General features: G+C 59.8%; 185 protein-coding genes, 5 tRNA genes, 3 rRNA genes, 2 pseudogenes and 1 CRISPR repeat array (2 of these 196 cut by a window edge). Of the genes and pseudogenes, 100 read left to right on the top strand and 95 right to left on the bottom strand.

The features are described from left to right. The 3 genes from OHL13_RS18050 to dnaK all read right to left on the bottom strand — a co-directional run. On the bottom strand, positions 1-813 hold the 5' portion of the coding sequence (locus tag OHL13_RS18050; protein WP_263411510.1) for a DUF3800 domain-containing protein. 39 nt of this gene lie to the left of the window's left edge; 813 of the gene's 852 nt are visible here — the first part of the coding sequence; its start codon is at positions 811-813; its stop codon lies off the left edge, out of view. Positions 814-817: 4 nt separating this feature from the next. Beyond that, positions 818-988 (bottom strand): hypothetical protein, encoded by a 171-nt coding sequence (locus OHL13_RS18045; protein WP_263411509.1) that lies wholly within the window; start codon positions 986-988, stop codon positions 818-820. Between the two features lie 139 nt (positions 989-1,127). Further along, the gene (gene dnaK / locus OHL13_RS18040; protein WP_263411508.1) at positions 1,128-3,041 is read right to left on the bottom strand and encodes a molecular chaperone DnaK; all 1,914 of its coding nucleotides are present in this window, start codon (positions 3,039-3,041) and stop codon (positions 1,128-1,130) included. A gap of 398 nt (positions 3,042-3,439) precedes the next feature. On the opposite strand from dnaK, the gene OHL13_RS18035 reads away from it, so the two are divergent. Next, positions 3,440-4,570 (top strand): acyltransferase family protein, encoded by a 1,131-nt coding sequence (locus OHL13_RS18035; RefSeq protein ID WP_263411507.1) that lies wholly within the window; start codon positions 3,440-3,442, stop codon positions 4,568-4,570. 22 nt (positions 4,571-4,592) lie between these two features. Here the strand turns inward: OHL13_RS18035 and OHL13_RS18030 are convergent, their stop codons facing one another. From OHL13_RS18030 to OHL13_RS17990, 9 genes are all read right to left on the bottom strand, one after another. Further along, a complete protein-coding gene (locus tag OHL13_RS18030) occupies positions 4,593-5,471 on the bottom strand; it encodes a transglutaminase-like domain-containing protein (RefSeq protein WP_263411506.1) in 879 nt (292 codons plus the stop codon). Between the two features lie 85 nt (positions 5,472-5,556). Beyond that, the gene (locus OHL13_RS18025) at positions 5,557-6,309 is read right to left on the bottom strand and encodes a molybdopterin-dependent oxidoreductase (protein WP_263411505.1); all 753 of its coding nucleotides are present in this window, start codon (positions 6,307-6,309) and stop codon (positions 5,557-5,559) included. Further along, positions 6,306-6,998 (bottom strand): cytochrome b/b6 domain-containing protein, encoded by a 693-nt coding sequence (locus OHL13_RS18020; protein ID WP_263411504.1) that lies wholly within the window; start codon positions 6,996-6,998, stop codon positions 6,306-6,308. Before OHL13_RS18020 ends, OHL13_RS18025 begins: the two co-directional genes overlap by 4 nt. Before the next feature lie 40 nt (positions 6,999-7,038). Further along, entirely contained in the window at positions 7,039-8,850 is a 1,812-nt protein-coding gene (locus OHL13_RS18015) for a glycoside hydrolase family 127 protein (RefSeq protein ID WP_263411503.1), read from the bottom strand. A gap of 8 nt (positions 8,851-8,858) precedes the next feature. After that, complete coding sequence (locus OHL13_RS18010; protein WP_263411502.1) at positions 8,859-9,935, bottom strand: glycoside hydrolase family 88/105 protein; 1,077 nt, start codon at positions 9,933-9,935, stop codon at positions 8,859-8,861. A gap of 67 nt (positions 9,936-10,002) precedes the next feature. Beyond that, positions 10,003-11,208 carry an MFS transporter gene (locus OHL13_RS18005; protein ID WP_263411501.1) on the bottom strand — a complete coding sequence of 402 codons (1,206 nt, stop codon included), beginning with the start codon at positions 11,206-11,208 and terminating at the stop codon, positions 10,003-10,005. A 200-nt stretch (positions 11,209-11,408) separates the two neighbouring features. Then, positions 11,409-12,605, bottom strand: a complete 1,197-nt coding sequence (metK, locus tag OHL13_RS18000) for a methionine adenosyltransferase (protein ID WP_263411500.1) — start codon at positions 12,603-12,605, stop codon at positions 11,409-11,411. Positions 12,606-12,795: 190 nt separating this feature from the next. Beyond that, positions 12,796-16,191, bottom strand: a complete 3,396-nt coding sequence (locus OHL13_RS17995) for a TonB-dependent receptor (protein ID WP_263411499.1) — start codon at positions 16,189-16,191, stop codon at positions 12,796-12,798. Positions 16,192-16,394: 203 nt separating this feature from the next. Next, the gene (locus OHL13_RS17990; protein ID WP_263411498.1) at positions 16,395-16,805 is read right to left on the bottom strand and encodes a helix-turn-helix domain-containing protein; all 411 of its coding nucleotides are present in this window, start codon (positions 16,803-16,805) and stop codon (positions 16,395-16,397) included. A 110-nt stretch (positions 16,806-16,915) separates the two neighbouring features. On the opposite strand from OHL13_RS17990, the gene OHL13_RS17985 reads away from it, so the two are divergent. The 4 genes from OHL13_RS17985 to OHL13_RS17970 are packed head-to-tail and all read left to right on the top strand — an operon-like array spanning position 16,916 to position 22,382. Next, on the top strand, positions 16,916-18,409 hold the full coding sequence (locus OHL13_RS17985) for a hypothetical protein (protein WP_263411497.1): 1,494 nt from the start codon (positions 16,916-16,918) through the stop codon (positions 18,407-18,409). A gap of 21 nt (positions 18,410-18,430) precedes the next feature. Further along, complete coding sequence (locus tag OHL13_RS17980; RefSeq protein ID WP_263411496.1) at positions 18,431-19,528, top strand: ABC transporter permease; 1,098 nt, start codon at positions 18,431-18,433, stop codon at positions 19,526-19,528. Then, a complete protein-coding gene (locus tag OHL13_RS17975) occupies positions 19,529-20,803 on the top strand; it encodes a hypothetical protein (protein WP_263411495.1) in 1,275 nt (424 codons plus the stop codon). Positions 20,804-20,813: 10 nt separating this feature from the next. After that, the gene (locus tag OHL13_RS17970) at positions 20,814-22,382 is read left to right on the top strand and encodes an ArnT family glycosyltransferase (RefSeq protein WP_263411494.1); all 1,569 of its coding nucleotides are present in this window, start codon (positions 20,814-20,816) and stop codon (positions 22,380-22,382) included. Here the strand turns inward: OHL13_RS17970 and OHL13_RS17965 are convergent, their stop codons facing one another. The 3 genes from OHL13_RS17965 to OHL13_RS17955 form a co-directional block, all read right to left on the bottom strand. Beyond that, complete coding sequence (locus OHL13_RS17965; protein WP_263411493.1) at positions 22,383-22,730, bottom strand: MmcQ/YjbR family DNA-binding protein; 348 nt, start codon at positions 22,728-22,730, stop codon at positions 22,383-22,385. Position 22,731: 1 nt separating this feature from the next. Beyond that, complete coding sequence (locus OHL13_RS17960; protein ID WP_263411492.1) at positions 22,732-24,318, bottom strand: DHA2 family efflux MFS transporter permease subunit; 1,587 nt, start codon at positions 24,316-24,318, stop codon at positions 22,732-22,734. Between the two features lie 64 nt (positions 24,319-24,382). Beyond that, positions 24,383-25,894, bottom strand: a complete 1,512-nt coding sequence (locus OHL13_RS17955) for a GH39 family glycosyl hydrolase (RefSeq protein ID WP_263411491.1) — start codon at positions 25,892-25,894, stop codon at positions 24,383-24,385. A gap of 90 nt (positions 25,895-25,984) precedes the next feature. Here OHL13_RS17955 and ada point away from each other — a divergent pair, with 90 nt between their 5' ends. Then, on the top strand, positions 25,985-27,043 hold the full coding sequence (gene ada, locus OHL13_RS17950) for a bifunctional DNA-binding transcriptional regulator/O6-methylguanine-DNA methyltransferase Ada (RefSeq protein WP_263411490.1): 1,059 nt from the start codon (positions 25,985-25,987) through the stop codon (positions 27,041-27,043). Between the two features lie 59 nt (positions 27,044-27,102). Here ada and OHL13_RS17945 read toward each other — a convergent pair whose 3' ends face one another. The 4 genes from OHL13_RS17945 to OHL13_RS17930 all read right to left on the bottom strand — a co-directional run bounded on the left by OHL13_RS17945 (position 27,103) and on the right by OHL13_RS17930 (position 35,144). Then, a complete protein-coding gene (locus tag OHL13_RS17945) occupies positions 27,103-27,588 on the bottom strand; it encodes a Rid family hydrolase (RefSeq protein WP_263411489.1) in 486 nt (161 codons plus the stop codon). Between the two features lie 69 nt (positions 27,589-27,657). Next, positions 27,658-29,253 (bottom strand): flavin monoamine oxidase family protein, encoded by a 1,596-nt coding sequence (locus OHL13_RS17940; RefSeq protein ID WP_263411488.1) that lies wholly within the window; start codon positions 29,251-29,253, stop codon positions 27,658-27,660. A gap of 232 nt (positions 29,254-29,485) precedes the next feature. Then, a complete protein-coding gene (locus tag OHL13_RS17935) occupies positions 29,486-30,391 on the bottom strand; it encodes an Fpg/Nei family DNA glycosylase (RefSeq protein ID WP_263411487.1) in 906 nt (301 codons plus the stop codon). 19 nt (positions 30,392-30,410) lie between these two features. Then, entirely contained in the window at positions 30,411-35,144 is a 4,734-nt protein-coding gene (locus OHL13_RS17930; protein WP_263411486.1) for an Lhr family helicase, read from the bottom strand. A 100-nt stretch (positions 35,145-35,244) separates the two neighbouring features. Between OHL13_RS17930 and cdd the strand changes: the two genes are divergently transcribed. The 3 genes from cdd (at position 35,245) to OHL13_RS17915 (ending at position 38,774) form a co-directional block, all read left to right on the top strand. Next, positions 35,245-35,685, top strand: coding sequence for a cytidine deaminase (gene cdd, locus OHL13_RS17925; RefSeq protein WP_263411485.1), 441 nt, complete (start codon positions 35,245-35,247; stop codon positions 35,683-35,685). Positions 35,686-35,737: 52 nt separating this feature from the next. Then, positions 35,738-37,081 (top strand): thymidine phosphorylase, encoded by a 1,344-nt coding sequence (locus OHL13_RS17920; RefSeq protein ID WP_263411484.1) that lies wholly within the window; start codon positions 35,738-35,740, stop codon positions 37,079-37,081. A gap of 448 nt (positions 37,082-37,529) precedes the next feature. Next, on the top strand, positions 37,530-38,774 hold the full coding sequence (locus OHL13_RS17915; protein WP_263411483.1) for a NupC/NupG family nucleoside CNT transporter: 1,245 nt from the start codon (positions 37,530-37,532) through the stop codon (positions 38,772-38,774). A gap of 14 nt (positions 38,775-38,788) precedes the next feature. Here OHL13_RS17915 and OHL13_RS17910 read toward each other — a convergent pair whose 3' ends face one another. From OHL13_RS17910 to OHL13_RS17885, 6 genes are all read right to left on the bottom strand, one after another. Continuing rightward, a complete protein-coding gene (locus OHL13_RS17910) occupies positions 38,789-40,087 on the bottom strand; it encodes a glycerate kinase type-2 family protein (protein ID WP_263411482.1) in 1,299 nt (432 codons plus the stop codon). 32 nt (positions 40,088-40,119) lie between these two features. Next, entirely contained in the window at positions 40,120-41,118 is a 999-nt protein-coding gene (locus OHL13_RS17905; RefSeq protein ID WP_263411481.1) for an LLM class flavin-dependent oxidoreductase, read from the bottom strand. A 48-nt stretch (positions 41,119-41,166) separates the two neighbouring features. Beyond that, positions 41,167-42,411, bottom strand: a complete 1,245-nt coding sequence (locus OHL13_RS17900; RefSeq protein WP_263411480.1) for a spinster family MFS transporter — start codon at positions 42,409-42,411, stop codon at positions 41,167-41,169. 68 nt (positions 42,412-42,479) lie between these two features. Further along, a complete protein-coding gene (gene queF / locus OHL13_RS17895) occupies positions 42,480-42,884 on the bottom strand; it encodes a preQ(1) synthase (RefSeq protein ID WP_263411479.1) in 405 nt (134 codons plus the stop codon). Between the two features lie 127 nt (positions 42,885-43,011). Next, complete coding sequence (locus OHL13_RS17890; RefSeq protein WP_263411478.1) at positions 43,012-43,308, bottom strand: ArsR/SmtB family transcription factor; 297 nt, start codon at positions 43,306-43,308, stop codon at positions 43,012-43,014. Positions 43,309-43,379: 71 nt separating this feature from the next. Then, a complete protein-coding gene (locus OHL13_RS17885; RefSeq protein ID WP_263411477.1) occupies positions 43,380-44,582 on the bottom strand; it encodes a M48 family metallopeptidase in 1,203 nt (400 codons plus the stop codon). 164 nt (positions 44,583-44,746) lie between these two features. Between OHL13_RS17885 and OHL13_RS17880 the strand changes: the two genes are divergently transcribed. After that, the gene (locus OHL13_RS17880) at positions 44,747-45,331 is read left to right on the top strand and encodes a porin family protein (RefSeq protein ID WP_263411476.1); all 585 of its coding nucleotides are present in this window, start codon (positions 44,747-44,749) and stop codon (positions 45,329-45,331) included. An 81-nt stretch (positions 45,332-45,412) separates the two neighbouring features. Here the strand turns inward: OHL13_RS17880 and OHL13_RS17875 are convergent, their stop codons facing one another. Further along, positions 45,413-46,753: an inositol-3-phosphate synthase gene (locus OHL13_RS17875; RefSeq protein ID WP_263411475.1), complete on the bottom strand. Its 1,341-nt coding sequence runs from the start codon at positions 46,751-46,753 to the stop codon at positions 45,413-45,415. A 106-nt stretch (positions 46,754-46,859) separates the two neighbouring features. On the opposite strand from OHL13_RS17875, the gene OHL13_RS17870 reads away from it, so the two are divergent. Beyond that, positions 46,860-47,771: an ROK family protein gene (locus tag OHL13_RS17870; protein WP_263411474.1), complete on the top strand. Its 912-nt coding sequence runs from the start codon at positions 46,860-46,862 to the stop codon at positions 47,769-47,771. 108 nt (positions 47,772-47,879) lie between these two features. Here the strand turns inward: OHL13_RS17870 and OHL13_RS17865 are convergent, their stop codons facing one another. The 3 genes from OHL13_RS17865 to OHL13_RS17855 form a co-directional block, all read right to left on the bottom strand. Continuing rightward, a complete protein-coding gene (locus tag OHL13_RS17865) occupies positions 47,880-48,521 on the bottom strand; it encodes a DedA family protein (protein ID WP_263411473.1) in 642 nt (213 codons plus the stop codon). An 80-nt stretch (positions 48,522-48,601) separates the two neighbouring features. Then, a complete protein-coding gene (locus tag OHL13_RS17860) occupies positions 48,602-49,315 on the bottom strand; it encodes a hypothetical protein (RefSeq protein ID WP_263411472.1) in 714 nt (237 codons plus the stop codon). Positions 49,316-49,322: 7 nt separating this feature from the next. Continuing rightward, positions 49,323-50,900 carry an FAD-dependent thymidylate synthase gene (locus OHL13_RS17855; RefSeq protein WP_263411471.1) on the bottom strand — a complete coding sequence of 526 codons (1,578 nt, stop codon included), beginning with the start codon at positions 50,898-50,900 and terminating at the stop codon, positions 49,323-49,325. Between the two features lie 59 nt (positions 50,901-50,959). On the opposite strand from OHL13_RS17855, the gene fabG reads away from it, so the two are divergent. Then, positions 50,960-51,706 (top strand): 3-oxoacyl-ACP reductase FabG, encoded by a 747-nt coding sequence (gene fabG / locus OHL13_RS17850; protein WP_263411470.1) that lies wholly within the window; start codon positions 50,960-50,962, stop codon positions 51,704-51,706. 27 nt (positions 51,707-51,733) lie between these two features. On the opposite strand, the gene OHL13_RS17845 is transcribed toward fabG, so the two are convergent. The 3 genes from OHL13_RS17845 to OHL13_RS17835 are packed head-to-tail and all read right to left on the bottom strand — an operon-like array spanning position 51,734 to position 53,162. Continuing rightward, positions 51,734-51,880: a hypothetical protein gene (locus OHL13_RS17845; RefSeq protein WP_263411469.1), complete on the bottom strand. Its 147-nt coding sequence runs from the start codon at positions 51,878-51,880 to the stop codon at positions 51,734-51,736. 45 nt (positions 51,881-51,925) lie between these two features. Then, entirely contained in the window at positions 51,926-52,063 is a 138-nt protein-coding gene (locus OHL13_RS17840; RefSeq protein ID WP_263411468.1) for a hypothetical protein, read from the bottom strand. A gap of 13 nt (positions 52,064-52,076) precedes the next feature. Further along, positions 52,077-53,162 carry a Gfo/Idh/MocA family protein gene (locus tag OHL13_RS17835; protein ID WP_263411467.1) on the bottom strand — a complete coding sequence of 362 codons (1,086 nt, stop codon included), beginning with the start codon at positions 53,160-53,162 and terminating at the stop codon, positions 52,077-52,079. A 314-nt stretch (positions 53,163-53,476) separates the two neighbouring features. Here OHL13_RS17835 and OHL13_RS17830 point away from each other — a divergent pair, with 314 nt between their 5' ends. Then, on the top strand, positions 53,477-54,133 hold the full coding sequence (locus OHL13_RS17830) for a peroxiredoxin (protein WP_263411466.1): 657 nt from the start codon (positions 53,477-53,479) through the stop codon (positions 54,131-54,133). Positions 54,134-54,206: 73 nt separating this feature from the next. Beyond that, a tRNA-Cys gene (locus OHL13_RS17825) sits at positions 54,207-54,282 on the top strand. Positions 54,283-54,603: 321 nt separating this feature from the next. Here the strand turns inward: OHL13_RS17825 and OHL13_RS17820 are convergent. The 3 genes from OHL13_RS17820 to OHL13_RS17810 all read right to left on the bottom strand — a co-directional run bounded on the left by OHL13_RS17820 (position 54,604) and on the right by OHL13_RS17810 (position 57,627). Beyond that, a complete protein-coding gene (locus tag OHL13_RS17820) occupies positions 54,604-55,080 on the bottom strand; it encodes a protein-disulfide reductase DsbD N-terminal domain-containing protein (protein ID WP_263411465.1) in 477 nt (158 codons plus the stop codon). 74 nt (positions 55,081-55,154) lie between these two features. Then, positions 55,155-56,372, bottom strand: coding sequence for a thioredoxin family protein (locus OHL13_RS17815; RefSeq protein WP_263411464.1), 1,218 nt, complete (start codon positions 56,370-56,372; stop codon positions 55,155-55,157). A gap of 61 nt (positions 56,373-56,433) precedes the next feature. After that, positions 56,434-57,627, bottom strand: coding sequence for a redoxin domain-containing protein (locus tag OHL13_RS17810; RefSeq protein WP_263411463.1), 1,194 nt, complete (start codon positions 57,625-57,627; stop codon positions 56,434-56,436). Positions 57,628-58,263: 636 nt separating this feature from the next. Between OHL13_RS17810 and argG the strand changes: the two genes are divergently transcribed. Further along, positions 58,264-59,604, top strand: coding sequence for an argininosuccinate synthase (gene argG / locus OHL13_RS17805; RefSeq protein WP_263411462.1), 1,341 nt, complete (start codon positions 58,264-58,266; stop codon positions 59,602-59,604). A 349-nt stretch (positions 59,605-59,953) separates the two neighbouring features. Here argG and OHL13_RS18745 read toward each other — a convergent pair. The 5 genes and pseudogenes from OHL13_RS18745 to OHL13_RS17780 all read right to left on the bottom strand — a co-directional run. Then, positions 59,954-60,112, bottom strand: a pseudogene (locus OHL13_RS18745) (DUF6908 domain-containing protein); the annotation flags it as partial. Positions 60,113-60,197: 85 nt separating this feature from the next. Then, complete coding sequence (locus tag OHL13_RS17795) at positions 60,198-61,397, bottom strand: SGNH/GDSL hydrolase family protein (protein WP_263411461.1); 1,200 nt, start codon at positions 61,395-61,397, stop codon at positions 60,198-60,200. Positions 61,398-61,489: 92 nt separating this feature from the next. Continuing rightward, complete coding sequence (locus OHL13_RS17790) at positions 61,490-62,596, bottom strand: glycoside hydrolase family 88/105 protein (RefSeq protein ID WP_263411460.1); 1,107 nt, start codon at positions 62,594-62,596, stop codon at positions 61,490-61,492. A gap of 16 nt (positions 62,597-62,612) precedes the next feature. Beyond that, positions 62,613-63,788, bottom strand: a complete 1,176-nt coding sequence (locus tag OHL13_RS17785; RefSeq protein ID WP_263411459.1) for a TolB-like translocation protein — start codon at positions 63,786-63,788, stop codon at positions 62,613-62,615. Between the two features lie 23 nt (positions 63,789-63,811). After that, positions 63,812-67,042, bottom strand: a complete 3,231-nt coding sequence (locus OHL13_RS17780; RefSeq protein ID WP_263411458.1) for a carboxypeptidase regulatory-like domain-containing protein — start codon at positions 67,040-67,042, stop codon at positions 63,812-63,814. A 536-nt stretch (positions 67,043-67,578) separates the two neighbouring features. On the opposite strand from OHL13_RS17780, the gene OHL13_RS17775 reads away from it, so the two are divergent. The 3 genes from OHL13_RS17775 to OHL13_RS17765 all read left to right on the top strand — a co-directional run bounded on the left by OHL13_RS17775 (position 67,579) and on the right by OHL13_RS17765 (position 72,263). Then, the gene (locus OHL13_RS17775; RefSeq protein ID WP_263411457.1) at positions 67,579-68,826 is read left to right on the top strand and encodes a hypothetical protein; all 1,248 of its coding nucleotides are present in this window, start codon (positions 67,579-67,581) and stop codon (positions 68,824-68,826) included. Positions 68,827-68,909: 83 nt separating this feature from the next. Beyond that, entirely contained in the window at positions 68,910-70,538 is a 1,629-nt protein-coding gene (locus OHL13_RS17770) for a rhamnogalacturonidase (RefSeq protein WP_263411456.1), read from the top strand. Between the two features lie 18 nt (positions 70,539-70,556). Beyond that, positions 70,557-72,263 carry an amylo-alpha-1,6-glucosidase gene (locus OHL13_RS17765; RefSeq protein WP_263411455.1) on the top strand — a complete coding sequence of 569 codons (1,707 nt, stop codon included), beginning with the start codon at positions 70,557-70,559 and terminating at the stop codon, positions 72,261-72,263. Here the strand turns inward: OHL13_RS17765 and OHL13_RS17760 are convergent. The 6 genes from OHL13_RS17760 to OHL13_RS17735 all read right to left on the bottom strand — a co-directional run bounded on the left by OHL13_RS17760 (position 72,249) and on the right by OHL13_RS17735 (position 78,123). After that, the gene (locus tag OHL13_RS17760) at positions 72,249-72,356 is read right to left on the bottom strand and encodes a hypothetical protein (protein ID WP_263411454.1); all 108 of its coding nucleotides are present in this window, start codon (positions 72,354-72,356) and stop codon (positions 72,249-72,251) included. The genes OHL13_RS17765 and OHL13_RS17760 overlap by 15 nt on opposite strands. Beyond that, positions 72,353-73,015, bottom strand: coding sequence for an aldo-keto reductase family protein (locus OHL13_RS17755; RefSeq protein WP_263411453.1), 663 nt, complete (start codon positions 73,013-73,015; stop codon positions 72,353-72,355). Before OHL13_RS17755 ends, OHL13_RS17760 begins: the two co-directional genes overlap by 4 nt. A 321-nt stretch (positions 73,016-73,336) precedes the next feature. Continuing rightward, on the bottom strand, positions 73,337-75,157 hold the full coding sequence (locus tag OHL13_RS17750) for an FUSC family protein (protein WP_263411452.1): 1,821 nt from the start codon (positions 75,155-75,157) through the stop codon (positions 73,337-73,339). A gap of 4 nt (positions 75,158-75,161) precedes the next feature. Continuing rightward, positions 75,162-76,358 (bottom strand): efflux RND transporter periplasmic adaptor subunit, encoded by a 1,197-nt coding sequence (locus OHL13_RS17745; protein ID WP_263411451.1) that lies wholly within the window; start codon positions 76,356-76,358, stop codon positions 75,162-75,164. A gap of 20 nt (positions 76,359-76,378) precedes the next feature. Beyond that, positions 76,379-76,642 (bottom strand): YtcA family lipoprotein, encoded by a 264-nt coding sequence (locus OHL13_RS17740; RefSeq protein WP_263411450.1) that lies wholly within the window; start codon positions 76,640-76,642, stop codon positions 76,379-76,381. Next, positions 76,639-78,123, bottom strand: a complete 1,485-nt coding sequence (locus OHL13_RS17735) for a TolC family protein (protein WP_263411449.1) — start codon at positions 78,121-78,123, stop codon at positions 76,639-76,641. Before OHL13_RS17735 ends, OHL13_RS17740 begins: the two co-directional genes overlap by 4 nt. A 46-nt stretch (positions 78,124-78,169) precedes the next feature. On the opposite strand from OHL13_RS17735, the gene OHL13_RS17730 reads away from it, so the two are divergent. After that, the gene (locus OHL13_RS17730; protein WP_263411448.1) at positions 78,170-78,769 is read left to right on the top strand and encodes a TetR/AcrR family transcriptional regulator; all 600 of its coding nucleotides are present in this window, start codon (positions 78,170-78,172) and stop codon (positions 78,767-78,769) included. 67 nt (positions 78,770-78,836) lie between these two features. On the opposite strand, the gene adhP is transcribed toward OHL13_RS17730, so the two are convergent. From adhP to exaC, 3 genes are read right to left on the bottom strand one after another with little or no spacing between them, the layout of a single operon-like run. After that, positions 78,837-79,871: an alcohol dehydrogenase AdhP gene (adhP, locus tag OHL13_RS17725; protein ID WP_263411447.1), complete on the bottom strand. Its 1,035-nt coding sequence runs from the start codon at positions 79,869-79,871 to the stop codon at positions 78,837-78,839. Positions 79,872-79,891: 20 nt separating this feature from the next. Next, positions 79,892-80,269 (bottom strand): DUF779 domain-containing protein, encoded by a 378-nt coding sequence (locus OHL13_RS17720; RefSeq protein ID WP_263411446.1) that lies wholly within the window; start codon positions 80,267-80,269, stop codon positions 79,892-79,894. Next, positions 80,270-81,805: an acetaldehyde dehydrogenase ExaC gene (exaC, locus tag OHL13_RS17715; RefSeq protein WP_317889940.1), complete on the bottom strand. Its 1,536-nt coding sequence runs from the start codon at positions 81,803-81,805 to the stop codon at positions 80,270-80,272. 207 nt (positions 81,806-82,012) lie between these two features. Between exaC and OHL13_RS17710 the strand changes: the two genes are divergently transcribed. From OHL13_RS17710 to OHL13_RS17680, 7 genes are all read left to right on the top strand, one after another. Next, positions 82,013-83,035 (top strand): sigma-54-dependent Fis family transcriptional regulator, encoded by a 1,023-nt coding sequence (locus OHL13_RS17710; RefSeq protein ID WP_263411445.1) that lies wholly within the window; start codon positions 82,013-82,015, stop codon positions 83,033-83,035. Positions 83,036-83,247: 212 nt separating this feature from the next. Next, positions 83,248-86,250 carry a formate dehydrogenase subunit alpha gene (gene fdhF, locus OHL13_RS17705; RefSeq protein ID WP_263411444.1) on the top strand — a complete coding sequence of 1,001 codons (3,003 nt, stop codon included), beginning with the start codon at positions 83,248-83,250 and terminating at the stop codon, positions 86,248-86,250. Then, a complete protein-coding gene (locus OHL13_RS17700) occupies positions 86,250-86,705 on the top strand; it encodes a hypothetical protein (RefSeq protein ID WP_263411443.1) in 456 nt (151 codons plus the stop codon). The genes fdhF and OHL13_RS17700 overlap by 1 nt, the downstream gene beginning before the upstream one ends. Before the next feature lie 18 nt (positions 86,706-86,723). Then, positions 86,724-87,623 carry a formate dehydrogenase accessory sulfurtransferase FdhD gene (fdhD, locus tag OHL13_RS17695; RefSeq protein WP_263411442.1) on the top strand — a complete coding sequence of 300 codons (900 nt, stop codon included), beginning with the start codon at positions 86,724-86,726 and terminating at the stop codon, positions 87,621-87,623. Continuing rightward, entirely contained in the window at positions 87,620-88,000 is a 381-nt protein-coding gene (locus OHL13_RS17690; protein ID WP_263411441.1) for a DUF7009 family protein, read from the top strand. The genes fdhD and OHL13_RS17690 overlap by 4 nt, the downstream gene beginning before the upstream one ends. A gap of 69 nt (positions 88,001-88,069) precedes the next feature. Then, positions 88,070-89,383 carry a cytochrome ubiquinol oxidase subunit I gene (locus OHL13_RS17685; protein ID WP_263411440.1) on the top strand — a complete coding sequence of 438 codons (1,314 nt, stop codon included), beginning with the start codon at positions 88,070-88,072 and terminating at the stop codon, positions 89,381-89,383. Further along, positions 89,373-90,407 carry a cytochrome d ubiquinol oxidase subunit II gene (locus tag OHL13_RS17680; RefSeq protein ID WP_263411439.1) on the top strand — a complete coding sequence of 345 codons (1,035 nt, stop codon included), beginning with the start codon at positions 89,373-89,375 and terminating at the stop codon, positions 90,405-90,407. Before OHL13_RS17685 ends, OHL13_RS17680 begins: the two co-directional genes overlap by 11 nt. Before the next feature lie 44 nt (positions 90,408-90,451). Here the strand turns inward: OHL13_RS17680 and OHL13_RS17675 are convergent, their stop codons facing one another. The 4 genes from OHL13_RS17675 to OHL13_RS17660 form a co-directional block, all read right to left on the bottom strand. Next, the gene (locus OHL13_RS17675) at positions 90,452-91,135 is read right to left on the bottom strand and encodes a YoaK family protein (RefSeq protein WP_263411438.1); all 684 of its coding nucleotides are present in this window, start codon (positions 91,133-91,135) and stop codon (positions 90,452-90,454) included. 218 nt (positions 91,136-91,353) lie between these two features. Continuing rightward, positions 91,354-93,294, bottom strand: a complete 1,941-nt coding sequence (locus tag OHL13_RS17670; protein ID WP_263411437.1) for a TolC family protein — start codon at positions 93,292-93,294, stop codon at positions 91,354-91,356. A gap of 50 nt (positions 93,295-93,344) precedes the next feature. Then, a complete protein-coding gene (locus OHL13_RS17665) occupies positions 93,345-94,634 on the bottom strand; it encodes an efflux RND transporter periplasmic adaptor subunit (RefSeq protein WP_263411436.1) in 1,290 nt (429 codons plus the stop codon). A 38-nt stretch (positions 94,635-94,672) separates the two neighbouring features. After that, on the bottom strand, positions 94,673-97,975 hold the full coding sequence (locus OHL13_RS17660; RefSeq protein WP_317889939.1) for an efflux RND transporter permease subunit: 3,303 nt from the start codon (positions 97,973-97,975) through the stop codon (positions 94,673-94,675). A 354-nt stretch (positions 97,976-98,329) separates the two neighbouring features. Here OHL13_RS17660 and OHL13_RS17655 point away from each other — a divergent pair, with 354 nt between their 5' ends. Together OHL13_RS17655 and OHL13_RS17650 are read left to right on the top strand one after the other, a co-directional pair. Further along, positions 98,330-98,845, top strand: a complete 516-nt coding sequence (locus tag OHL13_RS17655; RefSeq protein ID WP_263411435.1) for a Dps family protein — start codon at positions 98,330-98,332, stop codon at positions 98,843-98,845. A 115-nt stretch (positions 98,846-98,960) separates the two neighbouring features. Continuing rightward, on the top strand, positions 98,961-100,439 hold the full coding sequence (locus tag OHL13_RS17650) for a multicopper oxidase family protein (protein WP_263411434.1): 1,479 nt from the start codon (positions 98,961-98,963) through the stop codon (positions 100,437-100,439). Between the two features lie 101 nt (positions 100,440-100,540). On the opposite strand, the gene OHL13_RS17645 is transcribed toward OHL13_RS17650, so the two are convergent. The 3 genes from OHL13_RS17645 to OHL13_RS17635 form a co-directional block, all read right to left on the bottom strand. After that, a complete protein-coding gene (locus OHL13_RS17645) occupies positions 100,541-101,137 on the bottom strand; it encodes an RNA polymerase sigma factor (RefSeq protein WP_263411433.1) in 597 nt (198 codons plus the stop codon). Positions 101,138-101,250: 113 nt separating this feature from the next. After that, complete coding sequence (locus OHL13_RS17640; RefSeq protein WP_263411432.1) at positions 101,251-101,544, bottom strand: hypothetical protein; 294 nt, start codon at positions 101,542-101,544, stop codon at positions 101,251-101,253. A 136-nt stretch (positions 101,545-101,680) separates the two neighbouring features. Next, complete coding sequence (locus tag OHL13_RS17635) at positions 101,681-101,824, bottom strand: hypothetical protein (RefSeq protein ID WP_263411431.1); 144 nt, start codon at positions 101,822-101,824, stop codon at positions 101,681-101,683. Positions 101,825-101,949: 125 nt separating this feature from the next. On the opposite strand from OHL13_RS17635, the gene OHL13_RS17630 reads away from it, so the two are divergent. The 3 genes from OHL13_RS17630 to OHL13_RS17620 all read left to right on the top strand — a co-directional run bounded on the left by OHL13_RS17630 (position 101,950) and on the right by OHL13_RS17620 (position 104,407). Continuing rightward, entirely contained in the window at positions 101,950-102,372 is a 423-nt protein-coding gene (locus OHL13_RS17630; RefSeq protein ID WP_263411430.1) for a hypothetical protein, read from the top strand. A gap of 48 nt (positions 102,373-102,420) precedes the next feature. Further along, on the top strand, positions 102,421-102,963 hold the full coding sequence (locus OHL13_RS17625) for a DUF4136 domain-containing protein (RefSeq protein ID WP_263411429.1): 543 nt from the start codon (positions 102,421-102,423) through the stop codon (positions 102,961-102,963). A gap of 70 nt (positions 102,964-103,033) precedes the next feature. Beyond that, the gene (locus OHL13_RS17620; RefSeq protein ID WP_263411428.1) at positions 103,034-104,407 is read left to right on the top strand and encodes a PP2C family protein-serine/threonine phosphatase; all 1,374 of its coding nucleotides are present in this window, start codon (positions 103,034-103,036) and stop codon (positions 104,405-104,407) included. Between the two features lie 351 nt (positions 104,408-104,758). Here OHL13_RS17620 and OHL13_RS17615 read toward each other — a convergent pair whose 3' ends face one another. Continuing rightward, on the bottom strand, positions 104,759-106,024 hold the full coding sequence (locus OHL13_RS17615; RefSeq protein WP_263411427.1) for a cupin domain-containing protein: 1,266 nt from the start codon (positions 106,022-106,024) through the stop codon (positions 104,759-104,761). 274 nt (positions 106,025-106,298) lie between these two features. Between OHL13_RS17615 and OHL13_RS17610 the strand changes: the two genes are divergently transcribed. Further along, positions 106,299-106,658: a hypothetical protein gene (locus OHL13_RS17610; protein WP_263411426.1), complete on the top strand. Its 360-nt coding sequence runs from the start codon at positions 106,299-106,301 to the stop codon at positions 106,656-106,658. A gap of 70 nt (positions 106,659-106,728) precedes the next feature. On the opposite strand, the gene OHL13_RS17605 is transcribed toward OHL13_RS17610, so the two are convergent. The 3 genes from OHL13_RS17605 to OHL13_RS17595 form a co-directional block, all read right to left on the bottom strand. Continuing rightward, positions 106,729-107,736 carry a sigma-54 interaction domain-containing protein gene (locus tag OHL13_RS17605; protein WP_263411425.1) on the bottom strand — a complete coding sequence of 336 codons (1,008 nt, stop codon included), beginning with the start codon at positions 107,734-107,736 and terminating at the stop codon, positions 106,729-106,731. A gap of 133 nt (positions 107,737-107,869) precedes the next feature. Beyond that, positions 107,870-109,315: an alginate export family protein gene (locus OHL13_RS17600; protein ID WP_263411424.1), complete on the bottom strand. Its 1,446-nt coding sequence runs from the start codon at positions 109,313-109,315 to the stop codon at positions 107,870-107,872. Between the two features lie 111 nt (positions 109,316-109,426). After that, positions 109,427-110,551 (bottom strand): FAD binding domain-containing protein, encoded by a 1,125-nt coding sequence (locus OHL13_RS17595; protein WP_263411423.1) that lies wholly within the window; start codon positions 110,549-110,551, stop codon positions 109,427-109,429. 290 nt (positions 110,552-110,841) lie between these two features. Between OHL13_RS17595 and OHL13_RS17590 the strand changes: the two genes are divergently transcribed. Beyond that, on the top strand, positions 110,842-111,480 hold the full coding sequence (locus OHL13_RS17590) for a response regulator (RefSeq protein ID WP_263411422.1): 639 nt from the start codon (positions 110,842-110,844) through the stop codon (positions 111,478-111,480). A gap of 7 nt (positions 111,481-111,487) precedes the next feature. Here the strand turns inward: OHL13_RS17590 and OHL13_RS17585 are convergent, their stop codons facing one another. Continuing rightward, positions 111,488-113,167: an FAD-dependent oxidoreductase gene (locus OHL13_RS17585; protein ID WP_263411421.1), complete on the bottom strand. Its 1,680-nt coding sequence runs from the start codon at positions 113,165-113,167 to the stop codon at positions 111,488-111,490. A 245-nt stretch (positions 113,168-113,412) separates the two neighbouring features. Here OHL13_RS17585 and OHL13_RS17580 point away from each other — a divergent pair, with 245 nt between their 5' ends. After that, complete coding sequence (locus OHL13_RS17580) at positions 113,413-114,234, top strand: alpha/beta fold hydrolase (RefSeq protein WP_263411420.1); 822 nt, start codon at positions 113,413-113,415, stop codon at positions 114,232-114,234. A 143-nt stretch (positions 114,235-114,377) separates the two neighbouring features. Continuing rightward, positions 114,378-115,532 (top strand): NADH:flavin oxidoreductase/NADH oxidase, encoded by a 1,155-nt coding sequence (locus tag OHL13_RS17575; protein WP_263411419.1) that lies wholly within the window; start codon positions 114,378-114,380, stop codon positions 115,530-115,532. A 60-nt stretch (positions 115,533-115,592) separates the two neighbouring features. Here OHL13_RS17575 and OHL13_RS17570 read toward each other — a convergent pair whose 3' ends face one another. Then, positions 115,593-115,748: a hypothetical protein gene (locus OHL13_RS17570; RefSeq protein ID WP_263411418.1), complete on the bottom strand. Its 156-nt coding sequence runs from the start codon at positions 115,746-115,748 to the stop codon at positions 115,593-115,595. A gap of 158 nt (positions 115,749-115,906) precedes the next feature. On the opposite strand from OHL13_RS17570, the gene OHL13_RS17565 reads away from it, so the two are divergent. The 8 genes from OHL13_RS17565 (at position 115,907) to OHL13_RS17530 (ending at position 127,315) form a co-directional block, all read left to right on the top strand. After that, on the top strand, positions 115,907-119,134 hold the full coding sequence (locus OHL13_RS17565) for a sensor histidine kinase (protein WP_263411417.1): 3,228 nt from the start codon (positions 115,907-115,909) through the stop codon (positions 119,132-119,134). A 299-nt stretch (positions 119,135-119,433) separates the two neighbouring features. Beyond that, positions 119,434-122,460, top strand: a complete 3,027-nt coding sequence (locus tag OHL13_RS17560; protein ID WP_263411416.1) for a sensor histidine kinase — start codon at positions 119,434-119,436, stop codon at positions 122,458-122,460. 288 nt (positions 122,461-122,748) lie between these two features. Beyond that, positions 122,749-123,381 carry a response regulator gene (locus OHL13_RS17555; RefSeq protein ID WP_263411415.1) on the top strand — a complete coding sequence of 211 codons (633 nt, stop codon included), beginning with the start codon at positions 122,749-122,751 and terminating at the stop codon, positions 123,379-123,381. Between the two features lie 51 nt (positions 123,382-123,432). Then, complete coding sequence (locus OHL13_RS17550; RefSeq protein ID WP_263411414.1) at positions 123,433-123,822, top strand: VOC family protein; 390 nt, start codon at positions 123,433-123,435, stop codon at positions 123,820-123,822. Positions 123,823-124,124: 302 nt separating this feature from the next. Continuing rightward, complete coding sequence (locus tag OHL13_RS17545; protein WP_263411413.1) at positions 124,125-124,619, top strand: MarR family winged helix-turn-helix transcriptional regulator; 495 nt, start codon at positions 124,125-124,127, stop codon at positions 124,617-124,619. 73 nt (positions 124,620-124,692) lie between these two features. Continuing rightward, the gene (locus OHL13_RS17540) at positions 124,693-125,655 is read left to right on the top strand and encodes a ring-cleaving dioxygenase (RefSeq protein WP_263411412.1); all 963 of its coding nucleotides are present in this window, start codon (positions 124,693-124,695) and stop codon (positions 125,653-125,655) included. Next, positions 125,652-126,299, top strand: a complete 648-nt coding sequence (locus tag OHL13_RS17535; protein WP_263411411.1) for an alpha/beta hydrolase — start codon at positions 125,652-125,654, stop codon at positions 126,297-126,299. The genes OHL13_RS17540 and OHL13_RS17535 overlap by 4 nt, the downstream gene beginning before the upstream one ends. Positions 126,300-126,352: 53 nt before the next feature. Then, the gene (locus OHL13_RS17530) at positions 126,353-127,315 is read left to right on the top strand and encodes a quinone oxidoreductase family protein (RefSeq protein ID WP_263411410.1); all 963 of its coding nucleotides are present in this window, start codon (positions 126,353-126,355) and stop codon (positions 127,313-127,315) included. Positions 127,316-127,385: 70 nt separating this feature from the next. Here the strand turns inward: OHL13_RS17530 and OHL13_RS17525 are convergent, their stop codons facing one another. Further along, positions 127,386-130,787, bottom strand: a complete 3,402-nt coding sequence (locus OHL13_RS17525; RefSeq protein ID WP_263411686.1) for a carboxypeptidase-like regulatory domain-containing protein — start codon at positions 130,785-130,787, stop codon at positions 127,386-127,388. A gap of 769 nt (positions 130,788-131,556) precedes the next feature. Beyond that, positions 131,557-132,483 (bottom strand): type I phosphomannose isomerase catalytic subunit, encoded by a 927-nt coding sequence (locus OHL13_RS17520; protein WP_263411409.1) that lies wholly within the window; start codon positions 132,481-132,483, stop codon positions 131,557-131,559. Between the two features lie 174 nt (positions 132,484-132,657). On the opposite strand from OHL13_RS17520, the gene OHL13_RS17515 reads away from it, so the two are divergent. Then, entirely contained in the window at positions 132,658-133,740 is a 1,083-nt protein-coding gene (locus OHL13_RS17515) for an SGNH/GDSL hydrolase family protein (RefSeq protein WP_263411408.1), read from the top strand. Here the strand turns inward: OHL13_RS17515 and OHL13_RS17510 are convergent. From OHL13_RS17510 to ndk, 3 genes are all read right to left on the bottom strand, one after another. After that, on the bottom strand, positions 133,726-134,373 hold the full coding sequence (locus OHL13_RS17510) for a TetR/AcrR family transcriptional regulator (protein ID WP_263411407.1): 648 nt from the start codon (positions 134,371-134,373) through the stop codon (positions 133,726-133,728). The two genes, OHL13_RS17515 and OHL13_RS17510, sit on opposite strands and share 15 nt — an antisense overlap. Before the next feature lie 162 nt (positions 134,374-134,535). After that, positions 134,536-135,582 (bottom strand): hypothetical protein, encoded by a 1,047-nt coding sequence (locus tag OHL13_RS17505; protein WP_263411406.1) that lies wholly within the window; start codon positions 135,580-135,582, stop codon positions 134,536-134,538. 158 nt (positions 135,583-135,740) lie between these two features. Beyond that, positions 135,741-136,157 carry a nucleoside-diphosphate kinase gene (gene ndk / locus OHL13_RS17500; protein ID WP_263411405.1) on the bottom strand — a complete coding sequence of 139 codons (417 nt, stop codon included), beginning with the start codon at positions 136,155-136,157 and terminating at the stop codon, positions 135,741-135,743. Between the two features lie 120 nt (positions 136,158-136,277). On the opposite strand from ndk, the gene OHL13_RS17495 reads away from it, so the two are divergent. The 8 genes from OHL13_RS17495 (at position 136,278) to cas2 (ending at position 144,353) form a co-directional block, all read left to right on the top strand. Beyond that, positions 136,278-136,433 carry a hypothetical protein gene (locus OHL13_RS17495; protein ID WP_263411404.1) on the top strand — a complete coding sequence of 52 codons (156 nt, stop codon included), beginning with the start codon at positions 136,278-136,280 and terminating at the stop codon, positions 136,431-136,433. A gap of 135 nt (positions 136,434-136,568) precedes the next feature. Beyond that, on the top strand, positions 136,569-138,809 hold the full coding sequence (locus OHL13_RS17490) for a CRISPR-associated endonuclease Cas3'' (RefSeq protein WP_263411403.1): 2,241 nt from the start codon (positions 136,569-136,571) through the stop codon (positions 138,807-138,809). 88 nt (positions 138,810-138,897) lie between these two features. Further along, positions 138,898-139,590: a type I-C CRISPR-associated protein Cas5c gene (cas5c, locus tag OHL13_RS17485; protein ID WP_263411402.1), complete on the top strand. Its 693-nt coding sequence runs from the start codon at positions 138,898-138,900 to the stop codon at positions 139,588-139,590. Continuing rightward, a complete protein-coding gene (gene cas8c / locus OHL13_RS17480; protein ID WP_263411401.1) occupies positions 139,587-141,401 on the top strand; it encodes a type I-C CRISPR-associated protein Cas8c/Csd1 in 1,815 nt (604 codons plus the stop codon). The genes cas5c and cas8c overlap by 4 nt, the downstream gene beginning before the upstream one ends. Next, positions 141,398-142,375: a type I-C CRISPR-associated protein Cas7/Csd2 gene (gene cas7c, locus OHL13_RS17475; protein ID WP_263411400.1), complete on the top strand. Its 978-nt coding sequence runs from the start codon at positions 141,398-141,400 to the stop codon at positions 142,373-142,375. Before cas8c ends, cas7c begins: the two co-directional genes overlap by 4 nt. A 7-nt stretch (positions 142,376-142,382) precedes the next feature. Then, positions 142,383-143,018 (top strand): CRISPR-associated protein Cas4, encoded by a 636-nt coding sequence (gene cas4 / locus OHL13_RS17470; protein WP_263411399.1) that lies wholly within the window; start codon positions 142,383-142,385, stop codon positions 143,016-143,018. 6 nt (positions 143,019-143,024) lie between these two features. Continuing rightward, positions 143,025-144,056 carry a type I-C CRISPR-associated endonuclease Cas1c gene (cas1c, locus tag OHL13_RS17465; RefSeq protein WP_263411398.1) on the top strand — a complete coding sequence of 344 codons (1,032 nt, stop codon included), beginning with the start codon at positions 143,025-143,027 and terminating at the stop codon, positions 144,054-144,056. 6 nt (positions 144,057-144,062) lie between these two features. Further along, a complete protein-coding gene (cas2, locus tag OHL13_RS17460) occupies positions 144,063-144,353 on the top strand; it encodes a CRISPR-associated endonuclease Cas2 (protein ID WP_263411397.1) in 291 nt (96 codons plus the stop codon). Between the two features lie 214 nt (positions 144,354-144,567). Next, positions 144,568-146,696: direct repeats of the CRISPR family, unit length 33 nt; unit sequence ATCGCGGCCCACACGGGCCGCGTGGATTGAAAC. Positions 146,697-147,055: 359 nt separating this feature from the next. Here cas2 and OHL13_RS17455 read toward each other — a convergent pair. Further along, positions 147,056-147,613: a hypothetical protein gene (locus OHL13_RS17455; RefSeq protein ID WP_263411396.1), complete on the bottom strand. Its 558-nt coding sequence runs from the start codon at positions 147,611-147,613 to the stop codon at positions 147,056-147,058. 314 nt (positions 147,614-147,927) lie between these two features. Here OHL13_RS17455 and OHL13_RS17450 point away from each other — a divergent pair, with 314 nt between their 5' ends. Next, positions 147,928-148,557 (top strand): carbonic anhydrase, encoded by a 630-nt coding sequence (locus OHL13_RS17450; protein WP_263411395.1) that lies wholly within the window; start codon positions 147,928-147,930, stop codon positions 148,555-148,557. Further along, positions 148,554-149,468 carry a bestrophin family protein gene (locus OHL13_RS17445; RefSeq protein ID WP_263411394.1) on the top strand — a complete coding sequence of 305 codons (915 nt, stop codon included), beginning with the start codon at positions 148,554-148,556 and terminating at the stop codon, positions 149,466-149,468. Before OHL13_RS17450 ends, OHL13_RS17445 begins: the two co-directional genes overlap by 4 nt. A 167-nt stretch (positions 149,469-149,635) precedes the next feature. On the opposite strand, the gene OHL13_RS17440 is transcribed toward OHL13_RS17445, so the two are convergent. Next, positions 149,636-150,355 carry an ABC transporter ATP-binding protein gene (locus tag OHL13_RS17440; protein ID WP_263411393.1) on the bottom strand — a complete coding sequence of 240 codons (720 nt, stop codon included), beginning with the start codon at positions 150,353-150,355 and terminating at the stop codon, positions 149,636-149,638. A gap of 33 nt (positions 150,356-150,388) precedes the next feature. After that, positions 150,389-150,751, bottom strand: a complete 363-nt coding sequence (locus OHL13_RS17435) for a hypothetical protein (protein WP_263411392.1) — start codon at positions 150,749-150,751, stop codon at positions 150,389-150,391. Positions 150,752-150,849: 98 nt separating this feature from the next. On the opposite strand from OHL13_RS17435, the gene acpS reads away from it, so the two are divergent. The 5 genes from acpS (at position 150,850) to OHL13_RS17410 (ending at position 157,484) form a co-directional block, all read left to right on the top strand. Then, positions 150,850-151,257, top strand: coding sequence for a holo-ACP synthase (gene acpS / locus OHL13_RS17430; RefSeq protein WP_317889938.1), 408 nt, complete (start codon positions 150,850-150,852; stop codon positions 151,255-151,257). A 119-nt stretch (positions 151,258-151,376) separates the two neighbouring features. After that, positions 151,377-152,462, top strand: a complete 1,086-nt coding sequence (locus OHL13_RS17425; protein WP_263411391.1) for an MlaD family protein — start codon at positions 151,377-151,379, stop codon at positions 152,460-152,462. Positions 152,463-152,684: 222 nt separating this feature from the next. Next, entirely contained in the window at positions 152,685-154,730 is a 2,046-nt protein-coding gene (locus tag OHL13_RS17420) for a M13 family metallopeptidase (RefSeq protein ID WP_263411390.1), read from the top strand. A gap of 184 nt (positions 154,731-154,914) precedes the next feature. Then, on the top strand, positions 154,915-156,174 hold the full coding sequence (locus OHL13_RS17415; RefSeq protein ID WP_263411389.1) for a lactonase family protein: 1,260 nt from the start codon (positions 154,915-154,917) through the stop codon (positions 156,172-156,174). Positions 156,175-156,263: 89 nt separating this feature from the next. Further along, the gene (locus OHL13_RS17410) at positions 156,264-157,484 is read left to right on the top strand and encodes a lactonase family protein (protein WP_263411388.1); all 1,221 of its coding nucleotides are present in this window, start codon (positions 156,264-156,266) and stop codon (positions 157,482-157,484) included. A 256-nt stretch (positions 157,485-157,740) separates the two neighbouring features. Here the strand turns inward: OHL13_RS17410 and OHL13_RS17405 are convergent, their stop codons facing one another. The 11 genes from OHL13_RS17405 to OHL13_RS17355 all read right to left on the bottom strand — a co-directional run bounded on the left by OHL13_RS17405 (position 157,741) and on the right by OHL13_RS17355 (position 169,786). Continuing rightward, a complete protein-coding gene (locus OHL13_RS17405) occupies positions 157,741-158,886 on the bottom strand; it encodes an acyltransferase family protein (protein ID WP_263411387.1) in 1,146 nt (381 codons plus the stop codon). Between the two features lie 19 nt (positions 158,887-158,905). Beyond that, positions 158,906-159,289 (bottom strand): hypothetical protein, encoded by a 384-nt coding sequence (locus OHL13_RS17400; protein ID WP_263411386.1) that lies wholly within the window; start codon positions 159,287-159,289, stop codon positions 158,906-158,908. A gap of 4 nt (positions 159,290-159,293) precedes the next feature. Further along, positions 159,294-159,998, bottom strand: a complete 705-nt coding sequence (gene pyrH / locus OHL13_RS17395; protein ID WP_263411385.1) for a UMP kinase — start codon at positions 159,996-159,998, stop codon at positions 159,294-159,296. A gap of 325 nt (positions 159,999-160,323) precedes the next feature. Then, the gene (locus tag OHL13_RS17390; protein ID WP_263411384.1) at positions 160,324-161,322 is read right to left on the bottom strand and encodes an NAD-dependent epimerase/dehydratase family protein; all 999 of its coding nucleotides are present in this window, start codon (positions 161,320-161,322) and stop codon (positions 160,324-160,326) included. Between the two features lie 423 nt (positions 161,323-161,745). Further along, positions 161,746-161,862, bottom strand: a 5S ribosomal RNA gene (gene rrf, locus OHL13_RS17385). Between the two features lie 173 nt (positions 161,863-162,035). After that, a 23S ribosomal RNA gene (locus OHL13_RS17380) occupies positions 162,036-164,972 on the bottom strand. Positions 164,973-165,400: 428 nt separating this feature from the next. After that, positions 165,401-165,476: transfer RNA gene (locus OHL13_RS17375), tRNA-Ala, on the bottom strand. Between the two features lie 45 nt (positions 165,477-165,521). Then, positions 165,522-165,598, bottom strand: a tRNA-Ile gene (locus tag OHL13_RS17370). Positions 165,599-165,841: 243 nt separating this feature from the next. Next, positions 165,842-167,343: ribosomal RNA gene (locus OHL13_RS17365) — 16S ribosomal RNA — on the bottom strand. Together the 16S, 23S and 5S rRNA genes with 2 tRNA genes alongside form the textbook arrangement of a ribosomal RNA operon. Positions 167,344-167,952: 609 nt before the next feature. Then, positions 167,953-168,120: a hypothetical protein gene (locus OHL13_RS17360; protein ID WP_263411383.1), complete on the bottom strand. Its 168-nt coding sequence runs from the start codon at positions 168,118-168,120 to the stop codon at positions 167,953-167,955. 760 nt (positions 168,121-168,880) lie between these two features. Beyond that, the gene (locus OHL13_RS17355; protein WP_263411382.1) at positions 168,881-169,786 is read right to left on the bottom strand and encodes a M48 family metalloprotease; all 906 of its coding nucleotides are present in this window, start codon (positions 169,784-169,786) and stop codon (positions 168,881-168,883) included. A 144-nt stretch (positions 169,787-169,930) separates the two neighbouring features. Between OHL13_RS17355 and OHL13_RS17350 the strand changes: the two genes are divergently transcribed. Next, positions 169,931-170,866, top strand: a complete 936-nt coding sequence (locus OHL13_RS17350; protein ID WP_263411684.1) for a branched-chain amino acid transaminase — start codon at positions 169,931-169,933, stop codon at positions 170,864-170,866. Between the two features lie 296 nt (positions 170,867-171,162). On the opposite strand, the gene OHL13_RS17345 is transcribed toward OHL13_RS17350, so the two are convergent. Next, positions 171,163-172,050 carry a hypothetical protein gene (locus tag OHL13_RS17345; protein WP_263411381.1) on the bottom strand — a complete coding sequence of 296 codons (888 nt, stop codon included), beginning with the start codon at positions 172,048-172,050 and terminating at the stop codon, positions 171,163-171,165. Between the two features lie 434 nt (positions 172,051-172,484). Here OHL13_RS17345 and OHL13_RS17340 point away from each other — a divergent pair, with 434 nt between their 5' ends. From OHL13_RS17340 to ligD, 4 genes are all read left to right on the top strand, one after another. Further along, complete coding sequence (locus OHL13_RS17340) at positions 172,485-173,666, top strand: Gfo/Idh/MocA family protein (RefSeq protein WP_263411380.1); 1,182 nt, start codon at positions 172,485-172,487, stop codon at positions 173,664-173,666. Between the two features lie 278 nt (positions 173,667-173,944). Beyond that, the gene (gene ku / locus OHL13_RS17335; protein ID WP_263411379.1) at positions 173,945-174,880 is read left to right on the top strand and encodes a non-homologous end joining protein Ku; all 936 of its coding nucleotides are present in this window, start codon (positions 173,945-173,947) and stop codon (positions 174,878-174,880) included. 208 nt (positions 174,881-175,088) lie between these two features. Further along, positions 175,089-175,463 (top strand): hypothetical protein, encoded by a 375-nt coding sequence (locus tag OHL13_RS17330; RefSeq protein ID WP_263411378.1) that lies wholly within the window; start codon positions 175,089-175,091, stop codon positions 175,461-175,463. 143 nt (positions 175,464-175,606) lie between these two features. Next, positions 175,607-178,381 carry a DNA ligase D gene (ligD, locus tag OHL13_RS17325; protein WP_263411377.1) on the top strand — a complete coding sequence of 925 codons (2,775 nt, stop codon included), beginning with the start codon at positions 175,607-175,609 and terminating at the stop codon, positions 178,379-178,381. 140 nt (positions 178,382-178,521) lie between these two features. On the opposite strand, the gene OHL13_RS17320 is transcribed toward ligD, so the two are convergent. Together OHL13_RS17320 and OHL13_RS17315 are read right to left on the bottom strand one after the other, a co-directional pair. Then, positions 178,522-179,574, bottom strand: a complete 1,053-nt coding sequence (locus tag OHL13_RS17320) for an aldose epimerase family protein (protein WP_263411376.1) — start codon at positions 179,572-179,574, stop codon at positions 178,522-178,524. A 157-nt stretch (positions 179,575-179,731) separates the two neighbouring features. Next, entirely contained in the window at positions 179,732-181,015 is a 1,284-nt protein-coding gene (locus OHL13_RS17315) for an aminotransferase class V-fold PLP-dependent enzyme (protein WP_263411375.1), read from the bottom strand. Between the two features lie 150 nt (positions 181,016-181,165). Between OHL13_RS17315 and OHL13_RS17310 the strand changes: the two genes are divergently transcribed. The 15 genes and pseudogenes from OHL13_RS17310 to OHL13_RS17240 all read left to right on the top strand — a co-directional run bounded on the left by OHL13_RS17310 (position 181,166) and on the right by OHL13_RS17240 (position 196,808). Further along, positions 181,166-182,470 carry an MFS transporter gene (locus OHL13_RS17310; protein WP_263411374.1) on the top strand — a complete coding sequence of 435 codons (1,305 nt, stop codon included), beginning with the start codon at positions 181,166-181,168 and terminating at the stop codon, positions 182,468-182,470. 325 nt (positions 182,471-182,795) lie between these two features. Further along, complete coding sequence (locus tag OHL13_RS17305) at positions 182,796-183,572, top strand: FadR/GntR family transcriptional regulator (RefSeq protein WP_263411373.1); 777 nt, start codon at positions 182,796-182,798, stop codon at positions 183,570-183,572. 36 nt (positions 183,573-183,608) lie between these two features. Further along, on the top strand, positions 183,609-185,453 hold the full coding sequence (locus OHL13_RS17300) for a PAS domain-containing sensor histidine kinase (RefSeq protein ID WP_263411372.1): 1,845 nt from the start codon (positions 183,609-183,611) through the stop codon (positions 185,451-185,453). A gap of 311 nt (positions 185,454-185,764) precedes the next feature. Next, a complete protein-coding gene (locus tag OHL13_RS17295) occupies positions 185,765-186,505 on the top strand; it encodes a TIGR03435 family protein (protein WP_263411371.1) in 741 nt (246 codons plus the stop codon). Positions 186,506-186,732: 227 nt separating this feature from the next. Further along, positions 186,733-188,946, top strand: a complete 2,214-nt coding sequence (gene metG, locus OHL13_RS17290; protein WP_263411370.1) for a methionine--tRNA ligase subunit beta — start codon at positions 186,733-186,735, stop codon at positions 188,944-188,946. Then, positions 188,946-189,773 (top strand): TatD family hydrolase, encoded by an 828-nt coding sequence (locus tag OHL13_RS17285; protein WP_263411369.1) that lies wholly within the window; start codon positions 188,946-188,948, stop codon positions 189,771-189,773. The genes metG and OHL13_RS17285 overlap by 1 nt, the downstream gene beginning before the upstream one ends. Positions 189,774-189,788: 15 nt before the next feature. After that, entirely contained in the window at positions 189,789-190,289 is a 501-nt protein-coding gene (locus tag OHL13_RS17280) for a YajQ family cyclic di-GMP-binding protein (protein ID WP_263411368.1), read from the top strand. Positions 190,290-190,297: 8 nt separating this feature from the next. Next, complete coding sequence (locus OHL13_RS17275; protein WP_263411367.1) at positions 190,298-191,521, top strand: acyltransferase family protein; 1,224 nt, start codon at positions 190,298-190,300, stop codon at positions 191,519-191,521. Between the two features lie 78 nt (positions 191,522-191,599). Beyond that, complete coding sequence (locus tag OHL13_RS17270) at positions 191,600-192,589, top strand: polyprenyl synthetase family protein (RefSeq protein WP_263411366.1); 990 nt, start codon at positions 191,600-191,602, stop codon at positions 192,587-192,589. Positions 192,590-192,992: 403 nt separating this feature from the next. Next, positions 192,993-193,676, top strand: a complete 684-nt coding sequence (locus OHL13_RS17265; RefSeq protein ID WP_263411365.1) for a ComF family protein — start codon at positions 192,993-192,995, stop codon at positions 193,674-193,676. Between the two features lie 28 nt (positions 193,677-193,704). Next, positions 193,705-194,208 (top strand): annotated as a pseudogene (locus tag OHL13_RS17260) (HNH endonuclease); the annotation flags it as partial. A gap of 163 nt (positions 194,209-194,371) precedes the next feature. After that, a tRNA-His gene (locus OHL13_RS17255) sits at positions 194,372-194,447 on the top strand. Positions 194,448-194,471: 24 nt separating this feature from the next. After that, positions 194,472-195,218, top strand: coding sequence for a DUF72 domain-containing protein (locus tag OHL13_RS17250; protein WP_263411364.1), 747 nt, complete (start codon positions 194,472-194,474; stop codon positions 195,216-195,218). Further along, complete coding sequence (locus OHL13_RS17245) at positions 195,215-196,231, top strand: YheT family hydrolase (protein WP_263411363.1); 1,017 nt, start codon at positions 195,215-195,217, stop codon at positions 196,229-196,231. The genes OHL13_RS17250 and OHL13_RS17245 overlap by 4 nt, the downstream gene beginning before the upstream one ends. Next, positions 196,221-196,808, top strand: coding sequence for a hypothetical protein (locus OHL13_RS17240; protein ID WP_263411362.1), 588 nt, complete (start codon positions 196,221-196,223; stop codon positions 196,806-196,808). Before OHL13_RS17245 ends, OHL13_RS17240 begins: the two co-directional genes overlap by 11 nt. Positions 196,809-196,819: 11 nt before the next feature. On the opposite strand, the gene OHL13_RS17235 is transcribed toward OHL13_RS17240, so the two are convergent. Next, positions 196,820-197,791 (bottom strand): hypothetical protein, encoded by a 972-nt coding sequence (locus OHL13_RS17235; RefSeq protein ID WP_263411361.1) that lies wholly within the window; start codon positions 197,789-197,791, stop codon positions 196,820-196,822. 153 nt (positions 197,792-197,944) lie between these two features. On the opposite strand from OHL13_RS17235, the gene OHL13_RS17230 reads away from it, so the two are divergent. After that, entirely contained in the window at positions 197,945-198,826 is an 882-nt protein-coding gene (locus tag OHL13_RS17230; protein ID WP_263411360.1) for a TIM barrel protein, read from the top strand. 42 nt (positions 198,827-198,868) lie between these two features. Here OHL13_RS17230 and OHL13_RS17225 read toward each other — a convergent pair whose 3' ends face one another. Continuing rightward, positions 198,869-199,339: a hypothetical protein gene (locus OHL13_RS17225; RefSeq protein WP_263411359.1), complete on the bottom strand. Its 471-nt coding sequence runs from the start codon at positions 199,337-199,339 to the stop codon at positions 198,869-198,871. A 92-nt stretch (positions 199,340-199,431) separates the two neighbouring features. On the opposite strand from OHL13_RS17225, the gene OHL13_RS17220 reads away from it, so the two are divergent. Further along, positions 199,432-199,508: transfer RNA gene (locus OHL13_RS17220), tRNA-Arg, on the top strand. Between the two features lie 76 nt (positions 199,509-199,584). Here OHL13_RS17220 and OHL13_RS17215 read toward each other — a convergent pair. Then, a complete protein-coding gene (locus tag OHL13_RS17215; protein ID WP_263411358.1) occupies positions 199,585-200,922 on the bottom strand; it encodes a TolC family protein in 1,338 nt (445 codons plus the stop codon). A 184-nt stretch (positions 200,923-201,106) separates the two neighbouring features. Here OHL13_RS17215 and OHL13_RS17210 point away from each other — a divergent pair, with 184 nt between their 5' ends. Further along, positions 201,107-201,379, top strand: a complete 273-nt coding sequence (locus OHL13_RS17210; protein WP_263411357.1) for a ubiquitin carboxyl-terminal hydrolase 14 — start codon at positions 201,107-201,109, stop codon at positions 201,377-201,379. A 188-nt stretch (positions 201,380-201,567) separates the two neighbouring features. On the opposite strand, the gene OHL13_RS17205 is transcribed toward OHL13_RS17210, so the two are convergent. Both OHL13_RS17205 and bshC read right to left on the bottom strand, forming a co-directional pair. Next, positions 201,568-201,882 (bottom strand): hypothetical protein, encoded by a 315-nt coding sequence (locus tag OHL13_RS17205; RefSeq protein WP_263411356.1) that lies wholly within the window; start codon positions 201,880-201,882, stop codon positions 201,568-201,570. Between the two features lie 97 nt (positions 201,883-201,979). After that, a complete protein-coding gene (bshC, locus tag OHL13_RS17200; RefSeq protein ID WP_263411355.1) occupies positions 201,980-203,578 on the bottom strand; it encodes a bacillithiol biosynthesis cysteine-adding enzyme BshC in 1,599 nt (532 codons plus the stop codon). A gap of 186 nt (positions 203,579-203,764) precedes the next feature. Between bshC and OHL13_RS17195 the strand changes: the two genes are divergently transcribed. The 4 genes from OHL13_RS17195 to OHL13_RS17180 all read left to right on the top strand — a co-directional run bounded on the left by OHL13_RS17195 (position 203,765) and on the right by OHL13_RS17180 (position 207,178). Further along, the gene (locus tag OHL13_RS17195) at positions 203,765-204,391 is read left to right on the top strand and encodes an NUDIX hydrolase (protein ID WP_263411354.1); all 627 of its coding nucleotides are present in this window, start codon (positions 203,765-203,767) and stop codon (positions 204,389-204,391) included. Between the two features lie 149 nt (positions 204,392-204,540). Continuing rightward, positions 204,541-204,759 carry a cold shock domain-containing protein gene (locus tag OHL13_RS17190; protein WP_263411353.1) on the top strand — a complete coding sequence of 73 codons (219 nt, stop codon included), beginning with the start codon at positions 204,541-204,543 and terminating at the stop codon, positions 204,757-204,759. An 86-nt stretch (positions 204,760-204,845) separates the two neighbouring features. Next, positions 204,846-206,588, top strand: a complete 1,743-nt coding sequence (gene polX, locus OHL13_RS17185; protein ID WP_263411352.1) for a DNA polymerase/3'-5' exonuclease PolX — start codon at positions 204,846-204,848, stop codon at positions 206,586-206,588. 17 nt (positions 206,589-206,605) lie between these two features. Beyond that, a complete protein-coding gene (locus OHL13_RS17180; protein WP_263411351.1) occupies positions 206,606-207,178 on the top strand; it encodes a hypothetical protein in 573 nt (190 codons plus the stop codon). Positions 207,179-207,268: 90 nt separating this feature from the next. On the opposite strand, the gene OHL13_RS17175 is transcribed toward OHL13_RS17180, so the two are convergent. Further along, positions 207,269-208,066 carry a hypothetical protein gene (locus tag OHL13_RS17175; protein WP_263411350.1) on the bottom strand — a complete coding sequence of 266 codons (798 nt, stop codon included), beginning with the start codon at positions 208,064-208,066 and terminating at the stop codon, positions 207,269-207,271. Positions 208,067-208,142: 76 nt separating this feature from the next. Between OHL13_RS17175 and OHL13_RS17170 the strand changes: the two genes are divergently transcribed. From OHL13_RS17170 to OHL13_RS17160, 3 genes are all read left to right on the top strand, one after another. Continuing rightward, positions 208,143-209,156, top strand: coding sequence for an NAD(P)/FAD-dependent oxidoreductase (locus OHL13_RS17170; protein WP_263411349.1), 1,014 nt, complete (start codon positions 208,143-208,145; stop codon positions 209,154-209,156). 93 nt (positions 209,157-209,249) lie between these two features. Further along, positions 209,250-210,395 (top strand): citrate synthase, encoded by a 1,146-nt coding sequence (locus OHL13_RS17165; RefSeq protein WP_263411348.1) that lies wholly within the window; start codon positions 209,250-209,252, stop codon positions 210,393-210,395. A 74-nt stretch (positions 210,396-210,469) separates the two neighbouring features. Beyond that, positions 210,470-211,495: a hypothetical protein gene (locus OHL13_RS17160; protein WP_263411347.1), complete on the top strand. Its 1,026-nt coding sequence runs from the start codon at positions 210,470-210,472 to the stop codon at positions 211,493-211,495. A 153-nt stretch (positions 211,496-211,648) separates the two neighbouring features. Here the strand turns inward: OHL13_RS17160 and OHL13_RS17155 are convergent, their stop codons facing one another. After that, positions 211,649-212,254 (bottom strand): DinB family protein, encoded by a 606-nt coding sequence (locus tag OHL13_RS17155; protein WP_263411346.1) that lies wholly within the window; start codon positions 212,252-212,254, stop codon positions 211,649-211,651. Between the two features lie 82 nt (positions 212,255-212,336). On the opposite strand from OHL13_RS17155, the gene OHL13_RS17150 reads away from it, so the two are divergent. Together OHL13_RS17150 and mnmA are read left to right on the top strand one after the other, a co-directional pair. Continuing rightward, positions 212,337-213,524, top strand: a complete 1,188-nt coding sequence (locus tag OHL13_RS17150; protein WP_263411345.1) for a cysteine desulfurase family protein — start codon at positions 212,337-212,339, stop codon at positions 213,522-213,524. Positions 213,525-213,627: 103 nt separating this feature from the next. Beyond that, positions 213,628-214,752, top strand: coding sequence for a tRNA 2-thiouridine(34) synthase MnmA (mnmA, locus tag OHL13_RS17145; protein WP_263411344.1), 1,125 nt, complete (start codon positions 213,628-213,630; stop codon positions 214,750-214,752). 169 nt (positions 214,753-214,921) lie between these two features. Here the strand turns inward: mnmA and OHL13_RS17140 are convergent, their stop codons facing one another. Further along, positions 214,922-215,485, bottom strand: a complete 564-nt coding sequence (locus tag OHL13_RS17140; RefSeq protein WP_263411343.1) for a hypothetical protein — start codon at positions 215,483-215,485, stop codon at positions 214,922-214,924. A 78-nt stretch (positions 215,486-215,563) separates the two neighbouring features. Next, a complete protein-coding gene (locus OHL13_RS17135) occupies positions 215,564-215,932 on the bottom strand; it encodes a YtxH domain-containing protein (protein ID WP_263411342.1) in 369 nt (122 codons plus the stop codon). Between the two features lie 300 nt (positions 215,933-216,232). Here OHL13_RS17135 and OHL13_RS17130 point away from each other — a divergent pair, with 300 nt between their 5' ends. The 7 genes from OHL13_RS17130 to OHL13_RS17100 all read left to right on the top strand — a co-directional run bounded on the left by OHL13_RS17130 (position 216,233) and on the right by OHL13_RS17100 (position 224,374). After that, positions 216,233-217,303 (top strand): BON domain-containing protein, encoded by a 1,071-nt coding sequence (locus OHL13_RS17130; protein WP_263411341.1) that lies wholly within the window; start codon positions 216,233-216,235, stop codon positions 217,301-217,303. 319 nt (positions 217,304-217,622) lie between these two features. Then, entirely contained in the window at positions 217,623-219,317 is a 1,695-nt protein-coding gene (locus OHL13_RS17125; protein ID WP_263411340.1) for a glycoside hydrolase family 57 protein, read from the top strand. A 119-nt stretch (positions 219,318-219,436) separates the two neighbouring features. After that, a complete protein-coding gene (locus OHL13_RS17120) occupies positions 219,437-220,237 on the top strand; it encodes a hypothetical protein (RefSeq protein WP_263411339.1) in 801 nt (266 codons plus the stop codon). Then, positions 220,234-220,881, top strand: a complete 648-nt coding sequence (locus OHL13_RS17115; RefSeq protein ID WP_263411338.1) for a class I SAM-dependent methyltransferase — start codon at positions 220,234-220,236, stop codon at positions 220,879-220,881. The genes OHL13_RS17120 and OHL13_RS17115 overlap by 4 nt, the downstream gene beginning before the upstream one ends. A 10-nt stretch (positions 220,882-220,891) precedes the next feature. Then, complete coding sequence (locus tag OHL13_RS17110) at positions 220,892-222,859, top strand: M1 family metallopeptidase (RefSeq protein ID WP_263411337.1); 1,968 nt, start codon at positions 220,892-220,894, stop codon at positions 222,857-222,859. Positions 222,860-222,861: 2 nt separating this feature from the next. Continuing rightward, positions 222,862-223,809, top strand: a complete 948-nt coding sequence (locus tag OHL13_RS17105) for a hypothetical protein (RefSeq protein ID WP_263411336.1) — start codon at positions 222,862-222,864, stop codon at positions 223,807-223,809. A 37-nt stretch (positions 223,810-223,846) separates the two neighbouring features. Then, positions 223,847-224,374: a SixA phosphatase family protein gene (locus tag OHL13_RS17100; RefSeq protein WP_263411682.1), complete on the top strand. Its 528-nt coding sequence runs from the start codon at positions 223,847-223,849 to the stop codon at positions 224,372-224,374. Here the strand turns inward: OHL13_RS17100 and ppx are convergent. Continuing rightward, the gene (gene ppx / locus OHL13_RS17095) at positions 224,326-225,867 is read right to left on the bottom strand and encodes an exopolyphosphatase (protein ID WP_263411335.1); all 1,542 of its coding nucleotides are present in this window, start codon (positions 225,865-225,867) and stop codon (positions 224,326-224,328) included. The genes OHL13_RS17100 and ppx overlap by 49 nt on opposite strands. Before the next feature lie 117 nt (positions 225,868-225,984). On the opposite strand from ppx, the gene OHL13_RS17090 reads away from it, so the two are divergent. Together OHL13_RS17090 and OHL13_RS17085 are read left to right on the top strand one after the other, a co-directional pair. Further along, positions 225,985-227,823: an ArnT family glycosyltransferase gene (locus OHL13_RS17090; RefSeq protein ID WP_263411334.1), complete on the top strand. Its 1,839-nt coding sequence runs from the start codon at positions 225,985-225,987 to the stop codon at positions 227,821-227,823. 39 nt (positions 227,824-227,862) lie between these two features. Continuing rightward, a complete protein-coding gene (locus OHL13_RS17085; protein WP_263411333.1) occupies positions 227,863-229,710 on the top strand; it encodes an ArnT family glycosyltransferase in 1,848 nt (615 codons plus the stop codon). 16 nt (positions 229,711-229,726) lie between these two features. Here the strand turns inward: OHL13_RS17085 and OHL13_RS17080 are convergent, their stop codons facing one another. Beyond that, on the bottom strand, positions 229,727-230,686 hold the 3' portion of the coding sequence (locus tag OHL13_RS17080) for an L-lactate permease (RefSeq protein ID WP_263411332.1). The gene runs 666 nt beyond the window's last position; the window shows 960 of its 1,626 coding nt (coding positions 667-1,626); its start codon lies off the right edge, out of view — the gene reads right to left on this strand; it ends in the stop codon at positions 229,727-229,729.

Genomic DNA, 230,686 nt, shown 5'->3' with positions numbered 1-230,686 from the left:
CGTAGTGCCTTTTGGAGTTGGCTTGATACGGCGATCCTCTTCAATGGCCACAGAGGGATTTGCATCAGCGAGTTCTTTCAATTGTTCGCGAGTCTGATATTTGCTACTTAATAGTCCTTTGTTCTGCACAAAAAAATTGAAAGTTTCAACAGGAAACGGCTCCATCTCTGCGCGTTCAAACCTTGCTTTGTCTCTTTTGAACACAGTCCATGCCCATAGATCTGCGGCCTGTAACGGCAAATCTACTTTCTTGTCACGAAAAGAGTGACACTGTGGCGTGATTCCATATTTTTCAAGAGAACCGCCTGCTTTTGTAGCTCCGTCGAATACCCCTTCGATCTCTTTACGGGTTTGTCCCTGCAGATTGTCGAATATGTACTGAATGGGCTCACTCACCTTATTGGCCATTCTCCATTTCTCAACAAAACCAATCATCGACCTGACTGCGTATGTATAGGGGCCGCCGCATTTCTCATAGAATTCGGGCTTAAAAAGTTCTTCGTAGTCAGGTTTTGGAACGGACATACTAAATCCGTGAATTACGGATTCAAGAACGATCTGGCGAAGCCGTCTCACCGTCGCAAATTTCTTATTGTCTGTCCATACAGATTTATCGGCAAACTCAGAACGACGATTGTTTGCCATCATCTCTGTCGTATGAAGAACATTAAAGCCATATTCATTGCGAGCCTTATGCCATTCACGAATGAATCGTTTCCACTTCAACTCTGGTGCAACCCACCCGGCTACAACGACCACAGGACTGCTATCGTGTGTACCGCTATCGTCGAAGTAGCCAATTAGATTTGACATTATCTTAGTTCCAGACATGCTCCAACGGCATCGGCTCAATCCTGAAGATGACGTCCGGGGCGACGTTCGTCAGCTTGCGTGCAAACTCACGCGCCTGGTCTTCCGTCTCGAACATGTTCCGTTCCTGCACCTTCCCTCCCACAAACTGCTCGCACTTCCAGATCATCGTATTCATGGCCCGTCTCTCCTTCCACCTTTTCTGCTTAAACCCTGTCCAGCATCAATCGTTGTTCCAATAACCCACCAGATACAGAGCGGGCGCTCCTAACATCCGTCAAGAGCGCCCGAGCTTTTACTGCTATCCAACCAGCTACTTACTTCTGATCGACATCCACATACTCGGCGTCGATCACGCCCTCGTCCTTCTTCGGCTCTTCGGTCGTTCCAGCAGCGGCAGCAGCGCCGTCTGTCGGAGCAGCCGTCGAGTTCGCCTTGTAGACCGCCTCAGCCAGCTTGTGGCTTGCCGCCGTCAGCTTGTCGTTGGCAGCCTTCAGCTCGTCGGTCGACGGTGTTCCGCCCAGCGTGGTCTTGGCTTCGGCAAGCGCCGACTCAACGTCGGTCTTGTCCGCGGCCTGGACCTTGTCGCCGCTCTCCTTCAACATCTTCTCGATGTTGTAGACCAGCGAGTCCAGCTGGTTGCGCGCTTCGATCTCATCCCGCTTCGCCTTGTCGTCCGCGGCATTCGCCTCGGCTTCCTTGGCCATGCGCTCCACCTCGTCCTTGCTCAGGCCCGACGAGCTGGTGATGGTGATCTTCGCGTCCTTGCCGGTGGCGTTGTCCTTTGCTGTTACGTTCAGGATGCCGTTGGCGTCGATGTCGAAGGTGACCTCGATCTGCGGCACGCCGCGCGGAGCCGGCATGATGCCGCCCAGCTTGAACTTGCCCAGCGTGCGGTTCTGGCTTGCCAGAGGACGCTCGCCCTGCGTGATGTGAACCTCAACCTCGGTCTGATTGTCAGCCGCCGTCGAGAAGGTCTCGCTCTTCTTCGTCGGGATGGTGGTGTTACGCGGGATCATCGGCGTTGCCACCGAGCCCTGCGTCTCAATCGCCAGCGTCAGCGGAGTGACGTCCAGCAGCAGAAGGTCCTTCACGTCGCCGGTCAGAACACCACCCTGGATCGCCGCGCCGATGGCGACGACTTCATCCGGGTTCACGCCCTTGTGCGGCTCCTTGCCGAACAGTTCCTTCACCAGCTGCTGCATGCGCGGCATACGGGTCTGTCCACCAACCAGTACCACCTCGTCGATCTTGCTGGCATCCACGCCGGCATCGGCCATGGCCTGCTTACAGGGGCCAAGCGAACGCTGCAGCAGATCCTCCACCAGCGACTCGAACTTGGCGCGGGTCAGCTTCTTCACCAGGTGCTTCGGCCCGGTCGCATCCGCCGTGATGAACGGCAGGTTGATCTCCGTCTCCATGGTCGTGGAGAGTTCGATCTTCGCCTTCTCAGCCGCATCCTTCAGGCGCTGCAGGGCCATCTCGTTGCCCTTGGCTCCCAGGTCCATGCCTTCGTCGGCCTTGAACTCGGCGATGAGCCAGTCAACAATCTTCTGGTCCAGGTTGTCGCCGCCCAGGTGGGTATCGCCGTTGGTCGACTTCACCTCGATGACGCCTTCGCCGACTTCGAGGATCGAGATATCGAACGTACCGCCGCCAAAGTCATACACGGCGATGGTCTCGTCCTTCTTCTTGTCCAGGCCGTAGGCCAGCGCAGCCGCAGTCGGCTCGTTGACGATACGCTTCACATCCAGACCGGCGATCTTGCCGGCATCCTTGGTCGCCTGGCGCTGCGCGTCGTTGAAGTACGCCGGAACCGTAATGACGGCCTCGGTGACCGACTGGCCCAGGTAGTCCTCGGCAGCCTTCTTCAGCTTCTGCAGGATCATCGCGCTCACTTCCGGCGCGGTGTACTCCTTGCCCTGTGCCTCCACAACGACGTTGTCGCCCTTGGAAACCACCTTGTAGGGCACCATCTTCTGCTCTTCCGAAATCTCATTCGGACGGCGGCCCATGAAGCGCTTGATGGAGTAGATCGTGTTCGTCGGGTTGGTGATCGCCTGACGCTTCGCCACGGTTCCCACCAGGCGCTCGCCCGTCTTGGTAAACGCGACAATCGACGGCGTCGTGCGGCCGCCCTCCTCGTTTGCAATCACCTTCGGCTCGCCGCCTTCCATCACGGCCACGCACGAATTGGTGGTTCCGAGGTCAATTCCAATAATTTTGCCCATAAACCCTGCTCCTAAACCCTTGAAATACGTCCCGAAGGACGTCAAACCCATCCCTCGACAGTCTCCATTCTCAATGTTGAGTGAGTTACTGTCAACTAATCTGATGCAGTAATCTTCGCCAAGGTTTCACCTTTTACGCCCTCGCCAGCGGCCCACCTTCTTCTGTCACCCGCCAGACATCCCCAGCAGGACCGGCAAAGAGAGTAAAGGGTTCGGGGTACAATCAACCCAGGCAACAGGCGACAAGCCTGCGTATTAAACCAGTCATTCCCTGTTTTCCCCGAAGATAGTTTTCCGGCTACGCTGCTTCACCTGGACCATGTTCACCGTCCGGAGAGTCACCGTCTATCCGGACCGATAGAACGAGCTGACCTTCATTTCCGAGGAAACGAGCGCACATGCAACTGCGTCGCATCACTACGGGTAGCAACTGGCTCCCCGAACTGGATGGTCTACGTTTCGTTGCCATCGCCATTGTTCTGTTGACCCACGTTTTTGGCCACATGTGGGCCCATGGTTTCCAAGACAAGAAGTACCTGCCTCTGTTTGGGGCCATGTCGAACAATGACCTCGCAGTCCCCCTGTTCTTCGTCATCAGCGGGTTCATCCTGGCCAGGCCGTTTGTGCGCGCTTACCAGCAGGGCGGCAAGCCGGTAAAGCTGGGCGCCTACTACATGCGCCGCGTCACCCGCCTGGAACCGCCCTACATCCTCTCCCTGCTGCTCTACCTGCTGGCCCTCATCATTCAGCACAAGCGCGATATGCACCTCACGTATCTTTCGCTGCTGACCAGCGTCTTCTACGTGCACAACTTCTTTTCCTTCCTGCCGGCGATCAACCTGGTGACCTGGAGCCTTGAGGTCGAGATCCAGTTTTATATCGTCGCTCCGCTGCTCTGGCAGCTCTTCCGCATTCAGAACCGCGTGACCCGCCGCGGCGTCATCGTTGCCCTTATTGCGTTCCTGTCTCTGCTGCCAACCGAAGGTGCCGATCACGTGGGCTTCTTCCTCGGCCGGTCCATCAGCTTCTTTGTGATCGGAGGCCTGCTGGCTGATCTGCACATCGACCAGCGGCCGAAGATGTCCAGCCACTGGTGGGACCCCGTCTGCCTGGTTCTTCTGCCCACGTTCCTTCTGTGGAACTCGACGGGCTTTGCAAGCCACACCGTCTATTACAAGCCGATGCAGTGCCTGACCCTGTTTTGCGGCTTCTCGATCTCCATGTTCTCTCCCACCATGCGCCGCCTGCTGGCTGTTCGCTGGATCGCAATCCTGGGAGGCATGTGCTACAGCCTCTACCTGATGCACATGATGGTGCTGAGCTTCGTCTTCCCCGTGGTGGCGCGCCTGCTCAAGTTCCAGTCACTCTATGCCAACTATCTGCTCTGCCTGGCCATCATGCTGCCGGCCATCGTGCTGGTCGCCGGCACCTACTACGTCCTGATAGAGAGACCCTGCATGGATCCGGAGTGGCCACGCAAGCTCATGGCTCGGTTCCGCAAAACGGAACAATCCGTCTCCACGGTTTAGTTCTGCAGGGAAGCCAGGGGGCCTAAGCGGCCACAGGTGCTGCCGGATGTCCCACGGGCAGCACCTGGTTTCCTTCCGCATCCGTCTCATTTGACTCCACATAGAAGTGGGTCAGATTCGACACGCCGAAGGTGGTCGTCAACGCCACATCGGTCGCGTCACGCCCTACTGACATCAGTACACGGCCAACGCGAGGCTCCGCGTGGCGCGCATCCATCGTCCACCAGCGGCCATCCAGAAAAACCTCGTACCAGGCGGAGAAATCGCCGGCGCCGGAGTAAGGCCACGCGATATCGCCCAGGTAGCCGGAGACGTAACGCGCCGGAATATTCATCGCCCGCGACAGCGTAATAGCCAGGTGCTGAAAGTCGCGGCACACGCCCACCCGCTCGGTCAGCACGTCCATCGCCGTCTTTGTCGGCCGGGCCGTCGCATAATCAAATCGCACATGGCTGTGTACCCAGTCGCGGATGGCCACTGCCAGAGCCCATCCCTTGGGGACGTGGGCAAACAGATCGCCTGCCAAACCGCACAGCCGGTCCACCTCGCAGTAACGGCTGGCCAGCAGAAACTGCAGAACCTCGGATGGCAGCTCCATCACCTCATACTGCCGCGCATCGGTATTGATGGGGTCAGGATGGCCATCCATCTCCACCGTGTTCCGCCCGCTAAGCCGCACAGCGCCTGCCGGCAGATTGATGCGCGTGCACCGGTTCCCAAAGCTGTCAATGTACTTCTGCGTGACGATATTCGAGGTGCTGCCGCTATCAATATGCTCGACCACAAGATGCGAAACCTCCCGTGCCAGCGGATCGACCGAGGGATGCAAATCCAGGAGAGCCACCATCGTTGTGGGCACAGGAATCTGGAACTGGATATCGAATTCAGAGCGAATCAGCATAGGGTTGCACCAGGAATATTGCGAGAAATTCAGATTTGCTTCCTTCTGTCTGATGCCAACCACACCCGCCAGGCTGTCCGTACGGCTAAATGCCCGCGTACCAGGCATATCCACCCTCCGGCGAAGCAGACCCCAGCCCCTTGCCAATCTTCTTCAGGGAATCCGTAGCGGTGATGTGCGTCAGGAACTTCACGCTCTTGTAGCCCAGCTGCCGCGGAACCCGCAGACGCAGCGGACCACCGAACCCCACCGGCAGATCACCGCCGTTCATGGCATAGGTCAGCAGCGTCTGCGAATGCAGGGCGTCCGCCATATCCACCGAGTCCCACCAGTCCGTATCCATGGACCGGTAGACCACAAACCGAGCCTGCGGCAGAACTCCGGCCGCTTTCAGCACCTCGTGCAGCGGCGTGCCAATCCACTCGGCAATGTAGCTCCAGCCCTCTTCACAGGCCACCTCTGTGATCTGGCTGCGCATGGGCAGCGTCTTCAGATCAGCCAGTGAGAGCGAGATGGGATGCGCCACCATGCCATCCACCGTCAGCTTCCAGTCTGTAAAGCCCGCCGCCATGTGCGCTTTGAAATCGTCTTTGAAAGGCGCAACCTCGTTGGCAAACGGCGTCTTCGAGATCATGCTGCGCGGAAACTCCCGCGCCAGCGAGTGCCGCGTCAGCAACCGTTGCGAAGCATAGTTCAGCGTCTCGCCCGGGCCATACAACCCGCCGCTGTCCGGAGGCACAAGACCGTACCTGCGCGCCAGCCGGTCAGCCACGGCAACACCCGCAATGCCGGCCACTCCGGCAGCTCCCATCGTCATCATCTTCCTGCGAGAGATCATGCCGCCTCCTCTTCGCCCAGCGTCATGCCACGCATCTTCCTGCGAAAGCCGGCATGCACCACCATGGCCACGTGCACCAGGACAAACAGCAGCAGCGCCGCAGAGAGAAAAAAGTGCAGCGTCCGCGCCGACTGCCTGCCACCCAGCAACTCCACCGACCACGGCAGCGCCGACGTAAACCCGGGCGACATGGCCAGGCCCGTCCAGACGATCAACGGGAAGACCACGAAAACTACGCTGAAGTATGCCCAGCGCTGCACCGCGTTATAGCGCGATCTGTCCGGCTTTTCCCCGCGAAGATATCCCGCAAGCACCTGGCGTATCTCACTCCACCGTAACGCAGGCAGCAGGTCGCGCCTTACATGTCCGCTGCCCAGGCTGAACAGCACATAAACCATGCCCGCAAGCACCAGCATCCACGCCGACTGGAAATGCAACGCACGGCTCCACCCGTTCTGATCCGGCAGAACACCATAGCCCGTCGGCACTGTTCCACGCGACGAAGCCACATGCAGCGAAAAAAGCGGCTGCATGTTCACATTGCCCGTCTCTCCCCAGTAAAACCGCGGATGCGAAAGCACAATCTCGACACCGGTAAGCAGCAGCGCACAGAAGGCAACAAAGATCAGCCAATGCGTGATGCGAACCACCACCGAATGGCGCTGCGTGCTGGAACTGGCTGGAGACACGCCAGAAGCGTAGCACGCCGCTCCCGGCTGCCGTGGAAATTTATACCTGCTGATACAGCCGGTACCGCTCCGTCGTAATCGCGTCGAAAGGCCGCATCTCCACCTCTCCCGTCGCCGTGGCCACCTTCCAGCTTTTCGCATTCTGCGGCGTTGCTTTCAGCAGGTTCTCCGCTGTGATGGCCGCATCGCCCGGCTGAATCGCAAACAGCACCCGCGGACCCACCCGCAGCGCAATCAGGCTCGGGTGCTCCGGCAGCGGTTCCAGTGCAAGCGGCAAAGCAAACGACAGCTCCACACGGTCCTTGTCGCGCCATTCCCTCTGCACCCGCGCCCAGGTACCGGCCTGCAGCGCCACGCCAGCATCCCGGCCATTCACCAGCAGGCGGTTCGCTCCGGTCGCCCATGCAGGAATCCGCAATGACAGCGCAAAGCGTTGCGGTGTACTCAGCTTCATGTGCAGCGCAATCTCTCCATCATTCGGATACTGCGTCTGCTGTTCCATCTCCACCTTTGCGCTTCCCTGCCTCCACGTAAGCCGCGACGGCACATACAGGTTCACGTACACACCCGCCGCATCGCGCAAGTACGAACTGATGCCATAGTCCGCCGTCAGTTGCGGAAAGGTGCCGGAGCAGCACGGCCACTTCAACCCGTAATCCACCTTCACCGCGTCGCGCGAGTAGTCCGCGTAATAGAAGCTGGTGCCGTCCGGCTTCAGCAGACGCGCTCCCAGGATCGTGTTGTAGAGCACACGCTCCATGCTGTCGCCATACGCAGGATCGCCGGTCACCGCCAGCAGATAGCGCGTAATCTTGAAGTGCCCATACGCTCCGCACGGCGTTTCAAAGCTGCTGTGGTTCTTCTCCAGCGACTTCGCCAGCCCATCCGATCCCGGCTTCTGGAAGGTCTCTCCTGGCCCCCATCCACCCGTGGCAAAGCTCTGCTGTTGCACATAGCGGAAGCCGTTTTTCGCCGCGCGCAGATGCTTCTCTGAACCATCCGTCAGGTATGCCTGCACCGCCGACGACAGCGCATTCACATGGCTGTACGCATGCTCACCCGGCAACACATTCTGGTCCGCGGCAAGAGGGTTGAAGTAGGTATCATCCTGCAGGAAGCGCTGCGCCAGCGCGCGATACTTCGCTCCAGCACCGCGCTTGTAGGCCAGATAGAAGTTCTCCGGCAGCGTATAGCTTTCATCCCAGTTGAAAGACTCATTCGGATGCGGACCGCGTTGCGCCATCTCCTTGCGGCTCAGCGCCTTCTCCGGAAGCGCCGGCAGCGCTGCGTTCAACGTCTTCTCAAGCGCCGGAAGAGCCGTCCTGCAGCCTGCGAATTCATGCGCGTCCACCAGCCCGCACATCGCCTTCTCAAAGGTGTACGCCGGCAGGTTATAGTCCTTATAGAAGTTCGGTGAAATGGCGATAGCGAACCCGTTCACCAGCCGGTCCACCTTGGCCTTGGTCGCCAAATCGCCGGTCTGCGCATAGGCTCGCGCCAGCCCCGAAAGATACTGCCCGAAGCTGTGCCCCGGCACAAAGCCAGCGTTGTTCTTCGGCGGATCGTAGTCGGCAAACGAGTACCACCCGCCCATTGGCTCTCCCGGAGCAGGCAGCCCGGCCTTCTGCCGGTACGGCTGGAGCAGGCTGTCCTCTGACAGGTTCAGAAAGAGCCGATGGTTGTGCTCAAACTGATCGTTCAAAGGCCCCGGCAGCAAACGTACGGCACCATACGAGAACCCTTGCAGCTTCGCCGTGCCCGTCTGCGATGCCGCAGACGCCAGCAAACGCGCAGAGGGCTGCGATGCCATCGCAGCCCCCGTCAGTCCCTTCAGAAAGCTCCGTCGCTTCATTTCGCTCCCTACCGCAGCAATGCGTTGGTGCACCAGATGGCCGCTTCCTGTCCGTGGAAGTCGCCCGTACGACGGCGGCGAGCGTAGTAGTACGCAAGATCGTTCTTCTTGCCCGTACCCTCGCAAACCTGCGTGATGTCGCTGTTCTGGTCAATGTACCCGGCCACGGCGATCCAGCCCTTACGCGCCGCCGGACCATACTCCGCCTCGGGCAGCCAGCCGTTCTTCACCCCGGTGATGAAGGCGTAGGTAAACATCGCCGACGACGAACTCTCCGGCCACGCATCGTCCTTGTCAATCAACTGGCGCCACATGCCGTCCTTGCCCTGGTACTTCAGCAGCCCGGCCATCATCAGCTTGTAGCCCTTCACAATGCGCGGGCGGTCCGGGTGATTGGCAGGCAGATCCACCAACAGCTCCGCCATGCCGACGGCCATCCAGCCGTCACCGCGGCCCCAGAAGTACGGCACGTCCGGCGCGTGGAAAAAGAGACCGTTCGGTTTTTGCAGCTTGTCCAGGTAGCTCACCATCTCCTTCGCCGTGCGATCCAGGTACTTCTTGTCTCCGCTGGCGCGATACTCCTCAAGCTGCAGGATGGTCAGCATGTACATGTCGTCGATCCAGTAGCGCGTCTCGGCCGACAGACCATCCGGCTGAGGATTCTCCCACTGGCGGTCGGCCCAGCTCTTGCCATAGCTGGCATACTTCTCATCCTTGGTCAGGATGCCGATCTCAATCGGCACAATGCCGAAGATGGAGTCGTCCACATGCCGCCGCTGCGGAATGCGCGACTCCTCCGTGCCGCCGGGCATCAACGGCTCAAATTTCTTGATCAGCTTGTCCCGCAGGTCGGTGTCACTGGTCAGCTTGGAGAACTCCAGGGCACCGTACCAGGCGCCAACCTCCGAGTAGTGAATCGTCGCCGTGTACTGGTGCGGACTGACAACAAAATGGTCCGCAAGTTTCTTGCCCACCACCTTCGGGTCCGTGTTCTCGGGCCAGTCCTTGAAGTACTTGTCGCCGGGCTTTTGGGCCAGTGCAGCCGAAGCAAGAAGAGGGAGGACAACCAGTGCGCGCAGCTTCATAGACAAAACAATCTCCGGTTTGAAATCGAGAGGATTGTAGACGACCGCAGCCACTTATAGAAACGTTTTATCCCGCGTGCGGACGCTGCAGCATCTTGCGGTCATACCGGTAAAACGCTCCATACAGGATGGTTCCGAAGACCAGCATCAGCAAGGTATCCGTCAGCAGCAGACCTGGCACGCCAAAGCCCGCATAGCCACGGCCATCCAGCCAGGTGACATAGCTGGTGGGCAGGTTGGCCGCGCTGAACAGCAGCGACATCTGCGTCGCCGCCAGCGGATTCTCACTCCCGGTGAGCTGGAAGACAATGGCCGTCAGCGCCGTAAAGTTGATGCCCTGGCAGAAGTTGTACAGCAGCACCAGAGCCGCATAGCTGGCCCCGGAACGCGGGCAGAACAGCGCGATACCCGTCGCAATCGACGTCGCCGAACCGGCGCAGATGTACACCGTCATACGCGAGTAGCGATCGGCCAGCGGTCCGCCGGCAAGGCAGCCCAGCGAGCAGGCAATAGCCACACCAGCTCCGCATACCGTCGTCACCCAGTTGGTGGAAGCATGAAAGTCCGCACCCAGCCCGGAGAAAACATTGTTCAGCGCAAACGCTCCGGCGGGCAGCAGAAAGGTGATCAGCCCCATCAGCACATCGCGCTTCCGCAGAATCAGGCCAAGCTCATGAAACAGCGTGCCGAAGACCACCGCCGTTCTTCGCGCCACGCTCACCGGCTTTGGCAGCAGCGAGAAAAGCGCCAGGGACGGCACAAGGAAACACAGCATGACCAGCACCGCCGCCTTGCCCGCGGCCACATGCTGCACAATCACGATGGCCGTCACGCCAAACAGCGCCGCTCCCCCCAGATTGGCGATCTGGTACCAGGCGCCCATGTGGCCACGCTCCTCGTCACTTACCATCTCCGCCAGCCAGCCGCCGGCCGCAGCCTGGAACAGGTTGGTGGCAAGGCATCCCAGCGTGAGGTCGGCGGTAAACAGCAGCAGATGCCCGGTCAGCAAAACACTGGACCCGATGCACAACGCCATCGCGGCAAGCCACACCCACACCCACGTCCGCCGCGAAAACGCCACATCCACAACCGGAGCGGCTACAAACCCCCAGAAGCTGGGCGAAAACGCAATCGCAGAGATGGTGGCAATGCGCGCCACCGACACCCCCTGCGTGCTGAGCAGCAGCGGCATGGCGGTGTTAATAAACCCGTAGAAGAAGCCCAGCGGCAGGTTGGCAAACCCCGTCACCCAGACTGGAAGCCGTCGTGGCATGGATGAGATTGACTATAGCTGAGCCATCAATCCGTATACACAACCTACCGGAGCGCAGCGAAGGAAATCTGCTGTTCAAACCAGGAAGCAGATCCCTGCGGAATGACAAGGCAAGAAAAGGAACAGCAAGAACGGCAAATGCAAAAGCCCCGGCTCAAAGGCCGGGGCTTTTACTCACAACTCAGAACACACCACGCAAACTACTTGGCGGCGACCAGTTCCTTCTCGACAGCGGCCTTCAGGCTGGCAGCCTTGTCCGTCTTCTCCCATGTGAACGCGTCACCCGAGCGGCCAAAGTGGCCGTAGGCAGCGGTCTGCTTGAAGATCGGACGGCGAAGCTGCAGGGTCTCGATGATGCCCTTCGGCGTCAGCGAGAAGTTCGCGCGGACAGCCTCAGTGATCTTCGTCGAGGAGACCTTGCCCGTACCGAAGGTGTCCACTAGAACCGAAACCGGCTCGGCAACGCCGATGGCGTAGGCCAGCTGAACCTCGGCGCGGTCGGCCAGGCCGGCGGCGACGATATTCTTGGCAATGTAGCGGGCCATGTACGCAGCCGAACGGTCTACCTTGGTCGAGTCCTTACCGGAGAACGCGCCGCCGCCGTGACGGCCCATGCCGCCGTAGGTGTCGACGATGATCTTGCGGCCGGTCAGACCGGAGTCGCCCATCGGGCCGCCGATAACGAAGCGGCCGGTCGGGTTGATGTGGTACTTGGTGTCGGCATCCAGCAGCTCAGCAGGAATCACAGCCTGGATCACGTTCTTCAGGATGTCGGCGTGCAGCTGCTCGTTGGTCAGCGTGCTGTTCGCATCGCGGTCCTTGAACTCGGCATGCTGGGTCGAGATGACGATAGCGTCCACACGTACCGGCTTGTGGTTCTCGTCATACTCCACGGTCACCTGGCTCTTGCCGTCGGGACGCAGGTAGCCCATCAGGCCAGACTTGCGAACCTCAGTCAGCTTGGCGGCCAGCTTGTGCGCCAGTGCGATCGGCGTCGGCATCAGCTCGGGGGTCTCGTTGGTGGCATAGCCGAACATCATGCCCTGGTCACCGGCTCCGCCGGTATCCACACCCTGGGCAATGTCAGGCGACTGCGAGTTGATCGTCGAGATCACAGCGCAGGTGTTCGAGTCGAAGCCCTTCAGCGCGTCATCGTAGCCAATCTCCTTGACCGTGTTGCGGACAATGCTCTGGAAGTCGACATACGCCTTCGTGGTGATTTCGCCAGCCACCACGACCAGGCCGGTGCAGGTCAGCGTTTCACAGGCGACGCGGCTCGTCGGGTCCTGCGCCAGGCAGGCATCCAGAATGGCATCCGATACCTGATCGGCAATCTTGTCAGGGTGTCCTTCGGTTACGGACTCACTGGTAAACAGAAAACGGTCGCGTGTCGCCAAAACTACTTCCTCCAATGTCGCATTGCAACTTGTGTTGATCCACCCTTGATTTTACGCGCTTCGCCCCATTTCCGGGCAGATTTGCAGCGAGCGGGGCGTATCCGCGCCCGAATGGAGCTATTTTCGCCCAAAAGAAAGCGGCAGCCGCCGAAGCGACCGCCGCCGAAGTCTCCCCAGGGAGGGAAAGGGGCTAGAAGCTGACCTTCGCGCCAAGCTGGATGATGCGCTTGTCACGGAAGCCGGTGACCTGTCCGTAAGTGGTAGCCGTGGAGATGTTCGTGCCCACCGTGTCCCAGTTGGTGTGGTTGAACACGTTGATGAACTCACCACGAAGCTGCAGCGAGACACCTTCCACAATGCGGACATTGCGGAACAGGCCCGGGTCCACACGCCACCAGCCAGGTCCGTTGATGACCGCGCGGCGGGAATTACCCGCACGATAGACACCCGTCGGAACGGTGGCAAAGGCAGCGGTATTGAACCACTTCAGGTAGGAGCCAACACCAGCTCCGCTGTTCGGGTCACCCACGCGGTCCGGACGCCCACCCGCGGCTGACGAGCCCAGGAAGCCGATGCCGCCAGGATCCAGCGACGAGGTCGACGGGGTAAGCGGCAGGCCGCTCTGGAAGTAGCCGGCGGTCGACAGCTCCCATCCACCCAGCAGGCGGTGGGTAAAGCCCTGCTGATCGGCGAACGGCAGGTGGTAGACGAAGTTGAAGTTGAAGATGTGGGTACGGTCTGCGGCAGCGCGGCCATACTCGGCGGCCAGGTCGTAGTTATTCTGCGGTGCACCAGTGCGGTCGGCATTTGCATTCGTCAGCGCACGCGACCAGGTGTAGTTGGCGCTGAACAGCGAACCGTTCTTCCAGTTCTTCTGTCCGGCAATCTGCAGGCCGTTGTAGTTAGCCATGAAGATGGGCGCAACCGTATTGATGGCGTTGTAACCCTGATACGGACGGATGCGGTTCAGGCGCGGCGTGTTGGTCGTCGTCACCACGTTGCCCGGAATCACTCCGGCGGCAACAAACGCACCGGGCTGCAGGTTGTTGATGTCGATCAGGCCGATCAGATGACGCGACACATTGCCAACGTAGCCAATGTCCAGCATCACGCCGCCGTAGGTCATTGCCTGCACACCCAGCGAGTACTGCTGCGTGTACGGGGTCTTGAAGTTCGGCGAGGTGGCACGAACGACAAACGGGCTGAAGCTGGCCGCTGCCGCGTTGCAGGTGCCCGGAGTATCCAGGCAGGTGTTCGGAATCGACGGAGAGTTGACGTAGGGGTTGTTCTGGAAGATGTTCTGCTCGTAGATACCGAACAGCGCCGAATCATACGCGATGCCGTAGCCACCACGCAGGGCCACCTTGCCATTGCCCAGTACGTCATAGGCAAAACCGAGGCGCGGAGCAAAGTTCAGATCGGCCGTCCGGCCAACCTTCTTGCCATAGGGCGAGGTGCTGCCGTTGATGCTCATGCCGTTCAGACGGTCATAGGCGGGATTGGCCGTAACGCCGGTGCAGGGAGCGCCCGTGGTGCAGATCAGGCCGTTGGTGTCGATGGTCGGAGCCTTCCCGGCAACATACAGCGTCGGGTCAAAGGTCGTCAGCATGTTCTTGGCGTCCGTCGGCTGGTTGAAGCGCGAGTAGCGCATGCCGGCATTCAGCGTCAAGCGAGGCGTCACCTTCCAGTCATCCTGGAAGTAGATCTCGTACTGCGACGTGCGGATGTCCGGCGTCAGGTCCAGCGAGGCCTGCGAGTAGGTGGTTACCCAGCCCGTCAGGAAGTTCGCAAAGGCCTGCACATAATTCGGGGTCGCTGCCGCGGGAGTGCCCGCAACGCCGCCACCGGCATTAGTGAAGGAGAACGTACCCGCGTTGTTGCCTGCGTTGTTCTCCGTCTTCTGGTACTTGTTCCAGGTAAAGCCGGCCTTCAGCGTGTGGTTGCCCACCGTCTTCACCACGTTGGCAAAGATGTTGTGGTTGCGGTTGTAGTTGCGGTACGGACCGTAGCTGGTCAGGTTGCCGTTCGTCACACCGGTCGAGGTGTAGCTGATGGTCGGGACGCGGGCCAGGCTGGAGGTGAACGGAAGCACCGGGTTGATGTCAGGCGAATTGGCCTTCGCCATCAGGCCGGTCGGATCGCTGGTGATTGCGCCATACGAGAAGGCATAGCCGCCATCGATCAGCAGCGTTGGCGTCACGGTGTACGTAACGTGGCCCAGCCAGTTCTGGCCAGGAGCATTGGTCTTGGTGTTGTTCACGCCCGGCAGACCCGAACCACTGAACAGACCGCCCGGCTCCTCGGTCGGAATAATGTCGTTGATGACGCGGAAGGTCGCCGTCAGCTTCTGGCCGAACTGGTGGTCCAAGCGGCCAATCTGCTGGTTCTGGTTGTATGCGCTCTGTTGCGTGGTGATGAAGTTGCGCGACGTGGCCGACAGAGGCACCTTCGAATAGATATCGCGAATATAGGCCGCGGCTGTCGGGCTGATGTTGGTCACCTGGTTGGAATAGGTGGTGCAGTTGCCGGAGGCATCGCGGCCAACGCAGACCTGGAAAGCTCCAAAGTTACCGGAAAGCTCCGAGGACAGCGGCAGACCCACGTGACGGATCTGCGCCTGCGTGATCACGCGGCGGACTTCCTGCGAGTAGAAGAAGAAGGTGTGGTCCTTCCAGACCGGTCCGCCAATAGTTCCGCCAAAGTCGTTGTAACGCAGCTTGGCTCGGGGAGCCATGGGAACGGCCTGCTTGCCCAGCACTGTGTTCGCATTGAAGATGTCGTTGCGGACAAATTCGTACAGGCTGCCATGGAACTTATTGGAGCCGGACTTGGTGATGACATTGATCTGTCCGCTGGCGCTGCGGCCATACTCGGCCGAGTAGTTGCCGCGCAGGGTACGGAACTCCGCAATGGCGTCGACCGAAGGATAAGTCAGCACATTCAGGTTCGATCCGCGATCGACGTTGTCGGCGCCGTCCACCGTCCAGTTGTTGCCGCTGGTACGCGCTCCGTTGACCGAGAAGCTGACCAGGTTATTGCCCCCAACCGGGTTGGTGTTGCCCACGTACAGCTGGTCGCCGCCGGTGTAGGAGACACCAGGCTGCAGGGCCACAAGCTGCTCGTAATTGCGGGTCGCCGTCACCAGCTCCTTGATCTGGGTTTCGCTGATCAGGCCCGCCTGGGTCGCGTTCTCAAAGTTAAGCTGCAGCGCACTGGCATTGACCGTAATGGTCGAGCTCTCGGCGCCGGGCTTCAACTCGCGATTGACCGTCAGGGTGTCATTGGCATGCAGAACAATGCCCTGCACCTCTTCGGTGGAGAAGCTGGAAGCCTTGATGGTGACGGTATAGGTTCCGACCGGGAGAGCCGAGGCAGAGTAGTATCCGCCGCCGGAGGTCGTCAGGGTGCGCAACTCCTGGTTGCGCTCTGTCAGGACGATGCTGACCGTCGCGCCCTTAACGGCCGCTCCGGAGCTGTCAGTGACCGTACCGCTGATGCTGCCCGTCACGGACTGTGCCGGCAGGGGCGCACCCGTTAGCAGCAATACTGCCGCAACGGTACATAGAAAATTCAGAATCCTCTTCATAGGGACTGCCTCCAAGAAAGACGGAACCAAAAACAGGCCGCCAAAAAACATACGTTCGGGAAAAGGGAGCTAACGCGCCATCTGGGGATTTCCTGGCTGCGCCGCTATAGATATGACTTCTATTGCAAGCAGTTGAATATGCAGCAAAAGGATTGTCAATGAAGATTTTGTACGAGTTACGCCCAAACGATCATTTTTAGTGATCAAAGGCGGCGACTTAGCAGAAACCAGGCGACCCCTGCCAGGGCAAGGAACACCACGGCCATCACCAGTACACCAGCCCACCGCAGACGCACGGCCGGATCGGCTGCCTGGTCTGTTTTGGCCATGTTTTCGGTAAAGGCAATCCAGTCGGCATCATCATGCTTCAGAGCGCCGCTACGGCGGTAGCACTCCATGAAGCGGTCGTGCCATTCCTGCTCATCCAGGCCGACCACGCGGGCATAGCTGCGCACCATGCCACGGTTAAAGACGCCTCCCGGCAGGTCTTTAAAGCGTTCTTCTTCCAGCGATTCCAGGTGACGGACGGCGATCTTCGTCCTGTCCGAGATCATTTCCAGTGAGATACCGCGCTCCGTGCGTGCCCGCCGCAGATCCTCTCCGAACCCTGCCATGGATCCGTTCACCATGGTCTCCCTATCGCGATTTTGTTTCCTTGAGCATAGTGACAGATTTCAATGCCGTCAAAGACGGAGGCACCCTTATCGACTAGACTGATGGCAGCGTGCGCATACCCTTTCCAACAAAGATTCCGCTGTGGGGCGTCATTCTTTTCGCGATCCTGCTGTGCCTGTTCGAAGCACTGCAGGGTACATCGACCTTCTTCGTCGGTGGCGTCTTCGTTTATATCCTGGTGTCCGCCATGGCCTTCAATGCCGCGGGCGGCCTCAGCAGGCCCAGCGGCGGATATATCTTTTTCCAGGTTGTGCTCACGACCCTGCTCGCCCTGGTTATGAAAGCCGTCCTTTGGGAAGCCGCGGACAACACGCTGCTCGTCCCCGAAGTCACGATCATGGCGAATGTGGCCCTGAGCCTGTGCATGCTGGCTGCCGCCTATATTAAGCGCCCGATCATTAAGAAGAAAGCCGTTCTGGATGGTCTGCTGACACCTGCCAGTACGCGGCAGGCGACACTGGGTTGCATCGCGGTGGCTATCGCCATTGACACGATGGTCGAACTCTATGGAGCGGACAACGGTTCAACGGTCGCCTTCCTGCGGCGCCTGAACTTCTTTATCCCCCTGGCCATTCTGATTGGCACCTACGACACCATCATGCGTTCCGGAAAACGCAGAAGCACCAATCTGATCGTGATCTTTGCCGGAGTCTATTTCTTCATCACCGGCGGTCTTCTGCAGTATTCCAAGGAACCGATGTTCGCCGGCATCATCGCGTGGCTGATCGTCGTCGCAGCGACCGGTTTCAATCTATCCTTCCGCCAGATCGCGATCCTGCTCTCGATTTTTGCCGGCCTGTGGTACTTCCTTGTTCCGTACGCGCAGGTTGGGCGCCTTGACCGCGCTACGCCCGGCAACCCCATTACAAAATCGATCAATAACCTCTCCAGAGTTGACGAATTCCGCGACGAACTGGCCATCCAGGCGGAAGATACTGCGAAAGGCGGCTACGCACCCCACCTTTTCACCCATTCCGTGGGCTTTCTGGAGCGGCTGGAGATGCTGGCCTGGGATGACGCTCTGATTGCGAGCGCCGTCAACGGATCGACGATCGGTTACCTTCCGCTGATCACCTACTTCTACAACATCGTTCCGCACTTCCTGTGGCCCGATAAGCCAACGCCCTTCTGGGGAAATGTGTACGCCCATAGAATTGGCGTTCTGGCTGAGGATGACACCACCACCGGCGTATCCTTCTCCCCGGTTTCAGAGGCGTTCCTGCTGGATGGATGGCGGAGCATGTTCATGGTGATTCCGTTCATCTACATCGTCTTTTTTATCGTGGTCGACTCCGTCGGTGGCGATGTCCGCTACAACCCGTGGGGGCTGTTTTTCCTTCTCGCGTCAGCTCACAACGCAAACGAAGGCTACCTGGGAACACCCTTCCTGCTGGCCACCTTCATGGCTCCCGTTCTGATCCTGCTGGCCTACTTCACCGTGTATGTACTGCCGCTTATCGGCTCTCTCCTGCTGCCGCGGACCCGTTCCACCCTGCTGCAGGGCAGGCCTGATCCCCAGTTCGTCCGGCAACCACAGGCATGAAAACGGTAAACTGTAGACAGCATGAATAAGCTGGTTATCGGGAACCTGGTCCACCGTCCGCTTCGTTCGCTCATCAGCGTCTTCGCTGTGGCGATTGAGGTCATCATGATTTTGTCCATTGCAGCCATCATGTTCGGCATGCTGAACGGGCAAAAGGTCAGGACCAGCGGCATTGGCGCCGACATGATCACCCACCCCGGCGCGGCCAGCAACCTGATTGGTGTCAGCGGCGCGGCCGCCTCCATCAAGGTGGCCGACGTGCTGAAGACGCTGCCCCATGTCACCGTTGCGGCGCCCATCAATATTAAGCTCTCCTCCGGCGCGACGCTGGAGAACATCTACGGCATCGACTTCAAGAGCTACGACGCGCTGCGCCCCTTCACCTTCGTCTCCGGTGGCCCCTTCCAGGGCGCCGATGACGCCATCATCGACGACTTCGAGGCCGCAAAGGGCAAGAAGGTGGGCGATTCCATCGAGATTCTGAGCCACAAGTTCCGTATCTCTGGCGTGGTGGAGCACGGCAAGGGCGGCCGCAAGTTCATCCCGATTGACACCATGGGCCAGTTGATCGGCACCGAGGGCAAGGCCAGCGGCTTCTATCTGAAGCTCGATGACCCGAAGAACTCCGATGTCGTCAAGGCGGAGATTCATGCGACACCGGGGATGGAGCAGTATGACGTCCAGACCATGGATGAGCTGCTCTCCAGTCTCGCTCCGGATAAGCTCCCCCTGTTCAATGTCGGCCTCAGAACGGTCATCGGAATCGCTATCATCATCGGCTTCCTGGTGATCTTCCAATCCATGTACACCGCCGTTATGGAGCGCACACGGGAGATCGGCATCCTGAAGTCGCTTGGCGCCTCCAAGGCAGCCATCGTCGGCGTTGTTATCCGCGAAAGCGGACTGCTCGCAATCTGCGGCACGGCACTCGGCATTGCTGCGACCTTCGGCATACGGGCCGCACTCCATGCAAAGTTCCCCACCATGGACTTTGAGCTGACAGGCCGCTGGATCAGCATTGCAACCATCCTGTCCCTGGCAGGAGCATTCTTCGGAGCTCTCTACCCGGCATTGAAGGCAGCCTCCAAAGATCCCATCGAAGCTCTCGCTTACGAATAAATGGACGACCACACCGGTATGACGACAAACGCGCGTTCCCGTGCGCCGCTTTCCATTGCCTATCTGGTCTTTGTTGCGCTGCTCGTCTCCTTTTTTGCGGGATATCTCCTGCACGAAGGCGCTGCCTCCGCGGCGCATGGCGACCTGACGGTCTTTCATATCCCGGCCTTCAAGACCATTGAAAGCAAGCCACTGGCGCAGGCGCTGCAGAGCTATTCCTCTGCCACAACTCCGCTGTTTCACCTGCTGTCTGTCTACGGGCCTTTTCGCTATGACCAGCCATCGTATGGCGTGGCAAGCACCCTTCTGTGCGTTGCCGCGGTCGGCGTCTTTGCGCTTCTGCTGGCGAAGCGGTTCGGCTTCCAGCCGGAGCATCGCCCTGCCATCCTGCTGTTCGCCGCGGTCCTTCTGGTATCGCCGTACTACCGTACGCAGGCATTCTGGCCATCGACAGACAACATGGCGACAGCCCTCACCCTGCTGACGCTGCTGTCGCTCGCCTGGATGGAGAGCGATACAAAACATCCGCTGCTCTGCTTTCTGGGAGCGGCTTTGGCCAGTGCCCTCACCTTCTACACGCGGCAGAATTTTCTCTGGCTGATTGCCTATGTTGCCCTGGTACTGCTTCTTCGTGGCACCATCCATCGTGCATGGGTCCTGATCTTCGTCCCCCTCATGATTCCCGCCGTGGCGTTGTTCCGGCTGTGGCATGGGCTTACGCCCCCGCGTTTTCAGCAGCACCATGAAGGGCTGGCGCTGGAAGGCGTCGCCTTTATCTTCTTTTCCATTCTTTTTGCCGCGATTCCTTTCCTTGCCGCCCAGCCGCATGCGGTCTCCGCGTACTTCCGCTCCCGCGGATCCTGGGTCCCTGACCTCTCGTTTGGCCTGCTGTTTCTGCTTCTCAAGCTGCTGACCACACCTTCGCCCTTCTATACCGGAGGCGAACTCATTGTCAGCGGCATCATCATCAAGATGCTCGACTTTACGGGGAAGGCGGAGCCGTTCCTGTACAGCCTGCTGGTCATCGCCGGAGCCGCTGTCGCATCGCACCTCTTCCGGCAGGTCAACTGGCAGTCGCGCGCTCTGATGGTGCTGCTCATTGGCTCAGCCATCATGATCCGCGTCAGCTTCCAGCGGTATTACGATCCACTACTGCTGATTGTCTTCCTGGGCGCCTTTGACCGCGCTTACCTCCGCCGCCATTTCACGACGCGAGCCGCTGCGTATACGCTGATCCTTGAAACAGGAATGTGGATTGCCAAGGCAATCCACTAAAATCGCACTCGTGAACGGAAATTATCGTGGAGTTCGATGGGCGATCCTGGCGCTGGCAGCGGTCTTCTTCGCCCTGCACGCCGTCCACCTGAACGCGGACTTCCCCAACCATTCCCCGTGGATGGACTGGGCGAAGTACACCGATGAAGGCTGGTATGGCGACGCAGCCATCCGCTATTTTCTGCGGGGCAACTGGTATGTCTCCGGAGACTTCAACCCGGCCGTGGCCCTGCCTGTCTGGCCCCTTCTGGAAGCAGGCGTCTTCTCCATCTTTGGCGTCAGCCTGGGCACCGCTCGCGGACTCGCCGTAGGCGTCTTCGGCGCCATCCTGATCGTGACCTACCTGCTGCTGCGCCGTATGCGCCAGGGATCGCTGGTTCCGGCCATCGCCGTTCTGCTGCTCGCGGTCAGCCCGTTCATCTATGCCTTCAGCCGGCTGGCGATCCTGGAGCCCCTGCTGATTCTGCTGACGTTGCTCGGCCTTTATGCCGGATCGTTCCTTTCCCCCCAGGCGAAAGGACTCCCCCGCTGGCTGCCCACCATCACACTCGGCATCATCATGCCGCTGATGGTGCTCACCAAGACCACGGCCGTCTTCCTCCTGCCGGCTATCTTCTGGATGATTTTTGCCCAATCCGGCTACCGCTGGCGCTCCGCGCTGCGCTTTGCCCTTCCGGCCGGAGCCATCTCCGCAACCCTCTGGGCAAGCTACTTCCTCATCTTTGTCCGGCCCCACTACCTGGCCGACTACCGCTACCTGTTCAGTGCCAACCAGTACACCAGCTTCCAGAAAGAACCCCTCTGGAAGGTCATCGCCAATACCTTCCGCGATGGCATGTGGATGGGGCGCATCTCCTACCTTCTGGTTGCCGTCGCCATCGCCGCCGTCGTACTGACCCATCGCAAGGCATGGCGAAACCCGCTCTATATCTCGCTGCTGCTGTGGGTCGCCGGATACTTCTTCTTCCTGGCGTACCACAACAACCTGCAGCCACGGTATTACCTGGTGGTTGCGGTTCCGCTCACTATTCTTCTGGCCATCTCGCTGACGCTGCTTTCAGAGGACCGTGCCTGGGTGCGCGGCGCCGCGGCAGCAGCCCTGGCCGTCGTAACCATCCGTGCCGGCATGGAGACGCTGCACTACGTCCGTACGCCGGAGTACACCTACCTGAACGCCGCCAAGCGTATCCGGTCGACGATTGACGCCGATCCGCGTGGCAACCACCTGGTACTCTCCATCTCCGGCTCCAACCTCGCCCTGATGACCGGCCTTCCGGCCATCTGCGACGACTTCGGCACCATGGACCTGGACAAGCGCGTAGCCGCCTACAAACCGGGGTGGTTCATTGCCTGGAATATCGTCGAAGACGACAAGATGGACGCCCTCGCGCCGCTCTATAAGCTGACCCGCGTGGCCGAATACCCCGCTCTCGACGACCCGGAGCGCAACCTTCTGATCGTCTACCGGCTTGACCCGAAAGACGAGCCAAAACCGGTGAAGAAGCCACGCAAACAACCGCAGTTCATGGCCACCTCTCTCTCAGACGGCAAAGCCAAGGTCTCGCTGGACGACGAGTAGCTAGCGCTTCTTTCCCGTCTTGCTGTTCTTCTCCACACGCAGACGGTGTGCCGTTTTCAACGCCCCGCGAAGCTGGTCTTCGGTTGCAGCCGACAGCACGATGTGCGTCGCTCCGTTGCGCCCCCATCCGCCCGCGACCGGCAGAAAAATCTCCGGCAGCTCTTCCACCAGCGGCTGCTGCGTCTCCGGGGTAAGCATCAGGTTGCCGTAGCCTTTGGCCTCATGCGCCAGCGTTGCGAAGATGCGGCCACCCACGCGGAAGTCCGCTGCCCCCATGTGGGAGCTTTCCTCCACACCAGGCAGTGCGATCGCGATTCTGCGAAAGTCCGCCGGAGTCATGGCCAACATTCTAGTGCGCTCCGGCCGGCGGCCCCTTGCCCTTTACCTTTTGGAAGAACCAGACGATCACCACGCACACGATGCAGAGCAGCGACAACAGCCGGAAGACATCCACAAACGACCAGTACATTGCCTGTCGTATGAGCTGTTGATAGAGCTGCACATTCGCTCCCGCAGGCGCATTCGCCGGGCCAAGGAAGGAGTGCGTCAGGGCCTCGCGTGTTGCCTGTACGGCCTGCTGGAACTCCGCCCCGGTAATGGGGACAAAGTTGATGATCTCGTTCTGATGCAGCGCGGCGCGGCGCACCAGCAGCGTCTGCGCAATTGAAATCCCAATCGAGCCGCCGACGTTGCGCATCAGGTTGAACAGCCCCGACGCATTGCCGATCTGGTCATTGCGCAGCGTTCCATAGGCCATGGTGCTGATGGGCACAAAGACAAACGCCAGAGCGATGCCTGTGATGACGATGGGCCAGAACAGCGTCGTCGGAGAAACATCCAGCGTGATGTTGCCGAAGTAGAGCGTCGTCAGGCCGAATACCAGGAAGCCGAGCGTGAGCAGGATGCGGTTGTCGATCTTCGAGGAGATACGGCCGATGACAAATGACCCCAGGATGGCTCCCAGGCCGCGCGGAGCCACAACAAGCCCGGCCGTAAATGCCGTGTAGCCAAGCAGCTCCTGGTAGAAGAGCGGCAGCACCGTTACGGTGGAATAGATCGCCATGCCGAAAAGCAGGATCAGCACACTGCCCACGGCGAAGTTCCGGTTCCTGAGAATCTGCAGGTCCACCAGCGAATCCTTTGACCGCCACGAGTGAACGAGAAACCACGCCAGCGCCGTCACCAGGAACAGCGTTGCCCAGCGCAGCCAGATAGCTCCAAACCAGTCATCCTCCTGTCCCTTGTCCAGGATCACCTGCAGGCAGCCGGTCCATACCACCAGCGTGCCGAAGCCGATCCTGTCAAAGCGCGGCACACGCGCCTTCGCAATGTACGGCGGATCGTTCACAAACCGGCCGATCATGAACAGTGCCAGCAGGCCCACCGGAATGTTGATGTAAAAGGCGTAGCGCCAGGAATAGGTATCCGTCAGCCAGCCGCCCAGCGTTGGCCCGATAACCGGGGCCACCACCACGCCCAGCGCGAAAACCGCCATGGCCGCGCCGCGCTTTGCGGGCGGAAAGCTCTCCAGCAGAATGGCCTGCGACAGCGGCTGCAGTGCGCCACCGCCCGCACCCTGGACGACGCGAGCCAGCAGCATCAGCGGCAGTGTCGGGGCGGCTCCGCAGAAGAAACTGGCAATGGTGAAGATGCCCACGCAGCTCATCAGAAAGCGCTTGCGGCCGAAGCGCAGGCTGCACCAGTTCGACGCCGGCAGAACGATGGCGTTCGACACCAGGTAGCTGGTCAGCACCCATGTGGCCTCGTCGTTCGAGGCCGACAGCGAGCCGGCGATATACGGCAGCGCCACCGCCGCAATCGAGGTGTCCAGCACCTCCATGAAGGTGGCCAGCATGACCGACGCAGCAATCAGCCACGGGTTCACACCCTTGGTCACAGCACCAGATTGGTCTACCGTCGCTGCGGCAGTCGCCATGCTTCCTCTTCGATCAGGGGTAAGGTTCAGGACGAATCCTGAGGCTCTGCCAGCTTAGACCCGTTTACCGCGAAGCAGGATGCTTCTCTGCCGCAATCTTCACCAACAGCAACGCATTTGGCGCAAGCTGCAGATGGACGACGCCCTGGGTGAGCTTCGTGCGCTCCGGCTCACCCAACGCCGTTTTGCGGTTCAGCTCCCCTGCCTGCGCTGGCGTGGGACTTACCGGGCTGCCCATGGCCTTGTAAAAAGGACCCACGTTGCCGTGTGCCTCATCCACGCGCTGCACCGTGACCTCGGCGTTTGCGGGAACGCCTTCCACCTGCAGCGTCACAGCGCGGCTCACCGGCTTCGCCTCGGGATCGACCAGGTTCCACACCACAATCGCCAGGCTACCGTCCGCCAGCCTGGTAACGATGGCGTGCTTCGAACTGTTCGAGATTCTCTGCTCGCCCAACTGGTGCAACAGGGCGAAGTCATAAAACGCAGGCTTGTTGATGCCGCCCATGGCCCGGATACCGAACTGCGTAAACGGAGCCCGCGCCGGGCCACCCTCTTCGAAGACCTCGGAGAAGGTCCAGAAGGAAAGATAGTCCACCTTGCCATCGGCCTCGCGAATGGTATTCGCCAGTGCAGGACCGACATACGGCGTCTCCCGCGCATCGCGGGCAGGATAGACATTCCACTCCGTCCACAGGAGCGGCAGGTGAGGTGCTGCCGAAGCATCAATCTCGCGCCGCACCTTCGCAATCGCCGCGGCCACACGGTCCTCCGGTGCAATCACCTCGTCCGTTCCCAGCAACCGCTTCACCGGCTCGTCCGCATATCCATGGGTGGAAACAAAATCCACCGGCACCTTGTTCTGTGCGCAGAAGGCCAGGAACTCCGGCACCCACGCAGCCGCCGCGGTGGCCGGACCGCCCACGCGCAGACGCGGGCTCGCCGCCTTCAGCGACCGCGCCGTGTTGGCATACAGGTCAAAGTAGGTTTCGTCACGCGGAACGCCTCCCCAGAAGTCGATGTTCGGCTCGTTCCACACCTCGAAGTACCACTGCGCTACCTCTTCCGTTCCGTAACGCTGCACCAGGTGCCTCGCCAGCGCCGAGATCAGGTCGTTCCACCGCTTCATATCCTTGGGCGGCGAGACATTCTGCTTGTACCAGAACGGATGCAGTGCATCCGGATTGAAGGCGAGCTTCTTCGGCATGAAGCTCAGCTCCACCACCGGCTTGACGCCCTGCGCCAGAAGGCCGTCGTAGATCTGGTCAATGTAGTTGAAGTTGTAGACCGGGTTGCCGTGCTCATCCTCGTTGTAGACACCCAGCTCGTCATGCAGAATGGCGTGGAAGCGCAGGTACTGCACACCTGTAACCGCATGCACCGCAGCCAGGTCGTCACGATAACTTTGCCGCAACGCCAGCACCGCCCGGCCGGAGCCGAACATCTGCTCCCAGAAGTGGGGAAAAGGCTTCGCCTCCGCGTGTGCGTCCACACGCACCACCTCATCCTGCTGCGCCACGGCGGAGGAGACCATGGCACAGCCCAGCAGCAATCCGAGTACAAATCGACGGCTCATACTCCGGACTTAGATGCCAAACTTTGACGGCAAGAAACGGGGTGTGGCCACCTGCCGCTCCGTTGCACGATACTGCCTATGAACCTTGCCATGGCATTCCGCCCCTCCATCCCGGCCGCCGTACCCGACACCCGCTGGCAGCAGGTGCTGGACCGTGACCCCGCCGCGCCATTTTTCTACAGCGTCAAGTCCACCGGCATCTTTTGCCGCCCCTCATGCCCCAGCCGCCGCCCCTCGCGCGCGCAGGTCGACTTCTTTGCCACGCCAGCCGAAGCCATCGCAGCCGGATTCCGCGCCTGCAAACGCTGCAGGCCAGACGAGCCACTGCTCGACCGCTTTCTCACCCCAGTAACCCGCGCCGCCGAATACCTGACCGCGCACAGCGGACAGACCGTCACCCTGGACCACCTGGCTCGTCTGACCGGCACCAGCACCTTTGCCCTGCAGAAGAACTTCAAGCGCATCCTCGGCGTCACGCCGAAGGAGTTCGCCGCCGCCCGCAAGCTGGATCGCCTGCGCTCGCAGCTGCCGAAGAACCGCGTGACCGACGCCATCTACGAGGCCGGATTCTCCTCCCCCAGCCGCATGTATGAGGCCGCCAGCGCTCTTGGTATGACGCCCGGCGAGGCGCGCCGCGGAGCCGAAGGACTCGCCATCCGCTTCACCACCAGCGAGTGCTCCCTGGGCCTCGTGCTTGTCGCAGCGACACACAAAGGCATCTGCTCTATCGCCTTTGGCGACTCCTTGTACCAGGTGGAGACTGATCTGCGCTCCCGCTTCCCGCACGCCGCGATTGAGTCCGCCGAAGACGACCCGCTGCTGACCCAGGGCGTCCGTTTCGTGCTGGCGCAGTTGCGATCGGCTCCGCATGAGCTGGACCTGCCGCTGGACCTGCGAGCCACCGTCTTCCAGCAGCGCGTCTGGAAGGCCCTGCGCGAGATTCCTCGTGGCGAAACCCGCAGCTATGCCGAGGTGGCCGAGTCTCTGGGCCAGCCCACCGCCACCCGCGCCGTGGCCCGTGCCTGCGCCACGAACCCCGTGGCGCTCGCCGTCCCCTGCCATCGCGTCGTGGGCAGCAACGGCAAGCTCACTGGCTATCGCTGGGGTGTCGACCGCAAGAAACGCCTCCTGGAGATCGAAGGCCTCTAATTTCCCCTCAGACAGCAAAAGGCCGGCTTACGCCGGCCTTTTCCGTTTCTGGGCAGAGCTTACTTCTTGCTCTTCACAGCAATCACTTCGATCTCAAGCAGAGCACCGGGAGCCACCAGGGCAGCTACCTGCACAGCCGAGCGGGCCGGCTTGTTCGGCTGATCCTTGGTGCCGAAGTACTTGGAGAACTCGCCATTCATTTCCGCGAACTCCAGCTTGCCGGTCTTCGGGTTGGCAGCCAGGAAGACGGTCGCCTTCACCACGTCACCCGTGGTCAGGCCCTGGGCCTTCAGAAGGCCGTCGATCTTGGCCAGGACGCTGGCGGCCTGGGTCTTCATGTCGCCGTAGTCAGCCGGGGTGCCCTTGGCCGGGTCGGCCGGGGTTACGGGCGAAGGCAACTGGCCGGAGAGGTACAGCGTGTCGCCGGCCCAGACGCCGGTGGCGATAAAGCCCTTGTCGTCCTGGATGTGCTTCACAGGGGTCTGCGCATGAGTGGCGGTTGCGGCAGCGGCGGTCAGGGCGAGAGCGAGGAACATCTTCTTCATGGAAATCTCCTGATACATCAGTACCAAAATACAAGGGCGAGCCGTGAAGGCCCGCCCCCTGTGTTTCGTTTAGGCAGTAACCGTGCTGGAGAGCTTGCCGCCGAGGCGGGCAGACTTCACATGGTCGCTGATCATCTGGATGGCGCGGCGTCCGCTGGCTGCGGCGCCTTCCTGCCAGCCCACCACGTGCGAGGTGTGGTCACCGGCAAAGTAGATTGCGCCGTCGTTCTGCGTAATGGTGGCGTAGTCGGCCTTGGTGATGGCGCCGATCCACGAACCCTCATTCCACTTCACATGCTTCCAGCCGTTGAAAACCGGCTTGGAGACCAGCTTGCCGCCGCCGGGGTGCATCTTCTCAATCGACAGGCGCGAGGACTCGAACTTCTCCTGCAGGCTCAGCTTGTTGAAGCCGTCGATCGTCTCGTCCTGGTAGCCGGCGCAGATCATGGCCGGGCCTTCGCTGAACATGCCGTTCGACGGATACCAGATCGGCTGCGGTCCCTTGGCCAGGAAGCTCAGGCCGCCGTAGATGTTGTAGTCCTTCTCCCAGAAGCGGGTCGTTGCTTCCCACGGCACCTTGTACGAACCGCGGTAGGAGTCGGCGCCACGGGCGACCGCGGCCTTTACCGCGGGCGACAGGTCAGCTTTGATCTTGTTCAGGATCGTCAGAGGCATGGCGCAGACGCAATAGTCTGCCTCAATGGTGTGCTTGACGCCTGCCGTCTCATAAGCAACCTTCACACCCTTCTCGGTCTTCAGGATCTCCGAGACAGGCGAGTTGTACTTGACGATCAGCGGTCCGAGCGACTTGGCCAGGGCATTGGAGATCTGCTGCATGCCGTTGACCGGCTGGAACATCGTTGCCTGCCAGTCCCATGCCTCTTCGTACAGCTCGGCGTTCCAGAAGTTGCCGTCCAGAAGGTCGTGCATCGTAATCGGCTGACGGTTGATGATCATGTCCTGCGGGCCGGCGCCAGGATACTGCGTGATGTCAGCACGGTCAGAACCGGTGTACTTGTTCTTGCCGTCCAGCGGTCCCCACAGGTGCATGATGTCGGCCAGGCGCTCGCGATCCTGCTTGGTCAGCTCAGAGTCCAGGGCGCCGCCGTTCAGGGCCTTGGTCAGCAGCTCGGCCACTTCGCCGCGGGTGTCGTTGATGACCTTGCGCTGCGTGTAGGGCTTGCCGCCGTTCACCTTGTCATTCTGCAGCAGGGTAGAGCGGGAGGTGTTGACGCAAACCTCCATGGGAACCTTCAGCTCACGAACGTAGCTCAGGATGGTGCCATGTACCGACGGAATACGGGCGGGACCCATGTTCCAGTACAGGCCAGGCGACCAGGTCACATTCTGCTTGGTGCCGTCCACGAATTCGATCACATCCCCGCCACGGGCCGAGTAAGCACGGCCACCGGCGCGGCCACGGGCTTCCAGAACGGTGACCTTGTATCCAAGCTTGCGGGCCTCATACGCGGTAACCAGACCGGCCACACCGCCACCCAGAACGACAATGCTGACGCCCTTGCCGGCTCCGGAGGTAGCCTTGACCGCCTCTGCCTCAACTTCTTTCATCGGCATCAGGCCGAGAGCTTGCATGGTGACAACTGCAGCACTGAAACCGCCAGCCTGCCCTACGCGCGTAAGGAAATCGCGCCGTGTGATACCCATGGGATTAGACACTCCTTTAGTTGCGACGACCTTGGAGATAGAGAACAGCATCCACGTGAATGGACGAATCCCCCACGCGGAAACCAAAGACTGTAGCCCGAATGTCCTAATCGTATCGCAGAGCAGAGGCAAGATGAATGATTGAATAATTGAATAGTTGAATGAAAACGAAGAAGGGTTGAATGAGCGACCGAAGAATGCCTGAATCCCGCTGAATCGCTCAGTTTGCCCCTTAACAACTGGTCCGGCGCGAGAGCTTCTTCACCGCCCAGCCCTCCGGTTCCACCTCGCTTCCCTTCCAGGGCTGGCAGTTCGGGCACCAATATGTGGAGCGTGCCTGCACACCCTGCTTGCGGCTCAGAATGGTTGTTCCGCAGCGGCGGCAGGCCTCTCCCGCCCTGCCGTAGACCCACAGACGCTCCTCCTGGTCGGCGCGGTGCGTGGTGCGGCGGCTGCCGGTGTAGGTTACGATTCCGTCGCCGGAGCCATCCCGCACGTTGGTCTGCATGTAGCGCTGGGCATGGTCGGCAAGGGCAAGCATCTCCCCTTCGGTCAGCGTGTCCATGCGGCGGAAGGGATGGACACCCGCAGTGAAGCAGACCTCGGACTTGTAGACATTCCCCAGCCCCGCCATCACCCGCTGGTTCAGCAGAACAACGGCGACCTCGTCTTCCGGGTGGGAAACAGCGCGTTCGGCAAGACGTTGCTGCCCGGTCTGCGGTGTAAAGGATGAGTCAAGGAGATCGGGGCCAAGTTGCGGAATCGCACTGTGCCGCGCCAGCGAGCGGGCGGTATGGAACTCCGCTACCGGAACGTTGAACGCGACAGCCTCAAAGCCATCCACACCAATCACCACGCGCATCGCCTTGCGCGGAAGCCACCACTTCTCTCCGGTGCGATAGATATGCCAGGAGCCGGACATCATCATGTGCGTAACAAGAATCAGGTCACCGGAGAGGTACATCAACAACCACTTGCCACGCGATTCCACCTTTTCGACCATGCGGCCGGTGATTGGCGTGTCGTCCTGCACACGCTGCAGCGGAGCAAGTGCGGTCTCAAAGCGTATGACCGCCTTCCCGGTGAGGGCTTTTGCAAGAGCGCGGGCTGAGCGGAAGATTGTGTCGCCTTCAGGCATTGTCTGGTTGGATGGTTGGCTAGGTGGATGGTTGGCTGATTGCCCGCTGCACTTGCGAAAGCTGCCTCCGCAGATTGAACCCCATCGGCGCAGCTACAAACCCCGCTTCCAGCAATACCTTCGCCATTACGCTTTCCGCAACAGGAACACCGTTGACCATAGCGATCAACATCCCGGCACGCGAGCGGTTCTCGTCGCCCTCTTCCCTGCGGCCCACGACCTCCGCAAAGAACTGCGCGATTTGTTGCGCGGTCTGCGAGCGGGCCGGTTCTTCTTCCGGCAAAAAGACCTGGATGCTCGGGTTGCCGCGGCGCAGGTACGCGGCCAGCGAGCCATCGCACAGCACCACACGCGCGCCGACGGAGCGTGTCAGCGTACTCGACGCATCGGGCGCGGCGGGCCAGCGCAGCAGTGTGCCATAAGGATTCGCCGGGTCGGTCGCCGCTAGAAGCAGCATCTCCGGCTCGTCGTGCTGCACCTTGTTGCGCAGCGTCCGCAGCAGGTCCAGCGCGGCGGGCAAAGCGAACTGCACAGCGCCGAGATCGGCCGCAAAGTAGCCGCGGCGAATCTTGCCAGACTCCTCCATCGCCTTCAGCACGTCATACACCGCACTGAAGCCACCGGGCAGGTTCTCCGCGTGGGCCGTCTCGCGGAAGACGATGCCGTAGCGCGCCAGCAACTGCTGCGCGATGGCGTGGCTCCACGATGTCGCGCGCGCCGCCTGGTCCGCAAAGGCAATCGCATTCAACGCCCACCGGCCCTGACCTGTCGGCGGAGTCGTCCTTCGCGATCGGAAGCCGGCCTGCTGGTTATGCACCCGTCGCGCAGGCTGACGCGTGGTCGTGGGTCTCTCGATATACGCCCGCAAGGCATGCAGCGAATCGTTGGTCACCAGCCCCTTCCAGACGAGCGACCACAGCGCCTCCAGCAGATCACCGGGATATCCGCCTCCCGTGCCTTCGAGCAGTTGCGCAAAGAAGGTCGCGCCACGCTGTTGCAGGAGGTCGACGACAAGCTTCTCCTTCTCCGTCAGCTCCGGCAGCGGACGCGGCATCCACAGCAGCGGCAGCTTGTCCGAAAGGAAAAGTCCGAGGCGGCCATCGCGCTCGCCCAGCGGCTCCAGACCGGTCCAGATGACCTCGCCTGCGGCGATGAGCGTATCCAGGTCGGCGGGCTTGTAGGTGCCGATGCGCGCGGGAAGGATCTCGCTCTCAAGCAGCGATGCAGGGACCGGCGCGCCCTGCAGGTTTTCCACGGCGTCCAGCACGGCATCCAGCCCGCGCCTCGGTGTAACCACTCCCTGCCACTGCGTGAAGAACCGTGCGAGCGTACGTTGCTCCACCGGCTCCACCTCGCGGCGCAGCTTCGCCAGCGATTTGCGACGGATGGTGCGCAGCACCTCCACATCGCACCACTCGCGGTGCGATCCCTCCGGACGGAAGCCGCCTTCGACCACGCGGCCCGCCTGCACCAGCCGCTGCAATGTCGCTTCCACCAGCGGCTCCGGCAAGGCAAAACGCTTTGCGGCTTCGGGCGTAGTGAACGGCCCATGCGTGCGCGCGTAGCGGCGGACAAGGTCCAGCAAGGCATCCTGCGTCTTCTCAAGAAACGCCGACGGCAACCCCGGCGGCAGTGGAATACCAAGAGCATCGCGATAGCGTCCGGCATCCTCCACCGCAATCAAACGCTTGTCGCCTTCAAGGCCGATCTCCAGCACGCGACGCGACTTCTTCAAACGGTCCACGGCAAGCGCCACCTCGGGCGAGACAACCCGTTCCAGCAACTCCGCCGGACGAAGATCGCCCAGGCGCAACAGAAGATCGTGCACTCCATCGGCATTGCGCGCGCGGTAGCCTTCGGCACGAAGCTGCAACTGATCTTCTGTTTCAGAGATAGCCGCCGCATCCAGAAGCTCCCTCAGGTCGGCATCGCCCATCAGCTCGCGAAGCTGGTCCTGGTCAATGCTCAGCGCCTGCGCGCGTCGCTCGGCCAGAGGAGCGTCCCCGTCGTAGATATAGTTGGCCACGTAGCTGAACAACAGCGCCGAGGCAAAGGGCGAAGGAGTGCGCGAGTCCACAGTATGCACGCGTAGATCGCGACGGCTGACCAGCGTAAGAATCTCGCGCAGCGCAGGCAGGTCAAAGACATCGCGCAGGCACTCGCGATAGGCCTCCAGCAGCATAGGGAACTCGCTGTAACGCGACGCCACGGCCAGCAGGTCATACGCGCGCTTTCTCTGCTGCCACAGCGGAGCACGGCCATCGGCGCGCCGTCGCGGCAACAACAAGGCACGGGCCGCTGCTTCACGAAACTTTGCCGCGAACAACGCAGTCGAGCCAAGCTGCCGCATCACCAGATCGACCGCCTCCTGCGGCTCCGGCAGAAGCTGTTCAATGGCAGGCGGCTCGTCCGTCTCCGGAAAACGCAGGACGAAGCCGTCCTCGCTCCACATGGTCTCCACATCTGGCCCGCCTGCGGCCTTGATCTTCGCCGTCGCCGCCATGGCCCACGGAGCGTGAATGCGCGAACCAAAGGGCGTGAGCACACAGACTCGCCAGTCGCCCAGTTCATCGCGGACACGTTCGATCACCACGTTGCGGTCATCCGGAACAACGCGCGTGGCTATCTCCTGGTCAGCCAGGTAGCGCAGCACATTCTCCGCTGCCATGGGGTCCAGATCATGCTCCCGCGTAAGCCGGTTGATGGCCACCTGCCGTGGCGTATCGCGCAGTTCGCGGATCAGCTGACCGATGCGCCGGCCAAACTCCAGCGGCCGGCCGGCCTGGTCGCCGTGCCAGAAAGGCATCTTGCCTGGCTCGCCCGGTGCCGGTGAGACAAGCACGCGGTCATGCGTGATCTCATCGATGCGCCAGGTGGAAGCGCCCAGCACAAAGGTGTCGCCGGTTCGCGACTCAAAGACCATCTCCTCATCCAGTTCGCCCACGCGGATCGGCTTGGCGCGTTCGCCCGAGAGGAAGACACCATATAGACCACGATCAGGAATCGTCCCCGCATTCAGAATGGCAATGCGCTTCACGCCTTCGCGCGGTGTAAGCCAGTTGGTGGTACGGTCCCATGTCAGGCGCGGGCGTAGCTCGGCGAACTCATCCGAGGGATAGCGCCCGCTGAGCATATCCAGCACGCCATCAAAGCTGGCTCGCGAGAGCGAAGCAAAGTTCGCACACCCGCGAATCAGCGCATACAGCGCGTCATAGTGAATTGCTGGCGGGTCCTTCTGTTCCCTGTTCCCTGCTCCCGATTCCCTCTCCCTTGGCGGCTGCGCAACGATGGCGACGATCTGCTGCGCCAGCACGTCCAGGGGATTGCGCAGAAAGCGCGTCGACTCCACATGGCCCTCGTGCATGGCACGCGTCACAGCAGCACACGCGACAAGATCAGCACGATACTTCGGAAAGATCACACCCTTCGACGGAGCTCCCACCGTGTGCCCGGCGCGGCCAATGCGTTGCAGCCCGCTGGCCACCGAGGGAGGAGCTTCAATCTGGATCACCAGATCGACCGCGCCCATATCGATGCCAAGCTCCAGCGAAGACGTTGCAACCAGCGCCTTCAGCTTGCCCGCCTTCAACATCTCTTCAATCTCGCTGCGCTGCGAAGCCGCAAGGCTTCCATGGTGCGCGCGTGCAACGGATTCACCCGCAAGCTCGTTGATGGCGCCTGCGAGCCGCTCCGCAATGCGGCGCGCATTTACAAACAGAATCGTCGACTCATGCTGACGGATGATCTCCAGCAGGCGCGGATGAATCGACTGCCAGATGCTCGTCCGCTTCGGCCCCTGCGATGCCGGACCACTGGGCAGATCGTCGATCTCTCCCAACCGGGCCATATCCTCAACCGGCACTTCCACGCGAAGCTCCAGCCGCTTGCGCGCCCCCGCGTTGACGATAGTGACGGGACGGAAGGCGTTGGCTGGTTGGCTGGATGGCTGGTTGTCTAGTTCGCCATCGAATTCGTCGTTGTCATCCTGAGGCGCAGCCGAAGGACCTGCTTTTCCCACTCGCAACTCAGAACTCCCACCTCGCAACGGCTCCTCGGTCCCGCCCAGGAACCGCGCCACCTCTTCCAACGGGCGTTGCGTTGCACTCAGGCCGATGCGCTGCAACCTGCGTCCACATAAAGCCTCCAGCCGCTCCAATGATAGCGCCATGTGCGCCCCGCGCTTGGTGGGCACCAGCGCGTGAATCTCATCGATGATGACCGTCTCCACCGAACGCAGGGCCTCGCCGGCCTCGCTCGTCAGCAGCAGGTACAACGACTCCGGCGTTGTGATCAGGATGTCGCCGGGATGGCGGCGAAAGCGGGCGCGTTGTTGCTGCGGGGTGTCACCCGTGCGGACGCTGATCACGGGCTCGTAGAAGTCCACGCCCATCTGCCGCGCCTGGTTGGCGATGCCGGCGAGCGGAGAATTCAAATTGCGCTCCACGTCCACGGCCAGCGCCTTGAGCGGAGAAAGGTACAGCACCTTCACACCGGTTCCCTGCTCTGCCGGCGGCGTGCGCAGCATCAGCCTGTCCAGGCACCACAGAAAGGCGGTCAACGTTTTGCCAGTGCCGGTGGGTGCAAGAATCAGTGTCGACTCACCACGTGCAATGGATGGCCAGCCCTCCACCTGCGGTGGCGTAGGACCGTCGAACACAGCGCGGAACCATGCCGCCGTGACCGGATGAAACAGATACAGCACATCGTCTTTTCCAGGTGCGTTGCCGGAGGCAGATTTCTTCGAGCGGGCCATGCGTTGTCTCTATTAGATGCCGTCTGAGAAGGAATGACGAGCCCGTCTTCCCGGGGCCCAACAAATGCCACTCACGGCTTTGATATGATCGTGTTCCATTATGTCGACGCCTGCCAAACCGCACGCCTCCGGCCTGAGCCACGAACTGATTGAGCAGTTGCACACGCTTGCCGGACGCGTCGCTCTCAACTCCTACTCGCCCTACTCTAAGTTCCGCGTGGGTGCGGCAGTGCTGCTGACCGATGGCTCTATCCATGTTGGCTGCAATGTGGAGAACGCCTCCTATCGCCTGACTTGCTGCGCCGAACAGTCGGCCATCTCCGCCGCCGTCTCGCACAAGGGGCCGGAGATCAAGATTCGCGCCGTCTCCGTCACCAACCTGAACGGTGCCGCCAGCATGCCCTGCGGCGCCTGCCGGCAGACTCTGCTGGAGTTTGGCGACACCGAGACATGGATCTTCTTCCCCGGCCTGGATGGCGTCGCGGCCTCCGCTCCGTTATCTGCGCTGATTCCCTTCGGCTTCAAACTCGCCCACGACTAACCGCGTGGGAGCGGGTATGCTGTCGTGATGCAAGCGAAGGACCTGAGTTTTCATGGCTGATCACCTCCATCCCATCGACATCATCATCGCCAAGCGCGATGGCAAGGAACTAAGCGGCGAGCAGATTGAAGGCTTCATCGCCGATGTGGTCGCAGGCAACGTGACCGACGCCCGCTTGGCCGCGTTCCTGATGGCCGTCTTCCAGCGCGGCCTTACCAGCACGGAGCTGGCGTACCTCACCTCCGCCATGCGCTTCTCGGGCGAAGTCTTCGACGCCGCGCTGGCTCCCGGCGCGGTCAACGTCGACAAGCACTCCACTGGCGGCATCGGCGACAAGACATCGCTTCTGCTGGCTCCCATGGCTGCGGCTGCAGGGCTGAACGTCCCTATGATCTCCGGCCGCGCCCTGGGCCACTCCGGCGGGACCCTCGATAAGCTGGAAACCATTCCCGGCTACAACACGCAGCTTTCCATGCTGCAGTTTGCAGAGGTCATCCGCAAGGCTGGATGCAGCATGATCGGTCAGACCGAGCGCCTGGTGCCCGCCGACCGCATCCTCTACGCCATGCGCGACCACACCGGCACGGTCGAGTCGCCCAACCTGATCTGCGCCTCCATCATGAGCAAGAAACTCGCCGCCGGCCTGAATGCGCTGGTGCTGGACGTCAAGACCGGTTCGGGCGCCTTCATGAAGACCGAGCAGGCATCCGAGCATCTGGCGCGGCTGATGGTCTCAACAGGAGAACTTGCCGGAACCCGCACCGCCGCTCTCATCACCACCGTCGACCAGCCGCTGGGCCGGTTCAGCGGTAACTGGGTGGAGGTGTGGGAGTGCGTCGACATCATGAAGGGCATCCGCCATCCGTTCAGCGCGGACCTGATCGAGCTGACCATCGCCCTTGCGGCACAGATGATCCTCCTCGGAGGCAAAGCTGCCACATTGGCCGAGGCCGAGACCATTGCCCATGAAGTCCTCAACAACGGCAAGGCTTACGAGCACTGGCTGAAGATGGTGGAAGCTCACGGAGGCGATGTCCGCGTCTTCGACGATCCCGCCGCTTTTCACAAACCCGCCGTCACACGTACGCTGACGGCAAAACGCAGCGGCTATCTCTCCAGCATGGATTGCACGCAGGTTGGCTGGGCCATCCAGCGCCTTGGCGCAGGCCGCGAGAAGCCCGGTGACCCTGTCAGCGCCCATGCCGGACTGACCATGCACGCCAGGCTGGGCGACTATTTGGAAGAAGGCGCTCCGCTGGTGACCATCTTTGCCGAAAGTACAGCCAAGGCCGACGAACCGGCCCGGATGCTGCTTGCGACCATGGAGATCGGCGATACCAAGCCGCATGTTCGCCCGCTGGTCCTGAAGCACATCACCGCCGCCGACGTTGCCTAGTAATGCAATAGACCTCCGTTGCCACACTCCCAGCCACTCCATCTTCGAAGGGACGAACCCGGTTTTTACAGGAAAACCGGGTTACCTCTTTGCAGGAAGTAACGGGGACTCCGCACATCGCGGTTTGCTACACTTCAGCCAAGATTCCAAAAAACTAAATTGAGCAATACCCCCGCTGCTCCGTGATGGAAGGTTTCATGGGTAGTATCTGGCGTTATTTTTCCCAGTTGTTCTGTAAGCGTTGTGTTGTGTGTGGCAAAGCTATCCCCGCAAAAGGTTCCAGCTTTGCTCCCAGTTGTTCGGAAGAGTGTGACATGGAAGCTGCCAAACACCAGAGTTCTGGTTTTTGAGCACAATCCAGCGCAGGCCGATAGGCGGATTACCGCTTTCCCTATCCCCCTGTACGCAGTACACTCCCGACATCACCTTACGTTTGGAGAGCCACTACTTGGGCAGATTTACTGGACTTCTCGGACTGATCGTCCTTCTCGCTGTTGCCTATGCTCTCTCCACCAATCGCAAGGCGATTCGCTGGCGTACGGTTGGCTGGGGCCTCGGCCTGCAACTGCTGTTCGCCTTCCTGGTCATCAAGTGGACCGTAGGGCAGCAGATTCTGGCGACCACCTCCGGCTTCATCACCAGCTTCCTTGGCCACGCGGCCGATGGCTCGTCGATGGTCTTCGGTGCCCTGGGCGATCCCAAGAGCCCGCTCAACATCTTCGCCTTCGCAGTGCTGCCCACCATCATCTTCGTCTCGGCGTTCTTCGCCGTGCTCTACCACCTGGGCATCATGCAGTGGGTCATCAAGGGCATGGCCTGGCTGATGCAGCGTTCGATGGGCACCAGCGGCGCGGAGAGCATGAACGTCGCCGCCAGCATCTTCATGGGCCAGACCGAGGCCCCTCTGACCATCCGCCCGTTTTTGAACGGGGCCACGCAGTCGGAGCTGATGACCATCATGACCTCCGGCATGGCGCACGTCTCCGGCGGCATCATGGCGGCGTATATCTCCTTCGGCATTCACGCACAGGACCTGCTCTCTGCCGTCATCATGACCGCACCAGGCACCATCCTTCTGAGCAAGATGCTGGTCCCGGAGACCGAGATCCCGGCCACCGCCGGCAAGGTGGTGATGCCCGAAACCGAGCCCGGACAAGAGAAGGAAAACCTGATCGGCGCCATCGCACGCGGCACCATCGATGGCGGCCAACTGGCCTTCAACGTGGCCATCATGCTCATCAGCTTTCTGGCGCTGGTCGGGCTATTCAATGCCATCATGCTCGGCATCTCCAACTTTGCCTGGGCACATGGAAACATTCCCTTCCCGCATTCGCTGAATGCGGTGCTGGGCGTCGTCGGAGCCCCGGTGGCCTGGCTCATCGGCATTCCCTTGCATGAGGCCCGCATCGTCGGCGACCTGCTGGGAACCCGCGCTATCCTGAACGAATTCATCGCCTATAAGAACCTTGGAACGCTCTCCGCGGCGCACGGCATCAGCACACGGTCGCTCTCCATTGCCACCTTCGCTCTGTGCGGTTTTGCCAACGTCGGCTCCATCGGCATGCAGATCGGCGGCATCGGCGCTCTGGTTCCCGGCCGCCGCAATGACCTGGCCCGCCTCGGCCTGCGCGCCATGCTGGCCGGAACCATGGCCAACCTGATCTCGGCCGCGATCGTATCCATGCTGATCTGACCTCTGGCCGGGGCTTAGTCCTCGGCCAGAAACACTCGCAGATCCCGCAGATTGTTCCCCGTCGGTCCGGTCGTGATCGCATCCCCCAGCTCTGCAAAAACCTTCCCCGAATCAAACTGCTCCATCGCGGCAGCCGGACGATCTGCGCGGCTCCAGCTTTCCGTGTCCACCACGGCACCGGCGGCGGGGCTATTTCCGTCAACCCCGTCACTGCCTGCACTCAGAACAGCCGTGTTCTGCATCCCGGCAATCAGATGTGCGGCATACAGCGCGAAGTGCTGGTTGCGGCCGCCAACGCCGGCATCCCCCGTGACAGGAACAGAGACCTCTCCTGCCGAAATCAGGGCGACCCGCTTTCCTGGCTGGCGAATGCGGGCCAGGCGGTAGAGCAGGTACATCGCCGCCTTGTCATAGCGCCACTCATCGCAGCTGTTGTCGATCACCGTCTCAAAACCAAGCTCTCGGGCAGCGGCGGCAGCCTCTTCGCAAAGCGTCGCGGAGGAGAGCACCTCCATCGCCACGGCACGCGCAAAAGCGGGATCACCCGGCTTCGGCGTCTCCGGCAACTCCTCGCTTTCGAGCAGCCTCACGATACCCGCAGGCAGAGCGTTTCTCACCTTCGCCAGCAGCACACGGCATTCCGCAATCGTGCTCGCATCCGGCAGCGTGGGGCCGGAGGCAATCACATCCTGCCTGCCCTCGGGCACATCGCTGACCAGCAGCGTCACCTGCGTCGCAGCCTGCGACGCAGCTACGGCCAGCCGTCCGCCCTTCACCGCGGAGACATGCTTGCGCAGCGCGTTCATCTCGCCGATGTTCCATCCGGAGTGCACCAACGCACGGTGGAAGGCCACCATCTCGTCCGTCGAAATCTCAGGCATCAGCGGCTGCTCCAGCATGGCAGAGGCTCCGCCGCTGACCAGCCACAGCACCAGCGTGTGGCTGTCCGCACTCCGCGCCAGTTCCAGCGCGCGCTGCCCGGCGCAAAACGAGGTCTCATCCGGCAACGGATGCGATCCACGCAGGAACTCCAGCTCGGGCGGAGTGTCTGTCGCCTGCGGAGCGACCACAAGTCCATGGAGAGGCAGTTGTCCGCCCAGGGTCCTGACCGCGTGCAGGGCCATCGGCACTGCCGCCTTGCCCACAGCGACGACTACCGCGCGACGATAGGCCACCAGGGGAAAGCGATGCTCGCCTGCATGCAACACACCGTCCCTGCACTGCAACTGCCGCGCCAGGTGCTTTTCAAGAGAAACGCCGTTGAGGGTCCGCGCGAAGATCTCGCGCGCCTGCTGCTTGAGGGTCGCTGTCATGCTCCCCTCCACGATACCCTGTCGAACTCAGGCTATGCTGTCACCGGTTTCACAGCCTCGGCCAACAGTTCGTAGCTGCGCACGCGGTCGGTGAAGCTGTAGGTGTCGGTCACGGCGATGATCTCTTTCGCGCCCGTCTCCTTCGCCAACTTCTCAATGCCTGCACGGACCGTCTCCGGGCTGCCGACGATGGCCGCCCCTAGCTTGCTCATCACGGCCTCCCGTTCGTAGTCGGCCCACAGACCGTCCATCGAATCCACCGGCGGCAGCAGTTCCACCGGCTGGTTGCGGATCAGCCGCAGAAACCGCTGCAGCGGCGTGGTGAACAGCCTCTGCGCCTCGGCATCCGTCTGGGCGGCAATGACCTGGACACCTACCATCATGTACGGCTCGCGCAGCACGCCGGGGCGGAAGTTCTCGTGATACAGCTTTGCCGCGGTGTACAGGTACTCCGGGGCAAAGTGCGCGGCAAAGGCATACGGCAGACCCAGCATCGCGGCAAGCTGCGCTCCAAAGGCCGAAGAGCCAAGCATCAGGATGGGAAGACGGCTGCCCTCCCCCGGAAAGGCATGAACCACCTGTCCCGGCTTCGGATCGCCAAGGTAGGTGCGCAACTCTTCCAGCAGAGCTGGAAAATCGTCACCCGTCTGGTGGTTGTCACGGCGCAGGGCGCGCATCGTGTGGAAGTCGCCGCCCGGCGCACGGCCCAGCCCAAGATCAATGCGTCCGGGATAAATCGCGTCCAGCGTACCGAACTGCTCGGCAATCACCAGGGGCGCATGATTGGGCAGCATGATACCCGCCGAACCCACGCGGATGGACTTTGTCGCGCCTGCAATGTGGCCGATCAGCACCGGTGTAGCCGAGCTGGCAATACCGGCGATGGAATGATGCTCGGCCAGCAGAAAGCGATGGTAGCCAAGCTGCTCGGCATGTTGCGCCAGCGTAACGGCGCGGGCAATGCCCTCCGAAGCTGCTTCTCCGGGCTTAAGGCCCACCAGGTCCAGAACGCTGAGGCGAAGGTCGCTCATAGCTGATTGGATGACGGCACAACAACAAACGCTTCGAGCAGAATCGAATTATGCGGCAGCCTCTACCGGCTTCTGCCCGGAAGACGAGGCATACCGGGCGCCCATGTAAAAGATTCCCGCTCCCAGCAGATAGGTGATCAGCGTCGCGGCCAGTCCGATGCGCAGGTTGGAGCGGTCGCTGATGCCACCGATGATGGCGGGCGAGAAGGTATCGCCCAGCAGGTGGATGACCAGCAACTGCCCCGCCATCGCCATCGCACGCAGTGTGGCCGGAACCGAGTTCAGCGTGGCCGCATTCACCGGCCCCGTTCCCAGGAAGTGAAAGAAGATGGCCACCGAAAGCGCGGGCAGCGTTATGCTTCTGGGGCCGAAGAAGCTGGCCAGCGCCACCGGAACCGTAAGCAGCGAACCCAGGGCCGGAACATAGTACAGCGCCTTCGATGTGCGGCGAAGCCAACGCTCGGCGAAGATGCCGCCCACAACGGTGCCGCCCAACCCTGCCACAACAATGATGGGGCCCATCACGCCCGCCGCCTGCGCCTCGTCATAGCCATTCATGCGCTGCAGAAAGCTGGGCATCCAGACGGAGATGCCTCCGATGGAAAACGTCACCGCCGCATACCCGAGAATGGCGCACAGATAGGCCGGGTTCCGCAGCAGCGAACCGACGCCAGCGCTCGGCTTCGTTCCCGTGACTTCTTCGCGCATACGCTCCGGCTCCCGCAGAAAGAACAGGATCAGGATGCCGATAATGGCTCCCGGAATCGCGGAAATAACAAACGCCGTGCGCCATCCATGCGAGTGGCCAATCAGGCCCCCGGTCAGGTACCCAATCGCCGATCCGACCGGCAGAGCGATGTTGAAGATGGTCATCACGCGGTTGCGCTTATCGCTTGCGTAGAAGTCCGCCAGAAGGGCCGGCGCAAAGATGCCAAAACTCGCCTCACCAATGCCCAGCATGGCATGGCGGAAATTAAGAGAGCCGAACGAAGTAACGTGGGCTGTAAAGAAATTACACGCCGCAATCAGTAACGCGCAGACAACGATCAGGTGCTTGCGCGGGAAGCGATCGCCCAGCCATCCAGTAACAGGAGAGATGGCGATATAGGCCACCATAAACCACATGGTCAGCGAGCCGATCTGCGCGTCAGAGAGCAGGAACTCGTGCTTCACCTGCTCTTGCACAGCGGGCAGAATGTAGCGGTCAATGTAGTTGACGAAGTTCAGCGCGGTGAGCAGAACGAGAGCCGTGGTGGCTCCGGCGATCTTCTTCGTTTGCGTTGTCATCGCCATAACGATACCAGCCCAAAGCAAAAGGCCTCGCAATGCGAGGCCTTCACCCTCCAACTAGCCAATCAGGTTTACTTCTTCGGCCGCGGCCAGCGGGCCGTCACAATCGTGCTGATGCCGCCGCGCGGACGGAAGTCGCCCACCACCTCGGCCCACACCGGATCGGTCGCCTTCACCACGTCTTCCAGCACCTGGTTGCAGATGTTCTCCTGGAAGATGCCAAGGTTGCGGTAGGTGAACAGGTATTCCTTCAGGCTCTTCAGCTCCAGGCACTTCTTCTTCGGCATGTAGCGGATCTTCAGTACACCGAAGTCCGGCAGGCCGGTCTTCGGGCATACCGACGTGAACTCGGGGTCGTCGATCAGGATCTCGTACGCCGGAAACTGGTTGGCCCAGGTCTCAATCGCCGGGAACTTGGTGTCGAGCCCGGCCGCTGCGTGCTCGTCCGTGTAGCGCGGTTGCTGCTTCTTTGCCATGGCTTTATTTTAGTGAAAAGCAGATTCTTCCGCTTCCCTGCGAAATAACAAAGCCAGAAGGGGAGGCGTCTGCGGACACATTTATGCTTTTCCCGTCTCTCATCCCGCAGGGATCTGCTTTTCGCTTCTAAATCTCAGCCAGCTTCGATAAATAGGCTTGCAGGACACTACGCTGCAGGGCGTAGAAGGCAAACTTGCCCTCCCGGTGCGACTCGATAAGTCCTGACGTTTCAAGCTCTTTCAGGTGGTGGGAAAGCGTCGCGGCAGAGATATCCAGCGCCTCATGCAGCGCCGCGCAGGGGTGTACCGGGGCAGTACAGGCGCCGATGCGGCGCAGAATCTCCACGCGGCGAGGCTCCGCCAGCGCCTTGGCGATGCGCTCAAACTGCCGTTCGCCGAGTTCGACTTTGCCGTTAGCCGTCATACCGCTGAAGACTCTCCCCTATACATGAGAGTCATTCAGCGGCATCCCGGATTCAAGTGGCTGGTTACGGGCTACTCGCGGCGGCCAAGGGTCGGGCGGTCGTCGTCGGACGATTTGCCGTTGCCATTCGGATCGTTATTACCGCCGGCGGTACGGCGCAGGGTAGGCTTGTTGCCGTCCTTGGGATCGTTGAGCTTGCGCTTGTTCTCAAGCCGCGCCAGGCGGGCCTTCACCTCGTCGAACTCTGAGGTGGTGACCACGTAATCCGGCCGCGCCGGCATGATGGTCGCAATCTCTTCTTCGCTGCGTTCGATGCGATCCGGCGTCTGCGGATGCGAGCTGAACGCCTTCGAGATCATGCCCGGCTTGTGCTTCTGCAACGCGTCAATCTTTTCAAAGAACTGGATAAACGCCTGCGGATCGTAGCCGGACTTGTACATGTACTGCAGCCCCAGCCAGTCGGCCTGCGCCTCAAAATTACGCGAGAACTGCAGGAAGGTCAGCGGCAGAGCCAACTGGCTGGCCTGGTAGATGCCGTATCCGGTCCACGTGCCGGAGGTGAAGATGATCAGCGGCACCTGGCCGATCTGCATGTAGTTCATGCGCGTCATCTCGCGGGCGGCATGGTGCGCGGCTACGTGCGCAATCTCGTGCGACATCACGCCGGCCAGCTCCGCTTCTTCGTCGCAGGCCAGGATCAGGCCGCTGTTCACATAGAAAAAGCCGCCCGGCAGCGCCATGGCGTTCACCTCGTCGGTATCCAGCACCTTGATGGTGAAGGGCACCTTCGAGTCGGAGTTCTTCACAATGTTCTGGCCGATGCGGTTGATGTACTCATTGATCACCGGGTCAGTCACCAGCTTGGCGCTGCGCTCAATCTCCATGGCGTAGCCCTTACCGTTACGGATCTCCCAGTCGGTGGAGTACCAGTTGCCCATGCCGCGGCCGCCGATATCGCGCGTCCCGGCGGAGTCCACATCGTCCTCGCTGCCCTTCTTGATGTTCTTGTTCAGGTTCTCGCCGGGCTGCGGAATGGAGTCGGCCTTCTTGGCCACCTCATCCCGGGCCTTCTGCTTTTCCTCTTCCGTCGGCGGAGTCGGAACATCGGGCACCGGAGACCCGGTAGGGGACTTCGTCGTGGTCTTGCTCTTGTCCTTGTCGCTGGTTTGAGTCTTGTCGTCGCTTTGGCCCGTCTGGGACTGCGCGTAGACCACCCCGGGGACGGCCAGGCCGGCCATTGCAAGCGTGAGTATGGCTGTCTGCAACCGACGCATCGCGGCACCTCATCTGCCAGGGGCGCACCCCTGCACCTTCTTAGACGTAGTATGCGCCATTCAGGTAACAGGCGGCGAGTGGAGCGGGCCTCTTTCCAATCCGATAAAAATCCATGACCTGTTTGCAACCGCCCAGCGTCAGAATGCGGCATCGTATTAACAGCATGAAGTTTTGGTCGAAGTTCCTGTTTGTTCTGTGCTTTGCGGCAACCGCCGGAAAGCTGTTAGCCCAGTCTGTTTACACGGCGGAGACGCGCGCCCGCCTCTACGCCTTCGGCATGGCATCCTACGTGCGGCCTGATTATGGAGACTCCCTGAAGAACGCCGGCGGCACCGTCGGCGCTGACCTGAACCTGCACCGGCTGACCCAACGGCTGGAGCCTGGAATGGAAGTGCGTGTTCTGGGCTCCGGAGGACGGCTCACACGGCAGTACAACTACGCCGCCGGTCCTCGCCTGCAATACAACTGGAACAAGATCCAGCCCTATGCCGAATTCCTGGTTGGCTACGGCCGCATCACCTTTGAGCGCCCGTTGCTGACGCCGCAGGGCTTCTACGTGGGCGACAACGCCCTGACCCTGAATGCAGGCGGAGGCATCGACTACGAACTCAATCCGCACTGGGCCGTCCGTGGAGACTTCCTGCAGCAGCGCTGGAGCATCTCGCGCGCCGGCGACCTGAAGCCCTGGGCCATCAGTGCCGGTGTCCGCTACCGCTTCCTGTTCAAATCAGCGGCCTATGCCAACTAATCTTCTATCAGCATGACAAGAAAACCTCCCTTCCGGGAGGCTTTCTTACTTACTCAACATTTTCCTGACTCAGTAATTCAACTAATCCCCGTAGTAATCCAAACCCAGGTGAGTGATCAGGTCCTCGCCCATGATATGGCGCAGAGTATTCTTCAGCTTCATGGACTGGATAAACAGGTCGTGCTCGGGATACAGGCCCTCAGGAGTCGTCGGAGCCTTGAAGTAAAAGCTCAGCCATTCCTGAAGGCCCAGCTTCTTCAGCGCCGGTGTGCGATTGGCAAGATCCATGAAGAGCACCAGGTCCAGCGCCAGCGGAGCGGCAAGGATGGAGTCGCGGCACAGGAAGTCCACCTTTACCTGCATCGGATATCCCAGCCATCCAAAGATGTCGATGTTATCCCAGCCTTCCTTGTTATCTCCGCGCGGCGGGTAATAATTGATGCGGACCTTGTGATAGATGTCCTTGTACAGATCGGGATAGAGATCCGGCTGCAGAATGTAATCCAGCACGCCGAGCTTGGTCTCTTCCTTGGTCTTGAAGTTATCCGGATCATCCAGCACTTCGCCATCCCGGTTGCCCAGGATATTCGTCGAGTACCAGCCTGACAGTCCCAGCATGCGCGTCTTGAACGCCGGCGCAAGCACGGTCTTCATGAAGGTCTGGCCGGTCTTGAAGTCCTTGCCCGCCGTTGGTACGCCGAGCTGGCGTGACAGGTCCTGCAGCGCGGGAATATCGACCGTCAGGTTCGGCGCGCCATTGATGAACGGAACGCCTTCCTTCAGGCAGGCCCATGCGTAAATCATCGACGGTGCGATATCCGGATCGTCGTTGACCAGGCCCTTCTCAAACTTTTCGAGCGTCGAGTGAACTTCCTTCGGCTCAAGGAAGATCTCGGTCGATCCGCACCAGATCATCACCTGGCGATCAGTCTTGCTCTTGAACTCCGCGATGTCGTTGCGGATCTGGTTGGCCAGATCGCACTTGCTGCGGCCAGTCTTCACCTTCTTGCCATCCAGGCGCTTGACGTAGTGCTTGTCAAAGACCGCGGGCATAGGCTCAATGCTTTCCAGGAAGGGCTTGATCTGGTCCAGTTGATCGCGGTCCAGAACCTGTGCCGTCTTTGCGGCGTCATACAGATTGCCGCCGAAGATGTCCCAGCCGGTGAAGACCAGGTCATCCAGCCCGGCGAGTGGAACAAAGTCCTTAATGAGAGGAGAATGGTTCTCAGTGCGCTTTCCCAGACGGATCGTCCCCATCTCGGCCAACGACCCGACGGGTTTTGCAAACCCTTTACGAACGGCTTCAACACCTGCGATGAGCGTGGTCGCTACCGCGCCCATTCCTGGAATCATGACGCCAAGTTTCCCCTTGGCCGGCTGAATCTGTGCAGCAGCTTCGTTCGCTGCATTGGGAGTCGACATACCTGGTAGAACCTTCCTGTGAGTTACTTTCCGTTCTCGTCCAACGGAAGCTCAAGTATCTCACCAAAATCAACGAATTTCGGTAAGGACCACTTATTCAGAGCACATGCAGAACGCGCGAATTGGCATAGATTTAGGCGGAACGAAGATAGAAGCTCTTGTATTAGATGAGCACGGAGAAGAACGTAACCGGTTACGTATTTCTACTCCGCGAGAGTACACCGCAACCGTGGAAGCTATCCGTGACTTAGTCCTCGGCTTAGAGTCCCAGATGGGTATTTCCGCCACGGTCGGCGTCGGCATGCCCGGCACCATCGTCCGGAGGACAGGACTGGTCAAGAACGCCAACTCTACCTGGCTGATCGGCAAGCCGTTTGAGCAGGACCTGAGCACCGCTCTGAAGCGCGAGGTCCGCTGCGCCAACGACGCCAACTGCCTTGCCGTCTCCGAGGCGACCGATGGCGCAGGCGCCGGATTCGCCACCGTCTTTGCCGTCATCATCGGCACCGGCTGCGGCGGCGGAATCGCCCTGAACGGCCGCGTGCATGAAGGCCGCAATGGCATCGCCGGCGAGTGGGGGCATAACGGCCTGCCCTGGCCCTCGCTCGACGAGGTGCCCGGGCCGCCCTGCTACTGTGGCAAGTCCGGATGCATGGAGACCTGGGTCTCCGGCACCGGCTTGGGCAACGATTTCACCCGCGTTACCGGTGTCGCAAAAACCGGTGCCGAGGTAGGCCAGATGGCGGAGGCTAACGACCCTGATGCGCTGGCTGCTTTTTCTCGTTTGGAGGACCGTCTGGCCCGGGGTTTAAGCAACGTTATCCACACCCTGGACCCCGATGTGATCGTCCTGGGAGGCGGCCTCTCCAAGGCAAAACGCCTCTACCAGAACCTTCCCGGCTTAATCACGAAGTACGGCTTCGGCGGCGATGTCGAAACCCCGGTCATCCAGGCAAAGCACGGCGACTCCTCCGGAGTGCGCGGCGCAGCCTGGCTATGGCCCTTGAAAAACAGGTAATCGTTCTCAGTTGCCCGTTGTCAGCAAAAATGAAGCGGTGGTGAGGGAAACACTTCCCCTCACCACCGCTCTACTCACAACGCGCAACTCTTCACTCACAACTCGCCGTCAGGCGCTGGCTTCGTTCCGCGCATTCTTCAGATGCGACCAGACGAACCACACAATGCCCACCACCAGCAGCAGAATGATCGCGGCATCGGCCTTGTGCAGCACCTTCTTAAGCGTGGAGTTGGGGTCGTTCCAGCTCTCACCCGCCTTCATGCCCACCCATGCCAGAGCGAAGCACCAGGGCCAAGAACCGATAAAGGTGTAGAGATGGAAGCGAAGCTGCGGCATCTTCGCAATGCCCGCGGGCAGCGCGATAAAGGTGCGCACCACCGGCAGCAGACGGCCAATCAGCACCGTAATGTCGCCGTACTTGGCAAAGTAGTGCTCCACGCGGTCCAGGTCGTGCTTGCTCATCAGCACGTAGCGGCCAAAACGCTCCACCAGCGGACGTCCGCCGTAGGCGCCAATCCAGTACGCCACCACCGAGCCAAGGTTGCAGCCAATCGCACCCGCCGTCGCGGCCCAGAAAAGGCTCATCTTGCCCTGATAGACCACATAGCCCGCAAACGGCATGATGATCTCGCTCGGCAGCGGAATACACGCCGATTCAATGCCCATGAGCAATGCAATGCCGGGATAATGCAGCGCGGCAATCAGGCCGGTAATGTACGGCAGAAGGAAATTGATAATTTTTTCGGTCATTTGACTTGGGGATTGCCCAATCAGTATACCGACCGAACCTTACGGAGCCATGAAGAGGATGATCGTGATGGTTTCCCCTTTTAGTGCTCCACATCTCCTTCATCGAACGGAGACTCGCCCACCGGAACATACCGCAGGCCGTCAAAGCGATACCGCACCGTCTCCGCCGGAACCAACTTCTTGTGCTCGTAATCCGGCCGCGTGCCCGAAGCCACCACCGTCAGGTCCGCCAGCCCCATCGTCGCCTGTTTCTCAATCCGAAGCTCGCGCGTGTACTTCCAGCACCACTCCGTCAGGAACTCTGCCTTGGGGTTGCACGCAACCACGCGCTGTCCGAAGTCGATCCACAACAACGGACCGATCTTCTCGTCTGTTACGCGAAATAACGCGCCCGCCAACTCTTCGATCCCCTGATGCGTGTCCGACTTGCGAAGCAGCAACGCTTCTTCCCCACCCAAGTCCAGCAGATCGACATCCTTATCCGCTTTGCCGAACGCCCCAAATCGCGTCACCTGCGGGTCCTTCAGCTCCAGCACGCCCTTCCGGTACACGGCAATCCCAATCTCCGGAGCACAGGCATGGCACCCCAGAAATCCCCCGTCTGTGGCCATATTGGTTCCAGCCATCACTACAAACACGCGCCCAGACTTCGCCGAGGTCTTCACCGCCAACAACTCAGACTGCCACTTTGCATCGCCACCATACAGATCAGCCTTTGCGCGTGACTCCCAGTTCTGGGCGTAGCTCTGCCCCACAAGCAGGAGTAGGCAAACCAGCCAGCGCAGTCTCTTCAAAACACCCCTACCTCTTCAGCAGATCAATCGGCTCATCAATCGGAGCTACACGGAAATACCCCGCCAGCGACGGATGCCGCTTCGCTACCGCCTGGTACATCTCCCACGCAACTCTCCTGTACGAGAAGTGCCCTGCCACGCCCGACCGCAGCTCGCTGATGTACAGCGCCTCGGCAAAGTCCATCTTGAACAGCGAACGGACGCGCGTACCCAGCGGCAGCAGGTACTGCGCGCTTTGCTCCGCCTCCGGCAGTCCACTGGCCTTCAGTGCGCGATACGCGGCAAACCCGGCATCCATCGCTGCCTTGTATTCCGCCTCCAGGCCGGCATCGGCGAGCGTTGGCTGCCCAGGGCACTCTGGAACGTCATACCCATGCACATCTGTAAACGCCTGAATCAACTGGATGCACTTGCGGTGGCGGTGCATGTCGCGGAAGCCGCCGATGTCCATCAAAATGTCGAAGCCAAAGCCGTGGCCGGAGGAGAAGCTGCGCACCAGCTCGTCATGACGTCCGCGGTGCTTCGCTCCCAGGGCGACGATGGCGTCGCGCTCCGCTACCGGCAGACCGCTGACGGTCTCACGAAGCTGGCGGTAGCTGTAGTGGCAGTGCGGATAGAGCAGCGAGGTCGCCAGCTCCACCTCCAGCCCTTGGGCGTCGTCCACCAGGTCAACCACCGGGGCCGGCTCAATCGCCTTCCCCTTCATCAACTCCACGGTGGCGGCCTGCAGCTCCTTTTTCGTTGCAGCTTCATAGGCTGACGGCTGGGTGTACTTCACCAGCGTGGGAGAAACACGGACCTCGCGCCCCAGAAGGGCCGTCGCCCGGTCGCCGCAAAGCCCGTCCACGGAGCCAATCTCCTGGCACAGAACACGCGCTTCGTCGGCATACAGGTTCCACGCCGGACCGCTGGCGGCCGCGCGCAGCTTTTCTCCCAGGTCGCGGATCTCGGCAAACTCCGATCCCAGCAGGCGGGCAATCTGCCCTTCCAGCGTGCGGGCGTTCACAATCTGGCCCAGAGAGGTATTCGTCGCCAGTGGCAGCAGGTAGCGGGCGACGTCAAAGGCGCGGGCCTTCAGCGTGCGCACATACGCCTCGTCCTTCATCTCCGTCGGCTGCGGAATCGCGCCCTTCAGCGCCTCCAGCATCTCTTTTCCGATGCGGTCATAGGCGATAAACAGCTTTTCCGCCGCCTCGGTGTACTCCGCGGTCTTTTCGCCCAGCGCAGGCGTGTACCAGCCGCTCTTTTTGAAGTCCTGGTAGCGTGTGGAGCGCTCCTGGCCGTCCCAGCGCTGCTCATCCACCAGCGCAATCGCTGCCAGCAGGCTCAGCCGCTCAATGGCGAAGGCGACATGCGCCAGGTCAGCGATGGAGCGGTGACCATAGGCAAAGTAAAAAGTGTTCAGGAACTGCTCGGCCCGCTGCGAGCTGATCTCCTGAAGCGACTCCTTCATGGAGAGCGACGAGCGCGAATACTTGGCCATGGCATAGGCCAGGACCTCGGGGTCAGCCCCATGGATGGCGTAAACCTCGGTCGTGTTGGTGTTGTCTGGATAGGCGGCGCGGCTCTCGGGTGTATCGCTCATGCCCAACCAGCATATCGCCCCGACCGCTATACTTTTCCTCTGGAGCTACCAAAACAAAGATGCCGACACTTCAAGGCCGTATCGCACTCGTCACCGGAGCATCGCAGGGTATTGGACGCGCCTGCGCCATGGAACTTGCCCGTCTTGGAGCCACCGTCGCCCTGGCAGCGCGGTCGGTCGACAAGCTGGAAGCCGTCGCGGCTGAGATTCGCGCCGCCGGTGGCACAGCCGAACCCTTCGCCCTGGACATCTCCTCGGAGGAGTCTATTAAGGCTGCCGCCAGGGAAGTTGTCGCAAAATTCGGCAAGGTGGAAATTCTGGTCAACAACGCCGGCATCACCAAGGACGGTCTCGTCCTGCGCATGAAGCGCGAGGACTGGGACTCCGTCCTGAACACCAACCTGACCGGCAGCTTTCTGTTGACGCAGGCACTGATCCAGCCCATGATGAAGAACCGCTGGGGCCGCGTCATCAACATCACCTCGGTGGTGGGCGAAACCGGGCAGGCTGGCCAGGCGAACTACGCCGCCTCCAAGGCTGGCATGATCGGCCTGACCAAGTCGCTGGCACGCGAGTTTGCCAGCCGCGGCATCACGGTCAATGCCGTCGCTCCGGGCTTTATCGAAACCGCCATGACCCACGTGCTGACCGACGAGCAGAAGGCCTCCTTCAGCACGCAGATCCCGCTGGGCCGCGCCGGTTCCGACCTGGACATTGCCCACGCCGTTACATTTCTTGCCAGTAAAGAGGCCGGCTACATTACCGGCCACACGCTGGATGTGAACGGCGGCATGTACATGGGCTAAGCGCCCAGTCCAGGCTTTTTCAGCGCATCACGTGGCCATGCCATCGCCATCGGGACACAGTGCGCCACCAGCACCGTGATCGCGCACATTATTGACATGGCGGCTGAGCTGCAGCTGGATGTGATTGCCAAAGGCATTGAAACCGGGATTCAAACCGCCTACCTGCGCGAGCACCACCTTCGCTACGGACAGGGATGGCGCCGCGCTGCCCGGACTTCACTAGCTGCCGCCGCGCTCATAGTCGCCTTCCGGGCCGTCATACTCCCGGTCATAATCACGCTCGTGGCCGCCGCGCTTGCTCTTCTCCCACTCGCGCCGAGCTTCTTCTTCGGCTCGCTCTTCCCGCCCGTCTGCCATACTCTGCTCCTGCCTACAGTTTAATGCCAGCAGCTTCGTAGATTTTTTCGACGTACGTCAGGTCGCGCAGGCCCTCTTCGCCAGGAGTCTTCGGCTCGCGGTTGTTGAGCACACACTCCGCAAAGTGGTCCGCCTCGCGTTCAAACTGTTTCGGGTCTTTCTCGGAGTTCACCTCGTCCCAGCGCACTCCGCCCTTGCCGCGGCCTTTCATCGTGGTTCCGTCATAGCCAAAGGTCGGCCCCATCTCGATCATTCCGTTGACGCCATGAACCCGCATGAAGCCTTCCATCTGTGCGCCATAGCTGGAGGCGCAACTGGCCACGACCCCACTGGGAAACTTCATCGTCCACTCAATCGACTCTTCCATCTCCGCAAAGCGCGGGTCGTCCTTGTGGACCGTGCCGGCGTAGGCTTTGAACTCAACCGGCTCTTCCCCGGTGAACAGCCGCGCCGCCTGCAGCGAGTAGATGCCGACATCAAAGACGCTGCCCCCGCCCGCCAGTGCTTTCTTCGTGCGCCACACACCCGGCTGAATATTGAAGCCGAACTGGCTTTCAAAGGCCCCCACCGTACCAATCTGTCCGGTCTTTACAAGATCGATACACTTCAGCGTAAGCGGCTCGTACTGCATGCGGTAGGCGATCATCAGCTTCACATTCGCCGCCTTGCAGGCATCAATCATCTGCCTGCACTCGGCAGAGCTGACCGCCATGGGCTTCTCACAAAACACATGCTTGCCTGCCTTGGCCGCGCGTATGGTGTACTCCGCATGCATCGAGTTGGGCAGAGCGACATACACAGCCTGCACGGCCTTGTTATCGCGAATGCGATCGAACTCCTCGTAGCTGTAAATCGATTCCTTCGGAACGCCGTACTCCGCGGCAATGCGCTCGGCCTTATCGCGGTGGCCGCTGACCAGGGCGGTGATCCTGCAGTGCTGTGATTGCCTGGCGCCTCGCATGAAGTGATCTGCGATCACTCCCAGCCCGATCACGGCAAATCCCACCCTCTGCTCCGCCTGTGCAAACGCTCCCGGAACAGCCATCGCCGCCGTCCCCATCGCTCCCAGCTTGGTAAATTCACGCCGTGTCCACGTCATCTCATCGACCTCCGAAGTTTCGCGTTCGCGCCATTGGATGCTTCCGGCACGCGAGAATTCTGCCACAACCCATGGTTTGACAGCCTGCTGGGTCAGCGGCTAGGCTTTTTATCAAGCTGATGACGACCCATTCCGCCAATCTCCGCATGTGCTGCCGCTGCTGTTGCTGTGGCCCCGTGCGGGTGTGTGGATGAGCGAATCGAGCTGACAAGTTTCGACAAACGCCTCTGAAACCCACCCCAAGCCGACTGGCCGGGTGGGTTTTCACTTTCCGCCGCCCAAAGTACGAACTTCAAGGAAGGAAACAAAAGCTGATGTCACTCCGGATCAATGACACCGCACCGGACTTCACCGCGGAAACCACGCAGGGCCCCATCCACTTTCACCAGTGGATTGGCGATCACTACGCCGTCATCTTCTCGCACCCCAAGGACTTTACCCCGGTTTGCACCACGGAGCTGGGCGAGGTGGGCAAGCTGGAGAACCAGTTCGCCGCCCGCGGCGTCAAGGTCATCGGCCTGAGCATTGATCCCGCAGACAGCCACAGCAAGTGGGCACAGGACATCAAGGATGTCACCGGCGCCGATGTGAACTTTCCCATCATTGCCGATACCGACCTGAAGGTGGCCAAGCTGTACAACATGCTGCCCGCCGAGGCCGGCGACAGCTGCGAAGGCCGTACCCCGGCCGACAACGCCACCGTCCGCGTCGTCTACGTCATTGGACCGGACAAGAAGATCAAGCTGCAGCTTGCCTACCCCATGACCACGGGGCGCAACTTTGATGAGATTCTGCGCGTTCTGGACTCCATCCAGCTAACCGCCAGGCACCGTGTGGCTACCCCGGCCAACTGGAAACCCGGCCAGGATGTCATCATCACCGGCGCTGTTTCGAACGAAGAAGCCGACAAGATCTTCCCGGGCTACAAGACCGTGAAGCCCTACCTGCGCACGACCGCGCAGCCGAAGTAACGCAGTTTCGTTGTAATCTGTTTGAAACACCCTCCGCCAGGCTCTTCACCGTGGCGTGGCGGAGGACAAATGGGCACCGGTGGCGAAGTGGCTAACGCGCTGGTCTGCAAAACCAGTATTCACGGGTTCAAATCCCGTCCGGTGCTCCAATAAAACAAACGAGTTCCCCCCGCCCTCGCAGGAGGGCTTTTTCATGCATGTGGGACTTTTTCCGCGCAAGAAAAAGGGCGGCCCGGTAGGCCGCCTCAGTATGGTGAGGATTCCTGAAGCCGTCGCGGTCCATAGTTCCGATTGGCGATTAGAAGATTGGTCTTGAAACGCAGAGCGCGGCTCGCGTGCGCGATGAGTGATTCGCGAAAAACGAGACTGTGATCGGCGCCATGGGAAAGACACATGGAGTGAGCAATGAAAGCGCCGCCATTCCGAGCGACAGCCGGAAGGAGTGAAAAAGAGATTCAGTGGGCATGTGACTATTTATCTTTTGGTGTGGCGCTCAGGTGCGCGGTATATGGGGGCAGGCACAAGCGGTCGCTGCAGGCCTGGAAACGAACATCAATCGGAAGAGTTGCTGGAGGAGCAGCAGAAATTCCCTCCAGAGCAACATTAAGATTAATCGTCTTGAGGTAATAGACCGTCTCCATCTTGAAGCTGGTGTCGTAATGCTTCGTCACCCCGGCGTCCGCTACTGGAGCCTTCAAGACGAATGCGCTTCCACTGGGAACTGATATCTTCAGTGGGTTGGGACCTCCTGTTCCCTGGGAAAGCGCATAGACATGCCACCCATCGGCAACCGTTGCAGACAGAGCTACATTTGTTGAAGTCTTCGTGCTCTTCGTTATCGTTGCCGTCCATTTCACAATGTCGGTCGGACGCTGTGCGTGCAGGGCGATGCCGATACCAGGAAATAGCGCGAGCAGGACTGCGAGTTCACTCATTTTGAATTTCATAGATGCCTCCTCGATCTGTTTGCTGAACGGAGCGGAGCTTTCCGTATCGTTGGGGTCCGCTCCGCTCACCAACGCTATCTCCATTTGAGTTGCGACCAGTACTTTGCCTGACCCGGAAAAGCTCTGTTGTCAGGAAACGTATTGAGCACGGCGTGACGAATGTCCTGGATGTTTACCGGTCCCTTGCGGCTGTAGACAATCTTCCCGCCCGGCGCAATCACCACCGTGAACTCTTCTTTTGGTGAAATGGCAGCGTCAAACGTGCTCCCAAGCCCCTTGAGATCGGCACCCGCAATCTGAAGGTTGGTGTTGTACGCGTGCTGAGACTTGAGAATTTCAAGCACCTTCGCCTCGCTCGCAGCTCCATCTGTATTCACATTGATGTACTGATAGGGGCGGTTGGCATACCAGAACCAGGTGGTAACCAGGTCTTTGCTGCTTTCCTGAACGTTCTTCTGCGATGTGCTCCAGAAGTGCACGACCGCGACCTTGTTCCCTGCGTTTTCCTTGACTGCTTTCAGATCGTCCACCGATGCCTTCGTCAGGGTGACTGGTTCAGACTCGATCTTTGCCCACTCCTTCTGCACGTCCTGCGACTTTTCGATCCACTTCGTCGAGCAGCCAAAGGCCGGGCGATTGGCCACGGCAACTTCTTGCCCGGCCAGGAGAGCTTCAATCGCGTCATGTGCATCATGCACCTTGACCAGGGCCTCGTTCTGGTTGTCATCAATGCGGCCCTGATACTGCAGCTTCCGCTCGCCGTCAAAGATGAAGACGTGAGGCGTTGCAATAGCGCCATATTTCTGCGTGAGAGCCTGCGTTTCACCGTCATAGAGGTAAGGCCACTCGATATGTCGATTCGCAACTCGAATCTTCATGTCTCCCGGAGCATCTGTCAGGTCGGTATAGTTCAACTCATTCAGGCGAACAGCGGCCGGGTTATTGGGGTTGATAGCAACGAAGTCGATCCCTTTCGGGTGATACTCGTCGTAGAGCGCACGCATTCTTTCTTCGTAGTTTTGTGAAACCGGGCAGTGGACCGATTCAAAGAAGACAACAAGAAGCTTGCCTTTGCTGAATTCAGCAAGTGTGTGGTCCTTACCATCGGTTCCTTTCAACTTGAAGTCTGGTGCGGATGTCCCGATCTTCATGACGGGGTGGTCAGACGTAGGGACAGGTACAAGCCTTGCCTGATAATCAGCCCCTGTTCTAGGCGGTGTCTGCTGTTGTGCGATAAGCAGTCCAGCCAGACTCATAACGGTTGCGGCGGCCATACGGGACATCGGATGCATAGGTTTTCTCCTCAGGAAACGGTGTTGAAGCGATCTGAAATCCAGGGTTCTGGTAACTCGATCAACGAGTCGCCCAATACTGTTGAGAACCGATATGGTCCTTGTCGTCCGGAAGGTTCGCGAGAATGCCGCGGCGAATCTCCAAAAGGTCGATCTCTCCCTTCTGATCGAGTAGCAGTTCACCCTTCGGCCCGAGCAGCACTGTGATTGGAACGGCGGAACCTACATTCGGATCAAACGCCTCCTGCATGGCGTACACGTCATCGGAGCCATACAGAAGATTGCGTGTTGTCGCATGCATCTTCTTGAGAAAATCAAGCACCTCTGGCCGTTCTTCAGGGGTATTCGACGATACGGTCACAAGCTCGAATGGTCTTCCACGGTACATCCGGTTGGTGGCCATCAGATCGGGAAATTCGGCGACGCATGGCCCGCACCAGGTCGCATAGAAGTTCACCATCAGGAGCTTTCCATTGGGGTTCTTCCGCAGTTGCGAGAGAGCATCCGTGCTTGCGAGAGAGACCTCAATCGGCCCAGGATCTTGCTCCGCGGCGATCGCCTTGTCGCTTCCTAGACGCAGGTCGCATCCCTTCGCTTCAGTCGTAGCAACAGGGACAGGTCTTCCTGCAAGGATTGCATCCACCGCCTCCGCTGCATCCCGTTTGGACGCGGGTCTACCGGCAACACCGTCGTCGATCCTGCCCTGGTATTGCAGCTTTCGCTGCCCGTCGAAGATGTATACCGAGGGGGCCACCTTCGCGCCGAATGCCTTCGCGGTAGCTCCCGTATCCCCATCGTAGAGATAGGGGAATTTGAACTTCCGGAACGTCGCACGTTCCTTCATATCGTCCAGACTCTCGCCAACATCTGACCACGCCAGCTCCTCCTCGCGGAAGGCTTTCGGATTACTGGACTGGATCGCAAGAACACTTACGTCTTTACCGGAATAGTCCTGGACAAGCTGATTGAGGCGCGACTCGTTGAGCTGCGACTCGGTGCAGTGATTGGAAAGGAAAGCAACTACGAGTACTGGGCTGGTTTTCCAATCGGAGGAGATATGTATCTTCCCGTCAGTCCCCTTTAGCTGAAAGACAGGCATTGTCCCATTGATTGGCAGCGGAGACGCACTCACCTGCGCCTGCATCGGAAGCTGTGCAGCCGTCGTGAGCCCGAGCAGAACGAGCCCCAGCCGGCAAGCTGGAACAGCAGGAATGCGTTGGAGGAGGGGAACAGATTTATTGAACGGCATCAGCATGACCTAACCTTCCGAAGAGCGATCTTCGGGAAACGCCATGACAGGCGGCCCGAAAACCCAGTCATAGTCCAGCATTGGACGGACGGCTGTGAAGCACGATGCGGAGCCGTGCAGGTGCTGTAACTCTTTGGCTTGCTCCAAACAGCCCGCAAACGCTTAAACTTGCGACCTAACAAGAACACAAAACAGCAGCCTGGAACCAGTCGAAATGCTCAGACAGCGCATTTTTCGAACAGAGCATCCCCAGGAAACAACCCATGTCATCGCCCAGGCCATTTGAAGCAGCAGCCGCTTCGTCCTGTAACTGATTGATTCATAGAGAGGATGCGTGCACTGTGCATGCACGGTCCCGCAATGGACTTGTTATCGATAAGCCGCTTCTTCTATGAACTGAGGGCCGTTGAAGGCAACGACAATCCGACGGTGAATTTGGGAAAAGATGCGAAAACCAGCAGGCAAGGTGCTTACCGCCAAGGAGCGGAATGAAGATACCGGCCGCCATGAGCAACAGCCGCCCCCGCGCAGGACTCGCCCGAAACAGGTTTTACGGCTGTTTCTGGCATGTCGAATGCAACCACGTAAAATACAGAGGAATCATCCAGCGCGCTGTTTTCCGCTGAGACACGAAGGATTGCTATGTCCGTTATTCTGGAAACCCTGCCCACCGGCCAGAAGGTGGGAATCGCCTTTTCTGGCGGCCTCGACACGTCGGCCGCACTGCACTGGATGAAGCAGAAGGGTGCCCTTCCCTACGCCTACACCGCCAATCTTGGCCAGCCCGACGAGGCCGACTACGACGAAATCCCGCGCAAGGCGCTGGAGTACGGCGCCGAAAAGGCCCGCCTGATCGACTGCCGCGCCCAGTTGGTCCGCGAAGGCATTGCCGCCCTGCAGGCCGGCGCCTTCCACATCACCACCGCCGGACAGACCTACTTCAACACCACGCCCATCGGCCGTGCCGTCACCGGCACCATGCTGGTTACGGCCATGAAGGAAGACGACGTCAATATCTGGGGCGACGGATCGACCTACAAGGGCAACGACATTGAGCGCTTCTACCGCTACGGCCTGCTGGTCAACCCCGACCTGAAGGTCTACAAGCCGTGGCTCGATGCAGTCTTCATTGAAGAACTGGGCGGCCGCGCCGAGATGTCGGCCTTCATGCAGAAGGCGGGCTTCGGCTACAAGATGTCGGCCGAGAAGGCTTACTCCACGGACTCGAACATCCTGGGCGCAACGCATGAAGCCAAGGACCTGGAGCTGTTGAGCTCCTCGATGAAGATTGTGCAGCCCATCATGGGCGTCGCCTTCTGGAAGGACGATGTCCCGGTAAAGGCCGAGGAAGTCACCGTCCGCTTCGAAGAGGGCTTCCCCGTTGCATTGAATGGCGCCGAATATACCGACCCCGTTGAGCTGATGCTCGAGGCCAATCGCATTGGCGGACGCCACGGCCTGGGCATGAGCGACCAGATCGAGAACCGCATCATCGAAGCCAAGAGCCGCGGCATCTACGAGGCTCCCGGCATGGCTCTGCTCTTTGCCGCTTACGAGCGCCTGATCACCGGCATCCACAACGAAGACACCATTGAGCAGTACCGCGAGAACGGCCGTAAGCTGGGCCGCCTGCTCTACCAGGGCCGCTGGTTTGACTCGCAGGCCATGATGCTGCGCGAGGCCGCAACCCGCTGGGTGGCGAAGCCCGTAACAGGAGAGGTCACACTCGAGCTGCGCCGCGGCAATGACTACTCCGTTCTGAACACCGACTCACCCAACCTGACCTTCAAGCCCGAGCGCCTGACCATGGAGAAGGGCGAAAGCACCTTCTCCCCCCGCGACCGTATCGGACAGCTCACCATGCGCAACCTCGACATCACCGACACCCGCGAGAAGCTGATCACCTACGCGAAAGCCGGCCTGATCACGCTGAGCAAAGGCACGGAGATGCCCCAGATCGCATCCGGTAAGAAGGACGAGTAAGCCGCAAGACGTACTTGCCTTTCTTGTTCTTTGTCATCCCTGAAAGAGTGATACAGATTCTAGAAATTCCTCAATTCACGTAGCTTAAATGGGCCATTTTTCGTCTGGAATGACAGTTCTTTAGGATACCGGCCACGGGCGTTGCAATGGGCAGTTTTCACTCGGGGTGCGCCGGATAGTAAAAGGGGCAGGTCCCAGAGAAGGAATTTGAGTCCGGGTGCGCAGCCGGCGAGCGAAGGCCGGAAGTCCAGCGGATGAGGGGCGGGGAGAAACCTACAAGGGTTCTTCCCGCGCGCTTTTAGGCGGCGTAAAAGCGCGCGGCAGATTAGCCGCCCCAAGAGAGAGCGATCTAGCCGAGAATGCACTTGTCCGTGAAAGCCTCCACGAACCTCTGCGCGGCAAGGTTCTTGTCCCCCAGCCTGGCGAAGCTCTCGTGCTGTTCGTGCAGTTGAGGGTGATAGCGGTAATTGCCGTCACGAATAAAGCGGCTCCATTGCTCGGTGCCTACGCGATCATTTCTCTAATAGAACGGGTTCAGGTGCGCGCCTCCAGCAAAGCCAAGCTCGAAGCACATCTCCGGGTCGCCCTGATATTCACGGTAGAGCTACCAGGGAATAGTGGCGTTCGACTCTTTTGGTTGCTGCTTGTATCAAGCTTTCCGATCGCTCCGCGGCAGCCTGAAGCACTGCATCTAGCTTCGAAATCATTTCAGGATGCTGTGCTTCCAGTGTTCCCACCAGACGGCTGTGCTCTGTTTGATTGAGTTCGCTGTCATAACAGGCGTAATAGACGGCCACTCCCGCGCGATGCGCTGGAGTAGCCAGCCGGTCGAGATGTATCCCCGTCTCCAGTTCTTTTTCGCTCCATGTCTCCATCAACGGCTTGCCGTCGATGAAGAGTGAATAGCGGCCTTTCGCCAGAGATGTAACCTGCAGCAGCTTTGAGCCGACGTGCTCTGCTCCAATCATGTCCTGATAGAGCACTTCGTTTCCGTCTGTTGTCACAAAGCGGATTTCATCAGCAGTCTCAAGTGCTGTCCACTCAACGGCGCTCTTATTCTTCACAACATTGCTGACTACGGCTCCGTCCTGGCGGAGCACCCTGTTGGTGGCTGCATCGATTACGATTTTGGACGTGGTTTTCGGATAGTTCCATCCCGCCAGAATGGTCTCTGCCATCAGCATGTGGATAGGAGGCTGTGGGTGAATTCGATCAGGGATAAGAGATAACGCAGCGAGGTGATTAAGCTTCTCTGCGCGTTCCAACGCGGCAAGTACTGGCGCCTGCAGATCGATAAATCTTGCACCGTACATATCCGCAAGCCGCTTGTCGACTTCAAGAAACCTTCGCAATTCTGTGTTCGCCGACGGATTGTTATTAGTCGTCCCATCTACCGGCGTAGGGCCGAGGACCGTAATACGCAGGTCAGGAGAAGCTGCGCGGAGATGCTGCAGAATATGCTCGTACCCGGCTTCATATTCGGCCGCGTGCGACCGATCATTCATGCCGAGCATGATGGTCACGACAGTAGGCTGAAACTTCAGGATATCCCTGTCGATGCGTGCATCAATCTTGCCGGCAATGCCTCCGTGCACGTTGTCTCCACCAACACCAGCGTTGTAGAAGCGGATGTTCCACTCTGGAAAGCGTGCTCTAACGGCAGTCTGTAGATAGGTGGTATAGAACCGCTGCGCTGAAATGCTGTCGCCAAAGAAGACGACCCGGTCACCATCATGTAATGCAAATGCTGCCTGCTGTGCCCATGCATCCACATGAACGAAAAGCAACATCATCACAAACACTACGAAACACTGATAACGGAATGTGCGGAGCACCTCTGAGTGAAGAACGGTACTCCGCTGCGTCGAAGTTCCTAGCTTTGTCACTATTTTGCCGCCACCACTTTATCGGACGATTCAAGCCGAGCCATTGCCGTGGCTGCCCATAGTACAGCCGCCTGGCCGTGCAAGTCACCGGTGCGGCGCTTTCTCAACAGGTAGTACGTAAGCGAATCTTCTTTATTTGTTCCTTCGCAAACACTGGTGACAAGAGAGTTTTGATCGACCAAGCCACTCACGCCTGTCCACGCGCGATAGACAGCAGGACTGTAAAGGTCTTTTGCCAGCCAGCCATTGCGCACGCCTTCGGCGAATGCGAAGGTAAACATACCGCTGGATGAAGACTCCGCCCACGATTCTTCTTTATCAAGAAGCTGACGCCACACACCGTCCTTGCCTTGCGATGCAAGCAATGCAGACATCATCTTCTTGTATCCAGCAAGAATGACGGGATAATTCGGGTTGCTCTTGGGAAGAGAGGTCAGCATCTCCGTCATGCCGGCTGCCACCCAGCCATTGCCTCTTCCCCAAAAGTATTTCGCGTCTGGAGAATGGAAGAAGAGCCCATTTGGCTGTTGCAGCTTCTGAATGTAAGCCGCCATCTCTTTTGCGCCACGCAGAAGATACTTCGGATTTTTGGTCGCGCGATATGCTTCAAGCTGAAGGATCGTCAACATATACATGTCGTCAATCCAGTAGCGCGTCTCGCTTGAGAGCCCGTCTGCTTGTGGGCTTTCCCACTGCAGGTCGGCGAAACGAAGCCCCATTTCCAGGTATCGCTTTTCGCCTGTCTGCATATACAACTCCAGCGGAACGACGCCAAAGACATCGAAGTCGACGTGTCTGGTGTTCGGCACGCGCGCCTGATTATTGAACGCAAGCAAATCCTCGAACCGTTTTTGCAAAGCTTCCAAAAGCTGCTTATCGTGGGCCTCGCGGGCGTAGATAAGAGAGCCATACCATGCGCAGATCTCGGGATAGATGACAACGTTCTTACCCTGGACACTGCGATTGCTGAAATCCTTCGCAAGCCCTTTGCCAATCTGGATGGGAGCATATTCTGCAGGAATTGTTTGACCTTGAGCTGGAACAATAGCAGAGAGACAAACCGCAAGTATTCCTACTGATCCAAGCGCACGTAGCGTCAGTTTCATCGTATTCTCCATAAGGTTATCCGGCCTGAGCGACAAAGAGCCGCGTCCAAGTGCCCGCGTTGACGTTGAAATAAATCCGTTGATTGTCTGGGCTGGAAACGGGGTGAGGGTGGTTGTGACGCCATGTAGTCGCCCCGTGAGCATTGTCGAAACGATGAATGATCGTCGAATCTCCACCTTCAAGCAGGCCTACTGCAACGCCCCACAGGCCTGGCACCTTCTCCTGCTTCGAAAGATCAACATCCGTCACAAACAACTTCTGGTCTGGAGTGGCTGAAGGGTGTGATCCCGGAAATCCCGGAACGCCGGGAATCTTTGTGTCGATGCCGGTGTTGCTATCGGTGAGCACAGGGCCATAGTTGATGATGCGGCGCGAGTCCGCAAGCCACGCCGGATGTCCCCATCGCGGCTCGATAAAGAGAAACTTCCTCGCACGTACGTCGTAGCAGACAATGGTCTCGCGATAAGAGTTTGAAGGAGACCTGAAGTTTCCATCGGGATTGATTTCAGCCACCGCGAGTTTGAAGAACACACGGCTTCCATCGGGACTCATCGCGGGAAAACAGATAGAGATGGGCTTGTCGCCAAATTCTTTCTTCACCTGCTCCGGATACTGCGCACGGACATCAGCAGCCTTGACGATGGTTGTGATCTCACCCGTCTCAACGTTGGCAAACTGCAGGTCAGGATATTTGCCGGGATTCCACTGCTTTCCGTAGAGCGGCACAAGCACGCCGGAAGGCGCTCCCCACCACACCAGACGATCATTTGCCAGCACCTTCTCTTTGCCAGTTTGCAGATCGATGCAAACCACTGCAGTGGAACCCTCGCGGAAATCATGGAAGACGATCTTCTTTCCATTTGCCACCCACTGCTGGCACGCCACGCGGTGTGCGTCCTCGGTTGTAATGTTCGAGGCGATGATCTTTACTTCGCCGGACTTGCGGTTCAATATCCGGATGTCGCCGGACTCGCCATTCGCGACTCCAGAGCTGTAATAGAGCAGCCACTTCCCGTCCGGACTTTCCGGAGAGACATTGAAGTAGCTGTGGATAGAGTGACGATCGCTCTCCGGCGTTGCCGGGACAATCTTCAGCTTTCCTTTCCACTTCGTGAGTGGATTTGGTGTTTGCGCAAAGGCCCTGAGTGCCAAAGCGCTGGCGGCTCCCGCAGTAAATTGACGCCGGTTCATCAACATGAAATTCCTCTTCCTGTTTAGAAGCTGTACTTTGCAGCGAACTGAAGCGCACGCGGCGATTTCGCCGAAGTAATCCGCCCGAAGTTTGAGCTAGCGATACTACTGGTAGGGTTGCCGTAGTTCACATGATTGAGCGCGTTGAAAGCTTCGAATCGAATCTCTACGGTGTGCTCGTGGAATAACGTAACGTAGCGGCTCAAAGCGGCGTCAATACTGAAGAAGCCTGGTCCTTGCAGAGAATAAGCGCCGGCATTCCCAAAAGTTCCAATCGCATTTGCCTGGAAGCCCGCAGGATTGAGCCAGGTATGGGTCGCATTGTTCTTCAGATAGCGCTCTCCAACGATATTCGGACGATCAAGTCCAACACCGCTACGTGAGTTGTCGGCACCCGATACAGGAGAGAAGTAGTTACCGCTTTGAATTGTGGCAAGGGGCGAAATCTTCCATTGACCAAGAAGCCTGCCGGTCCATCCACTACCGACTTTCGGCGTGGTGTAGACCATCGAGAGGTGGGTGATATGACGCACATCGAATACGCAGTTTCCGTAGTCCGCCGACCTCTTTCCCGGTTGCTGAAAATTCGCCGCAGCCAGCGATCCGGAAAAATTGCCATCGCTCAGGCAGTGTGAATAGGTATAGTTCGCCAGAATATTGAGCGACTTCGAACGGTAGTTTGTCGAGATGAGCACACCGTTGTAGTTGGCAGTGGCGCCGTCATCTGTCGCAAAAATATTGGCGAAGTATTTTCCGGTGTTCGCATTCTGGAGGTACAGCACTCTCCGTTGATTGGTGTTCGAGGTGGTGGAGCAATCAGCCGATCCGCATTTTCCGGGAATGTAAACCGCTGGATTCGTCTCACCTGCTGTCCATACGTGCGTCGTTCTACTGCCAAGGTATGTTGCTGTAAGCAGTACAGATTTCGGCAACTGTCGTTGAAGACTCAAGGACCACACCTGCTGGTACATGGGCTTCAGATTGACTGGAATGTTGAAGTATTGTCCTGAGGTGACAAAGGTGCTTGTAGAGACCGGCGGCTGTGGCGTTGGAAACGGATTGCCGCCCGGATACGTTGCATAAGGATTCGTCAGGCCGGTGGTTGAGCTGGCCAGTGACACCGAACTACCGAATGGCGCACCCTGTCCCGGCTTGGATGCATAGTTCAGTTCCGGATAGTCATACAGGATTCCGTACGATGCGCGGATGCTGGACTTACCATCGCCTGTCGGATCGAATGCAATACCTACGCGAGGAGCGAACTGCTTATAACGATGATTTGCATACGTCTTGGGAACACCGGTATCGCCGATAAACAGCAGACCTGGAGGAGCATTGATATATTGCTTGCTGACGATTCCAGCGGAAAAGTTGTCAGGAGAAAAATGATCCAGGAAATTCTTCTTGTCTTCCGCGGGCAGAAACGGCTCCCAACGCAAGCCGACATGTGCAGTCAGACGGGGAGCGACCCTGATCTCGTCATGGACATAAGCTCCAATGTATTTCTGCCGCGGATAAAAGATCGCGGTATTGCCCTGGGCAAAGCTACTGGTTACGCCAAGTAGAAAGTCTGACAGGCCCAGCTTCGTCGCCTGCCCGTTGAAGCCGAATGAACCATTGCCGTTGTTGATGTTCTGATAGTTGAGCTGGTTATAGATCCCATTCCATCCAAGCGAAAGATGGTGCTTTCCGATAATCCAGTCCACATCATCAGCAATTTGAACCGCATTGGAGATGTAGTACGCAGGTGCAGCGCCGCCTGAGCTGAAGAAGCCACCGACATTGAGCGCTAAATAATTGGGGGAGGGCTGGTAGACCGGGACACCGATCGTATTCGCATTGATCGCACCCGCTGACGTCGTACGATTCACATTCGATCGAGTCGCCGTCAACCGTAGCGAATTGATCAGCTTTGGAGTGAATGTGTATATGTGACCAAACACGGCAGAGTGGATGTAATCCTTCAATCCATTCTTAGTTGTGTTAATTACGTTGTTATTGAATGCCGGCGCGGGGTTATCCAAAATTGTTTTGAAGTATCGAGCGAACAGCGTCTGCTTGCCACTGACCGTTAGATCGACACGGCCAATAAACTGGTCCTCATGCTCGACGGTTGGAATGCCATAAGAGATCTTGCCGCAGGGATCTGTACTCGCCGGCACATACTTCAAGAGCGCAAGAGCTGGAGCCACATAACGACTCGTGGGAATCTGGTTCCCCACAAAATTCGCACCCGTGACCGGGTCTTTAAGCTGCACCGCTCCCGCAGTGACACATCCTGCTGAAGCCATTGCGCTGAAATCGCCATTCAATGTCGCCTGGGTGGGGACAAACGCAATGCTGCTGGTGGTTGCGGTTGAAATGCGAGTTCCCTGGTATCCGCCGAAGAAGAACAAGCGGTTGTGAAGAACAGGCCCACCGAGCGTTCCTCCAAACTGATTACGGACCAGTGTGTCCTGCCCGGTTGAAAAGTAGTTACGCGCGTTGAGTTCGCCATTACGCACGAATTCGAAAATGCTGCCGTGAAAAACATTCGTTCCCGATTTGGTCACGGCATTCATGGTTCCACCGGAATGAAGCCCATATCGAGCACTCACACCGCTTGTCTGGATGCTGAACTGGTCCGTCGCATCCGGGAAAGGAAATGGCAGATTCACATTGGTATACGCATTGTTGTGGTCACCGCCATCCAGAACATAGTTGACCGTGTTCGATTGGCCTCCAGCAATAGAGATCGCAACAGACCCCCCGATGTTTGCGCTGCCGTACGTTTTCGTGCTGACAGTATCGCCGTATGAGGAGGCGTCAGCAGCAGCTCCAGAAAGCAGGACAAGCGACGTCACCTGACGACCGTTCAACGGCAAGCTCAGAATCTGTTTCGAATCCACCACCTGTGACGTTGAGGTATCCGACATCTCAACGTTGTTCGATACTGACTCAACCGTCACCTGTTCCGTCGTCTCTCCGATCGCGAGTTCAGGAGAGATGGCAATATTCGCTCCGACAGCGAGCACGATCCCCTTTTGCAGGTAAGAGCGGAAGCCCGAGCTCTTGACCTCAATCTGATAAGACCCCGTTCCCAGGTTCACAAAGGTATAAGAACCATCAGCGACCGTCTCCACGGTCCGTACGACGTTCTTATCAACATTGGTCACGGTCACCTGAGCGCCCGGAATAGCCGCCCCGGAGGTGTCCTTAACCACCCCGCTCACTTGGGCTGTGTCCACGGCCTGGCCCATGCCAACAGTCGACATACAGAGCAGGATAGCCAGAACAGCCAGACAGGAGATCCGAACGCGTAGCACAAGATGAAGCGTCCGCTGCCGCGACCATTTCTTATTAAGGAGCACCCTGCCCCGTTCCACTGTGATTGAATCACCCATTGTCGTACCTCCCGAGATGTTGCCACTCTTTTGAGGGCAACAAATATGCTTTCTCCATGGGGCCGGCCATTCGTATCGGCCAGTCCTGTTGCTCTTTGATCCTTCCTGGCTGACATGCTCTGTTTGCCAGGTTCCTAAATCGCCGCCAACTCTAGGAGTGGCAAACGAGCACTTGCAAGCACTTTCGGGATAACGAGCGATGGATAAGAGAGGTTAAGAATTCGACGCAAACTATTGAATTGTAAATACTTAATGCCGAGTCTGGGCCCTCTGCAAAGAGATATGCCTGCAGCCTTCCTTGAGGCGTTTACCCCGACGTAAAATACGCAATGGCATCTCCCACCGCTGAGCTGTATGGTCATAAGGCCTTTGCTTTTTGATTCGGATTGGAACCAGAATTTCGCAGAATGTCGATGCACGAATCAGCCACCGAATGGATTCCCTCAACGGAAGAAGACCGTGCAGCCGTCTGGAAGCAGGTCGATCGGCTATTGAGCGACTCTTCGTTCAATCGCAGCAAACGGTATCCCAGCCTGTTGCGGTTTGTTGTCGCCCGGTCGCTTGATGGCGACTCGGAGTCGTTGAAAGAACGCGTCCTTGGGATCGAAGTATTTGGCAGGCAGCCGGACTACGATTCCGTCCGCGACCCCATTGTTCGCGTCACTGCAGCCGAGATTCGAAAGCGAATGGTGCACTACTATAACGATCCGCAGCACCAGGACGAACTGCGGCTAGCGTTGCGTCCGGGGTCATACATTCCTCAGTTCACTCCCCCATCGGGATGGCTGGAGAACCAAGCGGTTCCGTCAGACTCACACGAAACAAAGACTGTAGATGTGGCCTCAGCAGAACGATTGCAGGCAGTTACGCTCGCTGCCCAGGAGCCGGGAAAGTCTTCGAAGCTTCGTTGGCCCATCTTTACGCTGGCAGCAGTTTCCATCGTTCTTGCTCTCGTTTTTTCTCTGCGTGCCCGGTCTCAGAATGCAGCCGACACCTTCTGGTCCCCTGCATTCAATACTTCTGCACCGGTTCTAATCTGCATCAATGACCATCCGTTGAATACTTCTCAATTGATTGATGCGGCCAACCCTGTTTTCCCCACACATCCAGTAAGTCAGGCACAGGTATTGAGCGCGAGCAGCGTGGGATTGATTGCAGACCTGACACGGTATTTTTCAGAACATAAACGAATGACCAGGGTTCAAGGGCAATCCAGAACCTCCTTTGAAGACATCAAGAGCGGCCCAGCCGTTCTATTTGGGGCCTACAACAACTACTGGACGCTCAAGATGACTGAACCTCTCCGGTTTCATTTCGCGAACAATCCAGACATGAGCCAGTTCTGGATTGAAGACCGGCAAGCGCCAGAAAAACGTGATTGGTCTACCGATGCGAACGTCAAGGTCCATAAGGACTACGCTCTACTCGCACGTTTTATACCTGCTTCCACCGGCCAGACCACATTCGTCATTGCCGGACTGCGGCCACCCAGTATGACAGAGGGCGTGAAGCTTTTGCTCTCGCCCGAACTGATGGGGAAATTGCCGAAGAACGTCGCTGCTAAATCCACTGCCAACGTGGAAATTGTGATTGAAACCGACGTGGTGGATGGTGTGGCGGGCACTCCAACGGTTCTAGCTGTCCATACCTGGTAATTCCGTATTACCGGGCTATTTACCCGATAAGAATGTCTTATCGTTGCGTCTTTTCGTAAGCGGCTGCTAATGCTCTCAGCCAGATGCAATCACGCCGCGATCTCTTCAAACTCTCTGCACTCGCTTTTCCAGGAACTCTTGCTCATGCAGGACAAAGCCGTGCTTTGAACTCTGCTCAGCCGGAATCCTTCGCGTTCTTCAACGTCCGCAGTTTTGGAGCAAGCGGCGATGGCCGTCAACTGGACACAACGGCCATCAACGCCGCAATTGAGGCTGTAGCTGCAGCCGGTGGCGGAACGGTCTTCTTTCCGGCCGGGGAGTTCCTCAGTTTTTCCATTCGTCTGAAGAGCAACGTGCACCTGTATCTATCTCCGGGAAGCGTCATTCTGGCAGCAGCATCGCCTTTGCCCGGCCAGACAACCGGAGAGATGGGCGGTGTCTATGACACAGCCGAACCAGCATCATCGATGCAGGCCTACCAGGACTTCGGTCACAACCACTGGCACAACTCCCTTATCTGGGGAGAAGGTCTGCAGAACATCGGTATCAGTGGCCCAGGCTTGATCTATGGTAAAGGGCTTTCATACGGTCCGTGGAAGCCAGATGACATTCGAGGTGGCTATCCTCTCTACAAGGCAGAACAAGCGGGTGTCGGGAACAAAGCGATTGCTCTAAAAAACTGCAGAAATGTGCTCTTTCAGGATTTCAGCATCCTGAAGGGTGGTCACTTCGGCATGCTTCTCACCGGCGTCGATAACCTGACCATCCGTAATCTCACTATCGACACAGACCGCGATGGCATCGACCTGGATTGCTGCCGCAATGTTCGTGTCTCTGACTGCACTGTCAACTCGCCATGGGACGATGGTATCTGCCCGAAATCGAGCTTAGCGCTAGGCTACCCGCGTTCCACTGAAAATGTCACGATCGCTGGATGCTATGTCACCGGCTACTACGAACTGGGTAGCGTTCTCAATGGCACCTACAAGGTCTTTCCCGATGATCTCAAACTTTATCGCACCGGCCGCATCAAGTGCGGCACAGAATCAAACGGCGGATTCAAAAACATCGCCATCACCAACTGCGTCTTTGAAGGCTGCAATAGTTTGTCACTGGAGAGCGAAGATGGAGCTCTTTGTGAAGACATAACGATCTCAAATATCACGATGCGCAATCTGGAATCCGGACCGCTCTTCTTTCGGCTTGGAGGCAGATTACGTGGACCGAAAGGCAGCACTGAAGCAGGGAAGCTGCAAAGAGTTTTGGTATCGAACGTCGTATCGTTCAACTCCAAATCAAACTTATGCAACATTCTCTCCGGCATTCCAGGGCACCCGATTGAAGATATTAAGATTTCGCAGTTCTATATGGATCACCGCGGTGGACAAAGCCGAGCCCAAAGCCTGATCGATCCACCAGAAAGAATAGAGGCCTATCCCGATCCCGATATGTTTGGTCCCATGCCGTCACAAGGATTTTTCCTGCGACACCTGAAGAACATCGAGTTCTCTCATATCGAAATCGCTCCGCAAACAGCGGACGAGCGCCCATCGTTTGTGTTGCAAGATGTCAACCGATCTGACTTTCTTGCTATTACTGCGCCGAAACTTATTCCGGCATTCGACCTTAGATCTGGAAGCGACTTCAGAGTGCATCTCAGCCGGGCTACGCCAGACAACATTCTGGCGGAAGCCACCAACACCAGAATCTAGGCTCGCAAGGAAATAACTATGACTTTCCTGAAGAACATCGATCGGCGCAGTTTCCTTGCACTCACCACAGCAGGCTCCGTTAGCCTATGGAGCAATCCATTGCAGGCAATGACTGAAACTGAGATAACAATACCCAATATCTGGAGCAACGGTCAGCTTCTGGCGTTCTCGGCGCTTGACGGAGCGACCAGCTACGAATCTGGACTCGTCGCGCGATCCACCGATGAACCTGCGGGATTGATACTGGTTCATCCGGCCCGTACAGAGATAACCTTCGGCAAATGCGTCCCCGGTGAAGTTCAACTTACCAACGACACCTTTATTCTGAGAACAGATAAAGGCTCCGTCAAAGGAGCCTTCGTGGATGCCTTTCATCTTCTGATCGAAGGGCCATACACCATCAAGACTCTTCCTCCGCTGCTTGATCGAGCTTCGGACGGCTCACGTACATTGATCGGTGCTCGTTCGCATTTTGATCCATCACTGCTTCACCTTGATATGTCGCAGCTACTCAAGCAGCGTCAGCAGTGGCTTAGAGAACAGGCTATCCCTACATCTCTTCCCTTGAAGCGCAAGCAAACTTTATACAAGGCACTCTCTGTCATGAAGGGTCAGGTTAATTCCCCCGAAGGACTGATCCGTCATCGCTGGACTACGCCGGATCGGTGGCCGCATCGCGATATGTGGCTGTGGGATTCAGTGTTCCATGCTTTAGGTTGGCGGCATATTGACCAGTCTGTTGCGCAAGACGCCATCTCCGCCGTCTTTGATGGCCAGAGACCTGATGGATGCATCCCACATCAGCTCAGTCCTCTTAAATTTTCTTCCGTTACACAACCGCCGTTGCTGGCATTCGGTGTACAACAACTGGCAGGCAAACAACCTGACGGAGAATGGATAGCTCAGTTTTATCCGAAGCTAACGAAATACCTGCAATGGGATTTCGAACATCGAGTTGCGCCGGATGACGCAGCACATTGGTTCATCGATCCTGACCCTTTATCGCGATCGGGCGAAAGCGGTATGGACAACAGCCCACGGTTTGATGGAGCTACGCGCCTATATGCTGTTGACTTCAACGCCTTCCTTTCGATGGAATGTGCGGTGATGGAGGAGTTTGCCAAGTTGCTGGGCCACTCAAAAGAAGCGCTCGAGTGGCGGCAAAAGCATGAAGAGCTCAACCGCACGATGAATGCGCTAATGTGGAACGAAGACGTTGGCCTTTACTTCGATTACGACCCAGTCGCAAAGGCGCAGACCAGAGTGAAATCCGTGTCGGGGTTTATGCCGCTGCTTTGCGGGGCGGCAAGTAAGCATCAAGTGAAGAAATTAATTGCTCACATCAACGATCCACGGAGTTTTGGAACTCCGGTCCCGCTACCGTCTGCGATAGCCAGTGAAGGTTTTGCAAACCCACACGACATGTGGCGAGGCCCTGTGTGGGTGAATACGAATTGGCTTGTGGCACTCGGGCTAGATCGTGTTGGCCGGAGGGCTGAAGCTTCCAAGATACGCGAGAAGACGATGCGCGAGATTGAACGGCGTTATTTGGAATTGGGCTCGCTTTTTGAGTTCTATGACGAAGAAAGTGCGACCCATCCCAATAAGCTCCCTCGCAAAGGACGACTCGACCCAGCCAGTCCATACCACCAGGCGATTCACGATTATGGCTGGACAACCACACTCTATGCCGATCTGGTGTTTTCAACCTCAAATCGAGAATAACCCCATGCTGCGCGACTCCTTCAGCCGCTCGACCTCAATCTCGCCGATACTTTCGGAGATCCACTTGGCAGCGCGTGGCTCGGATGTCTTCAAGAAGATTTTCGTCGCGGGCTGGGAGAGCAGAGCTTCCGCATCCTGACCGTAGCATCATACCTTTGAAGATCTACGTGTTGTAAACCAAGGTTGACGATACTTTCCGCTTCCCAAGCAAGTAGCTGCCTCCGAGCCGCGTCAGGATTTTTTGCGATTAGATCACGGAGGATTCTGCTATTGTTTGCAATCTCGTGCTGCCACGATACAGCGCAATCTAGTTGCTCCAAGAGAGCATCAAGGGCTCCCATCGCTTCTTTCCATTGCTCTGCCCTGGCAAAAGCGAATGCGGTGGCCTTCAAAGTTTGAGGATTCCCCTGGGGATATTTCTCGGCTACCTTTGCGAACTCTGCGGCGGAACTCAGTCGATCTAAGTATGGAATGACCTGAGCATGGATCGCCCTCTCGAAGTCTCTCCAAGTATTCGGCGATGTGGCATCCCATATTTCACCGTTTTGGTTCCTCAGTCTGAAACCAAAGTTTAGATATACATGGCTTTCCGGGTAGCAGAGTGGGAATGAAAAAACATTGATATAAAAGTGGGTCTTAAGAGACGTTGAACTCTCAAATAGCACGCCTCTAAGAATTCCTTCGCGGATCGGCGCAAGAAGCATATCTTTCATGAGTGTGAAAGTTGGAAGCATTGCGATCAACGAAGCCATATACCGCTGTAACTCTTTCGATGTCATGGTCGCACCTCGTGCACGGGAATCTTGTTTCCCCCTGGTAAATGAGATTGAATCTGTTGAATGCGACTGAGGGGAAGACCTGCTATTTGGACGCGTTCTGTGCAGATTTTGTATAGATCTCTCCTGCAAGTGCTTGATTGCACGTACCTGTGCAGGACTTGTATGGATGACACTGCTGAAGCAAATCGTTTATTTAGAAATATATTCAAAGATGATTTCTCATCCTGTAAGGATCTGCTTTTAAAGAACGAGGCCGGAGCATCGCTCCGGCCTCGTTCTTTGTTCTCGTCTGCTTTACACCGCATACCGTCCCGCCTCGGCATAAAACCTTGCGGCTTCTGTCTCAATCTGTGCGACCAGCTTGCGTGTCAGAGCAATTTCGCGTCTCCGATGCCGGCCCAACTCAAACTGCACGGCTGATGCCATCTGCTGCATGCTGGTCAGTTCAAGCGACACCTGGTTTCTCAATCGCTGGAACTCAAACGCCGATGTTTCAGCGCCCTCGTGCCGCATCATCTCCTGCAGCCGATGCGTTGCCGTCTGCACCTTTTGCAGGGTCGCGGCCAGCACGTCGCTGGTACGCGTCGGCCACAGCTGGTCGAAGACAAACCACATCACGAGGATGCCGAGCGTAATGCCGATGACACGGTCGCGTGCAGCGGTGAACTGCGTGGCCGCGCCAAATCCCTGCAGCGTCGTCAGAAAGAAGGCAAACCCTATCTGTACGCCCACATACCCGATGCGCGGGCTGCGCATTACCCAGCCGGCCAGCATCGCCAGCGGATACACCACAACCACCAGCGATGTAATCGAATCCATATTGGGGAACAGAACTGAGATCGCCAGGATTCCCAGCACACCGCCAATCACCGCGCCAGAGAAGCGATAGAACTGCTTCTGCTTCATCGCTCCCGTAGAGCTTAGCCCCGTGAACAGTACCGTCACCACGCAGGTCAGGATTCCCGGCCATGCAACGGCGTTGTAAAGGATGTAGCAGATCAGCGCACACAGCGTCAGCTTCAGCGCATACAGCACCGGCCCGCTCTGCTGGAAGACACCAGGATGGAAGAGACGGAAGCTCCGTATCGTATGACGCTTCTTCTTCTGCCGTGTCGTCACCTCGCCCGCCGCAGCGGACACGGTGGTGTACTGCAGCAGCTCCTGGTAGACCTCGTTGAGATGCTCCTCGGGCAGCGCTTCCACGCGCTCATGATGCGTGGACTTTTCCGGGTCTACAAGATCTTCGCAGACATTTGCAATCATCAGTGCGGAGCGTTTCAGGTCTTCCAGCTCCTGCGGTGAATGCGTGGCATATCCAAATCCAACGCTCTTATGAATCACACGCGTCAGCACGCCGATACGGTATTGCAAACCCACCGGCACGCGTGAGCGGTGTCCCTGATTGCGAAGCCAGTCGTACAGCTCATGCAGGCGGAAGTCGCCACCATGCTCCACCTGCAGCAAAGCCTGGTGCGCATTGCGATACTCCAGCGGCCGCAGAGTGCGGTCTCCATTTGCTACGGACGTATAAAACCGCGCCAGTACACTCAGCCGTCGCTTCATCTCCCGGATAAGCTCTTCCTCGGGATGCCTGGAAGAGAAGACATACTCCACAGCGGTAGCGCACGCCAGCACAATCGCAAGCGATGCAACATGGTTCAGCGCGTACGATACAGCCGCATGCGTGGAATGGTGCGTATCCCAATACGCCAGGTCCACAAAGCCGTAGAACCCAAGGATCGTAAAGAACAGCGGCAGCGTGCTTGCAGCCATGCAGAAGGCGGAAACGAAGATGCACAACGTGATGCCGAGAAAACGTGCGTCTTCCGTGCCGTCAGTAAACTGCACCCACATAATCGACATGAATGCAGCGCCCACAGCCCCGGCGAAGATCTCAAATCCAATCCGGAAGGTAAGGCCGGGCCGCTCCCGCTGCATCATCAGCAACAATGCGGCAGACAGCGAGAAGCCCGGGATCCGCAGCGTCATCGCAATGACAATCGCCAGCACAATGGCCAGCGCATCCCGCATCGCCCCCGGCAGCCTGCCCGGAAAGGGGGCGAGTTCCTCCTCCAGCATCTGGAAGAACACGCTTGTGGACGGTCGCGTGGACATGGGCTTACCGCACCACCGTAATGGCTGTGGCGCCTACGCGGAACATCTCAGGATCAGGATCCGTCACACGGATACGCACCGGGAAGCGTGCCGACAAGTGAACCCAGTTCAGCGTGCGGTCTACATTCGGGAATCCCGCCTGCTCTCCACCATCTTCAGGAAACACGCCGCGGCCCACGCTATCCACCACGCCGTCGAAGCGCTTGTTCGGATGCTCCATCAGGTAGACCTCAACATGCTGACCCGGCTGAATATGTTTCAGCTTCGACTCACGATAATTCGCCAGCACCCACCACGTGCTGGTATCCACCAGCGTGAACATCGTGGTTCCCGGGTGCGCATACGCACCCTCTGAGATGTTCATGTTCACCACGTAGCCATCAAACGGAGCACGCACCTGGCACCACTCCAGGTTCAGCTCCGCCTGCTGAATCTTCGCCGCGCGGTTCGGACGTTGCGCCATCAGCGTCTCCAGCGTGTCCACGGTATGCTCGGCCTCACCCAGCTTGGCCTGTGAAACCTGGAAGCCTGCATCCGCTGACTGCTTCGCCGCCATCGCCATGGACTGCTGCGCCTGTGCCTGCAGTAACTGCGATGCCGCCTGGTGCGCGGACTCGCGTGCAACGCGAAGCGCGGTTTCCGCGGTATCCACCTGCTGCGTGGTCACGTAATGCTTTGCCAGCAGCGGAGCGATACGGTCATAGTCATTCTGCGCCAGCTTCAGCTGCGCTTCCGCCGCAGCCTGCGCCGCATGGGCGCGCTCCACCGCGGCCATCGATGCCTGGTAGTTTGCCTGCGCCGCGCTGATGCCGCTCTGCGAGCTCAAAATTCCCGCGCGTGCCGCGCCTACCGCGCTCTGTTCGGTGGCAATGCGGCGGCGTTCATCGTTGATCTGCCCTTCCAGCATGGCCTGGTCGGCACGTGCCTGCTCCAGAGCGTACTGGTAAGGACGCGGGTCGATCTCAAACAGCAGGTCGCCCTTGTGGACCACCTGGTTGTCCTTCACAAGCAGCTTCGTCAGCCGTCCTTCCACTTCCGGTGCAAAGGCAATCGCGTTGGCGCGCACCGTAGCGTCATCCGTGCGCGGATGACGGTCCACCTGAAGCACCGCTACCGTGAACACAATCACGGCCAGCACCACAATGCCGATCCCGATCCTGCGGCCAAGCTCTGCTCGATTTTGTCTGTCGTTGGTAGTCATTGGTTTCTGATCCCTTGCCTTTACGCGAAAAAGCACAGCCACAGCAGCGCCGTAAAGAACACCAGCAGCGCCGGATGAATGATGGCCGGATGCCCGACCGAACTCAGCAGTCCCTCACGGCGCAGCAGCACATGCACCACCGCCGTCAACACAACGCCAAGCGCCAGAGAGACCATCCAGCCTGGAAAGTATGAGCCGACGATTTCAACGTTGGGGTTGCGGGCGCAGCCCACCATCAGGCACAGCGCCAGAAACATGAGTACAGCCCTGAAGAACGAGTTCACGGTTTCCATCCTGTTGTTGAGCCATTGACTGATGGCATATTTCCAATCGCGTAGCTAAGTGCCGCCGCGCTCTGCTGTACATGGGCGCGCGCACGCACATCCTCAAGCCGCGCCTGCGCCAGTTGCCGCTCCGCCTGCACCACATCCACCAGCGACCGCACTCCGTAGCGGAACGCATCGAGCGAGGACTCATACGAAACCGTGGAAGAATCCAGAAAACTCTGCGATGCATGCTGCTGCTCGATCGCGGTCTTGTAGTCCACATACGAGTCCCACACCTGCCGGGTCACGGCATCCTGCGTGGCGCGCTGCTCTTCCGCGGCAGCCTTCTGTTCCGCCATGGCGGCATTCACCTCGTGTCCGCGCGCGCCATTGAAGATCTCCCACTTCAGGCGGACAGCCGCGGACCACGTGGAAACATTCGCTCGCCCCAGCTGGCCAAAGTCAGCGGTGGGCCACATATTCGTCTGCCCGCCCGTAGCAGTCAGACCAACCTCAGGCAGATACTTCGCCCGGGCGGCCTTGGTCGCCTGCTGCGCACGGTTCAACTCCTGCGCGCGCGCCAGCAGATCAGGCCGGTTCTTCCATGCCTTGTCGATCAGCTCTTCCACCGGTGCATCAAAATCCTCAGGTGCGACCTTGTTCATCGCAACAACGGCAATCTCCGCCGTCGGCTCTACTCCAATCGTCTCCGTCAGCGACAGCTTTGCCTTCTGCACCTCGCCCTCGGCGCTGGCCAGGTCATACCGCGCTCCCGCTTCACCAGCCTGCGCGTTCTGCACATCCGGCAGCGTCGAACGGCCATTGTCGAACTGCGACTGCGCGTTCGAGCGCAGCGTCTGCGCCGTCAGCAGAATCTGCTTTGCGGCGTCCAGTTGCCCCATCGCCTGCTGCACCCGGAAAAACTGCACCGCCGTCTGGTAAGCAATGGTCTGGCTGGTCCGCCCGAACTTCAGCGCGGAGGCCACCTCCAGAGCTTTGCTACCCTCCAGCTTCGGGCGGCGGCCATAATCCAGCAGGCTGTACTGCAGCTCCAGTTGAGCCAGCGCCGTCGGCAGCTCCACTGTCACATAGCCACGCGGAGCCAGTGGCTTAGGGAACGGGGTGATCACCCGCGCATCACTACCCTGCACGGCAAAACCCAGCAGCGGCAGATACTGCGCACGCTGCACGCCCGCCTCTTCCATGGCGCGCTTGGCCTGCGCCCAGGCAATACGCGCCTCCGGGCTGGCGCTCTCGGCAATGTCAATCAACTCAGCCAGCTCATAGGTATGCGTCGCATCCAGCTTGGGAATCGGCCGGAAGCTTGACGCAGTCCCAATGCACCGCGACGCCTGCCGCGCTGTAAGCACCTGTTCGCAGCCGGCCGCAACCGTCTGCGCCAGCAAAGACGGCATAGCGGAGACCAGCAGCAGCGCCGCCAGCGTGGCCGCCCCGCGCTGGACTCTCTTACCCGTGTTTGAATTGTTTACGCCGTACACGATACGAAGTATACACTGTAAACATAAAACTGCTAGAGTTAATTTCATGTCGCCCCGGAAACCGACGGAACTCGAATCCCCCGGTCTTCGCCAGCGCATCATCGATGCCGCCGGCAGGATCTTTGTCGAAGAGGGTTACGACCACCTCTCCATGCGTCACGTAGCCCAGGTTGCCGGTTGCTCCCAGATGGCGGCCTACCGGCACTTTGCCAACAAGGAGGCGCTCACCCAGCATCTGTGCGCCCAACTGTACACCGATTTCACCAGCAAGATGTTTCGACAGATGGAAGCTGCCAGTGAAGCCTGGGAGCAGATCCGTATTTTCGTCACCGCCTTATTAAACTTCGCCGTCACCTATCCTGACCATTACTCATTAGTCTTCCTGATCCGTCACTCGGATGAGGGGGTCATCGCCGAACGCGAGCAACTGGGCGAACAGTTTTTACAGGCAATTCACGCTCTCATCCGCAAAGTGCTTCCCGACGATACCCCTGTCTCGACCTCCAACATGCGCATGCGTCAGGTGCTTACCTGCCTGCACGGGACCGCCGCCCTGCTCATCGCACATCCCCGCGCCTACGGGCTCAGCAAGCCAAAAGCCATCAAAGACGCCGAAGACGCCATTACCTTACTTTTGCGCGTTTAAACGCGAAAATGCGGGGCTGGATTCCTTGAAATCCAGCCCCGCAGCGCTTTTCTTCCTTTTTTGCGCCTTACGGCTTCGCCAGCTCCATCACAATGCGGCCATCGATCTTGCCCGCCTTCATCTGGTCGAAGATGGAGTTGATGTCTTCCAGGGCCGCCGTCTTGTAGGTCACCTTCACCTTGCCTTCGGCGGCAAAGCTCAGGCACTCGGCCAGATCTACACGCGTGCCCACAATCGATCCGCGCAGCGTCTTGCGATTCAGCACCAGGTCAAAGATCGACACCGGAAAATCTCCCGGCGGCAGACCGCACAGCGACATAATGCCCTTGCGGCGCAACAGGTTCTCCGCCAGCGCAAATGCCTTTGGCGAAACCGCCGTCACCAGCACACCATGCGCTCCGCCACCGGTAATCTTCATCACCTGGTCGACTGCATCGGCGTCCAGTCCGTTGACCGCCGCCTCCGCGCCCAGCTTCTTCGCCAGGTCCAGCTTCTCCTGCGCAATGTCGATGGCAACCACATGCAGCCCCATCGCCTTGGCATACTGCACGGCCAGGTGCCCCAGGCCGCCAATGCCCGAAATGGCAACCCACTGCCCCGGACGCGCCTCGGTCTCTTTCAGCCCCTTGTACACCGTCACGCCCGCACACAGAATCGGCGCCACCGGCGTGAACTCCAGGTTGTCCGGAATATGGCCGACGTAGTTCGGATCTACCAGCACATACTCCGCGAAGCTTCCATCCACCGAATAACCGGCGTTCTTCTGCTGTTTGCACAGCGTCTCCCATCCGCTCAGGCAGAACTCGCAGCTGCCGCATGCGCTGTATAGCCACGGCACGCCAATGCGGTCGCCTTCCTTCACCGTCTTCACGCCGTCGCCCACGGCAACCACGTAACCAACACCTTCATGACCGGGGATAAACGGCGGGCTCGGCTTCACTGGCCAGTCGCCTTCCGCAGCGTGCAGGTCCGTATGACACACACCGGTGGAGATCACCTTCATCAATGCCTGCCCGGGCCCAACCTCGGGAACCGGCACTTCTTCAATCACCAGTGGCTTTCCAAACTCACGTACCACGGCAGCTTTCATCGTCTTCGACACAGTCGTTCCACCTTTCCTTGCTAAATGCGACCGGCATCCCGGAGCGCACGAATTTCGTCGTCAGTAAATACACGCGATCGTGTAAGGAACTGCAGTCCTCCCGGGCCTTCCAGCGAGAATGCCGCGCCGAACCCCGGAATAACGTCAATGATCAGTTGGGTATGTTTCCAGTACTCAAACTGTTGCGGCGAAATATAAAACGGAGAGCCACCAATCTCTCCCACCTTCACATCACGGCTGCCAATGCGGAACTCCCCTTCCGGGAAGCACATTGGCGCGCTGCCTTCGCAGCACCCGCCGGACTGGTAAAACATCAGCGGGCCGTGCGCGGCCTTAAGCTCATCTATCAAACTCAAGGCCGCCGGTGTTGCAACTACCTGCTCAGGCAGGTTTGTCATTTAGAACAGCCCCAGCTTCTTCGTGCTGTAACTGACCAGCTGGTTCTTCGTCTGCTGGTAGTGGTCCAGCATCATCAGGTGGTTCTCGCGGCCAATGCCGCTCTGCTTGTATCCGCCAAAGGCAGCGTGCGCGGGATACATATGGTAGCAGTTGGTCCACACGCGGCCGGCTTCAATGCCGCGGCCAAAGCGGTAGGCACGGTTCATATCGCGTGTCCACACGCCAGCGCCCAGGCCATACAGCGTGTCGTTGGCAATCTCCAGGGCTTCGTCGTCCGTCTTGAAGGTGGTCACCGCCAGCACCGGCCCGAAGATCTCTTCCTGGAAGATGCGCATCTTGTTATGGCCCTTGAAGATCGTCGGCTGAATGTAGAAGCCGCCCGCAAGGTCGCCTTCCATCTTCGCGGCATCGCCGCCAATCAGAAGCTCCGCACCTTCTTTGCGGCCCAGGTCCAGGTACGACACGATCTTTTCAAACTGCTGCTTTGACGCCTGCGCGCCAATCATCGTATCCATATCCAGCGGGTTGGCCTGCTTGATGGCCTTCACCCGCGCCAGAGCACGCTCCATGAACTTGTCATAGATCGACTCGTGAATCAGAGCGCGCGACGGGCAGGTACAAACCTCTCCCTGGTTGAACGCAAACAACGCAAGGCCCTCCAGGGCCTTGTCCACATACTCATCGTCCTCGCTCATCACATCCTGGAAGAAGATGTTCGGCGACTTGCCGCCAAGCTCCAGCGTCATCGGAATGATATTCTCCGACGCGTATTGCATGATCATGCGGCCGGTGACGGTAGAGCCCGTAAACGCGATCTTATTGATGCGCGGGTTGGTGGCAAGTTCCTTGCCCACCTCGCGGCCAAAGCCGTTGACCACGTTCAGCACACCCGCCGGCAGCAGGTCGCCCACAATCTCCATCAACATCAGGATCGAGACCGGCGTCTGCTCCGCGGGCTTCAGCACAATGCAGTTGCCCGCGGCCAGCGCCGGAGCCAGCTTCCAGGCCGCCATCAACAGCGGGAAGTTCCACGGAATGATCTGGCCTACGACACCCAGCGGCTCATGGTAGTGATAGGCCACCGTGTCATGGTCAATCTCGGAGATGCCGCCCTGCTGTGCGCGAATCGCGCCTGCAAAGTAGCGGAAGTGGTCTGCGCTCAGCGGGACATCAGCAGCGGTGGTCTCGCGGATGGGCTTGCCGTTGTCCCAGGTCTCGGCCGCGGCCAGCAGCTCCACATTATCTTCAATGCGCTGCGCAATCTTGATCAGAATGTTCGAGCGCTCGGTCACCGAGGTCTTCGCCCAGGCCTTCTTCGCCTTGTGCGCCGCATCCAGCGCCTTCTCGATGTCCGCCGCTCCCGAGCGCGGAACTTCGCACAGAACCTTGCCGGTCACCGGCGTAATGTTTTCAAAATACTGGCCGGAGACGGGCTCAACCCACTCTCCGCCGATGTAATTGCCATAGCGTTTCCGAAACGGGACGGGATGTCCATAGTGCATGGGGTCAAGCTGAATAGAAGGTGAGGTGGCCACTGTGTTTCTTCCTTTTCTGCTCCCGGTCACGGGCAGGAGCTTCCCTGTTCACGGCAAATCCTGCTCCCCCGGAATAACCGTTGCCAAGGCGACATATGTCGCACTGTCGCAACTTGCAACAGACGTCGACATCGCTCGATTTGGGGAGTAATCTCCTCTTCGTAGACCACCCACGCGGGCTCATCGTCTACAGTCAGCGGAGTCTTTATGCAGCAGGCGAATTCGATCAGCCTTCGGCACCCCCTCCCGGAGATCATCCAGGCCTCGTGGCATCGCTGCCGTCACTACGGCATGTCGCCCCACTGGCATGTAAACCAGAACCCGCTCACCGACTCCGAACTCCACCTGCAGCAGGACCGCCACCACCAGCTTCGCCGCCTTGCCCTGCGCGAGATGCGCATCCTGGAACACACCCTCGCAAGCACCGGCCGCATCCTGTTACTGGCTGATTCCACAGGAATTATCCTTGATTCGCAAGGCGACAACGCCTTCCTCGGACGAGCCCGCCGCGTCTCCCTGATGCCTGGCGCCAACTGGCGCGAACAGATCACCGGGACCAACGCCATCGGTACCGCCATCGTCGAGCGCCGGTTCGTCCAGGTGCTTGGTCAGCAGCATTTCTTCGACGAAAACCGCTTCCTGGCCTGCAACGCCATGCCCATCATGGCGCCCACCGGGCACCTGGCCGGCGTGCTCGACATCTCCAACCACGCCTGCGAAAGCATCCACTCCCCGGGCCGTCTGGTCCGGCATGCCGTCGCCCATATTGAGCATGATTGGGTGGCGGAAATTGCGACGGACCTCCTGGTCCGCTTCCACCCGCATCCTTCCTGGCTTAATACCCCCGAAGAAGGCATCCTCACCTTTGAAGACGGTCTGCTGACCGGCGCAAGCACGCGCGCCCTTGCCTACCTTGGGCTGTCACCCGCGTCCATTCACGCGCTGCACTGGTCTGAGATCTTCCAGCACCGTCCTATGTACGGCCAGCAGGAGCTGCGCCCGTACCACACGCCGGGTATTTTCTATGCGGATGTCGGCAAAGCCTGCACCGCCTCGGCCCGCATTGCGGCAACAGAAACGGCGCACACCGGCCCGGAAAACCTGGAAGACCTGAAAGACGAAGCCCTGCGCCGTGCCGTGGAAGCGGAGAATGGCAATATCTCCGCGGCGGCGCGCAAACTTGGTATTCATCGCAGCACCTTCTACCGCCGCCTGAACCGTACCAGCTAGCTGCTTCTATCGGCAGCCCTGGGAGAGGCGCCCATGCGCCCTGCACTTTCTTTCTCAAAAGAATCTCCGGCTCTCCAGTCACCCGAATGAGGGGGTGCCTTTTCCCCCGCAGCGGGGTCGAGGATTTCCGCGTACAACCCTACTTTGGATATGAAAGCGCAAAGCAGCGCCTGGCCCGATACAGGCGACTCCGCAGAAGAGGTATCCGCCCCATGGATGATCAGCAAACTCCGTCGAACGTACAGATTGTGCTCAATGACAAGCCTGTTGAAGCCCAGGCCGGCGAACTTCTCGTGGAAGCGATCCTGCGCAACACCGAGATTCCCCACATCTGCTACCACTCGCCCCTGATGGGCCCCATTCAGAGCTGCGATACCTGCCTGGTGGAAGTCGACGGCAAGATCGTTCGCTCCTGCGGTCAAAAAGTAAAAGCCGGTCTGCGCGTCGTCACCAACTCTCCGCAGGCGGAACAGGCGCGCGCCGAAGCCTTCGACACCATCCTCGGCAACCACATGCTCTACTGCACCGTGTGCGATAACAACAACGAGAACTGCCGCGTGCATAACACCGCGCTGGAACTCAATGTCCGCCACCAGGTTCATCCCTTCAAGCCCAAGCCGTATGAAGTGGACATGTCCAACCCCTTCTACCGCTACGACCCCAGCCAGTGCATCCTGTGCGGACAGTGCGTGCAGGCCTGCCAGACCGTGCAGGTGAATGAGACCCTGACCATCGACTGGGAGCGCGAGCATCCGCGTGTGCTGTGGGACGGCGGCGAGCAGATCGCCGGTTCCAGCTGCGTCTCCTGCGGACACTGCGTTACCGTCTGCCCCTGCAATGCGCTGATGGAAAAGAACATGCTCGGCGAAGCCGGCTACCTGAGCGGAATTCCGCATGACTCGCTCAACAAGATGATTGACGTAGTCAAGAACCTGGAGCCGGAGATGGGCTACGGCGCCATCATGCAGGTCTCGCAGGTTGAGTCCAAGATGCGCGAAGAGCGCGTCAAGAAAACCAAGACCGTCTGCACCTACTGCGGCGTCGGTTGCAGCTACGACGTATGGACCAAGGACCGCGAGATCCTGAAGATCGTTCCCCTGCACGGCGCAGCCAACCAGATCTCCACCTGTGTGAAGGGCAAGTTCGGCTGGGACTTCGTCAACCATAAGGATCGCCTGCAGAAGCCGCTGATCCGCGAAGGCGACAGCTTCCGCGAAGTCTCCTGGGAGGAAGCTCTCAACTACGTCTCCTCGCGCCTGTCCTCCATCAAGCAGGAATCCGGTCCGGACTCCATCGGTGTCATCATCTCCTCGAAGACCAGCAACGAAGACGGCTTCCTGATGCAGAAGTTCGCACGCACCGTCATCGGAACGCACAACATCGACAACTGCTCGCGGTACTGCCAGTCCCCAGCGACTGAAGGCCTGTTCCGCACTGTGGGTCTGGCGGGCGATGCCGGTGGCATTGAAGACATCGGCAAGTCAAAGCTGGTGCTGATCGTCGGCAGCAACACCACCGAGTCGCACCCTGTACTTTCCACCCGCATCAAGCGCGCGCATAAGTTCCACGGGCAGAAGATCATCGTCGCCGACCTGCGCAAACATGAGATTGCCGAGCGCGCCAACATCTTCTTCCGCCCCAAGCCCGGTACGGACCTGGTCTGGCTCTCGGCCATGAGCCGCTATGCGATCGACAACGGCTACGCCAAGACGGACTTCCTGCGCGACCGCGTCAACGGCCTGGAAGAGTATCGCAAGAGCCTGGAACCCTTCACCATGGAGTTCGCGTCGCAGACATGCGAGGTTCCACTGGAAACGCTGCACCAGGTTGCGGAAGAGATCGTCAAAGCCGAGACCATGTGCATCCTGTGGGCCATGGGCATCACGCAGCATGTCATGGGGTCGGATAGCTCTACCGCCATCTCCAACCTGTTACTCATCACCGGCAACTACGGCCGCCCGCACTGCGGAGCCTTCCCTTTGCGCGGCCACAACAACGTGCAGGGCGCGGGCGACATTGGCGCCTCGCCCACCAACTTCCCCGGCTATCAGAGCGTGCTGGATGAAACTGTTCGCACCCAATACGAACAGGCCTGGAACACCACGCTTCCACATCACGCGGGCATGAACAACCACCAGATGGTGGAAGCAATCTACGAAGGCAAGATGCGTGCCCTGTATCTCGCCGGCGAAGACATGATCTCTGCCGACTCCAACGCAAACCGCATCGCCGGAGCCTTCGAGAAGCTGGATCTCTTCGTCGTGCAGGACATCTTCTTCTCCGAAACCTGCCGCTACGCCGACGTCATCTTCCCTGCCGCACCGGCCCTTGAAAAGGACGGCACCTTCACCAACACTGAGCGCCGTATCCAGCGCTTCCATCAGGCGCTGCCGGAACTCGGCGACAGCCTCGCCGACTGGAAGATCACCCAGGCACTGGCAAAGAAGATGGGTGCCGACTGGAACTACACGCACCCGTCAGAGATCATGGCCGAGCTCGCATCCCTCTCGCCCATCTATGCCGGTGTTACCTACGATCGCCTGGAAGGCTGGAATACGCTGCAGTGGCCGGTGCATCCCGATGGCAAGGACGAGCCTGTGCTCTACCTCGACAGCTTCGCTTTCCCGGATGGCAAGGCCCGCCTTTATCCGCTGGAATACCGCCAGCCAGCGGAGTCACCGGATGCAAGCTTCGACCTGCTGCTGAACAACGGTCGCCAGCTTGAGCACTTCCACGAAGGCAACATGACGCACCGCGTCCCCGGCATTCACGAAGAGAACCCGGAACGCTATGTCGAAATCTCGCCCGAGCTCGCCGCCGACCGCGGGATCGAGTCCGGCCAGTGGGTACGTCTCACCAGCCGCTACGGCTCGCTCAAGGCAAAGGTTCTGGTTACCGGTCGCGTGCAGGGCAAGCAGGTCTTCATGCCGCTCACCTCGCAGGAAGGCCCGCTGAACATCCTCACCGGATCGCATACCGACTCAGCCACCTTTACCCCCGCGTACAAGGAAACCGCCGTACGCATGGATATTCTGCCGGAGCGCGGCAACAGCCCGCTGCCATCCATGAACTTCCGCGTCAGCGGCAAGCGCACACCGCAGATGGGCGTTGAGGTGGAGCGCAAGTGGAAGCGCAAGGACTATCACTTCCCCGGCGAACCCAAGCTGGTGCAGATCACCGAGAATCCTTATTACAACGCTCCGAGGAAACGCTAATGGCAAAGGCAGTCGAGTTCCGCAGATTTACGCCCGAAGACAGCAGGGCCGACCTCATCCGCCGTATTGAAGCGGCCCCGCACGAGCACGCCGAAGCAATTCTGGAAGCCTACGAGCTTCTGCAGAATCTGCATAAAACCGGCGTGATCGCGGCAGCCAATGGAGCTTTCAATGCCGGTGAAACCGTCATAGGCAAGCTCACCGACGTTGTCAGTTCAAAGCCGGCGATCGCAGCCATGCGCCTCGGCCTGATCTTCGGCGACATCCTCACCTCTCTCGACGCCAACCAGGTGCATGAGATCGTGGCCAGCACCCGGAAGTCTCCGCCGTCGTGGTTCAGGATCATCCGCCAGCTCTTCCGCCCGGAAACCCGCCAGGTCATGGGCCTCGGCCTCGGCCTCATGCAGGCCGTCGGAGACTCCATGAACGCATCCGGCACCACCAAACACGATTAAGAGAGCACAGCGAATGCCATGAGCGACGATCTTGTATGTACGCTTCTCGAAGCATCCAGGACCTCTTCCATTCTCCGTGTCAGTGACGGACACGCGGTCAGCACAGACGATGAGCTCGCGGTGGAAGAGCCTCTGGAGATCCAGCTTGAGCACGGGCCGCAGCATGACCGCCGCACCAAATCCATCTCGGTAACCATGCGCACCCCGGGCAACGATGCCGAACTGGCCGCTGGCTTTCTTCTTTCCGAAGGCGTGATTCACGACTTCGACGACCTGGAGAACGCAGAGGATCTGCTCCACGCGAGCGGACCGGCAGCCAATGAGCTCCAGCGACGCAGCACGATCACGCTGAAGCTGCGGCCAGACCTCACCGTACCCGATCTCACGCTGGAGCGTAACTTCTACACCACCTCAAGCTGCGGTGTGTGCGGCAAGGCATCTCTGATGGCACTGCGGGTTCAGGCTCCGCCACGCGCGGCAAATAACTTCCACATCGCTTCGGAGACGCTGTACAGCCTGACCCACATTCTGGAGGACCGACAGCAAATCTTCTCGCGCACCGGCGGACTTCATGCCGCAGGACTGGTTTCAAGCTCGGGCCAACTCCTCGCCGTTCGCGAAGATGTAGGCCGGCACAATGCGGTCGACAAGCTCTTCGGCAACGCTCTCCTCTCTGACGCGCTGCCGCTCCGCGATTCGCTGCTGTTTCTTTCCGGCCGTGCCAGCTTTGAACTGTTGCAGAAGTCTGTCATGGCCGGCATTCCCATGGTCGTTGCGCTCGGTGCCCCTTCCAGTCTTGCCGTCGATGTTGCGCGGCAGTTTGACATCACGCTGGTGGGCTTTCTCAAGTCAACACGCTTCAACATCTACCACGGTGCCTCGCGCATCACGCATTTTGAAAAGGAGACAGTGGCATGAAACTTCGCATTCTAGGCAACTCCATCCGGCTACGCCTCAGCAAACCCGAGGTTGCGAAGCTGCACGAGACCGGACGAGTCGAAGAGTCTCTCTCTCTCAGCCCCACAGACCCGTGGGACCGCTTGTCCTATGCAATTGAGCACACCGAACAGGTCACGAAGTTTGAGGTCTCCCACATCGGCGATGAGATCCGTGTCCTGATTCCCAGTCACGAAGTACGCAAGTGGGCCGACGGCGAGCTGGTCGGCATGTACGGCGCTTTCCCCGTCTACGGCGATCAACTCCTCACCATCACCGTCGAAAAGGACTTCGCCTGCCTCGACAAAAGTGACGCCGACAACGCGGACATGTTCCCCAACCCAAACCTTACCTGCTAACGGCTCAGCCGCGGCAAATCTCTTCTCCTCGGAGGCGACGTGAACGACTTCATCGCAGCACGCTCTCAGATGGCAGCATCTCTGGCATTCCACATCATCTTTGCGGCCATGGGCGTCGCTCTTCCGCTCATGATGGTGATCGCGGAGTATCTCTGGCAGCGCACCGGTAACTCCGAGTACCTTCTCATCGCGAAGCGCTGGGCCAAGGGCACAGCCATCCTCTTCGTGATTGGCGCACTCACCGGCACGGTCCTCTCCTTTGAACTAGGTCTGCTGTGGCCACGCTTCATGGCCGCCGCCGGCGATGTGATCGGTATGCCGTTCTCCATGGAGGGCTTCGCCTTCTTCACCGAGGCGATCTTCCTCGGCATCTACCTCTATGGATGGAACCGTGTAAGCCCGCGTGTCCACCTTCTCTCCGGCCTCGTCGTTTCCATCAGCGGACTTGCTTCGGCCATCTTCGTCACCTTCGTGAATGGATGGATGAACACCCCCACCGGCTTCCGTATCGAGAACGGCCAGTTCGTCGACATTCATCCGCTGCAGGCCATGCTCAACCCCGCCGGGCTTCCGGAAGGAATCCACATGGGCCTGGCGGCCTATTGCGCTACCGGCTTTGCCACGGCGGGCATTCACGCCATCATGCTGCTGCGCACCGGCCGCAACCGCTTCCATGAAAGCGCCATCAAGATCGCCTTCACCGTCGGCGCCGTCGCCTGCCTGCTGCAGTTTGTCAGCGGAGACGCGCTGGCCCGCATGGTAGCGCAGAAGCAGCCCACCAAGCTCGCCAGCCTGGAAGGGCAATTCAAAACCGAAACCGGCGCACCGCTTCGTATTGGCGGCATCCCGGACGAGAACGCGCACACCACAAAGTACGCTCTTGAAATTCCCGACGGCCTCAGCCTTCTCGCTTTCCACAAGCCACACGCCACCATTCAGGGCCTGGATAGCTTCCCGCGTGAGCACTGGCCAAACGTCCTTCTGGTCCACATCAGCTTTCAGATCATGGTGGGCTGCGGCTCTCTTCTCACCTTTGTCGCGCTCATCGCCGGCTGGGGCGCATGGAAAGACAAACAGTTCATTACCGACCGGCGCGCCCTCTGGCTTCTGGTCGCCATTGCCCCACTTGGCTTCGTCGCACTCGAAAGCGGTTGGATGGTCACCGAACTTGGCCGTCAGCCGTGGATCATCCAGGGCATTCTGCTCACCCGCGATGCCGTCACATCCACCACGCACCTGGGACGCCTGTTCTACAGCATGAATGTGCTCTACGCGGTCCTCGGCCTGGTCGTCGTCTGGCTCATGGCAGGACACGTCATCCGCACGCCCACGCTTGAAGAACTGGAAACCATTGAGGAAGAAGGAGCCGTCCATGCAGCCTAGCATTCTGCTCGCAGGAGCCATCGTCACCGTTGTTACGATCTACGCGTTGCTGGGAGGCGCCGATTACGGCGCCGGCATGCTGGAGTTCACCGCCTCCGGAAAAACACGCGAAGCCCAGTTGTCTCTCATCGATGACACCATCACGCCCGTCTGGGAAACCAACCACATCTGGCTCATCTTTGCGATTGTTCTTCTCTTCTCCGGCTTTCCAAAGGTCTTCGCCGCCATCATGTCGGCGCTCTTCATCCCGATCTTCCTTTGCCTGGCAGGCATCCTGTTCCGCGGCGCGGCCTTTGTCTTCCGTGCCTACTTCACGCAAAGCCGTAGCATGCAGCTGCTCTTTGCCCGCATCTTCTCCATCGCCAGCCTGCTTACGCCCATCTGTCTGGGCATTGTCATCGGAGCCGTCGCACAGGGCTCGGTCACTTCCATCATGACCGCAAGCAACTACAACGGTGCAACCCTGCAGTGGCTTACACCGTTCACCGTCGTCACCGGTCTCTTCACGGCATCCATCTTCGCGTATCTCGCCGCGGTCTACCTCACGCAGGAAAGCTCCAACCCGCAACTGCAGGAGGCCTTCCGCAACCGCGCTCTCATCGCCGGAGCTTCCGTCGGTTTCTTCGCGGCGCTCACCTTCCTGCTCTCCATTCACGGCGCGCCAGATGTCTTTCACGGTCTGACGCATAACTGGTGGGCACGGTATGAGCAGATCTTTACGGCCATCGCCTCCATCTGCGCCTTCACCGCCCTGTGGAAACGCCGTTACCGCCTGGCTCAGGTCTGCGTCATTCTGCAGACAGCGCTGATTATCTGGGGCTGGGCACTCTCGCAGTATCCCGGCATGGCCGGCCCGGGGCAAATGACCATCCAGCAGAGCGCCGCGCCCGACAACATCCTCTGGACCATCCTGGCTGTAGCCGTCTGCGGCTTGTTCCTGCTGGTCCCTTCCATGATCTTCCTCTTCCGCATCTTCCGGTCATCTTCTCCGAAGTCGGTCTCCACCATCTCGCACGCACTCTAACCAGCTCGCGGCCGCATCCTTATCCAGGGATGCGGCCTTGCACGTTAAGCGGCCTTCGCCCGCACCTGTAAGACCCTTCCCAACACCACAAGCAGAATGGCGCACTCGCCCCACAGCGCATGGTTGTGAAGTCGCGGCGTTGCAAAGGCCCCAAGCACCGCGCCAGCAAAGAACATACTGCAGATCGTCGCAAAGTCTCCGGCCTGCCGCAGATCCTCCGCGGAGTGGCCCGCCAGCACCCACGAAAGCAGGCTCTGCAGCATCGTATGAAGATTGCCGGTCGTAAAGGTGGAGCTGTAGGACTTCTTGTTGACCTGCCGGAAGGTCGCCATCTGCAGCGACGCCGCAAAGGCAATCAGCATCGTAATCCGCAACGATGCGCCGTAACGGGTCGAGAAGCTAAGCCAGCTTAGAACCGCAATCTCCCCAACCAGTACGGCAGCTTCGGGAACACGGACAACCGAGGCAATACTCCGGCACTGCAGCAACCGGGCCACCGTAATGCCGCACAGAAACATCACGATCACAAAGAAGTGCCGCGCCGCGTCCGCCCACACCCGTGTGACAACATCATTGGCCAGCAGCACGACGTTTCCCGTCATCGCATTCGCAAAGACGTGGCCATGCCCAATATAGGTAAACGCATCCAGGTAACCGCCCGCCGCGGCCAGCGCCGCATGCGTGGCAAGCCCCACCTTCACATCCGTTTCTGCTTCCGGATTCATCATCACGCTCATTGAAACAGATGCGGCCGCACGTCCAGACGATTGCAACCCACCGCACGCAAAAATGGGAGCGGCTGGCATCAGGGACCAGCCGCTCCACGGGAAGCGCTGAATGGGGAGGCTCAGCGCCAGAGGCCTAAGGCGGGCTGCCGGAATCTCCGGCAGGGTTCAAAGGAGGGATACCGCTTCATCTCTTCGCGTTCCGCATGGACGCAATACCTTTAGTGGCCGGCGTTGCCGCCATTCGCATAGGCCTCATCCACGGCAACACTGTTGTCATCCAGAATGGTTCCGGCGGCACGCTCCAGCGCAGTCCTGGACTTCGCATAAATGCCGCGCGCAGCTACCTCGGCCGACTCCGCCGCAGCAAAGTTGCTCTGGTACTGGATCAGCTCATACGCCGTTGCCACGCCGGCCTCAAACTTCGCCTGCTCCACATCCAGCGCCTGCGCCTGCAACACGCGCGCATCGGCGGCGGCACGATAACTTTCTTTCGCCTGCTGCAACGCGATGTATGCATCGCCCACCTGGATCCGTACGCGGCTCCTGAGCTGCTGCAGGCGAACCTCGCTCTGGCGGAACTGAAGTTCATCCCGCACGTAATCTGACTTCGCGATCCGGTTATGAACCGGAATCCGCAACTCCGCTCCCACCATGTAGTCGGGATAGCTGCGCTGGAACATCTGACTCAATGCGCTGCCATATCCACCGACCAGGTTCGCCGGAGCCGCCGTGCTTGTCCCCGACGGTGTCGCAGGCGTTCCCGCGGCGCCGTTGTTCTGCATGGAAGCAACCAGGTTCAGCTCCGGCAACATCTGGTTGTGCGATCCCTTCAAAGCAGTCTTTGCCGTCGCAATCTGCTCTCCCGCAAGCGCGACATCCGGCCTCTGGTTCATCGCCGTGCTCAACAGGTTTTCAAGCGAGGGTGCGTCTTCAAGCGCAGGTGCCGGAATCTTCGTCGCGGCTTCAATACGAGCCGCAGCCAGCGTACCGTCAGAAATTCCGTTATGCGTCAGCACTTCTTTCAACAGCAGTTCCTGCTGCAACACCAGTCCTTCAGCGTTGATGTAAGCCTGCCGGCTGCTGGCCACCTGGGCCGCCGCCGATGTCAGGTCCACCGGAGCCTGCGTGCCCAGCTCCACCTGGTTCTTCGTATCTTTGTACAGACGCTGGGCCGCTTCCATATACTCCTGCTTTACCTTCAAATCTTCCTGAAGACTCACCAGGTCCCAATACAGCCGCGTCGTGTCAGAAACCGTGCTGATCAACTGCTGCTCAAACACATCCCGCGCAATGTTCTTCTCGTTCTGCGCAATATGGATGAAGCGCCGGTTCACGCCCGGGCCGAATCCCTGCAGCAATGGCTGCGTGATCGAAAGACTCAGCGTTCCCGTAATAAAAGGATTCAGGTTCACACGCGCCGAGGACTGGTTCAGGCGCGATCCTGTGATCGACGCACTGATTTGCGTTCCCAGCGACAAACCCTGGTTATAGGTCAGCGATCCCGCCGTCGTATGGCTTGAGAAAAAATTGTTGCCGGTAGCAAAGGCATTCGACTGCGGATAATACTGCTGCGCCAGGCTGATGTTCGTCACTACCGAAGGATCGAACTGCGGCAACGCCGGTCCGCTCGAAAACGGCGACTGCCCCAGGATAGAAAGATCCGACGAGCTCTGCGTTGTCGTCGCAAGATCGGCAGCGCTGCTCGGCAACTGCAGCACCGGCGAGTAGCCGCCGATCGCCGTCAGCAATGGAGCCCCCGGTCCACCTTCCCCCGAAGGAAGCTCCGCGACCGTCGTGGACACGCCGCGCAGCACACCACCGCCACGCGCACGCAACAGGTCTGCCGCCGCAAAGTCCAGATCATAACGCTGGATCTCAACATCGAAGTTATTTTTGATCGCCATCAGGATCGCATCCTGCAGCGTAAGCTTCAGTTTCCCATCCCGCACGGGAACCTGGTCGACGCTCTTCAGATACGTGTCCTCCATGCGCGGAGCGCGGTACTGACCAAGAAACCACGGCGTGCGGTTCACTCCACGAAATCCGTTGTCGCCAGCCCGGCGCGCCGCACTCGGCGCCTCCGGCAGCTGCTGTGCTCCGCAGGCCATGCCTGAAAACAGCACACTTCCCGCAGCCAGCAGGCCGGCTAAACCTGTCATGCGTGTTCTGCTTTGTCCTTGTTTCGATCGCATACCCTGCTCCATCACCGTCACTTGCCCTTTGCCGATGCCAGCGTGCCCGAAGCCTGTTTCACATACACAGGATTCACACGCGCATCCTCAGTCGTTGCATCGTTGGGATTGACCACAATGCTCTCTCCCGGCAGCAGCCCGGAACGAATCTCCAGCGTCGCGCCATAATCGTGTCCCACCACAACATCCCGGAAGTGGACATGATGATCCGCGCCAACAACCGCGATCTCAGTTCCATTCGCGCGAAAAACCATCGCCTCGCCCGGTACCGTCACCGTGGGAACGATCTGCGGCACATTGAAGCTCACCGTCGCATACATCCCCGGCAGCAGTTCTCCCGCATGGTTGTCGATATCCACTTCGGTCAGCAGCGTGCGCGTATTCACATCCAGCGAGTTCGCGGTCCGCACCACCGTACCGTGATAGACCTTCCCCGCGCGCTGCACGAATGTCAGATCGGCCGTCTGCCCCACCTTGATGGAAGAGGCACTCTCCTGCGGCACATCGATGTAGGTACGCAGCACATCATTCTTCGCCATGCGGAAAAGCAAGGTGCTGGTTGAGGTCACCAGGGCTCCCTCATCCACATTGCGCTGCGTGATCACGCCATCGAACGGCGCGCGAATCACCTCAAACCCCTGCAGCTCCCGGTACCGGCTCAGGTTAGCGGCACTGGACGAAAGATTTCCCTTTGCCACTTCCAGATTGGCTTCGGCCGCGCCCACGGCCGCTGCCTGCGCGCTATACGCAAACTGGTAGTTATCATTGGCCTGCCGGGAAACAGCGCCGCGCTTCACCAGCGCAGCCCAGCGCTCCGCCGTTACACCGGCAATACCGGCATTGGCCTTCGACTGCTCCAGCGAAGCCTGGCTCTGTTGCACCGAAGCCCGGCTCTGCTGCACCATCGCGCCTGCCTGCTGTACCTGTTGGTCAAGGTCCGGCGCGGAGATCACACCCAGCACCTGTCCCGCGCGGACATGATCGCCAATATCGACATAACGCTTCTTCAGATATCCATCCGCCCTGGCCAGAATCGGAGACTCCGTAATCGGCGACAATGTTCCTGACAGCTGCAGCGCCACACTCCCCGCCGATGGCTGTACGGTCGTCACATACACCGTCGGAATCGCGGCAACGCTCGCCGCTTCCTCGTTCTTAAGGGCCATGGCATGCAGCAGGCGCGGAACCACTCCGATCGCCAGCACCATCAACACCACAACCACCACCAGCGCGACAGGGCGATTCCAATAGCGCTCCTGCGGCGTCTGCACGGCATCTCCCTGCTTCAACTCATTCGGTCCTGACATCGTCGTTTGCTCCTTTCCCTCTGCTCCGGTCCGTTCCATCACTGCGCCTCCGCCATATCCGCTGTTTCCGCGGCTTCCAGGTCAATCAACTTGTCATAATCAACAGGTGCTGACTTGCGCAGGTAGCTGTAAACAACCGGGATGAAAAACAAATTCGATACGGTTACGAACAACAAACCGCCAATCACCGCACGGCCCAACGGAGCGTTCTGTTCGCCGCCCTGCCCAAAGGCCATCGCCATCGGCAACATGCCAAGCACCATGGCCAGCGCCGTCATAATCACCGGACGCATGCGCACAAAGCCCGCGGACAGCGCAGCCTCCAGCGGCTTCTTTCCATCCAGTTGCTCATCGTTCGCAAAGGTAATAATCAGGATGGCGTTTGAAGTCGCCACACCAATCGTCATCAGCGTTCCCATCAGGGAAGGCACGCTCAGCGTGGTCCTGGTAAGAAACAGCATCCACAGGATGCCGGCCAGCGCCGAAGGAATGGTCGACAGCACAATCAGCGGATCGGTCCACGACTGGAAATTGACTGCCATCAGCAGATACACCAGCAGAATGGCGCACAGAACACCGATGCCAAGCCGCGTGAACGACTCCTTCATCGTCTTCGTCTGACCACGGAGCGTAATCGTGGATCCGGCAGGAAGCTGTGACTGGTACTTGCGGATGATCTTCTCCACATCCTTGGACACGCTTCCAAGATCGCGCCCATCCGGCGTCACCATAATGTCGTAGACCGGCCGGATGTCGTAGTGATCGATCGCCTCCATCGTCACGCCACGCTTGAAGCTGGCCAGGTTGCCCAGGTACTCTGCAGGGTTATTCGTCGCATTCGGATTTCCGTAGTCAAGCGTGCCGGCCGCCGGCGCCTGCAGCGTTCCCGCGGAAGCCACCGGCGAATAAAGCGATCCCGGCGTTCCCGTAACCGGCGTCTGCGCCAGTGCCGACAACGAATCCAGCTTGTACTGCGGCGTCTGCACCAGGATCGAATAGCTTGCACCGTTCGCAGGATCAACCCACTGGTTCGGCGCCAACTGTCCGCTCGCACTCAACGAAACCAGCGTGTTGCCCACAACATCTCTCTGGCTCAACCCCGCCTGCTGCGCCCTTACGCGGTCAACATCCACGTTGATCGTGGGGTAGTTCGGCTCCTGGAAGATGTTGACATCCGCCGTCCCGGGCAGCCGCTTCACCTCGTCCCGGATCGCTCGTGCCACCTTGTAGTCGCCGTCGTTGTCACGGCCCCCAATCTGGATGTCGATCGGCGCAGCCAGACCGAAATCCAGGATCTGTGTCGTCATGTCCGCCGGTTCAAAGAAGCTCGTGCTGTCCGGAAACTTGTCGTGCAGCATCTTGCGAATCTGCGCCACATACGGCTCGCTGCGCTCGCCATCCTTCATGGCAATCAGGATGTCGCCATCGCCATTCCCGATCGTCGACGTCCCACCGAAGGCAAGGTTCACACCACTTGCAGGAAGACCAATGTTGTCCAGAATCGTATCGATCTTGTCCCGTGGAATAATCGTGCGGATCTCGCGCTCCACATTGCTGAACAGGACCTCGGTCTCTTCAATCCGCGTGCCGGCGGGCGCACGCAGATGCAGCTTGATCTGCCCCGCATCGACAGAAGGAAAGAAGTCCTGCCCAATAAAGATCAGCAGCACAAACGAGGCAAGAATCAACGCGCCGTAGGACAACGCAAAAACGCGGCGGTGATGCAGAACCTTCTCCAGCAGACCTTTATAGCTGTGCCGTACCTGCTCGAACCTGTGATTGAACGCCTTGTGAATCTTCCACAACCGGCTATCGTCCGGACGTGCTGGCTCGTCCTCGGGCCGCTCAATGCGCGGCACCTCGGGCTTCATCAGGTAGTGCATCAGCGTCGGCACCAGTGTGCGCGTCAGCAGATACGAGGTCATCATGGCGAAAACAACCGCCATGGCCAGTGGAGTAAACAGAAACTTCGCCGTACCCGACAACAGGAACGCAGGCACAAACACAATGCAGATGGAGAGCGTCGCCACCAGCGTGGGCGTTGCAATCTGCGAAGCTCCATCCAGGATCGCCCGGACAATCGGCTTTCGCATCGCGATATTGCGATTGGTGTTCTCAATCTCAACCGTCGCGTCATCCACCAGGATGCCCACCGCCAGTGCAAGGCCGCCAAGTGTCATCACGTTGATCGTCTCGCCCATCACATTCAGCAGCAGGATCGACGTCAGGATCGACAACGGGATGGAGAGACACACAATCAGGGTGCTGCGTGCACTGCCCAGGAACAGCAGGATCATAATGCCGGTAAGCCCGGCGGCAATCGTCGCCTCGCGCACCACATCAATCACGGCCTCGCGCACAAATACTGACTGGTCAAACAACGGCTTGATCTGCAGCCCCTTCGGCAATCCGGCGGCAATCAACGGAATCTTCTTCCGCACATTGCTCACAATCGAAAGCGTGGACGTCGAACCGTTCTTCAATACGGTCAGCAGAGCGCCGCGTGTTCCGTCCTGCCGCACAATATTCGTCTGCACCTGGAAGCCATCGCGCACATGGGCCACGTCCTTCACGTAAACCTCGGCCCCGTTCGTGCTCTTGATCGGAATCATGTTGAACTGCTGCACCGCGGTGGGGCTGCTGTTCGTCTTCACCAGGTAATCCCGCGTACCCATCTTGATGGTGCCTGCCGGCAGAATCGGGCTCTGGTTCGTAATAGCGTTCGAAATATCCGCCGCCGACACCTGGTAGGAGTACATCGCCTGCGGGTCCGTATCCACCATGATCGAGCGCGTCTTGCCGCCATACGGCAGCGGCACCGCAATACCGGGAATACTCGACAGGTCCGTGCGGATGAAGTTCTGCGCAAAGTCCGCCAGCTTCTGCTCCGTCAGTGTCTGGCTCTCAATTCCGAGCTGCAGAATCGGCACACTTGACGCGTCATACTTCACAATCAGCGGCGGAAAGGTTCCCGGAGGAAACAACCGCAGCAGCGTCTGGCTTACAGCCGTAATCTGCGAGACGCCCATATCCACATTGGCGGTCGGTTGAAAGTAAACGTGGATGACCGCGACACCGCTATACGACCGCGATTCGATATGCTCGATATCGTTGACCGTGGTCGTCATCGCGCGCTCTGAGATCGTCACGATGCGGTTGGTCATATCATCCGGAGAGATACCGCTGTACGTCCAGATCACACTCACAACCGGAATATTGATCGCAGGAAAAATATCCGTCGGCATCGTCGCCACGGACCCCAGACCAAACACCGCAATCAGGATCGACATCACCACAAACGTGTAAGGACGTTTGAGTGCGATCCGGACCAGCCACATCATAGCGAGCTCCTCGTTTGCACACGGAGGGTTGATCCCTGTGTGCTCTGCCTTGTTGTTCGTTTACTCTGTACACCGATACGCGCACAGGCAGATTCGCCATGAAAGAATGCACGCTTCGTGCCAACCCTAAGTGGCTGCAAACACTGGCAGGCATGCACGGCCGGTGTCGTCCTGTCGACACATGTGTCAATGCCTCAACACATCACGCCATGCGTGGGGCACGCACAACGCCTTTCGCTGCCCCATCCGGAAGCATCCCCCGAGAGGGGGATGCTTCCTCTACCCGGCAGAGGCTGTGAGAAAATCCACGCCCGTCGCACCATAAACAGGTAAGCAATCACAGCGAGGATCCACATGACGAAAAGATCTGAACTCATACAGCGACGCAAAGCCCCTCTCACCGTGGCATCCGACGTTGCCCCGAAAGCAGTCAACGATATCTCCGCGGGCCTTACCGTCCTTCTGGCCGATGTCTTCGCGCTCTATCTCAAAACGAAGAACTTCCACTGGCACATGAGCGGACCGCACTTCCGCGACTATCACCTTCTGCTCGATGACCACGGCGACCAGATCTTCGCCATGACCGACGACATCGCGGAGCGCGCCCGCAAGCTTGGCGGCACCACGATCCGCTCCATCGGCCACATCGCCCGCCTCCAGCGCTCGGCGGACAACGACGCCGACTACGTCACGCCCGCCGACATGCTGAGTGAGCTGCACGAAGACGAGAAGGCGCTCGCGCTCCGCATGTTCTCCCTGCACACGCTCTGCGATGAGTTCGGCGATGTAGCCACCGCGAGCCTGCTTGAAAACTGGATTGACCAGTCGCAACGCCGCAGCTGGTTCCTGTTTGAGATGACGCGTAACTAAACCACTTCATTCGAAGCTGCCTGGCAGCCTATTTCGACCAGAGCGATGCGGCAGGACCGGCCTCCCCGAACGTCCGCATCGTTCTTTTTTTGTTTCCCAGATAAGGAGCCCACCCATGACACCCTCCATCAGCGCACGCCATGGCCTTCCTTCCCTCGCCCTGGCTCTGCTGTGCTGTTCCTGCTCTTCCTTCGCACAACAAAATCTCCCCACCATTCCCGTGGCCGCCTCGCCCGTCATACTTGACGCCGTCACCGATGGTCAAACCGGCAAAGCTTCCTTCGCCTACCAGGGCAAGGAGATTCCTCCCGTCATCCATGCATCGCCGGGGCAAACCATTCAGGTGGACTACCGCAACCACCTCACATCGCACTCCGGGGAACAGTGCACGCATGGCTCCTGCAGCGACATGACCAACCTGCACTTCCACGGTCTCCATGTCTCTCCGCAGGCACCGCAGGACGACGTCCTCACCATGATGGCAATGCCCGGCGAGTCGCTGCACTATCGCGTGGAGATTCCGGGTGACCAGCCGCCGGGGCTCTACTGGTATCACACGCATCCGCATGGAGAGAACTATCGTCAGCTGCTCGATGGCATGTCCGGAGCCATCATCATCGACGGCATGGAACGTTACGTCCCCGAGGTCCGCAGCCTTCGCGAACGCCTCCTCATTCTGCGCGACACAGAACTCGAGCAGGACGCACCGTCACTCGCAGAGGCAAAGCGCGTCGAGCTTCCCGCAACCGGATGCAGTCGGGGCGGAGAAGCTCCTGAGCGCATCTTCACCGTCAACGGAGTCATCAGACCATCCATCGACATCGCACCCGGCGAACGCCAGTTCTGGCGCATCGTCAACGCATCTCCTGATCTCTATGCCGATCTCGCCATCGATGCTTCCACCATGAAAGTCATCGCCCGCGACGGCATGCCGCTGGCCTACCATGATCCCTCGCGGCCATTCGAGATGCTGGAACATATCCTTGTCCCACCTGCAGGCCGCGTGGAAGCCATCATCACTGGCCCACCCGCAGGCACACACGCTTCCCTCAGGACACGCTGTGTCGATACTGGCCCGGACGGCGACCCGAATCCCGCCATGGTGCTTGCCGATCTGAACACTGCGGCCGCGCCTCATCGCATCCCGGCATCCTCAACGGCAAAGCTTCCGCCGGCCCTGCATAAACGCATCGCCGCACCGTTGCTCGCGCACCTCAAAAGCACAGAGCCTGCCTATATCGTTCGCTTCACCGAAGACAAGCACGGCTTCTATATCAATGGAAAAGCCTTTGAGCCGTCTGACGCCCCCATGCTTACCGTCAACATTGGCGACTATCAACACTGGCGCGTCATCAACGAAACAGGCGAGCTCCACCCGTTTCATATCCACCAGGTACATTTTCTTCCGTATGCCACCAACGCCGTCGCAGCGGAGAACCCGGACTGGCTGGACACAGTCAATGTGCCCGTCGGCGGAACAGTCGACATGGTCATGGACTTCACCGATCCCATCATTCGTGGCATGAGCGTCTTCCACTGCCACCTCATTCAGCATGAGGACAAAGGCATGATGGCCAAGATCCTCTTCCAGTAGACCTCCTCACACAAAACGAAAAACAGAGCGCCTCAACCCATGAAGTTGAGGCGCTCTATCCATGTCCAGTCGTTCTGCTCTACCTTGATCGTTTCCTCGGCCTATCGCGGAACCTCGGCAAGAATCATCTTGCGTGCACGCAGCAGGCGCGACTTGGTGGCTGCCTGGCTGATGCCACGCTTCTTTGAGATCTCGTCAATCGAAAGCTCTTCCGCAAAGCGGTCAAGCGTAATGTCATGCAGATTGCTGGAAAGCTTGCCGAGCACGCGCTGCACCAGGCTCAGATACTCACGCTGCAGGCACTCATGCTCCGGCGATGCTGCGTCAGAGGTCAGCACCTCCATCAGCGTATGCTCCGGCCCAACCGTCTCTTCCAGCGAGTAGACGGCGGTATTGCCGCGCTTACGAAGGTGCATCAGCGAAACGTTGATCACAATCCGGCTCAACCAGGTCGAAAAAGCGGAGTCGCCGCGGAAGGTATCGATCTTCTTGAACAACCGCACCATCGCATCCTGTACGGCATCTTCCGCATCTTCGCTGTGCTTGAGAATGCGATACGCAACGTTGTACGCCCGCTTGCGATGCCGCCGCACCAGCTCTTCAAACGCATCGGAATCTCCCTGGCGCGCAGACTCCACAAGACGGCCTACGGGGGCATCACAGATATTCGTAAAGGTTCTGCAATATTGACTGGACATTGAATGAAGCTCCTCTTTTGCGGATCTCGCGACAGCGTTTGAAGACCTCTGTCATTACGCTAAGAATCATGCATATTCACAGAATGCAAAACGCCCATGCGGGCAAGCGTTCATTACCCCATTCGGGGGAAATTCAAAATCTCGATCAATCCACGGTCGGCAATGCCATCGCGCTTCGAATACCCGGCAAACCTGCGATGGAGTTCGTACTGCTCCACACGAACGCGCAAACGCTCGTTCTTGCACAGCAGTTCCGCAATCACTGCAGACAGAGTGCGAACCTCCTCCTTCAGCAGGCTTGCTTCCGTCAGCAGCTGTTCGCGTTCTATCTCCATGGATCTTCCCGCCGCATCATCACCCTGTGCGCCATCGCTCGCAGTCATGTTGGGTATCGAAGGTATGCTCATCGGTGAAGCTCCTGTACCGCCATTCCCGGTGAAGCCAGAAGGGACCGCTTCAAGAGCGGATAGCACCATAGGAACACGCCCTGCAATCCGCGTAATCCCTCAGAGGAGTGGTTTTTCTCTCCTGCTCTTAGGTCGCTCAGCGGGCATCCATATCCAGCCGGTCAGCGCACTCACGAATCGTGTGTGTCCATATATCGACATCGCTGACGAAACGGCGACGATCATCGCTCTTCTTCCACAGCTCCGCAGCAACGTGTCCACTGTCTCCACCATCGCGCAAACCCTCCCCCAGACAAGGTTTTTCGCGATGCGGATGCCACGCCACCCATCTCCTTCCGGTTCGGCACGCGCCGTGCATTAGGAAAAGGCAGCGGCATCGGCAACCGGTGCCCAAAGGAGAGATATATGAAAAAGAGCATGGTTCTGATCTTGTTCGCGGTGTTCGCGTTTGCCGCTACCACTTCCCTGCATGCACAGCTCGGCTATGGAGTCACCTTCAACGCCCCCTTCCCCTTTTACGCGGAGAACACCCGCCTGCCTGCCGGCAACTATCGCATCACACAGGACACCGGCAGCGAGAATGTCGTTCTGATCGAGAGCACCGATGGTAAGCACGCCGCATTCCTCGACGTAACGCCGACTCAGACCGTTGAGCCTTACAACGATTCCGCCGTCGCCTTCCATAAGTACGGCAACGTGGAGTATCTGAATCGCGTCTGGGTTGCCGGTGAGCTGATGGGTTTCCATCTCGATCCCACCAGGATGGAGAAGAAGTACGAAGCCGCGAATGCCGCGCAGGAACACACCGTGGCCCTCGCCAAGCGCTAAGACCAATTGCTTTGAACGCCCCTCCGGGCCCTATCCATGGAGAGTTGTATGAAGACCATTTGCAAGTTTCTGTTCGCAGGCGCTCTGGCTGTTTCCACCTTCGCGGCTCACGCAGCACAGATCTCCACCGACTACGATCACGCGGTGAACTTTTCAACCTATAAGACCTACTCCTGGGCACATGTCTCCGCGGGAGACGGACTTTGGGAAGATCGCATCCGGCAGGACATCGATTCCCAGCTTGCCGCAAAGGGATGGACGAAGGTATCGCAGGGCGGGGATGCCGTCCTCACCGCTTTCCAATCCACCAAGGACCAGAAGACCCTCGACACCTTCTACAACGGCTTCGGCGGTGGCGGCTGGGGATGGCGCGGCTTCGGCGGTGCCGGCTTCAATAACTTCGGCAACTCTATCACCACAACCATGGTCACGCAGGTTGGAACTCTCGTCGTCGACGTCTTCGACAGCAAGAACCACAAGCTGATCTGGCGGGGAACACAGTCCGACGCTCTTTCCAACAATCCCGAAAAGAACGCCGAACAACTGGGCAAGGACATCCAGAAGCTCTTCCGCGCCTTCCCCCCGAAGTAATTCACCCAAACACGCACTTCTCCCCGGCGGACTTCAATCAAGGTCTGCCGGGGCATTTTTCTTTCCCGCTATGAGATACGAATTCGTCCTTCTATGCCTCGGCATCGTTGGCTGCAGTGTCGCTCTGCTGTCCATCGGCGCCGCTATCTTTCTCCCGACACGCAGCCGGCTCCCCTTCGTATGGTTCGGGCTCTTCGCACTTCTTTACAGCGGCAGCCTGCTCATACGGAACCACTGGCTCGACCTCGCCTTTGCCTGGAACGGCCACACACCGGCCTATCTGCAACGGGGCTTCTCCCTGCTCGCGCCCCTGCCTCTGCTGCTCCTGCTGCGGGGGCTTTACCAGTTAAAGTCACGCTCGTTCGCATGGCTCATGGTGGCCTACGGCGCCGTCGCAGCGCTCACACTCGCGGCCATCTTCCTGCAGAGCCAGCCGGAGATCCTTCCTCTCCCCGGAACCGCGCTCATCCTCGGCCTGCCGGTCTGCCTCCTGCCCGGGCGCGACCAGCTCACCGCGCGTCTGCGACTGGCCTCGCCCATCGTCACCCTCGGTGCCCTGCTCTTCTTTGCCGGCTATGCCTATGACCACGCACGTGGCATGATGTACGGCCATTGGACCAGCATCCTGGAACCCTTCGGCTTCCTCGCATTTCTCCTCTGTCTCTCGAACGAAACCCTCAACGCCTACGCCACAACCAGAACCCAGCTCACGCAGCTCAACACCGAGATGGAAGCCGCCGGCGTCATTCAGCAGTCCATCCTGTCAAAGCCGGTTGAGCACGCAGGCATTCGCGTCGCCGTACGCTATCTCCCCATGGAAGCTCTGGGCGGAGACTTCTACGACTTTCCCGTCCAGGACGACGAGGAACTCCACATCCTTCTCGCCGACGTCATCGGCCATGGCATCGGAGCCGCTCTCGTAACCTCCATGGTCAAGGCAGCCGTGCGCACCTTTGCCGGCGATACCTCCGCGCCAGGCCCCATCTTGACAGACCTCAATGCCGTTCTATGTTCCGAGGCCAGGGGCCAGTACGTCACCGCCACATACTTCGCCATCCATCGCAGCAACAACAGCTTCTCCTACACCTCGGCCGGCCACCCGCCGCCGCTCTATTGGAGCGCGCAGCAGCAACGCGTCGTCCACCTGGACAGCGAAGGCCTCCTGCTGGGCGTTCGCAATCACGAGCAATATACCGACACGCGCTTCAACACTACCGCGGGAGACCGCCTCCTTATCTACACAGACGGACTTTCCGAAGCATCCAACGCGGCAGGCGAAGAGTTCGGAGATCATCAGCTCGAAGCTCTGCTGCGCGCAAACAGCACGCAGCCCCCGGAACGCTTTGCCACACTGCTGCAGTCCGCCCTGCAGGCATGGACCTCAAACGGCACTCACAACCTGCAGAGAGACGACATCACCTTCCTCGTCGTCGCCTTTGATTAGCGAGTCTCCACCTTTAGTTTTTTCTTGATGGATGGCAAGGCATGTTTTTGAGAGATTCAGCCCTCAACCGAAGGGAGCAGAGGACTTCAGGCCCTTGCTCCCATCCAGGGTAAGGTCTTCAGCCTCGGAGAATCTTTCCCGATTCCTCAGGCACGCTCTGGTCCTCTGCAAGCTAAAGCCTTCCAGAAAGATCTTGCACCGAACAACAATGCGCCCTTGCTGATGGAGGGCAATATCCCCAGGTTGTAACAGGCCGGGCACAGAACCAGAGAACCCCAGACAACTCCGCATTTAACAGCAACGGGCCTCTCCGAAGAGAGACCCGTTGTCCATCAACAATGGATACCCGCGTTAGCGAATAACCTCCTGCTTCTCCGCAGGAATCTTCGCAATGGTTTCCGCATCCAGGTTCAGGTGGGCAGATACCGTCTCCACCGGCGTACGGCGGATCCAGCTATTCAGCGAGATGTCCATGAAGCGGTCCGTCGCAAACATCTCCAGGAAGACCAGGTCCGTGTCGCCCGTATTCTCGACATAGTGTCCGGCTACCGCTGGCACAAAGCCCACGTCATTGGCGTTGTAGTCCATGGTGCGCGCATTGCCCACCGGCATGAACACCGTCATACGCGCCTTGCCCTTGATGTAGAACTGCCACTCTGAGGCATTCGGATGCCAGTGCAGCTCACGCATCGCACCCGGCTTCACAATCACCAGGCCCGCGGCAATGTGCTTCGAGGTCGGGAAGTTGCTCGAGTCCACCACGCGGACCTCGCCACCTGCCGTCTTCTTCGTCGGCTCCATCGAACGCATCTTGAAGGTGTACTGCGGCGTCGACTCCACCTTGCGTCCACCCACCTGCGCCTTGTCCTCAGCAAGCGACTTCGGCAGATCGCTCGGGAAGATGTACAGCGATCCCGTCGGCAGCTTCTGCAGCTCGCTCTCCGGCAGACCGAAGTTCTTCTTCAGAACGTCCGTCGGGGTATGGGCAACCCACTCTGACAGCAGGAACGTATTGTCTTCCGAGAACGCGCCCTGGTTGAACACCAGCAGGAACTCGCAGCCATCCGGGCCCAGGCCCTGGATCGAGTGCGGATAGCCAGCCGGGAACACCCACAGATCGCCTTCGCTCACATCGTCAATAAAGATCGTTCCATCCGGGTTCAGCACTGTCACGCGAGCATTGCCGTACAGCATGTACGCCCACTCATCGGCGGTATGCCAATGCATCTCACGGTAGCTGCCGGCCGTCAGGCGCATGTTCACGCCGGCAATCTCGGTCGAGGTCGGGAACTCACGCTGTGTTACCTGGTGCGTCCAGCCGCCTTCCTGGATACGCTTCTTCACCAGGTCAAACGAGTACCAGATCGGACCCACATCCCCGAAGTCGCTCGGCGGAGGCGTGTTCGAATTCGGGTTCTGTGCCAGCAGGTTCTGGTTCTCCTGCCCCGGGTTGCTGACGGAATGATCATGCTCCGCCTTATCAACATTCTGGCGAGACTGGCCATGAGCAGGCAGCGCCGCAATGGCGGCAGCAGCAATCGCAGCCGAACCTGCTCCAAGGAAACTTCTCCGTGATGGATACATCATGTTGTCTTTCTTGTTCGTTGGCTCGCTCATGTAACGTTCTCCCTGCAGAGTTGAAATTCGTACCGCTGCTACGTTTCAAATGCTAGGGCGATACCAGCATCTTCCCCAGCCTCTACAAGGGGCTTTCCTGTGCCCCATATCGCGTATCTACGGCTTCCCCTAAATGGGTAACGGCATGGCAGAACACGATGGAGGGATACTCCACTCCCTCCATGGAGAGTGGCGGCACGAAGCGGCCCTTGCTACCTTGACTTCTGCCAGATCAAGAGATGTCTTGTCCGCGCATCTGGAAAAGGAGATCAGCATGTCACGCATTGCATCGTTGCAGAAGATTACCGTTGCCCTCGCCCTCACCCTTGGGCTCAGCTACACAGCCCACGCAGAGGAGGACCTGGTGCACGCGGTCCGCGGCGTGGTCAAGCACGTTGACCATACGGCCAAAGTCGTCACCATCAAGACCGCAGATGGCACGGAGCGCACCATCAAGTACACCGACCACACGGCGATCAAGGCCGGCAAGAAGACAGCACAGGTCCCCGCCGATACGTGGCTCGGCACCAAGGAAGGCTCGCGTGTCATTGTGCGCTACACCGAGACGGCCGGAGAAAAGACCGCTGTCGCCGTCAAAGACGCGGGAAAAGCAACCGCCAAAGCCGCTCGCTAAACAGCAACGGCCGGAACTCTACATGGCAGCATCGTAGAGTTCCGGCCGTCTTCTTTTACTCGAAAGCGGGTCAGCCAAACGACGCCATCGACATCGATTCCACCGGCGGAAACGCCCGCGACAGCAGTCCATGCGTCTCCGTCCGGGCGCGCGTCAGCCCAAGCTTCTTCATCTTCGCCAGCAGCGTCGTACGCGGAAGTCCAAGCCGCATGGCTGCGCCATATCGGCCGCCAATCACCCAGTTGGTCTCCTGCAGCGTCCGCTCAATATGGGTCCGCTCTGCCGCAACCAGCGTGGTCGCCGGCTCATGTGTGGTATCCAGCAGCATTCTCATCGACGACTCGCGAGGCTCCAGCGTCGTCCCATGCGATGTAATCACGGCGCGTTCCACAAAGTTCTGCAGCTCGCGCACGTTGCCGGGCCAGTGGTACTGCTGCAGGGCTACCAGCAGGTTCGCCGGAACAGAGTTGATCCTTTTTCCCAGACGCTCCGCATACACTCGCACAAAGTGCTCCACCAGCTCCGGAATATCGTCGCGACGGCTGCGAAGCGCCGGAACCTCAATAGGATAGACATTCAGCCGGTAGAACAGGTCCGCACGAAACTCCTTCGCCACCACCATCTGCTCCAGCGGAGCGTGTGTTGCCGCAATCACGCGCACATCCACAGGCATGGAACGGTTGCTTCCCAACCGCTCTACCTGGCGCTCCTGCAGCACACGCAGAATCTTCGGCTGCAGCTCCAGCGGCATATCTCCAATCTCATCAAGAAAGAGCGTGCCGCCATGCGCCGCCTGGAACTTGCCAATGGTCTGTGCAATCGCTCCGGTAAACGCGCCCTTCTCATGGCCGAACAACTCGCTCTCAAGCAGCGGAGCAGGAATAGCCGCGCAGTTCAGCGCGATGAACGGCTTGTGTCGGCGCGGACCTGCATCATGGATCGCCTTGGCCACCAGCTCCTTGCCAGTGCCCGTCTCGCCTTGAATCAACACGCAGCAGGCAATCGGAGCCACCATGCTGATGTCTTCTTCCAGGTTCTGCATCTTCCGGCTTGATCCTACGAGTTCAATCTTTTCCATGCTGGTCTCCATCGAATCGTGAACGTTTGCCAGTTCTCCAGAACTCTATGGCACGATCTGATCTTAGGTAGATACCCGGACTCCGGTAAGCTCCCACCGGGGGCGGTATCGCTCCCTCTATAGGGGAAGGTTGTTAGCGATCGTTTGACTCGCCCACCGGCAGATGATGATGGTTCGCCTTCATGCCTTTATCGCCGCTATGCAGCCGGAAGCGATATGTAAACGAGAGAAACGCAATCGTCTGCGGCACGCCCGCATCCGTATCCTTCACCGCTGCTCCCGGCGAATAATGGCCCACGCCAATGTTGGTCACGAAGTTGCCCGTAATGTACTTCGCATACACATCAAATCCCGTTCCAAGATCATCCGAGAGAAAACCCTTCGTTCCCGGGGCCGCCAGCACGCCGCCACCACCGCTGTACACCCCATCGCGCACCGTCGCCAGGTGCAGCGACTCGGCTTCCGCCGTGACCGTCAGTCCCTTCCTGGGAGCAACCGTAACGCCCACGCGCCGCTGCTTCATGTTCTGCCAGCCAAAAATATCCGTCAGTCCAAACGCATTGTGGTTACTCGGATAAAGCTGGTCAAAAGTCTTTCGTTTCGTCGGGTCCGAACCGTCATCGCCCGTCGCATAGTCATACTCAAGGCTTGACTCCGGCTTCCATCGCACCTTTTCCATGGTGTATCCGGCACGCACAATCAGGCCGCCTGCATCAATGCTCTGCCCGGCATAGCTGCCTCTCTGCAACGCTCCCGTAACGCGATAGAAAAAGCGCCCCGGCAGGTTCCCCGCGACAAACGCTCCGAAGGTCGCCTCCGTCTCCTGGCTGGACTTCTGCAGCGGACTCTTCACCCCGGAGAAAGTCTTCACAAACACAAACGGCTCAATCGCCGTCTTCGGAACAGCCTTGTCAATCGATACCAGCGCGCCATGAAAGTGCAGGCCCGCAGCTGACCGGTCAAAGCTCTCCGGCGAGATATTCACCACCGACGAGCTGAACAACGTCAGGCGCGTATCACCCTCCGTGCGGAACACGATGCCATCAAACGTACGGCTCACATTCGTCCAGTCGCTGATACCCACAAGCCGTTCATCGGCAAACCGAAGTGGCTGGCGACCCACCATCAGCTGCATTCTGCCGCTACGCAAAGACACAAGCGCCTGCCGCAGATCGAAGGTGTCTTTCATATTGCCTGCCGTCTGTTCCTTCGCCAGGCCAAGCGCATGGGCATCCTGTGCCTGCACATACAGGTTCAGCCATTGCGCCGGCTCCACCCGGAGTCCCACGCGCACGCGCGTCAGGTCATACACCGCAGACTTATCCCGGTCCTGGTTCACAGCCGTCTGCCCTTCGGTTCTCGAACGCAGCGAAAAATCCATCATCGCCCACCGCGGCATCGACGAGGTCTCAATCGAACGCGCCTCACCGGAGATCGTTGGGTAACGCGCATACTGCGCCAGCGCGCCGCGGGAACACAGCACCGCCATAAAGCCGGCAACAATGCACCGGACTATCCACACACAGATCTGGGTATCGAACCGCTTCACAGCGATGCCTCCGCTTGACAGGACTTGCATTGTCCTCAGCATCGCGTGAAACACAAAGAACGAACAGACTGCTTCGAGGGCAAAACGGCTCACTCAAGAGAGTGAGCCGCGCGGCACTCCTTGCAACGACGTCACCTTCTCTTAGTCGTGCATCCCAAGCTCCGCGCCCAGCCTTTGTCCATACGCGGCAATCGCCGAGCCCGCGGCCATGCGACGTTCTTCATAGCTCTGCAACGCGGCATCCAGGGTGGGCTCCTCAATCAGCACATCGCGCAACGTCATGGCATCGCCCGCTGCCTTTGAGATGCCCATGGCCGTATGCGGCCGCACAACATATGCGGCATCGCCCAGCAGCACAATGCGGCCGTGCCGCATCCGCGGCGCCTCATAATCGAAAATCGCCTGCAGAAACGGCCGCTCTTCCCGCAACAGAATCTCGCCCAACACCGGCGGCAGCAGCTCCTTCGCCGCCTTGTGCAACTCCTGCTTCGTCGCCGTCGACAAGCCACCCGCCGGAGCCGAGAACTGCCGGCGCTCTCCTGCATCCGAAGTCAACGCCTCCGCCAGCCTCTGCTCTGTCAGCACCCGGTACCACACCCAGTTGTAACGCCGCTCGCCCGCGCGCGTGCTGCCATCGGCCCCCGCAACCAGGTAGCCAAGATACTGCGACCGCGGTCCGTTATAAAACGTAAACCGCTCTGACACCAGCTCTGCGCTCTGCTCCGGCAACTGCGTCTCCGGCGCCAGTCCGCGATACGCGGCATAGCCGGCATACCTTGGCTCCGTACCAGGCGCCACCGCTTGCCGCACCACCGAGCCAATCCCATCGGCCCCGATCACCAGGTCGGCGATATCCTCTGATCCATCCGCAAACACCACGCGCGCCTGTTCCTCATCCGTCTCCACACGCACAACCGGCTTGCCCAGGTGATAGCACGCGTCCGGCACCTCGCTGCGAAAGGCTGTAAATAATAAATCCCAGGAGATCTGTGCCTGCGGTGTCTTCAGAGCTCCAATCACCTGCCCTGACCGTTCCAGGAAGATGCGTTCCTCCGCGACGACGCCCGTCCGCAACACATCCGGCCGTTGAATCTCGCGCAGAATCTCGGCAACCTCCTGCTGTGGAACCAGGCCGGCGCCCTTTCCTGCCAGCCCCGTCGGCGACCGTTCATAGATCGCAATCTCCCACCCGGCACGGCGCAACAGACCGCCCACAAACAACCCACCGACGGAACCACCCACAACAATCGCTTTTCTGGAACCCATTCGCGCTGCCTTTAAAGATTCGAGGTCTGAACTCAACCAGTAGTCCCCATGGGTTGCCGCACATCCGGCATCCCCCTTTTCTTGCATGCTACGTCACACATAACATCGCTTTCGGCCCCACTCTGGGCCAGACCTTGCCTACACTTTTGGGGGATACCGCGGGCAAAACTCCCGCTACACCTTCCGTTCTGCACAATACAAGCACCAGAATCCGGGGTCCGCATCGCTCAAAAGTGTAGAGTCATTCACGGGAATCCATGGCACTTTAGAAAGACAGCGAAATCCATCCGATGTATAAGAACTCTGACCAGCCAATCCGCATCATGACCGTCGACGATCATCCGGTCTTCCGCGAAGGAATTGGTGCCATGCTGGCAACTCAGCACGACATGCACCTGATCGCCGAGGCCTCCACCGGCCATGAAGCCGTGGAACTGTTCCGCGTGCATCAGCCGGACATCACGCTGATGGATCTGCGCCTCCCCGACATCACAGGGCTCGAAGCCATCGGCCTCATCCGCGAAAGCTTCCCCAACGCCCGCATGATCGTCCTCACCACCTACAAAGGCGACGTGCAGGCACTACGTGCCATCAAGGCCGGAGCCTCCGGCTACCTGCTGAAAAGCATGCTGCGCATGTACATGCTCGATACCATCCGTGCCGTGCACGCCGGCCATCGGCGCATCCCTCCGGAGATTGCCGCCGAAATGGCCGAACACGCCGCCGACGACACCCTGACCGCTCGAGAGATCCAGGTCCTGCAACAGGTAGCCGCCGGCAACGCCAACAAGATGATCGCCGACAAGCTCTCCATCAGCGAAGACACCGTCAAGGCGCACATGAAGAGCATCCTCTCCAAGCTGGCAGCTAACGATCGCACCCATGCCGTGACCATCGCCATCCGCCGCGGCTTTCTCGATCTGCAGTAACCAGCCGTCAGCCTGCCGGAACAACCGCTTCCTGCAGCTCCTTCAGATACTGATGGATGTCGGCCACCACCACCGATCCCTCACCTACGCCCGAAGCCACACGCTTCACCGATCCTGACCGCACATCGCCCACGGCAAAAATACCCGCCATCGAAGACCGGTATCGGCCGCTATCAACCTGCCCGCAGTGCGGCCCGGTCACAACAAACCCCTTCTCATCCAGCTGCACGCAGCCATCCAGCCACTCCGTGCAGGGGTCGGCGCCAATCATTACAAACACATTAGCCACAGGCAGCGTCGTCTTCTCACCGGTGCTCCTGTTGGTCCACGTCACCTCGCGCAGATGCTCTTCCCCGGCAAGCTCCGTTATCTCGCACTGCGGATGCAACGTGATGTGCATACTCGAATCAATCCGCTGCACCAGGTAGTCTGACATCGTCGACGCAAGCTCGGCACCCCGAATCAGGATGTGCACATGCTTCGCATACCCTGACAGATACATCGCTGCCTGTCCCGCGGAGTTACCGCCGCCCACCACAATCACCTCTTCGCCGGAGCACAGCCGTGCCTCAATCGCCGTCGCCGAGTAGTGAAGACCATCCATCTCGAACCGGCTGTAATTGGAAACATTCAGCTTCCTATAGCGAGCGCCCGTGGCCACAACAACCGAACGAGCCTGCAGCGTCTTGCCGCCTTCCAGCGTCAACCGGAACGGATGCGACGAACAGTCAACCCCTGCAACATTCCGCGAAATCAGCAGCCGCGCACCAAACTTCTGCGCCTGTGTCTGCGCGCGCGTCGCAAGCTCCAGCCCGGAGATCCCCGAAGGAAAACCAAGATAGTTCTCAATGCGCGAACTCGTCCCCGCCTGTCCTCCGGGAGCGTTGCCTTCAATCACCACGGTGCTCAGCCCCTCTGAGGCTGCGTAGACAGACGCCGCAAGCCCCGCCGGTCCGGCACCTACCACCGCGACATCAAAAACATCGCCCTCATTCACCTCTTCGCTGATGCCGAGCGCATCCGCCAGCACAGCAATATCAGGATTGCGATACACGCATGTTCCGGAAATCACCACCGGCAGTTCCGCCAGCGTCAGGTTGAACGTTCCCGCAAGCAACTCCGCGTCACCATCCGTCTCTGTATCCTTCAGCAGGTACGGATACCCGTTGCGGGAAAAGAACTGTTCCAGCCGCAGCGTATTCGTCGCACGCCCCGGTCCAAGAACCAGCGCACCCACCTGCTTGTGCTGCACCAGCCCCAGACGGCGAAGAATGGCGGCACGCATAATCAGGTCAGAAATATCGGTCTCCGCCGCAACATACTCGCGGAACCGCCGCCGCCCGATGCGCAGAAGCTTTGTATCCGTCGCTGCACGCGCGCTCACCAGGGCCTCGCGCTGGGTAAAAAGATCCAGCTCCCCTGTAAACTCCCCTGCCTGGTGAATGGTGATGATGTTTTCGCCGCCGCCGCTCGGACTCGGTCCCACCATCAGCACGCTGCCGCTCAGCACAATCATCAGTTGCACATCGCGCGTCCCGCGTTCGTAAATAGTCTCACCGGCTTTGAAGTGGCATATCTCTCCATAGGGCAGGCTGCGTTCCACCTGCTCCGCCGTAAGACTCGGAAAAACCAGTTCCCGCCTGCTGTACGCATCTTCATCTGCCGGCAGATATGTCTTTGGCGCCATTGTGAATCCCCTCTTCCGCTCCTCTGCAGTGTGCGCCTTCCCACGCTATCCACACACACACAAACGGGCGTGGCCGTTGCTACTCCTTCGGGTAACCCCGTCCGGGCAGGCCACCATACACCCAAAAGAGCGAGGCGGCACACCTACCAAAGTGGATGGCGCATCCATTGCGGAAGGACGATGCTGATCCTGTGCGTTGCCATCGACAAGTGGCCGCAACCGCGCACACAGCGCAAGGAGGAACGATGAGCAACTTCACGACTAAAGACGGTGTTGAGATCTACTACAAGGACTGGGGCAAGGGTCAGCCGATTGTCTTCTCACACGGATGGCCTCTCAGCTCCGACGCCTGGGACCCGCAGATGTTGTTCTTCGGTCAGCTGGGCTATCGCGTCATCGCCCACGACCGCCGTGGCCACGGCCGCTCCGAACAGACCTGGGACGGCAATGATATGGACACCTACGCCGACGACCTGGCACAGCTGATTGAAAAGCTCGACCTCAAGGACGCTATCCTCGTAGGCCACTCCACCGGCGGCGGAGAGGTTGCCCACTACATCGGCCGCCATGGCTCCAGCCGGGTCGCAAAGATCGCCCTCGTCAGCGCGGTTCCCCCGCTCATGCTCAAGTCCGAGTCCAATCCCTACGGCGTTTCCCTTGAAGCTCTCGATGGCATCCGCAAAGCCGTCATGACAGACCGCTCGCAGTTCTATGTTGACTTCCCTACAACCTTCTTCGCGCATGACGCCTCCGGCGGCAAACCCACCCAGGGCCAACGCGACAGTTTCTGGGCGCTCGGCATGGCCGGCAGCATCAAGGGCCAGTACGATTGCGTAAAACAGTTCTCTGAGACCGATTTCCACGAAGACCTCGCACGCATCGATATTCCCGCTCTGGTCCTGCACAGTGAAGACGATCAGGTGGTCCCCTTCAAGGCATCCGGAGAGAAGACCGCCAAGCTCATCAAGGGAGCAAAGCTCGTCACCTACAAGGGCTTCTCGCACGCCATGCCTGTGGCCAACGCCGATGTCATCAACAAGGACCTCCTCGAGTTCTTCCGCTCGTAGCCTCACACGGTGGGAGAGAGACGCTGCCCGTCTCTCTCCCATTCTTTTCCCACGTTCCACTTCTCCGATGCAGGGGACTTCGAAAGACTCGATCGAGGGAAGCGCGCAGCCCGTTGTTTGTCGAACGTACAAACGGAGGCATCATGCACCATCCATCGCTCGGGTTATTCAGCCCGCTTCAGCTTCGCGAACTCACGCTTCTCAACCGCATCGCTGTTTCACCCATGTGTCAGTACTCGGCCACAAACGGCCTGGCAGATGACTGGCACTTCGTGCACCTGGGCTCCCGTGCCATCGGCGGCGCCGGCCTCATCCTCACGGAAGCAACCTCTGTCTCTCCCGAAGGCCGCATCTCCCCCGGCGACCTCGGCCTCTGGTCAGACGGCCATATCCCAGGCCTGCAGCGCATCGTCAACTTCCTGCATCAGCAGGGCTCGGCCGCGGGCATTCAGCTTGGCCACGCCGGACGCAAGGCAAGCATGTCTCCGCCCTGGGAAGAAACCCGCCTCATCCCCGAAGAAGAAGGCGGCTGGACCAACATCCTCGGTGCCTCCCCTATCGCCTTCAGTGAGCATCACGCCGTTCCGCACAGCCTCAGCAAAAGCGAAATCCTCCGCCTGCAGCAGGACTTCCGCGCAGCCACACTCCGCGCCGTTCAGGCAGGCTTCGACGTCCTTGAAGTGCACGCGGCCCATGGCTATCTCTTCCACCAGTTCCTCTCGCCGCTCAGCAACACGCGCGACGACGAGTACGGCGGCAGCTTTGAAAACCGCGCACGCTTCCTTCTGGAAACCATCGCGCAGGTCCGCGACGTATGGCCGGTATCGCTTCCTCTCTTCGTTCGCATCTCTGCCACCGACTGGCTTGAGTTCGACGGCCAGCCGCACCCGGACGGCTTCGGCTGGACCGTCGCCGAAAGCCTGCAGTTGATTCCCCTGTTGAAGAACGCGGGCGTTGACCTTATCGATGTCAGCACCGGCGGCAACGTCGCCAAATCCACCATCCCGGTCGGCCCCGGCTACCAGACCATCTTTGCCGAACAGGTTCGTCGCACAGCGGAGATTCGTACCGGTGCCGTGGGCATGATCACCTCTCCCGAGCAGGCGGACCAGATCATCCGCAGCGGACAGGCCGACCTCGTCCTTCTGGCACGTGAGCTTCTTCGCGATCCCTACTGGCCCCTGCACGCGGCGCAGCAGCTGCGCCATGACATTTCATGGCCGGTGCAATATGTCCGCGCGGCAGCAGGCCACAAACCGCCGCGCCTCCCCTTCGTTTCCAGCAGCACACTTGAGTAGAAACCTGCCAGACATAATCCACACCTCGTCTGCTTCGGCCCGGAGTCTCTCTCCGGGCCTCTATTTCAGGCGGATCAGGTCGCGATACCGGGCCGTAAGGACAGGCCGCAGAATCCATGTCGTTACAGCTACCGCAATCGCAAACCCTAAGCTGGAAACACCAAAGAGCACCACGAACGAGGATGCTCTCAACACCAGATCATACAAACGTGACATGGTCGCTCTCCTTCAAAATTCTTCTACCGCTCACAGCATCGCCCGCTTTGCCACACACAACATCCCTCATGTTGAGTTCGTTTTCCTCCCTCGTTCGTGGGGTCTGGCAGAGCCCGCAATCTGTACATTGGTAAGAAGCTCCGCAACCCAGAATCTTCATGTCACTTCGACCAACGCATAGCAAGCGATCTCCGGCAAGCCGCTCAGCGCAACGTCTGCGCCTCGCCGCGGCGGTCTCCCTGTGCGTGTCTGCAATCGCCTCTGCCTTCGCGCAGCGGCCTGCACCGCCTGACCACGCGCCGGCCTTTGGCAGCAACGTGGTGCGCTCTCTGCCTGCGGGTGTCACACTCTCGCAGACACGCGTTGCCCAGATCCTTCAGGACGACCGCGGTTTCCTGTGGTTCGGCACGCAATACGGGCTGAACCGCTATGACGGTCTCAAGGTCCGGCCGTTCCTGCACGACCCTACGCGGGAGAACTCCCTGGGCGGCTCCTACATCCAGTCGCTGTTCAAAGACAGCAAAGGAAATCTCTGGATCAGTTACGACCACTCCTTTGACCGCTACGCGCCAGAGACGGAAACCTTCCGTCACTATGAAGTTCCTTCCTCTCTCGCAAAGCCTGGGTACCCCGAATATTTCGTGCGCAGCATCGCAGAGGACAACTCCGGCATCCTGTGGATGGGAACCGGTGCAGGCCTCATTCGGTTTGATCCGCAGACCGGCGGCACCAGCACCATTGCCATCAGCAAGGACCCCCAGCCCACGGCCCAGGACATCAAGGGAATCTTCCAGGAACAGCACGGCAACCTGTGGGTTGCGACACGCACCGGGATCCTGCTCTTCGAACCGAAGTCGCAAAAGGTCCTGCGCCGCATCCCAACCGAGTTTTCGCCTGCCGTTACCTACCTGCGGGAAGACCGGCACGGCAACCTGTGGGCCATCGTCCGCACGCACCTTTACAAGATGAACGCCGCGCAAACGGCTCTCGACAGGGTCACGACTCTGGGCAACGTAGACCTCGCGGGCTTCGGAGAACTGCGCGCCATGATCGAAGACCACGACGGCGACATGTGGTTCGGAACCGAAAGCGCAGGCATCTTCCACTACCTGCAAAACGAGAACAGGATCGAGACCTTCTCCCATCGCCCGGGGCGCATCGACAGCCTGCCCTCCAACAACATCACCACGCTCTTTCAGGACCGCCGCGGCGACATCTGGGTGGGCTTTCATGACACGCCTCCCGTCATGATCCTGCGCAGCGCGCTGCAGTTCCGCACGACCGCCTACCTGCCTGATTCGGACAGCGGTCTTGCGTCTCCCCTCGTCACCACCGTCTTCGAAGAAGATCCCGCAAACATCCTCGTCGGCACCTCCGGCATCCTGCAGCGCCAGAACCAGGCAACGGGTGACCTTACCCGCCCCTTTCCCTTTCTCGACGGAACCGATGTCCTCAGCATCCTGCGCGACAAGCAGCAGCGCATGTGGTTTGGAACCGACAAGGGCCTCTACCGCATGGATGCGCAAGGCAGGCTCAAACAGTTTGGCCGTAAGGATCGTCATGAAGCCTACCTGAGCGGTGCACACTCCCAGCGCGTGATCGAAGATCACCAGGGCCGCATCTGGGTGGCAACCTGGAGCGGCTTCGATCTCTATCACCCGGAGTCCGATTCCTTCACCACCGCCTTTCACACCCAGCCCGGTGGAAACATCAACGCCCTCACACAATCTCCGGATGACAGCTTCTGGTTCGGCACCAGCATGGGCGTCCTGCACTTCTCCCCGCAGACTGGCGCACTGGAATCCTTCCCCTACCTCGAGGGAACCGATCACGGCCCCAGCGACAGCCGCGTCGTCGACCTGTTCTTTGACTCCGGCGGCACGCTCTGGGTCGGCACGCAAAGCGGCCTTGACCGCTTCGAACCGGCCACACGCACCTTCACCCGCATAAGCCAGGACAACACGGTCGGCGGCCAGGTCATCAGTTGCATCCAGGAAGACAGTGACCGCCGTCTCTGGCTCAGTACCAACCACGGCATCTTGCGTTTCACTCCCTCCTCGCATAGCTTCGAAGAGTTCTCCACCATCGACGGACTTCCCGGCATGGACCTTACCGGATGGTCAGCCTGCACCCACGGCGCCTCCGGCCGCATCTACTTCGGCGGCTTCAGTGGACTTGTCAGCTTCATGCCGCGCCAGGTGCAGCGTTCCACCTTCGTGCCCAGGGTCTTGCTGACGGACGTACTTGTCGACGGCGTCTCCCTGCAGACCGGCGAAGCTCCACTTCTCAAGCGAGCCGCCAGCTACTTGAAGACACTCGACCTGGCCTACAACCACAGCAGCTTCACGCTGCAGTTTGCCGCGCTCGACTTCCGTGATGCCCAGGTCGAACGCTTCCGCTACCGCCTGCAGGGCATCGACAAACGCTGGAGCATCACACCTCCCGGCCAGCACATGCTCTCGTTCTCCCATCTGCCTCCCGGCAGCTACACCCTGCACCTGCAGAGCGCCGTTGACGGCGCCGTCCCTCCGGACGGCGAAGTTGTACTCGCCATCCGCATCGCTCCGCCCTGGTGGTCACGCTGGTGGATGTTCGCTCTCTACTTTTCCATTGCCCTGCTGCTCGTCTATCTGGAGTGGAACCGCAAGCTCACCCAGCTCAAAGCCGTTTACAACGCCCGCCTCGAAGGCCGCGTTCGCGAACGTACCCGCCTTGCCCGCGACCTGCATGACACGCTTCTGCAGGACATCCAGGGACTCATCCTGCGTTTCCAGGCCTACCTTCTGCGTCTCCCCGGCGATGACCAGAACCATCACGCCCTCGCCGTCAGTCTGCGACAGGCGGAAGAGTCGCTTGTCGAAAGCCGCGATGCCATCCACGAAATCCGCACCCGCCCTCTTGAGCTCCGCGATCTCCCCGATGCCCTCGGAGAGTTTGCCGACGAGATGGCCTTCCTCTCCGACGCTACCGTGCTCGTCGAAGGCGATGCCGCGGCCCTCGCCGGCTGCCAGCTTGACGCCGAAGAGATCTTCCAGATCAGCAAGGAAGCCATTCGCAACGCCATGCAACACGCCCACGCTACGCTTGTCCGCGTACAGATCACCTGCGACGACAACACCTTTCAGGTCGCCATTGAAGACGATGGCGTCGGCCTGCCGGAGAAGCTCAGCTCCGGCCTCGCTGTGCCCGGCCACTGGGGCATTCGAGGCATGAGCGAACGCGCAGAACGCCTCGGCTGCACATTCCAGATACGCTCCGGGCACATGGCGGGCAAAGGCACCCTCGTGCTTCTGCAATCGCACCATGGGCAACAACGTGCCGGACGCCTTGCGCGCCTGTGGCAGGCCATTCGCAGACGCTTCCGCGACAACAGCCTCGTCTCGTAAAAAAGTAATGTTTGCCCAACCGCAAGCCCTCGTTTGCACGTAGATCATCTAAGCTTGTGGTGCAGAATCTCTTTCATGTAGGCCCACAACAACGGCTTATGGCAATCAAAAAGTCAGCCCTGCAGACCATTCGCAGCCTGCGGCGCTGACCAGCGGTAGAACCCATATCCCCAATTGGGGGGATGCTTTCTACCTCAAAACAACGTACACAGGTCAGCGTAGCCATGATTCCCTCACGCACGACACCTGGACGAATCCTGCAGTCGCTTTCTCCCTGTCTCTCCCGCAAGGCAGGGCTCATGCTGTGCGCATGTGCGCTGTGGTCTTCGCTGGGCAAGCCAGTTCACGCAGAACCGCAACGCTCTCTGCGCCAGATGCTCCACACCACCTGGCTCGACAGCGATGGTGCGCCCTCCGGCATCACCGCCATCGCGCAGGCATCCGACGGCTCGCTCTGGATCGGCACCAAGCGCGGCCTCTTCCGCTTCGACGGCATGCACTTCCAGCCCATCTCTGTCGTCGACGAATCCCCCTACACCACCACCGAAGTCACCACCCTGAAGACCCTGCCCAATGACGATCTCTGGATCGGCACCAACGGCGGCGACATCGTCCTTCTCCACGCAGGCAAAGCGCGACGCTTCAGCCTCGCCTCCGATCTCCCCGTCAACAGCCTCCTCGTCACCTCCGAGGGCGTGCTCTGGGCCTTCACCTCGCAGATGCTCTATCGCTTTGACGGCAGCAGCTTCCTTCCCCTGCCTCCCAGCGGAGACGCACAGCCGCACAACATGACCGAAGCCGTGGTGGAACGCAACGATTCCATCCGTGTCCACACCGCCACCGGCGACGTCTTTGAACTGCCCAGCGGCTCGCATCGCTTCACACACCTTCCCCTCCATGAAGATGCCGCCGTATCCTACGGCGTCTCCCCCGGCGGCATGCTCTGGGAAAGCACACCCACCTCCATCTGCCAGGTTGTCAGCACACCGCCAGCAGCATCTTCCATGCACTGCATCACACTTCCCAGCCGACTCAGCTCCGCCCCGGACATCCTCTTCGACAAGGCTGGCGATCTCTGGCTCACCTCGCGCGGTCAGGGCATCATGCGCGTCTCCTTTGACCGCCCCAACGATCTTGCAGGCGCACGCATCGAGCACTTCCGCCAGGAAGAAGGGCTTGGTTCCGATCTCGCACTTGCCGCGTTCATCGATCGTGACGGCATCACCTGGATCGGCACCGAGCGCGGCCTGGAGCGCATGCGTAACGGCCCGTTCGTCCCCATGCATTTCGGCATCCACGGCAGCGACTTCGGTGTGCAGCCCGGCCCCGGCAACCAGGTCTACATCGCCCGCTCTGAAGGTGGAGGAGTCTGGCTCGTCGCTCCCAACGGAACCGCAACCGCGACCGCCGTTCCCACCTCGTTTGCCCGCATCACCGCCATCGCCGCCGACAACGAAGGCGGCCTGTGGGTCGCCAGCGCCCACGGCATCGGCCATCTCTCCAGCCACAACCGCTGGACCACGCTGCCCGCCGAGGCGGAACGGACTCCCGTCAATGCCAGCGCCATGACCGTCGATGACAGCGGCATGCTCTGGAGCAACTCCACCACTCCCGGTCTCTTCGGCTGGGATGGCAAACAATGGCATCGCTTCCACCAGGACACCGGCAAGCGCGTCACCGCCATCGTCACCAGCAATCGAAAACTGTGGATCGGCATGGAGGACGGAACCCTCGCCATTCGCCGTCAGGACACCCGCTGGCTTCCTCAAAACCAGATCGAAGCTCTGCATGGCGGAGCCATCACCGCCATCGCTCCCGAAAACACCACCGCATGGATCGCCGGTGAAAAAGGCCTCGTCTACTTCAACGGATCTACCTCTCAGGAGGTCCGCAGCACTGCCGGCCCTCTCTACCGCGTCACCGCCATCCTCTCCTCCTCCAGCAAAGACCTCTGGCTCAATACAGAAGATGGCATTCTCCACCTCTTCCAGACCGAGATCGACCACTTCCTGCAGGACCCGCGCACCCCTCTGCGTTTCCTGCACTACGACGCCTCCGACGGCATCGAAGGCTCACCCCTGCGTCACCGTCTGCAGCCCACCGGCGTTGCCCTGCAGGATGACCGCCTCTTCTTCACCACGCAGCTCGGCGTCTACTCCATCCGGCCAGAGGTCATCGCCTCCCGCCCGCCCGCTCTGCCGCCCGGCCTGCTCTCCGTCGTTGCCGACGGCCATACCCTTCCGCTCGACTCCGCCATCGCGCCGCCGCATACCCACGACCTCCAGTTGCACTACAGCGCCGTCAGCCTCTTCCGCGAGGAACGTCTCCTCTTCCGCTACCGGCTCGTCAACTTCGATAAGGATTGGCAGGAGGTCGGCAATCGCCGCGAAGCCGTCTACACCAACCTTCCGCCCGGCACCTATCACTTTGCTCTTCAGTCCTCCTACGGCGACGGCCGCTGGACCAACATGTCCACGCCCCTCGTTCTGCAGGTAAAGCCCTACTTCACGCAGACACTCTGGTTCCGCCTGCTTACCTTCGGCCTTCTGGTCTGCGGCATCTGGCTCTTCTTCTTCCTGCGCTATCGGGCCGCATGCCGCGCCGTACAGCTGCGCCTCCGCGAGCGCAGCCTTGAGCGCGAACGCATCGCGCGCGACCTGCATGACACCCTTCTGCAGGGCTTCCAGGCGCTGCTTCTGCGCTTCAGCATCATCTCCCAGACCGCTCCCAAAGACTGGCAGAGCCGTGACGAAATGGAACATGCCCTCGACCTCGCCGAAGATGTCCTGGTCGAAGGCCGCAGCCGCGTCCAGAACCTGCGCCACGCACCCACCACGAAGACTCCTCTGCAGGACTCTCTCGGAACTCTCTCCAAATCCTTCGGCGTCGAGTCCACCGCAAAGCTGACCGTCCGCACTGACGGAGCCACCGCCACCCTGCAGGAAGCCGTGCAGGACGAGCTCTTCATGCTCGGCCGCGAAGCCATCCTCAACGCCTACCAGCACTCCGGCGCACGCGAGATTGACGTCACGGTCCGCTACGGCAAGAACTTTGCACTCATCATCCGCGACAACGGCCATGGCATCCCCGAATCCGTTCTTCAGAACGGACGTCGCGACCGCCACTTCGGCCTGCCCGGCATGGAAGAACGCGCCCGCAAGATCGGCGCGCGCTACCGCCTCTCCAGCACACCGCTCGGCACGGTCATTGAAGTCTCCGTGCCCGGAACCATCGCCTACGTCCGCGTCCCTCGCATCCTCAGCCCCTACCGACAGCGCATCATGGCCGTACTCAACAAAACACGCATCGACTACCTCGACCGCTAGGCGGGAAGCGTGACGTGAACAAGTCCGTTGCCCCATTCTTCGCGGCTTTGTGCGAAGGGTGGGTATCACGCTTTGCGCGATGCTCTTTTTTCGGTAGCCAGTTCCAGACCCAGTGCCCTTAACAATCCGGAAAAGGAAAAGGGCTTTAGCCCGCCCCGCACATCCCACAAAAGTTTTCCATCTGGATGCCCCGGTAACCTTACCCTCCAGTTGGCCTAAACTCTTACCTCTTATGGGGGTTATCGTAAGCTTTGGCATCTAGCACCCTGAATGTGGAGTTAGAGATATATGCGTACTGCTGGAAAAATTCGTGTCCTCGTCGCCGACGACCATCCCCTCATGCGGGAAGGCGTCTGCCACTCAATTGGCCTGCAAAATGACATGGAAGTCATCGGAGAGGTCTCCGACGGCGCCGAAGCCATTGAGGCCTACAAAAACCTGCGTCCCGATGTCCTTCTGATGGACCTGCAGATGCCCAACGTCTCCGGCCTGGAAGCCGTCGTCAAGATTCGCGAATCCTTCCCCCAGGCCAAGATCATCATCCTCACCACCTACGCCGGCGACGTGCAGGCCATGCGCACTCTCAAGGCAGGCGCTTCCGCTTACCTGCTCAAGAGCCTTCTGCGCCGCGAACTGGTCGATACCGTCCGCTACGTCTACGGCGGTGGTCGCCGCGTTCCGCCTGAAATCGCCAGCGAGATCGCCCTCCACGCCGGCGAAGAGTCCCTCACCGAGCGCGAGATGACCGTCCTTCGCCTCGTCGCCCAGGGCAACTCCAACAAGCAGGTCGCCTACGAGCTCAACCTCGCCGAGGAGACCATCAAGGCGCACATGAAGAACATCCTCAGCAAGCTGAACGCGAACGACCGCACCCACGCCGTCTCGCTGGCCCTGAAGCGCGGCATCCTCGAACAGCAGTAAACGGTATACACTTTGCAGCGAGTCAGTACCAGATGATTGGAGGCGACGGTTATGGCACGGGCAACGACCAATGCAATTTCACCGTTCTTCATCGTCAGCAACGTGAATCGAACCATCAAGTTCTATACCGAAAAGCTTGGATTCGAGGTTACGTCGCAGGAGCCAGATCAGGATCCTTTCTTCGCTATCCTCAGGCGTGACGGAGCGCAACTCTTCGTCAAGTCCGATCAAAACGTGGCTCCGATGCCCAACCCTACACGTCATCCCTTCATGAGGTGGGATGCCTATGTGTCTGTGCCTGCCCCGGATACTCTGGCGGCTGAGCTTGCCGATCACGGCACGACCTTCAGTACACCATTAAAGGACACGGAAGACGGTTTGCGTGGCTTTGAAGTTTCCGATCCGGACGGCTATGTCTTGTTCTTCGGACGCCCGAGATAGATACAAATCCTAAAAAATGAGAGAGGGCTTGACACTGCCCGGCCTTCTCACGGAAGGTACGCAGAAGACACTCTATCCCCGCAGTCTTCCTTCCCCCTGCTGTTCCCTTCCCTCGAAAGAACTCTCCCTCCTCCATCCCACCGGGAAACCACCCGGATGAGGGATGCTGCGCCCGTCTCCCTGTTGGTCTCATAAAGGTCAGGGTGATGCTTATGCTTGAAATCCTTTTGAAAAGAATCTTTATGTAAGGACAATTCATCTACTGTTATGTGACCGGAAGCAACCGGCCAAAGGATACAGAGATGACACCCACGGCAGAACAGAACGCACAGCAGGAACGCCAGCCCGGAACCCCCACGGCCGAGCACCTTTGGATCGCCCTTGCGCGAACCTACCGCTCGCTCAGCCAGCTCACCGAGCAAAGCGTTGCAGCCGCTGGACTTAGCCTCTCGGACTTCATGCTTCTGGAAGCTCTGCTGCACAAGGGACCGCTGACCATCACCGAGGTGCAGGCCAGCATCCTGCTCGCAACCGGCTCCATGACAGCGGTCGTCGACCGGGTCGAGCGCAAAGGGCTCATCCAGCGCCAGGCCAGCGAGCACGATCGCCGCGCCAGGGTTCTGGTGCTCACCGAGGCCGGCCGCGCGCTCATTGAGCAGGCCTACCAGCAGCACCGCGCCGAGCTCCGCCAGTGGTTTGAAGTGCTCTCGAGCAGCCAGCAGCGCACCACCTTTGAGTCGCTCCGTCTGCTGGAACGCCACACCGGCAGCCTGCTCGGGGACGACAAACACGGATAGAGCGCACTCCGCGCACACATTTTCAGAAACACGAACGCAGCATCAACCGAGTTTGCAGAAAGAGAGAAACATCATGGCTACCCCCATCGTTGGACTTCACCACGTAACGGCAATCGCTTCTGACCCGCAGAAGAACCTCGACTTCTACACCGGCGTGCTTGGCCTGCGCTTCGTCAAGCGCACCGTGAACTTCGATGACCCCGGCACCTATCACTTCTACTTTGGAGACGACACCGGCACCCCGGGCACCATCCTGACCTTCTTCCCCTGGCCCGGCATGAGCCGTGGACGCGCCGGCACCGGCGAAACCATAGCTACCGCCTTTTCCATCCCGGTCGGCTCGCTCGACTACTGGCGTAACCGCCTGGCGGAGAAACAGGTTGCCGTCACCGAAGAGACCTACTTCGGCAAGACGTACCTGACCTTCCCTGACCCGGACGGTATGGTCCTCGAGCTGGTCGAGAACACCGAGGCGCAGCCTGTCAGCGCTCCGCGTTATGCGGACGTCCCGGCCGAGTACGCCATCCAGGGCTTCTTCAGCACCACGCTGCTTGAGCTCAGCTTGCTGCGCACCGAGTCGCTGCTCGACATCATGGGCTACAAGAAGGTGGCCGAAGAAGGAGACCGTGTCCGCTACACTCCGGAGGGCAACGCACGCGGCCGCTTCCTCGACATCGTCGTCGACCCGGCAGCGCAGCCCGGACGCATGGGTGCCGGAACCGTGCACCACATCGCCTTCCGCGCAGCCGACGATGCGGCCCAGGTGGACTGGCAGAAGGAGCTGTCTCCGTATGTCGGCGTAACGCCCGTACAGGATCGCACCTACTTCCACTCGATCTACTTCCGCGAGCCCGGCGGCGTTCTCTTCGAGATCGCAACCGACGCTCCCGGCTTCCTGATCGACGAAGACCCGTCCGCCCTCGGCGAAGCGTTGAAGATCCCCGCATGGTTTGAGCCGCAGCGCGCCGCCATTGAGGCACGCGTCAAGCCCATCACCCTGCACAAGTTCAACCCGGCTACACAGGAGGTCAAGTGAGCAACACACCGCACGCCAACCAGCCCGTCCTTCACGCCGGCGCACCGCTCGCCACGGCAGCAGGAGTCATCCTGCTGCTGCACGGCCGCGGCGCCAGCGCCCAGGACATCCTCGGGCTCGGCAGCGCTCTCGTCTCCAAAGACTGGGCCCTGCTCGCCCCGCAGGCCGCGGGACACACCTGGTATCCCAACTCCTTCCTCGCGCCCCGCGCGCAGAATGAGCCATACCTCTCCTCGGCGCTCGACAAGGTAACATCCATCGTCGACGAAACCATCGCCGCCGGTGTACCTCCAGAAAGACTGGTCATCGCAGGCTTCTCGCAGGGAGCCTGCCTCTCCAGCGAGTTCGTAGGTCGCAACCCGCGCCGCTACGGAGCCCTCCTGGCCTTCACCGGCGGTCTCATCGGACCTCCGGGTGAGCCCATCACGCTCTCCGGCGACCTGGCAGGCACACCCGTCCTGCTCAGCTCCGGCGACCCCGACCCGCACGTCCCCTGGGCGCGCGTCGAGCAAACCGCCGAGCTGCTCACCCGGATCGGCGGAGTTGTCACCGTCAACCGCTATCCAGGCCGTCCACACACCATCCTCGACGTGGAAGTGGCCGCGGCAAAGCAGTTGCTCAGCACCATCGATCCCACCCTCTAACCCCAGGCGGAGGCACTCCCCGTGCCTCCGCTTTTTCGTTCCAAGGAGCGTCCATGCAAGCCGCCGTCGTCGACACCTTCTCCGCCCCTCCCCGCTTCGGCCAGTTCCGCAACCCCGAACCCGGCCCCGGCGAAGTCCTGATCCGCGTCCGCGCCGCCGCGCTCAGCAACCTGGTGCGCGCCCAGGCCGCCGGAAAGCACTACTCCAGCGGCAACGAACTTCCCCTCGTTCCCGGCAACGACGGCGTCGGCACCCTCCCCGACGGCTCCCGTGTCTACTTCCTCTTTCCACGCGCGCCCTTCGGCTCCATGGCCGAGTACACCGCCGTGCAGAAAGACCGCATCATTCCCATTCCAGAGACACTCGACGATGCCACAGCCGCCGCGCTGGCCAACCCCGGCATGGCCAGTTGGGGAGCCCTCCTCGGCCGCGCCCGCTTCCACAGCGGCGAATCGGTCCTCATCAACGGAGCCACCGGGGTCGCCGGACAGCAGGCCGTGCAGGCCGCAAAGCTCCTCGGCGCCTCGCGCATCATTGCCACCGGACGCAATCAGCAGACACTCGAAGAACTTCTCACCCTCGGCGCAACCGAAACCATCGCACTCACCGACGACGACGCAGAGACACAGCAACGCCTGCAGGCCACCCTCGCCACCAGCAAACCTGATGTTGTTCTCGATTACCTCTGGGGCTCAAGCGCACTCTCCATTCTGAAGAGCCTCGCCGGCAAAGGCGCCGTCTATGGAGAGCCACGTATCCGCTTCATCCAGATCGGCTCAGCCTCCGGCGAAGAGATCGCCCTGCCCGCCCACCTTCTCCGCAGCTCCGGTATCGAGCTGCTTGGCAGCGGCCTCGGCAGCCTTTCCCTGAAGGAGATCCTTTCGGCCCTCGAAGTCCAGTACCGTCACGCCGCCAGCGGACAACTCACCATCGACACGGAACTGCTTCCCCTCGCACAGGTAGCCGACGCCTGGAGCCACAAGGAAAGCGGAACCCGCACCGTCCTCACCCTGTAATCTCCACCCACTTAAAAACCGAAGGGCGAGCCGGTTAGCTCGCCCCTTCGGTTGTACATGAAGCAGTGTTCTACCAGAGCACCTTGATCGCCAACTGGATGCTGCGGTTATCCATCGAGGTTGACGTCACGCGGCCCAGGTTAGCAGCGTTGATACCAGCCGCCGGGTTGGAGAAGATCGCCCGGTTCAGGATGTTGTAAGCCTCGGCACGGAACTGTGCACGTAACCGCTCGTAGATCTGGAAGTTCTTGATCGCCGAGAGATCCACGTTGGCAGTACCAGGTCCGCGAAGCACGTTACGAGTGACCCAGCCCTGAACTGAAGGATTATCGCCCGTATTGCGGCTGTAGATACCCGTGTAGTTGTTCGTGAACACGGAATCGTCAAACCAGCGGAAGGGCGAAGGATTCGCAAGATAGGCATCCGAAACCTTCTTCCCAGCAACCAGGAAGGCGCGGCATCCGATGTTGGCGGCGAAGTTGCAACCCGTACGGGAAACGTTGAACGGGTAACCCGAGCGAAGCTGTACTGCCGGCTGCAATGACCAGCCGCCTGCAATTTGGTTCGCTACGCCAGTCTGAGCCCACTTCTTACCCTTGCCGAACGGCAACTCGTAACCACCCGAGATAACTGCCTTATGGCGGTTATCGAAGTTCGAGTACGAGCGGTCGAACCGCATGTCGGTAGCAAAGGATGAGTCGTTCGCACCGGCCTCACCCGAGAAGTTATCAATGTTCTTCGACCACTGATAGCTGCCCAGGTAGAACAGACCACCCTTAGCACGCTTCTCGATCTTCACCGATCCGCCGTGGAAGTTTGCGTCGCCCCGGGTGCTGCTGGTCAGAACACCCTGGCCAAACGCTTGATATGGCCGGTAGATATTCAGAGAGCCAGCGGGAACAGTGCATCCTGTCGCGGCGTACGACGGTGCCACAAATGGAAACTGTGTGCACTGGTTCTGGTCATAGCGCTTCCAGGACTTGTGTGTCTGGCTGCCCGTATAGGCCATTTCCAGTACCAGTCCCTTGCCCAGGTCTTGCTGCAGGCTCAGGTTGTACTCTTCCGTGTAAGGACGGCTGTTCTTCGGAAGAATCGAGAACGGCGAAGGCACCTGCGATACACCAACAGCTTGCGTTGGATCGGGCCAAAGCTGACTGACAGGGGTATTGTTGAATGCTTGCTGGAAGTAAAGCGGAGCGGCGTAACGAGTAAACTGCAGCTCGTTCGTGTTCAGGTTATCCAGGTAGATACCGAAGCCAGCGCGGATGACCGTTCCCGAACGTGCTTCCCAGGCAAGACCCACACGAGGCATGAAACCCTTATAGTTCGGCTCGATAATGCCAGGACGGTAGGTTTTATTCACCTCATAGACGCCTAGGTAAGACGTCGGAATACCCGTCGGGACTTTGCTGAAGGTAACCTTCTGTGTTGTTGGATCGAGCGTGCCTTCCAGCCCATTCTGCTCAACAAACGGAGAGTTATACTCCCAGCGCATACCCAGGGTGAGGGTCAGGCCATGGCCGACCTGCCAGGTGTCGTTGAAGAACGCACCATAGGTGTTATCACGATAGTGACCGAGAGTTGTGCCGGCGTTTCCGTTGCAGGCCGAGGTGCACATACCGCGCGCGTAGTTCTGGAATTTGTTGTAGTAAACCTGGTAACCAGAACCTGGATCGGTATACTGCTTCTGCCCCACAGGACAGTTGCTCCCCGAGCAGTTGTCAAACGTGGCTCCGCCGCGGGAATTGTTATCGGCAATCTGCCACAGCCGGCGGTTCTGGTACTGGAACCCTGTCTTCCAGGTGTGCTTCCCATGCACGATCGAGAGCGAGTCACCCACGCTGAGAATGTTCTCATGACCACCCTGGTCACCCGAACCGTCAGCTACGTTGGCGTAACCCGCGATCGTAAATCCGGCGCGACCGTTCTGACGCGTACTGGTCAGCGCCGTAACATTCTTCAAGCCCGAAAGAGCAGCCCAGTTTTTCGACGGGTCTTGCAGGACGCCGAGCGTGATGTTGTAGAACTCATTCCAACCGAGACGCACTTCGTTAACAATATTCGACGAGATCAGGTACGTGTTTCCCAGCACCGCATTACGGCCCAGCAGCGGATTTGAGGTGCTGCTGCCGGTTACCTGAGGCGTAATCTGCGAGGAATCAAAGTTAATGTAACGCCCGAAGACAGAGTTCTTCTGCGAAATGATCCAATCGCCGCGCAGCGTGTAGCTCTTGTAATCTTCCGTGAATTTCGCATTTGGAATGGCGTAGTTGTTGTTGTTATATCCCGCCACAAAGGCATCGCTCGTCAGCACGGGATAGGTGGCAGCCAACACCCGGCCTGCCTGTGCATCTGCCGGATTGATAGTGGATGCAAAATTCGGCGGAGGCGCAATCCTGTTGCCGTTCTCATCCAGCTGACCACTCGTGCAGACATTGGTACTCCGCGTGCATCTGGTCCCAAAAAGAACGTTGATTTGGCCAGCGTTTGTTAGAGTCGTGCCTGTTCCATCACCGGCAAGTTCCGCCTGCGTTGGGAAAACAGCAAACACCGGGTTATCACGCGTCAGCTTCAAACCTTCGTAGCCACCGAACAGGAACAGCTTGTCCTTCAGGATCGGAAAACCTACTGTGCCGCCATACTGATGGCGGGAGAAGTTCGGCTTCACCGGGTTGCTGGCATACGTGGTGAAGTAGTTGCGCGCATCAAACATAGCATTGCGGGCAAATTCATATCCCGATCCATGAATGCTGTTTGTACCCGACTTGGTCACCATCGATACAACTGCCTGTCCCTGGCCGTACTCGGTCGAGAAGGTCGAACGCAGCAGGTTGAACTCCTGAATCGCGTCCGTGTTCGGCATGATCGACATGTTGTTAAAGCGGATCGAACGCACATAGGTGCCGTCCAGCACGTAGTTGGTCGATGAAGCGCGACCGCCGTCCACCGAAATGTAAAGCTGGCGGCTGCTCGTCTGGGTACCGGTCTGTGCCGGGGTTCCTGTCTGGCCGCTCTGCGGCGGAGAAACGCCCGGAGCCAGCGTAGCTAGCTGGAGCACGTTGCGTCCGTTCAGCGGCAGGTCGTTGATCTGCTTCTGGTCGATAACCTGGCCAACGGTCGCTTCCTGCGTCTGCAGCTGCGGAGGCAGCGTGCTGACTTCGACCGTGTCGGTGACTTCACCAACGCTCAGCGTGACCGAACCGTTCGCCGTCTTGCCGATTTCAACGTCCAGCGCCTGAATCTGCGCCGCCTTGAAGCCCTGCTTCTCAACGCGGATCTTGTAGTTGGCTGGCGGAATATTCGGAATCGACCAGTCGCCTTCGTTATTGCTGGTCGCGGTACGTTCCGCGCCCGTGCCGTTGTTGATCAGGTGAATCGTCGCGCCCGGAACCGCTGCGCCTGTCGCATCCGTAACCTTGCCCGCGGCATCTGAGCTGGAGCTTGCCTGTCCGTAAGCGGCCGGTGACGTCACGTTCAATACAAAAAGCGGTGCTGCTGCCAACATTATCCCCAGCAGAGAACGCCGGGCAGAACTGGTAACACCCTTGGGTGAAAATATCTTCCGCATCACAGCGAACTCTCCGCTGCCAGCCGAAGCTTTGTGGCTGTCATATCTGATCATTTGGTTTAGCCTCCAAAATCGTTTGCTACTTTGGGCTGTACGCCCTATCCGTCTGAATTGAGACGCCTCAAATTCTGCGCCTCTTCCCCGATGCCCATCACGTCGAATTACGGTTTCTGTCCCTCAGAATCTCTGCTCAGACCACTCCGCTTCGCCGCACAAATACCCGAGTTCGATTCGACTGCGGGCTTATATCACAACGAAAAAATCGTTGTGAAGTGTTTTTATGCAGGCTGTCCCGCCTGCTTCCTGCTCAACGTTCCTTCCCTTTCTTCTGAATCGCTCTGCGGATTGAGACGAATCAATTCAGCACCGCAAAACAACCCTCTTCAAAGGCGAACGGCATCCTACGCACGCTGTAAAACACGTGTCAACACCTTCTGTAGACAATTTGCATCTGCCCTCAAAACCCCAGCAAACAAACCACTCCCCGATTCGTCCACACCGCGGGATTCCTCCGGCGCGAAGGCTATCGTTCGATAGAACAAAAGAAATGTCGACAAATGATCGACGAAATCACGCCCTCGCCCTCCACCCCATATGCCTTGGCCGGGAGGAACCACCAAAAACAACAGGAGCCGCCCTGAGGCGGCTCCTGTTGCATCCCAGGCAATCGTCGCTAAACCGTCGAACGCACCACCACGCAGTCGCTCCCGGCACGCAGCACAGCCCTCTCCGTCGCCGCCGGAACCACCACGGCCTCAGCCTTGGCAAGCGCCAGATCATCGTTTCCCGTGGCGATAGACGCCTCTCCTGACAGCAGCACCAGGCACTGCGGCTTACCCGCCAGCGTCACATCCAACGTCGAACCCGCCGGCAGCTCCATCCGGTCCACACTGAAGTAGCGTTCTTCCACCAGGCGCGTAAAACCGTCCTTCTTCACCGGCAGGCGCTTTCCGGCGGAGGTCTGGCTATTCATCACCGCCAGCCCCTCTTCCAGGTGCAGCTCCCGCGGACGCCCATAGTCATACAGGCGATACGTAATGTCCGATGTCTGCTGAATCTCCAGCAGCGTCGCTCCCGGCCAGATGGCGTGCACCGTATTCGCATCCACATACACCAGATCGCCCACCGATACCGGCTCAAAGTGCAGCAGGTCTTCCAGGTGGCCCTTCTCGATAGCCTCGCGAACCGCTTCCACCGGAACCTTGGGGTCTTTGAACCCAAGCGCAACGGCCGCTCCCGGCTCAGCATTCAGCACATACCAGCACTCGGTCTTGCCCTGGCTTTTGCGCTTTGCCGCCTGCTCATCGTTCGGATGCACCTGCACCGAAAGCTTATCGTCCGGGAACAGGATCTTCAGCAGCAGCGGAAACTCTCCAAGTGCCTTGCTCTCCCCCAGCAACGCATCCGGAAACTCCGTCGCCACGTCACGCAGCGTTTTCCCGGCAAGCGGCCCGCCTTCCACCACGCACTGCTCACCTGTCAGCCAGGCTTCGCCAATCTTTTCCGTAGGCTGCTCCGTGTACCACGGTGCAAGTTGAGTGCGGCCCCAGATGCGGGCCACGAACGCTGGCTTCAGGCGGAATGGAATCAGAGAAGGCATAGACTCGGTATAGTTTAGCCAATGCGTTTCTCACAGAAGAAAACATCGCTCCTCTGGCTTTCTGCTTGGATTCTCTTTGCCTCAAGCGCGCTTCAGGCCGAAAACCGCTGGATCGGCACCTGGGCCTCCGCACCTGTTCCCGTCAAAAATGAAACAGCTCTTGGCTCCGTTCCGATGACGCTTCGGCAGACGGTCCATATCAGCCAGGGCGGAGACACGCTGCGCATCACGCTCACCAACGAGTTCGGCACCGAACCGCTCACCCTCTCCGCCGCCTCGGTCGCCTTCTTCAGCGCCGGCGATGCCATCGTCGACGGTACAGCACGCCCGGTCACCTTCTCCGGCTCGCCCAGCGTTACAATCGCCCCGGGCAAGTTCGTCACCAGCGATAACATCCGCCTCAAGCTGCCCATCTTCTCTGACCTCACCGTCAGCCTCGAACTGCCGCAGCAGTCCATTCCCACGCTCACCGAGCATCCGCTGGCCAACCAGACCAACTACCTCGCGCAGGGAAATCTCGCTGCCGCCGCCAACCTGCCGGACTCCAGGAAAGAGATCCGCAACTGGATCTTCCTCAAAGACCTCCAGGTTCCCTCCCCCGGCAAGCGCTCCGGCGCCATCGTCACCTTCGGCGACTCCATCACCGACGGCGCCCGCATGTCGCTCAACAGCAACCACCGCTGGCCCGACTTTCTCGCCGCCCGTCTCACCACCAACAAGAAAACGAAGAACCTCGGCATCCTGAACGAAGGCATCAGCGGCAACCGTATCCTGCATGACATCGCCGGCCCGCGCGCTCTGGACCGCTTCGACCGCGATGTGCTCGCAGCCCCCGGCGTCCAGTACCTGGTCATCCTTGAAGGCATCAACGACATCGGCCGCACCTACCTGCCGCGCCCCGGAGCCAAACCCGGCGAAGAAGCCGTCACGGCACAACAGATCATCGACGGCCTCAAGACTCTCGTCGACCGCGCTCACGCCAGGCAGATCAAGGTCATCGGAGCCACACTCACGCCCTTTGAAGGTGCGCCTTACTTCACTGGTCCCGAAGGCGAGAACGATCGACAGGCCATCAACACCTGGATTCGCACCAGCGGCACCTTCGACGGAGTGATCGACTTCGACAAAACCGTCCGCGATCCTGCCGCGCCAACGAAATTTCTGAAGAAGGCCGACAGCGGCGACCACCTGCATCCCGGTGATCTGGGCTACCAGAGGATGGCTGACGGGATCGACCTGAAGTTATTTACGAAGTAGTTCCGCTCCCGTTGCAGGCAGCAGCGCATCAAAGAGGCGGCTCGTCATCTCTCTCACCGTCTTTGCGTCCAGCAGCGTAGCATCGAAGGCTGTCTCCAGTGAAAGCCCCGAGAGCACCGTCGCCAGCACCTGGACAGCGGCGGCGCGGCTTACCCCCTCCTTGCCTTTCGGCAAATCGCCCAGAAGCGCGGCAATGCGCCTCTCCTGCGTCGGCGGATTCACCTCATGGAGATAGCGCAAAAGCCGCGCTCTCGCCTCAGGATGCCGAATGGCATACAGCTTGAACTCCAGCGAAAGCAGGGCCCATTCCTTGTCTTCCACCATGCTCAGCGTAATCTGCCGCATTGCCTCCAGGTTCTCCTGGACACCTGTCGTCTTCGACAGGTGTTCGATCATCTGCGCACGGCGCCGCAACGTCTGTTCCTCCCACAGAGCCATGAAGATGTCTTCCTTGCTCTTGAAGTGGGCATAGATCGCGCCTTTCGTACGACCGGCCAGAGCGGCAATCTCTGACAGGTCCGCCGCCTCATATCCATCGCGCGCAAAGATCGTCTTCGCGGCACTCAACAGCAGCTCGCGCGTCTCACGCGTGCGAAGCTCATGCTTGTTCGGTCTTTCTACAGCAACCGTCATCGTCATCTATGCTAGCGTCTCTCCGCCGCCAGGGGTGGCCTCCCAAAAAACTGGCGTCTGAACTGATACGTACGTTTTGTCACGACTGAGGTACGTTTGTCATCCTGAGCAACGCGAAGGCTCTGCTTTGCCTTACCCCGCCGCAATCCCACAAACAACGCCCTAGTACAGCTTCGTCCCTCCGGCGGCCTGGTTCTTCTCAAACTTCTTTCTCTCCGTGTCAAAGCTCTTGGCAACCTTCTTCGCCACGGCGTCCGCCACGTTCTTGCTCTCCGTCTCGCCGCGAACCGTCGCCTTCACATCTTCCGCTACCTGCCAGGCTCCGGGCTGGTCCGACATCGTTACATGAAAGACCATCTGGGTTGTTCCTGCAAACATACCCGCCGGACCCATCACTGCGCGCTTCACCTGGCTGCCCGGCCGATAGCTCACAATCGCGATATGCACCGTCGACTGCGGGCACCCCCGATGCGCTCCCTGCTCGCCCTCGCGCAACACCTGCGTCACGCCCTTCACCTTCTGCATCCGCTCAATCATGTGCTCATACACCAGGGCGCGGTACGAAGCCGGAACCTCCGCCTGCTCCCACACCGGGGATGCAATCAGAACACTGCCCGGCCGCGGCACCACGCCGGCGCACGCATCCCGTTTCACCGTCGCCACCGGGGCCTCGGCATCCACCAGCGCCTCCATGCCTTCGCGCTCTTCCGCGCGTGGCGTAAACGCGGCCATCACATGCTCCGCATCGGCCACCGGCACCAGGAACACCGCCGCATGATACCCGCCCAGCGAATCGTGAAACTCCACCGTCAGCGAGCTCTCCTTGTGATGCATCACGCCGGCGGCGGCAATGCCTCCGCCATTCGGGATCGCCATACGGAGAATGCGGCCCTTCATGCCCCACATCTCCACACGCTCCGTTCCATTGCTGATGGCCAGGATGGACACGTGGGGGATGCTATAGCTTGCCTTGCCGGTGAAGCTCAGCCCGTGGGAGTCCAGCCGTAAAACCCCCTTCTGCTTCGGCTTCACATCCGGCAGGCCATAGGCATGCTGCGCATGAGAAACCGCCCACGCATCCGTGGAGGTGGAAACAACATTCGGGCGTTGTGGCTGGATCGCGCCACCAGCCCCAAACGCCCGCGACGGAAGAAAGAGAGCACTCTGAAGAAGAACAAGGAACGAAACACCGGAACGCCAGATGGACATTGGGAGGATCACCTCTAAATAAAATACCTACTCGTAGGTATTTTTTAATACGCAGCCCCTGTCAATCGGTTATCCATTTTCCCCAACAATTTTTCTGAAAAAGCAAAAGCGTCCCCGAAAGGGACGCTTTCACCAGGAATCGCTACAGAATCCGGGGTTTAGACCAGTTCCAGGCCGGCAAAGAAGTAGCCGATCTCAAACGCGGCCGTCTCCTCGGCATCCGAGCCGTGGATGGCGTTCTCGCCGATCGAAGCGGCAAACTGCTTGCGGATGGTGCCCTCTTCGGCCTTCGCCGGATCGGTGGCGCCCATCAGCTTGCGCAGGTCGGCAATCGCGTTGTCCTTCTCCAGGACCATCGGGATAATCGCGCCCGAGCTCATAAAGTCGGTCAGTTCGCCAAAGAAGCCGCGCTCCTTGTGAACGTAGTAGAAGCCCTCGGCCTGCGTCTTCGAGATGGAAATCTTCTTGATGGAAACAATCTTGAATCCGGCCTTCTCAATTTCGGCCAGAATGGCGCCGGCGTATCCCTTACGGACGGCGTCGGGCTTGATGATGCTGAATGTGCGCTGTGACATGAACTGTCGGAGCTCCCTCGCAGATATGCGATTTTTCTTTGGAAAGTATCCACCTCCAGTGTAAAACAAGCGCGAAAACGCAGCACTTCACTCCTGCGTCTCATCACTATGCGCTCCTGGATGGCGACCATCTGGTATATCGGCTGTGCGGTCTGGCTCGCCAACGCCTGGCTGGCCGGCTTCTACACCCGCTCGCGCGCCCAGGCGGCCGTCAGCCTGGTGCTGGCCGCCGTGTTTCTGGCCGCCGGCCTCTACTTCCGCCCCCGCAACTCTTAGAGCCCCTATCGCCTGTCATCCTGAGCAACGCAAGGGCACCGTAGGACTCCCCCAAACGAATAGTGGAAAAATGGAGACATCTCAGCAGCCGCAACCACCCACGATCAATGCCGAAATGGCGATAATACCGACACGATGGTGTATGCCCACAGCAGAAAAGACGGCAACTCGCTCCCATGGCAAGAGCTATCGGAGCATCTGAATCAGGTCGGACGCCTTGCCCAGTCCTTCTCTCCGAAGCAGCTTGCGGAACTCGCCAGGGTCGCTGGCCTATGGCACGACATCGGCAAGTTCAATCCCGCCTTTCAGCAATACATAGGCCAAAATCCTGAGCTTTCCAACGAAGCCTTCCCCACTCCACAAGCAAAAAGCGTTCCGCATTCTGCCGCAGGTGCGGCTCTGGCCCTGGAGCGTCTGCCAAATACCGTCGCCGGCCAAATGCTTGCGCTCGTCATCGCCGCGCATCATGGAGCGCTCAAGTCCGGGCGCTTCATCGACACGATCCAGGCATCGGGAACCCCACTCCTACAAGCCTCTCGCACTGGTGGACTTCCCTTAGAGTTTGAACAACAAACGCCCTCGTTTCCAGGAACGCCCTCCGCGCTTGCGGTTCGTATGCTGTTCTCCGCCCTGGTGGATGCAGACCTGCTGAACACGGAAGAGTGGGATACCGGTGCATCACGGCCAACCAGCTACAGCGACATCACAACACTGCGCAATCGCCTGGATGCATTCTGCCTCGCGAAGATAGAAACCGCGCAAGCCACAGCGTCTACTGAAAAAGAAAAGCGCCTCGCAGCCATGCGCCGCAGCGTCTTGGAAGCCTGCATTCTTGCTGCGGATACATCTCCAGGCCACTTCACCATGACCGTTCCGACCGGCGGCGGGAAGACGCTCAGCGGACTCGCCTTCGCCCTGCATCACGCCGAACGTAATGGCATGAGCCGCGTGATCGTCGTCGCCCCCTACACCTCCATCCTGGAGCAGACGGCCGACGTGTACCGCCAGGCCCTGGGCGCGGAAAACGTGATCGAGCACCACAGCAACATCGGCCCCAACCTGGATACCGACCGAAACCGGCAGGCCTGCGAAAATTGGGACGCTCCAATCATTGTCACCACCAGCGTGCAACTGCTGGAAAGCCTGCACGCCGCGCACAAGCGCGACTGCCGCAAGCTGCACCGTGTGGCCAACAGCGTTATCCTCCTCGATGAAGTCCAGACCTTCCCCGTCGATCTTCTGCAGCCCATTCACGCCGCGCTCAAGCGGCTGGCCGACGACTTCCACGTCACCGTGGTCCACGGCACGGCCACACAGCCTCTCATGGCCGGCGTCCATGGCAAACGCAACCGGTCTGTTCTCCCAAAAGAACTTGCCGTCCCCATGCGCGAGATCATGCCCGATCCCGCCTCTCTGTTCAACGCCATGCGCGACCGCTTCACCCTGGAGATCTTCGGCGAGTTGCAACAACCGCTGGACCCCGCTTTGCTGGCCGAAGACGTCAAGAAACAGGGCAGCGCCCTGGTGATTACCCATAGCCGCAAGGACGCGCGTCTCCTCGCGGACCTGCTTGGCCCGCAGTGCCTGCACCTCTCCGCCGCCATGTGCGCTGCGCATCGCTCGGACGTCCTGCGCGAAGCCAGGCAGCGGCTGGATATCAGCCAGCCATGCACCATCGTTGCCACCCAGCTTGTCGAAGCCGGAGTCGATATCGACTTCCCCGTCGTCTACCGCGCTCTTGCCGGACTCGAAACACTCGCTCAGGCCGCGGGACGTTGCAATCGCGCCATGAAGCTGCCGCAGCCAGGCCGCTTCATTGTCTACCGCGCCGGCAGGCCAAATGATACCGATGAAGACATCGTCGACTCCCGTCCTCCCCGCGGAACGCCGCAACTCAGTATGGAAGTCGCGCTGACTGAGTACTTCGCCCGCGGCATACCCAACCTGCACGATCCCATGCTCTTTCCCGGATATGCAGGAAAGGTTTTAAGCATGCAGGATACGGACCGTCACGGGATCCGCACACTGGAAGACGAAGGAGACTTCGAGGAGGTAGCCACGCACTTCCGCATGATCGAGGAGACCCACATCTCCGTGGTCGCCCCCTATGGCGATGCACCACGACTCCTCCGCGAACTGCAGCAGCAAGGCCCCACGCGCCAGCGCTTCCGTGCCTTGCAGCGCTACACGGTAGGCCTCAGCAAAACCATCTTCGATGCACTCTTCCGCTCAGGATGGCTGGAACCCGTGCTCCAGCAGGACACCGCCGATGCCTCTCTATGGTGCGTGCGGGAAGGCGATACATCACCCTATGACGAGCGGTTTGGCTTCGCCAGCCGCGAGAGGGATGTGAAGCTGCCTAACTTACAGGCCTAAATAGAAACGCCCGCTGCACCAAACTTGCCACTATCCGCCCATTACGATATGCCCTAAAGTTCTCCCACACAAACATTAGGACGTACGCATGCACTCGATCGATTTCTTTGTGCGGATACAGGGCACACTTGCGTGTTTTACTCGGCCGGAGTTCTCCACAGAACGCGTCAGCTATGACCTCATCACGCCGTCGGCCGCGCGTGGCGTTCTCGAAGCCGTCCTCTGGAAGCCCGCCATCCGCTGGGAGGTCCGGCAGATCGCTCTGCTCAAGCCCGTGTCCTACGCACGCTTCAAACGTAACGAAGTCAACACGCGGCTCTCGACGCAGAACGCTCTTGCCGAAGCCCGCGGCAGCAAGCCCATGCCCGACTTCTTCGCCGACGAAGACCGCGCACAGCGCAACACCGTCGCCCTGCGCAATGTGGACTACGGCATTGTGACACGCTTCCACATGACGCCACGCGCTGGCGCCGCCGATAACGTGCGCAAGTTTGAAGAGATGTTCGAGCGGCGTTTGCAAAAGGGCCAGCAGCACTATCAGCCCTGCCTCGGCTGCCGCGAGTTTCCCGCCTTCGTCGAACCTTGGGATGGCACAGGCGCCCTTGAGAACGAGTCTCGGATGCTGGGCTGGATGTTGCATGACATCGCCTTCGGAACGCTTCGCGGCAAGGAGATTGCCAACCAACCGCGCTTCTTTCCGGCGGAGCTGCGGCGCGGAATCGTCGATGTGCCCGCATGGGAAGACGCCACGCCCGCGAACCCTGAGGCTCTGCGCGTATGATTCTGCAATCCCTGCGAGACCTGGCTGTTCGTGAAAACCTGGTCGACGATCCTGCCTTTGAAAGCAAGGCCGTCCGTTGGATCATCGCCCTCGACGCCGATGGCCGCTTCCTGAACGCCTACGACACCAGCACGCCAGAGACCCTGCCCGAAGGCAGCAAAAAGAAGCCAAAGATGCAGGCCAAGCTGATGCGGATTCCACGGCGACTCGGCCGCACGGTGGGTATCAAGTCAGACTTCCTCGTCGACAATGCCAAGTACGCCCTTGGCCTTGCCGCAGACCCCGCCGAAGCCGGCGATCCCCGCATCCAGCAATGCCACGCAGCCTTTCTCGATCTCCTCCGCTCCGCGCCGCAGGATGTCCCGGAGCTGCAGACGGTCTTGACCTTCCTCTCCGACGATGCCGCCCGCGAAGCCTGCGCGCAAAACCTCGCAGCAAAAGGCGGCTTCGCTAGCAATGACCTCTTCTGCTTCCAGGTCGATGGCGAACCGCTCATCAAAATCGAAGAACTGCAGGCATGGTGGCGCACACAGCGAAACGAAGAAAGCGAAGGCTCGCTCCCCGTTCAGTGTCTCGTCTGCGGAGAGCTTCGCATCCCCGCCCGTCTGCACAACAGCTTTCAGATTCGCGGCGCCTCCACCTCCGGCATCCCGCTCGTGAGCTTCAACGCCAATGCCTTCGAGAAGTACGGCCTCAGCGGCAATGAGAACGCTCCCGTCTGCAACGAGTGCATGACCGCCTACACTGAGGCCCTACGCCGCCTGACGCGCGCGCAGTATGAAACCCCATCCGGTCTCAAGCTGAAGCCATTGAGCCTGGTGTTGAACGGAGACACCACCGCCGTGTACTGGGCAGAGGGGCAAAGCGAGTTGCCCAGCTTCCTCTCCTCCCTCAACACCGATCCCAGGAGCGTTCTGGAGTTGCTGGTTTCTCCACACAAAGGCAGCGAGTTCTTACTCAACGACTCCTCCGGGTTCTACTGCCTCATCGTGACCGGAGCGCAAGGTCGTGCTTCTGTTCGCCGTCTTCATGCCGGCACCGTAGGAGAAGTGGCGCAGAACCTGATGCACTTTTTCCGCGCCATCAACGTAGACCGCTACGACACCGCGGAACCTCTGCCGCTCTTCCGTCTGTTGGGAAGCATGGTGCTCAACGGCGAACGCGACCGTCTGCCCCCGGAGGCCGCCACCGAACTTTGGCTGCATGCGCTCTTCGGCGGCAGGCTCTCCCGCAGTTTTCTATCAACCATCGTCGCGCGTAACCGTGCGGAACGAGCCGTCTCCGCAGAGCGTGCGGCCCTGCTTCACCTCTACTTCCAAAGCCTTGTTCCACGGAAGAACACCACACCCGACTCTGCCGTTGAGAAAGAGAGAACCTATCCCATGAGTCTTGATCGCGAATCGAAAGACCCACCTTACCTGCTTGGCCGCCTGCTGGCAGTGCTGGAAAATCTCCAAACCGCTGCCCAGGGAAGCAACCTGAATCGCACCCTGGTGGACAGGACCTTTGGAGCCGCCTCGACCCGCCCCGGTGTCGTCTTCCCCCAGTTGATGCAAACAGCCCAGCATCATCTCTCGAAGGCTGGCCGCAAGCTGCCCGGTCGGGCTACCAATCTGGACAAGCTCCTGGGCGAAATCATCGACGGCCTCAATCTCGACGGCTTCTCCGCCGTGCTCTCCCTGGAACAGCAAGGCCGCTTCGCTCTTGGTTACTACCACCAGCGCCAAACTTTCTTCCGTAAAAGCGATCAGACCGTCCCCCAAGCCTCCGCAGAACCATCAACCGATTCCACCGAGGAGACCATTGCATGAGCCGTCCTGACTTCTCTCAACCCACCGTGCTGGATAAGCGCTACGAAATCGTCCTTCTGTTCGATGTGCGCCACGGCAACCCCAATGGCGATCCGGACGCTGACAACGCTCCGCGCGTGGACCCGGAGACCGGCCACGGCCTGGTGACTGACGTCGCCATTAAGCGCAAGATCCGTAACTTCGTCGGCCTGACACGTAACTTCGAATCGCCGAACAACATCTACGTAAAAGAACGCGGCATCCTTGCCAACGAGCAGCGCTCTGCGTACAAGGCTCTTGGCATCGAGCCGGACGGCAAGTCCGTGGATGCGGCACGCACATGGATGTGCGCCAACTACTTTGACGTCCGCACCTTCGGCGCCGTCATGACAACCGGCAAAGCCGAGATTGAAGCAGACGCAGCCATCAACACAGGAAAAAAAGCCAAGGGTCAGACCAGGCTCTGGAACTGCGGCCAGGTCCGCGGCCCCGTCCAGTTTGGCTTCGCTACCTCCATTGACCCCATCACCAGCATCGCCCACACCATCACTCGTGTCGCCCTCACCAATCCCGGCGACGCAGGTGGCGAAGCCGTAACCGACGAGAGCGGCGAAGAGAAAGCTGCGAGCGGACAGATGGGCCGCAAGCACGGCGTCGCCTATGGCCTCTACCGTATGCACGGTTTCGTCTCACCCTTCCTGGCAAAGCAGATGCAGTTCACCCGCCATGACATGGGAACCCTGTTGAACGCCCTGACCAACCTCTTCGACCACGACCGCTCCGCTACCCGCGGCGAAATGGCCGTGCGCGGCCTCTGGCTCTTCGAACACAAGGACGAACTCGGCAATGCGCCAGCCCACAAGGTACTCGACTCCGTAAAGTTGCCCAGCGTTCCCACCGCTCGCAGCTTTGCCGAATACGAAGCCGCCGGCATCACGGCTCCCACCGAAGATACAGAAGCGCTACCCGGCGTTACCGCCTGGCGCTACGTGTAAGCCAACCATGCAGCCGGATCTGCAGCTCGACGAGTCTCTTCCGATCAGCGGGCTGCAGCATCTTGCCTTCTGTCCGCGCCAATGGGCGCTCATCCATCTGGAACAGGCCTGGGCAGAAAACCGCCTTACCGCCGAAGGCAGCCTGCTGCATGAGCGCGCAGACCTGCCAGGCCAAACGCGACGGCACGACCTCCGCACCGTGCGCGGCATGCTTCTGGAGAGTCGGCGTCTCGCCCTCTCCGGCCGTGCCGACATTGTCGAATTCAACCCTCTACCCTTCCCCGTCGAATACAAGCGCGGCAAGCGCAAGCCAAACGATTGCGACCTGGTTCAGCTCTGCGCACAGGCGCTTTGCCTGGAAGAGATGCTCCAGACCGATGTCCCCGCAGGTGCCATCTTCTACGGAGAACCTCGCCGTCGCATGGACGTCACCTTCTCCGCACAATTACGCTCGCGCACAGAAGATCTGGCGCAACAGATGCACCACCTCTATCGCAACCGCATCACACCCGCCCCCATTCCCGGGCCACATTGCCGCAACTGTTCTCTCAACCATCTGTGTCTACCGCAAGCCACTGGCAACGCTGCCGTAGAAAACCGTTGGCGGACGGCGCAGCTTCGATCATTGCGGACCGAGGAGTAGGCCCAAATGCGCAAGCTCCTGAACACGCTGCATGTCATGACACAAGGCGCCTACCTTCATCGCGATGGCGAAACCGTCTCCGTCAAAGTTGACCACGAGACGAAGCTCCGCATTCCCGTACACACGCTGGAGGGCCTGGTCTGCTGGGGACAGGTCTCCTGCTCACCTCCGGTGCTGTCACTCTGCTGTGAAAGCGGTGTCGGCATCTCCTTTCTTACAGAGCAGGGCCGCTTTCTTGCGCGCATCCAGGGGCCGGTCTCCGGCAATGTTCTCTTACGACGCCAGCAGTACCGGCTGTGCGACGGAGCTGAGGGCGCTCTGCCCGCGGTCCGAATGACCGTTACTGCAAAGATCGCCAACAGCCGCACCGTGTTACTACGGGCGGCACGCGAGACCTCTGACCCGCAACGAAGTGAAACTCTCCGCGACGCCGCAAAACGCCTGCAGTGGATCGGCCTCGACGCCTCCCGCGCGGACAATATCGAAATCGCACGCGGACACGAAGGACTCGCCGGTCAGGAATACTTCTCTGCATTCGACTCCATGATCAACGGCGACCGCGATGCCTTCCGCTTTCAAGGACGCTCGCGTCGGCCTCCCCTCGATCGCACCAACGCCCTTCTCAGCTTTATCTACGCCCTGCTCCGGCATGATATCGAGTCGGCACTGGAAAGCGTCGGCCTCGATCCCGCCGTCGGTTTCCTGCATGCCGACCGTCCCGGCCGACCAAGCCTCGCACTCGACATGATGGAGGAACTTCGTTCTCCCCTCGCAGACCGCCTCGCACTCACGCTGATCAACCGTCGACAGGTGCAGGCCTCCGGCTTCACCATCCAGGACAGTGGAGCGACCCTTTTGGAAGAAGCCACCCGCAAGCAGGTCATCGCCGCATGGCAAACGCGCAAACAGGAAGAAATTGAGCATCCCTTCCTCAACGAACGAATCCCGCTCGGCCTCATTCCCTACACGCAGGCACTGCTGCTGGCCCGCTACGTTCGCGGAGGGCTCGATGCCTATCCCGCATTTCTCTGGAGATAATTTCCCATGCTCGTATTGGTCAGCTATGACGTCAGCACACGCGAAGAAGCCGGCCGTCGCCGTTTGCGCCGCGTCGCCCGCCTGTGCGAAGATCGCGGGCAGCGTGTCCAGAACTCCGTCTTCGAGTGCCTGGTCGACGCCGCACAATGGGTTCGCTTCCGCGCCGATCTCCTCACGGAGATCGCGCCTGAGGAGGACAGCCTCCGCTTTTACTTCCTGGGCAACGAATGGAAGCGCAGGGTAGAACACATCGGCGCCAAACCGTCCTACGACCCGCAAGGCCCGCTCATTCTCTGAACCTGCCTCCCTCTTTCAATCGAATAGAACGGCCTGCGCGAACCGGAAGCGATCACGAACTACCCGATAGGTTCGCGATTGCAGGAAGTTACGGCAAATACAGCGTTGAGCGCAAAGCAGGAGGACGCAAGCCTGCGTTCCCCTCTTCACTGGAACCCCTTCCGCGAATGTGCCATCCTAAGATCTGGCGCAAGCGCAACTTAGCACGCTCGCCATCGCGGCCCACACGGGCCGCGTGGATTGAAACTGCGCTGCTGGCTGGTCAGGTTGTCGAGCTGCGTGAAGATCGCGGCCCACACGGGCCGCGTGGATTGAAACGGCGATGTGGCGGATGAATATGCTCGACGGCTACATCGCGGCCCACACGGGCCGCGTGGATTGAAACTCCAGCGAGGCGGCAACTGAGATGTTCGCGAGCTTATCGCGGCCCACACGGGCCGCGTGGATTGAAACCTCGAAATCTTCAGTGCCTTACAGACGTCAAGGAATCGCGGCCCACACGGGCCGCGTGGATTGAAACACCCGTCGCATCGATGGGGCGAAGCTCAACCTCAAATCGCGGCCCACACGGGCCGCGTGGATTGAAACACAACCACACAGGGCTATTCATGCCCGACAAGCAAAATCGCGGCCCACACGGGCCGCGTGGATTGAAACCATAGCAGCAACCGCCACGCTAGCAGAGAGAAGCATATCGCGGCCCACACGGGCCGCGTGGATTGAAACACCGTTTGATTTTCTGCCGGGCTTTGAAGTCGATCATCGCGGCCCACACGGGCCGCGTGGATTGAAACAGCTTTTGTCTTGAAGAGGCTTACCGGTGATGCATCGCGGCCCACACGGGCCGCGTGGATTGAAACTGAAACGGTTGCTGGCCATGGCGTCCCCCGAGCATCGCGGCCCACACGGGCCGCGTGGATTGAAACCCACTTTTCTATCAGGCTCACCAACACCGGCCGCTCGCATCGCGGCCCACACGGGCCGCGTGGATTGAAACATACGATAGGAATTTACTACGTCTTTATCTAGCATCGCGGCCCACACGGGCCGCGTGGATTGAAACACCTTGAATCAACCGATGCCGCGCAATGTCATCCATCGCGGCCCACACGGGCCGCGTGGATTGAAACAATCGGAGCACCACCTAAGAACTCGATAGCTTCTAATCGCGGCCCACACGGGCCGCGTGGATTGAAACAAGAGCAAGTACGATAGTTTGCTCGCCCAGGGTAAATCGCGGCCCACACGGGCCGCGTGGATTGAAACTCTTTCGGCACGTGTCTTGAATCCGTGCTGGACTATCGCGGCCCACACGGGCCGCGTGGATTGAAACACCACCTGGTTGGGCACGACGGTGCTGTTGTTCGGATCGCGGCCCACACGGGCCGCGTGGATTGAAACGTACTGTGCGGTGGCCACTTGAGCCTGAATCGCTATCGCGGCCCACACGGGCCGCGTGGATTGAAACGATGAAAAAACTCAGGCATGGATTCAGCTTGCCGTATCGCGGCCCACACGGGCCGCGTGGATTGAAACAACTCCTGCTCCCTGTAACCAGAAACCCTGTTGATATCGCGGCCCACACGGGCCGCGTGGATTGAAACTGAGGCTCACCGGTAAAACAGACCGCTGGCTCCGATCGCGGCCCACACGGGCCGCGTGGATTGAAACGACAAGTCCGATACGCCGGGCTATGACTGGCACATCGCGGCCCACACGGGCCGCGTGGATTGAAACCGAACGCATTCCCGGAGCCTCTGAGGGCTAATCGATCGCGGCCCACACGGGCCGCGTGGATTGAAACGTGAGCGAGGGAAAGTTTAAGCTCGTCCCGTACGGCATCGCGGCCCACACGGGCCGCGTGGATTGAAACAACAGTCAGACGCAGGCCGCTCCAACCGGATATGATCGCGGCCCACACGGGCCGCGTGGATTGAAACTAAAACGGATTGTGACGCAGTCTGGCAGTCAGCATCGCGGCCCACACGGGCCGCGTGGATTGAAACCAGGGTCGATGAACGATGCCGCCATGGTTCGGGCAGATCGCGGCCCACACGGGCCGCGTGGATTGAAACAAAGATGAGCAAAATCAAGGAATTGGAGCTTGAATCGCGGCCCACACGGGCCGCGTGGATTGAAACTCATCGCTGGTCTCGTACATGATGCTCTCGTCATATCGCGGCCCACACGGGCCGCGTGGATTGAAACGGGCAAACCCTGTGCTCTGAGGAGGGCTTTACCGACTTCGCGGCCCACACGGGCCGCGTGGATTGCCCCCCACGCTTTAGCCTGCGCGCATATGCAGCCGACTTCGCGGCCCACACGGGCCGCGTGGATTGAAACACCTTGATCGTGATGGCATGATGTCGCGCCACCGCAGGTTCTTCATCTCGATCGGTCGCATCCCTGTATTGCAAGCAATCAGGATCAGGTTGTAGGTCGCCATCCGATACCAGATACTCGAAGGCTTATCCGCCTTGGCGATCCATCTACGACCGGCCGTATGAAGCTTGCGGTACTCCTCCAGCGTGAACCCATCGCGTCTCATTGACTTCAGCTTAGGACGCTCATCGAATCTCTGGCTTGCTGGAACATAGCGCTTCTTGATGGCGAAGTTCATCACCGCTCCAAAGATCGACATCTCAAAACGGATCGTCGCATCACTGATGAAGGGAACGATCGTGTCTTTGGAAGGAGCGACTTCAATCGGTCTCAGCACCCGAATCTTGCCGAGTGTGCTGAACCTTGGTGCGGCGTTCGGCCTCATTCTTAGCGAAAGCCTCGGCCATCTCCGCCGTCACCTCACGGACACCATTCCGCTTGTTGCGGCCAACGCCGTTCTCCCGCCGCCATGTCGGGTAACCGCTCCAAAGCTCATCCCCGATCAGATGAACCTGCGTCGAACCGACATATCGATCCAGAGTTCCTTCGATGACGGCACGGACCTTCTTCGGACGCGCCGCGCTGATCTCTCCATGCTGTGCTCGCGCCTCCTGTGTGAGCAGGTACTCCCTACCAACTTCGCGAAAGGGATGGTTGAAGACAGGTACATCATGCTTAAGCCGGAACCGGATATCCGCATCTTGATCAAAGGCACGGTCACGCGCTACATCCATGTCCGTTGTCTTCTGCGATACCGTCTTATACCGGTCAGCCTTCGGAATCTTCATCCGGCAGTACCACTGCCGGTGCTCCACATCGCCGCGCCTAAAGATAATCAGGCCCGGCTTCAGCTCCGCTTTGTCGGTGACGAATGCCATATCCGCCTCCTGCTCTTTGGACGCGTTCTGTGCAGATTCTCTCCTGCAAGTGCCTGATTGCACGTACCTGTGCAGGATTTGTATGGATGACACTGCTGAAGCAAATCGTTTATTTAGAAATATATTTAGAAATGATTTCTCATCCTGAAAGAATCTGCTTTTCTCCAATCCACGTGTCATCCCGGCTGAAGACGAAGCCCCGCGGAGACCCCGCATGTGCCTTTCCGCTCCTCTTTCATCCCATCAACACCACGGACACGGCTGTCATCTAAGATGGGGCAAGTCAAAAACAAGCCATTCCCCAAGGAGCACCCATGGACGTCCGCGAACACCTCAAGTACGGCATCCACAAGTTTCAGACCGAGGTCTACCCTAAGCACCAGCAGGAGTACATTGAGGCGGCCAACAAGCCGCAAACACCGCACACCCTGGTCATCACCTGCTCTGACTCCCGCATTGACCCGGAGCTGATCACCCAGTCCGGCCCCGGCGACATCTTCGTCAGCCGCAACGTCGGCAACATGGTGCCCCCTTACGGTGAAATGGTCGGCGGCATCTCTTCGGTGATCGAATACGCCGTCTCCGCCCTCAAGGTGCAGCACGTCGTCATCTGCGGACACTCCGACTGCGGAGCCATGAAGGCCCTGCTCAAGCCCGAGTCGCTCGAAAAGCTACCCACCGTACGCCGCTGGCTGCGCAACGCCGAGGCCGCCCTCAGCGTCGCCAAAGAGATCGCTACCCCGGATGCGATGCTGCCCAGCCTCACAGAGCAGAACGTGCTCATGCAGATGAACCACGCCCGCACACACCCCTCCGTTGCCGGCGCCATCGCCCGCGGAGAGCTCTCCGTCGGCGGCTGGGTCTATGACATCGAACACGGCGACGTAAAAATCTTCAACGAACAGAAGAACAAATTCGAATCCACACTCGGAGCCGGTGCTTGATCACCATCAACCATCCACCGCTGCGCCAGATGGCAAAGTACATCGGCTTGCCTCTGGCGCTGCTGTTCGGCTTCGACGCCCTCGTCGTGATCGCCTACCAGATGCTGGGCATGAAGTGGATCGCCCAGCCGGCCATCCCGCTCAGCCTTCTGGGCTCAGCCATCGGCGTCATCGTCGGCTTCCGCAATAACTCCGCCTATGGCCGCTGGTGGGAGGCCCGTACCCTGTGGGGCTCCATCGTCAACAACTCCCGCTCGCTCGCCCGCCAGGCCGTCACCAACATCCGCGCGCGTGCTGAGGAAGATGTCGAGGGCGTCCGTTACATCCAGCAGCAGATCGTCCACCTGCAGATTGCCTGGGTCAACTGCCTCCGCCAGCAGCTCCGCGGCCTCGAACCCTGGTGGGAGCTCAAAGACATCCTTCCACAGGAAGAGATCCTTCTCCTCAAGAACGAGAAGAACGTCGCCGTCGAAATCCAGAAACGCATCGGCTTCCTCGTCATGGACGCCTTCATGGCCGGCTATATGACCGAACGTGGCTGGGGCAACATGGACGAGACCCTCACCCGCCTCTGCGACGCCCAGGGCGGCGCCGAACGCATCAAGAACACCCCCATGCCGCGGCAGTATGATTACTTCCCCCGCATGTTCGTGCATCTCTACTGCCTCGTGCTCCCACTCGCCATGGTCGCCAACCTCGGCTGGTGGACCCCCTTCGGCTCCACCGGCGTCGGTCTCATCTTCCTTGCACTGAACAAGATCGGAACCGACCTCGAAGATCCCTTCAGCAACACCATCTTCGACATCCCGCTGACCGCCATCTGCCGCACCATCGAAGTCAACCTCCGCCAGATCCTCGCCGAGAAAACCATCCCGCCCATGGAAAAACCCATCGACGGCGTGCTCTGGTAAACAGTTGGATGATGGAGTGGCCAGATGGTGGGATGGTGCGCTGTTGTAGCGGTCAGATGGCGAACGGCTAGTCATCCTGAAGGATCTTTTTCTTCAAACCCCCATCAGCACACAAACAAAAAAGCCGGCCTCAAATGGCCGGCTTTTTTGTTCACTCTCTTATCCCGCTAATACGCGTTATGCACAATCTCCATCGAGCCCTTACCGGCTTCGATGGAGACCACCTCGCCATCGCGCACCGTAATCACACGGTCGGCAATCTGGGCAGCCTCAGGATTGTGCGTAATCATCATCACCGTCTGGTTCATCTCCTTCGACGACTGGCGAAGCATCGCCAGCACTGCATCGGAGTTCTTCGTGTCCAGGTTCCCGGTCGGCTCATCGGCCAGCACAATGGAAGGCCGCGTAATCAGGGCACGGGCAATCGCCACACGCTGCTGCTCGCCGCCGGAAAGCTCATTCGGACGATGGTCCAGGCGCCCCTTGATTCCCAGCAAACCCGACAAGTGGTCCAGAAGCCCGCGATCCATGGGCTCCTTCAATCCGGCAATCTCATACGCCAGCTCGATATTGCCCAGCGCCGACAGCGTCGGCAGCAGGTTGAACCGCTGGAAGATAAAGCCGATGTGCGAGCGGCGCAGCTTCGTGCGCTCAGAATCCGAGAGCTGCGCAAAGTCCATCCCGTCAATCTTGATGGAGCCGTGCGTAGCCTGCGTCAAGCCACCCAGCAGATAAAACAGGGTGCTTTTTCCGGAGCCCGAAGGGCCGACAATGGCCACAAACTCGCCACGCTCAACGGAAAAATTCACGTTACGAAGGGCCGGGACCTCCAGCTTACCGGAGCGGTAGGTCTTGCCGAGGTTCTGTGCTTGGATAATAGGCGGCACCTCGGTCAGTGTACAGGCTCAGGGCCTGTGGTGTCAGGCCACAGGCCCCCGGCCGGCCAACAGAGACTCCAGGCTCACCCCCTGCAGCAGGCTCACCTCCAGCCGCAGGTGTACCAGGTCACAGGCCGGCTGCAACCGTACATGCTTCTGCACCGTGCACAGCTCAGCCAGCGCCGACTGACCGGATCGTGAAAACTCCAGGCCATACCGCACCAGTTCGCCATACAGCTCCACAATGCGGGTCAGCGGCAGTTCTACATCCAGTCCAAAGGCATGTTCGCTCAGTGGCTCTTCCCGCAGCAGCTCACCGCCGCTCCTCCGGATGGCGCGCGTCAGGTTGACCATCAGCCTTCCCTGGTCTTCATAGCTGTAACTCTTGATCGCTCGCATGCTCATGCCCGCTCAACTGCCTCTTGCCTTTACATCGGCGGGCAAAATGCCCCCATCACCCGCACTTGTCGGAAAACCATTACCCCCGGCACGCAAGTGTCACAATGGAAAGCATGATTCTCGGCATTGGGACCGACATCACTGAGATTGACCGGATTCGCGAAAGCATCTCCCGTTTTGGTGACCGTTTTCTCCACCGCATCTACACCCCCGGCGAAATCGCCTACTGCCAGCGAAAGAAAATCGCCGAAGAAAGCTTCGCCGCCCGCTTTGCCGCCAAGGAAGCCGGAGCCAAGGCGCTCGGCACCGGCATCAGCCGTGGCATCAGCTGGCAGGAGATTGAGGTCCGCCGCCTGCCAGGCCAGCGCCCCACCCTCCATTTCTCCGGCCGTGCCGCTGAACGCGCCACGGTCATGGGCATGACAGCCGTCCATCTCTCACTCACGCACAGCCGCGGCATGGCGTTTGCCACCGTGATCGTCGAGGGTCAGGACGCCGCTGCACATCGCTGATATTGAAACCTTTAGCCTTCAATTCGCATCGCATACTGGGAAAGCTGCAACCTCTGTGATCGGTGCATGGTCTAATGCTCCCAAAGAGCGAAATCCGTTTTGCAGCATGAAGGAGAGATATGCCCAGCCACCAGGAAGTCCGTTGGTCGCAGTTGAAAGTTGGCGTGATTGTTCTCATCTCGCTCACTCTCTTGATCACGCTGATCTTTCTGCTCACCAGTGCGCAGGGCGCCAGCCTCTTCTCCAAAAAAATCTCCGCCAGGGTCTACTTCGATAACTCGGCGGGCCTGAAGGAAGGCGCTCCGGTCAATCTGCAGGGCGTCACCATCGGCAACGTCACCGCCGTCCACGTGGTCAATGACCCCGCGCGTAAGCTCACGCCGGTCGAAGTCGCCATGCGGATTGACGCCAAGTACCTTCCGCTGCTCCACCGCGACACCACCGCTGCCCTCTCCACCGTCGGCGTTCTCGGCGACACTGTCATTGATCTCAACAGCCAGGTCGCGACCGGACCGCCGCTCCAGGACGGTGACATCCTCAAGACCCTCGACACCCCCAACCTGCAGGACGTCGTTAAGTCCAGCCAGGGCACCATCGAGAGCCTGAACGTCATTCTCGCCAAGCTCGACCGCATCGTGGACACCATCGCCAGCGGCAAAGGCGCCGTCGGCCAGCTCATCTACGACGACTCGCTCTACCAGCGCGCCAACAAGGCCGTCGGCTCTCTCCAGCAGATCTCTGAGAACCTGAACAACGGCAAGGGCTCGCTCGGCAAACTGCTCAAGGATGAGGATGTCTACAACCACCTCAACGCCACCACCGCACGGCTTGAGCACATCACCACCGAGCTGGATAGCGGACAGGGAACCGCAGGCAAGCTGCTGAAAGATCCCACGCTCTACAACAATCTGAACGCCACCCTGGCCCACGCCAACTCCATCCTCGCCGACGCGGACGCGGGCAAAGGCGGCCTTGGCCTCATGCTCAAGGATCCGGCCTTCGCCAAAAAGCTGGATGACACCGTCAGCCGCCTCGACAACATCCTCTCCGGCATCGATGAGGGCAAAGGCACCGCTGGCAAACTGGTCAAGGACGACGCTGCCTACAACAACCTGAACACGCTGCTCACCAGCTCCAACAGCCTGGTCAACACCATCCGCAGCGACCCGAAGAAGTACCTCACCATCCACTTCCGCGTCTTCTAACCCACCACTCTGTGTGCCCCATGTCCGAACTCCCGGACATGGGCATCGCGCTTTCCTCGTTTTGTCATCCCGACCCAGGCGAAGCGCAGTGGAAGGACCTGCTTTTGCCTTTCTTGTCTTTTGTCATCCTGAGCGAATCCCCTTCTCCCGCACACACCGTCCCTACCCATGCCCTCCGGGGCGGCGTATTCTCTAAAAACGATTTTTCTCTGAGGAGTACCCATGCGTCTTACCCTTCTGGCGTCGGCGCTTCTGCTCGGCGCCCTGCCGGCATTTGCGCAGGTTTCAGCCCCTACGGCAGAACCCAAACAGCCCATCAGCTTTGATCTCTCCGGCATCGACAAGACCGCCGACCCGTGCACGGACTTCTACCAGTACGCCTGCGGCAACTGGAAGAAGAACAATCCCATTCCGAATGATCAGACCCGCTGGGGCCGCTTCAACGAGCTCGCCGAGCGCAACAATTACCTGCTCTACCAGCAGCTGAAAGCCGCGGCCGAAGCCCCGAAGACTCCGCTCCAGAAGAAGTACGGCGACTACTTCGCCGCCTGCATGGACAAGCCCCTGGCCGACAAGCTTGGCTACACCCCTCTGCAGCCGCAGTTCGCCGCCATTGATAGCTTCAAAGACCCCAAGAAATTCGCCACCTTCGCAGGCATGATGGAAGACAAGTACGGCGTCGGCTTCTTCTTCGGCTTCGGTTCCGACCAGGACCAGAAGGACGCATCCCAGGTCATCGGCGCCATCGACCAGGGCGGTCTCTCCCTCCCCGACCGCGACTACTACCTGCAGGACGACGAGCGGATGACCAAGATCCGCGCGCAGTATCTCGAACACCTCACGAAGATGTTCACCCTCATCGGCGATGACGCCACCCAGGCCGCAACCGAGGCCAAAGCCGTGCTCGCCATTGAGACCGCTCTGGCAAAGGGTTCCATGTCGCGCGTCGATCGCCGCAACCCGGCCAACGTCTACCACGTCATGACCATCGCCCAGCTGCAGGAGCTCACCCCCTCCTTCGACTGGAAGGTCTACCTGGCCGCGAAGAAGGAATCCAGCCTCTCCACGCTCAACGTGGCCTCGCCGGAGTTCTTCAAGACCATGAACTCCGAGCTCACCACGCAAAGCCCCGCCGCACTCAAGAGCTACATGCGCTGGCACGTGCTGCACCGCTACTCCGCCAACCTCAGCGAGCCCATCGCCACGGAAAACTTCAACTTCTTCGGAGCTTCCCTCTCCGGCCAGAAGGAGCAGACCCCGCGCTGGAAGCGCTGCACCTCCGCAACCGACCGTGCCCTCGGCGAAGCCGTCGGCCAGGACTGGGTCAGGCAGTACTTCCCGCCCTCCTCTAAGGACAGCATGGAGAAGCTCATCGCAGCCCTCGAAAAGTCGCTCGGAGAAGACATCAAGAACCTCGACTGGATGAGCGACGCCACCAAGGTGGAAGCTGCCAAAAAGCTCGCCGCCTTCCGCCAGAAGATCGGATATCCCGACACCTGGCGCGACTACTCAAAGCTCGCCACAAAGCGCACAGACCTGATCGGCAACCTCGCCCGTGCCTCCGCGTTTGAGGACCGTCGCGACCTGGACAAAATCGGCAAACCCGTCGATGAGCGCGAGTGGCTGATGACCCCGCCCACCGTCAACGCCTACTACAACCCCTCGCAGAACGACATCAACTTCCCCGCAGGCATCCTGCAGCCGCCCTTCTTCGATGCAAAGCTGGATCCAGCCGTAAACTTCGGCGGAATCGGCGTCGTCATCGGCCACGAAATGACCCACGGCTTCGACGATCAGGGCAGCCAGTTTGACGACAAGGGCAACGTCCGCCAGTGGTGGACCGACGAAGACCGCAAGAAGTTCGAAGACCGCACCGACTGCGAAGTCAAGGAGTACGACGGCTTCACCGTCGCTCCCGGACAGAACCTGAACGGAAAGCTCACCCTCGGCGAAAACACCGCCGACAACGGCGGCCTGCGCATCGCCTACGCCGCGCTGATGAGCGTTCTGGCGCAGCAGGGCGGAGACGCCGCAACCGCCCAGATCGACGGCTACACCCCGCAGCAGCGCTATTTCCTCGGCTTTGCACAGGTGTGGTGTGAAAATACTCGCGAAGCCACAGCCCGCCTCCGTGCCAAAACCGACCCCCATTCCAGCGGTCAGTGGCGCGTTAACGGCAGCATCCAGAACTTCGACGAGTTCGGTAAAGCCTTTGGATGCAAGAAGGGCCAGCCCATGATGCCGGTAAACTCCTGCCGCGTCTGGTAAACCCGCCGCAATAGCAACACAAAAGCCCGGCTAACGCCGGGCTTTTCTTTCCGTCAAACCAGGCACTCCGTATGGCACAAAGTATCCCCGGCCTTTTACAATGAGGCGAGGATAAGAACCCACAGATTGGACGGCCTGAACGGCAGCAGGTTCGCCGCACGGCTCTTGAGGTAAAAGGAAGCGCATGAAGTTGAGTCTGTCTGGCCGGCTGTTGCTGGCTTGTGTTGTGTCACTGTCACTGATCGCCGGTATGACCGCCTGCGGCGGTGGCACCGTAGGTTTTATGTGGGTTCTGGGCACGCAGTTTAACCAGGTTGACGGTTTCAAAATCGACAACTTCACCGGAAACCTCACAAAGATCGTCCACGCTCCGTTCAGCGCTGGTGGCACCAATCCGGTGTCCATCGTCGTGCGCCCGGGCGGTCGCTGGGTCTACGTCATCAATAAGGGCGTACTTCCCACCAGCACCACCGCCGCAACCGCCGGCAGCATCTCCATCTACAGCGTAGGTGGCGACGGCGTCCTGAGCTACCAGCTCAACCAGTCCAGCCAGGGAACCAACCCCATCTGGGCGCAGATTGATTCCACCGGCAACTACCTCTACGTTCTGGATGCTCTGTCCAACCAGGCCGACCAGAGCCAGTTCGTCGGCACCGGTGTGGGCGCCATCACGGTCTTCGCCATCTCCGGCACCACCGGACGTCTGACCCTTGTGCAGAACCAGCAGACCAAGTGCACCACGGCGGCCTGCAACGGTCAGCAGTTGAACTACTTCCCCGTCGGCGCAAACCCGACGATGTCGAAGTTCTTCTCCTCCGGTTACCTGTTCACGCTCAACGCCGGTGACTCGACCACCAGTCCCAGCGTCACCGCCTACCAGCAGAACAGCACCAACGGCCAGCTCACCCTGGTCACCAACTCGACCACGCAGATCGGCTCCGTCGGCACCAAGATCTCGTCGATCACCAGCAACGGCACCTACGTTTACCTGACCGACGTCACCAACAACCAGATCTACGCCTACACGGTCAACAGCGGCGCTCTGCAGCCGGTCACCGGCAGCCCGTTCCCGAACCTCTCGCCGGCTACCACCCCGGTCTGGACGCTCGTCGATAGCGGCGGCAAGTTCCTCTACGTCCTCAACCAGGGCACTACCTCGGTCCAGACGGTCAGCAGCAGCATCTCCGCATTCGTCATCGACACCCAGGGACGTCTGTCCCGTCTGGCTGACAGCAGCAATCCCTACCCGGTTGGCTCCGGCCCCGTCTGCATGGTGCAGGACCCCACCAATCAGTACGTCTACACCTCCAACCAGAATGACTCGACCGTCACTGGCTTCATCATCAACCGGAACACTGGCCAGCTGTCCGGCCTCACCCGTGGCTCCACCTTCCCGACCGTCGGCAATCCAACCTGCCTGGTCGTAAGCGGAAATACGAGGTAATGGACAAGGCCATGCAGAATATTTCAACGAGCACGCAATTTCAGGAAGGGCAGGACGGAGGCTTCAGCCTCCGGAAGATGGGAAAACGCATGAAGTGGAGTAAGTTGGGCCGCACCGCGCTGGCCACGGTCGTATCTCTGGGCATGGGGCTCGGCATCACCGCCTGCAGCCGCGACTATGTCGTCGCGTTCCTCTACGTCCCATCCTCCGGCTCCAGCGAAGGTCTGATCAACGCCTACCAGGTCAGCTTCCAGGTAGGCGCCCTGATGCAGATGTCTACCTCGCCGGTATCCACTGGCTACCGTAATCCCGTCGCTCTCTCCGCCACCTCCGACGGCAAGTATGTCTACGTGGTTCACCGCGACGACTCCAAGATCGTGCAGTACGCCGTAGGTACTGATGGCAAGCTCTATGGCCAGAACACCTATGACTCGATCGGGAGCAGCACCTATCCTGTCGCTCTGAACATCACGCCGGACAATGCCTTTATCTATGTGCTGAACACCTACCAGCCCGGCTACTCCTCGGCCAGCACCGGCCCGGGCAATATCACCGTCTACAAGGTCTCCAGCACCGACGGTTCCCTCACCGCGCAGCCTTCGCTGACCGTCAACATCGGTTACGCCCCGGTCAGCGTGGTGACCAGCACCTACAACAACTTCCTCTACGTCGTGCAGCAGGATACGACCGCGGGCAACCGGAACCTTCTGGGCTTCACCCGGAACACCACCACCGGTGCCCTGACGCCTCTCTCCGGCACTACGCTCGGCAATGGCACCACCACCGTCACCAGCGGTTACTACTCCGGTGTCACGCCCAGCTCGGTCGTCGAAGATCCTCGCTCGCGCTTCCTCTATGTCACCGACCGCGATTCCAACCAGGTCATCGGCTACACGCTCGGTTCCACCGGCGTTCCGGCCCTCATCACCTCCAGCCCCTGGTCCACCGGTCTCCGCCCGCTCAACGCAACCATTGATCCGCGCGGCTACTACCTCTACACCGCCAACTACGGCGCCAACTCGGTCTCCGCCTACTCCATCGATCAGTCGACGGGCGCTCTGACCGGCTCGGCAACCTCCTCGTCCACCACGGTAGGCACCGGCCCCCAGTGCGTAACCATTGAACCTGCCCTCGGCAAGTACATGTTCACCGCCAACTACTTGGATAACACCACCAGCGGCCTGCAGTTGGACTCGCACAACGGCGGTCTGACCAACATCCAGAACTCGCCCTTCGCGACCTCCAGCCGCCCAAGCTGCGCGCTTGCCATCGCAAACGGCACGCACGCCACGCAGACCGTCAAGCCGTAACAACCAATCTTCACCCAAACAGGAAAGGCCCCGCCAAGCGCGGGGCCTTTCTCTTTTCCTATCGCTCCTCTCATGCTTAGGAGCGCGCCATCCGCAGAACCGCGAAAAAATCTACCTCCGCTTTTACCTCTTGCCGGGTGCGCGACCCTCTCCATCACCATTTCGGATCACTCTTCACCACATGTCATGGCTAAAGCTGACACAGAAAACGCCAGCCTCCATGGCCGGCGTTTTCTGTGTCCTTCCCTCAATCCCTCTACGCCCGCTTCGTCCCAAAGGTCGCCAGCACCCACTTCCGCGCCGGATTCTCATAGAACCGGTACAGCAGGTACGCAAACCCCACCACCAGCACATACGACGCCCACGGATCCAGCGCCGCAAAGTGCAGCCGCTCCGCCACATGGTAGTCCCGCAGCATCTGCAGCATATTGAAGTGCAGCAGGTAGATGCACAGCGTCGACTCACCAATCACCACAAACGGCTTCCAGCCAAAGAAGGCTGACACCGGGTTCTTCCCCGTCACACCCAGCACCAGCATCGCAAACAGTGGCGTCAGCAGGCCGCCATGCATCAGCACATAGGGTGTATGGTCCGCCAGCAGGTACAGGAAGCCCAGCACCCCGCCCACGGCCACAAACGCCAGCACCGCGCGCAGCCGCTGACTCATCTCCGTCACCGCCTGCAGCCGGCCCAGCACAATGCCCGCCGTAAAGGTGCACACATACGGCAGCGGGGTGAACTTCAGACCGCGCAGGTAGTAGCCATACGAATAGCGGTCAATCGTCGGCAGTCCATCCGGATTAGTCAGCATGTAGATCACATGCGGCACCAGTCCCAGCGCCCATATCCCCAGCCCCAGGGCCACCAGCCGGGCAGGCTTCACCGGCCACCGCAGCCGCATCATGAACGGGAAGATCGCGTACAGAAACGCCTCGGTCGATAGCGTCCAGGCCACCGTATTCCAGAAGGTTGCCAGCCACGGACTCCAACCCTGCAGCAGCAGCGGCGTCATGATGGCGCCCTCCACAAACTCCACACGGCTGCGGACGTGGAACTCTGTGATCAGGATCGGGATCGAGACCACCAGCGACACCAGGTACACCGGGTAAAGCCTGGCCACACGCGCCAGGTAAAAGTCCTTCAACTTCACCGCGCGAATCCGGTCGGCATAGTTGTAGCTCAGAATAAAGCCCGAAATCAGCAGGAAGAAGCCGACAAACACAAACCCATGCCCCACAATCGGCACAATCCAGTCAATGTGCGGCGGCGTGAAGTGGAAGAACATGATGTTCGCCGCCAGGAAGGTGCGAACGCCCGTCAATGCAGGCAAAAGTGGCTTCCGCGCGCTCCGTGGAGCAGCCGCAGATGCCTCGGCGACGGGCTTGAGAAGTGTTTCAGTCACGGCGATGTTGTTTAAGACGCTACTTCTTGCGTTGGAGTTCCTGAATATCCCACGCGGAACCCGCAATCACCGCAAGGGGAGTCCCCACCGTCAACGCCACCAGGTACCACTGGGGAAAGGGTCCGCCCTGCAGCCTGTAAAAAGCACTGATACTGAACGCCAGCAGCAGAACGGCAATCACACCAGCATGAAGCTTCGGCTTAGAAGGTGCAATCATCGCACACACAAAACCACCCACCAGCGCAGCAATCAGCCTGACCACAATACTCGCAATCAGATAGCCGGTCGTCTCCATCCTGCCCGTAAAGACAAGACGTAACAGGTTGTTTTCCAGGGAGAGCACGATGTTCAGGGCCAGAAAGCCCACCATCACGCTCATCACGCTGCGTAATGCAGGGGGCATAGCTCTACGCCGTCACCATGGATCCGATCGTCTCGCCCTTCACCACGCGCAGGATATTGCCTTCCTCGCGCATCGAGAAGATGATCATCGGCATCGCATTGTCCTTGCACAGGGAAACCGCCGTGGCATCCATCACCTTCAGCCCCAGCTTCAGAATCTCCATGTAGGTAATCGTCTGGAACTTCACCGCGTCCGGAACCTTCTTCGGGTCCGCCGTGTAGATGCCGTCCACCGAAGTCGCCTTCAGCAGAACATCCGCCTTGATCTCCATCGCTCGCAGCGCTGCCGCCGTGTCGGTCGAGAAATATGGATTTCCCGTTCCCGCTCCGAAGATCACGACCCGTCCCTTTTCCAGGTGCCGCATCGCGCGCCGCCGGATATAGGGTTCCGCCACCTCGTGCATGGCAATCGCCGACATCACGCGCGTCGGAAGCCCCTGCTTCTCAATCGCGTCCTGCAGCGCAATGGCATTAATCACAGTCGACAGCATGCCCATGTGGTCCGCGGCAACGCGATCCATATCAATCGCCTGGTCGGCCACGCCGCGGAAGAAGTTCCCGCCGCCCACCACAATCGCCACCTGGGCGCCGCTTCTCGCCACTTCGGCAATCTCTTCGGCGACTTTGTGAATGAAGATTGCGTCAATTCCGAAGCCTCGGCCGGCGGCCAGGGCCTCTCCGCTCAGTTTGAGGAGAACGCGCTTGAACATGCTTCCTTAAGTATCGCACGCCCAAGGCCCATTCTCTCAGTCAGCCATGCCCCGCGTGCCGGATACATGGGCATTGTTTGTCATTCCGTAGCCGCAGGCGGAGGAATCTGCTTCTGCCTTCCCTCGCTCCCGCCGGATTAGAGTGCCGGGGCGAGCCCCAAATCCTGATCCCCATATCTGCGCAGCAGATGTAGGCATCGCGCTACTGCGCGACCGCCCACCCGGGGGCCCTCACCGAAATGCCAGGCCACAGCAAGGCTGTCTCAGGGCAAAAGAAGAAGGGCACCGGAATCTCCGGTGCCCTTCTTCTTTTCCTTGGGAGAGGCTATGCCTTCGCGGCCAGCTCGCCCTCTTCAGCCTGGACCTTCTTGACCTGATCGGCAATCCACGCATAGGTCTTTTCCAGTCCTACGCGCAGCGGCTGGCTGGGCTCCCAGTTCAGCTTCTCGCGAATCAGGTGGTTGTCCGAGTTACGTCCACGCACACCCAACGGTCCCGGAATATGCTTGATCGACAGCGGCTTGCCGGCAATGTCCATCACCGTCTCCGCCAGCTGGTTGATCGTGACCATCTCTTCGGAGCCGATGTTCAGCGGTCCCTCGAACGGTCCCTCCATCATGCGGCGGACAGCATCTACACACTCATCCACATACAGGAACGAGCGGGTCTGCTTGCCGTCACCCCAAACCTCGATCTCTCCACCCGTAGGCGTGGTCGCAACCTTACGGCACATCGCCGCCGGAGACTTCTCACGGCCACCGCGCCACGTACCTTCCGGTCCAAAAATGTTGTGGAAGCGCGCCACACGTATGTGCAGACCGTAGTTCCGCATGTACGACAGGTAAAGACGCTCCGAGAACAGCTTCTCCCAGCCATACTCCGAGTCCGGAGCAGCAGGATACGCCGAATCTTCCGAGCACTTCGGGTTATCCGGATCTTCCTGATTGTAAGCCGGATAGATGCAGGCCGAGGAAGAGTAAAAGAAACGCTTCACACCCGCCTCGCGGCCATACTCCACCATGTTCAGGTTGATGGTGGCCGAATTGTGCATCACATTTGCATCATGGTCGCCGGTGAAAATGTAGCCTGCGCCACCCATATCGGCCGCCAGCTGATACACATCTTCAATGCCCTCGGCTACTTCCTTCACCACGCGAGGGTCACGCAGATCCGCCTGAATGAACTCGTCCGCGGCCGACTCGGCGAACTCGTGCTTCTTGATGTCTACGCCCCGAACCCAAAAGCCTTCCGATTTCAGTCTGCGAACCAGGTGGCCGCCGATAAAGCCGCCGGCACCGCCGACAAGCACTTTTTTCTGTGACATTCTGTCCCCTTGGATGGTTGGAAAGGTAGGCAAACCTGCTGCTGATATACGCTTCCTACCCTCATCATAGCGGAAAGACACCAGGATGCAGCACGAAAGTCACCAGTCAGACGAGTAAGAAACCAACAGAAGATTAAACTCCAAAAGCCTTCTGCGGAAGAGCAGTAAAGGGATTCTGGATTAGCCTTTCTTGTTCTTTGTCATCCTGGAAGGATCTGCCTCTACCCCACCACAACTCTGGGTGCCCTATATGGGCTGCGGAAATATAGGGCCTCGCGAAAAGCACGCGACCCCCGTTTTGCTTAGGGTACGGCTCCAGCCGTGCCGAAGAACTTCCCACTCGAACAGGAAGAACGCCGGCCTCGATGGCCAGCTCCGCAAATGCAAAAAGCCCACTCCGAAGAGTGGGCTTTCTTATATTTATGCCGGCGATAACCTAATCTCCCACACAGTTTCCCGTGCAGTACCATCGGCTCGACGAGGCTTAACTTCCGTGTTCGGGATGGGAACGGGTGTGACCCTCGCGATATGATCACCGGCAAATTGTCGAAGCCGCTCGCGCGATACTTCACAACTGAATAGATTGAGTATTGGATCGTTAGATCTTTTGGGATGTTACAGAGTTTCCCTTATCGAATCACTGATCGATAACTACAGGGCTTGTGTTGAATGACTCAAGAACAGAATAACAACTTCTGTGCAGAGTAAATTCTATGGACAAGCCGAACGGGCGATTAGTACTGGTAAGCTACACACATTACTGTGCTTCAACCTCCAGCCTATCAACCAGGTGGTCTTCCTGGGCCCTTCATTTCCCTTTTGGGTTGGGAGATCTCATCTTGAGGCATGCTTCCCGCTTATATGCATTCAGCGGTTATCATAACCGAACTTCGCTACCCAGCCGTGCCTTTGGCAAGACAACTGGAACACAAGAGGTTCGTCCATCCCGGTCCTCTCGTACTAAGGACAGGCCCTCTCAAATCTCCTACGCCCACAGCAGATAGAGACCGAACTGTCTCGCGACGTTCTGAACCCAGCTCACGTACCGCTTTAATAGGCGAACAGCCTAACCCTTGGAACCTTCTACAGCTCCAGGATGCGATGAGCCGACATCGAGGTGCCAAACCATTGCGTCGATATGAACTCTTGGCAATGATCAGCCTGTTATCCCCGGCGTACCTTTTATCCGTTGAGCGATGGCCCTTCCATACAGAACCACCGGATCACTAAGGCCTGCTTTCGCATCTGCTCGACTTGTAGGTCTCGCAGTTAACCACACTTATGCCTTTGCACTCGACGGTCGATTTCCAAACGACCTGAGTGTAGCTTCGCGCGCCTCCGTTACAATTTAGGAGGCGACCGCCCCAGTCAAACTACCCGTCTTACAGTGTCCCTCTCCCGGATCACGGGAGTAGGTTAGGATCACAACAATCGCAGGGTGGTATCTCACCGTTGGCTCCTCCGAGACCGAAATCCCGGGATCAAAGCCTCCCACCTATCCTGCGCAGCAATTGCCGTAACCCACTGTAAAAGTATAGTAAAGGTGCACGGGGTCTTTTCGTCTAGCTGCGGGTAACCGGCATCTTCACCGGTACTACAAGTTCGCCGAGCAACTCGTTAAGACAGTCGTACGATCGTTACTCCATTCGTGCAGGTCGGAACTTACCCGACAAGGAATTTCGCTACCTTAGGACCGTTATAGTTACGGCCGCCGTTCACCGGGGCTTCAGTTCAAAGCTTCGAGATTGCTCTCTAACCTCTCCCTTTAACCTTCCGGCACCGGGCAGGAGTCAGCCCCTATACGTCGTTTTAGACTTTGCAGAGACCTGTGTTTTTGTTAAACAGTCGCCGTACGCGTTTCACTGCGGCCCACCAGAGGTGGGCGACCCTTCTCCCGAAGTTACGGGTCTAATTTGCCGAGTTCCTTAACAAGCCTTCACTCGAGCGCCTTTGGATATTCTCCTCGTCTACCTGTGTCGGTTTGGGGTACGGTTCCCAATCTCTCTCCTTAGAGGTTTTTCTTGGCAGCGTGGAATCAGATGCTTCAACCTATACAGGTCTGCTTTACGTCTCAACGTTATGCTTCTCCGGATTTGCCTAGAGAAACCGCCTTACACGTATCGAACCACATAGCCATATGTGGTCCACCTTATCCTTCTGCGTCACCCCATCGTAATAACGAGATATTGGGAGGTCCGGAATATTAACCGGATGTCCATCGCTTACGCCTCTCGGCCTCAGCTTAGGGACCGCCTAACCCTGAGCGGATTAACCTTCCTCAGGAAACCTTAGACTTTCGGCGTCAGTGGTTCTCACACTGATTATCGCTACTTATGCCGGCAGGGTCTCTTCTCTAATGTCCACGTATCTTCTCAGTTACGCTTCATCCACGAGAGAATGCTCTCCTACCACGCACACTAATGTGTGCATTCGCTGCTTCGGTATACAGTTTTAGCCCCGTTGTATTGTCGGCACCGGACCGCTTGACCAGTGAGCTATTACGCTTTCTTTAAAGGATGGCTGCTTCTAAGCCAACCTCCTGGCTGTCTGAGCGTTCCGACTTCCTTTCCCACTTAACTGTAATTTGGGGACCTTAGCAGGCGATCTGGACTGTTTTCCTCTCGACTGTGAAGCTTAGCCCCCACAGTCTGACTCCCGGGCTGGTTGTCATTGGCATTCGAAGTTTGGCTGGATTCGGTAAGCCGGAAAGCCCCCTAGTCCAATCATGTCTCTACCACCAACGCAAATCACCCGAGGCTAGCCCTAAAGCTATTTCGGAGAGAACGAGCTATCACGGAATTTGATTAGCCTTTCACCCCTACCCTCAGCTCATCCGAGCTTTTTTCAACAAACACCGGTTCGGTCCTCCAATGGGTGTTACCCCATCTTCAACCTGGCCAAGGGTAGATCATCCCGCTTCGCGTCTATTCCTGCCAACTCAATCGCCCTATTCAGACTCGCTTTCGCTGCGGCTCGCTCACGCTTAACCTTGCTGACAAGAATAACTAGCCGGCTCATTATGCAATAGGCACGCGGTCAGACATTCCCTTACGGGCATAGTCCTCCCACTGCTTGTAGGCACACGGTTTCAGGTACTTTTCACTCCCCTCACTGGGGTGCTTTTCGCCTTTCCCTCACGGTACTGGTTCACTATCGGTCAGAAACGAGTATTTAGCCTTGCGGAATGGTCTCCGCGGATTCAAGCAGGGTTTCTCGTGCCCCGCCTTACTCAGGTACCTGCTTCGAGTCTGGACTCATTTCGTCTACGCGCCTGTCACGCTCTATGGACCCATTTTCCAAAGGGTTCGACTATAAGCCAGATTGGTAACTCTACTGTTGCAGGCCCTACAACCCCCGTTGCACCGTAATGCGACGGGTTTGGGCTGTTCCGATTTCGCTCGCCACTACTCTCGGAATCGAGGTTTCTTTCTTCTCCTGGAGGTACTGAGATGGTTCACTTCCCTCCGTTCGCTTGTTCGAACCTATGAATTCAGTTCGACATACTTAGGTTTTACCTAAGTGGGTTTCCCCATTCGGAAATCTCCGGATCAACGCCTGTGTGCGGCTTCCCGAAGCTTATCGCAGCTTGCCACGTCCTTCATCGCCTGTTTCTGCCAAGGCATCCACCGTGCGCCCTTAGTAGCTTGACCATAGAATTTACTCACACACAGAAGCTCAACGTACTGGCTACTGCCTGCTTCATTCTAGGTTGTTATTCGCCTGGGTAACACCAAACTCATTCCCGAAACAACCAGGAACTCGCAGTGTTACCTCAAAATATTCTAAAGACACTCAACACTGATTATCGTCAGTCGCTAGAGAAACAACCTCTACGCTGACGGCTCAGCCTTGTAGTTATTTAATTTACCCAATCTATTCAGTTGTCAAACATCACTCGAGCGGCTATTCGCTGCTCACTGACCTTGGCCAGCCTGAGTGTTGCTTCTACTCAAGGTTCAACCTCTGAAGACTTACATCTCTTCAGAAGCTCAACCTCGGTTAGAGGCAACGTTTTTCAGTATACCGCCGCTTGCTATATTTTCCAAGCGCGGAATCGTCAAACTTACAATCGAGAACTTGGTGGAGCTGAGCGGGATCGAACCGCTGACCCTCTGCTTGCAAAGCAGATGCTCTCCCAGCTGAGCTACAGCCCCATGGTGTAAACCATACTGCCGAGCTCCAAACTTCTACCAGAGTCATGGTGGGCCTGGGTAGATTCGAACTACCGACCTCACCCTTATCAGGGGTGCGCTCTAGCCAACTGAGCTACAGGCCCTTTGGTAGAGCTATGAGAAGCTCTCTCGAAAAGTTTTTCGAGGACACAGTTGAACGTGCGAACCAGCTAAGCCGGTTCTGACCATCGATATCGATGACAAGCAAGCCAAAAGAAGGCTTGATTCAGAATTCCATCACTCCTGCAGGTTACAGGCGATGGTTGAAGTAGTCATCTGCTCACTCGATCCGAAGACCGTCCGCATTCCGCGGAACGTGAACATATGCCACAACGTTTCTCTTTTAGAAAGGAGGTGATCCAGCCGCAGGTTCTCCTACGGCTACCTTGTTACGACTTCACCCCAATCATGAATTACACCTTGGGCGGCTGCTCCTCTTGCGAGTTAGCTCACCGACTTCTAGTGCAACCCACTTTCGTGATGTGACGGGCGGTGTGTACAAGGCCCGGGAACGTATTCACCGCAGCATTCTGATCTGCGATTACTAGCGATTCCAGCTTCATGAAGTCGAGTTGCAGACTTCAATCCGAACTGAGGTCGGCTTTTTCCGATTGGCTCCCCCTCACGGGTTCGCGACGGTTTGTACCGACCATTGTAGCACGTGTGTAGCCCTGGACATAAAGGCCATGAGGACTTGACGTCATCCCCACCTTCCTCCCCGTTATCCGAGGCGGTTTCGCCAGAGTGCTCAACTAAATGGTAGCAACTGGAGATAAGGGTTGCGCTCGTTGCGGGACTTAACCCAACATCTCACGACACGAGCTGACGACAGCCATGCAGCACCTATATAGCGGTCTATTGCTAGACGCCGACGTTTCTGCCGGATTCCACTACATTTCGAGCCCAGGTAAGGTTCTTCGCGTTGCGTCGAATTAAACCACATGCTCCACCGCTTGTGCGGGCCCCCGTCAATTCCTTTGAGTTTCAGCCTTGCGACCGTACTCCCCAGGCGGATTGCTTATCGCGTTAGCTTCGGCACGACGGGATTGGGTACCCGACACACCAAGCAATCATCGTTTAGGGCTAGGACTACCAGGGTATCTAATCCTGTTTGCTCCCCTAGCTTTCGCGCCTCAGCGTCAGTTATGGTCCAGTGAGCCGCTTTCGCCACAGGTGTTCCTTCCGATATCTACGCATTTCACCGCTACACCGGAAATTCCACTCACCTCTCCCATACTCAAGCCCGGCAGTTTCCAGTGCAGACTTCGAGTTGAGCCCGAAGATTTCACACTAGACTTGCCAAACCGCCTACGCGCCCTTTACGCCCAATAATTCCGAACAACGCTTGCCCCCCTCGTATTACCGCGGCTGCTGGCACGAAGTTAGCCGGGGCTTCTTCTATCGGTACCGTCATTATCGTCCCGATCGAAAGGAGTTTACGTCCCAAGAGACTTCATCCTCCACGCGGCGTTGCTGCGTCAGGGTTTCCCCCATTGCGCAAAATTCCCCACTGCTGCCTCCCGTAGGAGTCTGGACCGTGTTTCAGTTCCAGTGTGTCCGTGCGCCCTCTCAGGCCGGATACAGATCATCGTCTTGGTGGGCCATTACCCCGCCAACTAACTAATCTGCCGCGACCCCCTCTCCAAGCGCATTGCTGCTTTGACTCGTAAGTGTTATGCGGTATTAGCCTCGGTTTCCCGAAGTTATTCCCCACTCGGAGGTAGGTTAGTCACGTGTTACTCACCCGTGCGCCACTTTACTCAGGACCGAAGTCCCTTTCTCGTGCGACTTGCATGTGTTAGGCACGCCGCCAGCGTTGATTCTGAGCCAGGATCAAACTCTCGTTTGAAACCTGTTGGCAGACCACAGGACGGAGGTCCGTGGTTCCTGCCTGCCCACCAGGCTCGAAAACCGGTGGGCTTTTACCTTGTGAGATTGACCAAGCCAAAGCTTGCATCTTCTCACGACTGGCACGTTCAACTATGTTGTCAAAGATCCGTAACGACTTGCCGCCTTAGCGGGCCGTATGGATCAAGGACTCAGGCGCATAATGCTGCCATGTGTCCTCGAACTTGATGCGCTGTTTTGTCCGGGTGGTACGACTTCCGCTTTCCGCTAGCCTCAACCTTTCAGTCTCGACCCGCCGTACTCGCTTCGCCGTCGCTTTCGACTTGCGCCAACTTCATTAGAGTATCGAACTTTCGTTCGCTTGTCAACCCCTCGCCGCTCGCTCATTCGCGTCATCCTGTCGTCGGTCTTAGCAGCCGATCCAGCCCCGCGGGCACAGGATTCGCGATCCAGAAGCTGACGGCCTTGTATCGGGAATCGACATCCACTCTTACGTCGTGGCGCCTTTACAGCACAAAAACTCAAACATCCTTCGATCGCAAAACGATCGCGGCCACTGAGGCCCTTTATCTCGTATTGCAGTGGCTTGGGTTTGATCGGTGGCGAGGCATTACCCATCGCTCAGTTCCGAAAGCAAACGCTTGGACTGCGGTTGAAGTTCCCAGTAGTACCTCACCAGGGCGGCCTTATCTTCCGGCTCGCGTTCAACCTTGCCGCTCACACGCTCTTTCGAGCCGCTCGCCGCATCGTTGCGCTGTTGTTCGTTGCGCAACTTCATTAGAGTATCGAACTTTCGTTCGCCTGTCAACTTCGCGCTCCACCCTCGCTTGCATCTTCCGTCGTCGGTCCGTTTGGCCGATCCAGCCCCATAGGCACGGTGGATAAAAACAAGAAGCTGTAAAGCTCTTCTCGAAGATTGACATGCCACCCTAATCGAAGATGACGTCAAATCAAAACAGCACAGAAACTCAAATATCCCTTCGATCGCAAAACGATCGCGGCCTCTAAGGCCCTTTTCCTATCACTTGCAGTGGCTTGGGTTTGGCCGGGTGCCGGGCTATGCCCTGTCGCGATTCCCGTAAAACAAACGCTTGGACTGCGGTTGAATCTCCCAGTATTGACTGCTTTACCAGGGCGGCCTTATCTTCTGGCTCGCGTTCAACCTCGCTGCTTGCGTCTCTCTTGACCGCTGCAACGTTTTTGAATGTAACGTGTCCATGAACGCGGCGCAAGCGAAACCCCTGTTGAAAAACGGGGGCTCATGTTGAAAACCATTACATCGTCAACAATATCAACACTTTACAAAATTGGCTCTTGCACAGCTCATGGTGCACTTGCTGCAATCTCTCCGTGCCCTCACAACACTGGATGTCTCATATCTCTACCCAGCAGAGGTAGGCATCGCGCAAAGTACGAGCCGTTTTGCCTCCTCCTCTGTCATCCCCACCGAAGCGAAGCGCAAGGGAGGGAACCTCCATTCGCCTTTCTTGTCTTTCCAGTCCTACTGAAAAGGATCCACTTCCTGCTCTCCGCCCCGCCTAATCCATCTTGCTGCCCGGCCCCTTCTCATACTGTCCAGACTTCTTCCACGCACCCGCCTTCACCTCTTCCGCCTTCAACGCCTTCTCCTTCATCGCCACATCATGCACCCGGCGGAACTCATCCGTCGTCCGCACAGGCTTATCCCGCGGCGGCAGGGTCGCAATCTCCGCGCTCACATACTGGGTGCGGTTTCCAGGATTCGGGTGATCGCTCAGCATCTGCGCCCCGCCTTCGCCATACTTGGCCTGGATAATCTCGAAGAACTGCGGCATCCCGCGCGGATCGTACCCCGCGTCATACAGAATGTGTGTTCCCATCAGGTCGGCCTGCTTCTCCGCATCGCGCCCCATCCGCAGAAAGTCCAGACCGGCGGCCGTGCCAATTCCCTGCGCGGCTAACCCGCCCAGGTTTCCACCCAGCGTCGCCGCCGCGGCAATCTGCCCCAGCCCATACCAAAGGCTCCGCTTCTGCTGCTTGGTAATGTTGCAGGTCGAATGCCGCATCACCACGTGCGAGATCTCGTGTCCCATCACGCCCGCCAGCTGTGCCTCGCTCTCCGCCGCCTGGATCGTCGCCAGGTTCACAAAGATCGATCCTCCCGGCAGCGCAAACGCATTGATCTCATCGCTCGCCACCACGTGGAAGTTGTACTCCCACGCATAGCCCGGGGCGAAGTTCACCAGCTTGGCCCCCAGCCCGCGCACATACACCGCCACCGGGTCCGAGTCCTTCAGCACCGGCATCGCCTCATATACCTTGGCCGCGACCTCATTGCCCTGCTTCTGTTCATCCGGCTCGGTAAACGCGTTCCGGCACACCGGCAGCTTCGGCTCCGCCGCCTCGCACCGCATCCCCACTCCCACCACTGCCGCCATCAACCCAACTGCCAGGAACCTGTTCATCGCTGCCTCACCTGCGCTTACTGCGTTGTCCAGGATTGTAGTGAATCGCGACGAAGAACCGCGAAAATCCCGGAAATCCCCCTGTTTCAGGGGCTATACTTGAAGCCTTACCTCGCAACCCGCGAGGCTCGGGAGCAAAGCACCATGCCCATCACGCCAACGCAAAACATCTGGCACAACGGCCAACTCATTCCTTGGGAGAAGGCCAACATTCACGTCATGTCGCACGTGATCCACTACGGCTCTTCCGTCTTTGAAGGAATCCGCGCCTACACCCAGGGCACCTCCGCCGGCGTCTTCCGCCTGCCGGAGCACATGCAGCGGCTCATCGACTCGGCCAAGATCTACCGCATGCCCCTGCCCTACACCGTCGACCAGCTCGTTTCCGCCGTCGTCGATGTCGTTGAGGCCAATGGTGTCGCTCCCTGCTACATCCGCCCCATCGCCTTCCGCGGTTATGGCGAAATCGGCGTCAACCCCACCAAGTCGCCCATTGAGGTCTACATCGCCAACTTCCCCTGGGGCAAGTACATCACCGCCTCGGAAGGTGCCGATGTCTGTATCTCCTCGTGGAGCCGCCTGGCGCCCAACACCATGCCCTCGCTGGCCAAGGCCGGCGCCAACTACATGAACTCGCAGCTCATCAACATGGAAGCCAAGGCCAACGGCTACGTCGAAGGCATCGCGCTCGATCGCAACGGCTACCTGTCCGAAGGCTCCGGCGAGAACCTCTTCCTCGTGCGCGGTGGCATTCTCTACACCACGCCGCTCGCCAACTCGGTCCTCTCCGGCATCACGCGCGACTCCATCATCACCATCGCCAAGCACCTCGGCATCCCGGTCGTTGAACAGACCCTCCCGCGCGAACTCATCTACATCGCCGACGAGGCCTTCTTCACCGGCACCGCCGCCGAGGTCACCCACCTCCGCTCCGTCGACCAGATCATGATCGCCGACGGCAAGATGGGCCCCATCACCACCGCCATCCACGACGAGTTCTTCGCCCTGGTCAACGGCCTCAAGCCCGACCGCTACAACTGGCTCACCCCGGTCAACGTCAAGGTCGAAGCCACCGTCTAAACACACTCACCCCCACCGGGTGCACCTCATCACGGGTGCTCCTGCATCGCTAGGGTGGATTCGAAGCCACAAAAGGCCCGGCAACCGCCGGGCCTTTTGTCTTTCTTGCTTGTCATTCCGCAGCAGCGCGAAGGAATCTGCTTTTCGGTCACCACAACTCCGGGTGCCCCATCCATACGCGCAGCGGATGGGTGGGAACATCGCGATTAAGGGCACGGCTAAAACACTTCCCCATGAAACAAGAACGCCGGCCTCAATAGCCGGCGTCCCCAAGCGCACAACTCACACCCCACAACTCAAAACTTATAACTCACCGCAAACGCCGGCCGGCTCCGCGCTCCCAAATCCACTCCCGGAGCAATCCGTCCCGGCCCCTGCAGCATCCCGAAGTCCACATTCAGCGGCAGCTTCGCACTCGGCAACACACGCACCGCATACACCAGCGCCGTCGGCATCACCGCACCTGGAAGATCTTTGATCCGGTTCGGCTGCTGCGAAGCCTCCGCCGCCAGAATCACCGTGCTCTTCGCCGGTCCCTTCAGCACAAACGCCACCGAACCAAATCCCAGCGCACCCCACTCCGGAGCATTGCCGCCCAGCCCGAACAGCTGCGCATTGCTTCCCCGCACACCGCCCGTCACCAGCACCGGAACCACCTTCAGCTGCGTAATTGTCTTCGACGCCACAAGGTACACATCGCCGTTCACCGTGTCCTTCTTGGTCAACTGGCCACCCACATTCCGCACCTGGCTGCGAACGACGAAGCCACCGGAAACCTGCGGCACCCACTTCGTCTTCGCCGCATTCTCCTTCACCAGCGCCACCTTGCCATGAAAGGTGTTGAACCCGTCGCCCCACAGCGGGCTAAGCGTCGCATTCGATCCCGCCGAATGAATCGTCCGCGTATATCCAAACTCCACGCGGTTCAGCGCACCGCTGCTCACCGAGATCTGGCTGAAGGTACCCAGCACATCGCCGCCATGCAGAAAGTGATAGCCCACCACCGGCTTGGCAATCTTCTCCTTCTCCGGAGTGGCAATCGTATAGGCCAGCGGAGTAATAAACACACCCGTGCTGCCTTCCCATCCAAGCTGCTGCGCATGCACCACCAGCGCACTCATCGCGGCAGACAACATCGTCGCCATTCCCAATCGAACAACCATCGTCTTTCCAAAGATCTTCATGTGAGCGTCACTCCTCATTCGGGCAGGAAGGGCTCAAGCAGTGGGCAGGCCTGTGCAGCTCTGCAATCAAGCTGCGCGTCAGCGACTGGCGCACCAGGCTCTCCGGCGCATCGTCCACCCGCCAAAACTGGCCGCCAGGATGCACGTCGAAAAGAAACCGGCTACTGAACCCTAGGTAAGGGAAAACAACATTTCGCTTCGTCTGAACCCAACCTACGCCTCCCCACCCCACACAGCAGTGACCCCCATCACCACATGCAAATTCGTGTATTTCTCGCTCGTCATCCCGACCGAAGGCGCGCAGCGCCGCAGTGGAGGGACCTGCATTTCCGCTCTTATCTTCTTGCCTTTGTCATCCTGAGCGGATCTGCTTCTCCCACTCCATCCCCACAATTCCTGATAAAACTTCTCCGTACCAGAGGAGCCCCGCCTTCATGCACCCAAACATGACCCGCCGCACCTTCCTCGTCGCCTCCGGCCTCACCGCACTCAGCTCATCCCGTGGCTTCGCCGCCAGCAAGACCCTCCGCATCGGCATCATCGGTCCCGGCGGACGCATGGGCAGTCTCCTCGACGCCCTCGAAAAGTCCGGCTACTCCTACGAGATCGTCGCCATCTGCGATGTCTACGCCCCCAACGCCGAGCGTGCGAAACAGCGCCCCAACGCATCCAGTGCCGTGCTTCACAAAGACTTCCGCGCTCTGCTCGACGACAAGTCCATCGACGCCGTCCTCTGCGCCACGCCCGACCACTGGCACGTCCGCATCGCGCAGGCCGCCGTCGCCGCCGGCAAAGACGTCTACCTGGAAAAGCCCGTGACGCACACGCTCGAAGAAGGCGCCCTCCTTCAAAAAGCCGTGCGCTCCAGCAAGCAGATCCTGCAATGCGGCACCCAGCAGCGAAGCTGGTCCCACTTTCGCAACGCCGTCGCACTCATCCAGGGCGGAACCCTCGGCAAGATTCCCCAGGTGCGCACCTACTGGTGGCAAAACTACGCCACGGCAAGCTGGGCCATCCCCAGGCCCGTTGACGCCTCACAACTCGACTGGAAGCAGTGGCTCGGCGGAGCGAAAGACCGCCCCTTCGACCTCGAGCAATACGCCCACTGGCGCTGGTTCTGGGACTTCGGAGGAGGCGCCATGACTGACCTCTTCAGCCATTGGATCGACATCGTCCACTGGGCCATGAAGTCCGATGAGCCCTCACTCGCCACCATGATCGGCGACAAGAACATCTTCCAGCAGTGGGACTGCCCCGACACCATCCAGGCCGCACTCCGCTATCCCGGCTTCGACGTCGTCTACGAGGGCGCAATGAGTTCTTCCATCGACGACGGCGGCCTCGAGTTCCGCGGCACCGACGCCACCCTCAAGCTCACACGCTCCGGCATGTCCGTCTGGCGCGAGCAGGTCAAATCCGGCGCCAACCCCATCCTCAAAGAGGACAGCTTCGAAGACGGCACCATCGCCCACATGCGCAACTTCCTCGACTGCGTCGTCTCCCGCAAAGAACCCAACGCTCCCGTAGAAGCAGGCATCGCCGCCGCCCGCGCAGGCCACATCGCCAACCTCGCCTACCAGCGCGGAGGCCTCACCAAATGGCCCATCAAATCCTAGCCCCCGTTCTCGTCAGGGCACGGCTTCAGCCGTGCCGAAAACATCGGCAAACAGAAACCGACGCCGGCCTCGATGGCCGGCGTCCCGCATCCCAACACCCCACCCCGCATTAACTCCTCCCTAAACACCCCACCCCCACCCTTTCCTACTCAGTAAACTTTCCAGCGAACACCCAGCGAAACCCCGCACAATCTCATCAAAAGACCCAACAAAACCCACAAAAAGGCATCCCGCTCTGCCTACAATGGCTTCTCACCATTCGTTGGAGGGCAGTCATCATGGCAGCACGTCCTTACTGGTCCGGTCACATCCAGATCTCGCTCGTATCCTTCGGCGTCAAACTCTTCGTCGCCACCGAATCCGCCTCCGAGATCAAGTTTCACCAGATCAACCGCCACACCGGCGAACGCGTGAAGTACCAGAAGGTCAACGCCTCTGAAGCCGAGGAGACCACGCCATCCTCCACCGTCAGCAAGTCCGACATCGTCAAAGGCTACGAATTCCGCAAAGGCGAATACATCCAGATCGACCCCGAGGAGATCGCCAACCTCCGCATCCCCTCGCGCAACACCATCCAGCTCGAACAGTTCATCGCCCTCGAAGAACTCGACCCCGCCTTCTTCGAAAAGCCCTACTTCGTCGTGCCGGAAAACGCTCCGCAGACCGAGGCCTTCGCCACCATCCGCGAAGCCCTGCGCAGCATGAAGAAAGCCGGCATCGGCAAAATCGCCTTCGGCGGCCGCGAACATCTCGTTGCCATCGCCGCACCCTCTGACCCTGAACTCACCGGGCTTATGGCCTACACCATGCGCTACCAGGAAGAGCTGCGCGACGCGAAGGAATACTTCGCCGACATCAAGGACGTAAAGATCGACACCGACCAGATGGAGCTCGCCAAAGAACTCATCAAGCGCAAGGCCCAGAACTTCGACCCCACCAAATGGCACGACGAATACGAAGCCGCCCTCCGCGCCCTCGTCCAGGCCAAGATCGAACACGCCCCGCTTCCCATCGAAGAAGAGCACCCGCACACCGCCAAGGTCATCAACCTCATGGACGCCCTCCGCGCCAGTGTTCACGGCAACACAAAGCAGGCAGAGCCCGCGTCCACCTCACGCAAAAAGCCCTCCGCCAAAGCCCCAGCCTCCGACGCCAAACGCGGCATCTCGATCGTCAAACCCGCAAAGAAAGCCACCAAACGCAAATCAGCTTGAAGCAGCACAACCCTGTTTGCCGTCTTGTCATCCCGGCCGAAGCGTAGCGAAGTGGAGGGACCTGCATTCCACTCTCGCTTCGCGCCCATCATCCTCAGCCACGCGAACGACCCGCGTCTGCCTTTGCTTTTGTTGTTCTTGTCCTGTGTCATCCTGCAAGGCCGACGTGCCCGCTCACCATCCGACCTTCGCACCATCCAACAGAACGATGAAGAAACTTCTCCCCATCCTCCTCTGCGCCACCGCGTTCGCAGCCGCACCCGACACCACACCCCGTCAGGCCCGCGCCGCCTTCGAACAACTCCTCAAAGACCAGTGCCCGCAGAAGCACCTCGAACTCCTCGCCCCCGCCGACCTGCTCAACACCATCGAGGACTACGAACTCACCCTGAACGCCGAAGAGATGGCCCTCGTCCACAAGTACCAGTACCGCGCCTGCCACAACGTCGCCGCCGGAGCCACCTGCGACAACACCGGCTTCCTGCAGGCCGCCATCAAGCTCAACCGTCTCGACCACTTCACCGCAAAGCTCTGCACCCAGCCTATCCTCTGCACCGAACAATCCAAATGCTCCATGCCCTAAACCATCCGAGCAGCAGATCCCCGGGTGCCCCGACGTAAAAGGCCTGCATCTCCCCTCTTGTCTTCCCTATCCTTCTGTCCTCCTGAAAGAATCTGCTTCTCACAACTCACACCACCCAACTCGTCGCACGCATCTCACTCACCATGGCGACCAAAAAGAAATCCGCCACCTCCCTCGTCGACCAGCAACTCCAGAAGTACCGCGCCATGCGCGACTTCCATATCACCGCCGAACCCGCGGGGAGCAGCACTCCAGCCAATCAAAAATCCCGATCCATGCAATGGCCGTTCGTCATCCAGAAGCACGCCGCCACCCGCCTGCACTATGACTTCCGCCTCGGCTTCAACGGCGTTCTCAAAAGCTGGGCCGTCGCCAAAGGCCCCAGCTACGTCGTCGCCGACAAGCGCCTCGCCGTTGAAGTCGAAGACCACCCCATGGAGTACGGCGGCTTTGAAGGCATCATCCCCAAAGGCCAATACGGCGGTGGAACCGTCATGGTCTGGGACACCGGCACATGGGAGATCCAACCCGGCCACGACGTCGATCAGGGCCTGAAAGACGGCTCCCTCAAATTCATCCTGCACGGCGAAAAACTGCAAGGAAAATGGGCGCTCATCCGCATGAAAGGCGGTCGCTTCGGCAGCGACAACAAGCCCGGAGCCAAGCCCAACTGGCTTCTCATCAAAGAGCACGACGAGTACGAGCGCACTCCCGGCGATCCCACCATCCTCGACGAAGCTCCTGACTCCGCCCTCACCGGCCGCACTCTCGAACAAATAGCCGCGGAAGAAGACCACGTCTGGAACAGCAAAGAAACCAGCACCGCCGACCAACCCTGGTACAAACAGAAATCCAAATCACCACAAACCACCGGTGTGTCATCCCGACCGAAGGCGCGCAGCGACGCAGCGGAGGGACCTGCATCTCCTTCGCAGACCAAAACCATCCCAGTCGATTCGCTCCCGAAAGAGCGAATGCCCGCCTTCCTTAAACCTCAACTCGCCACCGAAGCCACAACCCCACCCACCACCTCTGACTGGCTCCACGAACTCAAGCTCGACGGCTACCGCATCCAGGTCCACATCCAGAACCACAAGGTCCGTCTCTTCACCCGCACCGGTCTCGACTGGACCCACCGCATGCAGCCCATTGCCACGGCCTTCCAGAAAATCCCCATCACCTCCGCCATCCTCGACGGCGAACTCTGCGTCATCCGGCCCGACGGCACCACCAGCTTCGCCGACCTGCAGGCCGCCTTCGAACATACCGCAAAGCACCCCCTTACCTATTTCGCCTTCGACCTCCTCCACCTCGACGGCCACAACACCCGCAACTTGCCGCTGATCGAACGCAAGCATCTCCTCGAAACTCTCCTGACAGCCCCAAACCCGGGTGCCCCATCCATCCGCAAAGCGGATGGGTGGGAATCCAACATCCTCTACGCCCAGCACCTCACCGGCGACGGCCGCGAAATCCTCACCAACGCCTGCAACCTCCACGCCGAAGGCATCATCTCCAAACGCGCTGACGCTCCCTACCGCCCTACCCGCTCCTCCGACTGGCTCAAGTTCAAATGCCTCCGCCAGCAGGAGTTCGTCATCGCCGGCTTCACCCTGCCCTCCAACGGCATCCACGGCGTCGGAGCCCTCCTGCTCGGCTACTACGACACCACCGGCAAGCTTCACTACGCCGGACGCACCGGTACCGGCTTCAGCGCAACCACCCACAAACACCTGCGTGACCAGCTCGACACACTCCGCCAGCCCAAACCCGCCTTCGCCTCAGTCCCCCGCGACGCGCAAAAAGGCGCCCTCTGGGTCAAGCCGAATCTCGTCGCCCAGGTCACCTTCACTACCTGGACCGCGGACAACCTCGTCCGCCAAGCCGCCTTCCAGGGCCTCCGCGAAGACAAACCAGCCACCGAAGTCCACCGCGAGCAAGCCTCCACTCCCCCGACCTTCAAACACACCCCAAAATCAGCCACCACCCGGGTGCCCCATCCATCTGCAAAGCAGATGGGTGGGAAGGCGCGCACCAGTGCGTCCCAAACCATCCAACCCGCCCCAGTCCGCCTCACCCACCCCGACAAAATCCTCGACCCCACCACCTCCCTCACCAAGCAGCAACTCGCCGACTACTACTTCGCCATTGCCCCTCACATGCTGCCCCACATCGCCAACCGCCCACTCTCTCTTGTCCGCTGTCCAGAGGGCTCCGGCAAAGAGTGCTTCTTCCAGAAACACATCAACCACATGCTTCCACCCGGCATCACCGGTACCCCCGTCCCCGATAAAAAGACCGGCAAGATCGATCAGTACATCACCCTCTCCACCCCGGAAGCGCTCGCCGGCCTTGCCCAGATTGGTGTCCTGGAAGTTCATCCCTGGGGCTCGCAAAACGACGACCTCGAACATCCCGACCGCCTCATCTTCGACCTCGACCCCGACGCCGCCATCTCCTGGTCCACCCTCTGTGAAGCCGCTGAAGACATCCGCACCCGCCTCAAAAAACTCAGGCTCACCAGCTTCCTCAAGACCACCGGCGGCAAAGGCCTCCACGTCGTCATCCCCATCACACCCTCGGTTGACTGGACCTCCGCCAAAGATTGGGCCCACACCTTCGTCCAGCAGATGGAGAGCGATAACCCGCGCCTCTACCTCACCAAGATGTCCAAGGCCGCCCGCACCGGAAAAATCTACCTCGACTACCTGCGCAACGAACGCGGAGCCACCGCCGTAGCCCCCTTCAGTCCCCGCGCCCGCGCCGGAGCACCCGTCTCCCTCCCCCTCCCCTGGTCCGCCCTCAAACTCCCTGAGCGCCCCCTCTTCACCGTCGCCACCTTCCCCAACTGGCAATCCCACCTCAAACCCAACCCCTGGAAATCCCTCCCCACCACAAAACAATCTCTTCCGGTCTAACCCCAGCACCCACTCTGGGTGCCCCATCCATACGCGCAGCGGATGGGTGGGAAATCGCGCGACTGCCTTTTCTTTCCCCAAAAGCAAAAGGCCGAAGCATCCGCCCCGGCCTCTCACAACTCACACCTCTCAACTCACAACTACCTCACTCCAAACCCATACACCGTCTCCGACGCAAACACCTCCCCCGGCCTCAATACCGTCGAAGGAAAATTCGCATGGTTCGGAGCATCCGGATACCCCTGCGTCTCAAAGCAGAAGCCCGTCCGCACCGCATACACCTGCCCATGCCGCCCCGTAAACGCACCCGTCAGGTGATTGCCCGTGTAGAACTGCATCCCCGGCTCCGTTGACTTCACCGTCAGCACACGCCCCGTCTCCGGCAAATACGCCTCCGCCATCGGACGCATCGTTCCCGGCTCGCCATTCACAATCCACATGTGGTCAAAGCCCTCGCCAATGCGCAGCGGCTCAAAGCTCGTGTCATCCCACAGCTTGCTCACCACCTGCGGCGACCGCAGGTCCATCGGCGTTCCCTCCACCGATGCCACCTCTCCCGTCGGGATCTGCCCCTCATCCGTCGGCAGATACTTGTCCGCGTAAATCGTCACCACGGTATCGGCCACATCCCCGCGATCATCACCCCGCAGGTTGAAGTAGCTGTGGTTGGTCAGGTTCAGAATCGTCGCCTTGTCCGTCACCGCGTGGTACTTCAGCCGCAGCTCGCTGCCCACCAGCGTGTAGGTCGTCTTCACCGTCAGCGTGCCCGGATATCCCGCATCGCCATCCGGAGACACCAGCGTCAGCTCCACACCATCCGGTACCTGCTTTGCCGTCCACGGCAGCTTGTCAAAACCCAGTGGTCCGCCGTGCAGCGAGTTCGGTCCGTTGTTGATCGGCAACTGATACTCCACCCCATCCAGCGTGAACTTGCCCAGGGCAATGCGATTGCCAAACCGTCCAATCGTCGAACCGAAGTGAGGACGGTCCACCAGCCACTCCTCCAGCTTGTCGTACCCCAGTGAAATATCGGCCAGCACGCCCTCACGATCCTTGGTCTTCAGACTCACCAGCCGCGCTCCCCAGCTCATTACCCGGGCCTCGGCCACATCGTTCTTCATCGTGAAGATCTCGACCTCACCACCATCCGGCAACCTGCCGAACACCGCCTTCGTCACCACCGTCTCACTCATTCCTTCTCCCACCTGTACTTCCGTTGCCCCATTCTTCGCGAAGCGAAGGGTGGGGTATCTCGCGAAAGCGAGACCGTTTTCTTGCTTGTCATTCCGCAGCGCAGCGGAGGAATCTGTTTTTCACCATCACACTATCCAACCATCACACTATCCAACTTCACCCAAACATTCCCCGCTCCGCCTTCAACGCCACCACCAGCTTATCCACCTCAGTCTCAGTGTTATATAGCGCCGGAGTCACCCGAACCGCCGCACCCTTCGCAATCCCCTTCCGCGCCACCGTCACAATCCCATATTTCTTCCGCAGCACATCCTGCATCTGCTTCGCCTGCTCAAAGCTCTTCATGCCCTTCACGCGGAACGAGGTCGTCGCGCCATAGCGCCCTTTCTCTTCCGGCGTCAGAATCTGCACGCCCTCTACATCCTTCACCGCATGCACCCAGCGGTCGCGCAAGCCCGTCAGCCGCGCTTGCTTCTTCTCCACCGTCAGCTTGTTATGGAAAGCAAGCGCCGCCGGAATCGTCAGCGTCGCCGCAAAGTTATATGTCCCCGGATACACCCGCGACCGCACATCGTCCGCCGCGTCCTCGCGATTGCCCAGGCACAGCTCCAGGTCGCCCAGCCGCTCCTTCTTCACATAAATCGCGCCCACGCCCAGCGGAGCGCCAATCCACTTATGCAGGCTGAACCCCGCAAAGTCCGCGTCGATATCTTTCAGGTCCACCGGCATCTGTCCTACCGCCTGCGCCGTATCCAGAATCACTGTCACACCATGCTTCCGCGCAATCGCGATAATCTCCTTCACCGGATTCACCAGCCCCGTCTTATGGCATAGGTGCGTCACCAGCATCAGCTTGGCTTTGGGTGTGTTCTTCAGCTTCGTCTCATACGCCTCCAGGATCGCCGCCGTCGTCACCGGTTCTGGCATCTCAAAGGTCGATACCTTCACTCCACGCCGGTCCTCCAGAAACAGCATGGTGTTCACCATCGCGTCGTAGTCAATGTCGCAGAACACCACCTCGTCGCCCGGCTTCAACGGCGTATACCCGCTGATCAGGTCCTGCAGGCTCTCCGTCCCGCACCGTGTCAGCGCAATCTCATCCTTCTGCACGCCCACCAGCGCAGCCACGTGGCTCCGCACCATCTCCAGGTCACCGTTCAGCGTGCGGTCTGTTGTCACGCTGCGCACAAACGGAACATTCACCCGGTTCACAAACTGCGTCTGCCGCCAGTACTCCTCCATCACCGGGCGAGCCATCACGTTCCAATAGGCGTTCTCCAGGTTCGTCAGGCTGCGGTCCACGTCATACCACTGCGTAAACTCCGCCTCGTGCGCCGCACCCGCCGCGCTGCCCTGCGCTTCCACACCCCCCGTTACCGCCGACGGCAACACCACACCACTGGCCGCCAGTTTCAGGAAATCACGCCTGTTCCCCGCCACGCCTGCCTCCATTTCGTTGCAACTCTGAACGATTACCGAAAGATAGCTCCCATCTTACCCACGAATTCCTTGCCACTCCTTATCCCCGTCAACTATCCTCTGTCCGGAGGGCCATATTGGTCTGACCAAAAACACCCTGGAGACCATAGAATGGCCGCCGTATCCCGCCCTGCAAATACCTCGAACCTGCGCTGGTTTGTCTGCTTCCTGCTCTTTCTCGCGACCACGGTCAACTACATGGACCGTTCCGTCTTCTCGCTGATCGAGCCGGTCCTCCACGGCGTAGCCTTCATGGGCTGGAATCCCGCCGCGGACAAGTTCCACCAACCCATCTTCGATAACAACTTCGGCAACGTCGTCATCTTCTTCCAGATCGCCTACGGCATCGGCCTGCTCACCGCCGGCCGCGTCGTCGACCGTCTCGGAACCAAGGCCGGATACGCCATCGCCATCGCCATCTGGGGTCTGGCCTCCATGAGTCACTCCCTGGTCACCTCCGTCGTCGGCTTCTACATTGCCCGCGTCTGCCTTGGCCTCGGCGAAGCCGGTAACTTCCCCGCAGCCATCAAGGCCACCTCCGAATGGTTCCCCTCAGAAGAGCGCGCCCTGGCCACCGGCATCTTCAACTCCGGATCCAACTTCTCTTCGCTCGTCGCTCCGCTTCTGGTCGCCAGCGTAACGGCACACTGGGGCTGGCGCTACGCCTTCGTCGCCACCGGCTCCATGGGCATGGGCTGGCTCGTCCTCTGGCTGCTCTTCCCTTACAACAAGCTGCGTCCCTCGCAGGACACCCTTACCCAGCAGTACGTCGCTCTCCCCGTCGAGAAGCAGAGCTTCTTCTCCATCATCGCCACCCGCCGCGCATGGGCCTTCGCCCTCGGCAAGGGACTCACCGACGGCGTCTGGTGGTTTTACCTCTTCTACCTGCCCCAGTTCCTCAACCGGAACTACGGTCTCGATCTCAGTGCGCAGTATTGGTTCCTGGTCACCGTCTACCTGTTCTCCTCGGTAGGCTCCGTCTTCGGTGGAGCGCTCTCCGGCATCCTGATGAAGCGCGGCATGAGCGTCAACGCCGGACGCAAGTTCGCCATGCTCGCCATGGCCCTCTGCGTCGTCCCGGTCGTCTTCGTTCCACATGTCGGAACCCTCTTCGGCTCCAACCCCTGGCCCGCCACCGCGCTCTTCGCCCTGGCCGCCGCAGCCCACCAGGGATGGTCTGCCAACATCTTCTCCACCGCCGGTGACATGTTCCCCACCACCGCCGTCTCCACCGTCGTCGGCTTCGGCGGCGCCATGGGAGCCGTCGGCGGAGCGCTCTTCACCTCCATGGTCAAGGCCAACCTCTCGCTCCACCCTCTGGTCGTCTTCACCGTCGCCGGCTCCGCCTACCTCGTGGCCCTGCTCATCATGCACCTCCTGGTACCCCGGATGGGCCGCCCCAAAGAAGCCATCTAGTCCCACACCAACAAACCACACCCCAACGGGGAGAGGACTCAATCCTCTCCCCGTTTCTTATGCCACTCCTCCGTCTTTCTTGTTTGTCATTCCGTAGCGAAGCGAAGGAATCCGCCGGGTGCCCCATCCATACGCGAAGCGGATGGGTGGTCCTCGCGCAACGCGCGACCGCCTCTCTTGTTTGTCATTCCGCAGCGCAGCGGAGGAATCTGCTTCACCCTCACCCCTTCCCCCTTGTCCCCCACCCAAAAGGTTCAACCACTTTCGCCTTCCACTAAACCAAAGTGGTATGCTTCCATCGACCGCCAACATCTGAGCTGCCATTATGCCTACCAAGACCACGCCCCCCCGCACCCCGGCTAAACCGCATTCGCAGCTCACCATGCAGGTGGTCGAGCATGTCCGTTCCCTCATCGCCCGCGGTGAACTCCGCCCCGGCGACCGCCTCCCACCGGAGCGGGAACTGGCCCGCAAGCTCGACATCTCCCGCTCCTCGCTCCGCGCCGGCATCGGCTTCCTCTCCGCCATGGGAGTGCTCAAATCCCGCCACGGCGCAGGCACCTTCGTCTCCGACGGCCCACCCGCCCTCGACCGCAACTCCCTCAACGTCCTCGGAGCCCTCCACGGCTTCCTCCCCTGGCAGATGTTTGAAGCCCGCCTCGTCCTCGAAGCCGACCTCGCCGCGCTCGCCGCCGAGCGCGCCACTGACGAGCACATCGCCGCCCTCGCCGAAGAGGTCGCCGAGATGTACGCCTCCCTCGAGCAGCCGCAGGAGTATCTCATCCACGACGTCCGCTTCCATCGCACCATCGCGCTCGCGGCCGCCAATCCCATCCTGGCCACACTCATGGAGACCATCACCGCCGCGCTCTACGACGTCCGCTCCAAGACCGTCGCGCAGTCGACAGACCGCAAAGAGTCCGCCGAGATGCACCGCGCCATCTACCGCGCCATCCGCGCCCGCAACCCGGAGGCCGCACGCGACGCCATGCGCGAACACCTCTACCGCGCCCGCGCCTCCCAGGATCTCGAAGTTCCGCCGACCAATGCAGCCGGAGAGTTTGCTGCCGTAAAAACTCCACGCATCGCTCCCGCGAACTAACTGCTTACAATCGGCATCTCACCCTAAAAGAGCGCCATGCCCGCGGATCAAGACACAACCTCAAACGGCCACACCGAGCCACAAGCCACTCTGCGCGACCTCTCCCATCTCGCAGAGTTGCTCTCGGAAGGAATTCTCTTCCTCGACTATGGCTGGCGCATCACCTACGCCAACCAGGCCGCCCGAGAAATCTCCCGCGTCAAACCCGAATACCTCAACTCCCGTTCCCTTTGGGAGCTCTACCCCGAGGCCGCAGGCACCGAGATCGAACGCATCTACCGCTCCGTCATGGAGCAGCGCACGCCCCAGCACACCGAGTTCTTCTACGCTCCCCACAATCACTGGGTCGAGGTTGAAGTCTTCCCCATCGAAAGCGGCATCGGCCTCCACTATCGCGACATCACCCGCCTGCGCAAAGCAGAGGACGACCGCGATTCCACCACCCGCCAGCTCGCCCAGGTGCTTGACGCCACCAACGACGGCTTCGTCTATCTCGATCACAACTTCAACTACACCTATCTCAACCGCGAAGCCCGCAACCGCCTCTCCGCCTACGGCAATCTCCTCGGCAAAAATATCTGGGACGAATTTCCCGCGGCTATAAATCCCAGCTTGCTCTACACCAGCTCCCTTCGCCATACCATGGAAACCCACGAGCCCTGTGCCTTCGAGGAGTACTACCCTGCCCCCCTCGACGCCTGGTTCGCCTTCAACGTGCAACCCGCCGACGAAGGCATCATCCTCTCCTTCCGCGATATCAGCGGCCAGCGCAAAGCAGCCGCCGAACTGCTCGCCCAGAAGACCGAGTCCGAAAGACGGCTCGCCGAGATCGAGGCCATCTATCAGACAGCCCCCATCGGCCTCGCTTACTTCGACCCCATCGAGTTCCGCTACCTCCGCCTCAACCAGCAGCAGGCCGACTTCTTCGCCATGACGCCCGAACAGATCCTCGGCAAACGCGTCACCGACCTCGCCCCCATCCCCGGCGTGCAGGAGATGTTCGAGCAGGTCGCCGCCGGCATTCCCGTCATCAACGCACCGCTCGAAGGCGAACTCGTCGGCCGCCCCGGCGAACACCGCTACTGGACCGTCAACTACTTCCCCGTCTACGGCCCGGACGGAGAGGTCCAGGGCATCTCCGCCGCCTCGCTTGAGATCACCCAGCAAAAGCGATCCGAGCGCGCCCTCATCGAAAGTGAAAAGCTCGCCGCTGTCGGCCGCCTCGCCGCCTCCATCTCGCACGAGATCAATAACCCGCTCGAAGCCGTCACCAACCTGCTCTACCTGGTGGCCAACAGCAGCAACCTTCCCGAACAGGTGCAGACCTGGATCGATCTCGCCCAGTCAGAGCTAACCCGCGTCTCCCACATTGCCACGGAGACCCTGCGCTTCCACCGCCAGGCCACAGCGCCCACGCTGGTCACCGCGCAGCAGCTCGTCAGCTCAGTCCTCAACCTCTACCAGGGACGCCTCACCAACTCCGGCATCGACGTCACTACCCGCTACCTCAGCTCCAAGCCCGTCCTCTGTTTTGAAAACAACATCCGCCAGGTGCTCAACAACCTCATCTCCAACGCCATGGACGCCATGCGCGGCACCGGCGGCCGCATCTCCGTCCGAGCGCACGATGTCACCGACGCCGCCACCGGCCGCAAAGGCCTCCGTATCACCGTCGCAGACAACGGCGCCGGCATCCCACCGGCCGCCCGCAAACGCATCTTCGAAGCCTTCTTCACCACCAAGGAACTGAACGGCACCGGCCTCGGCCTCTGGATCTCCACCGACATCGTCCAGCAACACAAAGGCCGCCTCACCTTCCGCTCCACTCAACACCCCATCCACCACGGCACCGTCTTCTCCCTCTTCCTCCCCCGCGACTAATCCTTCCGTCTGCCACCACTCTGGGTGCCCCATTCATACGCGAAGCGGATGAGTGGGTTGAGGGCCACGGAACCGGGTGCCCCACCCCCGCAACGCTAGGGTGGGTTCGAAGCCACTCACCCATATGCCATTCCTATCAGCAGAAGTCGGTTGCCCCATTCTTGCTTTGTCATTCCCCGTCAGGGCACGGCTTCAGCCGTGCCGCAACCCATTCCCAAACAACAACCCAACGCCGGCCTCGATGGCCGGCGTCCCCTTTCCAGCATTTTCCCAATGCCAAACCTCCAACCCTGTGGCACAGTATCCCCATCATGCGGAAACTTGCGCTTCTCCTCCTCGCTACTCTCACCACCGCGATCTATGCCCAACAGCCAGGCTTTTCCGTCGCCACCATCCGTCCGAGCACAACCGACACTCTCCCCCTCACCCAGATTCGTGGCAAACGCTTCGTCACCGTAGGCACCACTTTTCTTGACCTCTTCAAGTACGCCTACGGCGTCCACGACAGCCAACTCGTGGGAGGCCCAGACTGGCTGCGTTCAGAAAGGTTCGACGTCACCGCCGATCCCGACGGAGAGCAGCGTCCCAGCTCCGACCAGATGAAAGCGCTCGTACAACAGCTGCTCCTGGAACGCTTTCATGTCTCCCTGCACCAGGAGGGCCGGGAGCTTCCCGTCTTCGCACTCCAACAAGCAGGCACGGCTCCTCCCAAACTCACCGCCAGCACAGCCAATACCTCCATGCCCGCTGGAGGCAGCGACGGACACGGAACCATCGGAATGCGCAATGGGACCATGGTGGACTTTGCCATGTATCTCCAGCGCTTCGCAGGCCCAATCATCGACCGCCCCGTTGTCGATGCAACCGGAATCGAAGGCCGATACGACCTCACCCTCCATTTCACCCCCGAAGGAACAGCCAGCCCTGACGCGAATACGCCGGAACTGTTCACCGCACTGCAGGAACAACTGGGACTCACCCTCAAGCGCGATAAAGCAAAGATCCCGGTCTACGTGATCGACTCCGCCAGCCACCCCAGCCTCGCCTCCTAGCTCTCCCGGGTGCCCATGTCCGGATTTGGGCCTCGCGCAACGCGCGATCGCCTTTCTTGTCCCTTGTCATCCTGCAAGGATCTGCTTCTCCAACAAACCCGTCAGGGCACGGCTTCAGCCGTGCCGCAACCCATTCCCAAACAACAACCCAACGCCGGCCTCGATGGTCGGCGTACCCCTGAGAACAGAGCACGGACAACTCCCCCCATTTATCCTTAAATACGACCATGTCCGAGCCGCAGAAGACCTTCTACCTCACCACGCCGATCTACTACGTCAACGCGCGCCCCCACATCGGCCACGCGTACACCACGCTCGCGGCTGACACTATCGCGCGCCGCCAGCGCCTCCAGCTCGGCAATGACAACGTCTACTTCCTCACCGGAACCGACGAGCACGGCCAGAAAGTCCAGCGCTCCGCAGAAGCCGCCGGCATCTCGCCCCAGCAGTTCACCGACCAGGTCTCCGCCACCTTCCTCGCGCTGTGGGACCGCATGGGCATCACCTACAACGACTACATCCGCACCACCGAGCCGCGCCACGCCCAGGGCGTCCAGGCCCTCTTCAACCGCCTCTACGAAGGTGGACACATCGAGCTCAACAGCTACACCGGCAGCTACTGCGTCTCCGACGAGGCCTTCATGGACCTGCCCGTCGGGACCCCCTGCCCCGATTGCGGCCGCCTGCTCGAGCTCGTCACCGAAGAGAACTTCTTCTTCAAGCTCTCGAACTACCAGCTCCAGCTCATCGACCTCATCGAGTCCGGACGCTTCGCAGTAGAACCAGAAGCCCGCCGCAACGAAGTCCTCAGCTTCCTCCGCGGCAACGTCAACGCGGCCACTGATCCGGATGCCACCAATCTGGGTGCCCCATCCACACCGCAAAGCGGGGTGGGTGGGAATCTCGCCTACTCGGCACAAGGAACCCCCTACCTCCCCGGCGCACTCAAGGACCTCTCCATCTCCCGCAGCAGCTTCGACTGGGGCATCCCCGTCCCCGAACCCGCAGCCTCGCTCTCGAAGCAGAAGCACGTCATCTACGTCTGGCTCGACGCTCTCGCCAACTACATGACCGCCCTCGGCTACGGTCAGGACACAGCCACCAATCCGGGTGCCCCATCCACACCGCAAAGCGGGGTGGGTGGGAATCTCTTCGAAAAATTCTGGCCCGCCGACCTCCACCTTGTAGGCAAAGAGATCATCCGCTTTCACTGCATCTACTGGCCCGCCTTCCTTCTGGCAGCAGGTCTGCCTCTGCCCAAAAAGGTTCAGGCCCACGGCTGGCTGCTCTTTGAAGAAAGCAAGATGAGCAAGTCCCGCGGCAACATCGTCCGCGCCGAATCCATCCTCGACGCCTTCGGCTCTCTGAAGCCAGAAGCAAGTAAGCAGGAACAGGACCTCTTCGGCACCGACGTCCTCCGCTACTTCCTCCTCCGCGAGATTCCTTTCGGCAACGACGGCAGCTTCAGCTTCGACGCCCTGGTCCAGCGCTACAACTCCGACCTCGCCAACGGCTACGGCAACCTCGTCAGCCGCACCCTCGCCATGATCGAAAAATACTTCGGCGAAATTCCCCCGGCCGGTGTGCCTCTCCCTCGTAACGCTAGGGAGGGTTCGGAGCCATCGAACTACGACTTCGGTACCCAGCTCCAATCCATCTGGAGCGAGATCGCCTCCACCGACGGCTACCTGACCTCAAACGTTCCCTGGAAGCTGGCCGCCGATGAGACCAAGCGGTCTCTTTTGGCCGAAGTGCTTTACTACGCCGCCGAAGCTATTCGCCACATCACGGCGGCGCTTTACCCGTATCTCCCCAACACCACTGCCAAGGTCTGGGCGCAGCTCGGACTCGGAAATATTGAAGAATCCGCCCAAAAAGGCGAACTCACTAACCTGCAGTGGGGTGGCCTGAAGCCCGGCACAAAGCTCGGCACGCTTGGCCCCATCTTCCCCCGCGCACCCAAGGAACTGATCCAGACCATGACTGACTCCGAACAGAAGCCCGCCGAAAACGCGCCAAACAGCGCCGAAAATGCCGTTTTAAGCGCACCGAACGACACCAGAATCGACGAAACTCCGGCCGAGGTCTCCCCCGGAATCGCTCCGATCGCGCCGGTCATCACCATCGACGACTTCGCTAAGCTCGACCTGCGCGTCGCCAAAGTACTCTCCGTCGAGCGCATCCCGAAGGCCGATAAGTTGCTGAAACTGCAGGTCGATCTCGGCTTTGAACAGCGCCAGATCCTCTCCGGCATCGCCGAATTCTACGAGCCCGAAGCACTGGTAGGCCGCAAAGTCGTGATTGTAGCCAACTTAGCGCCCCGCAAGATGCGCGGACTCGAATCGAACGGCATGATCGTAGCCGCCTCCGTTGGCGACCACGGCCACCCCTATCTGGCTTCTTTTCTGGAAGATGTACCGCTCGGAGCACGCCTGAAGTAATGCATCTGGTTGACTCGCACTGCCACCTGGACAACCCGCGCTTTGAGGACGACTTCGACGCCGTCCTCGAGCGCGCTTTTTCCGCTGGAATCAAGACGATCCTCACCATCGGCATCGGCGAACCGCCCTCGAAGATGTCCCGCGCCCTGGCTCTCGCCCGGCCCGCAACTGCTTCCACACCAGCGGTTTACGCCTCGGCAGGCATCTATCCGGGAAATGCGCATGAGGCCACCGAAGCCGAGTACACCCAGCTTGCAGCGTTGATTCAGGAGCCGAACTGCATCGCCGTCGGCGAGATCGGCCTGGACTACTACCACGCCGAATCCCCCTCTCCGGAGATCCAGAAGTCCTGCTTTCTCCGTCAGATACGGATCGCCGTCGACGCACAGAAGCCCATCCTGATCCACTGCCGCCCGAACGACGGTACTCCCAACTTTCCCGGCCTCGACGTCTGGAACGATCTCTTCGAAGTGATCGAAGAGCACTGGACCCCAAGCGGCCTGACCGGCGTCATGCACTGCTTCAGCGGATCGGAAGAGCATGCCCGGCGCAGCCTGGCCAACAACTTTGTGCTCTCCTTCGCGGGGCACACCACCTTTCCCAAGTCCAAAGACCTGATGGCGATTGCTGCGGCCACCCCGCTCGACAAGATCCTGGTGGAGACCGACGCACCTTACCTTGCGCCCATTCCGCACCGCGGCCAGCGCAACGAACCGGCCTATACCGCGCACACCGCCGCGGCCATTGCAGCGGCTCGTGGGATGACCGTTGAAGCCTTTGCACAGGCCACCACGGCCAACTTCCAGCGCATCTTTGGCGTAAAGTAAACCTCGGAGAAGAACATGGCTGGAGAGAATTCGTTCGACGTTGTAAGCAAAGTAGATATTCAGGAAGTACGCAACGCCATTGATCAGGCGCTGAAGGAAGTGAAAGCCCGTTTCGACCTGAAGGACGCCAAGGGCGAGATTGATATGGAAGGGCAGGACGCCATCAACACCGGCGCCTCGGACGAGTACAAGCTCAAGTCCGTCATCGAAATCCTGCAGCAGAAGCTGGTCAAGCGCGGCGTTTCCATCAAGAACCTGACCTTTGAAAAGGTGGTTGAGGGTTCGCACGGTTCGGCTCGCCAGAAGATCAAGCTGCAGCAGGGTATTCCTTCGGATAAGGCCAAGCAGATTGTCGCCCTGGTCAAGGACTCAAAGGTAAAGGCGCAGGCTTCCATTCAGGGCGACACGGTACGCGTCACCAGCAAGGACCGCGATGTACTGCAGAGCGTGATTGCTCTGCTGAAGAACAAAGACCTCGGCATCGATTTGCAGTTCACCAACTACCGCTCGAACTAGGATCGTCTTTGATCGCAAAGAAGAGTACCTCCCAGAAGGTAGAGGCAGAGGACCGTCCGCTCACCAGCAGCGCACCTGTGCCTTTTGGAAAGTCGAAGGCATCGGTTTCGCTCGACGCTCTGCGTGGAGCGGCGGCTCTTCTGGTGCTGGCTGACCACTGCAGGCATTTCTTTTTTGTGGAGTATCACGACCTTGGCAGCAAGCTGTATTTTCTGCCCTACCTGGTGACCGTTCTCGGTCACCAGGCGGTGGTCATCTTCTTTGTACTAAGCGGCTTCCTGGTGGGAGGCAGTGCGCTGCGGTCTGTGCAACAGGACCGCTGGTCGTGGAAGCGTTACCTGACGCACCGGTTTGTCCGCCTGTGGCTGGTACTGATTCCGGCGCTGCTCGCGTGCATGGCGTGGGATTCCCTTGGCAGCTATCTTCACAGCCACGCGGTACAGCCAACCGCGCTGCTGCAGCATATTCCAGGAGTCGCTCCGGCCCAGCCCCTCGCCCAGCGCATCGACCTGCATCCGCGTTCCGACGGGGCGACGTTCTTTGGAAACGTCTTCTTTGTGCAGACCATCCTGGTTCCAACCTTCGGCACCAACGAAGCGCTTTGGAGCCTTGCCAACGAGTTCTGGTACTACATCCTTTTCCCGCTGGGGCTGCTGGCCATCCGGTCGCGTTACAGCCCGCTGATGCGCGTTCTGTATGCGCTGGCCTTTCTTGGGGTGTGCCTGTTCGTCGGCAAGTCGATCGTCTTTTCGTTTCCGCTGTGGATTCTTGGCGCGGTGCTGATCTATCTTCCCGCACCCAGAACCAGTTTCGCGCTGCGTGCCTCCGCAACGGTGGTTTACGCCGTTGCCACCATGCTTGCCCTGCAACTGGCCAGAACCAGGATGCTGCTCTCCGACTACATCCTTGCCATCCTCACCACGGCCTATATCTGGCTGCTGCTGGGAGCCAAGGAACGCTCCTCCGGCAAGACGGGGGAGAAGCTGGCTCGCGGCACGGCACGGTTTTCGTACACGCTATACCTGACGCATATGCCGCTGATGATTTTTCTGGCCGGTCTGACTGTATCTAACACGCGCTGGTTCCCCAATAGCGTAACCGTTGGACTTGCCCTTGCCTTTTGCGCGGCCGCACTTCTTTATGCCTGGATCTTTGCCTGCTTTACCGAGTTCAAAGCCGAAGAGGCAAAGCAGTGGGCGGAGCGGATTTTTGTGGGAAACAGCAGGATTTAAGATCGTTCAAAATAACTGCAAACCGTGGAAAGAGCGGCGGCTTTGCTGCCGGATATAATTGAATTTTTGAAGCCTAACGTGAATATTCTCCCCATTGCGACGGCAGCTCAGGTCTTTGACCTTCTTCGTGAAGATCTTGAAGCCATTGAGCATGAGTTTTCACGCCAATCGGCTTCCAACGTCGACGTAATCACCGACATTGCACAGTACCTGATTGCGGGCGGCGGCAAGCGCATCCGTCCGCTGCTGCTGCTGCTCAGCGCGAAGGCTCTTGGCTTCAATGGCGATTCGCGCATCCGCCTCGGCTCCGTGGTGGAGATGCTGCACACCGCCACGCTGGTGCATGACGACATTATTGACGATGCGGACACGCGCCGCGGTCGCCCCAGCTCCAACACCACCTGGGGCAACTCCAAGTGCGTTCTGGCCGGCGACTGGCTCTATATGCAGGCCTTCAACGTGGCGCTGCAGGAGAAGAATTTCCATATCCTCGACCTGCTGATCACCCTGACCCAGCAGATGGTGGAGGGCGAGCTGCTGCAAATGCAGAAGCTGGGCCATCTGATCAACGAGGAAGAGTATTTCGACCTGATCTACCGCAAGACCGCATGCCTGTTCAAGGTCTCCATGCAACTGGGCGCAACGCTGGCCGGCAGCACGGATGCGGTGGAAGCACAGCTGGGCGAATATGGCCGCAACCTGGGCCTGGCCTTCCAGATTATTGACGATGTACTGGACCTGACGGCAACCGAGTCCACGCTGGGCAAGCCTGTGGCCAGCGACCTGCGCGAGGGCAAGGCCACCATGGCCGTGATCCACGCCCTGGAGCGCGGCACCGGCGCCGACCGCGAAGCGATTCGCACCGTGCTGGCGGACCGCAGCTTTGAGCGCGTAGCGCATACGCAGATTCTGGAAATCCTGAAGCGTCATGGATCGCTGGAATATGCGCACGATACCGCGCGCGCGTACGCCGAAGCAGCACGTCTTTCCATCGCCGACCTGCCGGACACCGACGCCAAGCGTGCCCTTTTGTGGGTGCCTGGCTACGTGGTCGATCGCGACCGCTAACTGCCGTTGTTCCAGCAGCTTCCACACAACGACGGAAGCACCCGCGAAGGCACCCCAAGGGAATTCTCTGTCTGTTGACTGGCGCTGAAGCACAACCTGTGGGTATACTTCGGGCAACCGGCGCAAGATGTGACTGCTTTTCCTCCCTCTAGCTGCGCCCGGCCAATCGAGGTGCGTCTTCAGTCAGAGTGCTGACCTGAAACTCGGTGTGGAACGGTGGCGCGCACGCGTCCGCTACCTGCGAAGTCACGCGTTCCCGCGAAGTTGCGCCCCCCTGCTGGATCCTGTCTCAACGGTTCTGTTCCCCTCGGATTGCCGCGTTTGCCGCGGCCCCTTGTTGCGCGCCTCGCGCGTGCCGGTCTGCGATGCCTGTCGCGGACTTCTCGCTCCCCAGACATTCTCGATGTGCGCCCTGTGTGGCGAAGCTCTTGGCTTTGAGTCCATCCGGCTTGAGGACGCGCCGCTGTGCCGCATCTGCCGCGTCTCTCCTCCTCCCTTTGCCCAGGCCGTGGCCTATGGTCATTACACGGGCACGCTGCGGGAGATGGTGGGGCTGTTCAAATTTGAACGGGTTGCCGTGCTCAGCCACCTGCTGGGCGAAAAGCTGGCCGAAGAGGTTCGCCAGATGCCGGGGCTCTCAAGCCGGGCGGTGGTGGTGCCTGTCCCCCTGTTCCGCCGCAAGCAGAATGAGCGCGGCTATAACCAGTCCCTGCTGCTGGCCCGGCAGATATGCCGCGTCCTGAACCGCCGGTATGACTACCGTCTTGCCGTGGCCGAGGTGATGGTGCGGGTGAAGCCGACGGAAAGCCAGTACCTGTTGACCCCGCGGCAGCGCCGGCTGAACCTGCGCGCAGCGTTTGCGGTGCAGGGTAAAGCCGCGATTGCAGGGCAGCATGTGCTGCTGATCGATGACATTTACACCACCGGGGCGACCGCCCGCGAGTGCAGCCGCGTGCTGCTGCGCGGCGGAGCGGCCAGTGTCCGCGTTGCCACCGTGGCACGGGCGCAGAGGGATGTTCCGGTGCTATGGACGGGTAAGTTTGCAGTTCCTGAAGGACTTCGAGAGACGAATCAGAACCAGGTTTGAACGATAACGTAGCGAGGAGAGCACACGAATGCACGGCAAGGCGCGCAAGCAGAAGTCCCTGGCGAAGTGTCACACCATGCAACATGGACTGGACCCGGTCCACGCACCCGAACGCACGCGCGGATCGTCTCCGCTACAGACCCCGGTGCTGGTGCTGAATGCCTCGTATGAGCCCATCAATATCTGCGGTGCGCGACGCGCCCTGGTGCTGGTATTGAAGGGCGTTGCCCGCACGGAGGAGGCGCAGGGAGCACAACTGCACTCCGCGCGCGTGAAGGTGGAGATGCCCTCGGTCATCCGCCTGCTGGAGTATCGCCGTATTCCGCACCAGACGCGGGCACTGTCGCGGAAGAACATTCTTCTGCGCGACCGCAATACCTGCCAGTACTGCGGCATTATTCTGACGGCGGGTGAACTGACGCTGGACCACGTTCTGCCGCGTTCACGCGGCGGCCTGTCCACCTGGGAGAACCTGGTGGCCTGCTGCCATAGCTGCAATCGCAGAAAGGGCAACTCCCTGCTGCATGAACTGACGGACATGAAGCTGGCGCGCGAGCCGCGATCGTTCAGTCTGCACACCAGCCGCCACATTATGCGGATGATCGGGTCAAGCGATGCGAACTGGCGCAAATACCTGTACTACTAGCGCTCGCTGAGCACTGGCCGCCGTCCTTTGCTACAATTGCAGAGGTACGGCGGCTATAGTTCAGGGGTTAGAACGCGGGTCTGTGGCACCCGATGTCGCGGGTTCAAATCCCGCTAGCCGCCCCAAACACCCCCCTTCCATTGCGTGCCTTGAGCGAATCGCCCGTCACCTCCACGCACACGCTTTACGCAGGCAGTTCAGGCTGGGCCTATCCCACCTGGAAGCCGGGCTTTTATCCTGCAAAAACACCCGCAAAACAGTTTCTTGCCCATTACGGCACACGCTGCAACTCGGTTGAGGTGAACTACACCTTCCGCGCGCTGCCGACCAACGCCATGGTGCAGGGCTGGGTGGCTGCCGTGCCAGAGAACTTCCGCTTCAGCTTCAAGGCTCCGCAGACCATTACCCATATCAAGCGGCTGCGCGACTGTGGCTCGCCGGTGGATGCCTTTACCGGCGCCCTGGCACATGCCTATGCGGCCAACAAGCTGGGGCTGCTGCTCTTCCAGCTTCCGCCGAACTTCAAGGCCGACCTTGACCGCCTTGCCGCCTTTCTGACGCTACCCACGCTGCGGGAGTACCGCGTAGCCTTTGAGTTCCGCCATGAGAGCTGGTTTGCCGATGCCACCTATGACCTGCTGCGCGAGCACAACACCGCGCTCTGCATTGCCGAAAGCGAAGACCTGGTGACGCCCGAGGTGCATACCGCAGCGGACTTCACCTCATACCGCCTTCGCAACCCGGTGCACTACACGGCCGAGGATCTACCGCGCTACACGGCGCAGTTCGCTGAGCTGACAAAGCAGCGCGACGTCTTTGCTTACTTCAAGCATGAGGATGAGCCGGCCGGCGTGCTGGCAGCCGCTGCCCTGCTGGAACAGGTGGCCGCACGATGAGCCATCAACGCCATTTCACACCGCGCCGCTGGGTTCGCCATGGCGACCTGCAGACGCTGGTGGGTAATTTTCTCAAGCGCGGTGCCGAGCCACCGGAGTCCGAGGCGGTATACATCCAGACCGAGCCGGAGACGCAGGTACTGTGCCAGTGCAACTGGCAGCCCGCAGCGGCCGAAGCGCCCCTGGCCATTCTTCTGCATGGGCTTGAGGGCTCGTCGGCATCCCAGTACATGCGTGGCAACGCGGCCAAGCTGTGGGATGCGGGATGGTCGGTCATCCGGATGAACATGCGCAATTGCGGCGGCACGGAGAACCTGACGCCGACCTTGTATCACTCCGGTCTGTCCGTCGACATGCTGGAGGTGATGCGCTGGGCCATCCGCACGCATGGCGTTCGCAGCATCAGCCTGATCGGCTATTCGATGGGCGGCAACATTGTGTTGAAGCTGGCGGGTGAGCTGGGCAGCTCCATGCCGGAGCTTGCAGGCGTTGTCGGCGTTTCGCCCGCGATGGATCTTGGCCCCTCCGCCGACAAACTGCACGAGGGACGCAACCGCGTGTATGAGTGGAAGTTTCTGCGCGGTCTGCTGGCGCGGTATCAGCGCAAATGCGAACTCTTCCCGAAGATCTACGATCCGGCGCGCGTGAAGAACATTCGTTCTATCCGCGACTTTGACGAGCGCATCACCGGGCCGTACTCCGGCTTTACCGGGGCTGATGACTACTATCACCGCGCCGCGGCCGCGCGCGTGCTGGACCGCATCGCTGTGCCCACGCTGATTCTGCACGCAGCGGATGATCCTTTCATCCGCGTAACGCGACAGACCCGCTCCGTGATGGCTGCGAACCCGCACCTTACCTTTGTGGAGACCGCGCACGGCGGCCATTGCGCCTTTCTTGCCGACCGGACCGCAAGTTACGACGGTTACTGGGCCGAGCACACAACGCTGGCCTTCCTGACCGGGCATGTCCGCGTGCCCGCACCCGTTCCCCAGGAGGCCCATGCAGGCTGAGTGGTCGACCGAGACCGGAGCACATGACCCGGTGCTCGTGATTCCCTGGCAGGCCGAAGGCACGGCGCATGCCTTTGTAGATCTGCGCGAAGATCCGGATGCGCTGGACTCGATTCCCGAGGCAGACGACCATGCTGCTCTGCTGCATGCCCTGCGCTCGCTGAACGCTGCACGCTCGCCGGTCTACACCGCCAAGTGCGATGCGTGGGAGATGTACGACTCTGAGCTGGAGATGCTGCAGATGGAGATGCTGCTGGAGCCGGACGAGGCTCCCTGCGGCTTTGCCAGCTACATTGACCTGTTGTGGCGCGACCGGAATGCCTTCCTGTCGCCACACAAGCTGACTCCGCTGCTGGACCGGCTGACACGGCTTGCCGGCAAGCTGGAGCACCCGATGGCGAAGCTTGAGTTCATTCTGCGCCCCGCGGTGACGGACTTCGGCATGGTGCAGGAAGGCTACGCTGTCACGCTGTATGTGAAAGCGCTGGGGCAGGACGCAAATGAAGCTTACCGCCATTGGGCGGATGCGCTGGGCGACGTGGTGGTACTGCTGCGCAGCAAAGACGCCGCGCCCTAACAGAATTCCTTTTACCGATGCCCAATGGGATGTGGCACCGGGTGCGGAGCATGCACCGGACGCCCGATCATCACCGCTGTATGCTCGCGAGTGACGCGCACACGGCATGCCGTATCCACACCGCAGGTTCGCGTGCGGATGTCTAGCCACGCCACCTGCTCGGGACCGTTGATCATCCATGCCGTGGCGTTGGTGGCATAGTGCACCTGTTGCAGGTAATACGCGGCATTCATGTCCAGTTCGGCGGAGTCGGCATCCATCTGCTGGCAGCCGCTGCCGGGCGCAGCCGTGGCCCCATCCAACTGCGTGCAGTACTCCTCATCATGCGCCAGCAGAAGACGCTTCTTGTTTTCGCCGATGAAGTAGCGCGTGGTGACCAACGGCACGCGCTCGCTGCGCGACCAGCTTTCCACGTCGCGTGCAAACTCGGGCGGAAGCTGGCCCATGCTCATGGAGGTCTCCTTCACCTGGCGGGAGAAGACGGTAACTGTCGGCGTAGGCTCACCGTTGGTGGGATGGAAGTAGAAACCGGCGAGCCCGATTCCCTCCTGAAGATCGATCCATACAAATGCCCGGCCCGCCAGATAAGGACCGTCATCCCCTGAGACCAGTAGGTAGCGCCCCTCGCGTAATCGAATGGGCGTTTTGGAGCCATCCATGACCATCTGCACGGCATCGCGGGAGTCCATGTCTTTGCCGTAATGAAACATGCAGTCCGGAACGATGCTTTTGAAGATGGCTTTGAACTGCTTGTCCTTGAAAATCGCCTTTGCGGGCTGGCCGTCGTACACCTTCAGGGCGTCCAGCTGCGCAGTGGGCAGAAGATTCCGGAAGATGGCAGGATCGTAGGCCACGGCCAAGGCATCCAGCCCGGCTTGTTCCTGCGCGTTCATGGGAGGGGGTGGAGCCGGCTGCTGTGCGGCGGCGGCACCATAGAGAAGACTCAAGACAAGAAGACCGCGGCGAAGCAAACGCTGGCGCATACGGGCATGGGCTCACAAGGCAGGGATGAATGCTATGCATAACTCATACCCCGCGCCAGCCGATTTGTCGCGGTAATTCTCCGCGCATCGTTATACTTCTCTGGCAGCCGCCGTGATCGTACACGCGTTGCACTGGGAGATTTCTGAGGACTCATGATGAACCGTCGCGACTTTCATAAGCTTTCGTTTGGCGCAGCCGTTATGCCGTTTCTGGGCGGAGTAGAAGCGGCCGTGGCCGCACCGGCGCCGAAGAACACCTTCTCTGTCATGCTGTGGACCATCGACAACAAAATCAGCTTTGTGCAGAAGCTGGAGATGGTGGCTGCGGCGGGATACACCTCGGTGGAGGTAGGCAATGAGTACGAGAAGTGGACTCCCGAGGAATGGAAGACCAACCAGGCTGCGCTGAAGCGGCTGAAGCTGGGCGTGGACTCCGCCGTACCAGGCCGCAATGCCCTGGCCGACCACACCAAGCGCACCGCCCTGCATGACGACCTGGTGAAGGCGATTCCGGGAGCCAAGGAGCTTGGCTGCAAACAGTTCATCTACACCGCCTTCAACCGCGTGCCCACGCAGACGCCCGCCGAGCAGCGCGCCGCCATTGTGGACACGCTGAAGTATGCCGCCGATGTGCTGGAGAAAGACCAGATGGAGATTGTGCTGGAACCGATCGACCTGCTGGAGCACAAGGAAGAGGCGGTGGTGAGCGTAAGCGAAGCCTTCGCCATCTGCCGCGAGGTGAACAGCCCGCGCATCAAGGTGTTGTACGACTTCTACCATGAGCAGCGGCAGGCCGGGAATCTGATCGAGAAGCTGGATGGCAATATCGATCTGGTGGGCCTGGTCCACGTGGCCGACGTCCCCGGACGCCATGAGCCCGGCACCGGCGAGATGTACTGGCCGAATATCTATAAGAAGCTGGCCGAGTTGAAGTACACCGGCGTGATCTGCATGGAGTTCAAGCCCGTAGGCGACTGGGTGAAGACGCTGACCAAGGCACGAGAAGAAGCCGTAACCGCACTGCAGGACGCATAAGATTGCGCCCGTGTACCGCACGGTGCACGGGCGCAATCTTTCTTATAGCGGTGGCGGATTCCGCTCGCCCACATGCAGGCTTACCGTCTGTCGCGGGGCCAGCAATACCACGTACGTTGCCACAGTGCCCTCCAACTTGTTCGGCTGCGGATCGGAATCCACCTCCCAGCCCTTCGGTACTTTCTGTTCCAGAACGAAGGTTGCCGGCTCCGGCGTGGGGTTGTGCAACGTGAAGGTTCGCTCACGGATGGTGACATGGATGCGGTTTCGTCTGGGGAGGCTCATGTCGGTCTCTGTCCGGGAAGATTCATGGACGGTGCCCGCGTCGCAGATGCCACGATCTTTGTACCGTCGCGCGATTGGCCCCTTTGGTCCGGGAACCGTTTCATAGATGTGGCACGAGCCGTCCACATGAAATTCATTGGCGGCATTCGAAGGCTGCTGCGCATAGGAAAAGGGCAGCAGCATTCCGGCAGACAGCACGAGAACTGCACGAACAGACCGGCGCATCATGCCGCCATCATCCCACGGAAAATACGCCGCAACAAGTGGATTTGATTCTCCTGGCACAGCCCAAGCCACCCTCGCATACAATCAACACAGGCGGGCGAGTAGCTCAATTGGATAGAGCACGAGCCTTCTAAGCTCGGGGTTGCAGGTTCGATCCCTGCCTCGCCTACCAGCAGATTCCGTCCCCTCCCGCCAATGTCAGCAATCTTGAGACTTCAGATAGCATGCTTCACGCGGTGCGTGTTCTCTCATGGAACAACCGTTTGGGGGTTGAGACTTCCCCGAACAGATGCCCTGAGCCATTCCTCAAGCTGGCCCGTCATCCGCAAGGCGCTGATCTGCGCGGCATAAAGCTGATGCTCTGCCTCCAGCAGATCAATATATTTCTGCCGCTCCTGCAGACGGGCATTCTGCTCATCCTTCGGAGTGGCGGGCGGGGAGAGGCTTCCACTCCCCTGTTGAAGCCGGATTTGTAATACTTCTAAATCCTGCTCTGCAATTTCTCGCTCAAGAGAAGCAATCTCACTTTTGGCGGATAACTCTGCAAGCGAAGCAATCGTTTTTGCCCGGCTCTCAAGGAACTCCAGCTTCAGGCGATCTGCGTCATACCGCGCGTGCATGGCGTCAGCCAGCGATTCACGCGCCTTGGCCTTGAGTTGGGGATTGAAGATGGGAAGATTCACCAATGTGCCAACCGTGAGGTTATTTACGTGAAAGGAGTCCTTTCTGTAGTAGTCCTGATAATTGTTAAACTCTGCATAACGGTCGTACCGGAATGTAAAACTGACCTGTGGCCGGTATAGCTTGCGTGAATCTCCGGATGCTATCTGGGATTTGGACTCCGCATTCAGGTATGCGGCCTTGCTGGCCACGGCACCTTTCTCTTTTTCCTGCTTGGTATCTGGAATACCCGACGCCGATGGAATGCTGTCCGGGTCAATGGCCAGCGCTTCGACCGGAAGACCTGTCAAAGAAGATAAGTGCGCCAGATGAGATGAAATATCGGATTCCGTATGGAGCCTGGCAAGGTTGGCTCGTGCCGAGGTCAGGCGCGATCTCGTGAGTTCCATGGCGCTGTCCTGTTCCGCCTGCTGACGGGCACGCACTATCTCCATGAGATGAATGGCGATTCCCTGCTGTTGCTGCAAAACGGTGAGACGTTGACGATCAAAGGCGAGGGCAATGTACGTGAGAGCCGTATCTTCGGCGACCCCCTGACGTGCATCCACCAAGGCATATTTCGCGCTCTCCAGAGCTCTCTTTGCCGCACGAATGGAATTGACCTGCGATTGATCAAAGACGAGGGATTGGATTCCAACGTTATAGAGCGTCGGCTGACCGACGGGAAACCCGTAGGAATAGCCTAATCCCGAACCGAAATTCAGCTGCGGAATATAGACAGTACGCGACTCTGAGAGAACAGCGATTGCCTTCGCAATATCCGCTTCGGCCATCTTCACACGCGGGCTGTTGCGAAGCGCCAGATTAACCGCGGAGGTAAATGAAATCTGTCCGTGAAGGTTCATCGAAACAAGCAGCAGGCACATAAGACGTGCACAGGAAAAACACAGCGGTATGAGTTTCAAGAGAAACCTTCCAGATAGTTGCAGGCTTTACCCATAGTACAAATTGCTTCCTGCAAAAGATGGGTCTGCAGGACACGTTGCACTCCCGGCGTGAAAGAATGTCCAAGTACGATTGTTTTGAGAGTTCCCGGCAGCCGCTTTCGACGAGTTGCCTCATATACCGCTTTTTCAGGAGATTCCCCTCGTGTCCCAGCATGCCTGTAAGCACTTTGCCCATCTGCACCCGGTTGTTCCTTCCGCCAAGGGCTGCGAGGAATGCCTGAAGATGGGTAGCACCTGGGTTCACCTGCGCATGTGCCTGATCTGCGGCCATGTGGGCTGCTGCGACTCCTCGCCCAACAAGCATGCGACCAAGCACTTCCACGACACCAAGCACCCCATCATGCGTTCGATTGAGCCGGGCGAGGCCTGGGGATGGTGCTTTGTGGATGAGGTTGTGGAAGACCTGCCGGCGTAGCCGTTTGCAGGAAAGATTTAAGCCCCAAAAACAGAGAGACAGAGAAAGGGCTTTAGTTCTGGGAGTTCGAATAAGACCCAGAGCTAAAGCCCTTCCATCTTTGCCCGCTCTTTCAGCGGCCTGGAGGCCACTGCTTCATCCTTTTTGAAAGCTGAAGCTTTCAAAAAAAGTCCATCTACCGATTTGGCTTAATCCAGATCGAAGTCGCGCAGTGGTTTGCCGGTGAGTGGAGATTCCTTTGCCTTCTTCACGGCTTCGGCGAACTTCTTTGACAGCAGGTCGTCCTTGTTCTTCTCGGCCTCGACCGACTGGCGGAAAAGCGAGTCGCGGCGCTCGTCCTGCTCCTTCAGAGCGGCGGATGCCTGCGAGAGGCTGTCAAAGGTGCGCTTTTTGGGCGCGGGTGTATGGCTGATGACCTGGTGGGTAACGGGATCAATCTTCAGGATTGCATCGCAATCCGGACACATCACTTCAAACGCTTGTTCCACCTTCGACTTCGCCATGAGGAGGATTTTACTCCGGCAGGGTGACGGCGTTGAACCCACCCCGACGTCATGAGGGTGGGCACACATTTCAAAATCAGGGGTTCTTCCCTGACAACTAGAGATAGATCGCCTTGTGCCCCGTACACTCCTGCCCGGCGTGGCGGACGAGCTCCGAGGGGAAGTCGTCGCCGGTGCGGGCCAGGTACCAGATACCGGCGATGGCGCGCTCCTGCACATGGCCTTCGGGGTACAGGTTCAGCGTGATGGCATCGGCGTGCTTGCGCAGCGAATCGTTCTTCTGCTGCTCAAAGCGAGCGGACATGCGGCGCAGACGATTCATCTGGTAGCGCATCTTGGAGGCCGAGACCTCACCCGAGCGTGCCAGCTCCGCATCCACCGACTTCATCCAGCCCAGCAGCGCGTCCAGCTCGCGGTCCAGGGCATTGCCCGCGGCCTGCAGCTTCTTCTTGCCCTCAATCGGCATGGCGCGTGCGCCGAGGCGCAGAGCCAGATCTTCGGCCCTGGTGAAGCCGTCGCCCAGGCTGAGCTCATGCTGAGCCATGACCTTTTCAATCGCGGGCTCAATCAGCGTGGCTGACATACGCGGCATGATGACGGTACGGCGGCCGAGGATGGCGTCATAGAGCACGCCTGACTGCGCGAAGTAGGCAATCTCCGCCGGTCCGCCGATGTAGGCGGAGGTGGGCAGAATCTGGTCCTGGAAAACGGGACGCAACAGAGCATTCGGGCTGAAACGTTCCGGCGATACAGCCAGCAGAGACTTCAGATCTTCCGTCGTGTAGGTGGCATGGCCGGCCTTCCATGCACCGTCCTTGTGCCGCAACGGATGGCGCTGGCCAGTTTGCTCGTCGAAGAGGAAGAGCAGGCTGCCATCGTCGGGCAGGAGGACCTGTGCGTGGTACCCGGCATCGACCAGAGCCTGCGAACGGGCACGCACGGAGGCTTCCAGCTGCGCAGCCTGCTCCAGGGCAGCCAGCAGAACCGGGGCGCCAAGTTCGTGGTAGCCGCGCTCGGCTGCGTCAAGGGTCAGCAGACCTTCGGCGGCGAAGATCTCGCGCAACAGACCTGTAAAGGCGTCGGAAAGCGTCTTGCCGGGAACATAGTGGCGCTTCAGGCTCTCGGTAATTGGAGCCCATGCCAGCAGGTCGGTTACCTGGTCGACCAGCGCGGTAATCTCCTCGGGCAAGGTCACCTTGCCGACGGCGATGGCGCGGTGCTCCAGCGTGGTGAGCTTCAGATGCTCCGGCGCGGACTTGCTCAGAAGCTCGACCTGGTTCACTTCGTCCAGGTCGTGGTCTTCCGTCGCCGGCCAGAAGATGGGTACATGCGGATGTCCGGCCTCGGTGGCCTCCTGCGCGCGGCGAATGGCGGTGGCGGCCTTGAACAGCGTGAAGAGCGGGCCGCCGAAGATGCCGACCTGCTGTCCGCTGACCACCACACCGGCTCCGTCGCGCAGCATGTCAAGATGCTTGCGGGCCGCGGGCGATGGGTCAGGGTTCTGGGCTTCCAGCAGCGAGACCAGACGGGCGCGATGCTCCGGGGTCAGCGTGGGCGCCTTCTGGTGCCAGGCCGTGTCGAGCGGATGGCCGCCGAAGCTCTCAGAAAAGATGGGATTTTCCCAATGGGCAAGGTACTCGCGAAAAAGACGCGAGACGCCGGGCAGCACCGTGATGGGGTAGCACTCAGACCGCATGAAATTTACTCGTGCAGAGGCACACAGATGAGTCTCGCACACTGGCACAACTCGTTTCCTAAACTTTCACTGTAAGGAAGAGACGTTTGCCATGCGAGTTTGGTCATTGGGTGCATCATGAAATTCGCGTTTCACGGTTAGATTCACCAGCACGTCCATATGATGCAGAGTGTTAGGTTTAGTTTTATGGCGACCAAGACAACCGCGATTAAGAAATCCGTGAAAACCACGGCGAAGAAAGCCCCGGCAAAGCGCACCGGCAAAGCCAAACTGCTGGACCAGAAGCTGGCCTACGACGGCCCGCTGTTCAAGGTATGGTCTGAGACCGTGAAGGAACCGGGCGGCGTGGTCTCGCAGCGCGACATTATCCGGCATAACGGATCAGTGGTGATTCTGGCCGTCGACGACCGCACCAACAAGCGTGATCCGTTCATCATCATGGAGCGGCAGTACCGCCAGGCGGCACAGCAGTTCCTTCTGGAGCTGCCCGCGGGCCGGCGTGAGGCCGACGAGAAGCCGCTGGCCGCCGCCAAGCGCGAAATGATTGAAGAGACCGGGTACCGCGCCAAGAAGTGGCGCAAGCTGGTTCGCTATTACGCCAGTCCCGGATTCCTGGGCGAGTGGATGGAAATCTTCCTGGCCACGGAGCTGACCGAAGGCGTGGCCCAGCCGGAAGAGGACGAGAAGATCGAGATTCTGCGCATCCGCCTGTCGGAGTTGTTGAAGATGCGCAACGAGGGCAGGATTCACGACGGAAAGACGATTATCGGGCTGTCCGTGTATGAGGCTCTGCGCCGCGCGGGAACAGTTTAGCCCGGTCAAAACCATTTTGGGCGGCTGCCGGTGCGGGGCCGCCCATTCATCTTCCAGAAAACCTTCCTCCCCATCACCCGCGTCATATCTGTCACGCGCGGGAAGAGTCTGTTCCCGCGCCGACTTCCCCTCCCCGAGGTTCGACGAACGTGGCACAGTACAAGGGCAAAGTGAAGTGGTTCAATAACGCAAAAGGCTACGGCTTCCTGGGCCGCGACGACGGCCCGGACGTTTTTGTCCACTACAGCTCCATTCAGCTAGACGGCTACAAAAGCCTGAAGGAAGGCGATGAAGTCGAGTTCGACATTATCGAAGGCCAGAAGGGTCCACAGGCGGATCAGGTCATCCGCCTGAAAGAAGCGTCTTAGCGAAGACAGCAACGAATTTCTTCCACCTGCATCCACGGTGCATACTAGCGGACAGGGCTCAGGATAGCCTTGTCCGCTTTTGATTCATGGAAAATGTCACCATTGCACGCCTGTTGGATGAGACCGCCGATCTGCTGGAGATCGACGCCGCCGACCCGTTCCGTATCCGCAGCTACCGCCGCGCCGCAGAGGCCGTAGAGCAGCAGACCACGCAGCTTGCCACCCTTGTGGACGAGCCCAAGCAGTTGCTTGCCATTGCGGGCATTGGCAAAGGCATGGCCGCCAACATTGTGGAGCTGGTCAAGACCGGCTCCATGCCCATGCGTGAGGAGCTGCTGCTGAAATACAAACCCACCATGCTGGACCTGTTGAAGCTGCCCAGCATGGGACCGAAGACAGTCGCCCTGATCTGGAGCGCGCTGGGCGTGGCCGACATCGATTCGCTGGAAACCGCCGCGAAAGAAGGCAAGCTGAACGACCTTCCGCGCTTCGGACAGAAGCAGGTCGACAAAATTCTGAAGGGCATTGAAGACTTCCGCAAGAACAGCGGCCGCTATCGCATTGACGACGCCACGGCGACCGCCGAGCGCATCTCTGCGCTGATCCGCGAGTTTCCCGGCATTGAATCCGTCACGCCGGCTGGATCACTCCGCCGCGGGAAGGAAACCGTTGGCGACCTGGATCTGCTGGTGACCGGTCCGGCCTGCGAAACCGACCGCGTGGCAGAGGTGGTGGAACATGTCGCCAGCCTGCCGCTGATCGCCAACCTGATCGCCAAGGGGCAGAACAAGGTGAGCTTCAACCTGCGCAACGGCCTGCAGGTGGATGTCCGCATGCTGCCCAGGGCAAGCTACGGCGCGGCGTTGCAGTACTTCACGGGATCGAAGATGCACAATGTTGCGCTGCGGCAGCGGGCCATCAAGATGGGCTACACGCTGAGCGAGTATGCCCTGGCGCGCATGGACGATAACTCCGTGGTCGCGGCAGCCAGCGAAGCAGAGATCTACAACGCGCTGGGCCTGGATTACATTGCGCCCGAGCTGCGCGAGAACAATGGCGAGATTGAAGCCGCGCAGAACCACACGCTGCCTGGATTGATCGATCTGAGAGATATTCGCGGGGATGTGCATGCGCACACCACGGCCAGCGACGGCAAGGCGACGATCCGCGAGATGGCTGAAGCGGCGCTGGCCAAGGGCTACAGCTTTCTGGCCATTACCGACCACACCAAGAACCTGGCCATGACCAACGGCCTGGACGATGCGCGCGCGATCGAACACATTGCCGCCATCCGCGAAGTCGACCGCGCGATGGAAGGCCGCATCCGTGTCTTCGCCGGCATGGAGGTCGACATTCTTGGCGACGGAACGCTGGACCTGGAAGACAGCACGCTGGCGCAGATGGATGTTGTGATCGGCTCCGTACATACGCTGTTCAACCAGCCGTACGAGGAGATGACCGACCGTATTTTGCGCGCGGTGGAGAACCCTTACCTGCGGATTCTCGGCCATCCCACGGGCCGCCTTCTGCTGGCGCGCGAGCCCTTCAACTTTGACCTGGAGCGCGTTCTGCGCCGCTGCGCCGAGCTGGGTGTTGTCGTCGAGCACAATACAGGCATGCCGCGGCTTGACCTGAGCGACCGCAACCTGCGGCTTGCGAAAGAGCTGGGCTGCCGCATCTCCATCAACACCGATGCGCACTCCATTACTGACTTTGACCAGATGCCGTTTGGCATAGCGCAACTGCGTCGCGCATGGCTGACGCCGCTCGATGTGATCAATACCTACACGCCGGAAGAGTTTCTTCGCGCGCTTCGTCCAAGGCCATAAGGAGACCTGAGCCCCTGATGCAGTTTCAGCAGACGCACCGCCCTGCCAATGCCCTTCTGTTGCCTATCGTGATTGCCGGCGTTGTTCTAGCCGCGGTTGCCGCCGGCATCTACTTCCACAGCCCGCATACTCCGGCTACCGTCGCACTTACGCAGATGAAGATTGTGCCCACCAAGGTGACGTACTCCAACGACAGCAACACGTTGAAGATCCTTGGCAAGACGGACGCCGATGAGAACACGCTGTTCGTCGTGGCCACGGTGAAGGTGCATAACAACCTGGACACGCCACTTTCGCTGAAGAACTACACCGCCAAACTGACGACGGCAGAGGGCGCGGAGCTGGAGACCAGCGCATCGGAGAAAGACGATGCGCCCGCGGTCTTCACGGCGTTTCCTGAGGTGAGGGCGGCAGCGGCCAACGGCAAGCTGCTGCTGCGCGACAGTGAGGTGCCTGCCAAGGGAGACCTGGAAGGCATTCTGCTGCTTGGCTTCAAGGATGCGACGCAGGCGACCTGGGACAAGCGCAAGAGTGCCGAGGTGGCCGTGGCTCCGTATCACATGGATGCGGTGAAGGCGGAGCTGAAGTAGCAGACCGGGGCTGAAGGCGCCCCCTGCTCCTTCCGGGAAAACACACGGGCAGGGCCGTTGGCCCTGCCCGTGGTACTTCAAAAGCTGTGGTTAGCTCTTGGGTGTGGAGAGGTAGCCGCTGACCTGGTTCTTGTTCACGTTGTTGACCACAATCTCAAACAGAGCGGGCGACTTGCCGGAGTAGAACTGCACCGGCTCCATCATGGTCTTGTCCTTCTTCTCAATGGTGCGGTCGTCGGAGGAGATCTCCAGCGTGTACTTGCCCTTCTTCTGGTCGACCTTCTTCAGCTTGACCTTGATGGTGGAGAGCAGCGTGGGCTGTGCGCCCTTCTGCAGGGTGAACTCGTAGTAGTTGCGGTCGCCCTTGTGCTTCAGAATCTCCAGCTCGTCGTGGTTGGCGGCGATCAGACCGCTCATCTTGCCTTCGTCGCCCATCATGCGCTGCATCTGGCTCTTGGTGGAATCCAGGTCAGCCTTCGTGGTGGCCACATCGGTCTTCACGCCACCAACATCGGTCTTCACATTGCTGACCTCGCTGGACACCGAAGCGACCTGCTTGCTGGTGGCTTCCTGAGCGGCGATCAGCTTTTCATCGGCAGCCTTCTGAGCTGCAAGGATGCTCTGGGCGCGCTGCTCCAGTTGCTTCTGCGTCATGCCGACGCTGGCGCCCAGCGTCTCGGTGGCGGCCTTCAGGCGGGCATTGGTGGAAGCGAGGCTCTCTTTCAGAGCGGCGTTTTCGGCCTTGGCGGCGGTCAGGTTCTTCTCCGCTTCGCCGATGTGGTTCTGCAGACCGTAGCACCAGATAAGGGATCCAATTCCAAGTGCCAGCGCGATGAAGACCACCGCAATAAAAGCTCCGGACATCTGCCTTTGTTCGTTTTCGCTCATGTTGACCCGTTCTCCTTGCTGGGGCAAAGTATAGCCCGCCCACCTGCACTGGTAGACGAGTTTCTACAATAGCCGTATGCAGAGGTTGGATGTTGCCGTCGTAGGAGCAGGAGTCATCGGTCTGGCCGTGGCGTTGGAGCTGCGTGGGCGGGGATTCTCCGTGGTTGTGGCTGACAAAGGAGAACCGGCGAAGGAAGCAAGCTGGGCCGCGGGCGGCATGCTGGCTGTCGATGATCCGGAGAACCCGGCGGAACTATGGCCGCTCTCGGCCTGGTCGCGCGAGCTGTACCCGGAGTTTCTTGCCCGCGTGGAAGACCTGAGCGACCTGCGGATTCCGCTGCGTACCCACCGCTGCCTGCAGGGCGCGCATGAGGGCGAGTCGTCGCTGGAGGCCCTGCAACTGGTCAACGAGCTTGGACTCAAGGGCGATGGTTATGCCTGGACGCTGCAAACCGAAGGCTCGCTGGACCCGCGCGACCTGGGTGCGGCGTTGCGTGCGGCTTGCGATCGCAACGGCATTGCCGTGAAGACGATGTGCGCGGTTGAGGCCATCACGCGTGAGCTGGACGGGTGGAAGCTGGCCACATCTCAGGGAGAGATTGCCGCCGCGCGCGTTGTGCTATGCACGGGTAGCTGGAGTGGACCGCGCCAACTTCCGGTTTTCCCGCGCAAGGGACAGATGATGGCCGTGGAGATGGAAGCTCCGCTGGACACCGTGGTGCGCACGCCGGAGATCTACCTGATTCCGCGCGGAGGCAACCGGCTGGTGATAGGCGCAACCATTGAAGACGCCGGCTATGACAAGACCGTGCATGCGGCCGATATTGCCGCGCTGAAGATGCGCGCGGAGAAACTGTTTCCGCCCGTGGCCGCGGCGCGGGTGGTGGAAACATGGGCCGGTCTGCGGCCTGGAAGCCCGGACGGACTGCCATTGATCGGCGCCCTGGAAGAGGGTCTGTATGCCGCGATGGGACACTATCGCAACGGCATTCAACTGGTGGCGGCAACGGCCCGCGCCCTTGGGCTGGAAGTAGCCGGAGAGGCGTTGCCGCAGATCATGACGGCGTATGCCGCAAATCGCACATTCTGACCGCTATTCGCACGGCGGTCATGACAAGCGTCGCGGGCCTGCGCTATAACCGTTAGAACGAATTTCACGTTCTCTTATGGAGTAGAGCTCAGCATGTCAACGACGACCGCCGCACCGAAAGGCCTGGAAGGCATTATTGCCGCGAACTCTGGTATCTGCTGGATCGACGGAGAAGCCGGTGTTCTTTCCTACCGCGGCATCGACATTCATGAGCTTGCACCGAAGTCTACCTTTGAAGAAACCACCTACCTGCTGTGGTTCGGCAAGCTGCCGAACAAGGCAGAGCTGGCGGACTTCACCCAGAAGCTGGCCGAGGCGCGCTCGCTGCCCCCGGCTGTGATCGAGTTTCTGAAGACGGTACCGAAGGACGCGACTCCGATGGAGGTTCTGCGCACGGCCACCAGCCTGCTGTCGATCTATCCGGAAGGCAATGACCCCGCCGAGAACGCCGTCACGCATGACGCCAACGTGATCAAGGCCTTCCGCCTGACCGCGCAGGTAGCGATGATCGTGGCCAGCTTCGATCGCATTCGAAAAGGAAAACCTGTGGTCGAGGCGGATAAATCGCTCTCGCATGCCGCGAACTTCCTGTGGATGCTGAATGGCGAGAAACCCTCCGAGACCGCCACCAAGACCATGGACGTGGCCCTGATCCTCCACGCCGACCACGAACTGAACGCTTCTACCTTCGCCGCCCGGGTCATCGCGGCAACCCTCTCAGACATGCACTCCGCTATTACCGGCGCCATCGGCGCTCTGAAGGGGCCCCTGCACGGCGGCGCCAACGAGGCCACGATGCGCCTGTTGTACGCCATCGAAAAGGCCGGTGCGGACCCAGTCGAGTACGTCAAGGACATGTTCGCCCGCAAGGAAAAGATCTCCGGCTTTGGCCATCGCGTCTACAAGACCGAAGATCCGCGCGCCACGCACCTGCGCAAGATGAGCGAGGAGCTGTCCCAGTCCACCGGAAGCAAGTGGTACGGCATGTCGCGCGAGATTGAGCTGTATGTAAAGGGCGAGAAGAAGCTGAACGCGAATGTGGACTTCTATTCCGCCAGCACCTACACCATGCTGGGCATTGACATTGACCTGTTCACGCCGATTTTCGCGGTCTCGCGTATCTCCGGCTGGGCGGCGCATGTGATTGAACAGCATGACGATAACCGTCTGATCCGGCCGCGCGCCAACTACATCGGGCCGGAGTATCCGGCACCGTATATTCCGCTGGAACAGCGCTAAATCACACGAAAATTTCATTGCAACAGAGACCAGGCCAGGGATACCCTTGGCCTAGTCTTCCCTTGGAGTGTTTTTTGCGCCTGGTGCGAACCATTGTGGGCCTATGCCTGCTGCCGGTATGTTTTGCCGCCGCCGCACACGCGCAGAACGCCGTAACCGAGGTCTCCATCTCGCAAGCACCCACAGCCGATGACAGCGCCCTGGACGATGCGGTTGCCGCCGAACTGGCCATGGCCGAAGTACGCAACGGCTACCAGCTTGAAAGCCTGCCCGAGCCCAGCCGGCACGTCTTCACCTTCAGGCTGATCTCCTCCTCCGTGCATAACTCGGCCCTGGGCTGGACGCAGATGACCATTCCGGTCATCGCTTACCGCTTCAATCAGCACTGGTCCATGGACCTGTCGGTCCCCGCGTTTCTGAGCGTGCATGCCTATGCCGCCAAGGCTGCCCCGGCGTCTCCATCCGGTGGAAACGGACCGGCTGCTCCAACGACATACTCGCTCAAGTCAATGCGCAACCTGATGGGGGACACCTCGATTGCGACGCGCTACACCACGGACTTTGGCAGGGCGTTTACCTACACCGGCTCCGCCACGCTCTCCTTGCCCAGCGGGGCCGACAGCGTGGGCCTGGGGAATGGCCAGGCGACCTATAACCTGAACCACCGGCTGGACTACATCTTCAGCCGCGTCGCTCCGTTTGCCGAGACCGGCATTGGCGATACCTCGAGCCTGGTGGACCGGCAGATCCAGCGGAACTACACCACCGTCGGCCACATTGCGCACTTCCAGGCCGGGGCACAGTTCCTTCTGCCCTTCCGCGCCGCCTTCACGGCATCGGCCTTTGAGAACCTGCCCCTTGGCGACCAGAAGATCTATCGCCAGTTCCGGCGCGGCAATAGCTGGACGCAGCAGGCGGTGGGTGTGGGCCTGGCGGAGGACAACGGCTTTGACACGATCCTCGATGTCCCCTTGAACCGTACGATGAGCGTCTCCGGCTTTTACAGCCACAGCACGCGTCTGAACTACGACACCACGGGCGTTTCGGTCATCCTCTCACTGCGCAACCCTTTCCATCGCTCATACCAGGGCACGCCATAGACCCTACCTCGGTTTGGTTGGGCATTCAGTGTCTGCCTCACCCACCCTTACTCCGTGAGGGTGCACCCCGGGTGCATCGATAACGAAGACTCCTGGAAACACAAAAAGAGCACGGCTGAGTCGCCGTGCTCTTTTGCTCTTTCTGCCGCTTCTTTATTTGTTGGTGGGGTTCGCAGCCGGACGTCCGGCGCTGGCGGGGGGTACGACGCCGACCATGCGGCCCCAGACAACCATCTGGCCATATTCGTCGCGGATGTGGATGACGCCACCGGCGAGCGAGATGAGTTTGGTGGAGGCAGCGCCACGGCCCGCGCCCTCAAAGGCGTTGGCGGCGGTGATGGAAGCGGCGGCCTTGTGGCCGTACTCCATGGACTCCTTGGCGGCCTTCACGATGGCGTCCTTGTCGGTGAGTTTACCGATGGCGGCGATCTTCTCCTGGTCGAGTTTCTCGCCCAGTACCGGAGCCCAGTAAAAGTAGTTGGCCTGCACGGTGTGCGTGACCAGTTGCGCGAAGGTGCGCACGCCTTTGAAGTCGACCGACTCCGGGGCCTTGAACAGGCTGGCCGAGGGGGCAAAGCTGTACTTGTCGGCCGGCATGGCTTCCAGCAGGCTGATGAAGTCCTTCTCCGCGCCGGAGACGAGGAAGTCGGCGGCCTTGGCCGGTTCCACCGGGCCGGAGGGCGCGGCAGCGGGCATCTGCCCGAACATGGTTGCACTACACACAGCGGCCATCGCAATCGCGAGGATCCTGGTCTTCATTGCTTCTCCTTAGGTGCGCCTGACTGAGCCATCAGCGTACCAAGCCGCGGGCAGAGCCGTCATCAAGACTAGAATGGAAGATATGCGCCGGGTTTATCTGGATGCCAACGCGACCACACAGGTGCTGCCGGAAGTTCTGGAGACGATGCTCCCCTTCTATACGCAGCGCTTCGGGAATGCGTCGTCGATCCACCAGCCGGGACAGCAGGCCCGGGCCGCCGTGGAGCAGGCGCGCAATGCCGTTGCCGCGCTGCTGAAATGCCGCGCCGCGGAGGTCGTCTTTACCAGCGGTGGCACCGAGAGCGACAACCTGGCCCTGTTCGGCACCCTGCAGGTTGCAACCGAGATCAATCGCGGCGATCACCTGATCACCAGCGCGATCGAACACCATGCCATTCTGAACGCCGCCGAGGAGCTGGAGCGCCGGGGCGTCGAGGTGACCATCCTGCGTCCGGACAGTGCGGGCGTCATCCAGCCGGAGACACTGCGCTCCGCCATGCGGGAAAATACGCGGCTGGTCTCCATCATGATGGCCAACAATGAAACCGGCGTGATTCAGCCGATCAAAGAGCTGGCTGCCATTGCGCATGAGGGCAACGCCCTGTTCCATACCGACGCCGTGCAGGCCGCGGGTAAGCTGGCCATCGATGTGAAAGCGCTGGGCGTGGACCTGCTGTCGATCTCCGGCCATAAGATGTACGCCCCGCAGGGCACCGGAGCGTTGTACGTGCGTCGTGGGCTGCACCTGCGTCCGCTGCTGTATGGCGGCAGCCATGAGCGCCAGCGCCGCGCCGGGACGGAGAACCTTCCGGGCATCGCCGGCCTGGGCCGCGCGGCGGAGATTGCCCGTGGTTTTCTGGAAAGCGGTGGTACGGCAGAGCTTGCCCGCCTGCGCGACAAGCTGGAGGCCGGCATTCTGGCCTCCGTACCGCAGGTGGAGGTCAACGGAGCAGGCGCGGAACGCGTGGTGAACACCACCAACCTGTACTTCGCGCACCTGGAGGCCGAAGCCCTGGTGATCGCGATGGATCTGAAGGGCGTGGCTGTCAGCGGCGGCTCGGCCTGCCAGTCCGGAGCCACGGACCCGTCGCATGTGCTTCTGGCCATGGGACTTTCGCCGGAACGCTCGCGTGCCAGCATCCGCTTCTCGCTCTCGCGGACGACGACCGAAGAGGAAATCGACGCTGTTCTGGCCGTGGTGCCGGAGGTGGTGGCGCGGCTGCGGTCGCTCTCGCCCGCGTGGCAACAGGCGCTGGCTGTTCCGGCATAACGCCGCCTTTGCCCTTTAAATACAGGTCTCTCCACTTCGCTTCGGTCGAGATGACCATGCAGAAGCCCCCCACCACTGCGAAAAATCAGCGAAAATAGAAGAGATGAGCGAGCAGGAGACCATTGCCGTTGCGATGTCGGGAGGAGTGGACTCCTCGACCGTTGCGGCCATGCTGCGCGCCGAGGGGCACACCGTTGTTGGCCTGACACTGCAACTGTGGAACCAGCGCCGTCTCTCCGGGCATGAGGGCATGCCGGAGGCTGTGCAGGGGCGCTGTTGCTCGATTGACGATGTCTACGACGCGCGACGTGTCGCTGAGCAGATCGGTATTCCCTACTACGTGGTCAACCAGGAAGAGCGCTTTGAGCGCGACGTGGTGAAGCCCTTTGTCAGCGAGTACCTGCGCGGGCGCACGCCGATTCCCTGTACGCTGTGCAACAACCATCTGAAGTTTGACCAGTTGCTGCTGACGGCACGTTCCATTGGGGCCGACCGCATCGCCACCGGCCATTACGCGCGCAACGACTATGACCCAGCGCGCGACCGGTGGATTCTGAAGCGCCCGGCCGACAAGGCCAAGGACCAGACCTACTTCCTGTTTGGACTGACGCAGGAACAGCTTTCGCGGACGATGTTCCCTCTGGGCCACATGACCAAGCCCGAGGTGCGCGACCTGGCCGAGGGCTACGAGTTGGCGCTGGCCAAGAAGCCCGACTCGCAGGAGATCTGCTTTATCCCCGGCGGCGACTACAAGCTGTTTATGGAAGCCTACCTGGAAGAGCAGGAGCAGACGCTGCCCGACACAGCCGGCGAGCTGGTTACCAGCACCGGACAGGTAGTGGGAGCGCACGAGGGCGTCCATCACTTTACGGTGGGACAGCGCAAGGGCATCCAGCAGCGACTGAAGGGCCATCAGCCGAATCCGTTCTATGTGCTGCAGATTGATCCGGCATCGCACCAGGTGACGGTCGGCACGGAAGACGAGTTGCTGACGAAGGTGATGCACGTGGGGGAGATGAACTGGATTTCCCTTCCTGCACTCACTGAACCGATGCGGGTGCAGGCAAAGATTCGCCATCGCCATGAACCGGCGTGGGCGACAATTCAACCCGTCGGCGACGGCGAAGTGGAAGCGATCTTTGACGAGCCGCAGCGCGCTGTAACGCCGGGCCAGTCCGCGGTGTTCTACCAGGACGATGAGGTTGTAGGCGGCGGCTGGATCCGCTAGCTGGAAAAGCTTCGCTTCCAGGGAAGGAAGCAGGGCCTTCGGACCTCCTTTGAGACATGTCTCGAAAAGAAAGGGCTTTAGCCCTGGGGTCTTTGGTAAAAAGCCCAGGGCTAAAGCCCTTCTATCCTGATCACGATTTCAGTGGCCTAAAGGCCACTGCTCCCTCGTTTTATTCGTAGGGATCGTCGTCGTGCGACTGCATGGCGGAGGCGGCGACATCCTTCCAGCTTTTGGCGCGGCTGACGAAGGATTCGATTCCGGCGCGAAGACCGTTCAATACTCCGGAGATATGTTTTACCGGCACCATGATGGCGTGCTGAACCTCCGCGGTCACGCGGCCAACGGTGTCAAAGCTGTGGGTTACGGCAGTGTCGGCGCGGACAATCTGGGCGCGAGCCCGGGTGGTTGCCTCGGAGACGACCAGGTCCAGCTCATGCGCCTTGTCGCGCAGGATGTTTGTGGTCTCCACCAGGTTGTCGGTGATGCGGTCTACCTTGGGCGTGGTGCTTTCGACCACGCGTCCGATCGAATCGATGATGGGGAAGGCCTTACTCTGCAGCTCCTGCACAATGCCGAGCATCTGCTTCTGCGTCTTGGTTGCGCCTACAGCCATGCCAATCAACACAATGGCCTGCAGCACGACGGCTGCGGCAACGACCGCGATAAACCCAATGAGCAGGTTGGAGTGGTCCTGGGCCAGCTGGCTTTGCCAGAGGATGGCTGCTGTGAGCATGAGTAGGCCGCGCCTTCTTTCCGGGAAGTAGGGGGATTCAGGCCCGCACCGGAGTGCCGGGCCTGTCCGTAACTGAGTTTACGCCGTGGGCTCGCTGGAGGGTTCGGCAGTGGTCTTGACGTAGGCCTGCTTGCCCGCCTCAACCGCGGCGGCTACCTTGTCCTGCTGCTCATGGACAAAGCCTTTGCCCTTCTCCACATACTCGGTCCACTGGTTGCGGCCACGCTCGTAGTACTGGCGGCTGCGGTCCACGTATTCGTCCAGCTGTTCTTTGCCCTTCTCCACATACTGGTTGGCCTTGTCCCGGGCTTCCTTGGCGGAGAGCACAAGCTCCTCACGGGTCTCCTTGCCGGACTTAGGCGCGTAGAGCACACCTACCAGCGCACCGATGCCCAGACCTGCAAGAAACCAGCCAATTCCGTTCGAGCCATTTTCATTCTCTGCCATTTGCTTCCCTCTTTCGTGAGCGAGATTCGTGTGTGGAACCTTCAGGTTGCGGAGATTCGGATGGTAGCAAATCCACCTTCGGGCGGCAAACGCACCCAAGCCGGTCCGCACAAAGCTCCCTAACTAAAGAGGATGCCACTCCTGCGTTGCAGGTTTACCCACAACATTCCCTTTCTTCACACAGAAACATCCAGCCCAAATTTGGCGTCTAAGATGGGTGACGACACATTCCCCCTGGCGCGTGCCGGGAAAACAGAGAAAGATCAGGACGAACGTCCCGCGTAAGGAGAGGGATACCCTATGAATCTTGACCGTATGCACAACACATTTCTCATCGCAGGCCTGAGCCTGGTACTGGCCATGGCGGCCACCGGATGCAAAAAGGCCGACGCTCCGGCTGCTCCGGACGATAACGCCCTTGCCTCTTCGATCCAGAGCAAGATCAGCGGCGACTCCGCCCTGAGCACCGAACAGATCCAGGTCGGCGTGGCCGGTGGTGTGGCCACCCTGAGCGGCAACGTCAGCAATGCCGCCGCCAAGACCCTGGCCTCCAACGATGCCGCCACCGTCGCGGGCGTCAAAACCGTGATCAACAACCTGAACGTGGCTGAGCCAGCCCCGGCTCCCGTGGCTGCTGTTGAGCCGCCTCCGGTCAAGGTGGAGAGAGCTCCCAAGCCGAAGCCGGTTGTGATTGAGCGCAAGCCAGCGCCTGCTCCCGCACCGGCCCCGGCGCCAGCTCCGGTCCATACTACCCTGGCTCCGGTTGTTCAGGGCCCGCCGCCTCCGCCGCCGGCCCCCACCACCAAGACCGTGACGGTTGCAGCCGGCACCTTCCTTCCGGTACGTATTACACAGGGTCTGGATTCGGCCACCACGCAGACGGGTGACTCCTTCACCGGTGTTGTCTCCAACGACATCATTGTGGATGGCTGGGTCGCTCTTCGCCAGGGAACCCCGGTCAGCGGCCGCGTGGTCGAGGCCAAGGATGCGGCTCACTTCAAGGGCAGCTCGCTGCTGACCATTGAGCTGACCAGCATCTCCAAGCGCGGCGAGCGCATTGCCGTCTCCACCGAGAGCTTCAGCAAGGAAGGCACTGGCCGCGGCAAGAACACGGCCACCAAGGCTGGCGTAGGCGCAGCCGCGGGCGCAATCCTGGGCGGCATTTTCGGCGGCGGCAAGGGCGCTGCAATTGGAGCCGCTGCGGGCGGTGCCGGCGGTGTGGGCGTCAATGCCATCACCAAGGGCCAGCAGGTGCAGATTCCTTCGGAAACGCTGATCCGCTTCCGCCTGACGAATGCCTTCTCCGTCACCGCCACGCCGGCGGGCGCGGGCAGCGATGGATCTTCGTCGCGTCGTCCCATGCAGGAGTAAATTCCGCAGGCTTAACCCAAAAGGCTCCATGCCCGCAACGGGTATGGAGCCTTTTCCTTGGTGCGCGCATCTTACGTGCAAGACCGGACTGCGACCCTGTTGTCCCAGCTTGGGTCTGACAACTCAGGGACGATGTTTATGCGTCCTATCGGACAAAACGAAGGTGAGTTTGCGTGTAGTAGACTCGGAGGCACCGGATGCCCCGGGGGAAATCTTTTCTTCCCTCAAAGAGATACAACGAATCACCTGCAACCAGACTTGTACGAGGTCTACCGCCTTGGCATCGCCGAAGAAAACTGCAGGATTTCTGACTTTTACGTTGCACTCCCACCTGCCCTATGTGGTGAACCACGGTACGTGGCCCCATGGCATGGAGTGGCTCCACGAAGCAGCAGCTGAGACGTATCTTCCGCTGCTTCGCGTCCTCGGACGGCTGGAGAAGGACGGGCTCGCACTGAAGGCGAATGTAAACCTTTCGCCCATTCTGCTGGAGCAGCTATCCCACCCGGTCTTCAAGGCCGAGTTCCCCAAATATCTGGACCGGAAGATCACCGCCGCAACGGAAGATGAAGCCTTTTTCCTGCAGGGTGGCGAGACCCACTATGCGGAGACCGCCCGTTTCTGGCAGGCCTTCTTCCAGGAGGCTCTCGACGACTTCCACGCCCTTGGCGGCGACATCATCAAAGGCTTCCGTCACTTCAATGACAAGGGCCTGATTGAGATCATTACCTGCGGCGCGACACATGGATACATGCCGCTGCTGGGGACCGATGAAAGCGTCCGCGCACAGGTCCGCACCGCTGTGGATGCGCACAAGCGTCACATCGGCAAGCATCCGCGCGGCATCTGGGCTCCGGAGTGCGGCTACCGCCCCGCCGGTTTCTGGAACTACCCCGTCCCGGATGACGACGGCACCACGCACAAGGGCTTTGACCGCATTGGCGTGGAACAGGCACTGAGCGAGTCGAAGATCGAGTACTTCTTCGTCGACACGCACCTGGTGGAAGAGTCCGAGCGCATTCCTTCTCCCTATGAATTGCTGAACGGGCAGGTGCCTCGCGACGAAGCCACCATCCGCATGACGCACGAGAACCACCGCGGGCTGTACCAGCCCTATTATGTCGATGGTCCGTACGACAAGCGTTATGCCACCACCATCTTTCCGCGCGACCCGCGCACCGGCGTCCAGGTGTGGTCCGGAGACACCGGTTACCCGGGCGACGGCAGCTACCTGGACTTCCATAAGAAGCGCTGGCCCGGCGGCCACCGCTACTGGCGCGTGACCGGACCGAAGCTGGACATGGCCTTCAAGCAGCCTTACTACCCGCAGGAAGCCGCGGAGAAGGTGAAGGAGCACGCCGGCCACTTCGTCCACCTGGTGTATGAGGCTCTGAAAGACGGTTTCAATGACACCATTCCGCCGATTCTCTGCGCTCCGTTTGACGCCGAGCTCTTCGGCCACTGGTGGTTTGAAGGTCCGCTGTGGCTGGAGGCCGTGGCACGCACGCTGGCCGAATATCCCACTGGCATCGAACTGATCTCCTGCTCGGACTACCTGGACAAGTATCCCCGCGCCGGTTTCATCTCCATGCACGAGGGAAGCTGGGGAGCCGAGGGCACCAACCATGTGTGGATGAACCCGGATACGAGCTGGACCTACAACCACATCTATCCGGCGGAGTTGTACACCCGCGAGGTGGCAACAGCCGACAAGTGGAAGGACGGAGCCCTGGGCGAGCGCATTATGAAGCAGCTTTGCCGTGAGCTTCTGCTGCTGGAGTCTTCCGACTGGCAGTTCCTGATCACCACCGGAGCGGCGCGCGACTATGCCGAGAAACGCTTCAACGTCCACAACGAGCAGTTCCTCGAGGTGAAAGCCATCTGGCAGGCCTTTGAACAGAACGGCTCGCTGAACGAGACGGAAGATCGCCGCCTTTCGGAGCTTGAGATCCGGGACTCAGTCTTCCCGGATATTCATCCGGAGTACTGGGCCGCTGGAGCCAAGGCGAGCTAGTTGTGAATTGTGAGTTACGCTGGGGAATTCTCCCCGGCGTTCTTCTTGCGCCCAACTTTCGTCGCTCCAAGTAGAGTTAAAGAGAGCGTTGAGGGAAACTCACACCTCGCAACTCGTCTATGGCTGTCGCTCTTCCCACACTTCCGGCTCACCGTTACAGCGTGCTGCACCGCTGGCACCTGCTGTCTCTGGATGCCCCGACGGTGGCCGTGGTGTGGACCCTGGCGGCGGCGCACATAACGCACCACACGCTCTCCTGGTATGTGCCTGCGGCCATGTTCCTGGCGGTGTGGCTGGTCTACGTGGCGGACCGCCTGCTGGACTACAAGCAGGGCGAGGAACTGGAAGCGCGTCACCGTTTTCACGGCCGCTTCCGCAAACAGTTTCTTGTCGCGGCCTTTGCGGCAATTCCGGCGTTGCTGGTGCTGATGCTGAAGATGCCCTCGCACGCTCTGCTGGCGTACACGCTGCTGTGCCTTCCGCTGGGCCTGTACTTCGCCGTCATTCACAAGACACGCCTTCGCTACAAGGCTCCGAAGGAGGCCGTGGTCGGCGTCTTCTTCGCCGCGGCGGTCTTTTTGCCGGAGGTTCTGACGCCGCGCGTCGCCATTGCCACCACCTTCTTTGCGCTGCTGTGCTGGCTGAACTGCGTGGCGATTCTGCGCTGGGAGAACCCAGGGACCGCTGACTGGTCTGCTCGCAACTTCCCCGCGCTGGCAGTCGCGCTTGCCGCGTTGTGCGTCGTCACGCCCTTCACTCCCGCGCCGCATCCCTTTGCCGTGTTGAACCTGTGCACGGCGAGTTCCGCACTGCTGCTGCTGGCCATTGACCGTATCCAGCGGCCTATCTCTGCCGTGACCCTGCGTGCGGCCGCGGATGCGGCCCTGCTGACGCCGGTCATCCTGCTGCTGCTGCGGTGAACGCCAAACCCAACTTCGATCGCATTGCCAAGCCATACCGTTGGATGGAGTGGCTGAGCTTTGGCCCGCTGCTGCACCGCGCACGCACGGCGTGGCTGGAAGACCTGAGCCATGCGCGCAGCGCCCTCGTACTCGGCGATGGCGACGGGCGCTTTACGCGCGACCTGCTGGCCTTCAATCCGCAGGTCCACGCGCATGCCGTTGACCTGAGTGCGGGCATGCTGGCACAGCTCCGCCTGCGTTGCGCCCCGTATGCGGACCGCGTGCGTACCACGCACTGCGATGCGATGGAGTTTGTACCGGATACGCGATATGACCTGGTGACGACGCACTTCTTTCTGGACTGCCTTACGCGGCAGCAGGTGGAGCAATTGATCCGAACGCTGCTACCGGCGCTGACAACGGATGCCATGTGGCTGGTCAGCGACTTTGACATTCCGCAACAAGGCGTGGGGCGGCCTGTCGCCGCAGCGCTTGTACCGTCACTGTACGCTGCGTTTCGCGTGATGACGGGGCTGCGCACGCGGCAGATTCCTGATTACGCTACGGCGCTGCAACAGGCAGGCTTTGACCTGATGCAACGAAGAGAGATTTTTGCCGGACTCATTCTTTCGAGCGAATACAAACGGACGCGCAAGGCATAGAATTCACAGCATGAGGAAGGCTCTCCCGCTCGCTCTGCTTTCTCTCGCCGCGTCGCTTGCAGCGCAGACATCGCTTGCCACGAATTCCGCACAGCCGCTTGCCGAGCGCGTGGTCGCCTACACCATCGATGCGCAGGTTGACCCCGTAAAGCACACAGTCGATGCAACCGAGACACTTGTCTACCGCAACCTGACCGGCCAGCGGCTGACCAGCGTTCCCTTCCACCTGTACCTGAACGCCTTCCGTCCTGAGTCCACCTTCTCGCGTGAGACCGCCGAGGGTGGCAGCGTGCGTGAGGAAGAGCGCGAGTACCCGGAGAAACGCATCGGCGCCATCACCATTGCCTCCATCACAGCGGATGGTTTCGGAGACCTGACCAAGGCACAGCGTTTCACCGCACCTGACGATGGCAACATGGAAGACCGCACCGTAATGGAGGTTCCGCTGCCGCACGCATTGGAACCAGGCGAGACCATTACCTTCCACATCGCCTTCCATGACAAGTTCCCGGAGTCGATTGCGCGCAACGGCTACAAGCGCGACTTCATGATGGGCGGCCAGTGGTTCCCGAAGGTGGGCGTCTTCTGGCACGGCGCGTGGAACTGTCACCAGTATCACGCCACCACCGAGTTCTTCTCGGACTTCGGCACCTACAACGTGAAGCTGACCGTGCCGGAGAACTACACCGTGGGCACGACCGGGATCTCCACTGGCACCACGCGCAGCAGCGGACGTAAGACGATGAGCTTCTACGCCGAAGATGTACATGACTTTGCCTGGGCTGCTTCTCCACGCTTCCAGGAGACGACCGAGACGTATCTCTCCGGCATGGGCCCGGTACGTATTCGCGTGCTGGCACTGAAGTCGCACCCGGATGCAGGCCCACGCTATGCTGCCACCATCAGGCAGACGATGGCGAAGTTTGAGCAGTGGTATGGCCCGTATCCGTACAAGCAGATCACCGTGATTGATCCCGAGCCAGGCTCCGGCATGGAGGGCATGGAATACCCCACGCTGGTGACGGGCGGCACAAGCTGGCTGGAGCCCAGGTGGTCTCGCCTGCTGGAGGTGACCACCGAACATGAGTTCGGCCACCAGTACTGGTATGGCATGGTGGCTACCAACGAATTTGAAGAGGCATGGCTCGATGAAGGCATCAACTCCTACACCGAGGTGAAGGTGATGGAGTCGCTCTTCGGAAAGGACAACGGCATCCTGGGCGGCCGGTACGCTAACCTGGGAGATCGCGGAGCGCAACGGTATGAGTATCTTCTGGCGCCGGACTATGACCCGCTGACACGCTTTGCCTACAAGTTCCGCAACGCGAACTCCTATGGCGGCGTGACCTATGGCAAGACGGCAAGCGCGCTGCTGACACTGGAAGGGCTGATTGGCGAAGCAACGATGCGTGAGGCCGTACGAAATTACTTCACGAAGTATCGCTTCACGCATCCGACGACAGATGACTTTCTGCGTGAGGTGGAACAGACCGCGATTGCGACGCATCGTGTCGAGTCTGCCGGCGGCATCTCTCCCGCTCTACGCTTCTACTTCCACCAGGCTGTCTACGGTACAGCCGTGCTTGACTACGCTATCGACCAGGCCGTCTCGGAACCCGTGCAATGGTGGAAGCCAGAACCGAAGGACACGAAGAGCACCGACTACCGGAGCACCGTTGTGGTGCATCGCAAGGGCGACTTCGTTCTTCCTGTCACGGTCGAAGTCCGGTTTGACGACGGCAGCAGCACGCGCCTGTGGTGGGATGGCGCTGACCGCTGGAAGAAATTCGCCTTCACCAAACGCGGCGTGAAGGTCGTCTCGGCGGAGGTTGACCCCGACCACATTGTGGTACTCGACAAAGACCAGTTCAACAACAGCTACCGCGTAACGCCGGACAACACCGCCGCGCACAAACTCACCGCCATGATGCTGTTCCTGGAACAGTGCCTCAGCCAGTTCGCCACATGGATCGTATAAGCATGAAGACCCGCCGCCCGCTCCTGCTCACCGGCTTTGGACTGGCCGTACGCCACTGGCGCGCCGTCGTATGGACCTATGCCCTGCAACTGCTGCTAACCGTGCTGTTTGCATGGGGGCTTACGCACCAGCTCTCGTCTCTGCTGGCACACTCGCTGGCCTCGGCGCGGCTGAGCTCGGGCTTTGACCTTGTCGTTCTGCTGGAGGCAATGAAGCGCGTGAACCAGTTTCCCAACGCCGGGCCGCAGCAGTTTCTACTCTCCAGCCTTCTGTTCGCGCTGCTGTACCTGATCCTGACGCCGGGTACGCTGTACGCCTACCTGACCGGCGAGCGCGCCTGCCTGCACCGTCTGCTCTTCCAGGGCTTTCGGATGTTCTGGCGATTTGCCTTCCTCGCGCTGGCTGCGGGCATTGGTTTCGCGGTTGTACTCGGGCCGCTGTCAGCCATCCGTACCGCAATCAATAACCACCTGGACGCGGCCAGCTTCTTCGGCAAACCGGGCTTCCTCGTCTCCATGACGATGCTGGCGGTATTGCTGCTGGTGGCCTGCGTGCTGCGACTGTACTTTGACCTGGTGGAGGTCTACGCCGTTCGCGCAAGGCTGACCGAACCCGGCAGCCACGGCGCCTTTTTCCCCGCGCTGCGACTGCTGCGCTCTCGTTTTTGGGGGCCGTATCTCAGCTTTGCCCTGCTGACCTTTGGCGGTATAGGAACCATTGCCCTGGCCGCATGGTTCGCTGTTCATCGGCTGGCCGCGCCGCACGCCTTCGGCATCTTTGTTCTTTTACAGAGCGGCATCTTCGTTGACCTGTTCACGCGCTTCTGGCAGCGCGGCATGGAGGTCACCCTGGTGGAAGATGCCGTGGAGCCAGAGCCCGTTATCGAACCAATCTCCTCGCCGGATGCCCCGTTTTACCCGCCTGAGGAGAACAGTGTCTTTGAGGGTTAACCCCACGCAGCCTCGCTCTCTGGCATTCTTCTAAGTGATGAACCTTTATCTGCTTCGCCATGCAAGCGCCGGAACCCGCCGTGTGAATCCCCTGCTGGACACGCGCCGCCCTCTCGACAAAGAGGGTAAGAAGCAGTGCCTGCAGCTTGGCCATGTGCTGAACGGCATGCGGCTGCACTTTGACCTGATCGTCTCAAGCCCGTTGAAGCGCAGCCTGCAGACGGCCTCACTGATCGGCATGGAGACCGGCTACGACGCCTCGGTTCTGCTGTCGAACGCTCTGGCTCCCGGCGCAACCTTTGCCGACTTCCAGAAGCTGCTGAGCGAATGCGCCGAGGCTGAGAACCTGCTGGTGGTGGGCCACAACCCCAACCTGACGCAGTTCCTTGGCTCATTGATTGCCATGCCGAAGCCGGCGCGTGTGCGCCTCAGGAAGGGCTCCATTGCGCGCGTCAATTATGACCGCAGCTCAGGCATCCTGCAGTGGCTGCTGGATCCGCGCACCGTACGCGCGCTTTATACGGCTTCGACGACAAGTTCACGGCGGAAGATCTCGCGGAAGTAAACGGACTCTTTCCTCAGGGCCCACATCTCCAGCTCAGCCCCACCACGTGCCGCCGCCAGGTCAAGCAGCACACGCTTTGGGTAGACCTTGGTATGCAGCTTCACCGCGGCCGTGGCGCGATCCTGGTTCAAGGCCACAGCCAGCCGCAGCAGGCAGATGGCGCGCGTCACCGAGGTATGCTCCTCCACCGGAACGGCGCGCATCACACGGTCCATCGCATCCGGTCGGCTCTTGCCCAGGTAGCGGGCAATGGCGCTGACCGTGGCGCGCTGCTCCGGCGAAAAGCCATAAATTTCCGAGTTCGCCAGGATGTACTGCGTATGCCGGTGATGGCCCTGGTGGTTCATGTACTTGCCCACGTCCTGCATCATGGCCGCAGCTTCCAGCCACAGGCGGTACTCGGGCGAAAGTTCATGCACGGCCTGCAGACCGTCAAACAACTGCGCCACATGCGCGCGGATGGGCTCGTTCTTCCTGGGGTCCACACCGTAGCGGCGGCACAGTTCGCGGATGCCGTTCCAGCGCTCGTCCTCCACCTGCTGGTGAACACCGGCGCGAATATCGGTCTCGGCCAGCATCTGCGCCAATACACCGTCGCGCAGACCCAGCGGAGAGTAGCGGAAGCCCTTCAGCTCCATGCGCTCCAGCAGTGAGGCGTAGACGAAGGCACCGCCCACGATAATCTCACTGCGCTTGGGACCAATGCCCGGCACCTGCACACGCTCGGCATTGGTCATCTTGGCCAGCATGCCCGCCACCTTGCGAATACTTGCAGTATCTGCTTCCAGCGTTGTCTTCTTCTTGGTGCGCTGCGCGGCTTTCTTGAACAGAACGGCAGCAGCCTCGGCGAGTGCGGCAGCCGTTCCGCTGGTGGCGATCACCAGGGGAACACGCACATGGCCAAGCTTCTTCTCGGCACGCTGCAGTTCACGATGAATAAAGCGGTCAAGTTGCGCCAGGTCTTCCTTGCTGGCCGGGTCGCTGTGCAGAAATTCCTGCTGCAGACGCACCGCGCCCAGCGGCGTGCTGACCATGGCCTTGATGCGGCCGTTCTCGCTGTGCGTAATTTCGCAGCTTCCGCCGCCAAGGTCGATCATCATGCAGCGGCCGCGCGCTCCTGGCTCCAGTGTCACCACGCCCAGGTGGATCAGGCGGCCCTCTTCCAGACCGGAGATCACCTCCAGGGTCCAACCGGTGGCCGACTTGACCCAGGCAGCAAAGGCATCTGCGTTGCGGGCATCGCGCGTTGCGGAGGTGGCCACAACGCGCACCTTGTCCACCACATGGGCCTGCACGGCTTTATGAAAGCGTTTCAGGGCTCGGATGGTGGTCGCCATCGCTTCAGGAGAGATCACGCCGGTCTCAAAGACGCTTTCACCGAGACGTGTGACCTCGCGGTCTTCATACAACGTCTTCAGTTTGTGCATCTGCACGGCGGCAATCTTCAGCCGGCAGGAGTTGGACCCGATATCGATAGCTGCAAACGTCGGCATGTTTTCCTCGCGTCAGGATACACGGTTCGTGCATCGAATCATCTAGGCGATTTCTGTGTCTAACAGGAAGCAGCGCCAATCTTTCAAGTAAGTTGAGTTCCCCAACGGATGGTCACCATGTACGCCCCGAAGCCCGCCGTGACGCAGTCACGACTGACGAGCACCCGCAATCGCAGGCTCTGGATACTGTCGATTGTGTGGGTGGCGGTGTATTTCGCGAGCCTTTTTTCGCCCCCGCTGCTGGACGATGCGGATGCTACCCACGCGCAGGCCGCCGCCACCATGGCGCGTACCGGCGACTACGTCACGCTGTACGTTAATGGCATCCGTTACCTGGAGAAGGCCGCCCTGCCCTACTGGCTGGCCGCCGCCGACTATCGCATCTTCGGCTTCAACTCTTTTGCTACACACCTGCCACTGGCGCTTGGCGTGGGCCTGCTGGCCGCGCTGGCGTATCGCTGGGCCAAGCATGCCATCTCGCAGACCGCGGGCTTCTACGCCGCCCTGGCCACGCTGACCACCACCGGCGTCTTCCTGTTCACACGCATCTTCATTCCGGAGGTGCTGCTGTCTGTCTTTCTCTGCGCGGCGCTATATTGCATGCTGCGAGGGCTTGAGACAAGCCGGAAGGGCTACTTCTACGGCATGTGGGCCGCCCTGGCGCTGGCCGTGATGACCAAGGGGTTGATTGGCCTGGTCTTCCCCCTGGGCGCGGCCGGTGTCTACCTGGCGATTACGGGGGAGTGGCGCCGCTGGCGCGAGTTCCGCGTTGTCACCGGGGGTCTGCTCTTCCTGGCCATCGCTGCTCCGTGGCATATTCTTGCCGGCCTGCGGAACACCGGCGGCATGAACGGCCACGGCTTCTTCTGGTTTTACTTCATCAACGAGCACGTGCTGCGCTTCCTGGGCAAGCGCTATCCCAAGGACTACAACAAGCTGCCTGGATACCTGTTCTGGGTGCTGCACCTGGTCTGGCTCTTCCCCTGGTCACTGTTTTTGCCCGTAGCCGTGCTGGACCTGTGGCGCAACCGCAAGGACTACCTGCGGCCGAAGACCTTTGCCAACCAGACCATGCTGCTGTGCGGCATCTATGCGGCGCTGGTTCTGGTCTTCTTCTCCATCTCCACCAACCAGGAGTACTACACCTTCCCGGCGTACCTGCCCATCCTTCTGCTGATCACGCTGTCGCTGGCGCGGCGCGAGAGCAATGTTCTGCGAGGCCGCATGATGTCAGCCGCGCACATTGTCTTCGCAGCGATTGGCTTCCTGATTGCCGGAGCGCTGTTCTACGGCCTGTGGAGCTCTCGCCACCTGCCCTTTGAACCCAGCATCGGCGACCTGCTGGCGCATCGCGCCGTGGGCAACTACACGTTGTCGATGTCGCACTTCTTTGACCTGACCGGAGCATCGTTCGCGGCCCTGCGCCTGCCCGCCGCTCTGGCCATGCTCGCCTTTGCGTTCGGACCTGCCGTGGCGTGGAACCTTCGTCTGCACCGGCGCAATACCGCCGGGCTGGCCGTAATTGCCTTCACCATGGCGCTGTTCTTTATCGCCGCTCACATTGCTCTGGTGCGCTTCGGGTCCATGCTGAGCTGCAGCCAGCTTGCCGATACGGCCAATGACCTGGTGGCCACCAGGCGCATTGAGCCGAACTATCAACTGATGCTGTACGGGGACCAGTCCTACGGCTCGTCGGTGATCTTCTATACCGACCATCGCGCACTGCTGGTCAACGGCCGCTCCAGTTCCCTGATCTTCGGCAGCACCTTTCCGGACGCTCCGCACATCTTCCTGAACTCGCAGGACCTGCTGCATACATGGGGAACGGGCGTTCGCCACCTGCTGTTTGTTCCATCGGACCAGCACGAAGAGGTGGAGAAGCTGCTGGGTGGCCACTACGTGCTGCTGAAGGAGACCTCCGGCAACTCGCTGATCACCGACCGTCCCCTGAATTGACGTGGGGCGGCAAAACCGGGACGATTAGGTAAGAATCCCGTGAGCATCCCCACTTCATTCGCTGTGGCGGAACCCGCCGCCCCGTTCGCTGCTGCACGCAGGAAGTCCGTCGCGATCCTTGTCGCCATCTGGGCCATTCTGCAGCTTGGCGGTATCTTCACGCCCGGCCTTCTGGACGACGTCGACTCGGTCTACCTCGAGGTAGCGCGCGAGATGCTTGTCCGTCACGACTACGTGACGCCCTATGTCGACGGCATCCGCTTCTTCGACAAGCCGCCACTGATGTACTGGCTGGCCGCGGGCAGTATGAAGATCTTCGGGCCACATGACTGGGCCGGACGGCTTCCACTGGCTCTGCTGGTGCTTGGGCTTACCCTCTCGGTCTATGCGCTGGGCAAGCGCTTGTTCGGCGAACGCGGAGGCTTCTACTCCGGCCTCGCCATTGCCACCTCCATCGGCACCTACCTGTTTACGCGTTTTTATATTCCTGACGTGCCGCTGGCGTTGTGGATGACGGTTTCGATCCACCTGCTGCTCATCGCTCTGGACCGCGTCCGGGCACAGCAGTCCGCGCTCAAGCCCATGCTGGGCTTTGCGACCATCACCGCGCTGAATGTGCTGACCAAGGGTCTGATCGGCCTGGTCTTCCCGGTAGGCTTCGCCCTGATCTTTCTGCTGTTGACGGGGCAGCTTGCTGCGCTGCGCAGGCTGCATCTGCTGGCCTCCACCGCGCTGTTCCTGCTCATCACGCTGCCATGGCATGTGCTGGCGGCGTTGCGCAACCCGGCCATCAACACCGACGCGCGCGGGTGGTTCTGGTTCTACGTCATCAATGAGCACTTCATGCGCTTTGTCGGCAAACGCATTCCGCATGACTACGGCCAGGTGCCAGTGCTTATCTTCTGGGGCATGATCCTGGCGTGGCTGCTGCCGTGGGCGGTCTTTCTGCCGCGCGCCGTGCGCTGGAGTGTTACCACGCTGCGCTCTGCGGGCCTGAAGGCCCGCGAGTCGGAAGCTCCGCTCGCCCTGTTTCTCTGGGCCATCATCGTCATTGGCTTCTTCTCCCTGGGCAGCCGGCAGGAGTATTACGCGCTGCCCGCGCTGCCTGCGCTGGCATTGCTGGCCGGTGGGCAGCTTGCCCGCGCCGAAGAGCCGGGGCATCCTGGCGCTCGTAAAGCCGCCTACTTCTGGACCGTATGGCTACTGCTTCCCATCACCACGCTGGCCGCGGTGGTCTGCACATGGTTCGCGATCACAGCGCCGATTCCGCCCGCAGGCACGGACATCTCCGCCCTGCTGACCACCAACCCGGACCGCTATACCCTGGCGCTGGGCCACTTGTATGACCTGACCGGTCAGGCGATGGGCTTCTTCCATTTCCCGCTGATTCTGGTGGCTGTCTCCATGTACGCTGCGGGTCTGACGGCCTGGCTGCTGCGCCGCGCAGGCAGATTCTATGCGGCCAATGTGACCCTGGCGGTGGCCATGATGGGGAACCTCTGGGGGATGCATGAGGGGCTGGCGCGCTTCTATCCCATCCTTGGCTCGAAGGGGCTGGCGGATGCCATCACGGCCGAGTTCCAGCCCGGCGACCAGATCATGCTGGATGGCGAGCTGACCTCGGGCTCGTCTATCGCCTTCTACACGCGCCAGCCGCTGCACCTGATCAATGGCCGCGTAAATGGCCCCTGGTACGGCAGCTTCTGGCCGGATGCAGCCGATATCTTCGAGGACAACAACTCTCTGTATGAAGCATGGGCCGGCAAGGAACGCGTCTTCCTGATGACCTATGAACCGAAGAAACGTACCGCTGACCTGACACCCTTCGGCGGTGTCTACGTGCTCAAGTCCGAGGGCGGCAAGACGGTGCTGACCAACCATCCGTAGCCAGGGTTGGGTTCTGTCACAGCCACTTCACGTGCAGCACGTAGACATACAGCACGGACAAGAGGCCAATCACCGTTACCAGCAGAAGGCTATGCCGCAGCGAAAAGCTGAAGAGCTTTGACTGCTCCTCCTGTTTCATCCCTGTAGCGGCAGCGGCCACGGCGATGGTCTGCAGGCTGATCATCTTTCCCATCACGCCGCCAGCGGAGTTCGCCGCGGCCATCAGCACGGCATCCAGGCCAAGACGGCCTGCTGTTACCTCCTGCAGGCTGCCGAAGAGTGCGTTGGCTGAGGTATCCGAGCCGGTAAGGAAGACACCCAGCCAGCCCAGCAGCGCGCTGAAGAACGGGAACAGGACGCCCGTTGCCGCGAAGGCCAGCCCGAGCGTAGCCGTGGCTCCGCAGTAGTTCATCAGGAAGGCGATGGCCAGCACCGACGCCACAGTAAGTGTGGGCAGCATGAGCGTACGCACGACAGAAACGATGATGCGCAGCAGATGTCCCGGGCGCACGCGCAGCAGCAGCACCGAAAGCAGCGTGGCCATCATGCACGATGTTCCCGCAGCCGAGAAGAAGTTCAGATTGAAGATCGCCGGGTACGGCGACATCTTCGGCACCAGCGGCGGCATGCGCAGAACGATGTTGTTCAGGTACGGCCAGGGAATCAGGATGCTGCCGCGGTTCAGCAGCCGCTGAAAGGGCTGGTAGCCCCACAGCAGGACGCACAGCACCAGCAGGCCGTACGGCATCCATGCCAGCACGATCTCGCGCGCGGAATATCGCTGCGCTGCCTCTTCCACCGGGGTGCGCAGATACGCAGCGGGCGGCTGCGACTTGCGCAGGCGCAGCACCACCACCAGTACCGCAATGGCCGCAAGTGATGCCAGGATGTCTGTTAGCTGCGGGCCAATGAAGTTTGACACCGTGTACTGCACCGAGGCGAAGGCGGCTCCTCCGGCAAGGCACGGAAGCCAGAC

The sequence above is a fragment of the Terriglobus tenax genome, assembly GCF_025685395.1.
In the GTDB taxonomy this organism is placed as follows: domain Bacteria; phylum Acidobacteriota; class Terriglobia; order Terriglobales; family Acidobacteriaceae; genus Terriglobus; species Terriglobus tenax.
The sequence above is the reverse complement of the archived record's forward strand: the minus strand, read 5'-3'. Positions and strand labels throughout refer to the sequence as shown.

Excerpts from the sequence above, each read along its gene's own strand:
- OHL13_RS17205 (WP_263411356.1), bottom strand. The coding sequence starts at position 201,882 with ATGGCGAAGTCGAAGGTGGAACAAGCGTTTGAAGTGATGTGTCCGGAT.
- OHL13_RS17490 (WP_263411403.1), top strand. The coding sequence starts at position 136,569 with ATGGTGTATGCCCACAGCAGAAAAGACGGCAACTCGCTCCCATGGCAA.
- OHL13_RS17785 (WP_263411459.1), bottom strand. The coding sequence starts at position 63,788 with ATGAACCGGCGTCAATTTACTGCGGGAGCCGCCAGCGCTTTGGCACTC.
- OHL13_RS17710 (WP_263411445.1), top strand. The coding sequence starts at position 82,013 with ATGCAGCAGGCGAATTCGATCAGCCTTCGGCACCCCCTCCCGGAGATC.
- OHL13_RS17305 (WP_263411373.1), top strand. The coding sequence starts at position 182,796 with ATGCCTACCAAGACCACGCCCCCCCGCACCCCGGCTAAACCGCATTCG.
- OHL13_RS17130 (WP_263411341.1), top strand. The coding sequence starts at position 216,233 with ATGAATCTTGACCGTATGCACAACACATTTCTCATCGCAGGCCTGAGC.
- OHL13_RS17235 (WP_263411361.1), bottom strand. The coding sequence starts at position 197,791 with ATGCGCCAGCGTTTGCTTCGCCGCGGTCTTCTTGTCTTGAGTCTTCTC.
- OHL13_RS17600 (WP_263411424.1), bottom strand. The coding sequence starts at position 109,315 with ATGCAAGTCCTGTCAAGCGGAGGCATCGCTGTGAAGCGGTTCGATACC.
- OHL13_RS17650 (WP_263411434.1), top strand. The coding sequence starts at position 98,961 with ATGACACCCTCCATCAGCGCACGCCATGGCCTTCCTTCCCTCGCCCTG.
- OHL13_RS17555 (WP_263411415.1), top strand. The coding sequence starts at position 122,749 with ATGCGTACTGCTGGAAAAATTCGTGTCCTCGTCGCCGACGACCATCCC.
- ku (WP_263411379.1), top strand. The coding sequence starts at position 173,945 with ATGGCAGCACGTCCTTACTGGTCCGGTCACATCCAGATCTCGCTCGTA.
- OHL13_RS17755 (WP_263411453.1), bottom strand. The coding sequence starts at position 73,015 with ATGGCTTCGTTGATCGCAATGCTTCCAACTTTCACACTCATGAAAGAT.
- OHL13_RS17880 (WP_263411476.1), top strand. The coding sequence starts at position 44,747 with ATGAAGTTTTGGTCGAAGTTCCTGTTTGTTCTGTGCTTTGCGGCAACC.
- fabG (WP_263411470.1), top strand. The coding sequence starts at position 50,960 with ATGCCGACACTTCAAGGCCGTATCGCACTCGTCACCGGAGCATCGCAG.
- OHL13_RS17135 (WP_263411342.1), bottom strand. The coding sequence starts at position 215,932 with ATGGCAGAGAATGAAAATGGCTCGAACGGAATTGGCTGGTTTCTTGCA.
- OHL13_RS17360 (WP_263411383.1), bottom strand. The coding sequence starts at position 168,120 with ATGAAGTTGCGCAACGAACAACAGCGCAACGATGCGGCGAGCGGCTCG.
- OHL13_RS17340 (WP_263411380.1), top strand. The coding sequence starts at position 172,485 with ATGCACCCAAACATGACCCGCCGCACCTTCCTCGTCGCCTCCGGCCTC.
- OHL13_RS17920 (WP_263411484.1), top strand. The coding sequence starts at position 35,738 with ATGGCTGATCACCTCCATCCCATCGACATCATCATCGCCAAGCGCGAT.
- OHL13_RS17700 (WP_263411443.1), top strand. The coding sequence starts at position 86,250 with ATGGCAAAGGCAGTCGAGTTCCGCAGATTTACGCCCGAAGACAGCAGG.
- OHL13_RS17345 (WP_263411381.1), bottom strand. The coding sequence starts at position 172,050 with ATGAAGATCTTTGGAAAGACGATGGTTGTTCGATTGGGAATGGCGACG.
- OHL13_RS17560 (WP_263411416.1), top strand. The coding sequence starts at position 119,434 with ATGCTGTGCGCATGTGCGCTGTGGTCTTCGCTGGGCAAGCCAGTTCAC.
- fdhF (WP_263411444.1), top strand. The coding sequence starts at position 83,248 with ATGGATGATCAGCAAACTCCGTCGAACGTACAGATTGTGCTCAATGAC.
- OHL13_RS17935 (WP_263411487.1), bottom strand. The coding sequence starts at position 30,391 with ATGCCTGAAGGCGACACAATCTTCCGCTCAGCCCGCGCTCTTGCAAAA.
- OHL13_RS17090 (WP_263411334.1), top strand. The coding sequence starts at position 225,985 with ATGTACGCCCCGAAGCCCGCCGTGACGCAGTCACGACTGACGAGCACC.
- OHL13_RS17665 (WP_263411436.1), bottom strand. The coding sequence starts at position 94,634 with ATGTCAGGACCGAATGAGTTGAAGCAGGGAGATGCCGTGCAGACGCCG.
- metG (WP_263411370.1), top strand. The coding sequence starts at position 186,733 with ATGTCCGAGCCGCAGAAGACCTTCTACCTCACCACGCCGATCTACTAC.
- OHL13_RS17975 (WP_263411495.1), top strand. The coding sequence starts at position 19,529 with ATGGACGACCACACCGGTATGACGACAAACGCGCGTTCCCGTGCGCCG.
- OHL13_RS17690 (WP_263411441.1), top strand. The coding sequence starts at position 87,620 with ATGAAACTTCGCATTCTAGGCAACTCCATCCGGCTACGCCTCAGCAAA.
- OHL13_RS17495 (WP_263411404.1), top strand. The coding sequence starts at position 136,278 with ATGGCGACCATCTGGTATATCGGCTGTGCGGTCTGGCTCGCCAACGCC.
- OHL13_RS17520 (WP_263411409.1), bottom strand. The coding sequence starts at position 132,483 with ATGCCTTCTCTGATTCCATTCCGCCTGAAGCCAGCGTTCGTGGCCCGC.
- OHL13_RS18045 (WP_263411509.1), bottom strand. The coding sequence starts at position 988 with ATGAATACGATGATCTGGAAGTGCGAGCAGTTTGTGGGAGGGAAGGTG.
- OHL13_RS18025 (WP_263411505.1), bottom strand. The coding sequence starts at position 6,309 with ATGATCTCTCGCAGGAAGATGATGACGATGGGAGCTGCCGGAGTGGCC.
- OHL13_RS17905 (WP_263411481.1), bottom strand. The coding sequence starts at position 41,118 with ATGAGCGACCTTCGCCTCAGCGTTCTGGACCTGGTGGGCCTTAAGCCC.
- OHL13_RS18015 (WP_263411503.1), bottom strand. The coding sequence starts at position 8,850 with ATGAAGCGACGGAGCTTTCTGAAGGGACTGACGGGGGCTGCGATGGCA.
- OHL13_RS17105 (WP_263411336.1), top strand. The coding sequence starts at position 222,862 with ATGAAGACCCGCCGCCCGCTCCTGCTCACCGGCTTTGGACTGGCCGTA.
- OHL13_RS17455 (WP_263411396.1), bottom strand. The coding sequence starts at position 147,613 with ATGGCATTCGTCACCGACAAAGCGGAGCTGAAGCCGGGCCTGATTATC.
- OHL13_RS17590 (WP_263411422.1), top strand. The coding sequence starts at position 110,842 with ATGTATAAGAACTCTGACCAGCCAATCCGCATCATGACCGTCGACGAT.
- argG (WP_263411462.1), top strand. The coding sequence starts at position 58,264 with ATGTCCGTTATTCTGGAAACCCTGCCCACCGGCCAGAAGGTGGGAATC.
- OHL13_RS17750 (WP_263411452.1), bottom strand. The coding sequence starts at position 75,157 with ATGTCCACGCGACCGTCCACAAGCGTGTTCTTCCAGATGCTGGAGGAG.
- OHL13_RS17170 (WP_263411349.1), top strand. The coding sequence starts at position 208,143 with ATGCAGAGGTTGGATGTTGCCGTCGTAGGAGCAGGAGTCATCGGTCTG.
- cas7c (WP_263411400.1), top strand. The coding sequence starts at position 141,398 with ATGAGCCGTCCTGACTTCTCTCAACCCACCGTGCTGGATAAGCGCTAC.
- OHL13_RS17245 (WP_263411363.1), top strand. The coding sequence starts at position 195,215 with ATGAGCCATCAACGCCATTTCACACCGCGCCGCTGGGTTCGCCATGGC.
- OHL13_RS17100 (WP_263411682.1), top strand. The coding sequence starts at position 223,847 with ATGAACCTTTATCTGCTTCGCCATGCAAGCGCCGGAACCCGCCGTGTG.
- OHL13_RS17505 (WP_263411406.1), bottom strand. The coding sequence starts at position 135,582 with ATGTCCATCTGGCGTTCCGGTGTTTCGTTCCTTGTTCTTCTTCAGAGT.
- OHL13_RS17570 (WP_263411418.1), bottom strand. The coding sequence starts at position 115,748 with ATGTCACGTTTGTATGATCTGGTGTTGAGAGCATCCTCGTTCGTGGTG.
- acpS (WP_317889938.1), top strand. The coding sequence starts at position 150,850 with ATGGAAAGCATGATTCTCGGCATTGGGACCGACATCACTGAGATTGAC.
- OHL13_RS17605 (WP_263411425.1), bottom strand. The coding sequence starts at position 107,736 with ATGGAAAAGATTGAACTCGTAGGATCAAGCCGGAAGATGCAGAACCTG.
- OHL13_RS17110 (WP_263411337.1), top strand. The coding sequence starts at position 220,892 with ATGAGGAAGGCTCTCCCGCTCGCTCTGCTTTCTCTCGCCGCGTCGCTT.
- OHL13_RS17675 (WP_263411438.1), bottom strand. The coding sequence starts at position 91,135 with ATGATGAATCCGGAAGCAGAAACGGATGTGAAGGTGGGGCTTGCCACG.
- ada (WP_263411490.1), top strand. The coding sequence starts at position 25,985 with ATGGCATTCCGCCCCTCCATCCCGGCCGCCGTACCCGACACCCGCTGG.
- OHL13_RS17660 (WP_317889939.1), bottom strand. The coding sequence starts at position 97,975 with ATGATGTGGCTGGTCCGGATCGCACTCAAACGTCCTTACACGTTTGTG.
- OHL13_RS17545 (WP_263411413.1), top strand. The coding sequence starts at position 124,125 with ATGACACCCACGGCAGAACAGAACGCACAGCAGGAACGCCAGCCCGGA.
- OHL13_RS17610 (WP_263411426.1), top strand. The coding sequence starts at position 106,299 with ATGTCACGCATTGCATCGTTGCAGAAGATTACCGTTGCCCTCGCCCTC.
- OHL13_RS17175 (WP_263411350.1), bottom strand. The coding sequence starts at position 208,066 with ATGAGCGAAAACGAACAAAGGCAGATGTCCGGAGCTTTTATTGCGGTG.
- OHL13_RS17285 (WP_263411369.1), top strand. The coding sequence starts at position 188,946 with ATGCATCTGGTTGACTCGCACTGCCACCTGGACAACCCGCGCTTTGAG.
- OHL13_RS17670 (WP_263411437.1), bottom strand. The coding sequence starts at position 93,294 with ATGACAGGTTTAGCCGGCCTGCTGGCTGCGGGAAGTGTGCTGTTTTCA.
- ppx (WP_263411335.1), bottom strand. The coding sequence starts at position 225,867 with ATGCCGACGTTTGCAGCTATCGATATCGGGTCCAACTCCTGCCGGCTG.
- OHL13_RS17155 (WP_263411346.1), bottom strand. The coding sequence starts at position 212,254 with ATGAAGACCAGGATCCTCGCGATTGCGATGGCCGCTGTGTGTAGTGCA.
- OHL13_RS17720 (WP_263411446.1), bottom strand. The coding sequence starts at position 80,269 with ATGACAAACCTGCCTGAGCAGGTAGTTGCAACACCGGCGGCCTTGAGT.
- fdhD (WP_263411442.1), top strand. The coding sequence starts at position 86,724 with ATGAGCGACGATCTTGTATGTACGCTTCTCGAAGCATCCAGGACCTCT.
- cas5c (WP_263411402.1), top strand. The coding sequence starts at position 138,898 with ATGCACTCGATCGATTTCTTTGTGCGGATACAGGGCACACTTGCGTGT.
- OHL13_RS17120 (WP_263411339.1), top strand. The coding sequence starts at position 219,437 with ATGGCTGTCGCTCTTCCCACACTTCCGGCTCACCGTTACAGCGTGCTG.
- OHL13_RS17930 (WP_263411486.1), bottom strand. The coding sequence starts at position 35,144 with ATGGCCCGCTCGAAGAAATCTGCCTCCGGCAACGCACCTGGAAAAGAC.
- OHL13_RS17300 (WP_263411372.1), top strand. The coding sequence starts at position 183,609 with ATGCCCGCGGATCAAGACACAACCTCAAACGGCCACACCGAGCCACAA.
- OHL13_RS17835 (WP_263411467.1), bottom strand. The coding sequence starts at position 53,162 with ATGACGTGGACACGGCGTGAATTTACCAAGCTGGGAGCGATGGGGACG.
- cas2 (WP_263411397.1), top strand. The coding sequence starts at position 144,063 with ATGCTCGTATTGGTCAGCTATGACGTCAGCACACGCGAAGAAGCCGGC.
- OHL13_RS18010 (WP_263411502.1), bottom strand. The coding sequence starts at position 9,935 with ATGAAGCTGCGCGCACTGGTTGTCCTCCCTCTTCTTGCTTCGGCTGCA.
- OHL13_RS17400 (WP_263411386.1), bottom strand. The coding sequence starts at position 159,289 with ATGCCCCCTGCATTACGCAGCGTGATGAGCGTGATGGTGGGCTTTCTG.
- OHL13_RS17995 (WP_263411499.1), bottom strand. The coding sequence starts at position 16,191 with ATGAAGAGGATTCTGAATTTTCTATGTACCGTTGCGGCAGTATTGCTG.
- OHL13_RS17225 (WP_263411359.1), bottom strand. The coding sequence starts at position 199,339 with ATGATGCGCCGGTCTGTTCGTGCAGTTCTCGTGCTGTCTGCCGGAATG.
- OHL13_RS17450 (WP_263411395.1), top strand. The coding sequence starts at position 147,928 with ATGGACGTCCGCGAACACCTCAAGTACGGCATCCACAAGTTTCAGACC.
- OHL13_RS17585 (WP_263411421.1), bottom strand. The coding sequence starts at position 113,167 with ATGGCGCCAAAGACATATCTGCCGGCAGATGAAGATGCGTACAGCAGG.
- OHL13_RS17355 (WP_263411382.1), bottom strand. The coding sequence starts at position 169,786 with ATGAACAGGTTCCTGGCAGTTGGGTTGATGGCGGCAGTGGTGGGAGTG.
- OHL13_RS17890 (WP_263411478.1), bottom strand. The coding sequence starts at position 43,308 with ATGACGGCTAACGGCAAAGTCGAACTCGGCGAACGGCAGTTTGAGCGC.
- OHL13_RS17770 (WP_263411456.1), top strand. The coding sequence starts at position 68,910 with ATGCAATCACGCCGCGATCTCTTCAAACTCTCTGCACTCGCTTTTCCA.
- OHL13_RS17350 (WP_263411684.1), top strand. The coding sequence starts at position 169,931 with ATGCCCATCACGCCAACGCAAAACATCTGGCACAACGGCCAACTCATT.
- cas1c (WP_263411398.1), top strand. The coding sequence starts at position 143,025 with ATGCGCAAGCTCCTGAACACGCTGCATGTCATGACACAAGGCGCCTAC.
- OHL13_RS17730 (WP_263411448.1), top strand. The coding sequence starts at position 78,170 with ATGTCGCCCCGGAAACCGACGGAACTCGAATCCCCCGGTCTTCGCCAG.
- OHL13_RS17540 (WP_263411412.1), top strand. The coding sequence starts at position 124,693 with ATGGCTACCCCCATCGTTGGACTTCACCACGTAACGGCAATCGCTTCT.
- OHL13_RS18035 (WP_263411507.1), top strand. The coding sequence starts at position 3,440 with ATGCAACTGCGTCGCATCACTACGGGTAGCAACTGGCTCCCCGAACTG.
- OHL13_RS17615 (WP_263411427.1), bottom strand. The coding sequence starts at position 106,024 with ATGAGCGAGCCAACGAACAAGAAAGACAACATGATGTATCCATCACGG.
- OHL13_RS17420 (WP_263411390.1), top strand. The coding sequence starts at position 152,685 with ATGCGTCTTACCCTTCTGGCGTCGGCGCTTCTGCTCGGCGCCCTGCCG.
- dnaK (WP_263411508.1), bottom strand. The coding sequence starts at position 3,041 with ATGGGCAAAATTATTGGAATTGACCTCGGAACCACCAATTCGTGCGTG.
- OHL13_RS17965 (WP_263411493.1), bottom strand. The coding sequence starts at position 22,730 with ATGTTGGCCATGACTCCGGCGGACTTTCGCAGAATCGCGATCGCACTG.
- ligD (WP_263411377.1), top strand. The coding sequence starts at position 175,607 with ATGGCGACCAAAAAGAAATCCGCCACCTCCCTCGTCGACCAGCAACTC.
- OHL13_RS17565 (WP_263411417.1), top strand. The coding sequence starts at position 115,907 with ATGTCACTTCGACCAACGCATAGCAAGCGATCTCCGGCAAGCCGCTCA.
- OHL13_RS17955 (WP_263411491.1), bottom strand. The coding sequence starts at position 25,894 with ATGAGCCGTCGATTTGTACTCGGATTGCTGCTGGGCTGTGCCATGGTC.
- mnmA (WP_263411344.1), top strand. The coding sequence starts at position 213,628 with ATGAGCGAGCAGGAGACCATTGCCGTTGCGATGTCGGGAGGAGTGGAC.
- OHL13_RS17295 (WP_263411371.1), top strand. The coding sequence starts at position 185,765 with ATGCGGAAACTTGCGCTTCTCCTCCTCGCTACTCTCACCACCGCGATC.
- OHL13_RS17655 (WP_263411435.1), top strand. The coding sequence starts at position 98,330 with ATGACGAAAAGATCTGAACTCATACAGCGACGCAAAGCCCCTCTCACC.
- OHL13_RS17140 (WP_263411343.1), bottom strand. The coding sequence starts at position 215,485 with ATGCTCACAGCAGCCATCCTCTGGCAAAGCCAGCTGGCCCAGGACCAC.
- OHL13_RS17630 (WP_263411430.1), top strand. The coding sequence starts at position 101,950 with ATGAAAAAGAGCATGGTTCTGATCTTGTTCGCGGTGTTCGCGTTTGCC.
- OHL13_RS17790 (WP_263411460.1), bottom strand. The coding sequence starts at position 62,596 with ATGAAACTGACGCTACGTGCGCTTGGATCAGTAGGAATACTTGCGGTT.
- OHL13_RS17645 (WP_263411433.1), bottom strand. The coding sequence starts at position 101,137 with ATGTCCAGTCAATATTGCAGAACCTTTACGAATATCTGTGATGCCCCC.
- OHL13_RS17640 (WP_263411432.1), bottom strand. The coding sequence starts at position 101,544 with ATGAGCATACCTTCGATACCCAACATGACTGCGAGCGATGGCGCACAG.
- OHL13_RS17885 (WP_263411477.1), bottom strand. The coding sequence starts at position 44,582 with ATGCGTCGGTTGCAGACAGCCATACTCACGCTTGCAATGGCCGGCCTG.
- cdd (WP_263411485.1), top strand. The coding sequence starts at position 35,245 with ATGTCGACGCCTGCCAAACCGCACGCCTCCGGCCTGAGCCACGAACTG.
- OHL13_RS17240 (WP_263411362.1), top strand. The coding sequence starts at position 196,221 with ATGCAGGCTGAGTGGTCGACCGAGACCGGAGCACATGACCCGGTGCTC.
- OHL13_RS17330 (WP_263411378.1), top strand. The coding sequence starts at position 175,089 with ATGAAGAAACTTCTCCCCATCCTCCTCTGCGCCACCGCGTTCGCAGCC.
- OHL13_RS17875 (WP_263411475.1), bottom strand. The coding sequence starts at position 46,753 with ATGTCGACTCCCAATGCAGCGAACGAAGCTGCTGCACAGATTCAGCCG.
- OHL13_RS17620 (WP_263411428.1), top strand. The coding sequence starts at position 103,034 with ATGAGATACGAATTCGTCCTTCTATGCCTCGGCATCGTTGGCTGCAGT.
- OHL13_RS17595 (WP_263411423.1), bottom strand. The coding sequence starts at position 110,551 with ATGGGTTCCAGAAAAGCGATTGTTGTGGGTGGTTCCGTCGGTGGGTTG.
- OHL13_RS17320 (WP_263411376.1), bottom strand. The coding sequence starts at position 179,574 with ATGAGTGAGACGGTGGTGACGAAGGCGGTGTTCGGCAGGTTGCCGGAT.
- OHL13_RS17910 (WP_263411482.1), bottom strand. The coding sequence starts at position 40,087 with ATGACAGCGACCCTCAAGCAGCAGGCGCGCGAGATCTTCGCGCGGACC.
- OHL13_RS17415 (WP_263411389.1), top strand. The coding sequence starts at position 154,915 with ATGAAGTTGAGTCTGTCTGGCCGGCTGTTGCTGGCTTGTGTTGTGTCA.
- OHL13_RS17230 (WP_263411360.1), top strand. The coding sequence starts at position 197,945 with ATGATGAACCGTCGCGACTTTCATAAGCTTTCGTTTGGCGCAGCCGTT.
- OHL13_RS17780 (WP_263411458.1), bottom strand. The coding sequence starts at position 67,042 with ATGTCGACTGTTGGCATGGGCCAGGCCGTGGACACAGCCCAAGTGAGC.
- OHL13_RS17425 (WP_263411391.1), top strand. The coding sequence starts at position 151,377 with ATGCCCAGCCACCAGGAAGTCCGTTGGTCGCAGTTGAAAGTTGGCGTG.
- OHL13_RS17685 (WP_263411440.1), top strand. The coding sequence starts at position 88,070 with ATGGCAGCATCTCTGGCATTCCACATCATCTTTGCGGCCATGGGCGTC.
- OHL13_RS17150 (WP_263411345.1), top strand. The coding sequence starts at position 212,337 with ATGCGCCGGGTTTATCTGGATGCCAACGCGACCACACAGGTGCTGCCG.
- OHL13_RS17830 (WP_263411466.1), top strand. The coding sequence starts at position 53,477 with ATGTCACTCCGGATCAATGACACCGCACCGGACTTCACCGCGGAAACC.
- OHL13_RS17820 (WP_263411465.1), bottom strand. The coding sequence starts at position 55,080 with ATGAAATTCAAAATGAGTGAACTCGCAGTCCTGCTCGCGCTATTTCCT.
- pyrH (WP_263411385.1), bottom strand. The coding sequence starts at position 159,998 with ATGTTCAAGCGCGTTCTCCTCAAACTGAGCGGAGAGGCCCTGGCCGCC.
- OHL13_RS17510 (WP_263411407.1), bottom strand. The coding sequence starts at position 134,373 with ATGACGGTTGCTGTAGAAAGACCGAACAAGCATGAGCTTCGCACGCGT.
- OHL13_RS18030 (WP_263411506.1), bottom strand. The coding sequence starts at position 5,471 with ATGCTGATTCGCTCTGAATTCGATATCCAGTTCCAGATTCCTGTGCCC.
- OHL13_RS17815 (WP_263411464.1), bottom strand. The coding sequence starts at position 56,372 with ATGCATCCGATGTCCCGTATGGCCGCCGCAACCGTTATGAGTCTGGCT.
- OHL13_RS17180 (WP_263411351.1), top strand. The coding sequence starts at position 206,606 with ATGCAGTTTCAGCAGACGCACCGCCCTGCCAATGCCCTTCTGTTGCCT.
- OHL13_RS17580 (WP_263411420.1), top strand. The coding sequence starts at position 113,413 with ATGAGCAACTTCACGACTAAAGACGGTGTTGAGATCTACTACAAGGAC.
- OHL13_RS17870 (WP_263411474.1), top strand. The coding sequence starts at position 46,860 with ATGCAGAACGCGCGAATTGGCATAGATTTAGGCGGAACGAAGATAGAA.
- OHL13_RS17865 (WP_263411473.1), bottom strand. The coding sequence starts at position 48,521 with ATGACCGAAAAAATTATCAATTTCCTTCTGCCGTACATTACCGGCCTG.
- OHL13_RS17960 (WP_263411492.1), bottom strand. The coding sequence starts at position 24,318 with ATGGCGACTGCCGCAGCGACGGTAGACCAATCTGGTGCTGTGACCAAG.
- OHL13_RS17435 (WP_263411392.1), bottom strand. The coding sequence starts at position 150,751 with ATGAGCATGCGAGCGATCAAGAGTTACAGCTATGAAGACCAGGGAAGG.
- cas8c (WP_263411401.1), top strand. The coding sequence starts at position 139,587 with ATGATTCTGCAATCCCTGCGAGACCTGGCTGTTCGTGAAAACCTGGTC.
- bshC (WP_263411355.1), bottom strand. The coding sequence starts at position 203,578 with ATGCGGTCTGAGTGCTACCCCATCACGGTGCTGCCCGGCGTCTCGCGT.
- OHL13_RS17945 (WP_263411489.1), bottom strand. The coding sequence starts at position 27,588 with ATGAAGAAGATGTTCCTCGCTCTCGCCCTGACCGCCGCTGCCGCAACC.
- OHL13_RS17840 (WP_263411468.1), bottom strand. The coding sequence starts at position 52,063 with ATGGCAGACGGGCGGGAAGAGCGAGCCGAAGAAGAAGCTCGGCGCGAG.
- OHL13_RS17775 (WP_263411457.1), top strand. The coding sequence starts at position 67,579 with ATGTCGATGCACGAATCAGCCACCGAATGGATTCCCTCAACGGAAGAA.
- OHL13_RS17410 (WP_263411388.1), top strand. The coding sequence starts at position 156,264 with ATGAAGTGGAGTAAGTTGGGCCGCACCGCGCTGGCCACGGTCGTATCT.
- OHL13_RS17990 (WP_263411498.1), bottom strand. The coding sequence starts at position 16,805 with ATGGCAGGGTTCGGAGAGGATCTGCGGCGGGCACGCACGGAGCGCGGT.
- OHL13_RS17575 (WP_263411419.1), top strand. The coding sequence starts at position 114,378 with ATGCACCATCCATCGCTCGGGTTATTCAGCCCGCTTCAGCTTCGCGAA.
- OHL13_RS17195 (WP_263411354.1), top strand. The coding sequence starts at position 203,765 with ATGGCGACCAAGACAACCGCGATTAAGAAATCCGTGAAAACCACGGCG.
- OHL13_RS17810 (WP_263411463.1), bottom strand. The coding sequence starts at position 57,627 with ATGCTGATGCCGTTCAATAAATCTGTTCCCCTCCTCCAACGCATTCCT.
- OHL13_RS17980 (WP_263411496.1), top strand. The coding sequence starts at position 18,431 with ATGAATAAGCTGGTTATCGGGAACCTGGTCCACCGTCCGCTTCGTTCG.
- OHL13_RS17940 (WP_263411488.1), bottom strand. The coding sequence starts at position 29,253 with ATGGGTATCACACGGCGCGATTTCCTTACGCGCGTAGGGCAGGCTGGC.
- OHL13_RS17795 (WP_263411461.1), bottom strand. The coding sequence starts at position 61,397 with ATGATGTTGCTTTTCGTTCATGTGGATGCATGGGCACAGCAGGCAGCA.
- OHL13_RS17680 (WP_263411439.1), top strand. The coding sequence starts at position 89,373 with ATGCAGCCTAGCATTCTGCTCGCAGGAGCCATCGTCACCGTTGTTACG.
- queF (WP_263411479.1), bottom strand. The coding sequence starts at position 42,884 with ATGGCAAAGAAGCAGCAACCGCGCTACACGGACGAGCACGCAGCGGCC.
- cas4 (WP_263411399.1), top strand. The coding sequence starts at position 142,383 with ATGCAGCCGGATCTGCAGCTCGACGAGTCTCTTCCGATCAGCGGGCTG.
- OHL13_RS17855 (WP_263411471.1), bottom strand. The coding sequence starts at position 50,900 with ATGAGCGATACACCCGAGAGCCGCGCCGCCTATCCAGACAACACCAAC.
- OHL13_RS17515 (WP_263411408.1), top strand. The coding sequence starts at position 132,658 with ATGACGCTTCGGCAGACGGTCCATATCAGCCAGGGCGGAGACACGCTG.
- OHL13_RS17265 (WP_263411365.1), top strand. The coding sequence starts at position 192,993 with ATGTGCGCCCTGTGTGGCGAAGCTCTTGGCTTTGAGTCCATCCGGCTT.
- OHL13_RS18005 (WP_263411501.1), bottom strand. The coding sequence starts at position 11,208 with ATGCCACGACGGCTTCCAGTCTGGGTGACGGGGTTTGCCAACCTGCCG.
- polX (WP_263411352.1), top strand. The coding sequence starts at position 204,846 with ATGGAAAATGTCACCATTGCACGCCTGTTGGATGAGACCGCCGATCTG.
- ndk (WP_263411405.1), bottom strand. The coding sequence starts at position 136,157 with ATGTCACAGCGCACATTCAGCATCATCAAGCCCGACGCCGTCCGTAAG.
- OHL13_RS17165 (WP_263411348.1), top strand. The coding sequence starts at position 209,250 with ATGTCAACGACGACCGCCGCACCGAAAGGCCTGGAAGGCATTATTGCC.
- OHL13_RS17280 (WP_263411368.1), top strand. The coding sequence starts at position 189,789 with ATGGCTGGAGAGAATTCGTTCGACGTTGTAAGCAAAGTAGATATTCAG.
- OHL13_RS17765 (WP_263411455.1), top strand. The coding sequence starts at position 70,557 with ATGACTTTCCTGAAGAACATCGATCGGCGCAGTTTCCTTGCACTCACC.
- OHL13_RS17530 (WP_263411410.1), top strand. The coding sequence starts at position 126,353 with ATGCAAGCCGCCGTCGTCGACACCTTCTCCGCCCCTCCCCGCTTCGGC.
- OHL13_RS17625 (WP_263411429.1), top strand. The coding sequence starts at position 102,421 with ATGAAGACCATTTGCAAGTTTCTGTTCGCAGGCGCTCTGGCTGTTTCC.
- OHL13_RS17550 (WP_263411414.1), top strand. The coding sequence starts at position 123,433 with ATGGCACGGGCAACGACCAATGCAATTTCACCGTTCTTCATCGTCAGC.
- OHL13_RS17310 (WP_263411374.1), top strand. The coding sequence starts at position 181,166 with ATGGCCGCCGTATCCCGCCCTGCAAATACCTCGAACCTGCGCTGGTTT.
- OHL13_RS17745 (WP_263411451.1), bottom strand. The coding sequence starts at position 76,358 with ATGACTACCAACGACAGACAAAATCGAGCAGAGCTTGGCCGCAGGATC.
- OHL13_RS17390 (WP_263411384.1), bottom strand. The coding sequence starts at position 161,322 with ATGTCACAGAAAAAAGTGCTTGTCGGCGGTGCCGGCGGCTTTATCGGC.
- OHL13_RS17900 (WP_263411480.1), bottom strand. The coding sequence starts at position 42,411 with ATGGCGATGACAACGCAAACGAAGAAGATCGCCGGAGCCACCACGGCT.